Annotated in this window: 206 protein-coding genes, 1 tRNA gene and 1 pseudogene (2 of these 208 only partly in view); 127 read left to right on the plus strand and 81 right to left on the minus strand. The window is 63.7% G+C overall.

Annotated elements, in window-relative coordinates:
- From AC3WLX_RS26625 to AC3WLX_RS26635, 3 genes are all read right to left on the minus strand, one after another.
- Positions 1-430, minus strand: partial view of an HPr kinase/phosphorylase gene (locus AC3WLX_RS26625; RefSeq protein WP_492338413.1) — the 5' portion only. 38 nt of this gene lie to the left of the window's left edge; the window shows 430 of its 468 coding nt (coding positions 1-430); the start codon lies at positions 428-430; the stop codon falls past the left edge of the window.
- A gap of 41 nt (positions 431-471) precedes the next feature.
- Entirely contained in the window at positions 472-2,268 is a 1,797-nt protein-coding gene (locus AC3WLX_RS26630) for a sensor histidine kinase (RefSeq protein ID WP_291625166.1), read from the minus strand.
- A 118-nt stretch (positions 2,269-2,386) separates the two neighbouring features.
- Positions 2,387-3,088 (minus strand): response regulator transcription factor, encoded by a 702-nt coding sequence (locus AC3WLX_RS26635; protein ID WP_008542552.1) that lies wholly within the window; start codon positions 3,086-3,088, stop codon positions 2,387-2,389.
- A 240-nt stretch (positions 3,089-3,328) separates the two neighbouring features.
- Between AC3WLX_RS26635 and AC3WLX_RS26640 the strand changes: the two genes are divergently transcribed.
- The 3 genes from AC3WLX_RS26640 (at position 3,329) to AC3WLX_RS26650 (ending at position 8,628) form a co-directional block, all read left to right on the plus strand.
- A complete protein-coding gene (locus AC3WLX_RS26640) occupies positions 3,329-4,078 on the plus strand; it encodes a HugZ family pyridoxamine 5'-phosphate oxidase (protein ID WP_492338181.1) in 750 nt (249 codons plus the stop codon).
- A 63-nt stretch (positions 4,079-4,141) separates the two neighbouring features.
- Entirely contained in the window at positions 4,142-6,736 is a 2,595-nt protein-coding gene (locus AC3WLX_RS26645) for a CHAT domain-containing tetratricopeptide repeat protein (protein ID WP_492338182.1), read from the plus strand.
- Positions 6,737-7,011: 275 nt separating this feature from the next.
- Entirely contained in the window at positions 7,012-8,628 is a 1,617-nt protein-coding gene (locus AC3WLX_RS26650; RefSeq protein WP_492338183.1) for a phosphoenolpyruvate carboxykinase, read from the plus strand.
- Between the two features lie 84 nt (positions 8,629-8,712).
- Here AC3WLX_RS26650 and AC3WLX_RS26655 read toward each other — a convergent pair whose 3' ends face one another.
- A complete protein-coding gene (locus AC3WLX_RS26655; protein ID WP_492338184.1) occupies positions 8,713-9,528 on the minus strand; it encodes an acyl-CoA thioesterase in 816 nt (271 codons plus the stop codon).
- Positions 9,529-9,695: 167 nt separating this feature from the next.
- Entirely contained in the window at positions 9,696-12,212 is a 2,517-nt protein-coding gene (locus AC3WLX_RS26660) for a glycogen/starch/alpha-glucan phosphorylase (RefSeq protein ID WP_291626553.1), read from the minus strand.
- A 203-nt stretch (positions 12,213-12,415) separates the two neighbouring features.
- On the opposite strand from AC3WLX_RS26660, the gene AC3WLX_RS26665 reads away from it, so the two are divergent.
- Positions 12,416-12,649, plus strand: a complete 234-nt coding sequence (locus AC3WLX_RS26665) for a hypothetical protein (protein WP_492338185.1) — start codon at positions 12,416-12,418, stop codon at positions 12,647-12,649.
- A 21-nt stretch (positions 12,650-12,670) separates the two neighbouring features.
- Here AC3WLX_RS26665 and AC3WLX_RS26670 read toward each other — a convergent pair whose 3' ends face one another.
- Positions 12,671-13,534, minus strand: coding sequence for a LysR substrate-binding domain-containing protein (locus AC3WLX_RS26670; protein WP_492338186.1), 864 nt, complete (start codon positions 13,532-13,534; stop codon positions 12,671-12,673).
- A gap of 108 nt (positions 13,535-13,642) precedes the next feature.
- Here AC3WLX_RS26670 and AC3WLX_RS26675 point away from each other — a divergent pair, with 108 nt between their 5' ends.
- Complete coding sequence (locus tag AC3WLX_RS26675) at positions 13,643-14,581, plus strand: DMT family transporter (RefSeq protein WP_492338187.1); 939 nt, start codon at positions 13,643-13,645, stop codon at positions 14,579-14,581.
- Here AC3WLX_RS26675 and AC3WLX_RS26680 read toward each other — a convergent pair.
- The 3 genes from AC3WLX_RS26680 to AC3WLX_RS26690 form a co-directional block, all read right to left on the minus strand.
- A complete protein-coding gene (locus AC3WLX_RS26680; RefSeq protein ID WP_492338188.1) occupies positions 14,568-15,338 on the minus strand; it encodes a TIGR02186 family protein in 771 nt (256 codons plus the stop codon). The two genes, AC3WLX_RS26675 and AC3WLX_RS26680, sit on opposite strands and share 14 nt — an antisense overlap.
- Entirely contained in the window at positions 15,335-16,252 is a 918-nt protein-coding gene (locus AC3WLX_RS26685) for a sulfite exporter TauE/SafE family protein (RefSeq protein ID WP_492338189.1), read from the minus strand. Before AC3WLX_RS26685 ends, AC3WLX_RS26680 begins: the two co-directional genes overlap by 4 nt.
- Before the next feature lie 280 nt (positions 16,253-16,532).
- Complete coding sequence (locus AC3WLX_RS26690; RefSeq protein ID WP_492338190.1) at positions 16,533-19,961, minus strand: tetratricopeptide repeat protein; 3,429 nt, start codon at positions 19,959-19,961, stop codon at positions 16,533-16,535.
- A gap of 265 nt (positions 19,962-20,226) precedes the next feature.
- Here AC3WLX_RS26690 and AC3WLX_RS26695 point away from each other — a divergent pair, with 265 nt between their 5' ends.
- The gene (locus tag AC3WLX_RS26695; protein WP_492338414.1) at positions 20,227-20,403 is read left to right on the plus strand and encodes a DUF2934 domain-containing protein; all 177 of its coding nucleotides are present in this window, start codon (positions 20,227-20,229) and stop codon (positions 20,401-20,403) included.
- A 5-nt stretch (positions 20,404-20,408) separates the two neighbouring features.
- Here AC3WLX_RS26695 and AC3WLX_RS26700 read toward each other — a convergent pair whose 3' ends face one another.
- Positions 20,409-20,999, minus strand: a complete 591-nt coding sequence (locus AC3WLX_RS26700) for a PadR family transcriptional regulator (RefSeq protein ID WP_492338191.1) — start codon at positions 20,997-20,999, stop codon at positions 20,409-20,411.
- A gap of 198 nt (positions 21,000-21,197) precedes the next feature.
- Here AC3WLX_RS26700 and AC3WLX_RS26705 point away from each other — a divergent pair, with 198 nt between their 5' ends.
- The 4 genes from AC3WLX_RS26705 to AC3WLX_RS26720 all read left to right on the plus strand — a co-directional run bounded on the left by AC3WLX_RS26705 (position 21,198) and on the right by AC3WLX_RS26720 (position 27,043).
- Positions 21,198-21,584, plus strand: a complete 387-nt coding sequence (locus tag AC3WLX_RS26705; protein WP_291627260.1) for a nuclear transport factor 2 family protein — start codon at positions 21,198-21,200, stop codon at positions 21,582-21,584.
- 39 nt (positions 21,585-21,623) lie between these two features.
- Entirely contained in the window at positions 21,624-23,414 is a 1,791-nt protein-coding gene (locus AC3WLX_RS26710; RefSeq protein WP_492338192.1) for an acyl-CoA dehydrogenase C-terminal domain-containing protein, read from the plus strand.
- 56 nt (positions 23,415-23,470) lie between these two features.
- Positions 23,471-24,679 carry an acetyl-CoA C-acetyltransferase gene (locus tag AC3WLX_RS26715; protein WP_492338193.1) on the plus strand — a complete coding sequence of 403 codons (1,209 nt, stop codon included), beginning with the start codon at positions 23,471-23,473 and terminating at the stop codon, positions 24,677-24,679.
- Between the two features lie 150 nt (positions 24,680-24,829).
- Positions 24,830-27,043, plus strand: a complete 2,214-nt coding sequence (locus tag AC3WLX_RS26720; RefSeq protein ID WP_492338194.1) for an FAD-dependent oxidoreductase — start codon at positions 24,830-24,832, stop codon at positions 27,041-27,043.
- Positions 27,044-27,437: 394 nt separating this feature from the next.
- On the opposite strand, the gene AC3WLX_RS26725 is transcribed toward AC3WLX_RS26720, so the two are convergent.
- Positions 27,438-27,641 carry a hypothetical protein gene (locus AC3WLX_RS26725; RefSeq protein ID WP_492338195.1) on the minus strand — a complete coding sequence of 68 codons (204 nt, stop codon included), beginning with the start codon at positions 27,639-27,641 and terminating at the stop codon, positions 27,438-27,440.
- Positions 27,642-27,773: 132 nt separating this feature from the next.
- A pseudogene (locus AC3WLX_RS26730) lies at positions 27,774-28,369 on the minus strand (glutathione S-transferase family protein).
- A 121-nt stretch (positions 28,370-28,490) separates the two neighbouring features.
- Between AC3WLX_RS26730 and AC3WLX_RS26735 the strand changes: the two are divergent.
- From AC3WLX_RS26735 to AC3WLX_RS26745, 3 genes are all read left to right on the plus strand, one after another.
- Entirely contained in the window at positions 28,491-28,985 is a 495-nt protein-coding gene (locus tag AC3WLX_RS26735) for a MarR family winged helix-turn-helix transcriptional regulator (RefSeq protein WP_492338196.1), read from the plus strand.
- 100 nt (positions 28,986-29,085) lie between these two features.
- Entirely contained in the window at positions 29,086-30,456 is a 1,371-nt protein-coding gene (locus AC3WLX_RS26740) for a glutamate--cysteine ligase (protein WP_492338197.1), read from the plus strand.
- A 111-nt stretch (positions 30,457-30,567) separates the two neighbouring features.
- Positions 30,568-31,158, plus strand: coding sequence for a PAN domain-containing protein (locus AC3WLX_RS26745; RefSeq protein WP_492338198.1), 591 nt, complete (start codon positions 30,568-30,570; stop codon positions 31,156-31,158).
- 93 nt (positions 31,159-31,251) lie between these two features.
- Here the strand turns inward: AC3WLX_RS26745 and AC3WLX_RS26750 are convergent, their stop codons facing one another.
- The 3 genes from AC3WLX_RS26750 to tldD are packed head-to-tail and all read right to left on the minus strand — an operon-like array spanning position 31,252 to position 34,038.
- Entirely contained in the window at positions 31,252-31,818 is a 567-nt protein-coding gene (locus AC3WLX_RS26750) for a nucleotidyltransferase family protein (RefSeq protein ID WP_492338199.1), read from the minus strand.
- Positions 31,819-31,834: 16 nt separating this feature from the next.
- Positions 31,835-32,614, minus strand: coding sequence for a signal peptidase I (gene lepB / locus AC3WLX_RS26755; RefSeq protein WP_492338200.1), 780 nt, complete (start codon positions 32,612-32,614; stop codon positions 31,835-31,837).
- Positions 32,611-34,038: a metalloprotease TldD gene (tldD, locus tag AC3WLX_RS26760; RefSeq protein ID WP_291626011.1), complete on the minus strand. Its 1,428-nt coding sequence runs from the start codon at positions 34,036-34,038 to the stop codon at positions 32,611-32,613. The genes lepB and tldD overlap by 4 nt, the downstream gene beginning before the upstream one ends.
- Before the next feature lie 307 nt (positions 34,039-34,345).
- On the opposite strand from tldD, the gene AC3WLX_RS26765 reads away from it, so the two are divergent.
- Entirely contained in the window at positions 34,346-35,689 is a 1,344-nt protein-coding gene (locus AC3WLX_RS26765) for an HD-GYP domain-containing protein (RefSeq protein ID WP_291626013.1), read from the plus strand.
- Positions 35,690-35,724: 35 nt separating this feature from the next.
- Here AC3WLX_RS26765 and AC3WLX_RS26770 read toward each other — a convergent pair whose 3' ends face one another.
- The gene (locus tag AC3WLX_RS26770; RefSeq protein ID WP_492338201.1) at positions 35,725-36,258 is read right to left on the minus strand and encodes an invasion associated locus B family protein; all 534 of its coding nucleotides are present in this window, start codon (positions 36,256-36,258) and stop codon (positions 35,725-35,727) included.
- A 446-nt stretch (positions 36,259-36,704) separates the two neighbouring features.
- Here AC3WLX_RS26770 and coxB point away from each other — a divergent pair, with 446 nt between their 5' ends.
- The 9 genes from coxB (at position 36,705) to AC3WLX_RS26815 (ending at position 43,795) form a co-directional block, all read left to right on the plus strand.
- Complete coding sequence (gene coxB, locus AC3WLX_RS26775; RefSeq protein WP_291626018.1) at positions 36,705-37,559, plus strand: cytochrome c oxidase subunit II; 855 nt, start codon at positions 36,705-36,707, stop codon at positions 37,557-37,559.
- 84 nt (positions 37,560-37,643) lie between these two features.
- Positions 37,644-39,269, plus strand: a complete 1,626-nt coding sequence (gene ctaD, locus AC3WLX_RS26780) for a cytochrome c oxidase subunit I (protein ID WP_291626021.1) — start codon at positions 37,644-37,646, stop codon at positions 39,267-39,269.
- Between the two features lie 61 nt (positions 39,270-39,330).
- Entirely contained in the window at positions 39,331-40,275 is a 945-nt protein-coding gene (locus AC3WLX_RS26785; RefSeq protein WP_492338202.1) for a heme o synthase, read from the plus strand.
- Between the two features lie 7 nt (positions 40,276-40,282).
- Positions 40,283-40,447 (plus strand): cytochrome c oxidase system small membrane protein, encoded by a 165-nt coding sequence (locus AC3WLX_RS26790; protein WP_291626025.1) that lies wholly within the window; start codon positions 40,283-40,285, stop codon positions 40,445-40,447.
- A gap of 5 nt (positions 40,448-40,452) precedes the next feature.
- A complete protein-coding gene (locus tag AC3WLX_RS26795) occupies positions 40,453-41,091 on the plus strand; it encodes a cytochrome c oxidase assembly protein (protein ID WP_492338203.1) in 639 nt (212 codons plus the stop codon).
- A gap of 78 nt (positions 41,092-41,169) precedes the next feature.
- Positions 41,170-42,063 (plus strand): cytochrome c oxidase subunit 3, encoded by an 894-nt coding sequence (locus AC3WLX_RS26800; protein ID WP_291626029.1) that lies wholly within the window; start codon positions 41,170-41,172, stop codon positions 42,061-42,063.
- Between the two features lie 98 nt (positions 42,064-42,161).
- Positions 42,162-42,563: a DUF983 domain-containing protein gene (locus AC3WLX_RS26805; RefSeq protein WP_492338204.1), complete on the plus strand. Its 402-nt coding sequence runs from the start codon at positions 42,162-42,164 to the stop codon at positions 42,561-42,563.
- Positions 42,560-43,312, plus strand: a complete 753-nt coding sequence (locus AC3WLX_RS26810) for an SURF1 family protein (protein ID WP_492338205.1) — start codon at positions 42,560-42,562, stop codon at positions 43,310-43,312. The genes AC3WLX_RS26805 and AC3WLX_RS26810 overlap by 4 nt, the downstream gene beginning before the upstream one ends.
- A gap of 114 nt (positions 43,313-43,426) precedes the next feature.
- Entirely contained in the window at positions 43,427-43,795 is a 369-nt protein-coding gene (locus AC3WLX_RS26815) for a nuclear transport factor 2 family protein (protein ID WP_492338206.1), read from the plus strand.
- Positions 43,796-43,916: 121 nt separating this feature from the next.
- Here the strand turns inward: AC3WLX_RS26815 and AC3WLX_RS26820 are convergent, their stop codons facing one another.
- Positions 43,917-45,257 carry a histidine kinase gene (locus tag AC3WLX_RS26820; RefSeq protein ID WP_492338207.1) on the minus strand — a complete coding sequence of 447 codons (1,341 nt, stop codon included), beginning with the start codon at positions 45,255-45,257 and terminating at the stop codon, positions 43,917-43,919.
- 86 nt (positions 45,258-45,343) lie between these two features.
- Between AC3WLX_RS26820 and AC3WLX_RS26825 the strand changes: the two genes are divergently transcribed.
- From AC3WLX_RS26825 to AC3WLX_RS26845, 5 genes are all read left to right on the plus strand, one after another.
- Complete coding sequence (locus AC3WLX_RS26825; protein ID WP_291627923.1) at positions 45,344-45,988, plus strand: response regulator transcription factor; 645 nt, start codon at positions 45,344-45,346, stop codon at positions 45,986-45,988.
- Between the two features lie 549 nt (positions 45,989-46,537).
- On the plus strand, positions 46,538-47,956 hold the full coding sequence (gene thrC, locus AC3WLX_RS26830; protein WP_492338208.1) for a threonine synthase: 1,419 nt from the start codon (positions 46,538-46,540) through the stop codon (positions 47,954-47,956).
- Positions 47,953-49,242, plus strand: a complete 1,290-nt coding sequence (locus tag AC3WLX_RS26835) for a M16 family metallopeptidase (RefSeq protein ID WP_291627927.1) — start codon at positions 47,953-47,955, stop codon at positions 49,240-49,242. The genes thrC and AC3WLX_RS26835 overlap by 4 nt, the downstream gene beginning before the upstream one ends.
- 39 nt (positions 49,243-49,281) lie before the next feature.
- The gene (locus AC3WLX_RS26840; RefSeq protein WP_492338209.1) at positions 49,282-49,869 is read left to right on the plus strand and encodes a GNAT family N-acetyltransferase; all 588 of its coding nucleotides are present in this window, start codon (positions 49,282-49,284) and stop codon (positions 49,867-49,869) included.
- Positions 49,870-49,986: 117 nt separating this feature from the next.
- Positions 49,987-50,640 (plus strand): hypothetical protein, encoded by a 654-nt coding sequence (locus AC3WLX_RS26845; RefSeq protein ID WP_492338210.1) that lies wholly within the window; start codon positions 49,987-49,989, stop codon positions 50,638-50,640.
- 121 nt (positions 50,641-50,761) lie between these two features.
- On the opposite strand, the gene AC3WLX_RS26850 is transcribed toward AC3WLX_RS26845, so the two are convergent.
- The 5 genes from AC3WLX_RS26850 to AC3WLX_RS26870 all read right to left on the minus strand — a co-directional run bounded on the left by AC3WLX_RS26850 (position 50,762) and on the right by AC3WLX_RS26870 (position 53,378).
- Positions 50,762-51,247, minus strand: coding sequence for a F0F1 ATP synthase subunit B family protein (locus tag AC3WLX_RS26850; RefSeq protein WP_492338211.1), 486 nt, complete (start codon positions 51,245-51,247; stop codon positions 50,762-50,764).
- Positions 51,248-51,252: 5 nt separating this feature from the next.
- Entirely contained in the window at positions 51,253-51,813 is a 561-nt protein-coding gene (locus AC3WLX_RS26855) for a F0F1 ATP synthase subunit B family protein (protein ID WP_492338212.1), read from the minus strand.
- 60 nt (positions 51,814-51,873) lie between these two features.
- Complete coding sequence (locus AC3WLX_RS26860; protein ID WP_008541273.1) at positions 51,874-52,104, minus strand: F0F1 ATP synthase subunit C; 231 nt, start codon at positions 52,102-52,104, stop codon at positions 51,874-51,876.
- A gap of 52 nt (positions 52,105-52,156) precedes the next feature.
- The gene (locus AC3WLX_RS26865) at positions 52,157-52,906 is read right to left on the minus strand and encodes a F0F1 ATP synthase subunit A (RefSeq protein ID WP_291626186.1); all 750 of its coding nucleotides are present in this window, start codon (positions 52,904-52,906) and stop codon (positions 52,157-52,159) included.
- 97 nt (positions 52,907-53,003) lie between these two features.
- The gene (locus tag AC3WLX_RS26870; RefSeq protein WP_492338213.1) at positions 53,004-53,378 is read right to left on the minus strand and encodes an AtpZ/AtpI family protein; all 375 of its coding nucleotides are present in this window, start codon (positions 53,376-53,378) and stop codon (positions 53,004-53,006) included.
- 432 nt (positions 53,379-53,810) lie between these two features.
- Here AC3WLX_RS26870 and AC3WLX_RS26875 point away from each other — a divergent pair, with 432 nt between their 5' ends.
- Entirely contained in the window at positions 53,811-54,341 is a 531-nt protein-coding gene (locus AC3WLX_RS26875) for a hypothetical protein (protein ID WP_492338214.1), read from the plus strand.
- 168 nt (positions 54,342-54,509) lie between these two features.
- Positions 54,510-54,983 carry a secondary thiamine-phosphate synthase enzyme YjbQ gene (locus AC3WLX_RS26880; protein WP_492338215.1) on the plus strand — a complete coding sequence of 158 codons (474 nt, stop codon included), beginning with the start codon at positions 54,510-54,512 and terminating at the stop codon, positions 54,981-54,983.
- A 63-nt stretch (positions 54,984-55,046) separates the two neighbouring features.
- Here the strand turns inward: AC3WLX_RS26880 and AC3WLX_RS26885 are convergent, their stop codons facing one another.
- Positions 55,047-56,672, minus strand: coding sequence for an MFS transporter (locus tag AC3WLX_RS26885; protein ID WP_492338216.1), 1,626 nt, complete (start codon positions 56,670-56,672; stop codon positions 55,047-55,049).
- A gap of 343 nt (positions 56,673-57,015) precedes the next feature.
- Here AC3WLX_RS26885 and AC3WLX_RS26890 point away from each other — a divergent pair, with 343 nt between their 5' ends.
- Positions 57,016-57,687 (plus strand): response regulator, encoded by a 672-nt coding sequence (locus tag AC3WLX_RS26890; RefSeq protein ID WP_291626182.1) that lies wholly within the window; start codon positions 57,016-57,018, stop codon positions 57,685-57,687.
- Between the two features lie 5 nt (positions 57,688-57,692).
- Here AC3WLX_RS26890 and AC3WLX_RS26895 read toward each other — a convergent pair whose 3' ends face one another.
- Positions 57,693-60,524 (minus strand): ATP-binding protein, encoded by a 2,832-nt coding sequence (locus AC3WLX_RS26895; RefSeq protein WP_492338217.1) that lies wholly within the window; start codon positions 60,522-60,524, stop codon positions 57,693-57,695.
- 182 nt (positions 60,525-60,706) lie between these two features.
- Here AC3WLX_RS26895 and AC3WLX_RS26900 point away from each other — a divergent pair, with 182 nt between their 5' ends.
- From AC3WLX_RS26900 to AC3WLX_RS26915, 4 genes are all read left to right on the plus strand, one after another.
- Complete coding sequence (locus tag AC3WLX_RS26900) at positions 60,707-61,126, plus strand: organic hydroperoxide resistance protein (protein ID WP_028178145.1); 420 nt, start codon at positions 60,707-60,709, stop codon at positions 61,124-61,126.
- 35 nt (positions 61,127-61,161) lie between these two features.
- Complete coding sequence (locus AC3WLX_RS26905; protein ID WP_492338218.1) at positions 61,162-62,193, plus strand: alpha/beta fold hydrolase; 1,032 nt, start codon at positions 61,162-61,164, stop codon at positions 62,191-62,193.
- A 72-nt stretch (positions 62,194-62,265) separates the two neighbouring features.
- A complete protein-coding gene (locus AC3WLX_RS26910) occupies positions 62,266-62,829 on the plus strand; it encodes a cytochrome P460 family protein (protein WP_492338219.1) in 564 nt (187 codons plus the stop codon).
- An 18-nt stretch (positions 62,830-62,847) separates the two neighbouring features.
- Entirely contained in the window at positions 62,848-63,669 is an 822-nt protein-coding gene (locus AC3WLX_RS26915) for an SDR family NAD(P)-dependent oxidoreductase (RefSeq protein WP_492338220.1), read from the plus strand.
- Positions 63,670-63,679: 10 nt separating this feature from the next.
- On the opposite strand, the gene AC3WLX_RS26920 is transcribed toward AC3WLX_RS26915, so the two are convergent.
- From AC3WLX_RS26920 to AC3WLX_RS26930, 3 genes are all read right to left on the minus strand, one after another.
- Entirely contained in the window at positions 63,680-67,189 is a 3,510-nt protein-coding gene (locus AC3WLX_RS26920; RefSeq protein ID WP_492338221.1) for a PAS domain-containing hybrid sensor histidine kinase/response regulator, read from the minus strand.
- Positions 67,190-67,511: 322 nt separating this feature from the next.
- Entirely contained in the window at positions 67,512-68,741 is a 1,230-nt protein-coding gene (gene hemA / locus AC3WLX_RS26925; RefSeq protein ID WP_291624468.1) for a 5-aminolevulinate synthase, read from the minus strand.
- 193 nt (positions 68,742-68,934) lie between these two features.
- Positions 68,935-69,666 (minus strand): GntR family transcriptional regulator, encoded by a 732-nt coding sequence (locus AC3WLX_RS26930; protein ID WP_492338222.1) that lies wholly within the window; start codon positions 69,664-69,666, stop codon positions 68,935-68,937.
- 159 nt (positions 69,667-69,825) lie between these two features.
- Between AC3WLX_RS26930 and AC3WLX_RS26935 the strand changes: the two genes are divergently transcribed.
- Genes AC3WLX_RS26935 through aroQ form a run of 4 tightly spaced genes read left to right on the plus strand, consistent with a single transcriptional unit; the run spans position 69,826 to position 73,143 of the window.
- Positions 69,826-70,854 carry a TRAP transporter substrate-binding protein gene (locus tag AC3WLX_RS26935; protein ID WP_492338223.1) on the plus strand — a complete coding sequence of 343 codons (1,029 nt, stop codon included), beginning with the start codon at positions 69,826-69,828 and terminating at the stop codon, positions 70,852-70,854.
- 12 nt (positions 70,855-70,866) lie between these two features.
- The gene (locus AC3WLX_RS26940; protein WP_291624471.1) at positions 70,867-71,415 is read left to right on the plus strand and encodes a TRAP transporter small permease; all 549 of its coding nucleotides are present in this window, start codon (positions 70,867-70,869) and stop codon (positions 71,413-71,415) included.
- Entirely contained in the window at positions 71,412-72,692 is a 1,281-nt protein-coding gene (locus AC3WLX_RS26945; protein ID WP_492338224.1) for a TRAP transporter large permease, read from the plus strand. Before AC3WLX_RS26940 ends, AC3WLX_RS26945 begins: the two co-directional genes overlap by 4 nt.
- Positions 72,693-72,711: 19 nt before the next feature.
- A complete protein-coding gene (aroQ, locus tag AC3WLX_RS26950; RefSeq protein ID WP_492338225.1) occupies positions 72,712-73,143 on the plus strand; it encodes a type II 3-dehydroquinate dehydratase in 432 nt (143 codons plus the stop codon).
- 101 nt (positions 73,144-73,244) lie between these two features.
- Here the strand turns inward: aroQ and AC3WLX_RS26955 are convergent, their stop codons facing one another.
- The 4 genes from AC3WLX_RS26955 to AC3WLX_RS26970 form a co-directional block, all read right to left on the minus strand.
- Positions 73,245-74,306, minus strand: coding sequence for an MBL fold metallo-hydrolase (locus AC3WLX_RS26955; protein ID WP_291626510.1), 1,062 nt, complete (start codon positions 74,304-74,306; stop codon positions 73,245-73,247).
- Between the two features lie 218 nt (positions 74,307-74,524).
- Positions 74,525-76,681: a methyl-accepting chemotaxis protein gene (locus AC3WLX_RS26960; RefSeq protein WP_492338226.1), complete on the minus strand. Its 2,157-nt coding sequence runs from the start codon at positions 76,679-76,681 to the stop codon at positions 74,525-74,527.
- A gap of 160 nt (positions 76,682-76,841) precedes the next feature.
- Positions 76,842-77,567, minus strand: coding sequence for an outer membrane protein (locus tag AC3WLX_RS26965; protein WP_492338227.1), 726 nt, complete (start codon positions 77,565-77,567; stop codon positions 76,842-76,844).
- Positions 77,568-77,791: 224 nt separating this feature from the next.
- On the minus strand, positions 77,792-78,112 hold the full coding sequence (locus AC3WLX_RS26970; RefSeq protein WP_492338228.1) for a helix-turn-helix domain-containing protein: 321 nt from the start codon (positions 78,110-78,112) through the stop codon (positions 77,792-77,794).
- Positions 78,113-78,302: 190 nt separating this feature from the next.
- Here AC3WLX_RS26970 and AC3WLX_RS26975 point away from each other — a divergent pair, with 190 nt between their 5' ends.
- Together AC3WLX_RS26975 and AC3WLX_RS26980 are read left to right on the plus strand one after the other, a co-directional pair.
- Positions 78,303-78,587, plus strand: a complete 285-nt coding sequence (locus tag AC3WLX_RS26975; RefSeq protein ID WP_492338229.1) for a hypothetical protein — start codon at positions 78,303-78,305, stop codon at positions 78,585-78,587.
- 99 nt (positions 78,588-78,686) lie between these two features.
- Positions 78,687-78,953 (plus strand): hypothetical protein, encoded by a 267-nt coding sequence (locus AC3WLX_RS26980; protein ID WP_291626502.1) that lies wholly within the window; start codon positions 78,687-78,689, stop codon positions 78,951-78,953.
- A gap of 18 nt (positions 78,954-78,971) precedes the next feature.
- Here AC3WLX_RS26980 and AC3WLX_RS26985 read toward each other — a convergent pair whose 3' ends face one another.
- The 5 genes from AC3WLX_RS26985 to AC3WLX_RS27005 form a co-directional block, all read right to left on the minus strand.
- On the minus strand, positions 78,972-80,591 hold the full coding sequence (locus AC3WLX_RS26985) for an ABC transporter ATP-binding protein (RefSeq protein WP_492338230.1): 1,620 nt from the start codon (positions 80,589-80,591) through the stop codon (positions 78,972-78,974).
- 2 nt (positions 80,592-80,593) lie between these two features.
- Entirely contained in the window at positions 80,594-81,433 is an 840-nt protein-coding gene (locus AC3WLX_RS26990; protein WP_492338231.1) for an ABC transporter permease, read from the minus strand.
- On the minus strand, positions 81,430-82,401 hold the full coding sequence (locus AC3WLX_RS26995) for an ABC transporter permease (RefSeq protein ID WP_291626512.1): 972 nt from the start codon (positions 82,399-82,401) through the stop codon (positions 81,430-81,432). Before AC3WLX_RS26995 ends, AC3WLX_RS26990 begins: the two co-directional genes overlap by 4 nt.
- Positions 82,402-82,600: 199 nt before the next feature.
- Positions 82,601-84,151, minus strand: a complete 1,551-nt coding sequence (locus AC3WLX_RS27000; protein ID WP_492338232.1) for an ABC transporter substrate-binding protein — start codon at positions 84,149-84,151, stop codon at positions 82,601-82,603.
- 299 nt (positions 84,152-84,450) lie between these two features.
- The gene (locus AC3WLX_RS27005; RefSeq protein ID WP_291631089.1) at positions 84,451-84,762 is read right to left on the minus strand and encodes a hypothetical protein; all 312 of its coding nucleotides are present in this window, start codon (positions 84,760-84,762) and stop codon (positions 84,451-84,453) included.
- Positions 84,763-84,937: 175 nt separating this feature from the next.
- On the opposite strand from AC3WLX_RS27005, the gene irr reads away from it, so the two are divergent.
- A complete protein-coding gene (gene irr, locus AC3WLX_RS27010; RefSeq protein ID WP_492338233.1) occupies positions 84,938-85,417 on the plus strand; it encodes a Fur family transcriptional regulator Irr in 480 nt (159 codons plus the stop codon).
- A gap of 197 nt (positions 85,418-85,614) precedes the next feature.
- On the opposite strand, the gene AC3WLX_RS27015 is transcribed toward irr, so the two are convergent.
- Entirely contained in the window at positions 85,615-87,162 is a 1,548-nt protein-coding gene (locus AC3WLX_RS27015) for a winged helix-turn-helix domain-containing protein (protein ID WP_492338234.1), read from the minus strand.
- Between the two features lie 133 nt (positions 87,163-87,295).
- Between AC3WLX_RS27015 and mddA the strand changes: the two genes are divergently transcribed.
- On the plus strand, positions 87,296-88,084 hold the full coding sequence (gene mddA, locus AC3WLX_RS27020) for a methanethiol S-methyltransferase (RefSeq protein ID WP_291622750.1): 789 nt from the start codon (positions 87,296-87,298) through the stop codon (positions 88,082-88,084).
- A gap of 85 nt (positions 88,085-88,169) precedes the next feature.
- Complete coding sequence (locus tag AC3WLX_RS27025; RefSeq protein ID WP_291622748.1) at positions 88,170-88,592, plus strand: GFA family protein; 423 nt, start codon at positions 88,170-88,172, stop codon at positions 88,590-88,592.
- Between the two features lie 80 nt (positions 88,593-88,672).
- Here AC3WLX_RS27025 and AC3WLX_RS27030 read toward each other — a convergent pair whose 3' ends face one another.
- Positions 88,673-88,897 carry a cysteine rich repeat-containing protein gene (locus AC3WLX_RS27030; protein WP_492338235.1) on the minus strand — a complete coding sequence of 75 codons (225 nt, stop codon included), beginning with the start codon at positions 88,895-88,897 and terminating at the stop codon, positions 88,673-88,675.
- Between the two features lie 236 nt (positions 88,898-89,133).
- Here AC3WLX_RS27030 and AC3WLX_RS27035 point away from each other — a divergent pair, with 236 nt between their 5' ends.
- Positions 89,134-89,421, plus strand: a complete 288-nt coding sequence (locus tag AC3WLX_RS27035; RefSeq protein WP_492338236.1) for a hypothetical protein — start codon at positions 89,134-89,136, stop codon at positions 89,419-89,421.
- Between the two features lie 137 nt (positions 89,422-89,558).
- Here AC3WLX_RS27035 and AC3WLX_RS27040 read toward each other — a convergent pair whose 3' ends face one another.
- On the minus strand, positions 89,559-91,496 hold the full coding sequence (locus AC3WLX_RS27040) for a sensor histidine kinase (RefSeq protein ID WP_492338237.1): 1,938 nt from the start codon (positions 91,494-91,496) through the stop codon (positions 89,559-89,561).
- A complete protein-coding gene (locus AC3WLX_RS27045) occupies positions 91,493-92,176 on the minus strand; it encodes a response regulator (protein ID WP_492338238.1) in 684 nt (227 codons plus the stop codon). The genes AC3WLX_RS27040 and AC3WLX_RS27045 overlap by 4 nt, the downstream gene beginning before the upstream one ends.
- A gap of 148 nt (positions 92,177-92,324) precedes the next feature.
- Between AC3WLX_RS27045 and AC3WLX_RS27050 the strand changes: the two genes are divergently transcribed.
- The 6 genes from AC3WLX_RS27050 to AC3WLX_RS27075 all read left to right on the plus strand — a co-directional run bounded on the left by AC3WLX_RS27050 (position 92,325) and on the right by AC3WLX_RS27075 (position 99,109).
- Positions 92,325-92,597 carry a hypothetical protein gene (locus AC3WLX_RS27050; RefSeq protein ID WP_492338239.1) on the plus strand — a complete coding sequence of 91 codons (273 nt, stop codon included), beginning with the start codon at positions 92,325-92,327 and terminating at the stop codon, positions 92,595-92,597.
- A gap of 15 nt (positions 92,598-92,612) precedes the next feature.
- A complete protein-coding gene (locus AC3WLX_RS27055) occupies positions 92,613-93,494 on the plus strand; it encodes a LysR substrate-binding domain-containing protein (protein WP_291622732.1) in 882 nt (293 codons plus the stop codon).
- A gap of 211 nt (positions 93,495-93,705) precedes the next feature.
- Positions 93,706-94,023, plus strand: a complete 318-nt coding sequence (locus tag AC3WLX_RS27060; protein WP_492338240.1) for an ATPase inhibitor subunit zeta — start codon at positions 93,706-93,708, stop codon at positions 94,021-94,023.
- Between the two features lie 124 nt (positions 94,024-94,147).
- Positions 94,148-94,411: a hypothetical protein gene (locus tag AC3WLX_RS27065; protein WP_291622728.1), complete on the plus strand. Its 264-nt coding sequence runs from the start codon at positions 94,148-94,150 to the stop codon at positions 94,409-94,411.
- A 365-nt stretch (positions 94,412-94,776) separates the two neighbouring features.
- Positions 94,777-95,916, plus strand: coding sequence for an efflux RND transporter periplasmic adaptor subunit (locus AC3WLX_RS27070; protein WP_492338241.1), 1,140 nt, complete (start codon positions 94,777-94,779; stop codon positions 95,914-95,916).
- Between the two features lie 4 nt (positions 95,917-95,920).
- Positions 95,921-99,109 (plus strand): efflux RND transporter permease subunit, encoded by a 3,189-nt coding sequence (locus AC3WLX_RS27075; RefSeq protein ID WP_492338242.1) that lies wholly within the window; start codon positions 95,921-95,923, stop codon positions 99,107-99,109.
- Positions 99,110-99,192: 83 nt separating this feature from the next.
- Here the strand turns inward: AC3WLX_RS27075 and AC3WLX_RS27080 are convergent, their stop codons facing one another.
- The 3 genes from AC3WLX_RS27080 to AC3WLX_RS27090 all read right to left on the minus strand — a co-directional run bounded on the left by AC3WLX_RS27080 (position 99,193) and on the right by AC3WLX_RS27090 (position 102,485).
- A complete protein-coding gene (locus tag AC3WLX_RS27080; protein ID WP_291622725.1) occupies positions 99,193-99,420 on the minus strand; it encodes a hypothetical protein in 228 nt (75 codons plus the stop codon).
- 1,068 nt (positions 99,421-100,488) lie between these two features.
- Complete coding sequence (locus AC3WLX_RS27085; protein ID WP_291622723.1) at positions 100,489-101,109, minus strand: hypothetical protein; 621 nt, start codon at positions 101,107-101,109, stop codon at positions 100,489-100,491.
- 1,082 nt (positions 101,110-102,191) lie between these two features.
- A complete protein-coding gene (locus tag AC3WLX_RS27090) occupies positions 102,192-102,485 on the minus strand; it encodes a hypothetical protein (protein WP_492338243.1) in 294 nt (97 codons plus the stop codon).
- 955 nt (positions 102,486-103,440) lie between these two features.
- Between AC3WLX_RS27090 and AC3WLX_RS27095 the strand changes: the two genes are divergently transcribed.
- The 3 genes from AC3WLX_RS27095 (at position 103,441) to AC3WLX_RS27105 (ending at position 109,693) form a co-directional block, all read left to right on the plus strand.
- Positions 103,441-104,463: a hypothetical protein gene (locus tag AC3WLX_RS27095; RefSeq protein WP_492338244.1), complete on the plus strand. Its 1,023-nt coding sequence runs from the start codon at positions 103,441-103,443 to the stop codon at positions 104,461-104,463.
- Between the two features lie 66 nt (positions 104,464-104,529).
- Positions 104,530-105,366, plus strand: coding sequence for a hypothetical protein (locus AC3WLX_RS27100; protein ID WP_492338245.1), 837 nt, complete (start codon positions 104,530-104,532; stop codon positions 105,364-105,366).
- A gap of 520 nt (positions 105,367-105,886) precedes the next feature.
- The gene (locus tag AC3WLX_RS27105) at positions 105,887-109,693 is read left to right on the plus strand and encodes a hypothetical protein (protein WP_492338246.1); all 3,807 of its coding nucleotides are present in this window, start codon (positions 105,887-105,889) and stop codon (positions 109,691-109,693) included.
- Positions 109,694-109,723: 30 nt separating this feature from the next.
- Here the strand turns inward: AC3WLX_RS27105 and AC3WLX_RS27110 are convergent, their stop codons facing one another.
- From AC3WLX_RS27110 to AC3WLX_RS27140, 7 genes are read right to left on the minus strand one after another with little or no spacing between them, the layout of a single operon-like run.
- Entirely contained in the window at positions 109,724-110,317 is a 594-nt protein-coding gene (locus AC3WLX_RS27110; RefSeq protein ID WP_492338247.1) for a hypothetical protein, read from the minus strand.
- Between the two features lie 30 nt (positions 110,318-110,347).
- Positions 110,348-112,570 carry a S8 family peptidase gene (locus AC3WLX_RS27115; RefSeq protein ID WP_492338248.1) on the minus strand — a complete coding sequence of 741 codons (2,223 nt, stop codon included), beginning with the start codon at positions 112,568-112,570 and terminating at the stop codon, positions 110,348-110,350.
- Positions 112,567-113,916 carry an AAA family ATPase gene (locus AC3WLX_RS27120; RefSeq protein WP_492338249.1) on the minus strand — a complete coding sequence of 450 codons (1,350 nt, stop codon included), beginning with the start codon at positions 113,914-113,916 and terminating at the stop codon, positions 112,567-112,569. The genes AC3WLX_RS27115 and AC3WLX_RS27120 overlap by 4 nt, the downstream gene beginning before the upstream one ends.
- Complete coding sequence (locus AC3WLX_RS27125; RefSeq protein ID WP_492338250.1) at positions 113,871-114,767, minus strand: HesA/MoeB/ThiF family protein; 897 nt, start codon at positions 114,765-114,767, stop codon at positions 113,871-113,873. The genes AC3WLX_RS27120 and AC3WLX_RS27125 overlap by 46 nt, the downstream gene beginning before the upstream one ends.
- Positions 114,764-115,267, minus strand: coding sequence for a hypothetical protein (locus AC3WLX_RS27130; protein WP_492338251.1), 504 nt, complete (start codon positions 115,265-115,267; stop codon positions 114,764-114,766). Before AC3WLX_RS27130 ends, AC3WLX_RS27125 begins: the two co-directional genes overlap by 4 nt.
- A complete protein-coding gene (locus AC3WLX_RS27135; protein WP_492338252.1) occupies positions 115,264-115,596 on the minus strand; it encodes a hypothetical protein in 333 nt (110 codons plus the stop codon). Before AC3WLX_RS27135 ends, AC3WLX_RS27130 begins: the two co-directional genes overlap by 4 nt.
- Positions 115,593-116,303: a multiubiquitin domain-containing protein gene (locus tag AC3WLX_RS27140; RefSeq protein ID WP_492338253.1), complete on the minus strand. Its 711-nt coding sequence runs from the start codon at positions 116,301-116,303 to the stop codon at positions 115,593-115,595. Before AC3WLX_RS27140 ends, AC3WLX_RS27135 begins: the two co-directional genes overlap by 4 nt.
- Positions 116,304-116,466: 163 nt before the next feature.
- Here AC3WLX_RS27140 and AC3WLX_RS27145 point away from each other — a divergent pair, with 163 nt between their 5' ends.
- Together AC3WLX_RS27145 and AC3WLX_RS27150 are read left to right on the plus strand one after the other, a co-directional pair.
- On the plus strand, positions 116,467-116,862 hold the full coding sequence (locus AC3WLX_RS27145) for a helix-turn-helix domain-containing protein (RefSeq protein ID WP_492338254.1): 396 nt from the start codon (positions 116,467-116,469) through the stop codon (positions 116,860-116,862).
- A 34-nt stretch (positions 116,863-116,896) separates the two neighbouring features.
- Positions 116,897-117,757 carry an ImmA/IrrE family metallo-endopeptidase gene (locus tag AC3WLX_RS27150; protein ID WP_492338415.1) on the plus strand — a complete coding sequence of 287 codons (861 nt, stop codon included), beginning with the start codon at positions 116,897-116,899 and terminating at the stop codon, positions 117,755-117,757.
- Between the two features lie 247 nt (positions 117,758-118,004).
- On the opposite strand, the gene AC3WLX_RS27155 is transcribed toward AC3WLX_RS27150, so the two are convergent.
- The 5 genes from AC3WLX_RS27155 to AC3WLX_RS27175 all read right to left on the minus strand — a co-directional run bounded on the left by AC3WLX_RS27155 (position 118,005) and on the right by AC3WLX_RS27175 (position 125,724).
- On the minus strand, positions 118,005-119,492 hold the full coding sequence (locus AC3WLX_RS27155; protein ID WP_492338255.1) for a hypothetical protein: 1,488 nt from the start codon (positions 119,490-119,492) through the stop codon (positions 118,005-118,007).
- Positions 119,489-124,243 (minus strand): AAA domain-containing protein, encoded by a 4,755-nt coding sequence (locus AC3WLX_RS27160; protein WP_492338256.1) that lies wholly within the window; start codon positions 124,241-124,243, stop codon positions 119,489-119,491. Before AC3WLX_RS27160 ends, AC3WLX_RS27155 begins: the two co-directional genes overlap by 4 nt.
- Positions 124,244-124,522: 279 nt before the next feature.
- Positions 124,523-125,185 carry an SOS response-associated peptidase gene (locus AC3WLX_RS27165; RefSeq protein WP_492338257.1) on the minus strand — a complete coding sequence of 221 codons (663 nt, stop codon included), beginning with the start codon at positions 125,183-125,185 and terminating at the stop codon, positions 124,523-124,525.
- Between the two features lie 21 nt (positions 125,186-125,206).
- Positions 125,207-125,503 (minus strand): hypothetical protein, encoded by a 297-nt coding sequence (locus AC3WLX_RS27170; RefSeq protein WP_492338258.1) that lies wholly within the window; start codon positions 125,501-125,503, stop codon positions 125,207-125,209.
- 14 nt (positions 125,504-125,517) lie between these two features.
- Positions 125,518-125,724, minus strand: coding sequence for a hypothetical protein (locus tag AC3WLX_RS27175; protein WP_492338259.1), 207 nt, complete (start codon positions 125,722-125,724; stop codon positions 125,518-125,520).
- Here AC3WLX_RS27175 and AC3WLX_RS27180 point away from each other — a divergent pair.
- The 3 genes from AC3WLX_RS27180 (at position 125,723) to AC3WLX_RS27190 (ending at position 127,182) form a co-directional block, all read left to right on the plus strand.
- Positions 125,723-126,331, plus strand: a complete 609-nt coding sequence (locus AC3WLX_RS27180; RefSeq protein WP_492338260.1) for a hypothetical protein — start codon at positions 125,723-125,725, stop codon at positions 126,329-126,331. The genes AC3WLX_RS27175 and AC3WLX_RS27180 overlap by 2 nt on opposite strands.
- A 17-nt stretch (positions 126,332-126,348) precedes the next feature.
- Positions 126,349-126,879 (plus strand): thermonuclease family protein, encoded by a 531-nt coding sequence (locus AC3WLX_RS27185; RefSeq protein WP_492338261.1) that lies wholly within the window; start codon positions 126,349-126,351, stop codon positions 126,877-126,879.
- Positions 126,880-126,999: 120 nt separating this feature from the next.
- Entirely contained in the window at positions 127,000-127,182 is a 183-nt protein-coding gene (locus AC3WLX_RS27190) for a hypothetical protein (RefSeq protein WP_492338262.1), read from the plus strand.
- Between the two features lie 447 nt (positions 127,183-127,629).
- Here AC3WLX_RS27190 and AC3WLX_RS27195 read toward each other — a convergent pair whose 3' ends face one another.
- Positions 127,630-128,427, minus strand: coding sequence for a competence protein CoiA (locus AC3WLX_RS27195; RefSeq protein WP_492338263.1), 798 nt, complete (start codon positions 128,425-128,427; stop codon positions 127,630-127,632).
- Between the two features lie 495 nt (positions 128,428-128,922).
- Here AC3WLX_RS27195 and AC3WLX_RS27200 point away from each other — a divergent pair, with 495 nt between their 5' ends.
- From AC3WLX_RS27200 to AC3WLX_RS27225, 6 genes are all read left to right on the plus strand, one after another.
- Positions 128,923-131,040: a ParB/RepB/Spo0J family partition protein gene (locus tag AC3WLX_RS27200; protein WP_492338264.1), complete on the plus strand. Its 2,118-nt coding sequence runs from the start codon at positions 128,923-128,925 to the stop codon at positions 131,038-131,040.
- A 185-nt stretch (positions 131,041-131,225) separates the two neighbouring features.
- Positions 131,226-135,542 (plus strand): strawberry notch-like NTP hydrolase domain-containing protein, encoded by a 4,317-nt coding sequence (locus AC3WLX_RS27205; protein WP_492338265.1) that lies wholly within the window; start codon positions 131,226-131,228, stop codon positions 135,540-135,542.
- Positions 135,542-136,600, plus strand: coding sequence for a DUF7146 domain-containing protein (locus AC3WLX_RS27210; RefSeq protein WP_492338266.1), 1,059 nt, complete (start codon positions 135,542-135,544; stop codon positions 136,598-136,600). Before AC3WLX_RS27205 ends, AC3WLX_RS27210 begins: the two co-directional genes overlap by 1 nt.
- A 327-nt stretch (positions 136,601-136,927) precedes the next feature.
- Entirely contained in the window at positions 136,928-137,851 is a 924-nt protein-coding gene (locus AC3WLX_RS27215; protein WP_492338267.1) for a DUF2493 domain-containing protein, read from the plus strand.
- Positions 137,852-137,988: 137 nt separating this feature from the next.
- Positions 137,989-138,471, plus strand: a complete 483-nt coding sequence (locus AC3WLX_RS27220; RefSeq protein ID WP_492338268.1) for a hypothetical protein — start codon at positions 137,989-137,991, stop codon at positions 138,469-138,471.
- A gap of 550 nt (positions 138,472-139,021) precedes the next feature.
- Positions 139,022-139,345 (plus strand): DUF736 domain-containing protein, encoded by a 324-nt coding sequence (locus AC3WLX_RS27225; RefSeq protein ID WP_492338269.1) that lies wholly within the window; start codon positions 139,022-139,024, stop codon positions 139,343-139,345.
- Positions 139,346-139,418: 73 nt separating this feature from the next.
- Here the strand turns inward: AC3WLX_RS27225 and AC3WLX_RS27230 are convergent, their stop codons facing one another.
- Positions 139,419-139,670 carry a helix-turn-helix domain-containing protein gene (locus tag AC3WLX_RS27230; protein ID WP_492338270.1) on the minus strand — a complete coding sequence of 84 codons (252 nt, stop codon included), beginning with the start codon at positions 139,668-139,670 and terminating at the stop codon, positions 139,419-139,421.
- A gap of 158 nt (positions 139,671-139,828) precedes the next feature.
- On the opposite strand from AC3WLX_RS27230, the gene AC3WLX_RS27235 reads away from it, so the two are divergent.
- From AC3WLX_RS27235 to AC3WLX_RS27345, 23 genes are all read left to right on the plus strand, one after another.
- A complete protein-coding gene (locus AC3WLX_RS27235) occupies positions 139,829-140,116 on the plus strand; it encodes a DNA -binding domain-containing protein (RefSeq protein ID WP_492338271.1) in 288 nt (95 codons plus the stop codon).
- 138 nt (positions 140,117-140,254) lie between these two features.
- A complete protein-coding gene (locus AC3WLX_RS27240; protein WP_492338272.1) occupies positions 140,255-140,443 on the plus strand; it encodes a transcriptional regulator domain-containing protein in 189 nt (62 codons plus the stop codon).
- Positions 140,444-140,510: 67 nt separating this feature from the next.
- Positions 140,511-141,023 carry a DUF2285 domain-containing protein gene (locus AC3WLX_RS27245; RefSeq protein ID WP_492338273.1) on the plus strand — a complete coding sequence of 171 codons (513 nt, stop codon included), beginning with the start codon at positions 140,511-140,513 and terminating at the stop codon, positions 141,021-141,023.
- Between the two features lie 132 nt (positions 141,024-141,155).
- Entirely contained in the window at positions 141,156-141,434 is a 279-nt protein-coding gene (locus AC3WLX_RS27250; protein WP_492338274.1) for a helix-turn-helix transcriptional regulator, read from the plus strand.
- 3 nt (positions 141,435-141,437) lie between these two features.
- Positions 141,438-142,313, plus strand: coding sequence for a replication initiator protein A (locus AC3WLX_RS27255; RefSeq protein ID WP_492338275.1), 876 nt, complete (start codon positions 141,438-141,440; stop codon positions 142,311-142,313).
- Between the two features lie 318 nt (positions 142,314-142,631).
- Positions 142,632-143,096 carry a DUF2840 domain-containing protein gene (locus AC3WLX_RS27260; protein ID WP_492338276.1) on the plus strand — a complete coding sequence of 155 codons (465 nt, stop codon included), beginning with the start codon at positions 142,632-142,634 and terminating at the stop codon, positions 143,094-143,096.
- Positions 143,093-143,602 (plus strand): S26 family signal peptidase, encoded by a 510-nt coding sequence (locus tag AC3WLX_RS27265; RefSeq protein ID WP_492338416.1) that lies wholly within the window; start codon positions 143,093-143,095, stop codon positions 143,600-143,602. The genes AC3WLX_RS27260 and AC3WLX_RS27265 overlap by 4 nt, the downstream gene beginning before the upstream one ends.
- Before the next feature lie 717 nt (positions 143,603-144,319).
- Complete coding sequence (locus AC3WLX_RS27270; protein WP_492338277.1) at positions 144,320-146,047, plus strand: relaxase/mobilization nuclease domain-containing protein; 1,728 nt, start codon at positions 144,320-144,322, stop codon at positions 146,045-146,047.
- An 89-nt stretch (positions 146,048-146,136) separates the two neighbouring features.
- Complete coding sequence (locus AC3WLX_RS27275) at positions 146,137-148,113, plus strand: conjugal transfer protein TraG (RefSeq protein WP_492338417.1); 1,977 nt, start codon at positions 146,137-146,139, stop codon at positions 148,111-148,113.
- Between the two features lie 9 nt (positions 148,114-148,122).
- Positions 148,123-148,572 (plus strand): CopG family transcriptional regulator, encoded by a 450-nt coding sequence (locus tag AC3WLX_RS27280; RefSeq protein WP_492338278.1) that lies wholly within the window; start codon positions 148,123-148,125, stop codon positions 148,570-148,572.
- Positions 148,573-148,752: 180 nt separating this feature from the next.
- Positions 148,753-149,418: a ribbon-helix-helix domain-containing protein gene (locus AC3WLX_RS27285; RefSeq protein WP_492338279.1), complete on the plus strand. Its 666-nt coding sequence runs from the start codon at positions 148,753-148,755 to the stop codon at positions 149,416-149,418.
- A gap of 94 nt (positions 149,419-149,512) precedes the next feature.
- The gene (locus tag AC3WLX_RS27290; protein ID WP_492338418.1) at positions 149,513-150,826 is read left to right on the plus strand and encodes an MFS transporter; all 1,314 of its coding nucleotides are present in this window, start codon (positions 149,513-149,515) and stop codon (positions 150,824-150,826) included.
- A gap of 176 nt (positions 150,827-151,002) precedes the next feature.
- Positions 151,003-151,983 carry a P-type conjugative transfer ATPase TrbB gene (gene trbB / locus AC3WLX_RS27295; protein ID WP_492338280.1) on the plus strand — a complete coding sequence of 327 codons (981 nt, stop codon included), beginning with the start codon at positions 151,003-151,005 and terminating at the stop codon, positions 151,981-151,983.
- The gene (locus AC3WLX_RS27300; protein ID WP_492338281.1) at positions 151,983-152,309 is read left to right on the plus strand and encodes a TrbC/VirB2 family type IV secretion system protein; all 327 of its coding nucleotides are present in this window, start codon (positions 151,983-151,985) and stop codon (positions 152,307-152,309) included. The genes trbB and AC3WLX_RS27300 overlap by 1 nt, the downstream gene beginning before the upstream one ends.
- Entirely contained in the window at positions 152,309-152,572 is a 264-nt protein-coding gene (locus AC3WLX_RS27305; RefSeq protein ID WP_492338282.1) for a VirB3 family type IV secretion system protein, read from the plus strand. The genes AC3WLX_RS27300 and AC3WLX_RS27305 overlap by 1 nt, the downstream gene beginning before the upstream one ends.
- Positions 152,573-152,580: 8 nt before the next feature.
- Positions 152,581-155,022, plus strand: a complete 2,442-nt coding sequence (trbE, locus tag AC3WLX_RS27310) for a conjugal transfer protein TrbE (protein ID WP_492338283.1) — start codon at positions 152,581-152,583, stop codon at positions 155,020-155,022.
- The gene (gene trbJ, locus AC3WLX_RS27315; protein ID WP_492338284.1) at positions 155,019-155,756 is read left to right on the plus strand and encodes a P-type conjugative transfer protein TrbJ; all 738 of its coding nucleotides are present in this window, start codon (positions 155,019-155,021) and stop codon (positions 155,754-155,756) included. Before trbE ends, trbJ begins: the two co-directional genes overlap by 4 nt.
- On the plus strand, positions 155,753-156,115 hold the full coding sequence (gene trbK-alt, locus AC3WLX_RS27320) for a putative entry exclusion protein TrbK-alt (protein WP_492338285.1): 363 nt from the start codon (positions 155,753-155,755) through the stop codon (positions 156,113-156,115). The genes trbJ and trbK-alt overlap by 4 nt, the downstream gene beginning before the upstream one ends.
- Positions 156,116-157,342, plus strand: coding sequence for a P-type conjugative transfer protein TrbL (gene trbL / locus AC3WLX_RS27325; RefSeq protein WP_492338286.1), 1,227 nt, complete (start codon positions 156,116-156,118; stop codon positions 157,340-157,342).
- 86 nt (positions 157,343-157,428) lie between these two features.
- Complete coding sequence (trbF, locus tag AC3WLX_RS27330; RefSeq protein WP_492338287.1) at positions 157,429-158,106, plus strand: conjugal transfer protein TrbF; 678 nt, start codon at positions 157,429-157,431, stop codon at positions 158,104-158,106.
- Between the two features lie 23 nt (positions 158,107-158,129).
- Complete coding sequence (trbG, locus tag AC3WLX_RS27335; RefSeq protein ID WP_492338419.1) at positions 158,130-159,080, plus strand: P-type conjugative transfer protein TrbG; 951 nt, start codon at positions 158,130-158,132, stop codon at positions 159,078-159,080.
- The gene (locus AC3WLX_RS27340) at positions 159,080-160,264 is read left to right on the plus strand and encodes a TraB/TrbI/VirB10 family type IV secretion system protein (RefSeq protein ID WP_492338288.1); all 1,185 of its coding nucleotides are present in this window, start codon (positions 159,080-159,082) and stop codon (positions 160,262-160,264) included. The genes trbG and AC3WLX_RS27340 overlap by 1 nt, the downstream gene beginning before the upstream one ends.
- Positions 160,265-160,267: 3 nt before the next feature.
- Positions 160,268-160,507, plus strand: a complete 240-nt coding sequence (locus AC3WLX_RS27345) for a DUF2274 domain-containing protein (protein WP_492338289.1) — start codon at positions 160,268-160,270, stop codon at positions 160,505-160,507.
- On the opposite strand, the gene AC3WLX_RS27350 is transcribed toward AC3WLX_RS27345, so the two are convergent.
- Positions 160,483-161,439, minus strand: a complete 957-nt coding sequence (locus AC3WLX_RS27350; RefSeq protein ID WP_492338290.1) for a LysR family transcriptional regulator — start codon at positions 161,437-161,439, stop codon at positions 160,483-160,485. The genes AC3WLX_RS27345 and AC3WLX_RS27350 overlap by 25 nt on opposite strands.
- Positions 161,436-161,876, minus strand: a complete 441-nt coding sequence (locus AC3WLX_RS27355) for an amidase family protein (protein WP_492338291.1) — start codon at positions 161,874-161,876, stop codon at positions 161,436-161,438. Before AC3WLX_RS27355 ends, AC3WLX_RS27350 begins: the two co-directional genes overlap by 4 nt.
- Positions 161,877-162,166: 290 nt before the next feature.
- On the opposite strand from AC3WLX_RS27355, the gene AC3WLX_RS27360 reads away from it, so the two are divergent.
- From AC3WLX_RS27360 to AC3WLX_RS27380, 5 genes are all read left to right on the plus strand, one after another.
- Positions 162,167-163,540 (plus strand): glutamine synthetase family protein, encoded by a 1,374-nt coding sequence (locus AC3WLX_RS27360; protein WP_492338292.1) that lies wholly within the window; start codon positions 162,167-162,169, stop codon positions 163,538-163,540.
- 9 nt (positions 163,541-163,549) lie between these two features.
- The gene (locus tag AC3WLX_RS27365) at positions 163,550-164,272 is read left to right on the plus strand and encodes a type 1 glutamine amidotransferase (protein WP_492338293.1); all 723 of its coding nucleotides are present in this window, start codon (positions 163,550-163,552) and stop codon (positions 164,270-164,272) included.
- Positions 164,273-164,347: 75 nt separating this feature from the next.
- The gene (locus AC3WLX_RS27370) at positions 164,348-165,682 is read left to right on the plus strand and encodes an aromatic ring-hydroxylating oxygenase subunit alpha (protein WP_492338294.1); all 1,335 of its coding nucleotides are present in this window, start codon (positions 164,348-164,350) and stop codon (positions 165,680-165,682) included.
- Positions 165,679-166,296 carry an aromatic-ring-hydroxylating dioxygenase subunit beta gene (locus AC3WLX_RS27375; RefSeq protein ID WP_492338295.1) on the plus strand — a complete coding sequence of 206 codons (618 nt, stop codon included), beginning with the start codon at positions 165,679-165,681 and terminating at the stop codon, positions 166,294-166,296. Before AC3WLX_RS27370 ends, AC3WLX_RS27375 begins: the two co-directional genes overlap by 4 nt.
- An 11-nt stretch (positions 166,297-166,307) precedes the next feature.
- The gene (locus tag AC3WLX_RS27380) at positions 166,308-167,315 is read left to right on the plus strand and encodes a 2Fe-2S iron-sulfur cluster-binding protein (protein WP_492338296.1); all 1,008 of its coding nucleotides are present in this window, start codon (positions 166,308-166,310) and stop codon (positions 167,313-167,315) included.
- Between the two features lie 286 nt (positions 167,316-167,601).
- Here AC3WLX_RS27380 and AC3WLX_RS27385 read toward each other — a convergent pair whose 3' ends face one another.
- Complete coding sequence (locus AC3WLX_RS27385) at positions 167,602-168,771, minus strand: LysR family transcriptional regulator (RefSeq protein ID WP_492338297.1); 1,170 nt, start codon at positions 168,769-168,771, stop codon at positions 167,602-167,604.
- A 199-nt stretch (positions 168,772-168,970) separates the two neighbouring features.
- Between AC3WLX_RS27385 and AC3WLX_RS27390 the strand changes: the two genes are divergently transcribed.
- The 7 genes from AC3WLX_RS27390 to AC3WLX_RS27420 all read left to right on the plus strand — a co-directional run bounded on the left by AC3WLX_RS27390 (position 168,971) and on the right by AC3WLX_RS27420 (position 174,567).
- Positions 168,971-169,906, plus strand: a complete 936-nt coding sequence (locus AC3WLX_RS27390; RefSeq protein WP_492338298.1) for a dioxygenase family protein — start codon at positions 168,971-168,973, stop codon at positions 169,904-169,906.
- A gap of 91 nt (positions 169,907-169,997) precedes the next feature.
- Positions 169,998-171,176 carry a muconate/chloromuconate family cycloisomerase gene (locus tag AC3WLX_RS27395; RefSeq protein WP_492338299.1) on the plus strand — a complete coding sequence of 393 codons (1,179 nt, stop codon included), beginning with the start codon at positions 169,998-170,000 and terminating at the stop codon, positions 171,174-171,176.
- Between the two features lie 3 nt (positions 171,177-171,179).
- Positions 171,180-171,569 carry a hypothetical protein gene (locus AC3WLX_RS27400; protein WP_492338300.1) on the plus strand — a complete coding sequence of 130 codons (390 nt, stop codon included), beginning with the start codon at positions 171,180-171,182 and terminating at the stop codon, positions 171,567-171,569.
- Positions 171,562-172,407, plus strand: a complete 846-nt coding sequence (locus AC3WLX_RS27405) for an alpha/beta fold hydrolase (protein ID WP_492338301.1) — start codon at positions 171,562-171,564, stop codon at positions 172,405-172,407. Before AC3WLX_RS27400 ends, AC3WLX_RS27405 begins: the two co-directional genes overlap by 8 nt.
- On the plus strand, positions 172,408-173,358 hold the full coding sequence (locus AC3WLX_RS27410; protein ID WP_492338302.1) for a LysR family transcriptional regulator: 951 nt from the start codon (positions 172,408-172,410) through the stop codon (positions 173,356-173,358). It begins immediately after the preceding gene.
- 289 nt (positions 173,359-173,647) lie between these two features.
- Positions 173,648-173,857, plus strand: coding sequence for a hypothetical protein (locus tag AC3WLX_RS27415; protein ID WP_492338303.1), 210 nt, complete (start codon positions 173,648-173,650; stop codon positions 173,855-173,857).
- A gap of 281 nt (positions 173,858-174,138) precedes the next feature.
- Positions 174,139-174,567, plus strand: coding sequence for a flavin reductase family protein (locus tag AC3WLX_RS27420; protein WP_492338304.1), 429 nt, complete (start codon positions 174,139-174,141; stop codon positions 174,565-174,567).
- Positions 174,568-175,249: 682 nt separating this feature from the next.
- Here AC3WLX_RS27420 and AC3WLX_RS27425 read toward each other — a convergent pair.
- Together AC3WLX_RS27425 and AC3WLX_RS27430 are read right to left on the minus strand one after the other, a co-directional pair.
- Complete coding sequence (locus AC3WLX_RS27425) at positions 175,250-176,752, minus strand: tyrosine-type recombinase/integrase (protein ID WP_492338305.1); 1,503 nt, start codon at positions 176,750-176,752, stop codon at positions 175,250-175,252.
- Positions 176,753-176,842: 90 nt separating this feature from the next.
- Positions 176,843-176,927 (minus strand) — tRNA-Leu (locus tag AC3WLX_RS27430).
- Between the two features lie 157 nt (positions 176,928-177,084).
- Here AC3WLX_RS27430 and AC3WLX_RS27435 point away from each other — a divergent pair.
- Entirely contained in the window at positions 177,085-177,624 is a 540-nt protein-coding gene (locus AC3WLX_RS27435) for a disulfide bond formation protein B (protein ID WP_492338306.1), read from the plus strand.
- Between the two features lie 4 nt (positions 177,625-177,628).
- Here AC3WLX_RS27435 and AC3WLX_RS27440 read toward each other — a convergent pair whose 3' ends face one another.
- Both AC3WLX_RS27440 and AC3WLX_RS27445 read right to left on the minus strand, forming a co-directional pair.
- Positions 177,629-178,714 (minus strand): AbrB family transcriptional regulator, encoded by a 1,086-nt coding sequence (locus AC3WLX_RS27440; protein WP_492338307.1) that lies wholly within the window; start codon positions 178,712-178,714, stop codon positions 177,629-177,631.
- Positions 178,715-178,814: 100 nt separating this feature from the next.
- Entirely contained in the window at positions 178,815-179,108 is a 294-nt protein-coding gene (locus tag AC3WLX_RS27445; RefSeq protein ID WP_492338308.1) for a PsiF family protein, read from the minus strand.
- 199 nt (positions 179,109-179,307) lie between these two features.
- Here AC3WLX_RS27445 and AC3WLX_RS27450 point away from each other — a divergent pair, with 199 nt between their 5' ends.
- Positions 179,308-179,778 carry a hypothetical protein gene (locus AC3WLX_RS27450; protein WP_492338309.1) on the plus strand — a complete coding sequence of 157 codons (471 nt, stop codon included), beginning with the start codon at positions 179,308-179,310 and terminating at the stop codon, positions 179,776-179,778.
- Positions 179,779-179,824: 46 nt separating this feature from the next.
- On the opposite strand, the gene AC3WLX_RS27455 is transcribed toward AC3WLX_RS27450, so the two are convergent.
- A complete protein-coding gene (locus AC3WLX_RS27455) occupies positions 179,825-180,373 on the minus strand; it encodes a TetR/AcrR family transcriptional regulator (protein ID WP_492338310.1) in 549 nt (182 codons plus the stop codon).
- A 242-nt stretch (positions 180,374-180,615) separates the two neighbouring features.
- Between AC3WLX_RS27455 and AC3WLX_RS27460 the strand changes: the two genes are divergently transcribed.
- From AC3WLX_RS27460 to AC3WLX_RS27475, 4 genes are all read left to right on the plus strand, one after another.
- Entirely contained in the window at positions 180,616-181,101 is a 486-nt protein-coding gene (locus AC3WLX_RS27460) for a PaaI family thioesterase (RefSeq protein ID WP_492338311.1), read from the plus strand.
- A 34-nt stretch (positions 181,102-181,135) separates the two neighbouring features.
- Positions 181,136-181,519 (plus strand): CidA/LrgA family protein, encoded by a 384-nt coding sequence (locus tag AC3WLX_RS27465; protein ID WP_492338312.1) that lies wholly within the window; start codon positions 181,136-181,138, stop codon positions 181,517-181,519.
- The gene (locus AC3WLX_RS27470) at positions 181,516-182,238 is read left to right on the plus strand and encodes an LrgB family protein (RefSeq protein ID WP_492338313.1); all 723 of its coding nucleotides are present in this window, start codon (positions 181,516-181,518) and stop codon (positions 182,236-182,238) included. The genes AC3WLX_RS27465 and AC3WLX_RS27470 overlap by 4 nt, the downstream gene beginning before the upstream one ends.
- An 86-nt stretch (positions 182,239-182,324) precedes the next feature.
- Positions 182,325-182,987 carry a DsbA family protein gene (locus AC3WLX_RS27475; RefSeq protein WP_492338314.1) on the plus strand — a complete coding sequence of 221 codons (663 nt, stop codon included), beginning with the start codon at positions 182,325-182,327 and terminating at the stop codon, positions 182,985-182,987.
- A 77-nt stretch (positions 182,988-183,064) separates the two neighbouring features.
- Here the strand turns inward: AC3WLX_RS27475 and AC3WLX_RS27480 are convergent, their stop codons facing one another.
- The 3 genes from AC3WLX_RS27480 to AC3WLX_RS27490 all read right to left on the minus strand — a co-directional run bounded on the left by AC3WLX_RS27480 (position 183,065) and on the right by AC3WLX_RS27490 (position 185,416).
- Positions 183,065-183,271: a hypothetical protein gene (locus AC3WLX_RS27480; protein ID WP_291623956.1), complete on the minus strand. Its 207-nt coding sequence runs from the start codon at positions 183,269-183,271 to the stop codon at positions 183,065-183,067.
- Between the two features lie 80 nt (positions 183,272-183,351).
- Positions 183,352-184,422, minus strand: a complete 1,071-nt coding sequence (locus AC3WLX_RS27485; RefSeq protein ID WP_492338315.1) for a phospholipase — start codon at positions 184,420-184,422, stop codon at positions 183,352-183,354.
- Between the two features lie 22 nt (positions 184,423-184,444).
- Positions 184,445-185,416 carry a S1C family serine protease gene (locus AC3WLX_RS27490; RefSeq protein WP_492338316.1) on the minus strand — a complete coding sequence of 324 codons (972 nt, stop codon included), beginning with the start codon at positions 185,414-185,416 and terminating at the stop codon, positions 184,445-184,447.
- A gap of 237 nt (positions 185,417-185,653) precedes the next feature.
- Between AC3WLX_RS27490 and AC3WLX_RS27495 the strand changes: the two genes are divergently transcribed.
- The 8 genes from AC3WLX_RS27495 to AC3WLX_RS27530 all read left to right on the plus strand — a co-directional run bounded on the left by AC3WLX_RS27495 (position 185,654) and on the right by AC3WLX_RS27530 (position 194,107).
- Positions 185,654-186,265 (plus strand): hypothetical protein, encoded by a 612-nt coding sequence (locus tag AC3WLX_RS27495; RefSeq protein ID WP_492338317.1) that lies wholly within the window; start codon positions 185,654-185,656, stop codon positions 186,263-186,265.
- Complete coding sequence (locus AC3WLX_RS27500) at positions 186,262-186,651, plus strand: hypothetical protein (protein WP_291623963.1); 390 nt, start codon at positions 186,262-186,264, stop codon at positions 186,649-186,651. Before AC3WLX_RS27495 ends, AC3WLX_RS27500 begins: the two co-directional genes overlap by 4 nt.
- A 151-nt stretch (positions 186,652-186,802) precedes the next feature.
- Entirely contained in the window at positions 186,803-188,221 is a 1,419-nt protein-coding gene (locus tag AC3WLX_RS27505; protein WP_291623965.1) for a M20 family metallopeptidase, read from the plus strand.
- Between the two features lie 263 nt (positions 188,222-188,484).
- Complete coding sequence (locus AC3WLX_RS27510) at positions 188,485-190,275, plus strand: peptide ABC transporter substrate-binding protein (RefSeq protein ID WP_492338318.1); 1,791 nt, start codon at positions 188,485-188,487, stop codon at positions 190,273-190,275.
- Positions 190,276-190,304: 29 nt separating this feature from the next.
- A complete protein-coding gene (locus tag AC3WLX_RS27515; RefSeq protein ID WP_291623969.1) occupies positions 190,305-191,264 on the plus strand; it encodes an ABC transporter permease in 960 nt (319 codons plus the stop codon).
- The gene (locus AC3WLX_RS27520) at positions 191,230-192,147 is read left to right on the plus strand and encodes an ABC transporter permease (RefSeq protein WP_492338319.1); all 918 of its coding nucleotides are present in this window, start codon (positions 191,230-191,232) and stop codon (positions 192,145-192,147) included. Before AC3WLX_RS27515 ends, AC3WLX_RS27520 begins: the two co-directional genes overlap by 35 nt.
- The gene (locus AC3WLX_RS27525) at positions 192,147-193,142 is read left to right on the plus strand and encodes an ABC transporter ATP-binding protein (RefSeq protein ID WP_492338320.1); all 996 of its coding nucleotides are present in this window, start codon (positions 192,147-192,149) and stop codon (positions 193,140-193,142) included. The genes AC3WLX_RS27520 and AC3WLX_RS27525 overlap by 1 nt, the downstream gene beginning before the upstream one ends.
- A complete protein-coding gene (locus AC3WLX_RS27530; RefSeq protein ID WP_492338321.1) occupies positions 193,139-194,107 on the plus strand; it encodes an ABC transporter ATP-binding protein in 969 nt (322 codons plus the stop codon). Before AC3WLX_RS27525 ends, AC3WLX_RS27530 begins: the two co-directional genes overlap by 4 nt.
- 6 nt (positions 194,108-194,113) lie before the next feature.
- Here the strand turns inward: AC3WLX_RS27530 and AC3WLX_RS27535 are convergent, their stop codons facing one another.
- Positions 194,114-195,085: an AraC-like ligand-binding domain-containing protein gene (locus tag AC3WLX_RS27535; protein ID WP_492338322.1), complete on the minus strand. Its 972-nt coding sequence runs from the start codon at positions 195,083-195,085 to the stop codon at positions 194,114-194,116.
- Positions 195,086-195,564: 479 nt separating this feature from the next.
- Here AC3WLX_RS27535 and AC3WLX_RS27540 point away from each other — a divergent pair, with 479 nt between their 5' ends.
- Positions 195,565-198,438 (plus strand): autotransporter domain-containing protein, encoded by a 2,874-nt coding sequence (locus AC3WLX_RS27540; RefSeq protein WP_492338323.1) that lies wholly within the window; start codon positions 195,565-195,567, stop codon positions 198,436-198,438.
- Positions 198,439-198,442: 4 nt separating this feature from the next.
- On the opposite strand, the gene AC3WLX_RS27545 is transcribed toward AC3WLX_RS27540, so the two are convergent.
- Entirely contained in the window at positions 198,443-198,664 is a 222-nt protein-coding gene (locus tag AC3WLX_RS27545; protein ID WP_492338324.1) for a dodecin, read from the minus strand.
- A 147-nt stretch (positions 198,665-198,811) separates the two neighbouring features.
- Between AC3WLX_RS27545 and AC3WLX_RS27550 the strand changes: the two genes are divergently transcribed.
- A complete protein-coding gene (locus AC3WLX_RS27550; RefSeq protein WP_291623881.1) occupies positions 198,812-199,693 on the plus strand; it encodes a DMT family transporter in 882 nt (293 codons plus the stop codon).
- 99 nt (positions 199,694-199,792) lie between these two features.
- Here AC3WLX_RS27550 and AC3WLX_RS27555 read toward each other — a convergent pair whose 3' ends face one another.
- Both AC3WLX_RS27555 and AC3WLX_RS27560 read right to left on the minus strand, forming a co-directional pair.
- On the minus strand, positions 199,793-201,115 hold the full coding sequence (locus AC3WLX_RS27555; protein ID WP_492338325.1) for an HlyD family type I secretion periplasmic adaptor subunit: 1,323 nt from the start codon (positions 201,113-201,115) through the stop codon (positions 199,793-199,795).
- 10 nt (positions 201,116-201,125) lie between these two features.
- Positions 201,126-202,904, minus strand: a complete 1,779-nt coding sequence (locus AC3WLX_RS27560; RefSeq protein WP_492338326.1) for a type I secretion system permease/ATPase — start codon at positions 202,902-202,904, stop codon at positions 201,126-201,128.
- A 503-nt stretch (positions 202,905-203,407) separates the two neighbouring features.
- Here AC3WLX_RS27560 and AC3WLX_RS27565 point away from each other — a divergent pair.
- Entirely contained in the window at positions 203,408-211,903 is an 8,496-nt protein-coding gene (locus AC3WLX_RS27565; protein ID WP_492338327.1) for an ExeM/NucH family extracellular endonuclease, read from the plus strand.
- A 286-nt stretch (positions 211,904-212,189) separates the two neighbouring features.
- Here AC3WLX_RS27565 and AC3WLX_RS27570 read toward each other — a convergent pair whose 3' ends face one another.
- The 6 genes from AC3WLX_RS27570 to AC3WLX_RS27595 form a co-directional block, all read right to left on the minus strand.
- Positions 212,190-212,747 carry an HNH endonuclease gene (locus AC3WLX_RS27570; protein WP_008142962.1) on the minus strand — a complete coding sequence of 186 codons (558 nt, stop codon included), beginning with the start codon at positions 212,745-212,747 and terminating at the stop codon, positions 212,190-212,192.
- A gap of 203 nt (positions 212,748-212,950) precedes the next feature.
- Positions 212,951-213,928: a peptidyl-alpha-hydroxyglycine alpha-amidating lyase family protein gene (locus AC3WLX_RS27575; RefSeq protein WP_291628411.1), complete on the minus strand. Its 978-nt coding sequence runs from the start codon at positions 213,926-213,928 to the stop codon at positions 212,951-212,953.
- A 144-nt stretch (positions 213,929-214,072) separates the two neighbouring features.
- Entirely contained in the window at positions 214,073-215,836 is a 1,764-nt protein-coding gene (locus AC3WLX_RS27580) for a flavin-containing monooxygenase (protein ID WP_492338328.1), read from the minus strand.
- 140 nt (positions 215,837-215,976) lie between these two features.
- Positions 215,977-217,524, minus strand: a complete 1,548-nt coding sequence (locus AC3WLX_RS27585) for an acyl-CoA synthetase (RefSeq protein ID WP_492338420.1) — start codon at positions 217,522-217,524, stop codon at positions 215,977-215,979.
- Between the two features lie 10 nt (positions 217,525-217,534).
- Positions 217,535-218,719: an ABC transporter substrate-binding protein gene (locus tag AC3WLX_RS27590; protein WP_492338329.1), complete on the minus strand. Its 1,185-nt coding sequence runs from the start codon at positions 218,717-218,719 to the stop codon at positions 217,535-217,537.
- Between the two features lie 35 nt (positions 218,720-218,754).
- Positions 218,755-219,729, minus strand: coding sequence for an NAD(P)H-dependent flavin oxidoreductase (locus AC3WLX_RS27595; protein WP_492338330.1), 975 nt, complete (start codon positions 219,727-219,729; stop codon positions 218,755-218,757).
- A 182-nt stretch (positions 219,730-219,911) separates the two neighbouring features.
- Here AC3WLX_RS27595 and AC3WLX_RS27600 point away from each other — a divergent pair, with 182 nt between their 5' ends.
- Complete coding sequence (locus tag AC3WLX_RS27600) at positions 219,912-220,799, plus strand: LysR family transcriptional regulator (protein WP_492338331.1); 888 nt, start codon at positions 219,912-219,914, stop codon at positions 220,797-220,799.
- Here the strand turns inward: AC3WLX_RS27600 and AC3WLX_RS27605 are convergent.
- Positions 220,796-221,449, minus strand: coding sequence for a DNA-3-methyladenine glycosylase family protein (locus AC3WLX_RS27605; protein WP_492338332.1), 654 nt, complete (start codon positions 221,447-221,449; stop codon positions 220,796-220,798). The genes AC3WLX_RS27600 and AC3WLX_RS27605 overlap by 4 nt on opposite strands.
- A gap of 116 nt (positions 221,450-221,565) precedes the next feature.
- Between AC3WLX_RS27605 and gluQRS the strand changes: the two genes are divergently transcribed.
- Entirely contained in the window at positions 221,566-222,435 is an 870-nt protein-coding gene (gene gluQRS, locus AC3WLX_RS27610) for a tRNA glutamyl-Q(34) synthetase GluQRS (RefSeq protein ID WP_492338333.1), read from the plus strand.
- A gap of 101 nt (positions 222,436-222,536) precedes the next feature.
- Positions 222,537-223,799 carry an ATP-binding protein gene (locus AC3WLX_RS27615; RefSeq protein ID WP_492338334.1) on the plus strand — a complete coding sequence of 421 codons (1,263 nt, stop codon included), beginning with the start codon at positions 222,537-222,539 and terminating at the stop codon, positions 223,797-223,799.
- On the opposite strand, the gene AC3WLX_RS27620 is transcribed toward AC3WLX_RS27615, so the two are convergent.
- Entirely contained in the window at positions 223,726-224,619 is an 894-nt protein-coding gene (locus tag AC3WLX_RS27620) for a YihY/virulence factor BrkB family protein (RefSeq protein WP_291627475.1), read from the minus strand. The two genes, AC3WLX_RS27615 and AC3WLX_RS27620, sit on opposite strands and share 74 nt — an antisense overlap.
- 221 nt (positions 224,620-224,840) lie before the next feature.
- Here AC3WLX_RS27620 and AC3WLX_RS27625 point away from each other — a divergent pair, with 221 nt between their 5' ends.
- The 6 genes from AC3WLX_RS27625 to AC3WLX_RS27650 all read left to right on the plus strand — a co-directional run bounded on the left by AC3WLX_RS27625 (position 224,841) and on the right by AC3WLX_RS27650 (position 228,879).
- Positions 224,841-225,035 carry a twin transmembrane helix small protein gene (locus tag AC3WLX_RS27625; RefSeq protein WP_291627473.1) on the plus strand — a complete coding sequence of 65 codons (195 nt, stop codon included), beginning with the start codon at positions 224,841-224,843 and terminating at the stop codon, positions 225,033-225,035.
- Between the two features lie 2 nt (positions 225,036-225,037).
- Positions 225,038-225,610, plus strand: a complete 573-nt coding sequence (locus tag AC3WLX_RS27630; RefSeq protein WP_492338335.1) for a cob(I)yrinic acid a,c-diamide adenosyltransferase — start codon at positions 225,038-225,040, stop codon at positions 225,608-225,610.
- A gap of 126 nt (positions 225,611-225,736) precedes the next feature.
- Positions 225,737-226,486, plus strand: coding sequence for an electron transfer flavoprotein subunit beta/FixA family protein (locus tag AC3WLX_RS27635; RefSeq protein WP_492338336.1), 750 nt, complete (start codon positions 225,737-225,739; stop codon positions 226,484-226,486).
- Positions 226,486-227,430, plus strand: coding sequence for an electron transfer flavoprotein subunit alpha/FixB family protein (locus AC3WLX_RS27640; RefSeq protein ID WP_492338337.1), 945 nt, complete (start codon positions 226,486-226,488; stop codon positions 227,428-227,430). Before AC3WLX_RS27635 ends, AC3WLX_RS27640 begins: the two co-directional genes overlap by 1 nt.
- Before the next feature lie 191 nt (positions 227,431-227,621).
- Positions 227,622-228,503 (plus strand): 3-hydroxybutyryl-CoA dehydrogenase, encoded by an 882-nt coding sequence (locus tag AC3WLX_RS27645; protein WP_057028383.1) that lies wholly within the window; start codon positions 227,622-227,624, stop codon positions 228,501-228,503.
- A 181-nt stretch (positions 228,504-228,684) separates the two neighbouring features.
- Entirely contained in the window at positions 228,685-228,879 is a 195-nt protein-coding gene (locus tag AC3WLX_RS27650) for a hypothetical protein (RefSeq protein ID WP_025033571.1), read from the plus strand.
- 5 nt (positions 228,880-228,884) lie between these two features.
- Here AC3WLX_RS27650 and tlpA read toward each other — a convergent pair whose 3' ends face one another.
- A complete protein-coding gene (gene tlpA, locus AC3WLX_RS27655; RefSeq protein WP_492338421.1) occupies positions 228,885-229,550 on the minus strand; it encodes a thiol:disulfide interchange protein TlpA in 666 nt (221 codons plus the stop codon).
- Positions 229,551-229,657: 107 nt separating this feature from the next.
- Here tlpA and argH point away from each other — a divergent pair, with 107 nt between their 5' ends.
- Positions 229,658-229,962: the 5' end (the start) of an argininosuccinate lyase gene (gene argH / locus AC3WLX_RS27660; RefSeq protein ID WP_492338338.1), read on the plus strand. Its footprint extends 1,093 nt past the window's final position; the window shows 305 of its 1,398 coding nt (coding positions 1-305); it begins with the start codon at positions 229,658-229,660; the stop codon falls past the right edge of the window.

Below are 229,962 nucleotides of genomic sequence, written 5' to 3' on the forward strand. Positions count from 1 at the left end.
AGGCCGCGACAACCAGCGGGAGGGGCGAATAGTCGCGGGCGACAGGGATTCTCGGTATCTCGACACCTAAAATGCTGGTTTTCAGGGCTTCGGCCGGCGGCAGGCGTTCCGCGTCGTTGGCGTCCAGATCGACCACGAGACCGACGGTCGCATGCTCCACGAAGTCGCAGTTGCGGATTCCGAGGCCCCGGATCTCGATCAGGCCGACCAGGCGCGGCGCGGGCCGGACCTCAATTTCATGGCCGAGTGTCGCCAGATGGACACGGTCATCCCCGACCAGGACCGCGCTTTCCACGACGCCCGCGCGTCCCGCCATGATCAAATCAAAGGCAAGGCGCGACTTGCCGGAGCCGGAGGGACCGCGGATCAGCACGGCACGGGCCCCGACCTGGACGGCGGAAGCGTGAACGCTGGGGCCGCCTTCCTTCAAGCTTCCTTCGTTCGAACCGCCTTCGTTCAAACCGCCCTGGCTCATAGCGCCGGCAGCCTCACCACGAAGCGCGCGCCCGAGACGGTCGGGACGCCCTCTTCATCCGGCGGCCCCGGACGGTTCTCCGCCCAGATTCGTCCGCCATGGGCGTCGACGATCTGCTTGGAGATCGACAGGCCGAGGCCGGAGTTCTGGCCAAAACCCTGATGCGGACGGTCGGTGTAGAAGCGCTCGAAGATGCGCTCCAGCGCGTCGTCGCGGATGCCGGGGCCGTCGTCGTCGACCACGATCTCGATCTCGCCGCGCACGCGGCGGCAAGTGAGTCGCACCTTGCTGCCGCGCTCGGAGAAGGACTGCGCGTTGGAGAGCAGGTTGGAGACGACCTGCCCGAGCCGCGAATCGTGGCCGCTGACGGCGAAGGCGTCGGTCGGGCCGCGGCCCTCGAAGCGTGTCTCGACCGCGACGTCGTGGCCGAGCTTGGTCTCGTTGGCGGCCGACGTCAGCGTCGTCAGCAGGCGGCGCAGATCGACCGGGATCGCGTCCTGGCGCTGCAACTCGGCATCGAGCCGGCTGGCGTCGGAGATGTCGGAGATCAGCCGGTCGAGCCGCTTGACGTCGTGCTCGATCACCTCGAGCAGGCGCGCGCGGCTGGTCTCGTTGCGGGCCAGCGGCAGCGTCTCGACCGCCGAGCGCAGCGAGGTCAGCGGGTTCTTCAATTCATGGGCGACGTCGGCGGCGAACATCTCGATCGCCTCGATGCGGCTGTAAAGCGCGCTGGTCATGTCGCGCAGCGCGCCGGAGAGGTGGCCGATCTCGTCGCGCCGGCGGGTGAAATCGGGGATCTCGATGCGGGCCTTGATGCGGCGGCGGACGCGCTCGGCGCTGTCGGCGAGCCGGCGCACGGGACCTGCGATCGTGCTCGCAAGCAGGAGCGACAGCATGATCATCACGGCGGCGGCGACGCCGCCGACCTTCAGGATGGCGAGGCGCTCGGCCGTGACCATCTGGTCGATGTCGTCGCCCTGCGTCGAGAGCATCAAGGCGCCGTGGATGGCTCGCGAGCGCAGCACGGGGACCGCGACCGACACGATCACCTCGCCCCGCGCATTGACCCGTACCATCGAGCGCTTCTGCCCCTGAAGCGCATTGCTCACCTCCGCATAGCCGTTGCCGTTCTCCGGGCCGAGTTCGCGATAGAGCGGCAGGTCGCCGCGGTTCAGCCAGGTGCGCACCGCGACTTTGCCCCGCTCGATGATGCCGGGCTTGTCGGCCGGCGGCGGCAGGTCGAAGCGCAGCACGTTTTCGAGGTTGCGGCTGTCGAGCAGCAGGCTGCCATTCGGATCGTAGATGCGGGCGCGCGTCTTGGTTGGCGAGATCAGCGTGCGCAGCACCGGGGCGACGCGTTCCGGATTGATCGGAAAGTCCAGCGGCGAATATTCGTCGGGGCCGCCATAGGTCTCGCCCGGTTTGAGGTCGAGCAGCCGGTCGGGGTCGATGGTGATGGCGTTGGTCTGCACCGTCGCAGAGGCCGCGATCGCGCCGGCGATGATCTCGGCCTGCACCAAGAGGCTCTGCGCCCGCGCGTCGATCAGGCCGGCGCGGAATTGCGACAGGTACAGGATGCTCGCCACCAGCGCGACGAGGCCGGCAAGGTTCAGAGAGACGATGCGCCGGGTCAGGCTGGAGAAGGACAGCGCGAAGAAGAACTGCCCGGCGCGCTTCAGCCAGTTCAGCGGCCGGAAGCCTGACGGCTTGGCTTCGGCAAAATGCTCCTGAACGCCGTCGGATGGGAAATCCCCGGCGCTCTGGTTCGGATCAGGCTGCGTTCGGTCAAGCAATGCTTACGCCCGCGTTAGGACGGCTCGTTCAAAAGGTCCCCGCATCCTAGAATCATCCCGGCCGCGATGGAATCAGAACCGGGGATGCTCTCAGTCGCTCGCGACGGCGCCAGCCGCCTCAGGCTTCCTTGAAACGGTAGCCGACGCCGTAGAGCGTCTCGATCATCTCGAACTCGTTGTCGACCACCTTGAACTTCTTGCGCAGCCGCTTGATGTGGCTGTCGATGGTGCGGTCGTCGACATAGACCTGGTCGTCATAGGCGGCGTCCATCAGCGCGTTGCGGCTCTTCACCACGCCGGGCCGGGTCGCGAGCGCCTGCAGGATCAGGAATTCGGTGACGGTCAGCGTCACCGGCTCGTTCTTCCAGGTGCAGGTATGCCGTTCCGGATCCATGCGCAGAAGGCCGCGGTCGAGCGCCTTGGCATCGTTCTCCTTCGGCGCGACGGTCGGGTCCTTCGGCGCCGAGCGGCGCAGCACCGCCTTGACGCGCTCGACCAGAAGTCGCTGCGAGAACGGTTTGCGGATGAAATCGTCAGCGCCCATCTTGAGGCCGAACAATTCGTCGATCTCTTCGTCCTTGGAGGTCAGGAAGATCACCGGCAGGTCGGATTTCTGCCTGAGGCGGCGCAGCGTCTCCATGCCGTCCATGCGCGGCATCTTGATGTCGAGGATGGCAAGATCTGGCTGGGTGGTGCGGAAACCGTCAAGCGCGGAGGCGCCGTCGGTGTAGGTCATGATGCGGTAGCCTTCGGCTTCCAGGGCGATCGAGACGGATGTGAGAATGTTGCGGTCGTCGTCGACCAAAGCGATTGTGGGCATGAGCCTCTGCTTTCTGCTTTCCGTTTGGGTCGTGGCTTGAAACGGCGAGCAATCCAGTGATGCGCCGCATACATGGGTGCCGAATTGGCGTTCGAACCTTGTCACCGAGCAATGCAAGCTGGGCTGAAGTGTGACCAAGTTCCACGAAACACGGCAGATTCGCCGCATCTCGACCCATAACCGGGCCCCCGTTTACCCGAAAAAAGGCCCTCCATGCAACCACCTGACCCGAGAAAGCCGATGCAGCCGACTCCCGATTTCGATCCCGCAAAGCTCGCCAGATCGCTGTTGAGACGGTCCCGGCAGGGGGCGCTGGCAACGCTCATGGCCGGCAGCGGCGACCCCTACTGTTCCCTGGTCAATCTGGCCAGCCACCCCGACGGCGCGCCTATCCTGCTGATCTCTGGCCTTGCCGTACATACCAGGAACATCCTTGCCGATAGCCGGGTCTCGCTGATGCTGGACGAGCGGGCGGTGGGCGATCCGCTCGAAGGGGCGCGGATCATGCTGTCCGGCCGGGCGGAACAGGCCGAGGCTGAAAAGGACCTGCTCAAGCGACGCTATCTGAATGCGCATCCCTCTGCAGAAGGGTTTGTTTCCTTTAAGGATTTCTCCTTTTTCCGAATCCGGCCGACGGGAACCCATCTGGTCGCCGGCTTTGGCCGAATCGTCGACCTCAAGCCAGAGCAATTCCTGACGGACCTCACTGGCGCCGAAGACCTGCTGGCGGCGGAGGCGAGCGCCGTCGAGCACATGAACGCGGACCATCGTGACGCGCTGAATCTCTATGCAACGAAGCTGCTCGGCGCCGCCGCGGGCGACTGGCGCTGCACCGGCTGTGACCCTGAGGGCCTCGACATGCAGGACGGCCAGGCCGCGCTGCGGCTGGACTTCCCGGAGCGGGTGACCGACGGCACATCGCTGCGCAAGATGCTGGTGCGCCTTGCTGGCGAAGCACGCAGCAAGGTGGACGAGAGCGCAACGCCTTGAACGCCGCGCCCCATCGTTGCGACCCAAGACGACAAGGTTTTGAGGCTCGCAGCGAGAGGGTTCATGACGCGTCATCGTTTGGCATTGGCTGCGGGTCTGGTGCTCGTGATCACTGCGTCGTTTGCCGCGCCAGGGCTTGCCCAGAAGAGCGATCTGTCGGCGCAGAGCGCGCGCATCAATGCGCTTCGGACAGCCGGCAAATATTCGGAGGCGCTGCCGCTGGCGCAGGCCATGGTGGCCTCGCTCGAGAAGACCAGCAACAGCCGCGACCTCGCCGCCGCACTCAACAATCTCGCGCAGATCAACGCCGACCAAGGACGCGATGATCAAGCCGAGCCACTCTACACGCGCGCCATCGCGCTGATGGAGAAGGGCACCGGCCAGGGCAGCGTCGAGATCGCGCCGCTCCTGAATAATCTCGCCGCGCTCTATCAACGGCAGAGCCGCTTCACCGAGGCCGAGCCACTGTTCAAACGCGCGCTGGCCGTTCGCGAACAGGCGCTATCGCGCGAGCATCCCGACGTCGGCCAGTCCCTCAACAATCTCGCCACCTACTACGTGAAGCAGCAGCGTCACGCCGAGGCCGAACCGCTGTTCCGGCGGGCGCTGTCGATCTACCAGAAGGCCGCCGGGCCCGAGCATCCCGCGGTTGCCACCGTGCTGAACAACATCGGCCAGGTCGACCGCGACCTCAACCGCGATGCCGAAGCCGAAGCCCCGATCAAGCGCTCACTCGCGATCCGCGAGAAGGTGCTGGGACCCGATCATCCCGACGTGGCGCGCTCGCTCAACAATCTCGCCGGGCTCTATCAGCACCAGCAGCGTCACGCCGAGGCCGAGCCGCTTTACCGCCGCGCACTGTCGATCCGCGAGCGTGCGTTCGGGCTTGATCACCCCGATGTCGCGACCTCGACGAGCAATCTTGCCGATTTCCTGCAGGCAACGGGGCGAACGGCGGACGCCTTGCCGCTCGCGCAGAAGACGCTTGCGGCCAATCGTGCGCAGCTGCGCGTTGTGCTGCCGATCCTGTTCGCGGCACGCCAGCAATCCCTGCTCGCGGGCGAGAAGGCGCTCGATGACGCGCTCGGTGCGATCCAGCGCGGCACGCAATCTTCCGCGGCTTCTGCCGTCAACAAGCTCGCGGTGCGGCTTGCCGCCGGCAGCGATCGGCTCGCCGAGCTGGTGCGCCGCGACCAGGATCTCGCGGCCGAGGCCGAAGCGCTCGACAAGGCGATCGTTTCCGCGGTGTCGAAGCCCTCGGCGCAGCGCGACGCTGCGGGCGAGCAGCGCAACCGCGCGCGGATCGCAGCTGTCGCGAACGAGCGCACGGGGCTGCAGAAGACGCTTGCCATCGAATTTCCCGATTACGCCTCGCTCTCCAACCCGCTGCCGCTGACAGTGAAGGACATCCAGCCGCTGCTGTCGGCCGACGAGGCGATGGTGATCTATTCCGTCGTCGACAAGCGGAGTTATGTCGTTGCGATCACGCGCGAGGGCGTCGATTGGAGAGAGATCCCCTTCGGCGCGGATGCGCTGGCGCAGAAGGTGGCTGCATTCCGCAGGGGGCTCGATGTCGGCAAGGCGCACGATGCCTCCGGCAAGGCGGGATTGTTCGACCTCGGGCTCGCCAACGAGCTCTATGTCGCGCTGCTCGGCCCGGTCGAGGCTCTGACCAGGGACAAGCACAATCTGCTGGTCGTGCCGTCGGCGGCGCTGACCGCATTGCCGTTCCATCTGCTGGTCACGGAGAAGCCGCAGGCGGCGATCCCGGACCGGCTCGAGGGCTATCGCGAGGCGGCCTGGCTGTTGAAACGTCAGGCCGTTTCGGTGCTGCCGTCGGTGATCAGCCTGAAATCGCTGCGCGCCTTTGCCCGCAGGGATCAAACCGTCAAGCCGATGACCGGTTTCGGCGATCCCGTGTTCAACCCTGCGGCCGAAGGACCTGCCGATCGGCGTGCCGCGAGCGGCAAGGTCGCCGCGCGCAGCATTGCGACGATCGCCTATGCAGATTTCTGGCGCGGCGCCGGCGTGGATCGGGCGCGCCTTGCGCAGGCGCTGCCGCAACTGCCCGACACCGCGGACGAGCTGACCGCGGTGGCCAGGGACGTCGGCGCCGCTGCGGCCGATATTCATCTCGGCCGTGATGCCAGCGAGACGACGTTGAAGCGTGCAGCGCTTGCTCAATACGGCATCATCTACTTTGCCACCCACGGCCTCGTGGCCGGCGATGTCAAGGGATTGGGCGAGCCCTCGCTCGCGCTCTCCATTCCGGATCGGCCGTCGGAGCTCGACGACGGTCTTCTGACCGCGAGCGAAGTGGCCCAGCTCAAGCTCAACGCCGATTGGGTGGTGCTGTCCGCCTGCAATACGATCGCGGGTGACAAGCCTGGCGCCGAGGCCCTGTCGGGATTGGCGCGCTCGTTCTTCTATGCAGGCGCCCGTGCGCTCCTGGTGTCGCATTGGGCCGTGGATTCGGAAGCCGCCACCCGGTTGACCACGTCGACGTTCGAGCTGCTCAAGAACGAACCAAAGCTGGGCCGAGCCGAAGCCTTGCGGCGCGCGATGTTAACCTATCTCGACGACGCCTCGTCGTCGCGCAACGCCTATCCTGCAATGTGGGGGCCGTTCGCCCTGATCGGCGAGGGTGAGGTAAGATAGGCGGATTGTGCGCTGCAACAACTAGATGTAACGCACGAAGGTGCTGTTGGTTGCGCGATCATTCGCACTTTTTCGATGCGCCCGCTCAGAGCTGACATGCGCGACCTTTGGCGCGGTCCTTGAATAAACCAAATCCTGCGGGATCAGCTTGGCAACGCCAGCGTTCACCAGTATTAGGTCATTCAGCCGAGGCCGAATGGCCCAATTATCACGGTGACCGCGATGGCGCCAAACTTGGCCGCGCTTGGTGTCGCGGGTTCTAGGAGGATTTTTTCGTGCAAGAGACGGGCGTGCGCAACGGTGCCTTCGGCGCCGACAAATTCGGCTTAAAGAATCTCAAGCAGGTTCATTGGAACCTCGGTGCGCCGCAACTCTATCAATACTCGCTCGCAGCCGGCGAGGCGGTGCTGTCCGCCGATGGTGCGCTGTGCGCCGACACCGGCGAGTTCACCGGGCGCAGCCCGAAGGACAAGTTCACGGTGCGCGATGCCACCACCGACAAGAAGATGTGGTGGGCCGGCAACCAGTCGATCACCGCAGAGCAGTTCGAGACGCTCTACCAGGACTTCCTCAAGCACGCCGAAGGCAAGAAGCTGTTCGCGCAGGACCTCTACGGCGGCGCCGACCCGGCCTACCGGATCAAGACGCGCGTCTTCACCGAGCTCGCCTGGCACTCGCTGTTCATCCGCACGCTGCTGATCCGCCCCGAGGCGATCGAGCTGTCGACCTTCGTGCCGGAGCTCACCATCATCGACATGCCGAGCTTCCGCGCCGATCCCAAACGCCACGGCGTGCGCTCGGAGAACGTCGTCGCGATCGATTTCGCCCGCAAGATCGTCCTGATCGGCGGGTCTTATTATGCCGGCGAGATGAAGAAGTCGGTCTTCACGACGCTGAACTACTACCTGCCGGAACGCGGCGTGATGCCGATGCACTGCTCGGCCAATGTCGGCGCCAAGGGCGACACCGCGATCTTCTTCGGCCTGTCGGGCACCGGCAAGACCACGTTGTCGGCCGATCCCAACCGCACGCTGATCGGCGACGACGAGCACGGCTGGGGCCCGAACGGCGTCTTCAATTTCGAGGGCGGCTGCTATGCCAAGTGCATCAAGCTGTCGAAGGAGGCGGAGCCCGAGATCTTCGCGGCATCGACCCGCTTCGGCGCGGTGCTCGAGAACTGCGTGCTCGACGAGGACACGCGGGTCGTCGACTTCGACGACGGCTCCAAGACCGAGAACACGCGCTCGGCCTATCCGCTCGACTTCATCCCGAACGCCTCGCGCACCGGCCGCGCGCCGCAGCCCAAGAACGTGGTGATGCTCGCCGCCGACGCCTTCGGCGTGCTGCCGCCGATCGCAAAGCTCTCGCCAGCGCAGGCGATGTATCACTTCCTGTCCGGCTACACCGCCAAGGTCGCCGGAACCGAGCGCGGCCTCGGCAACGAGCCGCAGCCGGAATTCTCGACCTGCTTCGGCTCGCCCTTCCTGCCGCTCGACCCCTCCGTTTACGGCAACATGCTGCGCGACCTCATCGCTCAGCACAACGTCGATTGCTGGCTGGTCAACACCGGCTGGACCGGCGGCAAGTATGGCGTCGGCTCGCGCATGCCGATCAAGGTGACGCGCGCCCTGCTCACCGCCGCGCTCGACGGTTCGCTCCGCAACGTCGAATTCCGCACCGATAAATATTTCGGCTTCGCGGTCCCGACTGCGCTGCCGGGCGTGCCCCACGAGATCCTCAACCCGGTCAACACCTGGAAGGACAAGGACGAGTTCGACAAGACCGCCCGCGCGCTGGTCGGCATGTTCCAGAAGAACTTCGCCAAGTTCGAGGCCCAGGTCGACGCCGAAGTGCGCGCCGCCGCGCCGGACGTGAAGCTCGCGGCGGAGTGATTCAGAGCCGCTTTGAAATGTAAAAGGGCGGCCGCGAGGCCGCCTTTTTCTTTCCTTCTCCACTAGTGGGAGAGGGAAGAGCGCCTACGCCTTGAAATACGCGATCTGCGTCGTGGTCGCGAGCAGCCGGCCGTTCGGCGACCACAACTCGGCGTTCTGATCGGCGTAGCTCTTGTGCATGATCTTCGAATCGGCCGTCGCGAGCACCCGCGTGATGTCTTCCGCCGCGAGCTCCTCGGCGTCGGTGTGGAAATAGGTCGTCAGCGACACCGTGCCGAACGGCACCAGCTCGCGCCGCGCGTGGAAGATGCGGCCGAAGAAGGCATCCGACATCGACATCAGCGACAGCATGTCGAGCTTGCGCGGCTCGCGATCGCTGATCCAGAGCTTTGAGTATGTGCTGTCGAGTGCGGCTTGCGGCGGGCCGATCCGCATCTCGCCCTCGACGAAGCGGAATTCATACTGGTTGGCCCAGGAAGCCTTGATCTTCGGAAACGGCAGCGTTGCCTCGAACGGTTTCGCATCGGGATATCGGGCCACCCGGTGCTCCCAGGACGGGCGCCGCTCGGCGAACACCGCGGTGGCGAGGGTTGCGACTTCGCCGCCGCCCTGGCTGAGCTCGACGCTCCAGTGCTGGCTCGAGCGGTTGGCCTTGACGAGGCGAACGTCGAGATCGAACGGCCCCTTGGCGATCGGCGCGCAGTAATTGACGGTGAGGGCGAGCGGATCGCCGACGGCTTGCGGATGCTCGATCAGCGCGCGCAGAATGGTCGCGGCGGTGGCGCCGCCGAACGGGCCGACAAAGGCCCAGTAATCGTCGCTGGTGTGCCCCTGCCAGCTGCTGTCACCCGCAGTGATGCGCGTGGCCTCGTCGAAGGGGTGCAGGAGCTTGGCGTGCATTTGTGTTCCCGTCTGTCATTCCGGGGCGATGCGCAGCATCGAACCCGGAATCTCGAGATTCCGGGTTCGGCTCTGCGAGCCGCCCCGGAATGACGGTCGTCATATCACAGCCATCGCTTGCTTGTGCAATTACGTATCAGGTAACGCCGCTTCCATGTCACGGAAAATCAGCCCGCGGCGTCGCGCAAATTCGGCAGCGACGGCGTGGTCGGGTTCACCGGCACGTTCCAGATCTCTTCGGCATATTCGCGGATGGTGCGGTCCGAAGAGAACCACGCCATGCGCGCGACGTTGAGGATCGAGGCGCGCGTCCAGGCCGGCGTCACCTGCCAGCGCGCGTCGACCGCGCGCTGTGCCTCGTAATAGGAATCGAAATCGGCGCTGACCATGTAATGGTCGAGATAGCGCAGCGCATGCGCGATGGATTCGAAGCGGCCGGGATCGCCGGGCGAGAACTCACCGCCACCGATCGCGTTGATGGCGCGCTGCAGCTTCGGCGAATTGCGGATCACGTCGGAGGCGTCCAGCCCCTGCTTGCGCCGGATCATCACGTCGCCGGCCTCCATGCCGAAGATCGCGATGTTCTCGGGGCCGACATGGTCGCGGATCTCGATATTGGCGCCGTCGAGCGTGCCGATGGTGATGGCCCCGTTGAGCGCCAGCTTCATGTTGCCGGTGCCGGAGGCTTCCATGCCGGCGGTCGAGATCTGCTCGGAGAGATCGGCCGCGGGAATGATCACCTCGGCGAGGCTGACATTGTAGTCGGGCAGGAACACCACCTTGAGCTTGCCGCCGATCGCGGGATCGTTGTTGACGACTTCCGCGACGTCGTTGATCAGCTTGATGATCAGCTTGGCGTAGCGGTAGCTCGCCGCCGCCTTGCCGGCGAAGATCTTCACCCGCGGCACCCAATTGCCGTTGGGGTCGTCCTTGATCGCCTGGTACAGCGCGACCGTCTCGATGATGTTGAGCAGCTGGCGCTTGTATTCGTGGATCCGCTTGATCTGCACGTCGAACAGCGCGGCGGGGTCGACCTTGATGCCGAGCCGCTCGCCGATCAGGCGCGCCAGCGCCGTTTTGTTGTGGAGCTTGACGCTGCGGAACCTCTTCTGGAATTCGACGTCGCTGGCGCGGGCCTCGATCAGCGAGAGCTGGGTCGGATCGTCGAGCACGGCGTCGCCGCAGCTCTCGCGCAACAGATCGGTCAGCTTCGGGTTCGCCAGCATCAGCCAGCGTCGGAAGGTGATGCCGTTGGTCTTGTTGGTGATGCGGCCGGGGTAGAGATGGTTGAGATCGTGGAATACGGTCTCGCGCATCAGGTCAGAATGCATCGCCGAGACGCCGTTGATGCGGTGCGAGCCGACGAAGGCGAGCTGGCCCATGCGCACGCGGCGGCCGCTCTTCTCGTCGATCAGCGAGACCGAGGCACGGAAGTCGATGTCGCCGGGGCAGCGCGCCTCCGCGAGCGCCAGATGCTGCACGTTGATGCGGTAGATGATCTCGAGGTGCCGCGGCAGCAGCCGCTCGAACAGTTCGACCGGCCAGGTCTCCAGCGCCTCGGGCAGCAGCGTATGGTTGGTGTAGGAGAGGGTGGCGACCGTGATCTTCCAGGCCTCGTCCCAGCGGAAATTGTGCAAATCGACCAGGATCCGCATCAGCTCGGTCACGGCAAGGCTCGGATGGGTGTCGTTGAGCTGCACAGCGACCTTGCTCGACAGGCTGCGCAGCTGGCCGTCGGAGGCCAGATGCCGCTTCACCAGATCCTGCAGCGAGGCCGAGACAAAGAAATATTCCTGGCGCAGGCGCAGCTCGCGGCCCGCCGGGCTCTCGTCGTTGGGATAGAGAAACTTGCAGATCGCTTCGGCGCGCGACTGCTCGGCGCTGGCGCTGACGTAGTCGCCCCTGTTGAAGGCGTCCAGCTTGAGCGGATCGGGCGAACGCGCCGACCACAGCCGCAGCGCGTTGACGTGCTCGCCGCGCCAGCCGACGATCGGCGTGTCATAGGCGATCGCCTGCACGGTTTCGCCGGGATGCCAGATCGCGCGGTCGCGGCCCTTGTCGTCGACATGCTCGACGCCGCCGCCGAAATTGACGTCGTAGATCACTTCGGGCCGCTGCAATTCCCAGGGGTTGCCGAAGCTCAGCCATTCGTCGGGATATTCCTGCTGCCAGCCCTGATTGATGATCTGGCGGAAGAGGCCGTAATCGTAACGGATGCCGTAGCCGATCGCGGGGATCGACAGCGTTGCCATGCTCTCCATGAAGCATGCCGCGAGCCGGCCGAGGCCGCCATTGCCGAGCGCGGCGTCCGGCTCGCATTTGCGCAGCTCCGGCAGCGAGACGCCGAGATCGCCGAGCGCGACCTCGAAGATCTTGAGCAGGCCCATGTTGTTGAGCGCGTCGCTGAACAGACGGCCGATCAGGAATTCGAGCGAGAGATAGTAGACCCGCTTGCGGCCAGCGTCGTAGCTGTGCTTCTCGGCCGTGAGCCAGCGATGCACGATGCGGTCGCGCAGCGCCAGCGCCGCGGCCTGGTACCAGTCGTGCTTGGTCGCCATGCCCGCGTCCTTGCCGATGGCAAGGCGCAGCTTCGCCAGGATTGCGCCTTTGATCTCGGCTAGCGCGAGTTCGTCGATCGGCTGCCCCGGGGCCGGAAAACTGGGCTGGAACGATGAATCCTGCAAAGCCGTCACTTCCTAGGTCGAAAGAACTCTTACCAATCTACGCGTCGTGCCCTTGCACCGGAACTGTCGCCCGTGCCGTGCATGCGCTGGCGCTTATTTATGCAAGGAACGGGCCGAGTTGGGAACCCGGGCGAGCACGGAGAAACCTGGATTCGGTGCTAGATTACTAAAGATTCAGCCATCAGTGTGGAGAGGAGACGACCATGAGGATGTTGATCGAAATCGCCACCGCGGCTCTGCTCGTCGTCGGCATCAGCGCCTCCAGCGCGGCGTTTGCCGCCGGCAAACCCGGCCGCAGCGCCGATGGTCTCAGCTGTGGCTTCACGCTCCCGCAAAACGCGTCTTCGGCAGCGCGCTGCGCTGCGATCAAGCGCCAATGCGGCGGCAAGTTCTACGCACATGCGTGCGGCGACAAGCTGATGTCCGCGGCCAAGTAAGCGCCTTCACATCCAGCGCCTTCAAGCCGCCTTGGTTTGCACCGCATCGCAAAACTCGGCGAGCCGATCCGCAAGCCGCAATGTTGCCGGGCTCGCATCCGGGGAAGCCATCAGCGCGACCTCGGTCTTGTTGATCGGCGCAAAGCCGTCTTTCGCGGTCAGCACGCGGTGGTCGGACTGGATCGCCATCTCCGACAGGATGCTGAGGCCCATGCCGGCGGCGACCGCGGCCTGGATGCCGGCGAGACTCGATGACGTATAGGCGGTGTGCCAGGCACGGCCGGCGCTTTCGAGCGCATGGATGGCGCCGGCGCGATAGATGCAGCCGAGTGGAAAGCCGATCAACGGCACCGAGGGGACGTCGACATCGATCGGATGGCTCTTGCTGGTGACCCAGTGCACTCGCTCCGGCCACACCGCGATGGCGTCCTTCGCGCCGGCCTCGCGCTTGTACAGCGCAAGGTCGAGCTCGCCGCGTTCGAGGTCGCGGGCGAGATGCTTGCTCTGGTCGGCGCGCACGTCGAGCCGCAATCGCGGATGCGAGCGCGAGAACGCGCCAAGCAATTTCGCCAGCCGGTAGGCTGCAAAATCCTCGGGAATGCCGAGCCGGATCGCGCCTTCGCCATTGGGCTCACGCAACACGTCGCGCGCCTCCTCGGCGAGCGAGAGCAGCCGCCGCGCATAGGACAAGAGGCGCTCGCCGGCCTCGGTCGGGCGCACGTCCTTGCCGTCGCGGTGCAGCAGCACCTGGCCGACATCCTCCTCCAGCCGTTTGATCTGTTGGCTCACCGTCGACTGCGTGCGGTGGACGCGCGCTCCGGCGCGGGTAAAGCCGCCGGACTCCACCACCGAGACGAAGCTGCGCAGCAGTTCGAGATCGAGCATGGCCGCCTACATTCGAAAATCCACTTGCATCGAGTTAATCATTTAATTTCCAAATGACAAGCGGGCTCCCTAGATCGAGGGCAGAAGAAAACATCAGAGAATGCCCTCATGTCGCTCGCGACCTCGCTTCCCACTCCTCGCAGCCGCTTCAACACATTGCCGCTCGCGATCGGCCTGTTCTGCCTGCTCTGGAGCTACGCCTTCGTCGCCGGCAAGATCGGCGTCACCCATTGCCCGCCGCTGATCCTGCTGGCGGCGCGGTTCTCGCTCGCCGGGGTCCTGATCCTCGGTGCGACGCTGATCCGCGGCGAAGCCTGGTCCTTGCCGTGGCGCGATGTCGGGATCTTCGCCGTGCTCGGCATCGCCAACAACGCGCTCTATCTCGGCCTCGGCTATACCGGCCTGCAATCGGTGTCGGCCGGTCTCGGCGGCCTGATCGTGTCGGCCAATCCGGTGTTCACCGCGGGCCTGGCCGCGCTGCTGCTCGGCGAAGGCATGACTTGGCGCAAGGCAAGCGGCCTCCTGCTCGGTGTCGTCGGCGTGACCGCGATCGTATGGCACCGGCTGTCGGTCGGCACGGACAGCCCGCTCGGCATCGTCTTCACGCTGGCCTCACTCGCCTCCATCGTTGCCGGCACCATCCTGTTCAAGCTGCTCGCGCCGAGGGGCTCCTTGTGGATCGGCAACGGCGTGCAGAACCTCGCCGCCGGCATCGTGCTCGCGCCGGTCGCGCTCATTTTCGCCGATGTCCGGGCGATCGACTATACGCCGAGCCTGATCGGCGCGTTCGCCTTCCTCGTGCTCGGCGGCTCGATCCTTGCGTATTGGCTCTGGTTTCATCTCCTGAAGACATGCGGCGCCACCGCCGCCAGCGCCTATCATTTCCTGATGCCGCCGCTGGGCATGCTGTTCGCGTTCCTCGTGCTCGGCGAGCACGTCGAGGCCCGCGATCTCCTCGGCATCATCCCGGTCGCGCTCGGCATCTACCTGGTGACGCGGCCGGCGAAGCCGGCGACGAGGCAGTATGCGCCCCTCAATCCTTCCTGAACACGATCGACGCCATCCAGCCCGTCATCAGTGCCATCGCCACGGTGGCGAGACCGTACAGGAACCCATTATGCCGCGCGGTCGTCGCGACGAACTGCTCGAAGCCGACCTTGACGATTTCGAACGCGGTCTCGGTCTTGCCAATGAACGCTCCGTTCGCGAACAGCTTGATCTCGACCTCGTAGGTCCCGATCGGCACCTCAGCCGGCAGCGGAATGCCGGTCCGGAACAGCGTTGGCGTCAGGAAAGTCACCGCGCTTCCGTCCTCGCGATAGAGGCCGCGCCGGGTGCGCAGGCGGATGAAGGCCGAGCGGAACGCATCGTTGGGCACCACGTCGGCGAAATCGCCGCTGACACGCTGCGTCAGCAGCACGTTGTTGAGCCCGATCTGCTGCCGACGCGCGATCTCCGGCGAGGTGATGGCGTCGAAGGGACGGTTGGCGAACAGCGCCAGATAGCTCGGCACCTGCAGGAACTGCCGGTAGTCGGTGTTGATCCAGATGCCGAAGGTGCGTTCCTTCCGCCGCGTCACCATGTCGGCACGGGGGCCCTTCACGGTGACGACGAGGTCGTAGGCCGTGCGGTCGGCCGGCGTCGTCGCGTCCTTCTCGACCGATCCGAACAGCACCAGCTCCTCGCCGGAATAGTCCGGCGTGACCGTGACGCGGTGGTTGGAAACCGACACGATCAACCGCTCGGCGCGCGCGGCGCCGCCGAGCAGCAGGATCAGAACGATGGCGAGCAACGTGCGCATCATCCGCTCGCTCCGAGCTCGCGGATGGTGAAGAGGTCCGAGGGCTGGATTACCAACTCGATCGCGAAGCGGATCCCCACAGAGAGAATCAGCAAGCCGAGCAAAAGCCGCAGCTGCTCGCCGCGGATCTTCTGGCCGGCGCGGGCGCCGAACTGGGCGCCGGTGACGCCGCCGATCATCAGAATCAGCGCCAGCACGGCGTCGACCAGGTGGTTGGTGACGGCGTGCAGCATGGTCGCGAACAGCATGGTGACCAGCGTCAGCACCATCGAGGTCCCGATCACCGTGGAGGTCGGCACCCGCAGCAGATAGATCATGATCGGGACCAGGATGAAGCCGCCGCCGATGCCCATGATGGCGCCGATGAAGCCGATCAGGATGCCGACGATCACGACCGGAATGACCGAGAGATAGATCTTGGACCGCTTGAACCGCATCTTCAGCGGCAGGCCGTGGATCCAGTTGTGCGTGCGGCGCGGCGGCAGCGCGCCACGCCGGGTCCGCATCAGGGCGCGCAGGCCTTCGGAGAACATCAGGCTGCCGACCGTGGTGAGCAGCACGACGTAGGACAGCGCGATCATCAGGTCGAGCTGGCCGAGCGCGCGTAACTGGGTGAAGGCCCACACCCCGAGCGTCGTGCCGGTGACGCCGCCGCAGAGCAGCACGCCCGCCAGCGCCGGATCGATCGCGCGCCGCCGCCAATATGAGAGCGCGCCGGAAAAGGACGAGGCCGCGATATGGCTCGCCACGGACGCGACCGCGACCGCCGGCGTGATGCCGATGAAGATCAGCAGCGGCGTCATCAGGAAGCCGCCGCCGATTCCGAACATGCCGGACACGAACCCGACTGCGGCGCCCATCGCCAGCACCAGCAGGACGTTGACCGGAAGATCGGCGATCGGAAGATAGAGCTGCATCGAAGGACCACGCTCCGGCGAGACGGATCGATGAACGCGCAATGCCCGCCGGAGGGCCGGAACGATTGCCGCGTCCTTCCATAGCGGAATTCGTCAGCCGGAGGGACCGGGAAATTTCCACGTGGTGAATGAACGCGGCGTCGGCATCGACGCTTTTGCTCCTCACCCTGAGGAGCCTGCGCAGCAGGCGTCTCGAAGGGCGAGGCCCGGACCGAGAGGCGGGGCCTGCATGGTTCGAAACGCGCGCGAGGGCGCGCTCCTCACCATGAGGGGAGAGATTTCAATGCGCCGCTGAGGCCGACCGCTTCGTCGCAACCGCCTTCGCCGCCGGCTTGGCGCTCGCCTGGGGCGCGCTGTCCCAGCCGCCGTTCGGCGTCGCGACGTTGACGGCATCGTCGGGCTGCGGCTCGGCGCTGAAGGTCTGGATCGCGAGCTTGGCGGCGGCGAGCGATTGCGGGTCGAGACGCTTGGCGACGTCGTCGCGCTTGCCGGACGCATCGGTGTCGCCCTGAGCGGCCGCCAGGCTGAACCATTTGTAGGATTCGGCGAGGTTCTGTTCGACGCCGATGCCGCGGGCATAGAGGATGCCGAGGTTGAACTGGCTGTCGGCGACGCCGCGATCGGCCGCTTTGCGGAACCAGTGCGCCGCGCTCTTGTAGTTCGCACCGCGTCCGCCGCCATCTGCGTCGAGCACCGCGAGATTGTGCATCGCCTTGGCGTTGCCGCGCTCGGCCGCCTGGGTGTAGTAGCGGCGGGCGATGTCGGCGTCCTTCTTCACCCCCAGGCCCTTTTCGTAGAGCGTGCCAAGGCGGAAGGTGGCGGGCACCACGCCGGCCTGCGCGGCACGGTCGTACCATTTGGCGGCTTCGTCGTAATTCGTCGCGACGCCCTTACCCTCGGCAAAGCGCAGCGCGACCTCGTAGGCCGCGGTCGCATCGCCCTTCATCGCGGCGGTGCGCAGGGCCGGGCCGCCGATGGCGTCGGGCAGTCTTTCGCTCGGCGGCACCTGGACGAGGCCCAGCTTGGCGCGGCTGGTGCCCGACAGCGCGCCGGTGACCTCGCCGGAAGCCGGCGGCGCGGCCGTGGCAGGCGCGGGCGGAATTTCGACCGAGGCCGAGCCGCCGGGACTCGTGGCCGGCAACGGCGCGGCATTGTTCTGGGACTGCCGTCCGATCGGTGTCGGCGAGGTCATCGACGGCGTGATCTGCTCGGGCGCGGCGGGCTTGCTCTCCGCAGGCGGCGGTGCGGGCTGCGGCGCCGGTTCGCTCGGAACGTCCTGCATCGCCTGCGGCGCCGGCGCGCTGCCGCCATCGAGCAGGTTCATGGCCATCTTGAAGGTGCCGAGCACGATCACGACCACGCTCGCGCCGACCAGCAGCGAGCGGATCTTGGATGTGATGGTCGAACCCCCGTCCTTGCCCTTCTCCTTGGATCGATCAGCACCGGCCTTGGCGGCGCGGCCGGTCTTTTCCGGCTGCGCGGCAGCGGCCTGCGCGGCGCGGCGCGCGGCGGCGATGAAGCTCGACGACGACACCGGCTCTTTCGGCGCGGGGGCGATTCCGCTGATCGCACTCTCGGAGGCGGCGATGCGCTCGGACGGGGTGGCGACGCGTCCGCCAGGCCGGGTGCCCGGCTCGAGCGGATGATCCGGCGGCAGTTCGGGTGCGAGCGCGGCCCGGGCCGTGTGCGGCTCCAGGATTTCGCTGATCGCGCGCGGCGGCAGGGGTGGCGCCTGCGGCACCGGTGGCGGCGCGGTGGGAGCGGCGGCATGGAATTCGCGCGGGGCAGCGACGAAGCCGGCCTGCGCGGCTTGCGCGGCGGCGGGATTGGGCAGCTCGGGCTTCGGGTCGTAGTTCGGCTGGTGTGCCTGCGGCCGCGGCTCGCGCGGCATCGGCGCGGGCTCGATCGGGGCCGCCATCGGCGTCGGCTGCGGGGCCGGCGGCGCTGTACGTACGGCGCGCAGATCGCCCTCGATCATCGAGAGGCGATCGACGACGTGACCGAGCGCGCTGTGCACGGCTTCGAGCGAGTCCTGGGTGCTGCGGTTGGTCTCGGCTTGGCTGAAGCGGATGTCGGAGAGCTCGCGCTTGACGAGATCGACCATGCCGGAATCGGGCGGCGGCGCGGAACTACGGCTCTCGGCCAGCGCGGCATAGGTTGCCTGCTGGCGCTCCAGGTGCCTGAGGATGTCGTGCAGCCCGTCCTCGACGCGGCTCAGGTTTGTATTGTGCGGATCCGCGGCGGACTCGATCCGCTCCAGCAGATAAGTCACGCGCTGTTCGAGATGGGCGAAGGTCGAGGCGGAATCGTTGCCGACCTGCATGCGGTCGAAACGGTCCGACAGCGCCCGGATCGCAGCTTCCAGATGCTCGGTGCTCTCGGACGGCTGCGGCCGCTCGCGCGTTTCCAGCGCCGCCGTGAGCGCCGCGATGCGCTGTTCCAGCACCGCAAAGCTGTCGCTGTGGCCGGAAGCGCGGGTGACCTGGTCGACCTTGGACGAGAGCAACTGCACGTCTTCCGACAGGCGCGCGAGCGCCTCGTTGGAGGCGACGTTGGAGACGATGGCGCGCAGCGCGGAGATCGCGCCTTCGAGCTGCTGCACCGTCGAGGGATCGTCGTTGGCGCGCAGGATCAGGTCGAGCTTGGCGCCGAGATTGCGGATCGCCTCGTCATAGCCGGTGAGCTGCTCGGCCGGCGTCAGCGTGCGCAGCACCTGCTTGATGTCGGACAGCGCGCGCTCGATGCCGGCGAGAACCTGCCCGTCGGTGCCGTTGGAGCGGGTCTCGTCGATCCGGCGGTGCAGCGATCGGATCTCGTTCTCGATCGATTCGATGGCACGCCGCGGCATCGCCTCGGTGATGGCGGCGCGGATTTCGGCGAGCTCGCTGCGGAAGGCGGCGATCGCCTGCTCGGTATTGTCGGGGCGCTGCAGCGACTCGATCTGGCTCGTGATCTTGAGCAGATGGCGCTCGAGCGAGGAGAAATCCGGCCCCGGCTGCGGTGGCGGCGGCGCGTAGGCGGGGGCGGGCGGCGGCATCGGGGGCGCGTAGGGTGCTGCCGGCGCAAGCGGCGGCGCGGCACGCGGCGGCACCTGGCGGGGTACAAATCCGTCGAGCTCGCTCTGGCGCGCGGTGATCTCGGCGACCGCGACGTCGAACGAAGCCGGGCTCAGGGGAGGGGAGCTGCGATAGACCTGCGCCGCTGCGCGCTCGACCGCATCGGCCTGGCGCTGGCGCGTTTCAACGGGTGTGGGTCCAGGAGCCGGCCGGGGCGGCTGAGGATGCTGCGGACGGGAGATTTGCGACAGGCGCGCATCCAGCCGCGAGATCGCGTCGTTGAGCTGGCGCGCGACGCCTTGCTCGCGCGAGACGTCGGGCCTCGCCGGGTCCTGTCGCAAAGCGTCTTGCCGCGGGGCGGGCTTCGAGATCCGCTCGATCTGCTGGGTGATGGCGTCGAGCCGCTGGTGGATGTCCGCGACTTCGCGGCTCTCCTGGCTGGGCCCCTGGCTCGGCATGTGTTGCGGACGCTGATCCTGATGTGGATCTTTGCGCTGGTCGTAGGGGCCGCGAAAGTTCGGCGGGGTCGTCTCGCCAAGCGTGGAGTTCAGCCAATCATTGAGCGACATGCCGGCACGGCGCGCAGCAGCTTCGGCCCGCTCCCGGACGGATGGATCGATGCCGTCGACACTCCACGATACGCGCGAATTCATGACTCTGTCCGGTTCCGACTCCGGCGCCCCACCCGGCGCCTCCAGTCTCCCCACGCGTGCCGGTTGCAAAGACAATCGAGTATGGCGCGGGTCGTCTGCCTCGAAAACCGACTTTTGTCCGTTACGGTAAACAACGAGTTAAGGAATGCGGCGCGGCTGTCTTAAAGTTGGGCGGCCTCTGCTCCCGGGCCGTCGCTGCAATCTCGCTCTCCCAGGAACCGGAGGCGCGTTGGAAGCTTGGAACTTCTGCAACAAGGGTGGTTCAATGACCGGTCTAACCGAAGAAGAGATCCGCAAGCGCGCCTATGAGATCTGGAAAGGTGCTGGCGAGCCAAACGGGAAAATGGATACCTTCTGGTATCAGGCGGAAAAAGAGCTTCTGGCCGAGCGGTCAGAGCAAGGCGAAGTCCCGCCCGGGATGACCGACAATTTGCCGGTCTAGCGGGCTCAACCCTTCCTTTCGCGTTTGCCCTCCTCGATCGGCACCACCGTGCCTTTGCCGGTCGTCGCCGACAGCGCCTCCAGCGCCTCCTCGCAGAAATCGGCCACCATCTGCTCGTGGCGGGCCCCGAGGCGGAGCAGGAGGAGGTTGCCGAGATCGAGCCGGCCTTCCGCGGTGCCGTCCGGGAAACGCTTCTTCAGGATGCGCTCGTAATTGGCATGGCGGTCGCGGTGGTGCTCGAGGCGCGCCATCAGGTCGGTGCGCAGCGGCTCGATGTCGATGCTGTCGAGGGCGTGGAGGCGGACCAGCAGGTCGTCCTTGGTCGAGGCCGGCGTGCTCGGCCGCGCGGCCCAGTGCCGCAGCGCTGTTCGCCCCTCCGGAGTGAGGGTATAAACCAGCTTGTTGGGCTTGCCCGATTGCACGACCTCGCGGCCCTGGATGTAGCCGCGGTCGCGCAGCTTGGAGAGCTCGCGGTAGATCTGCTGGTGGTCGGCCTTCCAGAAGAAGCCGATCGAGGAGTCGAAGGTTTTGGCGAGCTCGTAGCCCGTCATCGGACGTTCCGTCAGGCATGCGAGGATTGCGTCGCCCAGGGCCATGACCGGCTTCCTTTTGTTCGGCTCGACCAACTCCGCTTGACTTTATGCGCATCGGCGCATATGCGTCAATGTGCATATGAGGCAGCGAGCAGGCGGGTCGGCACCCGACTGAAAAAATCCAGCGGAATCAACCCTGTCGCTACTGTGCATGGGGTTGTTTTCGCAAGTTTTGCCCTTGGCCTAGGGAGGCACCTGAAAATGACCGGCCTCGATTCCTGGTACGCCTACATGAAGTCCCATGACCGCGCCGCGCTCTGGGACCTCCTGCACCCCGATGCCGTGTTCGAAAGCCCCGTGGTGCATACCCCGCAGCGCGGCCGCGACATCACCTTCAAATATCTCGCCAGCGCCGAGAAGGTGCTCGGCGGCCCCGGCTTCACCTATGTCGGCGAGTGGCGCAGCGACAACGGCGCCGTGCTCGAATTCAAGACCATGATCGACGGCATCGAGATCAACGGTGTCGACATCATCAGCTTCGATGCCGAGGGACGCATCACCCATTTCAAGGTGATGGTGCGTCCGCTCAAGGCGATCAACATGCTGCACCGCCTGATGGCGGAGCAGCTTGCCGCCGCCCAATCCTAAGCCCAACATCATCCCTTCGAGGCCTGCCGGGAGACCCCCATGCCGATCTACAAAGCCCCTGTCGAAGACGTGAACTTCCTGCTCAACGACGTCTTCCAGATCGACCGCTACGACAATCTGCCGGGCTTCTCCGACGCGTCCAGCGACGTGCGCGACGCAATCCTGGGCGAGGCCGCCAAGCTCGCCGAGGAGGTGCTGCAGCCGCTCAACCGCGTCGGCGATCTCGAAGGCTGCAAGCGCGCAGACGACGGCAGCGTCACCACGCCGAAGGGCTTCAAGGAGGCGTTCAAGCAGGTTGCCGAGGGCGGCTGGCTCGGGCTGTCGGCGCCGACCGAATATGGCGGGCAGGGCCTGCCGGTGACGCTGTCGCAGGCCGTCAACGAATTCCAGATCTCCGCCAACATGGCATTCTCGATGTATGGCGGCCTCACCATGGGCGCGACCGCCGCGCTCTTGGTGCACGGTACGCCCGAGCAGAAGAAGACCTATGTCCCGAAGATGGTCGCCGGCGAGTGGACCGGCACCATGAACCTGACCGAGCCGCATTGCGGCACCGATCTCGGCATGCTCCGCACCAAGGCGGTGCGGCAGGGCGACGGCAGCTTCAAGATCACGGGCACCAAGATCTTCATCTCGGCCGGCGAGCATGACCTCGCCGACAACATCATCCACCTGGTGCTCGCCCGCATCGAGGGCGCGCCCGCCGGCATCAAGGGCGTGTCGCTGTTCGTGGTGCCCAAGTTCCTTGTGAATCCGGATGGTTCGGTCGGCGCGCGCAACGGCGTCGTCTGCGGCTCGATCGAGCACAAGATGGGCATCCACGGCAATTCCACCTGCGTGATGAACTACGACAACGCCACCGGCTGGCTGATCGGCGAAGAGAACAAGGGCATGCAGGGCATGTTCGTGATGATGAACGAGGCTCGGCTCGGCGTCGCCGTCCAGGGCCTCGCGCAGTCCGAGGTCGCCTATCAGAACGCCGTCGCCTATGCCCGCGAGCGCATCCAGGGCCGTTCGCTCACGGGCGCCAAGGCGCCGGACAAGCAAGCGGACCCGATCATTGTGCATCCCGACGTGCGCCGCACGCTGCTCTCGCTCCGCGCCTTCAACGAGGCCGCGCGCGCCTTCGTGATCTGGACCGCGCTGAAGAGCGATGTCGCCCACCGCTCCGAGGACCCGAAGGACCGCCAGGCCGCCGACGACCACATGGGCCTGATGACGCCGGTGCTGAAGGGCTTCCTCACCGATTACGGCTTCGCCAACGCGGTGCAGGCGCAGCAGATGTATGGCGGCCACGGCTACATCGCCGAGCACGGCATGGAGCAGTTCGTGCGCGATGCCCGCATTGCCATGATCTATGAAGGCGCCAACGGCATCCAGGCGCTCGACCTCGTCGGCCGCAAGCTGCCGCGCGACGGCGGCCGCGCCATCATGGCCTTCTTCGGCGAGGTCATGGCCTTCGCCAAGGAGAACGGCGGAGACGAGGGCCTGAAGCCCTTCATCACCCCGCTCTCGACCTCGCTCGGCCACCTGCAGCAGGCCACGACCTGGCTGATGCAGAACGCGATGGCGAAGCCCGACAATGCCGGCGCCGCCGCAACCGACTACCTGCATCTGTTCGGCTTCGTCGCGCTCGGCTACATGTGGGCGAAGATGGCGAAGGTGACGAATGCCAAGATTGCCGAGAGCGGGGCGACGCCCTATCTCTCGACCAAGCTCGTCACCGGCCGTTTCTTCATGGAGCGGATGCTGCCGGAGACCGCGGCCAATCTCGCGCGCATCCAGGCCGGTTGCGCCACCATCATGGAATTGCCGGCGGAAGCGTTCTGAGCCTAGCTTCCGCGGCCTGCTCCCAATCGTAACGAACATCACACCAGGAGGGCGTCATGCCTGAGGCATTCATCTACGACCACGTTCGCACCCCGCGCGGCCGCGGCAAGGCGGACGGTGCGCTGCACGAAGTCACTGCGCTCGCGCTGGCGACCGTGCCGCTGAAGGCGCTGAAGGACCGCAACAACCTGCCCGAGGATTCGGTCGACGACGTCGTGCTCGGCGTGGTCGATCCGGTCGGCGAGGCCGGCTCCGACATCGCGCGCTTCGCGGCGTTGAAGGCCGGGCTCGGCGAAGCCGTTCCGGGCGTGCAGATCAGCCGCTTCTGCGCCTCCGGCCTCGATGCCGTGAACTTCGCTGCCGCGCAGGTCATGTCCGGCCAGCATGAGCTCGTGATCGGCGGCGGCGCCGAATCCATGAGCCGCGTCGGCATCGGCGCCTCCGGCGGCGCCTGGCCGATGGATCCCTCGATCGCGGTGCCGGCCTATTTCATGCCGCAGGGCGTCTCGGCCGATCTGATCGCCACCAAATACGGCTTCTCGCGCGACGACGTCGATGCCTATGCGGTGCAGAGCCAGCAGCGCGCGGCCAAGGCCTGGGACGAGGGCCGCTTCGACAAGTCGGTGGTGCCGGTGAAGGACATCAACGGCCTCACCATCCTCGCCAAGGACGAGCACATGCGTCCCTCGACGACGATGCAGTCGCTGGCGCAGCTGCAGCCGTCGTTCACGATGATGGCGCAGATGGGCGGCTTCGACGGCGTCGCGGTGCAGTCGCATCCGGAGATCGAGCGCGTCAACTATGTGCATCACGCCGGCAACTCCTCCGGCATCGTCGACGGCGCTGGCGCCGTGCTGCTCGGCAGCAAGGAAGCTGGTAGCAAATACGGCCTGAAGCCGCGCGCCAAGATCCGCGCCTTCGCCAACATCGGCTCCGAGCCGGCGATGATGCTGACGGGGCCCGTCGACGTCACCGAAAAACTGTTCGCGCGTTCGGGCATGAAGAAGTCGGACATCGACCTGTTCGAGCTCAACGAGGCCTTTGCTTCGGTGGTACTGCGCTTCATCCAGGCCTTCGACATCGACAGTGCCAAGATCAACGTCAATGGCGGTGCCATCGCGCTCGGCCATCCGCTCGGGGCCACCGGTGCGATGATCCTCGGCACCGTGCTCGACGAGCTCGAGCGCACCAACAAGTCCACCGCCCTGGTCACGCTGTGCATCGGCGGCGGCATGGGAACCGCAACGATCATCGAGCGGGTGTAGGTCCGTAGGGTGGGTTAGCCGAAGGCGTAACCCACCTCTTCTGTCTCTGCCGCGAAAGGCCGCGGTGGGTTACGCTTCGCTAACCCACCCTACGAATTCAGAGTCAACCGCCGCGCCTGGGATCGGCTGCGGCACCGAGGAGCAACCGACATGTCGTACAAGAACTTCAAAGTCGAGACCGACGCAGACGGCATCGCGCTCGTCACCTGGGACATCCCGGGCCGTTCCATGAACGTGCTCGACGAGACCTCGACCAACGAGCTCGAGGCCATCGTCAAGGCGACCGCGGCGGATGCTGCGGTGAAGGGCGTCGTCATCACCTCGGCGAAAGAGGCGTTCTGCGCCGGCGCCGACCTGTCGATGCTCGAAGGCATGAACCAGGCCTATGCGAAGGTCTTCAAAGAGCAGGGCGAGACCGCTGCGAACCAGATGCTGTTCGAGCAGAGCCGCCGCTTCTCGCAGGTGCTACGTTCGATCGAAACCTCAGGCAAGCCGTGGGCGGCCGCGATCAACGGCCTCGCGCTCGGCGGCGGCTTCGAGATCACGCTGTGCTGCCACTATCGTGTCGCGGCGGAAAACCCCAAGACCCGTCTCGGCCTGCCCGAGGTCAAGGTCGGCCTGTTCCCCGGCGCCGGCGGCACGCAGCGCGTGCCGCGCCTGGTGCCGCCGCAGGACGCGATGACCATCCTGCTCAAGGGCGACCCTGTTACGGTCGAGAAGGCCAAGGCGCTGAACCTGGTCCACGCCGTCGTTCCCGCCGCCGATCTCATCAAGGCCGCCAAGGACTGGATCAAGGGAGGCGGCAAGGCTGTCGCGCCCTGGGACGAGAAGGGCTTCAAGCTCCCCGGCGGCCCCGTGTTCTCCAAGGCCGGCATGATGATGTTCCCCGCCGGCAACGCGATCTACCGCCGCGAGACCTACGACAATTACCCGGCGGCGCGGGCGATCATGAGCTGCGTCTATGAGGGCCTGCAGCTGCCGATCGACGCCGCGTTGCGCGTCGAGTCGCGCTACTTCACCTCGGTGCTGCGCTCGAAGGAGGCGGCCGCGATGATCCGCAGCCTGTTCCTGTCGATGCAGGAGCTCAACAAGGGCGCGCGACGCCCGAAGGATGTGCCAGCAACCAAGGTGAAGAAGATCGCCGTGATCGGCGCCGGCTTCATGGGCGCGAGCGTCGGCTACGTCTCGGCCCGTGCCGGCCTCGACGTCGTCCTGATCGACCGCGACCAGGAGAGCGCCGACAAGGGCAAGGCGCATGCGCAGAAGGTGATCGAGGAGCAGATCAAGAAGGGCCGCGCCAAACCCGCGGATGCCGAGGCGCTGCTCGCGCGCATCACGCCGACCGCGGACTACGCCGCCCTGAAGGACGTCGATCTCGTCATCGAGGCCGTGTTCGAGGACCGCAAGGTCAAGGCGGAGACCTTCGCCAAGGCACAGGAATATTTGAAGCCGGACGTGATTTTTGCGTCGAACACCTCGACGCTGCCGATCACCTCTCTGGCCGAGAGCTTCAGGGACCAGGGCAAGTTCATCGGCATCCATTTCTTCTCGCCGGTGGAGAAGATGATGCTGGTCGAGATCATCCTCGGCAAGAACACCGGCGACGTCGCGCTCGCGACCGCGCTCGACTACGTCCGGCAGATCGGCAAGACACCGATCGTGGTCAACGACTCCCGAGGCTTCTTCGCCAACCGCTGCGTCGGCCGCTACGTCGCCGAAGGCAACGAGATGTTCCTCGAAGGCGTGCCGCCGGCGATGATCGAGAACTGCGCCAAGATGGCCGGCATGCCGGTCGGCCCGCTGTCGCTTTCGGACGAAGTCGCGCTCGATCTTGGTCTGAAGATCATGAAGGCGACGGAGGCCGATCTCGGCCCCAACGCCATCAATCCCGATCAGAAGAAGCTGATGGTGGAGATGGTCGAGAAGCAGGGCCGTCTCGGCCGCAAGAACAGCAAGGGCTTCTACGACTACCCCGAGAAGGGCAAAGGCCAGAAGAGCCTGTGGCCGGGCTTGTCAGCGCTGCAGCCGAAGCAGCTCGACCCCGATACGATCGACATCGAGGAGCTGAAGCAGCGTTTCCTGGTGGTGCAGGCGGTGGAAGCGGCGCGCACGGTGGAAGACCACGTCATCACCGACCCGCGCGAAGCGGATGTCGGCTCGATCCTCGGCTTCGGCTTCGCGCCGTTCACCGGCGGCACGCTGTCCTACATCGACTTCATGGGCACGAAGAAGTTCGTCGAGCTCTGCCGCAAGCTGGAAGCGAAGTACGGCTCGCGCTTCACGCCGCCGAAGCTGCTCGAGGAGATGGCTGCGAAGGGCGAGACCTTCTACGGCCGCTTCGCCCCGAAGAAGGCGGCGGCTTAGCGGCATCCATTCGGACCGCCCGACAACAGGAGAGGCCGGGTCGTCGATCCGGCCTTTTTTCGTGGCGTTCAACGCGAGGCGATAAGCGTCCGTTGCGGCCTGTCGCATCCGCCGCGGGCGTGCCACGCCAACGCGTTCCTCGTCGGCGCTACGGCACGCTCGACCTGCGTGGCACCCCTCTTGCTGATCAGTTCGTGAAGGCAATCATTAGCAATGAAGGTGTCCTGTGATGATCCGCACGATGTTTCAAGATGGCGCAGCCGGTGTTGCGTTGAGACATTCTCCGCTGTTGCTGCTCGGTCGTCCGTGGCCGCGCCGCAAGGTCCTCCGGCGGCGCAGAAAGATTCCCTCGTGGGTCGGCGTGGCGCTACTCGTTGTCGTCGCCGATATCGCGCTAGCCGTGCTCGCCTGGCTTGCCGTCGACGTCGTCCTGCACTGAGAAGCCACCGCGCTGCATGTAGAACGCCCCCGCCACATAAGCGATCTGGCCGAGCACCAGGCAGCCGACCACGATCGAAATGCCCGTCCAAGATCCGAAGTCCGCGGTCTGCAGAACGATTGCTGCCAGGATCGCGGTGATCGGCGAAACGAGCGCCATGGCCCACACCCTCAAGAAGAGCCCCGTCGTCAATCCGGCGATTCCGCTTGCGAGAAAGAGGAGTAGTGCGGTGGTCACGGTGACTTCCCAATTCAGCATTCCGCGACCGAGGTTGAGGCAACTGGATTGTTCTCACAAGGATGGTGACGTCCGCGGACCTGCCAAGGCGGAGTTATTGTTAATCCAGACAATGCTTCTAAAATTGTTCGGTGCGTTGGAGCGTTCCCGGATCAACGCTTCCCGCACCTGCGGCCACGCCGCGACGCGGGCCTTGTCGGCGGCAAGGTTCGGGATCGCCGAGAGGTCGAACTTCATGCCGTCACTCCAGGTCGTCGTCGTGAAGAGATCGCCGGCGGCAATCGTGGATGCGATCCCCGAGAAGGCCTGAGCTTCGTCATTCAAGGCCGGCGCGCACAGGGGCGAAACTCTTGTGCAGCCGGAATTCAGCCGCTCCAACGCATGTAGCGCTCGGAACCGCCGCGGGCCGGAGCGGGCGCCTTGCGTGAAGCCTGGTCGGCGATCGTCTGGACAATCACCGGGCCTTCGGTCACGATCTCGCGCTGTCGGGGCCCAGCGCGGGGTCCTGCCCCTCGGGCCTGAGCTTCAGATAGTCCTCACCCTTTTCGAGCATCTTGGCCCCGGATATCGATCTTGACCAGCTCATAGGGCAGACTGGCCTCCAAGAGCACGATGGGAGGGCACCGGCAAACCGTACGGTTTCGGGGAATATCCTTCGCCTGACGCTTGGTTCGGCCGAAAGAACGACTACATGCACCTGCTTGAAATAGTCAAGATTGATGCACCTGCATCAAATGAGGTAAGAGACGGGCGACGAGCTTGAGCGGGACCATGAAACGCAAACCATCGACCGAGGCAACAGCCGCCTGGATCCGCCTGATGCGGGTGCAGAGCCGGGTGCTCCATTGCGTCGAGCAGGATTTGAAGAAGGCGGGCTTCCCGCCGCTGGCCTGGTATGACGCGTTGCTGGAATTGTCGCGCGCGCCGTCGGGCGAGCTGCGGCCGGTCGAGCTCGAGCGGCAGATGCTGATCCCGCAATATTCCACCTCGCGGCTGATCGACCGCCTGGTCGACGAGGGCCTCGCCTCGCGGCGTGAATGCAAGATCGACAAGCGCGGCCAGTTCGTCGAGATCACGGAAGCCGGCCGTGAGCTGCAGAAGCGGATGTGGGGCGCCTATTCGGCCGCGATCGAGAAGTATGTCGGTTCGAAACTGTCGGATGCCGACGCCGTCAAGCTCTGCGGCCTGCTCGACCGCCTGGGCTGCTCGTGCGGCGAGATGAAACTGCCGCCGGCGGCCGCGAGCGAAAGCATGCCGTCGCGATGATCGCGCGGCAAACCCCCTTCGTCCTGCAACCGGTCGGTTCGCGGGCCGTCCCTGTCACCCGCGCGCGTTCGGTCGAAGCGCTTTTTGATTAGAGTTTGATATGGCGCGAGACCAGATCGATATGACGCCGCTGCAGTCACGCGACGAACTCGTCGCGTGGTTCGAGGCCGGCTGCAAGGACCCGTCCGAATTCCGCATGGGCACCGAGCACGAGAAGACGCCGTTCACGCTCGAAGGCCACCGTCCGGTGCCTTACGAGGGCGCACGCGGCATCGGCGCGCTGCTCGAAGGCATGAAGCTCCTGCTCGGCTGGGAACCGATCATGGAGAAGGGCAACATCATCGGCCTTCACGACGTCACCGGCGGGGGCGCGATCTCGCTCGAGCCCGGCGGACAGTTCGAGCTGTCCGGCGCGCCGGTCGAGAACGTGCATCAGACCCAGAGCGAGCTGATGGCGCATCTTGCCCAGGTGCGCGAGATCGCGACCCCGCTCGGCATCGGCTTCCTCGGCCTCGGCATGACGCCGTCCTGGTCGCGCGCCGACATCCCGATGATGCCCAAGGGCCGCTACAAGATCATGACCAATTACATGCCGAAGGTCGGCCAATACGGCCTCGACATGATGTACCGGACCTGCACGGTGCAGACCAATCTCGACTTCTCCTCCGAAGCCGACATGGTCAAGAAGCTGCGCGTCTCGCTCGCGCTGCAGCCGGTCGCGACCGCGCTGTTTGCCAATTCGCCGTTCACCGAGGGCAGGCCGAACGGCTTTCTCTCCTTCCGGTCCGAAATCTGGCGCGACACCGACAACGCCCGTTCGGGCATGATGCCCTGGGCGTTCGAGGACGGCATGGGATTCGAGCGCTATGTCGACTACGCGCTCGACGTGCCCATGTATTTCGTCAAGCGCGGCGAGGATTACATCGACGTATCGGGCTCTTCGTTCCGTGCCTTCTTCGACGGCCGCAACAATAACCTCCCCGGCGAGCGTCCGACGCTGTCGGACTGGGCCAATCATCTCTCGACGATCTTCCCGGAAGTGCGGCTCAAGCGCTATCTGGAGATGCGCGGCTCCGACGGCGGCCCGTGGGGGCGCCTGCCGGCGCTGCCGGCGTTCTGGGTCGGTCTGCTCTATGACGATGCTTCGCTCGACGCCGCCTGGGACCTCGTGAAGCACTGGACGGCGCATGAGCGTCAGGCCTTGCGCGATGACGTGCCGCGCCTGGGCTTCAAGGCCCGAATCAAGGACCGCTATCTGTTCGAGATCGCGAAGGAGTGCCTGGTCCTGGCACATGCCGGCCTGCGCCGGCGCGGCCGGATCGATCAGCTCGGCCGCGACGAGACCCGGCACCTTGAGGCGCTCGACCGCATCATCGATTCCGGTCGGACCCCGGCCGAGGAGATGCTCGAAAAATTCAATGGTCCCTGGAAGGGCTCGGTGGAACCGGCCTACGTGGAATACGCATTCTAGATCGGTAAGCCGATCGGGCATTTGAGCCGTTCATCGCCCATACAGGTTTGCGGCGATCAAATGACCGGCTGACAAAACCTGAGCGCCGTCAATAACTCGAAAGCTGTTCCGATGGGGAAGTGCCGGCTGTCCGGGGCCGTCATGGCAGAGGCCCTGGCAAAGGTCCTGGCAAGCGTCTTGGCATGTGCCACGCTGCTTTCGCTCGCACTTGCGAGCGTGCCGGCGCGCGCCCAGACCGCATTCGACCGGCCCGGCGGCGATTATTTCAGCGCGCCGGTCGCATCGGGCGATCCGGAGGACTGCGCGCTGCTGTGCGAGCGCGACCGCCGCTGCCGCTCCTGGAGCTTCAGCTATCCCGACGTCGAGGGCGGCTCGGCGGTCTGCTGGCTGAAGAACACCGTGCCGTCACGCGTGCCGGGGAGTTGCTGTATCTCCGGGGTGCGCGGCGCCGGCGTGATCGAGCCGCGCGTGGAGGGGGTCGAGACTTCGATCGACCGCCCCGGTGGTGATTTGCGCAATTTCGAACTGAAGGAGGGGGACGGCGTGGAGGCCTGCAAGGCCGCCTGCACCGCCGACAACAAATGCCGCGCCTTCACCTATGCCCGCCCGGGCTACACCGGCCGCGAGGCGCGCTGCTACCTGAAAAAGGAAATCAAGCCGCCGCGAAGAAAGGCGGGGTTTACATCGGGCGTGGTGCGGTAGGGGTGGGCAAAGGCGCCTTGCGCCGTGCCCACGATCTTCCGATGCGGCGACAGGCGCGTGGGCACACTACGCTTTGCCTACCCTACGAGATTCTCACTCGGCCGCAATCACCGTGATCTCCGGCCACAGCGCCTTCCATCGCGCCGCCTTCGCCGCGTAATTCGCCACCGAGAAATTGAGCGCCCGGTTGGGCCGCACGATCAGCGCTGCAATGTCGTCCAACCCGTGCGGCGCATAGACCTCATGGCCATTGCCGGCGCGCCTCACCCCGACTTGCGTGTTCTCGGTGAGAAAGCGATCTATGCCGTCCGTCGAGCGCATCAATGGCGGATAGGGCAGGCCGTGCTTGTCGGGATACCACAGATGCACGCGCGCCTGATTGCGGATCTCGACCTTGACGCCAAGGTGCTCCAGCCGCGCATGCAACTTGCGGATCACCGCATCCTCCGCCTCCCAGGACGTGTCGGGATCGAAATAGAACACGTCGTAGTCGGCGATGCCGTGATCGACGGCGCGGCTGGTGAGCACGTTCCACACCGTCTGCACCAGGCAGCCTGCGACCAGCCAGGCGTCCGGCAGCGCGAGGCGACAAAGTTCGTCGACGATCGCTGCGTTGACCGGATTGCGCAGAGCGAGAGCCAGGAATTCGTCACGGTTCATCGCGCGATGAGGAGACTCAATGCACGGCGGTGAAGAACCGTCCGAGCCGGAAACCGGAGAGCCACGTGTAGACCGGCTGGCTGCGCATGCCGAGATCCCAGGAGCCGACCACCGCATCCGCACGGCCGATCAGATTGTCGATCGGCAGCAGGCCGACACCCCCGGAGCGCAGCGGCACGCGGCTGTCGGCGGAATTGTCGCGGTTGTCGCCGAGCACGAACAAATGGCCGGCCGGCACGGTCACCTCGGGCGTGTTGTCGAGCGGACCGTTGTCGCGCATCTTGAAGATCAGATGCGAGACGCCGTTCGGCAGCGTCTCGACATAGCGGTAGGCGGGCTCGCTGCCGCCGTTGTCGTTCTCGGCCGATCCGACGCCGTCCGGCTTCAGTTCGGCGGGCCGGTCGTTGATGAAGAGCTGGCCCTGTCGCATCTGGATGCGGTCGCCGGGCAGGCCGACGACGCGCTTGACCCAGGCCTGCGAGCGATCGCCGGGCCAGCGGAAGACGACGACGTCGCCGAGCTTCGGCGTCTCCGCGAAGACGCGGCCGCTTTCTGGCAGGTTGATCTGGATCGGCAGCGACGAGGTGCCGTAGCCATAGGGGAATTTGGAGGCGAGCAGCGCATCGCCGATCAGAAGCGTCGGCTCCATCGAGCCCGACGGAACGTAGAACGGCTCGGCGAGTGCGCCCTTGGCGATGAAGACCGCGGCGACGATGCCGGCGAGCTGCACGAGTTGTCCACCCCAGCCGCTGCTTTTCCGCTTGGGGCTGACAGTCACTTTGTCTTCCATGGTCATGCGCCCGTTCCACCCACGGTGATGCGTTCCATCAGCAGCGACGGCTGGCCGACGCCGACAGGCACGCCCTGTCCGTTCTTTCCGCAGGTGCCGATGCCGGTGTCGAGCGCGAGATCGTTGCCGATCATGCGGATGCGATGCAGGTCGGTCGGTCCGTTGCCGATCAGCATGGCGCCCTTCAGCGGCGCCCCGATCTTGCCGTTCTCGATCTTGTAGGCCTCGGTGCACTGGAATACGTACTTGCCCGAGGTGATGTCGACCTGGCCGCCGCCGAAATTGGCGGCGAACACGCCGTTCTTCACCGAAGCGAGGATCTCGGCGGGATCGCGGTCGCCCGCGAGCATGTAGGTGTTCGTCATGCGCGGCATCGGCACATGGGCATAGCCCTGGCGGCGGCCGTTGCCGGTCGGCTTCATGTTCATCAGCCGCGCGTTCTGGCGGTCCTGCATGTAGCCGACCAGGATGCCGTCCTCGATCAGCACGGTGCGGTTGGTCGGCGTGCCCTCGTCGTCGATCGAGAGCGAGCCGCGCCGCGAAGCAATCGTACCGTCGTCGACGACGGTGACGCCCTTGGCCGCGACCTGCTGGCCCATCAGTCCCGCAAACGCCGAGGTCTTCTTGCGGTTGAAGTCGCCCTCGAGGCCATGGCCGACCGCTTCATGCAGCATCACGCCGGGCCAGCCGGCGCCGAGCACGACGTCCATCTCGCCGGCGGGGGCCGGAATCGATTCGAGATTGACCAGCGCCTCGCGCAGCGCACCGTCGGCGGCCTCGCGCCAGTTCTTGCTCTCGATGAATTCGGCATAGCCGGCGCGGCCGCCATAGCCCTTGCTGCCGCTCTCCTGGCGGTCGCCCTGGCCGGCGACGACGGAAACATTGACGCGCACGAGCGGGCGGATGTCGCGATAGCTCTCGCCGTCGGGCCGCACGATCTCGACGACCTGCCAGGTCGCGCCCAGGCTGACGCTGACCTGCCGCACCCGCGGATCCTTGTCGCGCAGATATGCGTCGATCTCGGCGAGCAGTTTTACTTTCGTCTCGAAGCCCGGCGCGTCCAGCGGGTTGTCGTCGCCATAGAGGCGGACATTGGTGTGCGGCGGCGGCGCGGCAAAGCTGCCGGAATAGCCGCCGCGCACGGCAGCGACCGCGTCGGCCGCGCGAATCAGCGCCGGCAGCGAAACGTCGGAGGAATGCGCGTAGCCAACCGCGTCGTCCTTGACAGCGCGCAGGCCAAAGCCTTGCGAGGTGTCATAGGTCGCCTGCTTCAGCCGCCCATTATCGAACATCAGCGCTTCGGTCTGGCTGTATTCCAGGAAAAGCTCACCATCGTCGGCACCGGAAAGCCCGCGCGCGACCTCGTGGCGAACCTGGTCGCGGTCGAGATTGGCGCGGTCGAGCAGGGAGGTCGTGGCAGGATTGGTCATCGGTCATCCATTCTCGGAGAGATGTCCGGCAAGATAATGGCTTCCCGGCCGTTCGGCGAGAGGGCGCGCCGTCACATTACCGAAACGACATGATTGGAATCATTGCCTTTTCCCAAGCCAGGCGAAAGCGTCCACGGACGGTGATGCCAGTTAGGCCTCGGGCTCGGGGGGCCGTATTCGCGGCCCGGCGGGATTCGCATGGTGGCGCCGTAGTTTTACGGGCCGAAGTCTTCACCGGCACTTAGGGCGTCGATGGAACCTTAGCCGCTCGCGCGTGCGATCCCTTGCCGCGCTGGGAAGCCCGGTTGTGACCAGTCTCGATCAAGCCGACACACTGCCGCTGCGGCCAAAATTGTCGTTTGCCAACGCGGCCTATGAAGACAAGTTTTGCCGCTATTATCACGGCTTCTATTATCGTTACGCCCAGGCAAGCCTCGTGGTGGGGATGGCGCTGATACTCGGCGACTACCTCGTCGACCGGATGGCCTTCAACGCATCGGCGAATTTCTACCGTATCCAGCTCTGCCTGCCCCTACTCGGCATCGGGCTCGCTTATTCCTTCACCGAGACGGCGCGGCGGCACTGGCAATCGGTGATGTCCACCTTCATCGTGGCGGTGGCCTGCAGCCTTTTCTGGGTTCTGTCCCTCATCGACGAGCAGGGCGGCATGGGGCTGAAGTCGTGGGTCGGAATCCTCAACTTCACCTTTCTCGAGTTCTATTGCTTCGTCATCCTGGGCGTCCAATTCCGCTTCGCGCTGCCGGCGGGGCTCGCGATCCTGCTGACGTTCGAAGCTGCGATGCAGGCCGAGCTCGGAGCTGATGTCGGGGCATTCTTCTACTGGTCCTATCACGTTGTGACGCTGTTCATCCTGGCGGCGGGAATCGGATGGTGGCGCGAATTCCTCGTCCGCAAGGAATACTCGACGCAGACCACCTTGAAGGCCGCGCGGGACGTTCTGAAGAACCAGAACGACCTGCTCGAGATCGAGGTCGAAAAGCGGACCCGCAAACTTCTGGCGATGCAGGATGCCACTATCGTCATCCTGGCATCGCTGGTGGAGACGCGCGACAACGAGACCGGCAATCACATCCGGCGCACCCAGCATTACGTGCGGGCACTGGCGCGGCACCTGCAATCCCATCCGGCCTTCGCCGCCAATCTGGCCGGGGCTCGCCTCGACATCCTGTTCAAGTCCGCCCCGCTGCACGACATCGGCAAGGTCGGCATTCCCGACAGCATCCTGTTGAAGCCCGGCAGGCTCGACCCTGAAGAATTCGAGGTCATGAAGACCCACGCGAGGCTCGGCCACCAGGCGATTGAGAAGGCCGAGACGCAGCTCGGCATGACCGTCGATTTCCTCGCCTGCGCCAAGGAGATCGCCTTGAACCATCATGAGCAGTGGGACGGCAGCGGTTATCCAAACGGGCTTGCGGGCGCCGCCATTCCGATCTCGGCCCGTCTGATGGCGGTGGCCGACGTCTACGACGCCCTGACGACGCATCGGGTCTACAAGGACGCGATGTCCCATGACGAGGCGGTGAAAATCATCCTCGACGGCCGCGGCCGTCACTTCGATCCGGATGTCGTGGACGCCTTCGCCGAGATCAGCGAGCAGTTCCGGAATATCGCCGCCCGCTATGCCGACTGATAGCGGCGACCGGCTGCCGCGTGACGCGCTGCCCCTTACGGCAGCTTGTCATACCCCTCACCCAGCCCGTTTAGGCTGAGCGGGAAGCCGATGCCTTCTTCCGGCGTCTCGAAGATGATGAAGGTCGCGGTCTTGGCGCTGCGGAGCTGGCCGAGCAGCTTGTCCTCCAGGACGACCTCCGCGACGCAGCCGTTGGGCAGGCAGCGGACGAAGCCGGCGCGGCCGACGTCCTGGTTGTCGAGCTTGAGCCCGAGGCCTGAGGGCAGGAGGACCCCGAGCGGGGCGACCACCCGCATCAAGCGGCTCTTCTGGTCGGCGGTCTTGAGCACGATCACGGTCAGGCCGGCATTGGAGCGGTCTTCTGCGACCACGCTCTGGATCAGCGCGCATTGCTCGGTCTGGGCGCCAGGCGGGGTGTCGCAGCGGATCTGCCAGTCGCCATGGACGGAGCGCACCGCGCCCTGCGCATGGGCACGGCCTGGAAACGCCAGGATGACGATTGCAGCCAAGAGGACGGCCACCGCCGCGAGGCCATTCTCCCGCCTTGCCATCGATGTCGAAAGCCCCATGGGGTCGGTCCCTCTGCTCGCCTTCCTTGCGTGCACCTGGCGGACTGATACGGGAATGACGGCGTTGTGAAGGCGATTCACAAGCAAATTCCGCGCCGCCCACACCGCCAGTGCTCGCACGAATCAGGCTCCGGCGCGGCTGTCAGCCAGTGCCTACCGCGGGCAATTCCGCTGTCAAGCCGGAGCATCCCGGGCAACGGTATTTTTGTCTGATCTTGTTGGGAAATATCCTGCCGGTGATGGCTGGCTGACCGGGCTCAAGACTGCATTGCGATAGATCAAGAATTATGGTTTGAGAGGCTTGATTTCGCGTTCTAGCGATCTGGCCCCAATTCCTCTTAGAGGTATTCTTGCGTGGCGGTTTGTCGGACTGGCGGGTCGAATAAGCGTTTCCCGCAACAGGGGGAGCGCACCTGGGGTGATTTCGTAAGGGGAGCGCGAACGGCATGAGGATGTCGATGGGTCGGGTGGGCCGGCAGATGCTGGGATTAGCCACCATCGCCTTGGTGGCGGCTGGCGTCACGCTGGCGACGGGGGGTGCGGCATACGCCGAGCTCGGCCAGCCGGCGCCGTGGGAATGGACGCTTCAGCAGTCCGGTTCCCCGGTGATGGACAACATCGTCTGGTTCCACAATTTCCTGTTCGTGCTGATCACGCTGATCACGCTGTTCGTGCTGGCGTTGCTCGTGATCGTGGTCGTCAAGTTCAACGCGAAGGCCAACCCGGTGCCGTCGCGGACCACTCACAACACGCTGATCGAGGTGGCCTGGACGCTCGTTCCTGTGCTGATTCTGGTCGGCATCTCGGTGCCCTCGTTCCGGCTGCTGTTCCTGGAGCTCGACATTCCGAAGGCGGACCTGACTGTCAAGGCGACCGGCAAGCAGTGGTACTGGTCCTATGCCTATCCGGATAACGGCAAGTTCGAATTCGATTCGCTGATGGCGCAGGACAAGCAGCCCCGCCTGCTCGGCGTCGACAACGAGATGGTGGTGCCGGTCAACAAGGTGATTCGGGTCCAGACCACCGGCGCGGACGTCATCCACGCCTTTGCGCTGCCGGCTTTCGGCGTCAAGATCGACGCCATTCCCGGTCGCCTGAACGAGACCTGGTTCAAGGCCACCAAGACCGGGATGTATTACGGCCAGTGCTCGGAACTTTGCGGCAAGGATCACGCCTTCATGCCGATCGCGATCCGCGTGGTGAGCGACCAGGAGTTCGCCTCCTGGGTCGAGGCGGCGAAGAAGAAGTTTGCGAGCGGCGGCACCAGCACCTACGCCTCCGCGGCCGGCCCGACGCAATAAGCGCCGGGTGAGGCTCGAGGACTGAAAGCGACAAAGGGCGGGACCTCCACAAGGTCCGAACGGGACGCAAGGCAGGATTTGAAGATGGCAACGAGCGCAGCGGCACACGGCGATCACGCGCAAGCCCACGGGCATGACGAGCACGCCCATCCCACCGGATGGCGGCGCTACGTCTATTCGACCAACCACAAGGACATCGGCACGATGTACCTGATCTTCGCGGTCATCGCCGGCATCATCGGTGCCGCGATGTCGATCGCGATCCGGGCCGAGCTGATGTATCCGGGCGTGCAGATCTTCCACGAGGCCCACACCTACAACGTGTTCGTGACCTCTCACGGCCTGATCATGATCTTCTTCATGGTCATGCCGGCGATGATCGGCGGCTTCGGCAACTGGTTCGTTCCGCTGATGATCGGAGCGCCCGACATGGCGTTCCCGCGCATGAACAACATCTCGTTCTGGCTGCTGCCGGCGTCCTTCGCGCTGCTCTTGATGTCGACCTTCGTCGAGGGCGAGCCGGGCTCCAACGGCGTCGGCGCCGGCTGGACCATGTACGTGCCGCTGTCGAGCTCCGGCCATCCGGGACCAGCGGTCGACTTCGCGATCCTGTCACTGCATCTGGCGGGCGCATCGTCCATCCTCGGCGCCATCAACTTCATCACCACCATCTTCAACATGCGCGCACCGGGCATGACCCTGCACAAGATGCCGCTGTTCGTGTGGTCGATCCTGGTGACGGTGTTCCTGCTGCTGCTGTCCCTGCCGGTGCTTGCCGGTGCGATCACCATGCTGCTCACCGACCGCAATTTCGGCACGACGTTCTTCGCGCCCGACGGCGGCGGCGACCCCGTGCTGTTCCAGCATCTGTTCTGGTTCTTCGGTCACCCCGAGGTGTACATCCTGATCCTGCCCGGCTTCGGCATGATCAGCCAGATCGTCTCCACCTTCTCGCGCAAGCCCGTGTTCGGCTATCTGGGCATGGCCTACGCCATGGTCGCGATCGGCGGCATCGGCTTCGTGGTGTGGGCCCACCACATGTACACGGTCGGCATGTCCTCGGCGACGCAGGCCTATTTCGTCGCGGCGACGATGGTCATCGCGGTTCCGACCGGCGTGAAGATCTTCTCCTGGATCGCCACGATGTGGGGCGGCTCGATCGAATTCCGGGCGCCGATGATCTGGGCGGTCGGCTTCATCTTCCTGTTCACGATCGGCGGCGTCACCGGTGTCGTGCTGGCGAACGCCGGCGTCGATCGCGTGCTCCAGGAAACCTACTACGTCGTCGCGCACTTCCACTACGTGCTGTCGCTCGGTGCGGTGTTCGCGATCTTCGCCGGCTGGTACTACTGGTTCCCGAAGATGTCGGGCTACATGTACAATGAAGGGCTCGCCAAGCTGCATTTCTGGGTGACCTTCGTCGGCGTCAACCTGGTATTCTTCCCGCAGCACTTTCTCGGCCTGTCGGGCATGCCGCGCCGCTATATCGACTATCCCGATGCGTTCGCGGGCTGGAACCTGATCTCCTCGCTCGGCTCCTACATCTCCGGCTTCGGCGTGCTGATCTTCCTTTACGTCGTGCTCGACGCCTTCATGAAGAAGGTGCCGGCGGGCGACAATCCCTGGGGTGCCGGCGCGACCACGCTGGAATGGACGCTGTCCTCTCCGCCGCCCTTCCACCAGTTCGAAGTGCTGCCCCGCGTGCAGTAGGCAATCTTCCGCGGCGCCCGTGACGGGCGCCGCGACGCTACAACGAAGCGAGTCAATCTAAGTGTCCGTCCTCGACCACAACGCCGTCGACATCCATCCCCGCATCTCCGAGGCGGAGGTCGCCGACTATCTCGCACTGCTCAAGCCGCGGGTGATGTCGCTGGTGATCTTCACCGCGCTGGTCGGGATGGCGATGGCGCCGGGGCATTTTCATCCCGTGCTGGCGATCACCTCGTTGCTCTGCATCGCGGTCGGTGCCGGCGCCTCCGGGGCGCTCAACATGGCGCTCGAGGGCGACATCGACGCCAAGATGTCGCGCACGGCGAACCGGCCGATCCCGCGCGGCCGCATCACCCGTCCCGAGGCCATGGCGTTCGGCATGACGCTCGCCTTCTTCTCGGTGATGACGCTCGGCATCCTCGTCAACTGGGTCGCGGGCGCGCTGCTCGCCTTCACCATCTTCTTCTACGTCGTGATCTACACGATGGGCCTGAAGCGCTGGACCGCGCAGAACATCGTGATCGGCGGCGCGGCCGGCGCGCTGCCGCCGGTGGTGGCCTGGGCCTCGGTGACGGGCACCGTCGATGTCGAGCCGCTGCTGCTGTTCGCCATCATCTTCTTCTGGACCCCGCCGCATTTCTGGGCGCTGGCACTGTTCCGCTCCGACGACTACGCGCGCGCCGGCATTCCGATGCTGCCCAATGTCGCGGGCCCCGATGCGACGCGCCTGCAGATCCTGCTCTACACCATCGTGTTGATCGCAGTCGCCGCCGCGCCGTGGGCGCTCGGCTATTTCGACGCGATCTACGGCATCGTCTCGCTGATTCTCGGCGCCGGCATGCTGGTGCTCGCCATCAACGTCTATCTGCGCCGCGAACGCAGCCAGTCTCTGCGCGCAACCCGCAAGCTGTTTGCCTTCTCGATCCTGTACCTGTTCGCGCTGTTTGCGACCCTGCTGGCCGAGGTCGTGTACCGGGCGCTGGCTCCGATGGTTGGGGGCGCATGAGGCAGGAATGGCCGATAAACCCGAGCGAGATGGAATCGTCCTCACCGAGGCGCAGCGGAAGAGCCGTCGTCAGCGTTCGATCGCAATCGCACTCGCACTTGGTGTGCTCGTGGTGCTGTTCTTCGCCGTCACCATGGTCAAGGGACCGGCAGTGCTAGTCCGGCCGATGTAGGAAACATGGATCACGAGCCGACCATATCGGGGGATCAGAGCCGGGCGGCAAGGAACGGTCGTGGCCTTGGCCGCGACGCGCTGGTCGCCTCGATCTGCGGCGTCGTCGTCGCACTTATGGTCGGTGCCTCCTACGCGGCGGTGCCGTTCTACAACTGGTTCTGCCGCGTCACCGGCTTCAACGGCACGACGCAGGTTGCGACCTCTGCGCCGGCCACCGGCCCGATCGCGCGGAAGATCTCGGTGCGCTTCGATTCCAACGTGGCGCCCGGCCTGCCCTGGAAGTTCGAGCCCGAACAGAGCGAGATCGAGGTCAATATCGGCCAGGTCGTCACGGTCTTCTACACCGTGACCAATCAGGCCGCGCGCAGCACTTCGGCCCAGGCCGCCTACAATGTCGCCCCGCTGACGGTCGGCGCCTATTTCCAGAAGATCAACTGCTTCTGCTTCACGGAGCAGACCATGGGGCCCGGCGAGAAGCGCGAGATGCCGGTCGTGTTCTACGTCGATCCGTCGCTCGCTGATGATCACGAGAATGACGGGCTGAACACCATCACGTTGTCCTACACGTTCTATCCCATGAAGGATCCGGTGGTGAAGCCGCTCGCCGCCAGTGGGGACGACAAGCGCAAGGGAAATCTCTGACCGCCGCGCCTGCGCTCAGGCGGTTGGAAACAAGGGGATAAGTGCCTGACGGGCACCGGATTGAGGAGAGAGACGGAAATGGCCACGGCGCACACCAAGCATCACGACTATCACCTGGTCGATCCCTCTCCCTGGCCGGCCGTCGGCTCGCTCTCGGCCTTCATCATGGCGGTCGGCGCGGTCGCCTGGATGCACCACATGTTCTCGGCGGCACCGATCGTGTTCGGCGTCGGCACCGTGGGCGTGCTCTACACCATGGCGAGCTGGTGGGGCGACGTGCTGAAGGAAGCCCAGTACAAGGGCGACCACACCCGCGTCGTGCAGCTGCATCACCGCTACGGCATGATCCTGTTCATCGCCTCCGAGGTGATGTTCTTCGTCGCCTGGTTCTGGGCCTATTTCAACGCGGCGCTGTTTCCGGCCGACGCGGTCCAGGCGACCCGCGATGCGGTGTTCGGCTGCGGTCTCGGCACCCAGGCCGGGGCCTGCGCTGTCCCAGGCACCTGGCCGCCGAAGGGCATCGAGACATTCGATCCCTGGCATCTGCCGCTGCTGAACACGCTGATCCTGCTCACCTCGGGCACCACCGTGACCTGGGCGCATCATGCGCTGCTCGAGAACGACCGCCAGGGCCTGAAATACGGCCTGATCCTCACCGTCGTGCTCGGAGCGCTCTTCACCTGCGTGCAGGCCTATGAGTACGGCCATGCGGCGTTCTCCTTCGCCGGCAACGTCTACGGTGCGACCTTCTTCATGGCGACGGGCTTCCACGGCTTTCACGTGCTGGTGGGCACCATCTTCCTGCTGGTCTGCCTGTTCCGCGCCTATGCCGGCCACTTCACACCGAAACAGCATCTCGGCTTCGAGTTTGCCGCCTGGTACTGGCATTTCGTCGACGTGGTCTGGCTGTTTCTGTTCCTCTGCATCTATGTCTGGGGGCGGGGCGCCGCGTCCATGGCCGCCGGGCACTGAGCCGTACCGAACCGATCAGAAAAGGGCGGCCGGGGGGCCGCCCTTTCGCGTTCCGGGCGCCCAAAGCTCCAGCGCAAACTGTGATAGAGTCCGCAATCATGAACGACAGCGTCGGCCCAACCCAGTCCGAATCCACCGTCCTGCAAAGCGCGATGCGAGGGCTGGCCTGCAAGTGCCCGCGCTGCGGCCAGGGCAAGCTCTATGCGGGCTTCCTGACGCTCGCGCCCGCTTGCGACCGCTGCGGCCTCGACTACGCCTTCATCGACACCGGCGACGGCCCCGCGATCTTCATCATCATGCTCGCCGGCGGCATCGTCGTCGCGGCCGCGCTCATCGTCGAGGTCAAGTACCAGCCGCCGTACTGGCTGCATGCGGCGCTCTGGCTGCCGCTGATCCTGGCCACCACGCTGCTGCCGCTGCGCGCGATGAAATCGCTGCTGATCGCGCTGCAGTTCCATCACAAGGCGGCGCCGGGCCGGCTGGTCGATCGCGCCAAATGAACCAGCCCGCGCGCAAGGGCAGCGTGGCCGGCTTCGCGCTGTTCACGCTCTCCCTCACGGCTGTGCTGGTCGGGCTCGGTGTCTGGCAGTTGCAGCGCCGGACAGCCAAGCACGAGTTGATCGCGGCACTCACCGAGCGGCTTGCGGCGGCGCCGGTCGCTTTGCCGGCGGCCGCGCAGTGGCCTGCGTTGAATCCTGCCCGCGACGAATTTCGCCGCGTCAGCTTCACCGCCACCTACGCAGCCCTGCCCGATGCGATGGTGTATTCCTCCGGCTCCGCCGTGCGCAAGGACGCCTCCGGCCCGGGCACCTGGGCGTTCCTGCCGGCGCGGCTCCCCGGCGGCGAAATGGTCGTGATCGATGCGGGCTTCGTCGAGAACACGATGCAGGATCGCGGGGTCGAGGACCGGGCGGTGAAGAAGCTCGTCACCGGCCAACCTGTCGAGCTCACCGGCTATCTGCGCTTTCCGGAGGCGCCAGGCTGGCTGACGCCGGCGGAGAATCGCGACAAGCGGCTCTGGTTCGTGCGCGATCATCTGGGAATCGCAAGCGCGCTCGGCTGGGGCTCAGTTGCGCCGTTCTATATCGATCTCGAAGGGCCCGCGCCCGCGAACGGCATTCCGCGTCCCGGCCGGCTCGAGGTGAACCTGAAGGACGATCACCTGCAATATGCCGTGACCTGGTTCACGCTTGCAGGCGCCGTGCTGATCGCCTTCGCCGTGTGGGCAAGGGGCCGGCGGCAGAGCTGAGCTCATGCGCGGACATCGAGGGAACCCGGTATCGCCCGGGGTTTATTATTCAGCCCATATTCACGAGTGTGGTCCTAAGCCGCCGGTATTTTCCGCGGCAGACAGGATTGCAGCGTGAGCGATTTCGATCAGATGGGAATTATCGTCGATTGGGTGGACGCATGCCGGAAGGGCGACCTCGCGACGCTGCTCGACCTCTATGCGGACGATGCGCAGCTCGAATGCACCTGTCACGGCACGCGGCACTACCGCGGCCGCAACGAGATCAAGGCCTATTGGCAGCCGCGGCTCAGCGCCTTCTCGTCGGCAGGTTTCGGGCTGGAGGAGATCCATCCTGCGCCCCACGGCGTCGATCTCGAATATTCCGTAGCCGGCGCGCTGCGCATTCAGGCCTCGTTTCGCTTCAGCCCGGATGGCAAGATCCGCAGCACGCTGTGCGAACCGGCGCCGCAGAACGCGCATGATGGCTGCTGCGCGTGCTGAAGCGAAAATGGCTTCAGGTTGAATCGATTGGTCCGGCTCTTTCAGCTCTCTCGCAAGCCGCAAGCGGGGAGAAGCAGCGCACCACCGCGATTACCGCAGTCAGGTCTCACCTCATCGCGCTTCAGCCGCTGACCGGTGCTTCGCGTGCCGGTTCGACCGGAAGGCGGCAGCGCACGTAAGTCCGGTCTTCCACGCGCAACAGCGACAGAGATCCGCTCAGCGCACGCGCGCGCTCTTGCATGCCGGTCAGGCCGCGGCCGAAGACGTTGTCCGCAGGAAAACCGCCGCCATCGTCGGAAATCTCGATCACGAGCATCTCGCTCGCGACGGTCGCCTGTACGTGAGCGTTGCCGGCGTCGGCATGACGCAACACGTTGGTCAGTGCTTCTTGGATCACGCGATACACGGTCTGGGCCAGCGGCCCGTCCATCCCGTCGAGAGCGGGATCTAGCGTGTCCGTCAGGACGATGTGTGGCGCTTGCTTGCGAAAATTCCGGAGCAGCGTCTCTACGCTGCTCGAAAGGCCCAGTTCCCCGATATAAAGCGGCCGCAGCCGGTCGAGGATACGGCGGTTGGTCTGCTGGAGCGCCTCGACCGAACGCAGCAAGTCCTGCGCCGAATTGCCGAGATGTCCCGCTGGCTGGGAGGCCTCGGCCAGCGCGACCGTGCCGGCGCGGATGCTGAACAGAAGCGTCCCGAGTTCGTCGTGCAGTTCACGGGCGAGATCGCGCCGCTCGTCGTCCTGGACCGACACCAGGCGGTGCATCAGCTCGCGATTGTCCTGGTTCAATCGCGCCAGCGTTGCAGCCAGCGCGTTCGCCTCTTCGCAGCTTTGCCGGATCTCCGCCGGACCGCCCACGGGAATCGGGCGGGTGTAGTCGCCCCGTCGTATTCGCGTGAGACCTTCGCCGAGATCTCGCAGGGGACGCAGGGCGGATCCTGTCAAGACATGGGCAATCGTGCCGGTAAGAACCATCATCACGACGACCAGGCCGGTGAGCGCAAGAAAGCCGATCCATTTCTCGAACAGGTCGGCCGACATGTCCGGCGCGGATACGATGTCGCCGACGCGTTTGCCGTCGATCATGACCGGGGATGCTGTCTCCATGTCGGGTATGGCGAGGAGGTCGACGAACCATTGCGGCACGCCATGCGGCTTGTGCAGGCCGCCCCTCGGCGGCGCCGTGGGATCTACTTCCATGGTGCGGAATTGGATATCGGAGGAGGTGTCCAGGGAATGGACGAAGGCGTCCAGTGTCCGCTGTGGATTGTCCGATGCGCGCAGGGTGTTGTTGAGTGCGGCAGCGATGGCCTCGGTCGAACGCCGCCGCGGCTCGCTCTCCTCCGCCAATTGGCCCGTCGCGAAAATCTGGAGCAGCACGCCCCCGAGGATCAGCGCAGCGAGAAAACTGGCCCCAAGCGGCAGAAACAATTGCGTTCGGAACGAAAGTCGTTGCCACATTAGGCCAATTCTAACGCGCATCGGCCGGATTTTCTCTTTCCATTTGTTCCCGCCGGTCTATGAGTCGAAGAACAAGAGAGTGCGCGATGCAAGATACCACCAAGCTGGCAACCAGGGTCCTGATCGTCGACGACCATCCCGTTGTGCTGTCGGGTTGCCGCACCCTGTTCGCGTCCGACCATTCGATCCGCATCGAGGAAGCGACGGACGCCAAATCCGGGCATCGCGCCTATGTCAGCAAGCGGCCCGACGTGACGGTGATCGACATCAGCCTGCCCGACGTCTCCGGCTTCGAGCTGATGCGGCGCATCCGCAAGGATGATCCCGGCGCCAAGATCATCATGTTCAGCATGAACGATGATCCGGCCTTCGTGGTGCGGGCAGTCGAGCTTGGTGCACAGGGCTATGTCTCCAAGGGGGACGATCCCAGGGTCCTCTTGAAAGCGGTGCGCAAGGTGGTCGCGGGCGACAATTTCATCTCGCCGCAGCTCGCGGAGGCCGTGACGTTTTCAGGAGCTGCGATCAAGGCCAATCCGGCTTCCCAGATGACGCCGCGGGAGCTTGAAATTCTCCGCCTGCTCGGTCGCGGCAACAAGATCGTCGAGGTCGCCGAGGCGCTCGGCATCTCCTACAAGACGGTCGCCAACACGACCTCCCTGCTCAAGCAGAAGCTGGGCGCCAAGAACCACTCCGACCTGATTCGGATCGCAGTGGAAATCGGCATGAACTGAACTGACATGGCGCTGGCGACCGAACCGGCTGCTTCAGGACGCAGCGGTTCGGTCGGCGGATCGACGCCGCCCGTTGCCGGGCAATGCATGGACAACGGCTGACACCATCCGCGCACACAATGGGCATAGGCTGCATTGTTCCTGATCTGGAAAAGTATCCCGGGAAGAAGTGGTATTTCGCTCCAGGTCAAGCGAGGGAATAGTTGTTCCCCTGCCAGACAGGGTCGGGATAAATAGGAACATTCTCCCGCGCGCGCGGTTTCAGCTCTTGACGATTCCGCAACGGGCATTGAAGCTTGCGGACGAGTTTTGGGGGGCGGCGACCCCGACGAGGCAAATCGGTCTGCACACAACGACAGGCCTTCCAAGAGAGGGGCTGCGGCAAATGCCGCAGCCCTTTTTCGTTTGGCTGGGGTAGGCGGAAGAGCGGTTTCCCGATGCCGCAAAACACTTTATGGTGGCCCAAAGCCTCTGGCTGTTGGCAAGTACTTACTTAAAATCAAAGGCTTAAGGATCGAGCGCCGCCTCGCCCCGCCTTTGGAGGGCAGTTTGACTCGTTATATCTCGACCCGGGGCGAGGCCCCGGAACTCGGCTTCTGCGACGTGATGCTGACCGGGCTCGCGCGCGACGGTGGCCTCTATGTGCCGGCCGTCTGGCCGCAGCTCTCCACCGAGGCCATCGCCGGCTTCTTCGGTCGCCCCTATTGGGAGGTCGCGGTCGATGTGATTCGTCCCTTCGCCGGCGGCGAGATCTCGGACGCCGAGCTCGGCCGCATGGCCAACGAGGCCTATGCCACCTTCCGTCATCCCGCGGTGGTGCCGCTGCGCCAGATGGCGCCGCATCAGTTCGTGCTGGAGCTGTTCCACGGTCCGACGCTCGCCTTCAAGGACGTCGCGATGCAGCTGATCTCGCGGCTGATGGACCACGTGCTCGCCAAGCGCGGCCAGCGCACCACCATCGTGGTCGCGACCTCCGGCGATACCGGCGGTGCCGCCGTAGACGCCTTCGCCGGCCTCGAGAACGTCGATCTCATCGTGCTGTTTCCGCATGGCCGCATCTCCGAGGTGCAGCGGCGGATGATGACGACGACGGGGGCGGCCAATGTCCATGCGCTCGCCATCGAGGGCAATTTCGATGATTGCCAGGCGCTCGTGAAGGGGATGTTCAACAACCATCGCTTCCGCGATGCCACCGCGCTATCCGGCGTCAATTCCATCAACTGGGCGCGCATCGTCGCCCAAGTGGTCTATTATTTCACCTCCGCCGTTGCCGTCGGTGCGCCGGCGCGTGCGGTCGATTTCGTGGTGCCGACGGGCAATTTCGGTGACATCTTCGCGGGCTACGTCGCCAAGCGCATGGGGCTGCCGGTCCGCACCCTGCGCATCGCCGCCAACGTCAACGACATCCTGGCGCGCACGCTGAAAACCGGGATCTACGAGGTGCGCGAGGTGCACGCGACGGCGTCGCCATCGATGGACATCCAGATCTCGTCGAATTTCGAGCGGCTGCTGTTCGAGGCCGGCCGGCGCGACGCGGCGGGCGTGCGCCGTCTGATGGAACAGCTGAAGCAGTCCGGACGTTTCGTGCTGCCCGATGCGACGCTCGCCGCAATTCGCGATGGGTTCGACGCCGGGCGCGCTGACGAGACCGAGACCGCAGCGGCGATCCGCGCCGCCTGGCGCGAAGCGGGCGAACTGGTCGATCCCCATACGGCGGTGGCCCTCGCCGTCGCGGACCGCGACACCACCGACACGCGGGTGCCGAGCATCGTGCTCTCCACCGCCCATCCGGCCAAATTCCCCGATGCGGTCGAGGCGGCGTGCGGTCACCGGCCGCAACTGCCGGCCTGGCTCGACGGCCTGATGACCAAATCCGAACACATCAAGGTGATGAAGAACGATCAGGGCGAGCTCGAGCGGTTCGTGTTGTCGGTCAGCCGCGCCGCAAAGCAGGGAGTTGCCGGATGAGCGTCGAGATGTCCAAGCTTGCCTCCGGCCTGACCATCGTCACCGACAGGATGCCCCATCTCGAAACTGCCGCGCTCGGCGTCTGGGCCGGCGTCGGCGGGCGCGACGAGAAGCCGAATGAGCACGGCATCTCGCATCTGCTCGAGCACATGGCGTTCAAGGGCACGACGACGCGCTCCTCGCGCGAGATCGTCGAGGAGATCGAGGCGGTCGGCGGCGATCTTAATGCCGGCACCTCGACCGAGACGACGTCCTATTACGCGCGGGTGCTGAAAGCCGATGTGCCGCTCGCGCTCGACGTGCTCGCCGACATCCTCGCCAATCCCGCGTTCGAGCCCGACGAGCTGGAGCGCGAGAAGAACGTCATCGTGCAGGAAATCGGGGCCGCGCAGGACACGCCTGATGACGTCGTGTTCGAGCATCTGAACGAGCTCTGCTATCCCGACCAGCCGATGGGCCGCTCGCTGCTCGGCACTGCCAAGACCCTGCGCGCCTTCAACCGCGACATGCTGCGTGGCTACCTCTCGACGCACTATCGCGGGCCCGACATGGTGGTGGCGGCGGCCGGCGCGGTCGATCACGACCAGGTCGCCGCCGAGGTCGAAAAGCGCTTTGCAAGCTTCGAGGCGACGCCGGGACCCAAGCCGCAATCGGCCCAGTTCGGCCAGGGCGGTGTCAAGGTGGTGCATCGCGAGCTCGAACAGGCTCATCTGACGCTCGCGCTCGAAGGGGTGCCGCAGGCCGATCCGTCGCTGTTCTCACTCCAGGTCTTCACCAACATCCTCGGCGGCGGAATGTCGTCGCGCCTGTTCCAGGAGGTGCGCGAGAAGCGCGGCCTCTGCTACTCCATCTATTCGTTCCACGCGCCCTATACCGACACCGGCTTCTTCGGCCTCTACACCGGCACCGATCCGGCCGATGCTCCGGAGATGATGGAGGTGGTGGTCGACATCATGAACGAGTCGGTGGAGACGCTGACCGAGGCCGAGATCGCCCGGGCCAAGGCGCAGATGAAGGCGGGTCTGTTGATGGCGCTGGAGAGCTGCTCCTCCCGCGCCGAGCAGCTCGCCCGGCATGTGCTGGCCTATGGCCGCCCGCAAACCGTCCAGGAGCTGGTGGCCCGGATCGATGCCGTCAGCGTCGAATCGACACGGGACGCGGCCCGTGCGCTGCTGTTGCGGAGCCGCCCCGCCGTTGTCGCACTGGGTAGCGGCAGGGGTCTGGACACGGCGGTGTCTTTTGCGGAAGGATTGACCCGGGCGCGCGCCAAGGCGCGGCTGCATTAGGAGCCGCGCGCGGGCTGATCTGCCTCAGGAAGCATCACCATGGCCCTGTTTCGCCTGCCATCCAGTGGACCCGCCGCCCTCGCCCCGCGCGGCAACGGGTTGTTGCTGCGTGCACCGCAAATGTCGGACTTCCTGCAATGGGCTCATTTGCGGGAAACCAGCCGCGACTATCTCACGCCCTGGGAGCCGATCTGGCCGTCCGACGATCTGACGCGCTCCGGCTTCCGCCGCCGCCTCCGCCGCTATGCCGAGGACATCGCGGCGGACCGCTCCTATCCCTTTCTGATCTTCCGCGAACTCGACGGCGCCCTGGTCGGCGGCATCACGCTGGCCAATGTCCGGCGCGGCATCGTGCAGGCGGGCACCATCGGCTATTGGGTGGGCCAGCCTCATGCCCATCGCGGCTACATGACGGCGGCCCTGCGGGTGCTGCTGCCGACGCTGTTCGGCGAGCTCAATCTGCATCGGGTCGAGGCCGCCTGCATCCCCACCAATGCGCCGTCGATCCGGGTGCTGGAGAAGTGCGGCTTCTCGCGCGAGGGCCTGGCGCGCCGCTATCTCTGCATCAACGGGGTCTGGCAGGATCATTTGCTGTTCGGCCTCTTGCACGAGGATTTCCGCGGCTGAGTGGGCCCGCTCCGTCCGTCCAATCCCCTTTTTGCTGCCTTGGGTTCGCCGATTTTGGCGATATAACCCGCGGGACCTGCCGGTGATCGGCCGGATTGTCGTCAATGGAGTAGGGCCTTGAAGGGGAAGCAGCTTCGGTCATCGCGGAATGTGCCGCGGCTTGTGCCTGCGATCGCTCTCGTCGTGTCGGTGTCCTTGGCAGGCGTGTCGCCGGTGGCGGCGCAGTCATTCACCGACCGCTTCAAGAGCCTGTTCGGAGGCAAGTCGGACGAGCCGGCCCAGCCCACTCCTGCCCCCGCGCCCGGCCAGCCGGCCGAGGACGAGATCGATTGCCCTCAGGTGACGGTACGTTCGGGAGCTTCGACCTACGCGGTCGGCGCCAGCGGCAAGCCTGCCGTCGGCAATGAGATTCGCTTCCAAGCCACGATCTCCAAGATGGCGCGCGAATGCTTCCGCAGCAGCGAGGGCATCACCGCCCGGATCGGCATCCAGGGCCGGGTCATCGCCGGTCCTGCGGGTGCGCCCGCCACGGTCGAGGTGCCGCTGCGCATCGCCGTCGTGCAGGGCGGTATCGGCGAGAAGGTGATCGCCTCGAAAGCTTACCGGACCACAGTGCAGATGGCGGACGGCGGCAGCGTGCCTTTCACCTTCATCGCCGAGGATCTGACCTATCCGGTGCCGGCGGCCGCGGTCGCCGAGAACTACATCTTCTATGTCGGCTTCGACCCCCAGGCGCTGTCGCCCGAGCCGAAGGGACGGAAGAAGAAATAGGGTGAGGCTGCGCCGCGAGCTCGGCGGCTGATGGCACCGCGATTGTGAATGTTGATACGCCCCAAACAAAAAAGCCGGCGCTCACCGCACCGGCTTTTTTTATTTGGTGGAGGCAAACGTCTCAGTTCAGCTTCTGCCGAACTTCGCTGATGCTCTTGGCCAGAAGGTCGTCCGCTACCTGGCCCCTGACCGACTGCGACAGGATCGTGGAGGCGGCCTGGACGGCGGCCTCTGCGGCAGCGGCACGGACGTCGGCGACAGCCTGGGCCTCGGCGAGCGCGATCTTGCCCTCCGCGGTCTTGGTCCGGCGGGCGACGAAGTCTTCCAGCTTTGCCTTCGCCTCTGCCGCGATGCGCTCCGCTTCGGCGTTGGCGTTGGCGATGATGTCAGCCGCCTCGCGTTCGGCCGATGCGGTGCGCGCCTTGTAGTCGGCAAGCACCTTTGCTGCCTCCTGCTTGAGGCGCGCCGCCTCTTCAAGTTCGGCCTTGATGCGAGCGGCACGATGATCGAGTGCCGACATCGCAGTCTTGAACACCCCGACATAGCCGAAGATCACCATCAGGATCACGAAAGCGACGGCGACCCAGAACTCAGGCGTGAAGAACATCTCGACTAACCCTTCAAGGACGCATCGACGGCGGCACTGACCGACGCAGCGTCAGGGACGACGCCGGTGAGGTGCTGCACGATCTCGCCAGCCGCATCGGCCGCGATGCCGCGGACGTTGCTCATGGCGGCGGCACGGGTCGAGGCGATGGTTTGTTCGGCCCCGGCGAGCTTGGCCGCCAATTGTTCTTCCAGCGCCTTGCGCTCGGCTTCCGCCTGCGCATTCGCCTTCTCGCGGGATTCGTTGCCGATCGCCTGAGCACGCGCGCGCGCCGCCGCGAGCTCGCCCTCATAGGCCTTGAGCGCCGCCTCGGACTGATCCTTCAGCTTCTGCGCTTCGGCGAGATCGCCTTCGATCTTGTTCTGACGCGCCTCGATCGCACCGCCGACACGCGGCAGCGCGAGACGGGACACGATCAGATACAGCGCGGCGAAGGCGACCGCGAGCGACACCAGTTGCGAGGCAAAGGTGCTGCTCTCGAACGGGGGAAAGCCGCCGCCGTGGTGGCCGCCGTCAGCCTCCGTGTGAGCGCCGGTACCCTTGGCGCCGCCATGACTTTCAGCCATGGAGTTCTCCTGTTGCTGTCAGACGCGCCGCCCCCGACCGGGAAGCGGCGCGAAACGCGTTCAGAGCGGGACGAACAGCAGCAGCAGAGCGATCAGCAGCGAGAAGATGCCGAGCGCTTCGGTCACGGCGAAGCCGAAAATCAGGTTGCCGAACTGGCCCTGGGCAGCTGCCGGGTTGCGCATCGCGGCTGACAGATAGTTGCCGAAGATGAAGGCCACGCCGATGCCGGCGCCGCCCATGCCGATGCACGCGATGCCCGCGCCGAGAAATTTCGCTGCTTGCGGATCCATTTTTGACTCCTTCGAAGAAAGACAGGTGTGGGTGGAAAAGCACCCGGATCACTCAGTGTCCAGGGTGAATGGCGTCGTTGAGGTAGATACAGGTCAAGATCGCAAACACATAGGCTTGCAGGAACGCGACCAGCAGTTCGAGCGCGGTGAGCGCGACGGCGAGTGCCAGCGGCATCACGCCGCCGATCCAGCCGACCACCCCGAGCGAGGCTCCGAGCATGGCGACGAAGCCGGCGAACACCTTGAGGGCGATGTGGCCGGCCAGCATGTTCGCGAACAGTCGAACACTGTGAGAGACCGGGCGCAGGAAGAACGACAGCACCTCGATCGCCATGACCAGCGGCAGGATGTAGCCCGGAACGCCCGAGGGCACGAACACTTTCAGGAACTTCAGCCCGTTCTTGTAGAGGCCGTAGAAGAGCACCGTGAAGAACACCAGCAGCGCGAGCGCGGCGGTGACGATGAGGTGGCTCGTGACGGTGAACGTGTAAGGAACGATGCCGACCAGGTTCGACACGCAGATGAACATGAAAAGCGAGAAGATCAGCGGGAAGAACCGCATGCCGTCCGAGCCGGCGGTGCTGCGGATCATGCTGGCCACGAACTCGTAAGAGAGTTCGGCCACCGACTGCATGCGCCCGGGAACCAGCTGCTTGCCGCTGGTGAGCAACAGCAGCGCAATGATCCCCACCGCCACAAACATGTAGAGAGAGGCATTGGTGAACGCGATCGTGTGGTCGCCGATACGGCCGATCGTGAAGAGCGGTTCGACGTTGAATTGGTGGATCGGGTCGATTTTCATCCGCGCGGCATCTCTCGTCTGCCGGCGAGCCGACCCGTCAAGGTCCGCCGACCGGCCGTGCCGGCGAGCGGCACGTCAGTTAATCTGGCCAAGCCAGTTACGAACCACCGCGCTTGTTCTGACCCGCACCCGCCGTTCTCACCACATTCACCACGCCGGCGGCGAAGCCAAGCAACAGGAACACGATAAACCCGAAAGGCGACGTCGACAGCAAGTGGTCGAAGCCCCAGCCCATCCCCGCTCCGACAGCGACTCCGGCGATCAACTCCGAGGATAACCGGAAACCAAGCGCCATCGCCGAGGCTCTGGCGGCTCTGTCTCCATCGTCACCTGCGGGTTGCTCGGTCCTGGTCCGGCGGTCGCGAAACTCGGACAACCGTTGATTCAGACTCCCGAGCCGTTCGGAAAGCGCAGCTTCCTCGGATGACCGATCGCGATTTCCATCCTCGCCGTGTCCCGTGCCCTGTGTCATGCAACGAAGACCCGAAACGCTGCGGCTGAATGGAAATTACGCCCGTCACCCTCAAAAGCCGCGCGGACCATACTGATGGCCCATAATCAAGTCAAGCCAAGTCACGATTGCGTCGCTTTCGCTTATGTAACTGATTTGTCTGATGATATCGGCGTGCGCGCAGCGCTGCACACAGTGTGACGCCGCACCGCAGCAGGTCTCCTCACGATCGGCGGATGCGGCCGTCCTCTCGCAGCGCCGTCGGGATCAAAGAAGCCCCCGCGTTCGTTGGTTGCAGGGGGCGGGTTTTAAGCGGCGGATTGCCCGATGGGGGTGTAGAATTGCGCAGAAGCCGCAGCAACGCCTTGCCCGGAGTAGGCGATGAGACCCGCGACATCATCCACAACGCCGTCCCCAAGACCATTCCCGAGACCATTCCCAAGGCCATCCTCAATGCCATGGCTCGCGGCGGCTGCGGTGGTGATGGTCGTCAGCGGCGGGGTGGTGGCGGCACAATCTGCGCCCGACGGCGAAAATGGTCGCTACAGCATGACGCCCATCCCCGAGGGCGTGCTGCGGCTGGACACGCGCACCGGCACGGTGTCGACCTGCACCAAGAACGATGCCGGCTGGGCTTGCTATGCGGTGCCTGACGAGCGGGCCGCGCTCGATGCCGAGATCGGCAGGCTCCAGGCCGAGGTCGAAAGGCTGAAAGGTCGGCTTGCCGCGGGACCGACGGTGTCGGGCAAGATCGACGAGGCGCTGCCGAAATCCGACCCGCTGAGGAAGGCCGAGCCCAAAACCGAGGGCGAGCCCAGAACCGCCGAAGGCGAGCCAAAGGCCGGCGGAGGCGAGCGCAAGATCGAGATTCCGCTGCCGAGCGACCAGGACGTCGATCGCATGATGTCGTTCCTGGAGAAGGCCTGGCGGCGGCTGATCGACATGGCCAATCGCGTGCAGAAGGACGTGTCGGGGAAGATCTGACGTGTGACGAGGTGCCGTAGGGTCAGCAAAGGCGCAACTGCGCCGTGCCCACGAATTTTTCCGTACGACAACAGACGCGTAGGCGCGCTTCCGCCGTCGCTCTTCGAGCTATGGCGGACAAGCCGCTTTGCCCACCCTTCCGCAGTGTTCGATCAATCGAGACCTTTCATGACATCAGCCAGATCCGTCACCCGCTCGGCACCGTCCTCGGTGCAAGCCACGACAGTCACATCCTCACTGCTCACCGTGCAGACTCCGGGCCGCGGCTTCACCGATCTGACCAGCGAGGCTGCAAAATTCATTGCCGAGGCCCGCGCGCGCGACGGCGCGCTGACGCTGTTTGTCCGCCACACCTCGGCCTCGCTGACCATCCAGGAAAACGCCGATCCCTCCGTGCTGGTCGATCTCACCACGGCGCTGTCCCGGCTCGCACCGGAGAACGCGGGGTGGACCCACGACACCGAAGGACCGGACGACATGCCGGCCCACGTCAAGACGATGTTGACCGGAGCCTGCCTCCATGTCCCGGTCCTGAGCGGCAGGCTCGCGCTCGGCACCTGGCAGGCGATCTATCTGATCGAGCACCGAACGCGCCCGCATCGCCGCGAGATCGTGCTGCAATTCATCGGCAGCAATCAGTAGACGCTCAAACAAAACCGGCCGCGGAGACCGCGGCCGGTTGGTGTGGTCGCTCGCTGTCGTCGATTAGTTCGACTTGATGTCGACGTCCTTCGTCTCCGGCAGGAAGAAGAAGCCGATCACGACGGTAATCGAGGCGAAGATGATCGGGTACCAAAGGCCGGCATAGATATCGCCGGTGGAGGCCACGATGGCGAAGGCGGTGGCGGGCAGCAAGCCGCCGAACCAGCCGTTGCCGATGTGGTAGGGCAGCGACATCGAGGTGTAGCGGATGCGGGTCGGGAACAGTTCGACCAGCATCGCCGCGATCGGGCCGTACACCATGGTGACGAACAGCACCAGGACGAACAGCAAGCCGACGATCGCCGCCACCTGCGGACGGAAAATGTCGAACGGATGCGACATCTTCACGATGGCGGCGTCACCCGCCTTCGGATAGCCGGCCGCCTGCACCGCGGCGAGAACCGCCGGGTTGCTGTCCTTGGCGTTGGCGTAGGGCACCTCCTTGCCGTTGACCACGACCTTCACGCCCGAGCCGGCCGGACCCGGCGCCGTCGTGTACCTGACGGACGATTGCGACAGGTAGGCGCGCGCCGTGTCGCAAGGCGCGGTGAAGACGCGTGTGCCGACCGGGTTGAACAGATCGCCGCAGCCGGCGGGATCGGCCACCACCTCGACCTTGACCGACTCGATCGCCTTCTCCAACGCCGGGTTGGCGTTGGACGTGATCATCTTGAAGATCGGGAAGAAGGTGAGGGCCGCGATCAGGCAGCCGCCGAGGATGATCGGCTTGCGGCCGATCTTGTCGGAGAGTGCGCCGAACACGATGAAGAAGCCGGTGCCGAGCAGCAGCGACCAAGCAATCAGCAGGTTGGCGGTATAGCCGTCGACCTTCAAAATCGACTGCAGGAAGAACAGCGCGTAGAACTGGCCGGTGTACCAGACCACGCCCTGGCCCATCACGCCGCCGAGCAGGGCGAGCAGCACGAGCTTGCCGTTCTGCCAGTTGCCGAAGGCCTCCGTCAGCGGCGCCTTCGAACCCTTCCCCTCTTCCTTCATCTTTTGGAAGACCGGCGATTCGTTCAGGCGAAGCCGGATCCAGACCGAGATGCCGAGCAGCAGCACCGAGACCAGGAACGGAATGCGCCAGCCCCACGCTGCGAATTCGGTCTCACCGAGCGCGGTGCGGGTGAACAGAATCACCAGCAGCGACAGGAACAGGCCGAGGGTCGCCGTGGTCTGGATGAAGGAGGTGTAGAAGCCGCGCTTGCCGTTCGGCGCATGTTCCGCGACGTAGGTCGCCGCACCGCCATACTCACCGCCGAGCGCCAGGCCCTGGGCGAGGCGCAGCACGATCAGGATGATTGGGGCCGCGATGCCGATGGTGGCCGCGTTGGGCAGCAGGCCGACGATGAAGGTCGACAGGCCCATGATCAGGATGGTGACGAGGAAGGTGTATTTGCGGCCGACGATGTCGCCGACGCGGCCGAACACGATGGCGCCGAACGGACGGACCAGGAAGCCCGCGGCAAACGCCAGCAGCGCGAAGATATCGCGCGTCGCTGGCGGATAGGCCGAGAAGAACTGTGCGCCGATGATGCCGGCCAGTGAGCCGTAGAGATAGAAGTCGTACCACTCGAAGACGGTACCGAGCGAGGAGGCGAGAATGACGAAACGTTCGTCCTTCGTCATACCTCCCGCGCGTGTTTCAGACACAGCCACTGTCGTCATGTTGAATCGCTCCCCAAAAATGCGTTTCCCTCGCGCCCCGGACGTCCGGACGTGCCGGATCGACCCAGGTCTTGGCCGCAAGGTAACATCGGCGTGAAACCCGCCCCAATACGACTTTCGGCCTTGCGCACTGTCGCACCAGTGAGGTCGCGGTATCCGGGAGCGGCGCGCGGGCCATCAGGGCGGGGATTAACCCCTTTGCTGCAAAGGGATAATGTGCACTTGCATGCCACCGCGGCTCGGGGAAGAATTGACGCACCCCGGATCTGCTCGCCGGCCTGGCGCGAACGACAGCAAAAGAACGATGAACGCTCCAACGACTCATCTCGTCATCGCCGATGATCATCCCCTGTTCCGCGATGCGCTGCGGCAGGCGGTGGCGGGCGTGCTCCCGTCTGCCAGGATCGACGAAGCCGGCTCCTTCGAGGATCTGACCAAGCTCCTGGAGCAGACGTCCGAGGTCGACCTCATCCTGCTCGACCTCTCGATGCCCGGGATCTCCGGCTTTTCCGGCCTGATCTATCTGCGCGCGCAATATCCGGCGATTCCGGTCGTGATCGTCTCGGCGTCCGACGACAGCGCCACGATCCGCCGCTCGCTCGACTTCGGTGCGTCCGGCTTCATCCCGAAGCGGTTCGGCGTCGAGACCTTGCGTGACGCCATTCTCAAGGTGATGGAGGGCGACGTCTGGGTTCCCGCCGACACCGACCTGTCGGCTGCGGCCGATCCCGACATGACCCGCCTCCGCGACCGCCTGGTGACGCTGACGCCGCAGCAGGTCCGGGTCCTGATGATGCTGTCGGAGGGCCTTCTCAACAAGCAGATCGCCTATGAGCTCGGCGTCTCCGAGGCCACCATCAAGGCCCATGTCTCGGCGATCCTGCAGAAGCTCGGCGTCGAGAGCCGGACGCAGGCGGTGATTGCGGCCGCGAAGATCGCCGGCGGCCAGTGGAATCAGGGTACGACGGCGGGGTGAGGCTGCTACAGTGTGGTCAGAAGCATGCTGGCCGCTCTGATATCCGCCGTATCGGAGCCCTCGGCAAAGCCCTCGAGCGCCGATTGCAGCCATCGCTTCGCCTCGTCGCGCTGCCCGCGTTCGGCAAGCAGCCCGGCGAGATCGATCGTGGCGCGCAGCTCCCAGGCGAGGGCGCCTTGGCGACGACTCAGATCCAGGGATTGCATGAAGTGGGCTTCTGCCGACTCGGCGTCGGGCTCCGGCAGCGACAACAGAACTCTGCCCTTCATCCGCAACAGCTCGGGCATGTAGAGATGATCGCCGCTCTGCTCGACGAGCCGGATCGCATCGTCGATCAGGCCCGCGCTCTGCTCGAACTGTCCAAGCGCCAGCAAGCCCTGAACCAGCGCGATGTTGAAGGTCGTGGTGAGCAGTTCGTAGCCGGCCTCGTGGAGCTCGCGCAGGCAAGCCCTGATCGTTTCGACGCCATGTGCGGCGTCTCCCCGCCGGATCGCAAGTTCGCCCTTCACGCCGCGGCCCACCATGAGATAGGGCCCCATCGATCGAGATTCGGCATGCGCGATGAACCGATCGATGCTCTGTTCCGCGCCGTCGAGATCGCCGTCCCAGAGCGAGATCGAGACTGCCCAGATCAACGCGATGCATAGCGTGATCGGATGCTCCATCAAGGCGGCCTCGGCCACACTCTGCTGCGCCAGCTGCCGCGCGTCCGCGGGCCGGCCCTGCAACCAGAGTTCGCGCGCCAGCGTGATGCCGGCCCGGTTGCGATGATCGAAGCCATGAATTGTGCTGATTCGTTCGGCGCCCGGCCCTTGCCATGCGACCTCCAGCATCTTCAACGCGTCGCGATGCTCGCCGGCCAGGTGGAGCGAAACTCCGAGGAGCGAATGGGCGAGAGCGATCGAGCCGGGATCGCCGAGCGACCTCGCGACCGCAAGGCTCTGCTGCGCATAGCCAAGCGCGGCGTCGAATTGTCCCATCCGTTCGTGGAAGATATGCATGCGGCCGAGCAGCTGGAGCTGGTTCGGCGCGTCGCCGCGCGCCTCGGCGATCGTAAGGCTCCTGCTCAAGGCCCTGCGCGCCGCATCGCTGCCCCCGCGCGTGAACATCAGCGTCAGTCCGAGGGCGGCCTGGATGTGCATTTCCTCGGTGCCGCCGCGCGAGGAGGGGGCAATCGCAAGCAGCGCCCGTTCCGACCATCGGCGGCATTCGATCAAGAGAGACATCGCGAGGAAGATCGGCGCTGCCGCGGCGGCGAGGGCAATGCCGGCGTTGGCGTCGCCGCCCGCGCCAAAGCACCAGTCCAGCGCGGCACGCACGTTGTGGAGCGCGGAGAAGTGGATCGCCCGTTCGTCCGCATTCGGTGTCGCCACCCATGTGCTGCCGGCCTGTTCCAGCCATCGCCGGTAGTAGCTCGCGTGGCGGGCGGGGAGCGCGGCGTCGTCCGGCTCGATCTCGAGCAGATAGGCGCGCGTGGTATCGAGCAGACGGTAGCGCATCATCGCGCCGATCGGCCGCGGCGCGACCATCGATTTAGCGACGAGGCCGTCGATGGCACCGAACAGCTGGGAACGATCGGCGCGTTCGTCCGGCACGACCTCGAGTGCCGCGTCGATGGTGAAGTGGCCTACGAAGACCGCCAGCCTCCGCAACACGAGGCGCTCGACGTCGGACAGGAGCCCGTAGCTCCAGTCCAGTGTCGCCTGCAACGTCTTCTGCCGCGGCGGCGCGGTGCGTTGGCCCTGCCAGAGCAGATTGAGACGCTCGTCGAGCAGCGCGGCGGTTTGCTCGAGGCCGTAAGCTTCGACACGGCCGGCGGCGAGTTCGATCGCCAGAGCCATGCCGTCGAGCTTGCGGCAGATCCCCGCGATGATCGCGGCCTTGGCATCGTCGAGCGCGATCTGCGCGCCGCCGGCCGTGGCACGTTCGAGGAAGAGCTGAAGTGCGGGGTAGGTCTGTGCCGCGGCGACCGTCAGACCGGAGCCGTCGGGCGGAACCGCGAGCGGTGCCAGTCGATAGACCTGCTCGCCCTCCACGCGCAGGGCTTCGCGGCTGGTGGCGAGGATATGGACATCCGGCGCAGCGTGGAAGATCTCCGAGGCCAGCGGCGCCGCCGCGACGATGACATGCTCGCAATTGTCGAGGATCAGCAGCATCCGCTTGTCCCTGACATGCGCGAGCAGCGCGGGCAGGGGATCATCGGTCTGGGCCGGCAAGCCAAGCATCAGCAGGATCGAGGTGATCACGAGATCGGGATCGCTGAGTGCGGCAAGGTCCACGAAGTGCGCGGCATCGGAGAATGTCTCGAGCAGCTCGTGGGCGATCGCCACCGCGACGGCGGTCTTGCCGACGCCGCCTGGTCCGGCGATCGTGACGAAGCGCGAGTTGAGGAGCTTGTCGGAGATGGCGGCCATCTCCTCGTCGCGTCCGACCATCCGTTGCAGCCGGTTCGGCAGCTTGACCGGAGGCAATTCCATGCGCGGTGCGGTCCGCCGTAGTGCCGGAAGCTCCGCTTGCGAGATCGGCGCCACGAAGCAGTAGCCGCGGCCTGAGAGCGTGGTGATGTATCGCGCGCCGTCCTTGCCGTCGCCGAGCGCCTTGCGAAGAGCCGCGATGTGAAAGCGCAGATTGGCCTCTTCAACGGTGAGGCCGGGCCACACCAGCGCCATCAGATCCCATTTGCTGACGACCTCGTTCGGCCGCGACATCAGCGCGATCAGCGCGTCGAAGGCCTTCGCGCCCAGCGACACCGCGACGCCGTCGCGCGTCACGAGCCTTTCATGTGGCGCCACAGTGAATGGTCCGAACGAGAGTCTCGGCCCCGTCGGCGTAGTCATCGCGAACTCTTGCTCATTGGGGAACCGATAGCCAGCATACAGCGATCCAGCAAGTCCGGCTTTGCATCGGCATCAGACCGCGCTTGCAGGCCTCGGAACAAACCTCACAACTTCTCACAAATCCAAACGCGTCTCCCGGGCGCACCGCTGATAGTCAGTTGTGCGACGGCAAGGAGACCTTCATGACGCAAGCGGCAAAACTGCTCTACACGGCCAGGACGCACACCAGCGGCGGGCGGCACGATGGCATGTCGCGCAGTTCCGACGGTCGCCTCGACGTCAAGCTGTCGCCGCCAGGTGGCGCAGGCATCGGCACCAATCCCGAGCAATTGTTCGCTGCCGGCTGGTCGGCCTGCTTCGAAGGCGCGATGGAAATGGCGGCCCGCAAACTGAAAATCGTGCTTCCTAGGAAAAGTGCGATCGATGCGGAAATCGATCTTCTTCTCGATGAAGGCACTTATGCCCTCCGGGCGCGCCTCAATGTCAGCCTGCCGGGTCTCGATCGCGAGACCGCACAGGGCATCGTCGATGAAGCGCATCAATCCTGCCCCTACTCCAAGGCCGTCCGCGGCAACATCGACGTCAAGGTCGCGCTGGTCTGACGCAGCATCATCAACCACCACGAGGTAGCAACGCCATGAAGCAGATCATCGATCAACACCGCCGCCAGTTTCTCGGCGTCGCCACAGGAGCCGTCGCCGTCGGTCTCGGCGTGATCGATCTCGCACGCGCCGAGACGGAACCGCTACGATCCTCCGCATCGAATGCGTCCTTCGGGGCGATCAAGCAGATCGACGCCGGCGTTCTCAACGTCGGCTATGCGGAGGTGGGGCCCTCGAACGGTCCCGTCGCGATCCTGTTGCACGGCTGGCCCTACGACATTCACGCCTTCGTCGATGTCGCGCCGATCCTGGCGAAGGCCGGCTATCGCGTGATCGTCCCTTATTTGCGCGGCTACGGCACGACGCACTTCCTCTCCAGTGAGACGCCGCGCAACGGCGAGCCTGCGGCGATGGCCGTCGACATCATCGCGCTGATGGACAAGCTCGATATCAAGAAAGCCGTCGTCGCCGGTTTCGACTGGGGCGCGCGCACCGCGGACGTCATTGCCGCGCTGTGGCCCGACCGCTGCCGCGCACTGGTGTCGGTCTCCGGCTATCTGATCTCCAGCCAGGCTGCCGGCAGTGCGCCGTTGCCGCCGCAGGCGGAGTTGCAATGGTGGTACCAGTTCTACTTCGCGACCGAGCGCGGCCGCGCCGGATACGAGAAGTATACGCACGATTTCGCGAAACTGATCTGGAAGCTCGCCTCGCCGCAGTGGAAGTTCGACGACGCCACCTTCAGCCGGAGCGCGGCGGCGCTCGACAACAAGGATCATGTCGCGATCACGATCCACAATTACCGCTGGCGGCTCGGGCTCGCCCAGGGCGAGGCGAAGTACGAGCATCTCGAAAAGAAGCTGGCCGCAGCTCCGCAGATTGAGGTGCCGACGATCACGATGGAAGGCGACGCCAACGGCGCGCCGCATCCCGACCCCAGCGCCTATGCCAGGAAGTTCTCGGGCCGTTACGAATTTCGCCTGATCACGGGCGGCATTGGCCATAATCTGCCGCAGGAAGCACCGCAAGCCTTTGCCAAGGCCGTCATCGACGCCGACAGCGGCGCCTGAGGATGTTGTCTGCCTCCGGTCCAGCCCGGCTGGATCGGAGGATATCCGTCGCTCCGAACCTGTTGAGAGATCATGACCCCGCCCGAGCCCGAAAAGAAAACCTTCGCACTCTCCACGGTGATCGTTCTTGCCGTGGTTCTCGTCGTCATTCTGCTGACTTGCGTGCCGTATCTCGCCACGATCGTCTCGGCGCAGACGCCGGCTGAAAGCACGGCCGCCAACGCCTCGCCGATCTTCGGCGTCACAATCCCCGCCGGCTACAAGCAGTGGGAGCTGATCGCGCCGGCCGAGGAGGCTGCGCCGCTCGACGAACTGCGCGCTGTCGTCGGCAACCAGACTGCCATCGATGCCTACCAGGTCGGCAAGCTTCCGTTCCCAGACGGGACCGTGTTGGTCAAGCGCGCTTGGAAGCGGAAGCAATCACCTGAATTTGCATCCGCGACGATCCCCGGTGCTGCTACGACAGTCCAGGTGATGGTCAAGGATTCCAAAAAATATGCCTCCACTGGAGGCTGGGGCTTTGGCCGCTTCATCAACGGCAAGCCGGTTGACGAGGCCCAGCACCGCACCTGCTGGGGCTGTCACGAAGCCCGTGCCAAGAGCCACGATTACGTGTTCACGCGGCTCGCGCGTTAAGTCCTTTCGGAGACTGGTATGAAGACCTGGTTCATCAGCGGCAGTTCGCGCGGGTTGGGGCGCGCTATCACGGAAGCCGCACTCGTTGCGGGCAACCGGGTCGTGGCCACGGCTCGCAAGCTCGACCCGCTCGAACCGCTGCGCGAACGTTTCGGGGAAAGACTGCGGCTGGCAACGCTTGACGTGACTGACGAAGCGGCAGCGCAAGCGGCGATCGACCTCGCGGTGGAAGCCTTCGGCGGTCTCGACGTCGTCGTGAACAATGCCGGCTATGGCGATCTCGGTTCGGTCGAGGACACCAGCCTCGCCTCGTTCCGGCAGCAGATCGAGGCCAATCTGATCGGCACCATCATCGTCACCAAGGCGGCGATCCCGGTGCTGCGCAAGCAGCGCCGCGGGCACATCATGCAGGTCTCGTCGGTCGGCGGCCGCATCGGCGCGCCGGCCCGCGCGCCCTATTCGGCGGCGAAATGGGGTATCGAAGGCTTTTCGGAATCGCTGGCGCGCGAGATGGCGCTGATCGGCGTGCATGTGACCATCGTCGAGCCCGGCGGCTTCCGGACCGGCTTTGCGCAGACCTCGCATGAGACCGACGAAGGACGTCCGGAGTACGACGCGGTGGTCGGTGCCGCGGTCAGGATGCAGCGCGACTACGATGGCCGTCAGCCCGGTGATCCCGCCAAGGCGGCCGACGTGGTATTGCAGCTCGCGAACATGGATCACCCGCCTCTGCGCATCGCGCTCGGCAGCGATGCCGTCAACGCCATCGCGGCGGCGGACAGGCTTCGTCTCGAGGAATTGGAGAGGTGGCGCGCGCTCAGCGTATCGACTGACTACTGACGCACGCGTCTCACTCCGCCGCCACCATCTGCTGCGTGCGCCACTGGCCGAGCAGGGCGCGGAGCGAAGCCGGCTTCACCGGCTTGTTCAGCACCGCTATCTTCTCGTCGCGCGCGGCGACCTGCACGGCCGGGCTGCGATCGGCGGTGATCAGGATCGCGGGGATGGTATCGCCGAAGCGGCGGCGGATCTCGCGGATGGCGGCGATGCCGTTGCCGCGATCGAGGTGATAGTCGACCAGGAGGCCGGTGACGCAGCGCCCGGCCGTTTCGATCGCCGCGATCGCGCCTTCGGGATCGGCGACCGCGATCACCTCGGCATCCCATGCCCTGAGCAGCGTGCGCATGCCGTCGAGGATCGCCGCATCGTTCTCGATGCAGACGATCAGCGCGCCCGAGATCGGTGTGCGCGCCAGCGGCGTCGCGCTGGTCACGGCCGCGGTGTGGGTGACCGCCGCCGCCGTCGGCACCGTCACGGAGAATACCGAGCCGCCGCTCCGATTGCCGTCGATGGCGATGCCGTGCTTGAGCACGCGCGCGAGCCGCTCGACGATCGATAGTCCGAGCCCGAGGCCGCGCGCGATCCGCGCGCCCTGCTCGAGGCGATGGAATTCCTTGAAGATCTCGCCGCGCTTGACCGCGGGAATGCCGACGCCGGTGTCGTAGACGCAGATCTTGAGCGAGGCACCCTGGCGGCGGCAGCCGACCAGCACGCGCCCGCGCGGGGTGTATTTGATCGCATTCGAGATCAGGTTCTGGAGCAGGCGCCGCAGCAAGAGCCGGTCCGACTCGACCGGCAGCGAGCAGGGCACGAAGGTCAGCTCCAACCCCTTGGCGCGCGCGATCGGCGCGAACTCGATCTCCAGCGAGCGCATCAGGTCAGCCATCTTGAAGCTCGAGATCGAGGTCGTCATCGCGCCGGCGTCGAGCCTGGAGATGTCGAGCAGCGCGCCGAGGATCTCCTCGATCGCCTGCAGGGATTCGTCGATGTTCTCGACCAGCCGGGTCTCTTCGCCGTTGTGCTGGCGCTCGACGAGGCTGGTGACATAGAGCCGCGCCGCGTTCAGCGGCTGCAGGATGTCGTGGCTGGCCGCGGCGAGGAAGCGCGTCTTGGAGATGCTGGCGTCCTCCGCCGCGCTCTTGGCCAGAGCCAGCTCGGAGTTCAGCCGTGTCAGCTCTTCCGTGCGGTCGCGCACCCGCTTCTCCAGCGTCGCATTGGCGCGCTCCAGCGCTTCCGCGGCTTCGAAGCTGGGCGTGACGTCGGTGAAGGTGATGACGAAGCCGCCGCCGGGCATGTGGTTGGTGAGCACCTCGATCACCATGTGCCGTTCCGGCAGGCGTTCGAGATAGGGCTCGCTGTCTGTGGTGTAGGCGGTGAGGCGCCGCTCCAGCGCCGCCTCGCGCTCGGTCCGATCGTCCGGATCACCCACCCCGATGAATTCCAGGATCTCGCGAAGCGGCGTGCCGAACTGGATCAAATGCGGGGGAACGTTGAGCAGGTCGCCGAACTGCCGGTTGGAGCAGATCAGTTGCAGATCTGCATCGAACACGGCGATGCCCTGGCGCACATGGTTGAGCGCGGTCTGGAGGATCTCGCGGTTGAAATGCAGCGCTGCGTGGGAGTCGTCGAGCAGCTTCAGCGCGGCCTTGGCGGAGACGGTGCGCTTGCGCAGCAGCAGCGACATCACGAGGCGCGACGAGGCGGCGCCGATGGAGGAGGCAATCAGGTGCTCGGCGTGCTGCAACAGCTCGAAATCGGCGGGCGCGCCGGGCTCCAGCCGCACGTTTCGCCGCGCCGAGAAGGTCTCGAAGGATTGCCGGGCGCGGTCGGGTCCGAGATATTGCGCGACCGTGGTCTGGATGTCCTGCACGGTGACGCTGGTGCGCCAGCGGCGGAAGCTCGGTGAGATCGGCGCGATCGTGTTGGGCACGAACAGGTCGGCCTGCAGCAGCTCGATCGACGAGGGCCTTCGCGCCAGCGACAGCAGCACATAGGTCAGGATGTTGAGCGACAGCGACCAGATCACGCCGTGCATCAAAGGCGGCAGGTCGGCGCCGAACAGCGCCTGCGGCCGCAGCGCCTCGATGCCGAACGGGCCGTGCTGGAGCAGCAGGATTCCCGTGGTCGAGGAATCCATGAAGCTCGGTATGAACAGCGTATAGAGCCACACGGCGAAGCCAACCGCCATGCCGCCGATGGCACCGCGTGCGGTCGCGCGCCGCCACAAAAGCCCGCCGAAGAAGCTCGGTGCAAGCTGTGCAATGGCGGCAAAGGAGAGCAGGCCGATGGCCGCGAGCTGGGTACTGCCGAGCGCGCGATAGTAGAAGTAAGCCATCACCATGATGGCGAAGATCGCGAGCCGCCGCGAGCGCAGCAGGAAATTGCTGAAATCGGCACCGCCGGCGCGCCCCTCCGGGCGGCGTTGCAGCACCAGGGGCACCACGAGGTCGTTCGAGACCATGATGGAGAGCGCGACGCATTCGACGATCACCATCGCGGTTGCCGCCGACAGGCCGCCGACGAAGACGACGACGCTGAGCAGGTCCGCGCCGCCCTCCATCGGCAGGGCCAGCACGTACATGTCGGGGTCGGCGGCGCCGAACGGGAAGGTGACGAGGCCGGCAAGCGCGATCGGGATCACGAACAGATTGATGGCGACGAGGTAGAGCGGGAACAGCCAGCGCGCGCGGCCGACCTCGGCATCGGAGGAGTTCTCCACCACGCTGACGTGGAACTGGCGCGGCAGCAGCATGATCGCGCACAGCGACAGCAGCGTCATGGTGAGGAAATTGCCGATCGACGGCGAATAGTTGATCGCGCGCACCGCCTCCGGTGTCTTCATGGCGCGCTCGATCAGTTCGTGCGGCGAGAACATCCAGAAGGTGACGAAGATGCCGGCGGCGAGGAAGGCGACCAGCTTGATGATGGATTCGGTCGCGACCGCCAGCATCAGTCCGTGCTGGTGCTCGGTGGCGTCGGTCTGCCGTGTGCCGAACAGCACCGCGAAGGCGGCCATCGACAGCGTCACCATCAGTGCCACGTCGCCGACGAGGGGGATGTGGGCGAAGGCCTGGTCTTCGGTCAGGATCGTTTCGAGTGAGGAGGCCACCGCCTTGAGCTGGAGCGCGATGTAGGGCACCGAGCCGATGATGGCGATCAGCGCCACGGTTGCGGCGACCGCCTGGCTTTTGCCGTAGCGCGCCCCGATGAAATCGGCGATCGAGGTGATGTTGTGGGCCTTCGCCAGCTGGATCACGCGGCGAAGCACGCCGGCCCCTAATCCGATCATCAGGATCGGGCCGAGGTAGATGGCGAGGAAGTCGGTCGAGGTGCGGGTGGCGAAACCGACCGAGCCGAAGAAGGTCCAGGAGGTGCAGTAGATCGCCAGCGACAGCGGGTAGATCAGCGCGGATGCGCGGCCGAGCCCGGCCGCCGACCGGCGGTCGCCGTGGCTCGCCACCAGGAACAGAAAGCCGATATAGCCGAAGGCGGCGGCGATCACGCCCCAATCGTGCAGCATGGTGAGCGCGCTTCTCCCTGGACGCTGCCCGCGCCCGAGCTCATTTTCCCGGCAAGCCTAGCGCGTCGGACGGGGCGAGGCGACAGTGAAATGCCTGGCCGGGTCGGGAACTGAGAGCGTCGTTAAGCTGCAAGACGAGCGGCTGGCTCTTACCCTTCCCTGGAGGGGAAGGGTCGATCGCGCGAAGCGCGAGCGGGGTAGGGTGATCTCTCCACTCGGGCACTGTTCGTCGCGGAGGGACCGTCACCCCACCCCGCGATGCATTCCGCTTCGCTACATGCGTCTTTACCCTCCCCCTCCAGGGGAGGGTTAGAAAGGAGACCTACTCCGCCGCGAGCGACTTTGCGCGCACTGGCAGGCCGAGGTGGTCCCACACTTGAAGCAGCGCTTCGGCGAGCTGATCGATCAAGCCGTCATCGTGATAGGGCGAGGGCGTGATGCGCAGGCGCTCGGTGCCCTTGGCGACGGTCGGATAGTTGATCGGCTGGATATAGATACCGTGCTGTTCGAGCAGGAGGTCGGAGGCCTGCTTGCACTTCTCGGGATCGCCGACGAACAGCGGCACGATGTGGGTGTCGCTCGACATGACCGGCAGGCCGGCGGCATTGAGGATCGCCTTGACCCGGGCGGCGCGGTCCTGGTGGCGCTCACGCTCCCAGTTCGAGGTTTTCAGGTGCTTGATCGCGGCGGTCGCGGCCGAGCAGACCGCCGGCGGCAGCGCCGTGGTGAAGATGAAGCCCGGGGCGTAGGAGCGCACGGCGTCGATGATCTGGCCGTTGGCGGCGATGTAGCCGCCGAGGCAGCCGAACGCTTTCGCCAGGGTGCCTTCGAGCACGTCGATGCGATGCATGACGCCGTCACGCTCGGCGATGCCGCCGCCGCGTGGCCCGTACATGCCGACGGCGTGGACCTCGTCGACATAGGTCATGGCGCCGTACTTCTCGGCGAGATCGCAAATCCTGGCGAGCGGGGCGACGTCGCCGTCCATGGAATAGAGGCTCTCGCAAACGATCAGCTTCGGCCGGTTCGGGCCGGCCGCCTGCAGCAACTCCTCGAGATGCGCCAGATCGTTGTGGCGGAACACGACCCGCTCACAGCCCGATTGGCGGATGCCCTCGATCATCGAATTGTGGTTGAGCTCGTCCGACAGGACCAGGCAGTTCGGAATGAGCTTTGCGATGGTCGGGATGCCGGTCTGGTTCGAGACGTAGCCCGAGGTGAACAGCAGCGCGGCATCCTTGCCGTGGAGATCGGCGAGCTCGGCCTCGAGCTGGACCAGCGGATGATGCGTCCCGGCGATGTTGCGGGTGCCGCCGGCACCGGTGCCGACGCGCGTCGCGGTCTCGACCATGGCGCCGACCACTTTCGGGTGCTGGCCCATGCCGAGATAGTCGTTGGAGCACCAGATCACGACGTCGCGCTTGCCCTTGGGCGAGTGCCACACCGCGTGCGGAAAACGCCCGGCCGTGCGCTCGAGATCGGCGAATACGCGGTAGCGCCGCTCGGTGTGGAGACGATCGAGGGCGGAATTGAAGAACTGGGCGTAATCCATCGGCAAAACCTGCAACGGAACCTGGCTGAGAGGCTGCATCTTCTTAGAGCTTTTCCAGCTCAAATGTCTATGCGCTATCCCACATTTGGCCGTGTGGGGCATTTGGGCAAAATGCCCTATCAGGCGCGGTACAACTTGATCCCGATCAAGCGCGTGGGAGATATGATGCTGCTCTGCACCATGCGCCGCCGACTCAACCGACCTTGGTCTTTTTGCGCGGCTCGGCCCGCGCATCCTTGGCGACGATCGGCTTCAACCAATCCGAATTGCGCAGCGCATGCGCCACACAATCGTGAATGTGGGTGTGCAGCACCTTGTTCGCGCCCCTGGCGTCGCGCTTCAGCGCAAGCTCCTTCAACTCGCGATGCTCGGCCGCCGCCATCTCGCCGCGAAACACCACGGCGATCATTTGGTATCGCAGGTAGCGATCATAGACAGCGGCATGCGCGTCGAGCAGCACCTTCGACCCACAGGCCGCGACCAGCGCGCGGTGAAACTGGAAATCGCATTGTTTCCAGCTTTCGGCGTCCGACCGTTCGCCTGCCAGCAGCATCCGCTCCATAGCCGCGAGCTTGTGATGCGCCGAGACGATATGCGCCTCCCAGTCGAGGTCGCCGGCGGCAAACGACTTCTCGATCATATGGCCTTCGAGCAGTTCGCGAAGCTCGGCTATTTCCTGGAATTCCGCCGCCGAAATCGGCGCGACCTCGAAGCCGCGCTGGCCTTCGGCCAGGACGAATCCCTCCGAGCACAGCCGGTTCAACGTCTCGCGCAGTGTCGAGATGCTGGTGCCGTAAGCGGTGCTCATCCGTTCGAGCTTGAGCTTCTGACCCGGCGTCAGTCTGCCGAAGATCAGATCGGTCCGGATGCGGCGATAGGCGCTGTCGCCAACGGTTTCGGCGGCCGTCTCGGGAATGGTGTCCATGCCTCATCCTAGCGCTGTGGGCGCGCGATTTGACAAGAATCTGAGCTTTATCAAGCGTTTCTTTTAATATCAGACAAAACAAGAAATATAGGTTGATTTTTATTTCATCCTATAACAGTTTCTCGCCCTAAGAACGAGATCATCAGGGGAGAGGGGACCATGCCCATTCGGTTCATAGATCTGGCTTTCGTGGCAGCGATCGGAGCGGTTTCCCTCGGCGCGCTTGGGCCGGCCTCGGCGCAGGCGATCCAAGAGCGCACCATCCGCTGGGGGCACCTCAACAACACCGACCATCCCGTCAGCAAAGGCGTGCAGAAATTCGCCGAGATCGTCGCCGCCAAGAGCGGCGGCAAGATCAAGGTGCGCGAGTATCCGGCCAATCAACTCGGCAGCGAGATGCAGCAACAATCGGCACTGCGGGCCGGCACCCAGGAGATGCAGTCGCCGGCGACGACCTCGCTGGTCGGCATCGTCAAGGATTACGGGCTGATCGATTTCCCCTTCATCGTCTCGACGCCGCAGCAGGCCGATGCGCTGCTCGACGGCCCGGTCGGTGCCGCGCTGCTGGCAAAACTCCCCGAGAAGGGCCTGGTCGGCCTCGCCTATTGGGATCTCGGCTTCCGCAACGTCACCAACAGCCGGCGCCCGATCACCAAGGGCGAGGACCTCGACGGCATCAAGATCCGCGTGATCCCGAACCCGGTGTATCTGGAGACCTTCAAGGCCTTCAACGCCAACCCGGTGCCGATGAGCTTTACGGAGCTCTACAGCGCGCTGGAGACCCGCACCGTCGACGGCCAGGAGAATCCATTCTCGGTGATCCTATCGAACAAGTTCTACGAGGTGCAGAAATATCTCAGTGTCACCAACCACACCTATTCGACGAACATCATCCTGGTCTCCAGGAAATTCTGGGACGGGCTTTCGGCCGACGAACAGAAGCTCCTGCAGGACGCCGCGATCGAGGCGCGCGACTACCAGCGCAAGGTCAGCCGCGAGCAGGCCAAGGCCGCCATCGACGAACTCAAGGCCAAGGGCATGGAGATCAACGAGATCTCGCCAGCCGAGCTCGATCGCATGCGCGCAAAGACCAAGCCGATCGCGGAGAAATTCTCCGCCGATTACGATCCCGCGCTCGTCAAGCTGTTCAACAGCGAGCTCGATCGCGTTCATGCGCTGAAGCCCTGAGCATCCGGGGTCATGAAGGCGGTTGTCCACTGCTATTTCCGGCTGCTTCGCGCGGTCATCGCGGTGCTGCTGGCCGCCATGGTGGTGCTGGTCTTCGGCAACGTGGTGCTGCGCTACGGCTTCAACTCCGGCATCGCCATCTCGGAGGAACTGTCGCGCTGGCTGTTTGTCTGGATGGTGTTCCTCGGTGCCATCATCGGCATGAAGGAACGCGCCCATCTCGGCGTCGACAGTCTCCTGAAGGTGCTGCCGCCGGCCGGCCGCAAGGCCTGCTACGGCCTCAGTCATGCCTTGATGCTGTACGCCTCCGTGCTGCTTACGGAAGGCTCGTGGAAGCAGACCGTCTTGAACTGGGACACGGTGGCACCGGCCTCGGGACTCTCGGTGGGCCTGTTCTATGCCGCCGGCATCGTCTTCGGGGCCTCTTCCAGCATTATCATTGCCTACGAGCTCTTTAGGTTCGTGAGCGGGCAGACCGCCGATGCCGATCTCATCGCGATCAGCGAATCAGAGGAACTGCCTCACTCTCCTGGCGCCGCCGGCGGGAAGCTCCAGCGATGACGGTCGCAGTCTTCACCTTCTCGCTGCTCGGCGCCATGGCGATCGGCATGCCGATCGCCTTCGCGCTGATCATCTGCGGCATCGCGTTGATGACCTATCTGGGAATATTCGATTCCCAGATCATCGCCCAAAACGTCATCAACGGTGTCGATTCCTTTCCGCTGATGGCGGTGCCGTTCTTCATCCTCGCCGGCGAGGTCATGAACACCGGCGGCCTCGCGCGGCGCATTCTCAATTTTGCAATTGCGCTTGTCGGGCATTTCCGTGGCGGGCTTGGCTATGTCGCGATCCTGACCTCCTGCATCCTGGCCTCGCTGTCCGGTTCGGCGGTCGCGGATGCTGCGGCGCTCGGTGCGCTGCTGGTACCGATGATGGCCGCGGCCGGCCACAATCGCGCCAGTGCGGCGGGCCTCGTTGCGGCCGGCGGGATCATCGCGCCCGTCATCCCGCCCTCGATCGGTTTTGTCATCTTCGGTGTCGCCGCCAATGTCTCGATTTCGAAACTCTTTCTCGCCGGCATCGTGCCGGGTCTCCTGCTCGGTGTCGGCCTTTGCTTCGCCTGGTGGTGGGTGGTGCGCAAGGAGAACCCGGCGCGTTTGCCGCGCAAGAGCTTGGCCGAGATCTGGCACGCGCTGATCGACGGCTTCTGGGCCCTGATGCTGCCGGTGATCATCATCTTCGGCTTGCGCTTCGGCATCTTCACGCCGACGGAAGCCGCCGTCGTCGTTGCCGTCTATTCGCTCGTCGTGGCGATGGGCGTCTATCGCGAGCTCAAGCCGGCACAACTTCCCGCGTTGCTGGTTTCGACCGCTCAGACCACGGCGGTGGTGATGTTTCTAGTCGCCGCCGCGCTGGTCTCGTCCTGGCTGATCACGGTCGCCGAGATCTCCGATCAGATCGTGGCGCTGGTCAAGCCGTTCGCGGGCAACAAAACCCTCCTCACCATCGTCCTGATGATCATCGTCGTCATCGTCGGCACCGCGCTCGACATGACCCCGACCATCCTGATCCTGACGCCGATCCTGATGCCGATCGTCAAGCAGGCCGGCATCGACCCCGTTTATTTCGGCGTGCTCTTCATCATCAATAACGCGATCGGCCTGATCACGCCGCCGGTCGGGGTCGTGCTCAACGTGGTCGCCGGTGTCTCGCGCGTCCCGATGGACGATCTGATCCGCGGCGTCTGGCCGTTCATGATCGCGCAGCTGGTCGTGCTAGCCTTGCTGACGCTGTTTCCCGTTCTCGTCACCGGCCCGGCAAAGTGGTTTGGCGGCTAACCTTCAAAAGGACCTTCCCATGAAGCGCGTGATGATCCTCAACGGTCCCAATCTCAACATGCTCGGCATCCGCGAGCCGCACGTCTACGGCACCACGACGCTCGCAGAGGTCAATGCGAGCTGCGAGGAGGCTGCCGGCAAGCTCCGGCTCAAGCTCGCTTTCCACCAGTCCAACCACGAGGGCGTGCTGGTCGATCTGATCCAGTCGGCGCGGCAGGATGCCGACGCCATCATCATCAATCCGGCCGGCCTCTCCTTCACCTCTGTCTCGATCATGGATGCGATCAAGATATTCGAGGGCCCGGTGCTGGAGGTCCACATCTCCAACATCCACGCCCGCGACGAATATCACCGCCACTCCAAGATCTCGTTCGTGGCGACAGGCGTGATCTGCGGCCTCGGACCGTTCGGCTACATCGCAGCGCTGCACGCGATCGCGAATATGAAGTGAGGTGTTTCCACAAACTCGTCATGCCCGGGCTTGTCCCGGGCATCCACGAACTTGTGAGAGACCGTGGATGGCCGGGACAAGCCCGGCCATGACGGCGTGGCTCACGTCGTCCTGAACTGCAGCACGCCGTCCTTGGTCTCCGCCGTCAGCCGGCCCTCGACGATCATGTAGTTGACGTGGGCGACGAGCTCGCCGGCGGCAAAGCCCATCTGGTGCTCGTCCAGCACGTGCTTGTTGAACACGACGGGCACCAGGGCGCGCGAGGTTTGCGGCACCTCGCGGCAGGCTTCCGCGATCAGCCGGCAGCGCTCCTCGTGGTGGTCGGCCAGCTGCTTGATGCGGGTCTTCAGTCCGTAGAACGGGACGCCGTGGCCGGGCAGCACCAGCACGTCGTAAGGAAGCGTCGTGGTGAGGCTGGCGAGCGAGGCCAGATATTCGCCGAGCGAGTTCTGGTCGGGCTCGACCGCCCAGACGCTGACATTCGGCGAGATCTTGCTCAGCACCTGGTCGGCGGAGAGGAACAGCTTGTCGTCGGCGCAATACAGCATCACCTGGTCGAGCGCGTGGCCGCCGCCGGTGATCACCTTGAAGCGCCGCGTGCCGATCACGACGTCCTCGCCATGCGAGATGCGGCGGTAGGACGGCGGCAGCACCGAGACGCGCTTCAGATAGTCCTGGCCGCGTCCGAGCAGCTTTTCGGTGAGCGACTCGTCCATGCCATGGCGCCGGAAGAACAGCCGCTGCGCCTCGCGCCGCTCGTCGGTGCCGCGGTTCTGGTGGTAGACCGATTGCAGGTATTCGACCTGCGACATCACCAGCGGGCAGTCAAACCGCTCGACCACCCAGCCGGCAAGCCCGACATGGTCGGGGTGGGAGTGGGTGACGATCAGGCGCGTGATGTTGATGCCCTTCAGCGGCCCGTCGAACAGCTTGGTCCAGGCCTCGATCGTCTCCTCGTTGCCGAAGCCGGCATCGATCATGGCATAGCCGTCGCCGTCGGCCAGCAGGTAGATGTTCACGTGGTTGAGGCGGAACGGCAGCTTCAGCCGCGCCCACAATATGCCGGGCCGAACCTCGACCACCTGGTCGGGGCCGGGATGCTGCTCCCAGGGATAGCGCAAGGCCTCAGCCGAGGAGGGGGCGGTGTCGTTTTTCGCGTTCATGTTATCGGCTTAAACCCGCCGAGCGCGGGGCGCCAGCCGAAAAAGGATGCGAGGCCCGGACCGCATGGCGGTCATACCGGGCCGCGTTTTTCCGCGCGCCGGTCAAAGCCCCGCAAAAAGCGCAGTCATTCCGGGGCGCGCGTGAGCGCGAACCCGGAATCCAGAAGTTGATGTGCAAGATTCCGGGTTCGCCTCTTCGAGGCGCCCCGGAATGACGATCACGCAGCCCGCATGTCGTTGAGGAACGCGTCGATTTCCCCGCGCAGCATGTCGGCCTCGCGCCGGAGCGCGTCCGAGGCGCTCAGCACTTCGCCGGCCGCCGTGCCCGCTTCGGCGGAGGCGGTGGAGACGCCGACGATGTTGCTGGAGACTTCGCTGGTGCCGCCGGCGGCATGCTGGATGTTGCGGGCGATTTCCCGCGTGGCGGCGCCCTGCTCCTCGACGGCGGCTGCGATCGTCGTGGTGACGTCGTTGATCTCGCCGATGATCCGGCCGATGCCCTGGATGGCGCCGACCGCAGAGGTCGTGACGGACTGCATGCTGGCGATCTGGGTGCGGATCTCGTCGGTCGCCTTGGCGGTCTGGCTTGCCAGGCTCTTCACCTCGGAGGCGACCACCGCGAAGCCGCGGCCGGCCTCGCCCGCGCGCGCGGCCTCGATAGTGGCGTTGAGCGCGAGCAGATTGGTCTGCGAGGCGATGGTCTGGATCAGGTCGACGACGACGCTGATGCGGCTCGCGCTGTCGGCGAGGCTCTGCACGGTGGCGTCGGTCGCGCCTGCTTCGTCGACAGCCTTCTTGGCGATCTCGGCGGAGGTCACGACCTGGCGGCTGATCTCCTGGATCGAGGAGGACAGCTGCTCGGTGCCGGCGGACACGGTCTGCACGTTGACCGAGGTCTCCTCCGCGGCGGAGGCGACCGCGTTCACCAGCGCGTTGGACTGGTCGGCGGTATTCGACATGCTCTGCGCGGTCGATTGCATCGAATTGGCCGATTGCGAGAGATTGTCGAGCGCGGAGCGCACTGTGTTCTCGAACTCGGCGATCTTCGCTTCCATGCGCGCGGCGCGCTCAGCCTTGGCGATGCGGTCCTTGTCCTGCTCGTTCGTCAGCGCACGGGTCTCGATCATGCTTTCCCGGAACACCTGCAGCGTGTTCGCCATCACCGAGATTTCGTCGTTGTGGTTCTTCGAGCGGTAGATCTCGGTTTCGAGATCGCCGTTCGCGAGCAGCTGCATCGACTGATGCAAGGCGCCGATCCGGCGCAGGATGTTGCGGCCGACATAGAGCCAGACGAACAGCGCCGAGCCAACCAGCATCAACGCGCCCATCGCCAGCATGACCGACGTCGCGAGCGAGATCTCCTGCCGTGCCTGGGAGGTCGAGGTGTTGGTTTCCTTCTGCACGCCGTCGACCAGCTGCTGCACGCTGATGCCGAGGCCGACATTGAGCTTGCGGGTCTCGTCCAGGATGGTCTGGCCGTAGTCGATGGAGTCGAGCTCCTTCTCGCGCAGATTGAACACGCCGGTCTTGCCGGTGCCGAGCGCAAGCAGCTTTTCCGCCGTCTCGCGCAGCATCTTGTTGCCCTGGTTGTCCGGCAGCAGATCGAGGTTGGAGCGCAGGCGGCCCTGAGCCGTCTTGAATTCCTTCTGGATGTCGTCGAGCTTGTCGCTCGTGTTCGCCGACAGCGCCGCGCTCATGTTGGCGGCGGCGAGATTGCCGCTGGCGACGACGTTGCCGAGTTGGCCGACGGTCTGCGCAGCCTCGGTTGCATCCGCAGCGGACAGGTCGGCCGAGCCGAGGACGGCGTTGACGCGGGTCTGCGCCTCCAGCATCGCCGGGCTTGCGGCGCCGACGAACGCGCCCTGCGCGCTGCGAAGGGCGTCATATTGCTTGTCGTGGAGGGCCGCGATATCGAGCCGCTCGCGGGCGGCTTTCGCCAGGCTCTGCGCCGCCTCGTTGATGCTCTTCATGGTGTCGCTGAGGCCGGTGACGACGCTCTTGTCGCCGCCGTGCTCGATGATCTCGTTGAGCTTCTGCTGCGTCTGCTCCTGCAATTCCCTGAGCTTCTTGGTGCGCTCGCTGAGGGCTTCCTCGCTTTGCGCCGCCAGCAGGGCAGGCCCCTGGGCCGCAAGGCTGGCGCTCAGCGCCGACAGTTGCAGGCTGGCGGCAAGACGCGGAATGTCCCGCCCGCTCAGCTCGGTGATGCGTCCGCCGAGGTTCTGCAGCGCCAGGCCGGCGCCGGCTGCGATCACGAGGCCCATCCCCGCGATCACCGCAAAGGCCGCGAACAGGCTGCCGCGCACGCCCCATTTCGGCATTCTGAAACGAGGACGGAAACGGCCAAGGAAACGGCCAAGGCCCAGACGGATCGGCATCGAAAATTCCCCCAATGTTCTTCTATTTGTGGCTGCAGTATCGGCAGCACCGGTTAAGGAATCGCAATGAGCCCAATCGGTTGTTCTTGTTCCGCAGAGCGAAAAAAGAAGGGCCGGCGACGAGGCCGGCCCATCATTTCGGTAAGGTCCTGGTAATCGATCAGTAGCGCGCCATGGCCGGGCTCGCCCAGTTGAAGCGGTAGTTCACGCCGGCCTTGAAGGTATGGTCGTCGGTGGTGAAGGCGCCGGTGCCGGCGAGCGGTCCGGCGGTGAAGCTTGCGTCGCCGAAATTGTAATATTGGTACTCGGCCTTGGCCGACCAGTTCGGGGCGAACATGTATTCGAGGCCGGCGCCGACGGTGTAGCCGTTGCGGTGATCGCCCGTGATGACGAAGGCGGTCGGCACGCCGCCGACGGTCACCTTCTCGTTGTTGTCCGAATAGGCGTAGCCGCCCTTCACATAGACGAGGCCGGGACCCCAGGTGTAGCCGACGCGGCCGGTGATCGAGCCGAGGCCGCGCTGGTCGTTGGTGTAGGCGATGCCGCCCGGGAATACGGCGCCGACGCTGCCGGAGAGCCAGGAATACTGGCCCTCGACGCCTACCACGAAGTTCGGGTGGAATTGCCAATCACCGCCGACCTGCAAGCCGCCGAGGAAGCGGCCGTTGCCGTTGTTGCCGGTGGAGAGGCCGTTGAAATTGTTGTCGCTGGAGAACGCACCACCGACATGACCGCCGACATAGAAGCCGGTCCAATTGTAGATCGGCGCGGCGTAGGCCGGCGCCGGCGTCTTGTAATAGTTGCGGTTGCCGAGATCGGCGCCGATGGCGGGCGCAGCCGCGCCCACCGCGAGCAGCGCCACAGTCGCAAACAGGATCTTCTTCATCGTCTTGAACTCCAGCACTCGATGTCCCCGGTCGGCGCGCTTTGCACGCCGCGTTGATTTTGCAGATAGCTCGCTTTTGACGAAAATGCTGTCACATGCGTGGCACAACGACAGCCAAGCCAAGTTATTGGGCGGCAATCGGTTTTCGTGCTTAATAGCGGCTTAAGAAGTGGTGAAGGAAGGCTTAATTTCGGAGCGTCCAGGTAATCTCCGCGCGCGCTTTGTTAACCGAGACGCCGCCGCGCCTCATCGCGCATCTGCGCGCGGAATGCTGCGCGCTTCGCCGGCCGGTCTTCCTCGCGGACGTCATGGCGATCGAAGATGTCGAACTTCTCCAGGATAGGATAGCGCTCGCTCGCCATCGCGAGCACGCGCAGGAGCTTGGTCGCTTCGGGCGTCGGGCCGCTCACCTCCCAGCGCCGAATGGTGTCGGCACCGCCCTTCTCGGGCAATCCGCACAGCTTTGCCATGTCGGCCACCGTGAGCTTCCGCTCGAGGGCATCGGAAAGGTCCGCGCGGAGTTGCTTCAGTTCGGGGCCGGTCATGCTCGCTTCCAGGGGAGTCACTCAACGCAATGCACTAACGCTGATTCGGGTCCATCCGAAGGCGGTGTAAGCCTGCGGCGCTCCGGCAAGTTCGTCCGCACACGGAGTTATGAAGGGAGAACCCATGGAAATTTTCCAATGCATGAACACTTGCCAGACCGGGGGCGCGCAACGGGCGAAGGGATCAGCCATGAAAACCATGAGACTCGCCATTTCCGTGCTGATCACGACGGGACTGCTCGCCTCACCATTCGCCGCTGAGGCAAAAAAGGTCCGGTCGAGCCGGCAATCCAGCACTGGCATGGTGGGGACGACCTATAGCGGTGCGGGCGCGCCGGCCGCGCAGCCGAGGACGTCTTACGGCTCCTCCGGGCAGACGGTCGGCACGATCACGGCCCCGTCGATCGGATCGTACAATTGGCCCTCGGTGGGCGTGACCAACTCCGTTCCGACGTGGAGCAACACCACGCGATAGAGGCGCCATCCGGTATCAACTTCCTGGCAGCCTCGGCACATTTTCGTTCGCGAGGCGTTGTCGGACGAAAGATTGCACCGCATCCGAGAGGACCAAAACATGACCAGAACGAAGCGCTTCCTTGCTATCCTCGCCGCGGCCGGCGCCGTGGCATCGCCATTCGCCGCCGGTGCGCAAACCTCGGGCGCACAGAACAGCACGACCGGAAGTCCGGGAGTGCCGTCCACGCAAGGCGCGCCTTACGGCTCGTCTGGGCAGACCGTCGGGACGGCGACGGCACCGTCGGTGGGGAGTTACAACCGGCCCTCGGTCGGCGTGACCAACTCGGTCCCGACCTGGCAAAACACCAATCCTCCCGCCAAGTAAGATCCGGCCGCTCGGCCTTCAGTCGGCCGGCGCGCGCTCCTGGCGTCCCGGCACCGCCGCGAGCAGTTCGCGCGTATAGGCATGTTCGGGCGCTGCGAAGAGCTGTGCAGTCGGCTTCAGCTCGACGATGACGCCGCGCTGCATCACCGCGATGCGGTCGCAGATCTGGGCCGCGACGCGCAGATCATGGGTGATGAACAGCATCGACAGGCCGAGACGCGCCTTGAGGTCTTCGAGCAGTTTCAACACCTGCGCCTGCACCGAAACGTCGAGCGCGGAGACGGCCTCGTCGGCGACGATGATCTCCGGCTCGAGCGCGAGTGCGCGGGCAATGCCGATGCGCTGGCGCTGACCGCCGGAAAATTCATGCGGATAGCGGTCGAGCGCGCCGGCATCGAGGCCGACCATCTTGAGCAGATCGCGGGCACGGTCGAATGCGACCTTCGGATCGACGCCGGCCGCGATCGGGCCGTCGGCGATGATGTGGCCGACCTTGCGGCGCGGATTGAGCGAGGCGAACGGATCCTGGAAGATCATCTGGATGCGATGACGCTCGGCGCGCAGCGCCTTGCCCGACAGAGACGTGAGATCGGTTTCGCCGATCCGCACCGTGCCGCGGTCGGCTTCGATCAGCCGCATGACGAGGCGCGCCACCGACGACTTGCCGGAGCCGGATTCGCCGACCAGGCCGAGCGTCTCGCCCTTGAGGATGTTGAAATTGACCGCGCGCGCGGCATCGACGCGGCGGTCCTGGCGAAACCAGCCGCCCGAGGTCACATAGGTCTTGTCCAGCCCGATCACCTCGACCGCCCGGGCCTGATCGTCCAGCGGCGCGCGTGCCGGCGGATCGATCGACGGCACGGCGGCCAGCAGCGCCTTGGTGTAGTCGTGCTGGGGTGCGTTGAACACGGTCGCCGCCGGCCCTTCCTCGACCACCTTGCCGTGGCGGAGCACCACGACCTGGTCGGCGATGTCGGCGACCACGCCGAAATCGTGGGTGATGAACATCACCGCCATGTTGCGGCTGCGCTGGAGATTGCGGATCAGCTTCAGGATCTGCGCCTGCGTGGTGACGTCGAGCGCGGTGGTCGGCTCGTCCGCGACCAGCACGGCGGGCTCGAGCGCCAGTGCCATCGCGATCATGGCGCGCTGGCGCTGGCCGCCGGAGAGTTGGTGCGGATAGGCGCGGACGATGCGCTCGGGGTCGGGCAGGCCGACCTCGCGCGCCAGCGACAAAGCCTTGGCGCGTCGCTCCTTCGGCGAGAGCAGGCCGTGCGCCTCGAACATTTCCGCCATCTGGTCGCCGATCCGCATCAAGGGATTGAGCGCGGTCATCGGCTCCTGGAAGATCATTGCCAGGCGGCGACCGCGCAGATCGCGCCAGCCGTCGTCATCGAGCTTGAGCAGGTCGCTTCCTTCGAACTCGATCTCACCCGATGTGACCGAGACCGTATCGGGCAGCAGGCCCATCAGCGCATGCGCGCACATCGACTTGCCGGAGCCGGACTCGCCGACAACGCAGACGATCTTGCCGGGATGCAGGTCGAGCGAGACGCCGTCCACCGCAAAGGGACGCTCGGCGCCCTTGGGCAACGCGATCCGCAGATTCTTGATGGAGACGGCGGGCGGTGCGGTCATCGTCAGCGGCCCTCCCGCGACAGGCGCGGATTGAGCGCATCGTTGAGGCCTTCGCCGATCAGGTTGAGGCCGAGCACCGAGATCAGGATGGCGACGCCGGGAAACACCGTGATCCACCAGGCCTGCCGGATCACGGTGCGGCCGGCGCCGACCATGTAGCCCCAGGAGATCAGATTGGGATCGCCGAGGCCGAGGAAGGACAGCGAGGATTCCAGCAGGATCGCGGTCGCCACCATCAGCGAGGCCAGCACGATCACCGGCGACAGCGCGTTGGGAAGGATCTCGCGCAGGATGATCCAGCTATTGCTTTGGCCGGTGACGACTGCGGCCTGGACATATTCGCGCGTGCGCAGCGACAGCACCTCGCCCCGAACGAGGCGGGCCACCGGTGGCCAGCTCACGATGGCGATCGAGGCGACGATCGAATAGATCGAGGGTTGCAGGATCGCGACCAGCACGATCGCGAGCGCGAAGCTCGGAATGGTCTGGAAGAACTCGGTGAAGCGCATCAAGGCGTCGTCGACCTTGCCGCCGAAATAGCCGGCCATCGCGCCGATGGGAATGCCGACCAGCAGCGCGACCAGCGTCGAGACGAGGCCGACCAGCAGTGAGACGCGGGCGCCGAAGATCATGCCGGCGAACACGTCGCGGCCGAGCGCGTCGGTGCCGAGCGGCACGGTCCCGAGCGTGAACGGCGGCAGGAACGGCCGCTGCACCATGCGCCAGGGCGAATTCGGAAACAGCATCGGTCCGAACACCGCGACGGAGACCGCAAGCAGGAGGATGATGAGCCCGATGACGCCGCTCGGGCTCCTGAGCATCGATTTCCAGAACTGTCTCATGAGGCGAATTCGATGCGCGGATCGACCAGTCGATAGACCAGGTCGGTGATGAGGTTGAAGATCAGCACCATGGCGGAGCAGATCACGAACACGCCGAGCAGCAGATTGTAGTCGCGCTGCAGCAGGGCGTCGTACATCAGGCGGCCGATGCCGGGCCAGGCGAACACGGTCTCGGTGATGACGGCCCCGCCGATCAGCGTGCCGGAATGCACGCCGGCCAGCGTCACAACGGGAAGCAGCGCATTGCGCAGCACGTGGCGACGCTGGATCACGGCATCCGAGAGGCCCTTGGCGCGCGCCGTCTTGACGAAATCGAGCCGCTTCACTTCCAGCATCGAGGCGCGCGTCATGCGGGTGTAGGTTGCCATGAAGAACAGGCCGAGCGTCATCGCCGGCATGATCAGGTGCTTTGCGACGTCGACCGCGTGGGCAATACCGGTGAGGTTGGCGCCGACCGTCTCGTAACCGAAGCTCGGCAGCCAATCCATGGTGACCGAAAACAGGAGGATGCCCATCAGCGCCACCCAGAAGATCGGCATGGCGTAGAAGATCAGGGCGAACACGGTGATGGCGGTGTCGAGGAAAGTTCCGGCAAAGCGCGCGGCGAAGGTGCCGAACAGGATGCCGAGCGTCAGCGAGATCGCGAACGCGGTCAGCGTCAGCAACAGCGTCGCCGGCAGCCGCTCGCCGATCAGCTTGACGACCGGCGCCTGCTGGCGAAACGAGAAGCCGAGGTCGAGGCTGACCACGCCCTTGACGTAGAGGAACAGCTGTTCCGGCAGCGGCTTGTCGAGGCCGAACTTTTCCCGGAGCTGCTTGACGAAGACCTGGTCGCTGGCCCCGGCCTCGCCGGCCATCACGACCGCGGGGTCGCCGGGCGCGAGGCGAATCAGGAAGAAATTGAGCACGACGATCGCAAGCAGGACGATCACGCCCTTGAGGACACGCTGAGCGATGAAGGAGAGCATGATCAGATGGCGATGAGATCGGGGTGGGCGCAGCCGCAGCGGCGGTACGCTCCCTCTCCCGCTTGCGGGGGAGGGCAGGGGTGGGGGTGCTTCCGCACAGGGATTGCCAAGAGGAGAGAGCCCTCACCCGCTCCGCTCTTCGGGCGTAGCGACCTCTCCCGCAAGCGGGAGAGGTAAGGGGAGTTCGGAGCGCCTGCCGTCACTTGTCGAGCCATGCGTCCTTGAAGCCGTCATTGACGCCAATTCCCGTGGTGATCAGGTTCTTGACCTTGCACCGCGTGATCGTGGGGAATTGCAGCTCGAGCATCCAGGCCACCGGCACGTCCTCGACCAGGATCTTCTGCGCCTTCTCGTAGATCTCCTTGCGCTTGGAGTCCGGCGTGGCGACGGCACCCTCGGCGAACAGCTTGTCGATCTCCGGGTTGGAATAGCCCTCGACGTTGTTGAAGACCTGGCCCTTGGCGATATTGCTGGAGATGTAGTTGCGGCCGACGCCGAGCGCGGGATCACCGTACTGGTAGAGATAGGTGAAGGCGATGTCGTAATCCCACTCGGCGATCTTCTGGTTGCCGCCGGCAACGTCGGTCGCGATCGTCTCGATGTTCATGCCGACGTCCATGAGGTTCTGCTTCACCGCCTCACCCCAGCGCTGCCAGGTCTCGCCATAGGCGAGCGGCAAGATGCGGATCTTCTCGCCCTTGTAGCCGGCTTCCTTCAGCAGCGCCTTGGCCTTGGCAGGATCGTAGGGATATTTCTTCACGTCGTCGGTGTAGTATTTGATGGTCGAGGCGGAAGGGCCGGTGGCGACCTTGCCGAGCCCGTTCCAGATCACGTCCTTGGCGAAGTCGCGGTCGACCGCATACATGATCGCCTGCCGCACCCGCTTGTCCGCGAGCGGACCCTGGCGGTTGTTGAGCCACAGCCAGGCAAGCGGTGAGAAGAACTCCCAGCCGGCGCCGGTGACGCAGGTGTCCTTCAGCTTGGACAGCCGTGGCACGTCGAAATTCTCCACCGAGCCGCCGGGCAGCACATCGACCTTGCCGGTCTCGTACGCCACCGAGCGCGCGGCGGCGTCCGGAATGATCTGCCAGTAGATCTCGTCGAGATAGGGCTTGCCCTTCTCGTGGTAGTTCGGGTTCTTGACCAGGCGGATGAACGAGCCCTTCTGCCACTCCTTGAACATGAACGGGCCGGTGCCGACAGGCGCATTGTTGTAGGCGTTGGTCTTCCAGTCGGTGCCTTCATAGAGATGTTTCGGCACGATCGGCATCGAGCCGACCTCGAAGATGCCGAGGAACGGGCCGAAGGGCTGCTTCAGCGTGAACACCACCGTATAGTCGTCCGGCGTCTCGATCTTGTCGACCTGCGCCAGATTGGTGCGGGCACGCGCATGCGTCTGCTTCAGCATCTCCATCGAGAACAGGACGTCGGCGGCGGTGAAGGGCTTGCCGTCGTGCCAGGTCACGCCCTTCTTGAGCTTGAAAGTGTAGGTCTTGGCGTCTTCGCTGACGCTCCAGCTCTCGGCAAGCCCGGGCTGCGGCTCGAGCTTGGGGCTATAGCGCAGCAGCCCTTCGAAGATGTTGCCCGATACCATCTGGGTCGGGCCGTTCTGGACCTGCGCCAGCATCAGGCCGGGCGGCTCCGGCTGGATCACGGCATTGATCACGCCCCCCGTCTTCGGCGCCTGCGCCAGTGCCGGGGCCGTGAGGCCGCAAGCCAGGAGAAGACCAAGCAATACTCTTTTCGGCATGTCGTATCTTTCTCAAGCGAGGCAAGCCAAAAGCGCTTCGCGACGTCATGGCGTGCGAAGCTGCGGCCAGCCCATCCCAGTCCCCATCCGCCGGTGAGGCTCACACAGTCCCGTTCGGCGCCGCAAGATGAAAGTCTCGACAGCGTCCGCACAAAAAATGTACAGCGCGTCCTGTTTTCCCGCACGGGCTCTGTCCCCGCGAATTGGCTGGTTTCGAGGGATCAGGGCGGGTCTGGTGGCGTCGAGAGCCTGCCGCAGCGGTGCCCAAGCCCGCGCCTGCGACCAAAAGCATCAGGCCGTCATTTCGCGCCTAGCGCCCGCCGCAATTCGTCGAGCGCCTCGGCGAGTTGCTCGCGGTGCGCGATGTCGTCCGCAGGGATTGCGGCGACGCTGCCTGCGAGCTCCCGCAGGATGCCGGCGAGCAGGCCGAAATTGATATGCAGATGCACCGATTTGCGTTCATCGGGCGCGCCCGGATGTTGCAGCACCAGCGCAACGCCGCTGCCGTCGAGCTTCGCCTCGAAGCGGGAGGAATGCTCGAAGGTGCCGACATAGAACTTGTCGGGATATTCGAGCGCAACCTCTGCCTTGTCGGGAACGGGCTTGGACATGTGACCCTCATCGAGATCGAACCCTTGTGGCTGAGAATTAGTCCGGCAACCTTGCGATAGGTCAGAGACGGCGCTGCTTCCGATTTGATCCGGATCAAAGCCGTGCGGCGGCCTCTGCGATCGAATGGCAACTGGCGAGACGGGGCTGCGCGTTCCCTTCAGCGGTGAGACCACGATGGACATTCAGGCCACGACCATCCCTGCCGACGACGATGCCGGACCCGACGTCGATTTCACTGCAGAGGCCGGCGTACAGCGCTGCCTGCAATTGCTGGGCAGTGCCGGCCTGCGTCCGACCCGCCAGCGCCTGGCGCTCGGCCAATTGCTGTTCCTGGGCGGCCATCGTCACGTCACCGCCGAGAGCCTCTACGAAGAGGCGATGGCGGCCAATACGTATCTGTCGCTCGCGACCGTCTACAACACGCTGAACCAGTTCACCGAGGCGGGCCTCTTGCGCCGGATCGCGGCCGACGGCCTCAAGTCGTTCTTCGACACCGACACGTCCGTGCATCCGCACTTCTATCTCGAAGGCGAGGATATGCTGGTCGACGTTGCCGACGGCCTCGCCTTCACCAAGCTGCCCGAGGTGCTTCCCGGCCACGAGATCGCGCGGCTCGACGTCATCGTCCATCTGCGCCGCAAGCGCGAGGCATAGCACCGCCGGCGCTCTTACCCTCCCCTGGAGGGCCCCTGGAGGGGGAGGGTCGATCGCGCGCAGCGCGAGCGGGGTGGGGTGATCTCTCATCACGGGCAGTGCATCTGAGGAGAGACTGTCACCCCACCCCGTCTCGCCTCGCTACGCGACGCGAGCCGACCCTCCCCTCCAGGGGAGGGTAAGAGCAGCGTCGCGGTTCATCGCAATCCGGCCCGGCGAAATCCTTCCAGGTAGTGCTCGCGGTCGCCGTCATTGGCCCACGGCAGCTGCGTCGCGATCCAGTGCAGCGAGATTCCCGGTTGGGTGCGGCGGAGCTCGCCCAGCGCCATCTCGGCAAGCGTACCATCGCCCGTCATCCCCGCGGAGACCGCGAGCACGCGATAAGCGCCGGTGAGGTCGCCGCGGTGGCGGATCGCCTCGCGCGCGAGCGCGATGGCGTCTTCGTAGCGCCGCTCGGTGAAGCGCGCATAGGCGGCGATGCCGTGATAGATCGCCAGCGACGGATCGCGCGGCGACAGCCGGATCGCCCGCTGCGCGGCCTCGAACGAATCCCCGGAGCGTCCGGCATAGGACAGCGCCAGCGCGTAATAGCCCTGCGCCAGCGAGAAGTTCGGATTGAGCGCAAGCGCCTGCTCGAACTCCGCCAGCGCGTCCGCAAGCCTGCGTGTCGAGAAGCAGACGCTGCCGAGCGCGGCATGCGCCCAGGCGTCCTCATGGTCGCAGCGCACCGCGGCCAGCGCGGCCGCTTCCGCGATCGGCGCAACCGCCGCGAGCTGCGTCCAGCCGAGATGCACGCCGAACATCTCGTTCACCGCCAGCAGCGACAGTGCCTGGCCGTAGTTCGGATCGATCGCGATCGCGCGTTCCAGCAGGGCCCGCGCGGTGTCGTGGTCCTGACGGGTCACGCGCCAGTAATGCGAGAGTGCGCGCATCAGCAGGTCCCAGGCGTCCAGGCTCGCAGGCGGCTTGCGATGGCTGCGAAAATTCTCCGCGGCGTGGATCTGCGGCTCGATCGCCGCCGCGATCGCGTTGGTGATCTCGTCCTGCACGGCGAAGACGTCGACGAGCTCGCGGTCGTAGCGCTCGGCCCAGAGATGGTTGCCCGACACGGCGTCGTTGAGCTGCGCGGTGATGCGCACCCTTTTGTCCGCCTTGCGCACGCTGCCCTCGACGACGTAGCGGACGCCGAGTTCCTCGGCGACCTGCCTGATGTCGATCGCGCGCCCCTTGTAGGTGAAGGACGAGTTGCGGGCGATCACCATGAACCAGCGCTGCTTCGACAGCGCGGTGAGGATGTCTTCGCTGATCCCGTCGCCGAAATAGTCCTGCGCGGGATCGCCGCTCATGTTCTCGAAGGCGAGCACCGCGATTCCCGGGCGCTCCGCCACGCGCGGGGCAGCGGGCCTGGCTTCCGCAAGCACCGGGGACGGTGCCGCTTCTTCCCGGACCTCGCCGACGAAACGAAAGCCCTTGCGCGGAATGGTCTTGATCAGCCGCTGGGTCGCGCCGTCGTCGCCGAGCGCCTTGCGGGCAGCGTTGATCCGGCTGTTGAGGGCGGAATCCGAAATGCTGCGGTCGCTCCAGATCCGGCGGATCAGGTCATCCTTGCTGACCACCCGGTCCCGTTCCGTGACGAGGTAGAGCAACAGATCGAACACCTGCGGCTGCAGCGGCACGGCTTCCCCGCCGCAGGTGAGCTCCCGCAGATCGCCGTCAAGAACGTTGTTTTCAAAGCGGAATCGCACGTTTCGGTCGTCTCAAGCAAAAATCAAAGTCGTCTCAGGCGAAAATCAACCGTCCGCGAAAGCCGCGGGACGTCCGATCCGGCATGGTGCGAAGACCAAACCGTGTCGATGCCTCGGCACAACGGAGCGTTTCATGACCCAGATTGATCACCAAATTCATTCCACCGGCCCGGAAGTTGCGGGCTCCCGCGTTTTCAGGTTCATCGCCTTTCTGTACGGAATTGCGGCATATCTCGTGTTCTTCGTCACCATTCTCTACGCCATCGGCTTCGTCATGGGGGTGATGGTGCCCAAGACCATCGACACCGGCGCCGAAGCGCCGGTCGTTCGCGCGGTCATCATCAACTTGCTGCTGATGTCGCTGTTCGCGGTTCAACACAGCGTGATGGCGCGCCATCAGTTCAAGGCCTGGTGGACGCAGTTCGTCCCCAAGCCGGTCGAGCGAAGCACGTATGTTCTGCTTGCGAGCCTGTCACTGCTCCTCCTGTTCTGGCAGTGGCGCCCACTGCCGGCGGTGGTATGGAACGTCGAGAATCCGGATCTCGCCGTGACACTGGTCACGCTGTCCTTCGCCGGATGGGTGCTGGTGTTCACCTCGACCTTCATGATCAACCATTTCGAGCTGTTCGGATTGCATCAGGTCACCGACCATCTCGTCGGCAAGGAAGCGACACCGCCGCGCTTCAAGACGCCGCTGCTCTACAAGTTCGTCCGCCACCCGATCTATCTCGGCTTCATCGTCGCGTTCTGGGCGGCGCCGACCATGACGGCGGGCCATCTGCTGTTCGCCGCCGTGACCACGCTTTACATCTTCGTCGGAATTGCGCTGGAGGAGCGCGACCTCGTTGGTCTCTTCGGCGACGAGTACCGGCAATACAAGCAACGCGTTTCCATGCTTATTCCCTGGCGCCGGTCGGTATAGTCTAGCCTCGTCCCGTGCGCCTTCGAATGGAGGATGCACGGGACGCCGACGCGCAAACAAGATCCCAAAAAACGGAGACGCCCAAATGAAACATGTCGGAAACTGCTTCTGTGGCGCGGTCACGGTCGAGGTCACGGGTGCACCTGAGGCGATGGGCTATTGCCATTGCCGCTCCTGCCGCTCCTGGTCGGGCGGCCCGGTCAACGCCTTCAGCCTGTGGAAGCCGGAAGCCGTGCGCATCACCGAAGGCGCTCAGAACGTCGAGACCTTCGCCAAGACGCCGCTCAGCCAGCGCAAATTTTGCAGGACGTGCGGCGGCCATCTCATGGCCAGCCATCCGCCGCTCGGTCTGGTCGACGTCTTCGCCGCCACCATCCCGACGCTCGCCTTCACACCCGGCGTCCACGTCAATTACGCCGAGACCGTGCTGCCGATGCGCGACGGCCTGCCCAAGCTGAAGGATTTTCCCGCCGAGTTCGGCGGCAGCGGCGAGATGATGCAGGAATAGCGGTGCGCGTTTAGCATTTGTTCGAGAGGGCGGCAGAGCGCCGCCCTCTCGGTTTTCTTCCAAGAGAGAAGGATGAACGGCTAGCCTCCGCGCGATTCAACCACCTTGCGGCAGGAATCGGAGAGCTTCGACTTGTTCTCGCGCAGGCAGGCGTTCATCTGGGGCGGCTTGCCCACATGTTCGGCGCAGAATTTGCTAGCGTCGCCGCGGCAGGCCATCTGCTCCTGGACCGATGGGCCGGATTGTGCAGCAGCGGGCAGCGCGGCAGCAGCGAGCAGCAGCGCGGCAAGAACCGAAATCTTCATGAAGCACCTCTTTGGAATCCTCGTTGGTCCCGACCGGGATCAATCGCGCCGGACCATCCCGCGAAGCTCAGTCCCGGGTCCATGCCATGTTCATGGCACCGGCCAGTTCTTCTCGGCGGCGGGACCCCCATCTTCATGGCATGTTTCCGCGCGCCGATTTTTGCCATTCAGGCTGCACCTCGGCTGCGAGATCCGGTGATCGCATCGGAACGCCGAACGGGAAGCAGGAGAGCAGAATGAAGAGAGCTGGAGCGCTGAGCGCCGGGCTGACGATCATGGCCTTGGCCGGCGCGGCGATGCTGTCGCTGGGCACGAGCCCGGCGCAGGCGGTGGTCTATTGCAAGACCGTGGGGGTGCCCAAGGGCTGCGTGGTGCGGCCGACCGCGGCGGTGGTGGTCGCGCCGGGAGCCCCGGTTGCGCGAGCTGCGGTCGCGACGCCCGGTGTCGGTGCGCCCGGCGTCGGCGTGCGCGCGGGTACGCCGATGAACCGCGGCGGCCCGGTCAATCGCGTCGGCCGGCGCTGATATGTTCATTCGATCGATTTGATTGCATTGCTTCGGGCCAACGGGGCCTGCGGCCGAACACCCCCCGTCCTCCGCAGGCAATCACCCGGCCCGTTCCCTCTCTCCGTGCGCCCCATACGTTCGGAGAGGGGGCTTTTTTAGCCCGCAGCCATGTCGCTGTCCGGAAAGCGCTGCGGCAATTGCAGTTGCACGCGGGTGCCTGAGGCATCCGAGCTCAGATCGAGCGCTGCGCCGCAGCGCGTCGCGCGGCTTCTCATGTTGCGCAGGCCGCGCGCGGTCTGGCCGGCGCCCGCGGCCGTGCTATTGCCGGCCGACGCGAAGCCGCGGCCGTCGTCCGCCACGCTGATCACGCCATAAGGTCCGTCGCTGCCGTCACGTGTCTCGATGGTGACAGCGACGTGGCGGGCCTGGGCGTGCTTGACCGCGTTGGTGACGGCCTCGTCGAGGATGCGCACGATCTGGATGACGTGCCATGGCCTGAGTTCGGGATGCAGCGGCAGGCCCTGCGGCGTCGCCACGCGCCAGTCGAGCGCGATGTCGTGCGGTCGCAATTGCGCCGTTGCGCGCTCGCGCCAGGAGCCGAGCGCGAGCATCAGGTCGCCGCCGATGTCGTCCATGGAGTCGATGACGAGGCGCAGATCCTTCAGGGCCGCACGGGCAGCGTCCGTGATGGTCGCGCCCTCATGGCCGCGCTCGGACAATGCGACGATGCTCACGAGCTGCCCGCCGAGACCGTCATGCAGGTCCCGCATCAGGCGCGTGCGCTCATTGGCGAGCGCGGCGGCGCGGGCGCGCTCCTCCTCGCGGGCGAAGCTCGCCTTCAGCCGTTCCTCGGCTTCACGCACGCGCGTCACGAGCTGCCCGGCAAAGCTGTCGACCTGGTTCAATGCTCGGGCAAAGCGCCAGGTCAGCCCGGCGCCGATCGCGACCAGCATTGCCGAATAGGACAGCCGCGAGACGAAGATGCGATCGTTGCTCGTGATCTCGAGCACCGTGAGCATGTCCTGGATCCAGCAGACCAGCACGATGGTCACCGCGCAGCCGATCGTGAAGCTCGCCGCGTCCTGCCGCCGTACCACCGCGGCAGCCGTGACGCAGGCCATCAGGAACAGGCACAGCCCGACGGTGGGAATGCCGAGCACCAGGAACAGGATGCGCGGCAGCGGCGGGCCCCCGATCAGCCCGACCACGAACACCAGGATTCCGGGCATGAACAGCAGCGTGCCGTAGCGCGGCCAGCGCCAGCCGAAGAACAGCACGCCGAACACGACGACCAGCGCGCTCTCGATCGGGGCGGACGCCAACAGCACCGCGGAGAGCCGGGACGCGTTGGCCGGCGGCACCGGCGCTTGCGCGAACGCCTGCACCACGCCGAGCACCATCGCCACGGCGAGCACGCCATAGACCGGCTCACGGCGCCGCATCAGCCACATGATCGCGAGGATGACGGCCAGGATCGCCTGCCAGGCGGAGAACACCACCGGCAGCGTGACGAACAGCAGCGTGCGTGTCTCGTAGGCTGGGCGCAAGGCGGCATCCGGTCCGACATAGACGGTGTCCAGAAAGCCCTTCAGCGGTCCCCACACGAACAGCCGCACCGTGATCTCGTTGCCGCCCTCGCGCAGCAGCGAAGCGGGAATGGACGCGATCTGCGGCGTGTTGCGGTCGGGCCGGTTGGCGTTGGCATCGCGCCGGGAATCGAGCACGACGACGCCGTTGACGGCGACCTCCACCGCGTTGCTGAAGCGCGGCAGGAACACCGACCAGCCTGCCGTCGCATCCTCACGCCGGAACGTGAAGGCGCCGGTGTACAGCGGCGGGTCGGCCAGCGAGTCGCGCGACGTGGTGAAATGCGGCAGCGCCACTGGGCGGGTCAGGCCGTTCTCGCGTACCGAAAAATCGCTCAGGGCGAAATCTTCCGGATCGTTCGGTTGCAGCAGCCGAAGCCCGAGGAGGGTGACGATCACGATCAGGGCCTGGAGCAGCAGGTAGGGAACGAGGCGCGCGGCCAGCAGCCGGCGCCGCGCGGGTCCGGCGGGGGCCTTCGCAGGTGCTTTGGCCGCGATCTCGCTCACAGCTTGATCAGGCCCTGCTGCACGGCCTCGAACACCGCTTCGCTCCGTGTGTGCACTTCGAGCTTGCGGTAGATGTTCTTGATGTGGCCCGGCACGGTCTGCCTGGACAGGCCGAGATGGCTCGCGATCTCGGCATAGCTGAAGCCCTTCGCGATGCCCCAGAGGATGTCGATCTCGCGTGGGGTGAGCCTCGCCGTGTTGAGCGCTGGCCCCCGCGGCGGTTCCGCCGAATTCTGTGCGACGCCTTGCGTTCTGCGGACGATGAAACGGGCGATCGAGGCCGAGATCGGCGAATGCCCCGCGACCAGGTCGCGAACGGTGGTGGCGATGTCGGTAGGGAAGGCGTCCTTGAGCAGATAGCCGGTAGCGCCGACCGTGATTGCGGAAATCACGCTCTCCTCGTCGCCGAGTGCGGAGATCACCATGATCTCGGTGTCCGGAAAGCGCTGCCTCATCTCGCGGATCAGCTCGACGCCGTGGCCGTCGGGCAGCCGCAGGTCGGTCAGCAGCACGCGCGGCGCGCCGCTCGCGAGGGCGGAGCGGGCTTCGCCGAGCGTCCCGGCGCTGCGCACCTCGTAGCCGGCTTTGACCAGCGCATCCTGGAGCCGCCAGCAGGTCGGCGCATCGTCCTCGACGAGGAGGATGGTGATGGAGTCACCCGTCTCGCCCTGTTCGCTCATGTTCATCGTCCCGCGACCCGCGTGTCCCCCGCAGCGCGAAGCAAGTTTAGCCGCCGCGCGGAAGCCGCGACACCCATAATCATGGGGGCGGGCGGCGACAACTTGGCCTCGGCGCGGATGCACGGTGCCGGATGCTGGTCTCGGCTTGATGGCTTTCATGATCGGGCTGCGCTCGGCGGAGGCAACAACATGGGCGAGGTCGAGCAAGCTACCCAACGACAATGCCCATGCCGATGAACGGGTCTGCTATACCCAATGCGGCAACAACCCGATAAAGAAGGAGGCGATGTCGATGAGCCACGGCCTGGCGGATCATCCGTGGGGAGTGCAAAATCAAGGTGCTTTTGGCCGGCGATCCAAAGGAGCGCGCGTGGTGAGGGTCCGCCTTGATTCACTGATATTGCCTGGGAAGGCTGGTTGACAGGGAACGATCATCGTGAGCACGCCGCCCTTTGATTTCGATTTGTTGCGTACCTTCGTGGCGGTGGTCGACAACAACGGCTTCACGCGAGCCGGCGAGCGCATTGGACGGACGCAGTCGACGGTTAGCCTTCAAATCAAGAAGCTTGAGGACAATCTGAAAAAGCCGCTGTTTGAGCGTAGCGGCCGCGAGGTTCTGCTGACCGCCGACGGCGAGGTTCTGCTGGCCTATGCCCGTCAGCTCCTGCATATCGCGGACGAAGCCCGCGCCCGTTTCTTGGAGCCTGATATCGAAGGCACCGTCCGTCTCGGCACCACGGAGGATTTCGCGACTGTCTACCTGCCGGACATTCTGGCGCGCTTTGCCCGAGCCCATCGTGGCGTCACGCTCGACGTCAATTGCAACTTCAGCTTCAGTCTTCTTGAGGGCTTCTCGCGAGGTGAATACGACCTCGTGCTGATCAAGCGCGAGCCGCAGGCCCCTTTGGGCGGAGTTCCGGTCTGGCGGGATGTCCTCGTCTGGGTTTGCTCGCCCCAGTTCGTCTTCGAAAGCGGAAGTCCGATTCCGTTGGCGTTGGCTCCTGCACCGGATGTCTACCGCAAGCGGGCGTTGGCGAGCCTGCAGGCGCAAGGCCGCGAGTGGCGCATCGTCTACACCAGTGTCAGCAGCGAGGGCTTGCAAGCCGCCGTTCGTGCCGGCCTGGGTATCACCATACTATCCAAGGACATGGTGCCGCCAGGCCTGAAGATTGTCGGCGTGGAGCAGCAGCTCCCGCAGCTTCCGGATTCCGAGATCGCCCTTTACCGCTCGCCGGGCAAATTGTCGCGTGCGGCCGAAATGCTCGCCGAGCATATCACGCACTCGCTTGAATATCGGCGCCCGCAATCGCCGGAGTGACCTCCTAAGGTCATGTGACGGAGGAGCGGCGCTGCGGTCGCCTTCTGTGGCAGCCATTCGAAGTCCGGCAGGCCTTGCGAAATCGGGCGGCTCGATCCCCGCGCCGACGCCTCCACCCATCAAGCCCTCCAATCGAATGCATTGAGCATTCCAATTGGCGTTCGACCGGCCGCGCCCATATCCAGGGTGGAGATCAACTGGAGCTAAGACGGTGGCCAAGGATCCGGCGCTCATGAAACTGGATTTGAACGTGAACAACGGCTTGGAACGGATCGACGACGACACGCGAGATGGCGAGATCGCGCGCAGAAACGTCCTGTTCGGCTTATGGGCCGGGAGGCATGCCGGACTGAAGGATGAGGCGCTCGAGGCTTACGCTCTCGCGGTTCATCTGGCCGACCACCATAGCCCCGGCCATGACGACGTGGTTGCGAAAGTTGCTGCCGACCTCGTTTCCTGCGGGAAGCCGATGAGCGAACGGCAATTGCGCAACCGTCTGCGAGAGATGGCGCTGCGGGCCAGTCTTTAGCTGCCTTGCGAGCCGATGCCCGACGACTTCGGCCTGCGAGCGGCCTGCTGCTACGGCCCTTTAGACATCGGCTGCAGCCGTTTCCGATCGTTCGACCTCGGACTTGTCCGGAAGGAGAAGCACCATGAAGTCGCTGGTTGTCGTATCTCTGGCGTTGGCTGCAGCGACCTGCGCCAACATCACGGCGTCCTTTGCGCGCTGGCCCGACTATCCCGGGTTCTGGGTCGTGGGCAATCATGCGACCAAGACATGCGAGATCGTGACCGTCAACCCGATCATCGATCGAGCCGTGATCTGGTTCGGCGCCGGCCCTTACAAATCGCTCGACGATGCCAAGCTCGCTCGTTCCAATATCCGTGCGTGTCCGAAGGAAGAATCCGGCGATTGAATGCGAACCGAATTCCCGATTGCCGTCGATTGCGAGAGCGGCGGCCCGGAATGATCGCCGTCGGGCGACGGCATGATCCGTCGACGCCATGCCCGGCGGGCCGCCCGCCACGCCCGTCATAGGCAGCTTCAATGCATCTCATTTGAAATCCCGATGAGCGGATTTCGCTCTTGTCGAATTGAATGAAGAGCTCCCATCTCAGCGGGGTACTCGCAGGACGTCCTCATCCCACATCACGCCTTCATTCAGCTCTCAGGGAAACCATGCATCCGCTCGTCGAACGATTGCACACGCGCACCACGCTTGTCCCGGATCCGCCGGCGCGGCCGCCCGAAACAGCGGGGGCAATCGATCAGAAGGTCCTTATGGTGATGTCCAGAAGGCGGCATTCTTTCCGACACTCCGCGCTCGCGGGCCTGGTGCTCGCGCTCAACGTGTTCGCCGCTGCGACGTCGATGGCGGCGAAGGGTGACATCGCGATCACGATGGACGAACGGGAGATCAGGTTCGCCGGCATCACCACGGTTCGTCCTGACAAAGAGCAGCCGGAGATCGAGCTGTCCTTTCCGGGCACCGTCGTCATTCCGCCACAACAGATGCGGATCGTCGCTGCGCCGGCGAACGGCCTGGTCGAATCCATGCTCGTGGCCGCGGACGAGCCCATCAATGCCGGCGAGCCGGTCGCGCAGCTACGCTCGATGGAAATCGTCGAGGCTCAGCGGCAATTCCTGGCCGCGCTGGCCGACGAAGCTCTGGCTGCCGACCGGCTGCGGCGCATGCAGCAGCTGTTCGAGGGACGCGCCGCTCCCGAACGCGAATTGCGAACCGCGGAGACCTCGGCGATCAACGCCAAGGCACATCTCGACGAGCGTCGCCAGATCCTGGCGCTGATGGAGCTCTCGGAGGCCGATATCGGGGCTCTGCAAAGCACGAGGAAGATATTCCCGGCGGTCACGGTTCACGCGGCGGTGAGCGGAATCGTCGTGAAGCGGCACGTTTCGCCGGGCGAGCGCGTCGATGCGGCCGCCCCACTCTACACCATCGCCAACCTCAATCCGTTGTGGATCAATATCCAGGTGCCGGCCTCGCGCCTGTCGGCGCTCAAGACGGGCGCTTCCGTGGTGCTTCCGGCCTATGGAGCGCGCGGCCGTCTCATCCGGCTCGGGCGCTCCGTCGATGCGCAGACGCAATCGGCGACCGCCGTGGCGGAGATCGACACCAACGGAGGAACGGTGCGTCCCGGCCTGGCGACCACCGCCACGATCCGTCTGGATCAAGGTCCGGGTGCACAATGGTCAGTCCCGGCCGCAGCCCTCATCCGGCATCGCGATCGTAGCTGGGTCTTCGTCCGCACCAAGGACGGCTTCGCCGCCCGGCCGGTTCAGGTCCTCGCGGAGTCGCCGGCGCGCACGTCGATCCGGGCCGATCTGAGCGCGGACGACATGGTCGCGGACCGTGGACTGATCGCGCTGTTGTCCGAACTCGCCGCGGCGGACAAGGGCTGACCCGATGTTGGCAGGGCTCATCAACGGCGCGCTGAAGCAGCGCATCCTGGTCGTGCTGGGAGCGCTGGCGCTGGCGGTCTGGGGCGCCAATGCCTACCGCCAGCTTTCCATCGACGCCTTCCCGGATGTAGCGCCGACCCAGGTCCTGGTCTCCATGAGAGCTCCGGGCCTGACGCCCGAGGAGCTCGAGAGCCGGATCACGCAGCCGATCGAACTCGCCGCGCGCGGAATCCCTCATCTGGTCAAGATGCGATCGACGACGCGGTACTCGGTCGCGCTGCTGACGTTCGAGTTCGCCGACGGCACCGATATCTTCTGGGCCCGCGCACAGGTCAACGAGCGGCTGGCGGATGTGCGCGACCAATTGCCGGCCGGCGCGGACGGTGGACTGGCGCCGATCGTGACGCCGCTGGCTGAGATGGTGATGTTCACCATCGAATCCGAGACGATGACGCCGCAGGAAAAGCGCTATGCGGTGGACTGGACCATCCGCCCCGCCCTGCGCGGCCTCCCCGGAGTCGCGGACGTCAACGTGCTCGGCGGATTCGTGCGGACCTTCGAGGTCGTTCCGTCGGCGGCCGCGATGGCCGCGCGGGGGATCACCACCGAACTGTTGGAAAACGTGCTCCGCTCCAACAACCGCAATGACGGCGCGGGGCGGATCCGCAACGGCGAGGAAGCGCTTCTGGTGCGGACCGAAGGCCGGATCCGGACGATCGAGGATATCCGGAACATCATCGTCACGACGCGGGAGTCCGCCGTGGTCAAGGTCGGCGACGTCGCGGACGTGCGGTTCGGCTCGCTCGCCCGCAACGGGGTGGTGACCGCCAACGGCGAGGAGGAGACCGTCTGGGGCATGGTGCTGGCGCTGCGTGGCGCCAATGCGCGAACCGTGGTGGACGGCGTCAAGGCGAAGTTCGAGCAGCTCAAGCCGTTGCTGCCGGACGGGGCCCGCATCGAAATCTTCTACGACCGCAGCGAACTGATCGGCAAGGCGGTCTGGACGGTTCAGAAGGTCCTGCTGGAGGCGATTGCGCTCGTCGTGATCCTGCTGCTCGTGTTTCTCGGAAATCTGCGTTCGGCACTCGTGGTGTCCGTCATTCTCCCGCTTGCCGTCCTGATCACCTTCGGAATCATGCGTCTGTTCGGCTGGTCCGCCAACATCATGTCGCTCGGCGGCCTCGCCATCGCCATCGGACTGTTGGTGGACTGCGCCGTGGTGGTCGTGGAAAACGTCGAGCACCGGCTGGCGCATGCCCATAATCCCGATCTCCGGGCGCGGCTCAGGCTGACGTTTGAGGCCACGCGGGAAGTCGCCTTGCCTCTGATCTCGGGCGTCGCCATCATCATCATGGTGTTCACGCCGCTGCTGTCGCTGCAGGGACTCGAGGGGCGGCTGTTCAGCCCGGTGGCCTTGACCATTGCGTTTGCACTCGGTGCGGCCTTGCTGCTGTCGCTGACGGTCGTGCCGACTCTGTCGACCTACCTGTTGCGTTCGGGCTCCGCCAAGGAACCCTGGCTCGTGCGTAAGCTCCACGCGTTGTATGATCCGGCGCTGGCCTATGTCATGCGCCGTCCGCTCGTTCTCGTGATCGGACTCGCGCTGGGCGTCGCGTCCGTTGCGGTCGTGTTTCCGCGCATCGGCGCCACCTTCATGCCGGTCATGGACGAGGGCACGCCGGTCGTGACCATCAGGAAGTTTCCCACGGTTTCGGTCGAGGAGGCGGCGCAGACCGATCTGCGGATCCAGCGTGCGCTCATGTCGGAGATCCCGGTGATCAAAGGCATCATCGCGCGGGCCGGTGCCGACGAGCTCGGAATCGATCCGGTCGGCTTGAACGAGACCGACATGTTCATGTCGCTGGCGCCAAAATCGGAGTGGCCCAGCTCCGACAAGCAATGGTTCCTTGGGGAACTCCGGCGTGTGCTGGATTCGATCCCGGGCATTGCCTACGCGTTCACCCAGCCGATCGACATGCGTGTCCAGGAGATGATCATCGGCGCCCGGGGCGACGTGGTGGTCAAGGTGCTGGGCGACGATATCGAGACGCTCAACCGGCTTTCGCGCGACGTGGCCGGGGTCATTCAGCAGATCCCGGGCGCGGTCGACGTTTTCGCCCTTCGCAACGCCGGCATGCGCTATCTCACCGTTGCGGTGGACCGTGCCAGGGCCGGACGGTTTGGACTGAACGCCGAACAGGTGCAGGAAGCGCTGCGCGTCTGGGTCGACGGGCGTGACCTCGGCATCGTCCTGGAGGGCCAGGTTCGCACGCCGCTGATGGTTCGCGGAGAGGAGCGGCAGAGGGCCTCGGCCTCGGACCTCGCGCGCGTGCCGATCGTGCTGCCGCGCGGGGGAACGGTGGAGCTGTCGCAGATCGCCGACGTTCGCGTCGAGGACGGTCCCATCCAGGTGATCCGGGAAGATGGCCAGCGCTTCGCGACCGTTCTGAGCAACGTGCGCGGACGCGATCTCGTCGGTTTCGTGGACGAAGCGAAGGCCGCCGTTGCCGGCAAGCTCGAGATTCCGCGCGGATACACCTTGGTCTGGGGCGGACAGTTCGAAAACCAGCAGCGTGCCTCAGCCAGGCTCGCGCTGGTCGTGCCGGTTGCGCTCGCGATGATCTTCCTGCTGCTGTATCTCACGTTCAACTCGGTGCGGCAGGCGGTCCTGGTGTTCTGCAACGTGCCGTTCGCCACCATCGGCGGCGTGGTGGCCCTGTGGGCTTCGGGCGAATTCCTCTCCGTTCCCGCGTCGGTCGGGTTCATCGCCCTGATGGGCATCGCCGTCCTCAATGGTGTCGTGCTGATTTCCTACATCAATGAAGTCGTGGCCCGGCGCGAACATCCGTTGCGGGAGGCGGTCATGGAGGGCGCGAGGCGCCGGCTCAGGCCGGTGATGCTGACCGCCTCCATCGCGGCGCTTGGTCTCGTGCCGTTCCTGTTTGCGACCGGACCGGGGGCTGAGATCCAGCGCCCGCTTGCCATTGTCGTCATCGGCGGCCTCGTCACCGCGACCGCGCTCACGCTTCTGCTGCTACCCGTGCTCTATGAGCGCTTCGGCCTGTCCCGAGGCGAGCGCGCCCTTCTCGCGGAGGTGCCGAGGCCGGAACCGGCCATGCCCGACCACGCGCCCCCGCCGGAGCAGGCCCGCACCACGTCGGCGCCGCGGACCGTCAGCGAGGTCGCACCATAGAGCGCTCGCGAGACATGTCCGTCGCGGGCATTGCCCACCGCGGCCATCGAGCCTTTCCGCCCGACAAGCGAACGTGCGAGTCGTCAGGGAAGATCCACCCGTGGCGGCGGATAGCGCCGGGCCAGCACCGATAGCGACAGGTGCCGTTCGTCCGCCGGCAGCTCCAGATAGGCCAGCACGAGCGGCCGCTTCCAGTCACTGACGCCGAAATCCATGGCCATCCACTTCTGCGGCTCGGGGCCTTCGAGGCCTCGAACCCAGACGAAGTAGCGGGGAAGATCGTCGGCCTCCGTCGTGCGTGTTCTGGCCATGTGAATATCTGCCTCGGGTCTTTGCCGGAGGATATAGGGACTGGCGCTGCGAAGTCGAAGGGGCGGGAGAGATCGAGCTAAGTTGGTCGCGGCGATGGTGGGCGATCCAAAGCGGGCCATATCTTTCGGTCCGCCATCGAAGCCGCACTAATTCTGCTTGACCGAAATTCGGAAATATCGTATGTGTCGCTCACCCTGGCCCAAGGACAAGGGGCGTTTCGCGATCGTCACGTTACGCGGGCCGGGTGGCGGTGGACGTGGAGTGCATCGGCGCGCCAGCAATGGCAGGGCGGGTTTTGGCCCGTGAGCGGTTGAGCAGCGCGCACACGACCGGTGCGGTTCGCGTACGGCGAAAGCGTGTGGTCCTGACGCCCGGGGTCTGTGCGTCAAGGCTTGCGGTGGTGCAGCGGCCCGACCGGGCACGCGCATCAGTCATCGGCAAGACGACGGGGGCAATAGTGCATCGCTCCCCGGGGAGAGCGCGCCATAAGCCGTCAAACCACTGCGCAGGGAAAGGCCGGGATGTCCAGGCTGCCCTGTATGCCGCTGTGCATTTGCCTTCGCGCTATTTGCGCACAGCGGACCGCGGGTGCCAGCCGGCGCCCGGCCTTCCCTGCGCCCTTTCCAAGGAAGGGCGCCGAGAGAAGCACAGGACTCGGGCGTCATGCGCCGCGAGGCCGAAGTGGCGTGACTGCTGTTGTTCGAAGATTGCGCCGCGGTCTCGACCGGGCGTCAGGTCGCTCGAAGGGCTCTCAACATGGTTGCCGATGAGCCTGTTCAGCGGGTGGTGCGAGCCACCACGTGAAGCGGTATGCAAGGCAAAACGAAAAGACACGTCGGCGGTCTTGTTGCTTGGCAGAGCACCTACATCAAGCGGCCATCCGCCGGCGGCGCCAGGCGAGAAGGCGGCAATAGCCATGATCAGGCGAGGCAATCCTGCCCGGCGGTGGTGGGCACCGGGCCTTTCCGGCCTGGTGCCCACTCTTGATGCATCCCGGTCACGACTTCATGCCGGCAAGTTCTGCACGAAGGAGAGACGAACTCGGGATCTCGGAGCGCTCAAAGACGTTACGCGTTGGCAGCCAGGCGGCGCCGCCTCCAGGCCAGCAATCCGGCGCATGCGGCGATCAGGCCGGGAAGACCGGCGCCGACGACGGGGCCCGGCACCGGGGTGACATCCAGGCTTGCACTGCCGGTCGAGGACTGGAACAGCAACTGCGAGCCGGTCAACGTGCTGGAAAAGCCGCCGATGGCGAACAGGTGGTCAGCAGAGTTGAGCGCGCTGTTGATCGCGGCGACGGCGTCATCGTTCAGCATGATCGTCAGGATTGAAAGAGCGCCGACCGGCTTTGCAATGACGGCGCTTCCGTAGCTGATCCCGCTGCGCAGGTCGTCTCGGATCGATGCTGCGTCTGCCGCTGAAGGCGGGTTGGCAAAGCTGTAATTCTTCAACGCATTCACATTCCCGGTAAAATCCCACAATGTGAAAGTCTCTGTCGCGTCCGCGCTGCTGTAGAAGCCGGGCTGGTTGAGCGTCAACGTGACGGATTTGGCATCCTTGCCGCCCAGCATGGCAGCAAGAGGGCCGACGTCGAAAACGAGATAATTCGAACGATTGTTGGCGGCATCGAGAATGATGTTGGGAAATACCTGACCTGTTTTGCAGCAGTCAGCTCCCACGACAGCCACGCTGCCGCTGGCGACGTTGTTGATGCTTGCAGCCTGGGCACCATTGATGCCGGCTGCCGCGAACGCAATGGCCGCTAGGCCGAACCTAAATTTATTCACTGTACTTGATCCTTACTGGATGCTGATTTCCGGGGACAACGTTCGTTGCCCCGTCTCGGGCAGACCCTCCAGCGACCTTGCAGCCCTACGACTGAAGGTGGGACCGCTTGTTCGCGAGTTGGCATCCCCGATGCGGTGGACGCTAGCGACCCCATATGTAGCTTCGATGACACAACAAGCAGCGCCGACTTTGGCCGGAGTTGCGGAGCCGGGGTCGGACAACAAGACTGGACATTTCGCGGCGCATCGGATCCGGACGGCAGGCGCGACGAAGCTGCAGGCGCTTCAGCAAATCCGAATGGTGCCCCTGGCCGGCAGTCGCCTAATCACCTAACCATCTGAATTTAATGTCATTTTATCCGTCAATCGCTGCCGATACCAGCAGAAATACCAGCAAGATCACGCGCGGCATTAGCTCGCAAAAATACAACAGCAGGCGCCTCGGCAGCACGCGCGACCCATGCCGTCTGGCCTTTACCATCGTCCCCAACCGTAATCGAACCCGGCTCTGACTCCCGTCGGATCGAACTAATTTGATATCACGAGGGCAGGAGAGGATTCTGCCATGCGTACCGCGTCTAGTATGCCCCACGACGCCGAGCGACACTTACCTCGCGGAGGACGGTTTCGGCGGTCGATCGGTTCGCTTGGCGCCAGACAGACGCCGAAAGCGCTCATCCGTCCAATGACGGCGGCACGCCAATGTCGGACAAGGCGCTGCGGATCATAAGCTGCGATATTGGCCCCGGCGGCGACCAATGCGCGCCCGGCTTCCGCTCGACAACAGCGACCCTGCTCAACAAGGAGGGCGCGTTCAACAGCAGTGATGGAAGTCGATCTCGTGCACTACGCGGAGAAAAAAGCGCTGCGCCTTAGCGGCGACAACTCGACAAAGGCGGCAAGAACAAGAACTACGACATCTATGGCCGTGCCGCCGGTTGCGCCGAACGCCTGAGTTTAATGCAGCATTTGGCCAATTGCCTCTACAACCTAGGCGAGGGTGCCTTCGCCGTCTCGCTGCGCAGATCGGCGGCCTCGCTTGCTCTCGTTTCGACCCTCGGCAACGAAGCATGATATTCGTCCACGCTGTCGAGGTCGATCATGGTCTTGCCTCCCATCTTATACGCCTTGATCCTCTCGTGGGCGATCAACTCATAAGCCTTCGTCTTTCCGAATTTGCCATAGCGGCAACCGTCCTTGAACTCGACGAGCCGGCGCCGCTTGTTGTTGTCATTGTCAACCATGGTTCCTGCATCTGCTTCGATGAACTCCGCCACAATCGGATCAAGCCCCCTGAACGAGATGGCATTTCCACGGAGCGACCTTGGTGTCGACGCGGGTTACCGGGAAGGCGCTGCTTTCGTCGTAGCCGACGAGGTCCTGCTGCCCTGTTTCGACGCCATCTGCGCAAAGCCCAATCGCCCGAGATGCGTTGATCTATGTCGCCCGTGGTGCCAAACGAAAGGCTCTCTGATGTCGCCGCTAACTCCTGGGTGCCGTGGCGTACAAATCGGACGAACCGTCGGCTGACGTCGTCTCCCCCCCGAAATGCCCGATTACCTCTCTCAAGGCTGAAACAGGGGTTCGATTCCCCTAGGGAGCGCCAGAATATTCAACGACTTAGAGCCGCCGTAGAGAAGTCGTCGAATATCCGTTGAATAAGCATCGGCGAACGTTGGCGAACCCCCACGCACTAATTCAGTGATCCGACCGCGCAGGTTGGCGCGCATGGATCCGACACTTCCGTTGCAATTCGAACAGCGGTGACAGCCACAACGATATGCAATCCGCCTCCAATGCACGCGAAGTGCTCGCATCTGGTTGGCCGGGCTCCATGCGTTGAATGCGCGATGTCTACCGTGCCGCAAATGAAGGCGTCCGCATCTTCGGCCGTGCAACCGAGTGCGGCGCGGGCCCGGAAGAAGACGGTCCACGGCAGCGATCGGGGATATCATTTTGTTGGGCTCGACAATCCGAGTTTGCTGGCGCTTCGCCGGTGAAGATCGACGGCGACTCGGATTCAACTTTGATCGCGTCACGCCGTGCCGGCAACTAAGCAGCATCTCAGTGATCCACCCAAGAGACGGCTCATTCGCACGTCATCCCCGGACAGAAGAAGGCAGGGACTTTGTTAGAAAGTCATGGTAACGCCTTAGCGAGCAGCAGGACTTTAGCCTGCAACCACCTCCAAGCCGCTTGATTCGTTCGCTGAGGGTGCTGTCTATTTCTGTAATGAATCAGAAACAGGCGCAGAACTGGATCCTGGATGGCGAGAAGTACGCGCTTCTTGGCTTGAGCGTGAAGGTCACTGATCCGGATATTGCGAAGCTCGATTTATCTCCCAACTTCCAGATCATCGGCGGGAACGACTTCAAGGTTCCGGATGAGTGGCGCGAATGGCTGGGCAGCATTCGTGTGGAGGAAGTCGAGGCCTGCGATCTCTTCGTCGCAGCCAAGATCAAATCCGGGACGCCGGATGTCTTGGACGGCGAAAACATTCAGCTTAACAGGTGCGTCTGGGGTTTCTATTGCGGATTGCTGCTTAGCAGCACGTTTTCGACGGCGCATAAGCCGGTCGTCCTGTCGGGCTCGTGCCGCGATGGCGAAGTGGGCCTGCGCCAGATACAGGACCTTGACGTTCCTATAGCCAACGACTTCCGTCCCTATCCCGACGTGACGTCTGCGAACTTGCGCGAGGCGGCGGCGATTGCTGAGCGGCTGGAGCGTCTGGCGGCGACGCGGCGAGGCAGCAACCGGTGGCGGTTCAACCGCGTACTCCAGCTCTATATCCAGACGCGGACTGAACAGGACAACCTCGAACGCATCCATCAGTATGCACGGTGCATCGATGGCGTCATTCTCTGCGACCCCGGAAAATCTGCGAAGCAGTTCAAGAGCCGCAGCGAGCTCTTCATTGGGCCAAGCCATCACGATCTCATGGGGGAGATCTACGAGGTCAGCAGCGCAGTCGAGCATCTGCACGAGGACCGTTATCTCGACCCGCTGACGCGGCCAGTGCAGGTCGATCTCATCAAGAAGGAGGCAGTCGTCGAGCATATCGCGCGAACGACGCTGGCGCGGATCGTCCTGAACGATGCACTATGGCCGCACTTTACGAGTAAGACCGCGCTCGCAGCCTTCTGGGCGAAGCCCGCGTCCGATCGGCAGGCGGTCTGGGGTGACCCAATCGATCCGATGGACGCGCTGGCCGAATTCGACGAGCGGTATCTTCCCGAACCCCAAGTCGTCGGCTAACGCCTACCGGCGAAGCGGCGGCAAATTTCGCTTCCCGTACGCACCGCGCCGCCGTTTACTGACCGCATGATCGATTCAGACCCGATATCCGGTCCGGTTGGCCTCGTTCCGTATAGCCCGGATTGGCTTAATGCGCTCAGTGACATGGAGAAGCAGTCGCTCCCGGTACGCAATTTCTCGCGGTCGCTGCACGATGACGGCTGCGCTCACGTCGCGTGGCTGTTGTGGAGCACCCAGGAAAGAGAAAAGCCAACGCCGCTGGAATACCGGCAAGGCTCGATGTTTTTCCTCGATTGTGGCAAGGGGCCCTTCGCGGTCACGGCAGGGCATGTCTTTGAACAATTCGTGAGTGATCGCGCGTCGCGCCGCGTTCGTGGAGTTCAGATTGGGAATGTCGGATTCAATCCCGAGGAACGGGTTATCGCCTGGGGCCGCGACAAGAAGATCGACATTGCCACCTTCCGCATCACCCCGGAGGAGATCGCGCAAATTGGCAAGAAGGTCGTGCCCGGTGCCGATGCGGCGTGGCCGCCCCCGCCCGAGCTGCGAGAAGCGGTCTTCTTCGGCGGATTTCCTGGCTGCGAACGCATTGAAATAGCGCCGATGGAGTTTTCCTTTGGCCTGCACAGCGCGATGACGCCGCTCACGGATTTCACTGACTATCAGCTCGGCTGCCGCTTTGCCCGCGAATACTGGGTCGACGTTCGGGGGCTCGGCCTACCGAAGGTGGGGTATGATCTTGGCGGCGTTTCTGGCGGTCCCATGTTGCAGCCCGTCTATAAGAACGGCGTGTGGGGCTGGCGTCTCGTCGGCGTGATCTCGGAAGCCATCATGGAGCAGGACTTCGAGCGCGTCACGGCGGTGCGGGCTCATTTCATCCTGCCGGACGGACGGATCGGCTGATGGGCATCGCCTAAGCATGTGGGCGCAAGTTTCCTATAGGCCTTGGCAGGCCGCGTTGAACGAGCGAAGTGCGTTGGGAAGGGCAACTTGCCGCCCCGATTCGGCCGAGCTCGCGAATCACCTTGGTGTTTTGGTCGATCCGCCGGCTCTCATGACGGGACGGGTGCAGGGCGCAATCTTCAAAGATGCTTCAAAGGACCTTAAAGGCCGATTGAACGAGCCGAGGGCTCGGCCGGCGCGATAGTGGCTGACGACATCTGCAAAAGTGAAGACAAAAAGAAATCCCCCGAGATGCAGTTCCCAGACAGATTGAATGGAGAGCTGCATAATGCGCGAACCTAAGCTTCAGGTACGTTTTTGGGGCATCAAGCTCAATGCTGAAGGCGTCTTGGGAATTCTGGCCGCGGTGTTGATCCTTCTTGCGGCGCTGGCGGTTTGGCGTTTTTGAGCGTTCTTTGGTCGGCGCGAGGCTTCTGTGCGCGAGAACGCTGCGCGTTAGCCTCGGCGATGGTGATGGCCTATGTTTGAGATAACGCGCGACGACATTGCTGCGCTCGATGACGAAGATTTGCGGACGCTGATCGGCCTTCTCTGCGAGGCTGAGCTGCGCCGCCGCGGCTTGCCGGTCTCCGCTGTGACGTGGGGTGGCAACCAGACCGCCAAGGATGGCGGGCTGGATGTTCGGGTGTCTCTGCCAGAAGGGGCGAAGATCGAAGGTTTCATCCCAAGGGCGGCGACCGGCTTTCAGGTGAAGAAGCCTGATATGCCGCCCTCGGAAGTTGCCAAGGAGATGAAGCCGAAAGGGGTGCTGCGATCCGTAATTGAGGAGCTGGCGGCAGCGTCAGGTGCCTACATCATTGTGAGTTCCAGCGGCTCCACGGCTGATTCGGCGCTCACCGGCAGGCGCGATGCGATGGCGGAAGCTGTCAGGGGGTGCGCGGATGGCGGCAAGCTTCATCTCGATTTCTACGATCGCAATCGCGTTGCGAGCTGGGTACGTGACCACGCCGGCCTGATACCGTGGGTGCGCTCGCGGATCGGCAAGTCCGTGCCAGGTTGGCGCGCCTATGGCGCTTGGTCCCATGTGCCGGCCGGCGCAGACAAGACCTACCTGCTGGATGACAAGGCGCGCATAAAGACTGGTCGCAAGGATGATGGCGATGGGCTGTCTTCCGTTGACGGCATCAACCGCATTCGGGACGCGCTGAGAAGTCCAGGGCAGGTTGTGCGGCTAGTCGGCTTGTCAGGTGTTGGTAAGACGCGGTTGGTTGAGGCCTTGTTTGACAGCGCGATCGGGGTCAACGCCATCGACCCCTCGCTCGCCATCTATACGGATACGGCCGATGAACCCGATCCTCAGCCGAAGGGGCTCGCTTCTGACCTGGTCGCATCCGGTACCCGTGCAATCCTCGTGATTGATAATTGCCCTCCGGAGACGCACAAGCAGCTCGCCGACGTTGCAAACGCAGCGGGCTCGACGATTAGCGTCATCACGGTTGAGTACGACATCCGCGAGGACCAACCCGAAGGCACGGATGTCTTTTCGCTGGAGACATCTTCGCTGCCTCTTATCGAAAAGCTGGTGCGAGGGCGTTTTCCAGATTTGTCGCAGGTCGATGCAGGCACGATTGCGGAGTTTTCCGGTGGGAATGCGCGCATTGCCCTTGCCCTTGCTGGCACAGTGAAGAAATCCGAGACGGTTTCCGGACTTACCAACACGGAGCTGTTCACGCGGCTCTTCCAGCAACGCCATGGGCATGATGCAGGATTGCTGCAAATCGCGGAGGCGTGTTCCCTCGTCTATTCATTCGAAGGCGAGGCATTGACTGGCGAAAACGCTGAACTGCCGGTGCTGGGAGGCCTGATCGGAAAAACTGCCCAGGAGGTTTTCACCGCTGCCGCCGAATTGAAACGGCGGGATCTCCTGCAACAGCGCCGCCAATGGCGCGCGGTTCTCCCCCATGCCATCGCCAATCGGCTCGCGGCCATGGCGTTGCAGAACATTCCCTATGCCGTTATCGAGGCGGCCATCGTTCGCGGGTCGTCGGAACGCCTGCTGCGTTCTTTCTCACGGCGCCTCGGCTATCTCGATGGAAGCAAAGAAGCGCAAGCGATTGTGCAAGGATGGCTTACGAAGGACGGCCTCCTCGCCGATGTCCTGGACTTTAACGAGCTGGGCCGCGCGATGTTCGAAAACGTCGCGCCCGTGCTCCCCGAAGCAACGCTCGCGGCGCTGGAGAATGTGTTTGGGGACGCTGACAAAGAGACGCTTTTGCGGGGAGGGCACTTTATCCGCCTGCTGCATTCCCTCGCCTACGATGCGGCGCTGTTCGAGCGCGCCGTCACCCTGCTGTGCAAATTCGCCAGCGTTCTTGATGAGGAAAGCGTTGAGGGCGAGGCTGTAAAAGCCACGACGTCCCTCTTCTATATCGCATTTTCAGGAACCCATGCGCCGCTCGCGATGCGGTTGAAAGTGCTGGAACGGCTATTGAAATCGAACAAGGCCTTTGAGCAGCATCTTGGCATCAAGGCCCTTGAAGCCATGATGAAGTCTGACCATTTCATGCCGTACCGATCATTCGAGTTCGGCGCGCGCTCGCGCGATTACGGCTATTGGCCGAAATATGGCTCGGATGTTGGCCGCTGGTTTGAAGAGGTCTTGAATTTCGCGGAGCCATTTGCGCTTGGCGACAGCGCCGTGACGGCACGCGTACGCAAGACCATCGCCCGCAAATTCCGTGGCCTCTGGACGCATGGCAGCAGGTATGACGCGTTGGAGCGCATTGCCAAGGCCATCGCGGGAAGCGGGTTTTGGCGCGATGGCTGGGTTGCCGCGCGGCAGACGCGGAATTACGACGGAAGCAGCCTCAAGAGCGAAGGCCTAAAACGCCTTACTGAGCTGGAGGAATGGCTTCGGCCGAAAGACTTGGTGAACAGCGTGCGGGGTATCGTCCTTGGCGATCAGAGCGGAAGCCTCGATCTGGACGACTTTGACGACGACGATGAGGTCGTATCCGCCACCGAGCGTCGAAAGCGCGCGACGGTTGCTGTGGAGGAGCTTGGAAAGGAGGTCGCGCGCGATGCAGGAGCCCTCGCGGCGCTCCTGCCGGAGCTTATCCGCGGCTCCGGCAAACTGGGTGAATTCGGCCGCGGCCTGGCGCTTGGGGCGAAAGACCCCCATGCATTGTGGGGCCAACTCGTCGGCGAGGTTGCCAAGCAAGATAAAGCCAATATTCAGCTTCTCCTCGGTTTCCTCAGTGGGCTTGAAACACGGGATAGCGCGGAAGCGAACGCGCTGCTGGATGAGGCTATCGACGACCAAACGATGGGCGCGTGGTTCCCGACACTGCAAACCGCCGTCACTATCGACGAAGCGGGCGTCAAGCGGCTTCACCGTGCATTGGAGCTTGGTAAGGCCTCCATCGGTCGGTTTTTCGACTTGGTCTATGGCGGGGTTTGCGAGCCGATTTCGGGCCCAGCCTTTCGCGATCTCATGTTGGCGATTGGAGCAAAGCAGGACGGCAATCGCGTCGCGCTTGAGATACTTTCCATGCGGCTGCATTCGGACGGAACGGCAAAGCGGAAGCCGTTGCCTGAGACGGTTGAAGCAGGGCGCCGGCTACTGGCCGATTATCAATTTACACGGCGCGAGAACAGGGCCGACCACGACGACTACAAGCTCGGCGTTGTCGCTGTGGCCTGCTTGATCGGGCCGGAAGGCGCGCCGGTCGCGCGCAAAATGGTGCGTGATTTGAAGGCAGCGATCGGAAAATACGATGTTCATGCGTGGGAGCAGGACGATCTTTTGAGGGGCCTATTCGAGACACAGCCGGCGGCGACGTTGGACGAGCTTGCCGCAGGAAGTGACAAGGACCGCCAAAAGAGCATCGATCTTGTCCAGGAAACAATGCGTCACCGGCAAAATCCGTCGCGCGTCGTACCAGATGAAGCCTTGCTTGAATGGTGCGATGCCGACCCCAGCATGAGGTATCCGTTTGCGTCCAACGTCGCATTGCTGTTCTCGCGGCCAAACGATCAGACGCCGCATGAGTGGCAACCCATTGCCAAGACGCTATTGGAGCGCGCGCCTGACCCTGTGGCGGTGTTCAGGGTTATTGGCGCGCGCCTCTGGCCCACCAGTTTCAGCGGATCGGTTGCATCGAAGTTCGAATCGCGTGTTCAACTCCTCGATAAATTGGCGATTGGAAGTAATCCAGCGCTCGTCGCGGCGGTTCGCGCTACCCGCGCGGATTTGGCCGAGCGGGTTGAAAGAGAGCGGCGCGACGAGCTGGAGGAAGACCGAGCGCAGAGCGGGCGCTTCGAATGAGGGCCGCCTCGAACGCGGAACATGAAGGCATCACGTAGTGCCGGTCATGATCGGTTTGCCCGCGCCATTTGATCCCGGAAATTGATAGCCCATCTGCGTTACGGTGCTCACAACTGCGCAGGCCAGCTCGGCGACGTGTCGTTGCAATTGCTTCAGCATGGCAATGTCGACCGGGGTCTCGAAGACCCCGCGCTTCCTGTCGACATAGAACGGGAGCGAACGTCCATGCTGATCAGGAGCCCTCCACGATCCATGACAAATCGTATTTCGCCAGACGGCCGCCTCGCGGAGTTTGCCTAATAGATCGTCGAGATGTTCAGGCGCGTTCTGATGTGCACGCGCATGCCGGCCATAGGAATCGATCAGGCTCCCAAGCGCGTCAACCAGGGCCCTTTCCAAAGTTGGCAGCCAACTGGCGTACTCGGCTTCAATCTGATCGAGAGAAAATTGACGGGTTGCCGTGAACGCGAAGATCGCTCTTCCCAAAACTTCCTCAAGAAACCCGAAGGTAGCGACGGCGCGTCCCAGAGCTTCCCAGAACGCGCCATCATGGCGCCCGGTTGGGAAATCCGCCGGCAACCGGTCGACGTCGACAACGAACGAATCAATTTGAGGATCGCTCATATTCCGCGCTCTTTGGCTACGGCTTTACGTCTACACCGTGACGGGAATCTCGACGACCGGCCGCAGTGCTTCCAACCGCCCCGCGTATTTGCGGATGACCCGGTCGTACAGGTCGTTGAGTTGCTTTGCTTGCACGCTGATGACCAGCGCGTACGGCAATTTCTCGTCCGGTGCGAAGTTCTTCCCGCCAAGGCGCGCGTTGTAGTGGATGTCGAGCACGGGATTCCGCAGGTTCTTGCCCATAATCCCAATGCTGGTGTGCAGGCAATTCTCCCACTTCCATGCGTCGCGTCGCAGCTCATCCTCCATCAAGCCGCTCTGCGTCTTGCCGAAGAAGCCCTTGCTGTCGGCGTGCACTTGCTCGGGTTTCTTGCGCTTCTGATCGTGCGGACGAAACGTTGGCTCGAGACCGGCACGCGTATAGTTGCCCGGATGATGAGGATCAACGCCGGTCGGATAGCACAACGTTGCCGTGATCGTGACCTTGCCGGGAATGGTCATCGACGGAACGGGAATAGGCGCGCGAATATAGCGCGTGGGGGCGATCTCTCCCTGGTAGACGACGCGAATCGCATCATCGTCGCACAGCACGATGTCCTGCACCGAGCGGGCAACGCGCCCGCGGCCGACATCTTCACACGCAAAATCGCTGCCTTCAGCAGTGTGGATCAGCAGAGCGCGGATGGCAAGCATGCTGAGATTCGCGCCGAAATGCGCGCGGACGCCGGCGGCAAGGCGCAGCACCGAGGGGGACGAAAAGGACGTACCCTCGGTTGCCTCAAGGCCGCCCTTGGCCGACTCGCTGACCACGATAAACGGCCGCTTAAGGGTTCCGCCGAACTCCAAGAAATCCGGCTTTACGAGACCGGGGCTGCGGCCGGGTCCCACTGAGCTATAGGTGCAGCGCTGCCACGGAGACTCTGGACTATCGCACGCGCCCACGGCCAGCGCGTTGACGCAATCGGCCGGCACCTGAATCCGGTTGAGCTTGTCTTTCGCGGGGCTGTCGCCGTCGTTGCCCACCGCGATGGTCGCGAGCGTGGTGCCCTTGGATAAACGATCATCGAGGACGGCGGTCCAGGCATGGACGTCGTCGTCCTCGATCGGCAGCCGCGGCCCGATGCTGAGATTGATAAGGTCATAGTGTTTGTCGACCAAGACCTGATCGATGCGTCCCAGAACTTCATACAGCTCATGCGGGTTCTGACCCGGGGCCGTGTCCAACACCCGGTAATGGTCGACAGCCGCATAAGGCTTGCCGAGTGACTTGGCGGGATCGATGTGGCCAAACAGGAACGCAGATGTCACGCCGACGCCGTGCTGCAGAAAGTCCGGGATCGTCTTACCGATGCCCGGCGGCTCAATGACCGTCGCCCATTTGGTAAGCGCATGGCCCTTCGGGATTCCGCCGTCAAAAATCGCGGCGCGGATTTTTGGGTCGACGGGGGCCTTCATCGGAAACACCGTGTCCGCCATCGACACCCGCGACGACCTGAACGTCGGCCGAAGCATGCGCAAGGTCGGCATCTGCCGCAGCGCACGGAGTGGTGAGAAGGTCGCGATGTCATCGGCGAGATCAGCCGGTGCTTCCAGTTCGACGAAGCAAAGGCCGCCAGCCGAGAACTTTCGTTCCAGATCCTGCCGAACGCCGATTTCTTCCAGATATTCGCGGAACATCGGAACCACGCCGTTCGATCCACTGCCCGCGTCGCCGTGAAGTACCGCTTCGAAAACGACTTTGCCTGCTTTGGGCAACCGGCCCTTGATCTTGTCGTGCGCCGACGGCGCGGTTACTTGCTCGATCGTCGAAAGCTCATCCGCACCACTGAGGTCCTCCTCCCAATTTGGCAACGACGACCGCCACGCGCGAAACGCCGGTCGCGGGCCCATGACAAACAACTCGGTGGTGATGGCTTCCTCGGGCTCCCGCCCTTTCGAGCGCCGCTCGGGCTTTATGCGCCGCGGGCGGCTGCCGACCGTTTCAAGCCCGAGCGTGTCGAGCAACTTTTCGGGAAAATACGACTTCGCGATGTATTCGGGATTGAGGGTGATGGTCGCGACGGCGCGGTCACCCGGGCAAGCGTTGTCCGGCAGATGATCGATGCTGCGAACGACGCGCGCGAGCATCGGCGCGATGCGCTCCCGCGCCTGTGTGAAGGTGTAAGGGTGGCTCTTGGGCCCGCCGCCGCGGACCCCGATAACGTCATCGACGAGGCGCTCGCCCTTGCCGATCAGGAAGTTCCGCTTGCTCATGAGGTGTCCTTTCCGTTCGGCCAGCGCGTGGTCTTTCTCTTAGCCGGCATCGTTCGACGGCGGATGGTGTCGCGCGCAACGCCGGTCAATTCCCGCGCCTTGCGTTGCGACGCCAAACCCTGCTCGACCAGTTCGGTTGCCATCTCGATACGCCTGCTTTTTGCGATCGCGCCATTTGCCAGCAAGCGACCGAACTGCTCCTCAAGCGGGATATCTTCGAGCACGGCGTTCCGTCGCGAAACCGACAGGTCGCGCTCGATGTCGCTGAAGGAGCGCCCAGCGAAGGCGACGCCAAGCAATCCGCTCCACTCGCGCACGGCGGCAAAGTGCGGCGCGAGCATGCCCTCAATGAACCGCGTGATGGCGGCGCGATCTGGCAGCGGAAATTCCATATGCAGCTCAAAGCGCCGCCAAATAGCCGGATCGAGCAAGCCGGGGTGGTTGGTCGCGGCCAGCAACACGCCGGATGGCGGCCAATCGTCGATCTGCTGGATAAGGACCGTGACGAGCCGCTTGAGTTCGCCAATCTCACCATGGTCATCGCGGCGTTTCGCGATAGCATCGAGCTCGTCCAGGAGCAAAACGCAGTCCATCGTCTTGGCGTATTCGAGCACTTGGCGGAGATTGCCGCCCGTGCGGCCGAGCAAGCTGCTCATCACCGCGGCAAGGTCGAGGATCAGTAGCGGCCGCCCGAGCTCGCGCGCAAGCCACCGGGCCGCCATGGTCTTTCCGACACCCGGAGGTCCAAGAAAGAGCGCCGCCCGCGTCGGATCCAGGCCGGCGCGCATGAGCTTCTGTGGTTGGCGGCGTTCCGCGATGATCTGCGTTAGCGCTTCGGTCACCTTGGCCGCGAAGATCGGCTCGTGATCGAGCACGGGCTCGGTCTCGACGCGCAGAAGATGAAGCCGTGAGTCCAGGTCGACGGGAAGCGGAACATCCGCCTGCCGCAGCGGCGATGCCTGTGTCGGCAATTCTTGCAGCAGCGCCGTCAGGGCGTCGGAAACATGGGGAAGCGACGGTGAGTAACGCTTTGCAAAGCGGCGCAGGATAACTTGGACGTCTTGTGTCCGTCCGGAAAGGGCGATGCGAGCGAGCTGCAGAAGGTCAGCCTCGATTTCAGTCTTCTTATTGGGCTGGGTCATGTCCACGGTCATTACCAAGAGGGCGGGGGGCCCACCGTAGGACGGCGTGGACGATTTTTCAAAGATTGTTTCAAAGTTCGTCCACATGCGATATTTAACGTGTATATTCAATGCATTGGACATGGACGAATATTCGGGAATTGGCGCCGGAGCGCGGATCATCCGGCGCGCGCCCGCAACTGATTCCATGCCCGGCGCCACCATGCGAGTTTCGGCGCCGTCACCGGCTGCGGCCTAGGGGTGAACTCCTGCTTGCGCACATCGAACAGCGGATCGCCAGTCTCCGCCGCGGGATGGTGCGGGCACACGTGATGCTTGAGCAGCGCCATGCGTTTGTTCGGCGTCACGGTGCCCTTGTTGCCGTCATAGTCCAGATAGACGAAGCCCGGCGGCTCGCGATACCACGGGGTGAGAATCTGTGTCAGCAAGCCGATCGCCGTCGAGGCCAGCACGCCGTTCGACCACACGACCTGCGGCCGCGCGCCGGCGGCGCCATAGCGCTTGGCTTCCTGTTCCAGGCGTTCGTCGGTGATGAAGCCGCAGCAGCGCATGCAGGGGCATCCGGGCATCGACAGGATGACCTGGCCGCTAACCAGATATCCCTGCTTGCCGAGATCGTGAACATCCATCCCGATATCGATGTAGGGGATCAGGTGACGCCGCGCGAAGCGTTCAAGCTGCTCGCGCTCCCGCATGTCATCGACCGCGCCGATGATGACATCGCACAGTTTGAGGTCGTCGACGGCCGAGATCCAGTCGTCCTGCACAGGGATGATCCGCGCATGCGGGTTCAAACTGCGGATCATGCGCTCGGCGATTTCAACCTTGGGCCGGCGGTCGGCCACGTCGGCCAGCGTGCCGCCGATCAGGCGATTGGTGTTGGTGTCCTCAATCCACTGCGGGTCCGCGGGGACATACCCGCCGACGCCCAAATGGGCCGCCTGCTGCACCAGGTGCGAGCCGCCGCCGCCGAGGCCGATGACGCCGATCGTGGCGGCCTGCAAGATGGCGTCGCTGTCAGGACCGAGGAAACTCTGGCGATCAAGGCGGCTCATGCGGCCCTCCAGTTACGTATCGGCATGCCGATTTCGTTGAATTGGGTGATGAACGGCTGCGATGCGGCACGGCCGATCCACACCTGCCCAAACGCGGCGGTGTTGCTGAGGACGATCGCGCCATGCACGCACTGCGGCGCGACCGAGACGAAGTTGGGGACGAACTTGGCGTTCTCGCGATTGTCGACGCCGCTGAAACCCGGGATTCCGTGACCGCCATGGGTGTGCACGTGGAAGATCGCGGCGCGGCTGTCCATCGCCCGCTGCCGCGCGCTCCGGATCGCCTGGTCGCCCATCATCGCGCCAACGCCCGCGGCGCGCAGGTACTCGTCGTCGCGCAAGGGCGTGTAGTCGCGCGCCAGGATCAGCAGCTCGTCGTGCGCCGCCGCCAACCCGGCAGAGATGAAGCCAACGCGCTCATGCGCGAAGGGATGCGGGCGCCGGAGGTCGGCACGGATGGTGCCGAGCAAGGCGCTGGTGATCTTGAAGCGGATGTTCATTCGACAGCCCTCAAATGTGCCAGCAGCATCTGCGTCCATTTCATCGAGGCCGGCACGTGGTTCCACGATGGCGCCCACCAGTTGCGCTCGACCACGCGCAGCTGCTTCCAATTTGCGCCACGCCCGGCGATTTGCCGCTCGAAGAACAGCCGCGTGACGTAGCCGGAGTGGTTAAACGGCACGAGCAGCAGGTCCATGGTCTGGACCTGTCCGCCTGCGGTGAAGCTGAAGGCGGGCAGCAAGACCACCGGCTGGCCGCCCTCCGTCAGGAGGACGGCGCCGCCATGCATGGCCTTGAGGCCCGCGAACTCCTTCGCCGGATCGCTCACGAGGAAGCCCCGCACGGCACCTGTTCGAAGAACTTCATGCCTTCCTTCACCCGGACCTTCTGGCCCGGCTTCAGCGGCGTGAGATGACCCTCCTCATTGATGAACTCGAGGATGTAGCCGTCCTGCACCCCGAAAAGCTTCTTCAGCTGCTCGGTCGTGTAGGTGCCACGCGGGATCTCGCGCGGCTCGTTCTCGAAGAACACCGTGATCAGGCGCTTCTCGGTGTGCAGGTGCTCGGTACCGCCGTGGCCGAGATCCAGCACATCGCCGGGGTGCAGTTCGACATCGCCACCGTCGCGGTCGAGCACCAACACCTCGCCGTCCGGCACGTGGCCGATGACGCGCAGCTCCGTCTCCGGCACCTTGGCCGCGCCCCACTCGTAACCGTGGCCGTTGAGCGTAAAGCGGTAGATTCGGTCGCTCTTGAAGGCGCGGAACACCTCGGTGCCTGCCGCCCGCAGGTCGACCGTGTCATCAAGGCCGATCGAGCGGCTGCTGTGGCCGAGCAGCTGGATCAGGGCGTAGTCCCCGGGCGGCTTGAAACCGGCCTTGTCGAGGATGTGCTCGCCGCGCTGTTCGGGGGTGCCGAACGTCACGGTCTCGCCGTTCACTGAGGTGAAGAACTGCCCATCCGGGCCGGCAGCGCGCACGCCCTGGCCATTGTGATCGACCTCGCGGCCTTCACCGCCCGCATTAAGATTTTCCATGGTTTTAACCCTTCTTGGTCCCTAGACCCGGCACCGCGCCGGGCTTATGGTGCTTAGATAGGGTAGCGTGCTAAGAATGTCAAGCATACGCTGAGCGCGCTTGACATTCCTAGCGAGTTCGCCTAAATCATTAGATGAATCAATAGTTTTTGAGGAGGAGATCATGGCAGACGACGGCGATGAGCCCGAGGTCAAGCTCACGCTCGGTCAATATCTGGCCTCAATTCGTAACGATCGCGGGCTCTCGCTGCGCGAGGTGGAGAAGGCGACGGACAAGGTGGTGTCGAACGCATATCTGAGTCAGATCGAGACCGATCAGATCAAGCGGCCGAGCCCGAACATTCTGCATGCGCTCGCGGAGCTCTACGGGATCCCCTACGAGAACCTGATGGAGCGTGCAGGCTTTGTTGCGCCGACGCGCTCGCGAAAGGCTCCGCAGGAGCGGCACGGCCGCGTCGCGACCTTTGCCGAACACAATTTGACTGCCGAGGAAGAGGCCAGGCTGATCGAGTTCCTCGGCTATCTGCGAAGCAGGAAGAAACCAAGTGGTTCGAGCTGACGACAGTAGTCTTGACCCCAGTGAATTGCGCGCCGTGCAGCACGCTGCACGGCGCGCTCTCGACCGAGCATCGGGATGGGGCGTTTATCCGACTCCGATTGCGGACATCCTGGCCGCTGGCAACATCAAGGTGGCGACCGCGAGCGCCTTCGACCCACGGCGTATCATGGAGTACCTGGTCGGCAAGGCCGAGCGCACCGCGGCCGTCATCAAGTCGGCTATCTCCAAGGTGTTCGGCATTTGCGACGCCGACGAAGGCATCATCCATATCGACCACAATGTGCACCAGTCGAAGCAGAATTTCCTGAAGCTGCACGAAGCCGGTCATATCGAGTTGCCGACACACCGCAAGATGTTCCGCATCTTTCAGGACTGCGAGAAGATGCTCGACCCCGACATCTCCGACCTGTTCGAGCGCGAGGCGAATAATTTCGCCCGCTTCGTGATGTTCCAGGGGGATGCCTATCGGGACATGGCCGCCGACCATCCACTCACCATCAAATCCCCGATGAAGCTGGCGCGCGTGTTTGGCGCGTCGATCTACGCCGCCTGCCGCGAATTTGCGCGCACCAATCATCGCGCCTGCGCCGTCTATATTTTGGAGCCGATCACTTACCACCCCGAGACCGGCGCACAGGCCGACGTGCGCCGCATTGAGGTCTCGCCATCCTTCGCGTTGCATTTTGGACAACCGACGGAGACAGTCATCACGCGCAATCATTCTCTCGGACGGGTCCTGCCTATCGGGCGCAAGATGACCAAGGCGACCTCGATTTCGATTACCGACCGCAATGGCCAGGCGCACGAATGTCTGGCAGAGGCTTTCGACACCACGTTTAACGTCTTGCTCTTGGTTTACCCGGTGAAAGCATTGGCGCCGAGCGTCTTCACCTAGCCGCGCGGTCAATCCGTGTCACGTTGACGGCCCGCGATAATCTCATCGATCAGGTAACCGCCCCAAACCATCCCCACTTGCGCTTCCAGTGGTTGCGCGGCCAACCGGTCCGAGTAAATGCCTACAAACTTGCTGTGCGCGTATTCATCAACCTCCGTGTGGCCATCATTGAGATGGTAGACCCGCGTTCTGACAATCACCGGTGCGCTCGAGTGCAGGTCTGTGCAGTGTGCAAGTGCCCGCGATCTCAATCGGGGGCGGCGACGCTGATGTCGAGCGCCGCGTCGACCGAACTAAGGGCTCGGTGTGCATCTTCGTCGGGTTTCGTCCACATGACCGCTGCGGTACCGTCGGCCTTGGCGGCGAGCTCCGCTATGCACAGCCTGTAGTCGGCGACTATCTTGGCGTCGGAGGTAATGTATCCGAACGGAAATGGGTAGCCGGACGCGATGTCGGGCGAATGGATGAGAACGGCAACCCAGCTTCCGGGCTTAAGGATGATCTCCAGAGCGGATGGAAGCTCCTTTGGGGGTACGGCTAGACAGCGGTCGAACAGCGCGGGCTGCCGATTGGCGTGCCCGTAGAGTCTGGTCCAGCCCTTTCGCTCGTAGTCGCTGCCCGACCTCGCAAGCAACACGGTCCCGTCGTCGATCTGATTTTTCCTCGAAAGATCCCGAGCGAGGTTCACGAACGGAACGTTCCTTCCCCACGAAGAGACAGCGGGGGGCAACCAGAACACCGGCGTGCGGGTCGTCGACGATGTGTTCGCCGCAGCCTGCGTCCAGTCGAGTACAGCGGCGCGAAGTTTGTCGGACGCGACGGACCCGACCAGTTTGAGACCGGGAGCTCCGATCCCCTTCAATATCTGTCCTTCGGCCGTCGCGGCGGCGCTGACCCATGGTTCGCGCTCGACCGAAGACCTCACTCCTCCGCGGCGCAGAAGTCCTCCGTCGATCCGATCCACCAATTCGAATGCGTCTTGGTGGTCAGAAGGGGCCACGACGGATTTCATCTGCTCGCTGATCGCGGAGATCAGGGGGCTCCTGGAGCCCGGCCGGCCCCGGTTGGAAAGTTCGGAGAAGTCGGGCGAGGCTCCCGATTCGTCCGCTGGCCGCCAACGGATCGGGATTTGGACGACGGCCGTCGTGGCGGCGATGGGCTGAATGTCCTCGATCGACGTCAGGCGTGCGTCCTCGTCGAGCCAACGACGTCTGGCCTGGGTGGCGCGCCACTCCTGAAAGTGCAGGTCGAACGCGTCCGCGGCGTCGGCCCCGGCGGATGCCGCCCTCTCGCGGTCTGGTAGCCTGAGCTCTTCGATGACCTTTGCTTCCCTCGCGTTCAGGGAGCTTTCCTCCACCGGAGTGAGGGCCGCAAGCTCGAATGCGACCGTCGTATTGATCTCTTCCAGCTCGAACAGATCCAACCTGTCGGATTCGGGCGACAGCGACTTCCATCCTCGCTGCGACAGATGTAGCTGCCCGTTGCGTTCCTCGACGAGCCCTGTGCTCAAGACGTCTTGAAGAAGTATCTTGGACTCCGACGGGTCGAAGTCGAAGAACGCGAGCATGTCGTCCAACCGGATGCCCGGAATCAGATGCACCAATCGTGTGGCGTATTCGGTAGCGAGCGGGATCGACGTTCGCTTCATCACGAGCGCCGCGATCCTGAATTTCTGGCAACGGACCGCGTAGGTCACCACGTCGATGTCGATGTGTTTGGGTGCTTCCGACGTCATCGCCCTTCTCCTCCGATCGACGTGATTCGACCGGCGTCCCTCAACTCGTTTACGACGGATGCGAGCGAGTTTCCCTTCCGGTCAAACATGCGGACCGACCCGATGATGACCAGCCGCTCCATCGCGCGGGACAACGCGACATTTATCCGGTTCGCCGCGCGCACGAAGCCCATGCTGCGCTCCGGATTGCTTCGTACCAACGACAGGATGATGATCTGGTTTTCCTTTCCCTGATAGCTGTCGACCGTCCCTACCTTCACCAGCTTCCTGAATTCGGGCGCCAGGCCCGAGGTGATGAGCATCTCCTCGACCAGACCGACCTGCGGCGCATACATGCAGATGACGCCGACCAGGGGTTCGTCCTCCTTCAGGTCGCTCTTGGCGGCTTCGAGAAATTCGGCGGAACCTGCGATCGTTCTCAGACACGACACGACTGCGGCGGCTTCCCGCCTGTTCACGAAGCTGTTGCCGGATTCGCTCTCTCGCCTGGTGGACTTGGAGAAGCCGGTGTCGATCCAGACGAGTTCATCGTCCAAGGGACGTGGGAGCAGCCGGTAGTAGTCCGGCGGGTCTCCCCGTCCGGTCGTCAGATCCTGACCGGGATAGAAGGTTTTGGCCACCAGCTTCCCGATTTTCGGCGCCATCCGATATTGTCTCTTCAGGGTGCGGGCGACGGACGAGCCGTACTTGGAATGAAATGCACGCTCGAAGTCGCTTCGACGAAGTTCTTTCCTGGATGCGACGTTCAGCCGTTCGCCGAGCGCTTCCATCAGTTCGTGACCGTAGAGCGGCGGAAGCTGCTTGTGGTCGCCCACCAGGAGAACGCGTCGTCCCGACTGCATCCCGACCGCAAGTTCTCCCGGCGTACAGCGCGCCGCTTCGTCGATGATGACCAGATCGAACACGTTCTTGTCGATCTGGATTCCCTGCCGTCCGATTCCGACGCACGTTCCGCTGATGAGATTTCTGCTTCTCGCGAATAGCTCCTCGAGACTCCGCCCGCGCATTCCGAGCGTGGCGCCCCATTCCATCGCCAAGCCGTGGATGCGCAGAAGTCTCCGACGCGCGTCGAGATCGTGCACGGAGTGCCTCTCGGCCAGACTGGCGCGGACCTCCTCGAGGGCTCCGCGAGGATCTCCGTTCACTGGGACGGCGTACTCTTCGGCTGCGACCGTCCATGCTTCCATCAGCTGTTCTGCGCGCTCGCGAGCTGCCGCCACCGTGTCCTGGTCGCGGGAGGTCGCGATGTCCTGCTGGCAGAACTCGATCTGGCGCAGCAAGGATCCCAGCGTGTTCTCGACCTCTATCGCCTCTTCGACGTAATCTCTGTCGAGCCCCAAGCGGCTCGCCGGCGGTGCCACCCGTTCCTTCACGGCGGCACGGAACAGTTCGCGATAGCGGTCCTGGATCGCACGCGCATGGAATTTGTGCAGCATCGGCGAAATCTTCGAGTGCTGACCTACGCGAAGAAGGTCGATGTTTCCGCCCAGCTTCGAGGCTATCTCAAGGATCTTTTCGGCGGCATTGTTCACCGCCTCGTGCGATTGGGAGAGGACGAGAACGCTGTTCAACCGCGACTGCGTGAGAGCGTAGTGGACGAAGGCTGCGATGAAGGTCGTCTTGCCCGTACCCGGCGGTCCCTGAAGCAATCCGAGGGGACCGTGCTTCCAGAGATGCTTGAACGCTTCGTTCTGGTCGGGATTGAGTCCGTACGGCGTCAGCTCTTCGTCGCGGACCTCGGGACCGTACTTCTGCGGGGTCATTTCGCTGTTGGGATCGAAGTACCGGATCAGGTTGGCGATCGTCGACTTGCCGTCGAGAATCCGCGACACCGCGCGCGAGCGGCGTTGAAAGCTGACCAGATCGTCGGGAATTTTCAGGACGTCGCCTCGCTGCAGGCCGCGCGCGCTGCGGACGTTTCTGACGACGACGGTCGTTCCCTGCGTTCGTTCGGTGTCCAGATCGCCGAGTTTGTAGCCGTTCCACTTGACGCCGACGGCTTGCCCGTCGCTGGGGTCGACGTCCGGAATGTTGTCTTCGGCGACGAGGTACAGCGTGCGTTCCTCTTCGTCGTATCTCGGCTCCGAAGCGAGCGTGACCTCAGGGCTGATCTCCTCTTCGACAACGATTGTTCCCAGCCAGAAATCCGTGACGGGAAACCCGCGGCGAGGCGGCTGCTCGGGTTCGGGCGCGCTCGCCGCCGCTTCGGCCGGCTCGACGGGGGTGACATCTTTGGGGACGGAGATGGCGCTCAAGTGCGCCGCGATCAGAGCCGGCAGTTCGTCAAACCCGGCGAATCTGGTCGCCCGCGTCCGGCGTACCGTGACGGATCCCTCGAAAGAGAATATACGATGCCCCTGAGCCCACGCGGCTTCTCTCATGCCGATCTTGGTCGCGACAGCCTCGAACGGCTTCTGGTCGGCGGGATCAAAGTCGACGATAAGCCGCTGGTCGAATCCGAAGATCTCGATCGAGTTCGGAGCCTTCTTCGGCTTTATGATGTGAAACACGCCGTTGTCCGACAGCATGGCGCCCTCGAAGCCGACCCTCTGCATCTCGACTTCGAGTTCGAGTCTCGCGTTGGGCGGCCGACGTCGGCGGAAGACGATCGTTTCCTTGAGACTTTTCAGGGACAGCCAGGGAGCGGCTCCTTCGGCGCATTTCGAGATGCCCAGCGCGAAAAGCGCTTTAGTCTCCTCGTCGCTGCAGGCCTCGGCGAGCTCCGAGGCGATCTGTCCGACTGCGAAACGGTCTCGCGTTCGCAGGTCGTTGTCTTCCGGAGGACAATAGGCGGGCGTTCTTGTCCCTTCCTCGTCGTTCGTGAAGTCGACGACATCGACGAGGATCGGCCGCGGCACTGCGCCGTCCAGAGATACGATGATGTTTTTCGGCGACAGGTCGCCGTGCGTGAGGTCGAGCTTGTGCAGTTCGTCTACCGCATCGACAAGGGCTCCCACGAAACGCCGAAGGGCGTCCGGTGACCAATCGGAAGTTCTGCATTCGGAGAGACGTTCGCCTTCGATCCACTGCTGCACGAGCAGTAGGCCATCGGTGCAGAGGCACGCGACGTCGGTCCGGGGAAGCCAATCGGCGTCGATGCGCCGAAGCGCGTTGGCCTTTGCGAAGAATTCTATCAAGCGAGCCGCGGACTTCCGACGCTCGCCCAGAACGCGCTCTGGCCAGCTCTTGACGAAAAGATCGTCGTCCTCCCGTTTCGCCTTGTAGATTCGATACGGCTTCTTGCTGATCCATTCGATCGGCTCGTAGTCCGAAATCGGGTCGACATCGCGCCGATAGGAGTCCAGTTGCTTCTCGAGAGAGGCCTTTTCCGTCTTGCGTACAAGCTCGGCGAACGCGTCGGCGGCTTCGACGCCGTTTTCGTAGCGCTCGCGCGCGTCAATCTTCAGGCAGCGGTCGAACCAGCTTCTGAAGGCGTCCGGTATGTCCAGATCCTTCATTGTCCCGGACGTCCAGACCGGTACGCGATCCATGGACTGAAGGCGTTCTCCCGACAGAAGCGTCCAGACGAGCGCCCCGGCGAGGAACACGTCCTGCTGAAAGGGTGTGCCGGCCGAACTCTCCCCTACGTCTTCGGGCACCCGGAATCCGCTCGCCAAGAGTTTCGAGCGCGTTCCCCCGATCGACTTGCGGTCGGGGAAATGCGCGGCGCCGAATCCGGATATGACGACCTTGCTTCGGCGCTCGTCGATCCAGACCGAGTGCCGGTCGAGGTCGCGGTGAGCGACCCGAATGCGGTGCAGGCTCGCTATCCTGTCGAGGAACAGCCGCGCCAACTCGACCCGCCGCTCGAACGCGAGGTCCTTGAGCGGTCCTTGGAATCTGTTGAGCCTTTCAAGGTCCGGCAACCGGTCGAATATCTCCGAATATCTCAGCGTATACTCGGAATCGAAGTGGATCGATCTGAGCACGTAGTTCTCGTACAGGGCGGGATCCTGCACGCGGATGTGGCCGAGCACGGCACGCTCCCGCTCCGCCACGGGCCGCCTGGCTCCTTCGACGAGGAATTCGCTTTCGACGGTGAAGTCCCACAACCTGAGCAGTCCCGTATAGTTCGGATCTTCGGGTTGATGGCAGCCGAACTCCTCGAACAATGCGTGTTTGAACTCCGGATCGCCCACAGGAACGAAGCCGTGGAAGCGCGTCTTCCTGGGCTCGAATAGCTTTCCGTTGCGGAAGAACTTCTGGAGGATGGTGCCGAGCTGCCCTGAGCAGATCGGGTCGGACGCGCCGTACCTCGAATGCGTCGTGAAGAGGCTTCGGAACGCTTGCTCGCGGGAGATCTTCAGGAAATCCACTAGTTTCACGGTTCGGTCGAGTTCTACCGAGTCGAGTCCGCTCGGATCGCAATCCGGATGGGTGAGGACGACGATACTTTCCACGGGCGGGACGGCCGGAATCTGATGGACTTCGGACCTGATCAGCGAGGCGAGCATCTTCGCGTTTTCGCGAATCTTATGTGCGGGCGAGGGTCCGAGATTGTCCGCGCCGCGGTGCCAGAAACCGCCGCGGTTTTCGATCCGGCCGCGGATGTGCTTCAGGTCGATCAGGATGATCCGGTCGGCTGTTATGACGACGGCGTCGATTTCGCGGTCCTGGCCGCGTCGACCGCGTTGTCGCATCACGAAATTTGCGAAACCCTTCCATTGTCGCGGAAGGGCGCTGCGCATCTCCGCCAACCCCTCCATTTCCGTGGGTTGCGGACCCTGAGGCAGAAAGAAGTGTATCTCCATCGACGTTCCAATTTGCTATCGCGACCGCGAACGGTACCGGCGGAATGCGCTCGGGCGCTCGACACGACAGGCCTTTTCGCGGTTGCTTCCTCAGGTTGCGTCGCTCAGCAATAATGCCACTTGGGCGACGTCACCAGCCCTTCTATTGCATGGTTTCGGCCGATTCGGCTCCTGATGGCTTTGCTTCTCACACGGCGCAACGAGGCGTTCGCGACAGTGTGCCGCGCGCGAATTGTCGAGACATGTTCGGATAGTCGTATGTCGCGGGTCCAAAACGGCCTACGCCGCCGCCTTGTCTTCCTTGTCGACGCCGCGCATGACGATCTGCAGCGCGTTGTCGGGCAGCGGACGCTGCAGCCCCTTCGCCTCGTCCCACGGAGCGCGCATCCAGACGTCGCGTTCTTCCTCGGTCGTCAGGATCACCGGCATCGCCTTCGAATGGATCGGTGCGACGATGGCGTTCGGCGACGTCGTCAAGAAACCATAGACCAAATGAGGCCCGGGGATCGGCTTCGACTTGGTACCGCGATCTCCCTTGAACTCAGTCCAGATGCCGGCGAAGCAGAACAGCGGCCGACTTTCATCGAGCGCGAACCAGACGACGTCCTTCTTCTTGGTTTCCGGATTTGCCTCGGGCGCGTATTCGGCAAAGCTGTTCGCGGGCACAACGCAGCGATTCTCCGGCTTTAGCCAGCCGCGCCAATGGGGAGACGATGTGTTGCGAATATTCGTCACGGGCGGACCGCCGGTTCGCGGTGGAGGTGGCATGCCCCAACGCATCAGCACCATCTCTTCGGTATCACCGGTGTTGCGGACCACGGGTGCCGGGTAGTCCGGAAAGACGCCGGGCATCGGCGGCAGGTTGCCAACGTAGCGGTTCATGCGCCGGAACAAGCCGGCGATTGCCGCCTGGTTCGTGGTTATGGAATACAGATTGCACATTTCAGCGTCCGCGCTCGGCCATCATGATACCCGACGGGCAGCGTTTTGTTCGAACGATCTCATCATGATGCCGTCGAGTATCTTGTCGGCTGCGGCTCGAACCTTTCGCTCGACATCTTCGGGGAGGGGCGGCAAGTTGTGTGTCTTCACAAGAGCGGAGAGTTCTTTGTGAACGTCGGAGCGGAATCCTCGCGGGTCATCCGCCATCTCCGACACGATCTGAAAAAGCGTGGCGAGCATGAATTGGATCGCCATGTCGGCTCCCATCTGCTCGGCCTGGTCGTCCGTGATGAACGAAAGCTTTCCCTGATGCTGCATCGATACCTCGCCATTTATCCTGTGTAGGTCCGAAAGCGTCCGCGCGTGTAGGCGTGCGATACGGCCTTCTCCAACTCCGCGATCTCCGCTTCCAATAGGTTGTTCGCGACGATCAGCGCGCGAACAGTCGCACGCAGATCGCCGTCGCAAGCGGCGATCGCCTGATCGACGGCGATCTCCAGCCCGTCGTCCCCTTCGTTCGGCTGAGAGACCGGGGACATGCGCCGTTCCAGGTTGACCGTCGATGGATCATGTTCTTATTTTGTTCTCATGGAGTCAAGCCGTCGTTTCAAGCCACCTTGGACCCTGATCCGGGAAAATTCGGAGTGCTACGTCGTCAAGGACGCCAATGGCGTGACTTTGGCATGGCTTTATTGCCGCGATGATGCGCAGCGCTACAGTTTCGGGGTCAGCAAGCTCTCTTCGGACGAGGCGCGGCGCATCGGCAAGGCGATTGCGCGCATCCCCGAATTCCTGATGCCGCGCCAAGGCTTTTATCCGCGTGGGGGCGGACCGCGGTGGCGTTCCGACCGGCCCTATCACGTCGCCCTTGAGGACCGTTATATCCGCGAGCACTGGGATGAAATTTACGCTCTCTGCAAGCTGAACAGTTTGCCCTTCAATGCAACAGGCGAAGTCATAGAGAGCGACGGCGTTTGGAGGGTCTATGAGTTCACCTGGCAGATGGATGCGATCCTTTTCTGGGATCGCTTTTCGGGCCGCTGGTTGCGCGGCACCGAATTTCACTATCCCGAGCGGCCAGAGAATCTGCCTGCACTAAAACCGCTTGAGAACTGGCCAAAGTCCAATCCGCGCGATCTGCGGTAATCAATGTAGCCAACGCCATGAACGAATCCCGAGTCCTTGTATTTGTATTGATGCTCCTGCTGCTATCGAGCGCGGCGGTGGCCGACGGCGTTGCGGGGCAGGCCAGCGTCATTGATGGCGACACGCTGGAAATTCATGGAACACGCATCCGGCTTTGGGGTATCGACGCGCCGGAGAGCAGCCAGTTATGCAGGGGCGAGGACAGTTCTCAATATCGCTGTGGTGCCCAGGCGGCAAACGACCTCAGCGCTTACATTGCGCGGCGCCCCGTCAACTGTGTCCCGCTCAGCTTCGACCAATATGGCCGCACCATTGCGGCTTGTTCTGTCGACGGCGTTGATCTCGGCGAGTGGCTCGTGCGCAATGGTCTTGCGCTGGACTGGCCTCAATACTCGAAAGGCCAATACAACGGGGCTCAACGCGATGCTGAGCGCGCCGGTCGAGGGATCTGGAAGGGCAGCTACGTCGAGCCGTGGCTGTATCGTGCCTGCATTCGCGGGAGCGGGAAGCCATCCGACTGTTCGGACGACGCAAATGCCCATCCTTGATGGAACTTCAATGCGATGCGTCAATCCACATTTCCACAGTCGCGCAGATGACTCTGGCGTGGTTTGGGCGACTCACGCTAACCCGTCAATCCCAACCGCCTCACTTCACAAAGGAAGAAAATGGTTGCAACTAACCGTGAACTGCCGGCATCTGGTTACGCACTTGAAGTGGACGGTCGACTCAAAGCTGAATTTGCAACCAAAGACGGCGCAAGGGCGGGCGGAGAAGAACTGAAGAAGCGTTTTCCCATGCTTCAGATCAGGATCTATGACGCGCAGGCGAATGCGCGCGAGGAAATCTAAATTTTCTGACTCAAGCCTAAGCGGGTTATTCTGCTTGTGCGCATCCGCTAGCCGCGGACCGGGCTCTCGTGAACCGAGCCGCTAACGCGTCTCGGCCGTCCGGCTTCGATCCCTTGCGCGATACGGTGTCGCTCGCCGGAGGCACTCGCGTTAGGGGCCGCCGGCATTGCATGCCGGCGCCGCTATCACTGCCCCGAACGCGGGTGCCTTCTTAACCGGTCTCGCGACTGCAGTCGCCTCGGTGCCCGCGGGCATTTCATGCCCGCGTCGCTATCACTGCCCCTTCGTCGGCTGCCTTCTCACTTGCCTCCGCTGCGCTTCGGCCGAAGAATCTCTTCGTGGTCTAGGGCGTATCCTCATTGATCCGGGACGTCCGCTTATCCCCCAACAGCGGCGCGGAGGCGCACATTGCAGGAGGTCCGAGAAGGGCCCAAAAGCATGATCAGTTCAAAAACGCGCATATCGCCGCCGCGCGCCCCTTCCACCAGGCATCCCTGAAAACGGTCGGATAGGCGTATTCGCGCCGCGTAGCCCTCCAATGTATTGAACAAAACCCGTTAGGAGCTCCTGAACCTCAAGCAACTGAGGACGGCTTGGAGCCACCTGTACAAATTGCTCGCGCGACATTCCAACAACCACAGCACTTCCTTCTGCGCGTCCTGGAAGCAGGCACCAAAGCGTATCTCTAAGCACATCCGGTGGTTGGCTCTCATCCACACCCCGGAAATCAAAAATGACGGGTACTGAACTATCAAGCCACATCGCAGGAAAGCACTCGTCAGGGAATGCGAGGAGGAAGTATCCCTGAATAGGCGTGCGCCTGAGATGGTCCTTTCCCTTATTAAACCGTGGATAGTCTCGTTGTAGGCGGGTGCCATCGACAACCCACACCATGTTTCCGTAGAAGCGCTCGCGTTTAGTGCGTTCTTGCGGGTCGAGATGCGAATGCTGAAACTCAAGCACGAGGCCATGAGGGGTACGAACATCAGCGATGTGTTTTTCCCCGGATTGCCCATCGTGCTGGATGAACTCCTGGCATTCGGTCGGAAAGTTGTTTTTCCATGCGCGGTGCCAGTCGGTTTCCTTTTCGGTCCACGCATCACAATCCCGCATTCCGCGGTGCGCCCAGTGGGCAACTCTGTGCGTGCCACATTTGGCAATAACTTCCCCATTACAACGGCGACACGTCGCCCTTCCGCCGGGGAAGGCCTCAACACGTTGCCCGTTTGCGAGTGCAAATCTCATGTTTCATAGGCTCCATCTTTGAAGCGAAGAAAATAGGTTGAGCTTAGCTACATCGTGCACGACGGCAACATGATTTAGTGAATGCGGCATCAGCGATCGTCATGGTCGGGATAGTGATGATAGTGGTTGTGGTGATGATTGCAGCGGTCGTGGTGACCGTGATCTCGGTTCGAGCTGTGATGATGTTGATGATGTTGATGGGAATGGTGGTGATGAAGCCCCTAACTCTGACAGTGACGACGATCCTAGCGGACATTTGTGTCCGACCGCTTCGCATGTCGGCAATGCGTCAAAAACCGGCAATACTCTGATTGAGCAGAAAAGTTCTGTTTAGACCCCAAAGCCGACATTTGCGCCGTTATGAGTACACGCCGCACTATGCGAGCGCGGTTGCCGCCTGGCGGGAGTGTCAAGAGCAAGAGGAGAGCCGGGATTTTCGTGGCGGGTTGGAGGCCGAGAGAGAGTCTTTCGGCTGCCCGTCATGGAGAATCCGACATGGCAAGCGCCGTTCAGAAGATCAAACTTAGTCCCTCCCGGGATATTCCCTTTAACAAACTGGTGCTGAGCCAGTCCAACGTTCGGCGCGTGAAGTCCGGCGTTTCGATCGAGCAACTCGCAGAGAGCATCGCGCAGCGTACTTTGTTGCAGAGCCTGAATGTCCGGGCCGTTGTCGACGGAGAAGGCAACGAAACCGGCATATTCGAGGTCCCGGCGGGCGGCAGGCGCTATCGCGCGCTGGAACTTCTCGTGAAGCAAAAGCGCATGGCCAAAACGCAGCCCGTTCCTTGCGTCGTGCGCGATGGCGGTATCGCCGAGGACGATTCGCTCGCCGAGAACGACGAGCGGATTGGGCTCCATCCGCTCGATCAGTTCCGAGCCTTCCAGACCTTGCTTGGCGCCGGCTTGCCGGAGGAGGAGATCGCGGCACGGCACTTCGTGACGCCAGCCGTCGTGAAGCAACGATTGCGGCTGGCGTCCGTGTCGCCAAAGCTGCACGAGGTCTATGCCGAAGACGGCATGACCCTCGACCAACTCATGGCCTTCTCTGTTACAGCCGACCAGGCCAGGCAGGAGCAGGTCTGGGATAACGTCAGCCGCTCTGGTTACGATGAGCCGTATCAGATACGGCGCATGCTGACCGAGAATACCGTCCGTGCATCCGATCGTAGGGTTCAATTTGTGGGTCTCGATGCCTACGAGCAAGCGGGTGGCGGCGTTCTGCGAGACCTCTTCGAGCACGATGATGGTGGCTGGCTTCAGGACGTCGCGTTGCTCGACCGCCTCGTGACCGAAAAGCTCAAAGTCGAGGCTGAGACGATCGCCGCGGAAGGCTGGCGGTGGATCTCGGTGGCCGTGGAGTTCCCCTACGATCACACCAGGGGCTTGCGCGAGCTTGAGGGCAAACCTGTCGATCTCTCGCCCGAGGAGAAAGGCACCATCGACGCCCTCAACGCGGAGCAGGCCAGGCTTGAGTCCGATTATCAGGATGCCGACGAATTGCCCGACGAGGTCGATCAGCGCCTCGGCGAAATCGAGCAGGCCTTGATGGCATTCGAAGACCGGCCGATGCTCTACGATTCGGCCGAGACCGTCCGAGCTGGCGTCTTCATCAGCATCGATTCCGAAGGACGTCTTTCCGTGGACCGGGGTTACGTCCGGCCGGAGGACGACGTGACGGCAACCGATCCTCATGTCGGGCAGGGCGCTGAACCGTCGCCGACGGACGGAGAGGAGGCTGGTGTCTCCGTCCAACGTACGGTCATCGCCGTTGCGGGTGGTGCTGCAGATGCCGACGAGGAAGATGAGGACGCGACCAAACCTCTACCGGACCGGCTCATCATAGAGCTGACGGCGCATCGTACGCTGGCATTGCGGGACGCGTTGGCAGAAAATCCTGCGATCGCGTTCCAGGCTGTACTGCACAACTTCGTGCTGACGGCCTTCTACCGGTTCGCATCGTCCGGAAGCTGTCTTGAGATTGGACTGTGTACGCCGACCTTTCCTGCTCAAGCCCCGGGGCTGCGGGAAAGCGCGTCCGCCAAGGCCGTCGAGGGCCGGCACGAGTCCTGGAAAGCACGATTGCCGAAGGGCGAGAACGACCTCTGGGACGCACTCGCGGCCCTCGACGGCGAAGCACAAGCGTCCCTGTTCGCCCATTGTGCATCATTTGCGGTCAACGCCGTCTACGAGGCGGCCAACCGCTACAATCAGGGCCGCGTCTCCGCCCACGGCGTCCAGACGCGTCTTGGTCAGGCCAATGTGCTGGCGCAGGCCGTCAACCTCGACTTGGTCCGAGCTGGCTGGCGACCCACAGTCGACAACTATCTTGGCCGGGTCACCAAGCCTCGCATTCTGGAGGCCGTGCGGGAGGCAAAAGGGGAGTCTTCCGCGCAACTGATCGACCACCTGAAGAAAGCCGACATGGCAAAGGAGGCCGAGCGGCTTCTCGATGGCTCGGGCTGGTTGCCCGAACCGCTGCGTCTGGCCGACTCCGGTGCGTCGCCAGCGGAAGAGCAGGCTGAAACGGGCCAGCTGCCAGAATTCCTCGCCGACGACGAGGATCGGGAGAACGCGGGCGACGACGATCCGCAACAGCTCGACGCGGCCGAGTAACGCGACAGAACGGGACGGCTCCGGCCGTCCCGCAGTCTTGGGGGGACCGGTGCATAGCGCCGGTCCCCCTTTTTGTTGGCGACAGCTGAGAGGTAGAGCCGGGCCGGCAAGGGTTTGAATCGCCGCGGTCTTAAGGAGAGCGCCGGGTGGTTCGACCCGCTCCCGCTCTCCCGAGAAATCCTGCCATGACCGAATCTCTCGCAGTCGGCGCCGCCGCGCCGCTCTCGATGCGTGCCGCCGTTACCGTCACCTCGGCCGCCGTCAGGGCCGCCCGACAGCTTCTGACTGATCTCGAACGCGGCCGTCGCATCGATGCCGCCGTTCTGCGCAGCGCCATGGAGGCGGCCTTCGGCGCTTCGGACGCGGCCGGCGCCTGGAACTGGAAGACCGCCTATGACGTCTGCGAGGCGGCAACGGTTCTGTTCCTTCGCAAGTTCGGCCCGGCCATCCGCGCCAAGGCCGGCTCGACGGCCGCCATGCTGCCGATGCTGGCGCGAGTCGCCAGTCTCCTGCCGACCCATACGCGGCGGTCCGAGGACAGTCTGGCGCTTCAACAATTCTCAACGCCGATCCCGCTTGGGCTGGCCGCATGTACCGCTGCCGACATTACACCGGATGATCGCGTTCTCGAGCCTTCCGCGGGAATCGGTTTGCTCGCCATCTTTGCCGAACTCGCCGGCGGCACTCTGACGCTGAACGAGTTGGCCGGGGCTCGCGCGGATCTGCTCGACCAACTGTTCGCTAACGTTGAGGTCACACGGTTCGACGCTGCCCAAATCGATGACCACCTTGGTGCCAGTGTCGCACCAAGCGTCGTCCTGATGAACCCGCCGTTCTCGGCGCTGGCGAACGTCGATCGACGGATGGCGGACGCGGCTCTCCGGCACATCGCTTCGGCCCTGGCACGCCTTTGCGACGGCGGGCGTCTCGTCGCCATCGTCGGACGGAACCTTGCGCCGGACAACCCGGCATGGACCGACGCCTTTGTGCGCCTCCAGGAACGCGGGAGCGTGGTGTTTTCTGGCGCCATCGACGGCGCCGTTTACGCCAAGCATGGAACACAGACAGATACGAGGCTGCTTGTAATCGACAAGCTACCTGCCGAAGATCCGAAGGTATTTCCTGCTTCCTTGGGCATGGCGAGCGAAGTCGCCACCCTGCTTGACTGGGTGATCCAGCATGTGCCTCCGAGGCCGCCTGTTGTCGCACCCGTCGTGGTCGACGTCATCAGGCGTTCTCCGATATCACGATCGACCGGCGCCTCTGCGTCACGCCCGTCCACCTCGATCGGCGCATCATTAGATGGCGTAGAACTTACGTACGAGACGGTCGAATGGTCGCCGCCGGAAGGCGTCCGACTGACCGATGCGCTTTATGAAGAATACGGGTTGCAGTCGATCCGTATTCCCGGATCGTGCGCACATCCGACCAAACTCGTCCAGTCGGCGGCGATGGCGTCCGTTGCGCCACCGAAGCCATCCTACCGGCCGCACCTGACTTCGACTCTGGTGACAGATGGACTTTTGTCGGACGCTCAGCTCGAGAGCGTCATCTATGCCGGCGAGGCGCATTCCGAGTTTCTTGCCGGTTCCTGGACAATCGATGAGACTTTTGACGTTGTGGCCGCCGCCCGCGACGACGCCGAGAATGCCGTCCGCTTTCGCCGCGGCTGGTTTTTGGGCGATGGCACCGGTGCTGGCAAAGGTCGGCAGGTCGCAGGCATCCTGCTCGACAACTGGCTCAAGGGCCGTCGACGTGCGGTCTGGATCAGCAAATCCGATAAGCTAATCGAAGATGCACAGCGCGACTGGTCCGCGCTCGGTATGGAGCGATTGCTTGTTACGCCGCTGTCCCGGTTTCGGCAGGGGACGGCGATCCGGCTTGCGGAAGGCGTCCTATTTGCTACCTACGCCACGCTGCGCACCGACGAGCGTGGTGAAAAGCTTTCGCGTGTCGGGCAGATCGTTGAATGGTTGGGCTCCGACTTCGACGGAGTGATCGTCTTCGACGAGAGCCACGCCATGCAGAATGCGGTCGGAGGCAAAGGCGAGCGCGGCGACCAGGCGGCATCTCAGCAAGGGCGCGCCGGCCTTAGGCTCCAGCACGCTTTGCCGAGTGCTCGCGTGGTGTATGTATCGGCGACGGGCGCTACTACGGTTCACAACCTCGCTTACGCCCAACGCCTCGGCCTTTGGGGCGGCGCCGACTTCCCGTTCGCCACCCGTGCCGAGTTTGTCGAAGCGATCGAAGATGGTGGCGTCGCGGCCATGGAGGTGCTGGCACGCGATCTCAAGGCGCTTGGTCTCTACGCCGCCCGCTCGCTCTCTTACGAGGGCGTCGAGTACGATCTCGTCGAGCACCAGCTTACGCCCGAGCAGGTTCGCATCTACGACGCCTATGCCGATGCATTCTGCATCATCCATAACAATCTCGACGCGGCGATGCGAGCCGCCAACATCACCGGCGAAACCGGAACGCTGAACGGGCAAGCAAAATCCGCGGCGCGATCAGCCTTCGAGAGCGCCAAACAGCGCTTCTTCGGTCATCTCCTCACTTCGATGAAGACGCCGTCGCTGATCGGCTCGATCGAGCGCGATCTCAACGCGGGCCATGCCGCCGTCATCCAGATCGTGTCGACGGGCGAAGCGCTGATGGAGCGCCGGCTCGCCGAGATCCCGACGGAGGAGTGGGGTGACGTCCAGGTCGACATCACCCCGCGCGAATATGTGCTCGACTATCTCTCCCATTCCTTTCCGGTCCAGCTTTACGAGCCATTCACAGACTCAGAGGGCAATCTCTGCTCCCGGCCTGCCTATCGTGACGGTCAGCCGATCGAGAGCCGGGAAGCCGTCGCACGCCGTGACAGGTTGATCGAGAAACTCGCCTCGTTGCCGGCGGTACCCGGCGCTCTCGATCAGGTCGTGCAGCGCTTCGGCACCGATATGGTCGCCGAGGTGACCGGCCGCTCGCGCCGCGTCATCCGCAAGGGCGACCGGTTGGTGGTCGAGAACCGCGCAGGTTCGGCGAACCTTGCGGAGACATCGGCCTTTATGGACGACGTCAAGCGCATCCTCGTGTTCTCCGACGCGGGCGGCACGGGGAAGAGCTACCACGCCGAACTGTCGGCCCGAAATCGCCGCTTGCGAGTCCATTACCTGCTCGAGCCCGGCTGGAAGGCAGATGCCGCGATCCAGGGGCTCGGCCGCACCAACCGGACCAACCAGGCGCAACCGCCGCTGTTCCGTCCCATCGCGACCGATGTGAAAGCCGAAAAGCGTTTTCTCAGCACCATCGCGCGCCGGCTCGACACGCTGGGGGCTATTACGCGCGGCCAGCGCCAGACCGGGGGGCAGGGGCTGTTCCGGCCCGAGGACAATCTCGAAAGCCAGTACGGTCGTGATGCGCTCCGTCAACTCTATACGCTACTTGCGCGGGGCAAGGTTGACGGTTGCTCACTCGAGAGGTTCGAGGAAGCGACCGGCCTGAAACTGACAGATGCCAATGGCCTGAAGGATGACCTGCCGCCGATCACGACCTTCCTGAACAGATTGCTTGCGCTCACCATCGACCTGCAGAATGCCCTGTTCACCGCTTTCGAACGGCTTTTGACGGCACGGATCGAGGGCGCGGTCGCATCGGGCACCTACGACATCGGACTGGAAACGCTCCGGGCCGAGAGCTTTGTCGTCTCCGACCGCAGGACAATTTACGTACATCCCGGCACTGGCGCCGAGACCCGGTTGCTCACGATCATCCAGCGCCAGCGCAATCATCCCGTCAGTCTGGATGACGCCCTCGCTCGTCTTTCCGAACGTCGTGCTGTCCTTCTGATCAACGAGCGCTCAGGCCGCGCCGCCGTCCAGATTCCGGCGGCGAGCGTCATGCTCGACGACGGCGAAATCGAGCAGCGCGTCCGCCTGATCCGACCGATGGAGCAGCACAAGGTTCCCCTGACCATGATGGCGGAGAGCCATTGGATCGAGGCGGATCGTGAACGCTTTGTCGCGTCCTGGCTCGCGGAGCTTGCCGAGGTCCCCGAATTCACGGACAGCACGATCCACGTCGTGGCTGGATTGCTACTACCCATCTGGAAGCGGCTGCCGAACGAATCGACCCGTGTCTATCGGCTTCAGACTGACGCGGCCGAGCGCATCATCGGCCGCAAGGTCTCTGCCGCCTGGGTCGCGAGTGTACTTGCGGCGGACGCGCCCGCGCTGACGCCCGACGTTGCCTTTGCTGCGCTAATGGACGGACGGACCGTCCTGGAACTGGCAGAGGGGCTCCAACTTCGCCGAGTCCGAGTGATGGGCGCATCTCGCATCGAGTTGTCGGGCTTCAACGATACAATGCGCGATCGCCTCCGGGCATACGGCCTCTTTGGCGAGATCATCTCCTGGAAACTCCGCATGTTCGTGCCGACGGACACAAGCGGCGCTGAGATCCTTTCGAAGGTGCTCGACAGCTATCCGGTGGCGCGCATTGCTGAACGGGAGGCCGCGTGATGTCGCGCAATGCTTCCGAACTGGCAGGCCGCCTCGCGCGCGAGGCCGAGGCGGTGTGCCGGCACTATCTCTCCAATGGCAAGCGGGCGGGCCGGTACTGGCTGGTCGGCGACATCAACAACAACCCGGGCCGCTCGTTGTTTGTGCGGCTCCAGGAATCACCGAAGGGCCGCGCCGGCAAATGGACCGATGCGGCGACGGGGGAGCATGGTGACCTCCTCGACATCATCCGACAGAGCCGGGGTTTGCGAGATTTCCGCGAGGCCGCCGAGGAGGCGCGGCGCTTTCTGAACCTGCCCCGCCTTGAACAGCAACCTGCCCCGAGATCCGGCCGTCCAGGAGTACCCTCCGGATCGCATCAGGCGGCCCGTCGGCTCTTTGCGATGTCAGGCCCGATTGAAGGGACGGTAGTCGAGTCGTATTTGCGGCGTCGCGGAATAGCCCATGTCCACCATGGTGGCAGCCTCCGCTTCCACCCACGCTGCTACTATCGGCCCGATGAGCACCTTCCGACCGAAACCTGGCCGGCAATGATCGCCTGCGTCACCGATGTCGTGGGTCGGATCACCGGCGCGCATCGGACCTGGCTCGATCCAGAGGACTTCGATCGCGTTCGACTTGGCAAAGCTCCGATCGATACCCCGCGGCGGGCGATGGGCGATCTGCTGGGCAATTCCGTTCGCTTCGGCGTGGCCGGTGACGTGCTGGCTGCCGGCGAAGGGATAGAGACCATGCTGTCGTTACGATGTGTATTATCGACCCTGCCGATGGCCGCAGCACTCTCTGCCAACCACCTCGGAGCGATCGAATTCCCATTGGGCTTACGACGGCTCTATATCGCTCGCGACGCCGATGCTGCCGGAAACACGGTGTTAGCAGTGCTGACGCAGCGCGCAAAAGCAGCCGGTATCGAAGCCATCACGTTGTCGCCTCGGCTCGGTGACTTCAACGAAGATCTGCACATCTTCGGTCTTCACGCCCTCCGGGCAGCGATGCGGATTCAACTCGTGCCGGAGGATGTCGACCGCTTCCTGCTTTCTTCGACTGTCGTCGTATAAGACGCCACGCACTCGATCGATGTCGAAAATCGGACGAGCGAGGTACTCTGTCGAACTCGGTCGCACCCACGGCCTTCTAGAGGGCGATCGGACGGCAAGCGGCCCGGGCCGGCAATGGCTGCGACCGGCTATTTTCCGCCGCGCGCCCGCAATGGAAATACACTAGCGACCTGACCGACGCGCTTTGCATCGCGAAGCAAAATAGCCGGCCTCCGCCATCCTCCGCTGCCGCTTCGGCCCTTCGGGTTCTGGCCCGTCCCGCCTGCCGTCTGAGTGATCGCCACGAAGGCCGCGATGGGCGCGGTCGATCCGACAAGGGACCTCTCCATGACCGATCATGACGACAGCGAACTACCGCACACCGCATCTCCGACCGACCACGTCCTCAGCGAACTCCAACTCTTCGGCTACCGTCCATTCGACGACGAGCCCGATCCGAGACCGCTTCCGGAGGGAAAGATGGTCGCCGTCGCCGTTGCCGATATCTTTGACGCCGTGGTCGCCACCTTGAGCGACACCCGGCTTGAGCCGGATCTCGACGACCTGCTCTGGGCAACCGTCAACCTGTTCCATCGAGCCGCGGATCGGATCGAACGCGAACTCGACAATAATGAGCAGGCGCAACGCAAGAGCCAGCATGAGCAGAACGGCTCGGAAGTCAGATCGGTCGAACTTGAGCGCTTGACGGCCGAAGGCATCACGCTGATCGAGCGCCGCAATTGCCTGGAGCTGTTCCGTGATCAGGCCATCGAACGCTTTGAAGTGCACACTGGATCGATCTGGCGCCCCCGGTCTGGTTCACTCGTCAACCACCGCACGCTCACCGCAGCGATGATCGACTCCAGAGACTTTCTCGCCGCCAAGCGCCGCGCCGAGACCGATGTCATGTTGCCGCCCGGTCCCAAGGTCGCACTGACGGGCGGCCTCGACTTTAACGACCATCGTCTGGTCTGGGATCGCCTCGACAAGGTCCATACCAAGCATCCCGATATGGTTCTGATCCATGGAGGCTCACCGAAGGGTGCTGAACTGATCGCCGCCAAATGGGCAACTAATCGAAGGGTACCGCAGATCGCTTTTAAGCCGGATTGGACCAAACACGCCAAGGCGGCACCGTTCAAACGCAACGATGCCATGCTCGAACTGCTGCCGATCGGTGTCATGCACTTCCCTGGCACGGGAATTCAGGACAACCTCGCCGACAAAGCGCGACGCCTCGGCGTTCCCGTTTGGAAATTTGGCGGCGCGTGAGCGCCGTCTTGCTTTCCGAACCACCAAAGTGGACTTGTACGCCGCAACTCCGCCTCGTTTCGACGTTATGTCCAAACTTGCGCCGCGGTGGTGGTGGAAGGCGCGACCGTTACACCTTTGCACATGGAGCCACCACCATGCTCGCCCTTGGGCTTGTCCTCAACACCGTCGGCATCGGCTTGTTCTGCTGGCTAATCTTCACACTGGCAGTATATGCCTTGCCGTTTTTTGTCGCCGTCAGCGCTGGCATGGCGGCATTCCATAGCGGCGCTGGCATTCTCGGTGCGCCGCTAATTGGCATCGCCGCTGGCGCGGTGGCACTCGCGGTCGGTCAAACTGCATTCGCGATGACACGTTGTCGGATCCTTCGTACAACAATAGCGGCTGCTTTCGCAGTCCCAGCCGCAATTGCCGGCTATTATGTGGTCCTCGCGATTTCGCAACTCGGAATGCCATCACTAGCCTGGCGTGAGCTCTTCGCTAGCGTCGGCGCGGTTTTCATCGGCGGTACGGCATGGGCACGGTTGGCCGTCTTCGCAGAGCCCCGCCCATTGGAGACGGGCAAGGTGGTGCGGAGCGCGCCTCACGCAGGTCTTTCGGCCGTTACGCGCGACGGGTAGTCCCTCGCTACCTGCCCCTTCGAGCAGATTCGTGTAGGTCGCCTCGTTGAAGGAGGCATAGTCGAACTCGAGCGAAAAAGTGGTAGCGCCTCGTGGGGGCATATAACAGGCCGCGTCATCTCGGCCCTGGCCCACATAGATGCAGTGATGAGGTCTTCGGTCGCGGCTACTCGTCGGCTTACAATACCGCCGTTTCTTGCACGTCGCTTCTTTCTCTACGCCAAGACATTCCGACTTCTTGCGCATTCAAACCGATCTTCCAAGTTTTCTCCCGAGATTGCGCTTCAGCACGCGGACGCACGTGGCCTCTTTGATGGCTTGATCTGGCCGAAGACCGGCTGCGCCTCGATCGTCTGAGCCGCAACGCCGTCGCTTAAGACTTTCTTCCCCTGGGCTACGCCCATTCCTCGCGAGGCAAGAAAGTCTCTACGACAGCGTCCTCCGCTGCGCTCCGGCCCGCAGGCGGGTGCGTCGCCGATCGTCCTCGGCCTGTCCATCGCCATCGAGGCCGCGGTGGTCGCGGGCTCGAAACACAAACAGGAGAAGTGACATGGCTAACATCGGTTCTTTCAAGAAGGTCGGCAACGACTTCCAAGGCGAGATCATCACCCTTAGCTTGCAGGCCAAGGGCGTCCGCATCGTCGCTGAGCAGAACCGCTCCTCCAACGAGAACGCCCCCAGCCACCGCGTCTTTGTGGGTCGCGCCGAGATCGGTGCAGCCTGGTCGAAGCGCTCCGAGGAGGGCCGCGACTACCTCTCGCTGAAGCTCGACGATCCTTCCTTCAACGCGCCGATCTACGCGAACCTGTTCGACGACGAGGGCGGCGAAGGCTACAGCCTGCTGTGGTCGCGGCCGCGGAAGAGTGGCGAGTAAAATCGCCCAGCAAAGCCCCGCCCGAAGAGATCGGGCGGGGCTTTCGTTTTGGCCCACTTTCCGATGCTACAAATTATTTGCGCTTACTGCTCTTTGCCTTCTCGGAACGAGCTTCGTCATCGGGCACAACAAGATCGACGTGGCTTATCCCAAGCGTACTGGCGAGTTCAAAAAGCGTCACGACGGTCGGGTTGCGTCGGCCCCTCTCGAGGTCGCTGATATATTGCTGCGTAAAGCCGGAAGCCTCAGCAAAGCTTTCCTGAGTGAAGCCTTTTGCCCTTCTAAACCTTCCAAAATTGCGGCCGACCAGCTTGCGCATATCCATGCGCGCAAGTTGCGGCTTTACATACTATGAGGTTTATCTACTATAATGTGTATTCCAAGAAATCGTGCTAGCCGCGTGAACTGAAAAAGGGCTAAAGTAAGACCTCGCAACCTATCTGTCGGTGGGATGTTTAGAATCATTCGCTCTTTGACGCACGTATGAAAAAACCACCCCCAGATCCCGACGTTGCCGATATTGCACCGACGGATGCCGCCCTCACAGTGTACGACGAGGAGCACATTATCACGTACCTGCGTCTGCTTGATGCGGATGCAGAGGGTGCAGATTGGCGCGAAGTGGCGCGGCTTGTGCTGCACATAGATCCCGTTGCTGAACCCGATCGCGCCAAGACCGCGTTCGACACCCATTTGGCTCGTGCGAAATGGATGACGGAGCATGGATATCGTCATTTGCTGCGCGGCGGCGCATCAAATCCGAATCTTTGAAGCTCTTTCGTAGAAAAAATTCCTTAGCTGATTTCCCTGTTCGATCTGATGCATCACGCGATGCAGGATCAGGGACTTCCTCAACCATTGTTAGTCAGGTTTATCGCGTTTCAATCTTGCAGTGCGAGGGGACGCGGAATGTCAAAATTCGATTGGAGATCGCCAGACGCCTATGAGCGCGTTCAAGGGGCAGAAATCACCGGACTAGCGTGGGAATGCCTACGCCGTAATCCCGACTTTGGAGCTGATTATCGCAGCGCTTCCAAGGCGCTTCCCAAGGTAAGCCCGGAATTCCGCCAGCGTTGGGGCTTGTGTTTTCGCAGCTGACCCTAACCAATCCTGCCTCGAACAGACCATCTTCTGGGCGCCGGAAGTTCTGCCGACGGTCGTTCCGGTGCGACCTCTATCGCTCGCGGTCGCGCTGTCGCGTGTCGCGCTAGATCTCGATGAGCTGACCGAAGGTCAACTGCGGCAAGGCCCTGACGGCTGGCACGCCGTACTGCGTTTGCACAAGGTAGAACATCGCGTTTGGTTCAAGGAAGCGCCGGTCGTTGCCGGCACCTATGCCGTCGAACTCCCGCTCGATCGCGACTTTGAATTCCGCGCGGATGCAGGCAGGCGGCTGTGGCGAGCCCTCAATGGCAGGCCTCCAGGGCCGCCGCTGCATGCGCTTTCCGCGCATCGCCGGCGTCGACTCGCGCTTGCTCTACGCGCGCTCGACGCCCGGACGGACGGCAGCACCTACCGGGAAATAGCGGAAATCCTGTTCGGTGCCGAACGTATCTCCGAACGCGACTGGAAGACTCACGATCTGCGCAATCGGACTATTCGCTTGGTCCAGAACGGTCTTGCGCTAATGCGTGGCGGCTATCGCGCATTGTTGGGTCCGACATCTCGCAAAAAATAGGACGCCCTTTGGGGGTATCGAAGATGCACCCCCGCATCTTCGGCATCCCCCTTCGAAGCTCTACTCCGCCACTGTGCTCGTCGACGCGCCGCCGAACTCGCCGGCGCTCCAGACGACCGCGGAGCTTTTCAGATGCCCGATGCAAACGCCAGTTTGCCGCCACGCTACTTGCGCACGGCCGAGGCAGCCCGATTTCTCAGCCTTTCCGGCCGCACCCTGGAAAAACACAGGACCTATGGCACTGGCCCTGCTTACCGAAAGATCGGCGGGCGTGTCGTCTATGCGCTCGATGACCTCAAGGCTTGGGCCGACCGCGGTACCAAGACGTCAACCAGCGATCCCGGCGCTGGCACCGTACTCCCCGCAAAACGGCACGCTCCCGTTCCCTACGCGGGCAAGGAACGGCGTTAAGCAATGCGGCGTCGCTCTGAGCGCGATCAACTCGATCTGTTTCGTGCATTGCCCGGCGACTTGGCCGCACGCGATGCACAAGATTTGATGGCATATCCATTCTTCTCGCTGGCAAAGTCCAGGCGGACCATTCCGATCGATTTCCGCACCGGAACAATCCTGATCCGCGTCGAGGCTGTGCCAGAGCACGGTCTGGCGACGATCTGGGACGCGGACGTTCTGATCTGGGCGGCCTCGCAGATCGTTGAGGCTCGCGATGCCGGCCTGAAGACATCGCGTCTGATGGCCGCGACGCCGTACGAGATCCTGACGTTTGTCGGTCGCGGCACGAGCGTGCGCGACTATGACCGTCTCAAAGCCGCGCTCGATCGGCTCCAGTCAACAACCGTTGTGACCTCAATTCGCCAGCCAACGGAGCGGCGGCGGCATCGCTTCTCCTGGATCAACGAATGGAAGGAAACGGCAGATAGCCACGGCAAGCCTCGAGGGCTTGAACTAATCCTGCCGGATTGGTTCTACACGGGCGTCCTTGATGATGCGCTCGTGCTGACCATCGACCGCGGCTATTTCGGTCTCACGGGTGGTCTCGAGCGCTGGCTTTATCGCCTCGTCCGCAAACACGGCGGGCGGCAAGGCGGCGGCTGGAGCTTCGATGTTGTGCACCTCCACGCCAAGTCCGGGAGCTTATCGCCGGTCAAGCACTTTGCTTACGACCTGCGTCAGATCGTGCGCCGGCAAACCCTGCCAGGTTACGAGCTCATCATCACGCAGGATCCAAACGGTGCGGAGCGATTGAACTTTGCACCAATCGCGATCGATCCGCTCACGGAGCGGCTGCGAATACGCGGGCTCGTATCTCGACCAGGGGAAAAGCTGTGAATCAACTCGTGCTATCGGGGACCACAACTCTCGTGCCATCAAGGACCGGATCCGCGTGCTATCAGGGACCGGGATCGCGGTCAAAGTCTTGGCGCGCAACAACTTCTCGACCTCGTAACTCTACTAACAGGGAATCCTTCGGATTCCCTCTAACGGGCCGCGACCGCCGGGATGCGATGCCAGCAGGACAGTTGCCGGCACAACTGCAGCGCGCCGACCAGAACCGCACCCCTCCTTTCAGGCCTGCGCTCCAGCATCTCGGTATCAAAACGTGCGGTTGTACGTGCCGCCACGTCCGACACTGACATGGAGGCGCAAGTGAACGACGTTACGACTGTCGAGCTTCTGTGGCTCGAGAAGCGGATTGAGAACCGGATTCGGTTTGGTCATCCGATCTCTGAAAAGATCGTGGACACTCATCGGCGTGTCCTCTCATTCGCACCCGGCAGCATCTTTGCGTTCGTGCGCTGGACGTCAAACGACTTCGGCACCGTCCTGTCTCGGATCGATATCTTGCGCGCGGCGGCGCCGGGCCAGCGCTACTCGACCGTGCCTTGGATCAATCCCGGCGGCGAGAGCCTCCTGCGATTGTCTGGCTGGCAAAAGGTCGAACGCGTTCTGCAGCTGATCGATGCCGTGGAGGCCATCGGGATCGATCCTGCGGACGCTGCGCCTGACTACTGGCACCACGTTCACAACCGTCTGTCAGTCAACGAAGCGCCGCGAACCTACACGCGCGGGCGTCACCAGGCATGGCTGCACCGCCGGAAGGTGAGATCATGACCGGCCGAATAACGACCATTCTCGCGATGTTTGGAAGCGTCGCGCTCGTGCTGGCCGGAAATGACAACGGCACTCCGTCCTACATATGGAACGTCTCAGAGAGCGTGCCCATTGGCCTGTATCGATTGCAACCCGTCGAGCTATTGAGCGTCACCGACCTCGTCGCAATTCGACCGCCGGAGCCGCTTGAGGCGTTCCTCGATCTCAACGGGTATTTGCCGATCGGTGTGCCCATGCTGAAACGGATCCTCGCGCTCCCAGGACAAACCGTCTGCAGAACCGGGCTCACAATTGCTGTCGACCATATTGAGCTAGGGCAGGCGAGGGAGCGCGACGCGCGCGGCCGACCCTTACCGGTCTGGCAGGGGTGCCGCCTGCTCTCGGCCGGTGAAGTCTTTGTCATGAATTGGCAGTCGGCGGACTCTTTCGACGGGCGCTATTTCGGGCCCATTCCTGCGTCTGCCGTTATCGGCCAAGCGATCCCGGTGTGGACTGAGGGAGAATGATCGTGCTTACTCTGGGTACTCAAACTGCAGCCACTCTGTCCGAATCTTCCCAATACAAATGCGAGAGCCTCTGCAGAGATCCCTCACGTAGCGGCCGCGCATCTGCGCTCTTGAGGCGTCGAGCAATGCTCGCGCCCGCATTGCTGGACAACGAGCAGGGTGAAGCTGGCGGCAGGCGTGGACTTCCTTGGCGGGATGCTCCCCGGTTTGTTGAGCGGGCGGGCGCACCGTGACGGGCATTCGGTTTGCATTCGAGACGCTGCAACACGATCATGCCGCTAAGACTTTCGGATTTGCTACTGAAGGACCCTTGCTCACGCGGCAAGAGTGCGCGGAGGAGTGCGATATTAAGTTGCTGATGGCATACGGGCGATGCCTTCGGCCCGCGCTCTACTCGTCGCTTCGCTCCTCACCGAGCCACCCTACGGGTGTCTCGGCCCTGCGGGTAACGATCGCTATCGCAAACGCTCGCTTCGCTCGCACTGCATTTTGTCGCAAATCGCCGCGAGTACCGAGAGTCTGTTGGCTTGAAAGTTGGGCCCTCGGAACTAGCGACCGAGGAGGGCAGGATAAAAGCCGCAAGGTGCGGCCGGTCGGTCGGTTGAGAAATGTTAGCAATCTCAACCACGCTTTCAACCTTGCGAAGGACCGGCACAATTTGCCATTCCAGCCAAGGCGCTGTTCCTCTTCAGTTTTCGAAACCTTGTGGCGGGTAAAATGAGGCGCGCCGATGATTTCCGCATCCGTCCAGGCCGTATCCGGTCGACGCGCGCACCCAAGGCAAAATCATTTCTCGCGCAGGCTCTCACAGCCGCGCAGAAGGCAGGCGGTCTCTCACACGGCCGAGTTAGGAGGAGTGGATCCTTCGGGCGCGGCCGTGCGGCGAGCGTTGCCGCCGCGCGGCTCCTCAACAACCGCGCCCGCGGCGCCATGGTGAAGGCACGGGTCGTGCGCCGGATGCGGTCTCCTGGCGCACTGCGGGCTCATATTGGTTATCTCAAGCGGGACGGTGTCACCCGCGACGGATCACCCGGTAAACTGTTCGATGCTGCGGGGGATGATGCAGACGGCCGTGCTTTCGCGGAACGCTGCGATGGCGATCGGCATCATTTCCGGTTAATTGTCTCGCCGGATGATGCCACTGAGCTGGCAAGTCTGCGGAGCTTTACCCGAGAGTTGATGGACCAGGCCTCGCGTGATCTCGGCACGCGGCTCGACTGGGTCGCCGTCGACCACTGGAACACCGAGCATCCGCATATCCATATTCTCCTACGTGGTCGCGCGGACGATGGTTCCGATCTTGTGATTAGTCGCGACTATATCGGATCCGGCTTACGAGCGCGCGCAGGTGATCTCGTCACGCGTGAGCTCGGCCCGCGATCCGAGCTTGAGATGCGGCGCAGTCTTGAAGCTGAGGTCACCAGCGAACGCTGGACGCGGCTCGATCGGGTGCTTGCCCGGGAAGCGGGCAGGTCGGAAGGGGTGGTCGATCTGCGCCCCGAGCGTGACGCCGGACGCGATCCGCTGCGGGAGATCCGGATCGGCCGGATGCGAACCCTTGAGCGGCTCGGGCTTGCTGAACCGGCCGGTCCCGCGCGCTGGGTTCTGACTGATGATGCAGAACGGCGCTTGCGCGCGCTCGGAGAGCGCGGCGATATCATCAAGCGGCTGCACAAAAGCCTGGCGAGGGATGGGGCATCTCGCGCGCTCTCGTCGTGGGCGCTCGAGGGCGAAGGCCACGGCGAACCCGTGATCGGCCGCCTCATCGCCCGCGGGCTGGATGACGAGTTGAGGGGCACAGCGTTCGCTGTGGTGGACGGGATCGACGGGCGTGTGCATCACCTCAGGCTTCCTGACATCGATGCGGCCGGCGATGGTCCGATCGGCGGCATCGTGGAATTGCGTCGTTTTGAGGATACGAGGGGCAGACTGCGGATCGCGCTTGCTGTTCGCTCAGACCTCACTCTCGACCAGCAGGTGGCAGCCGAAGGGGCGACCTGGCTTGACCGGCGTCTCGTTGCCCGCGAAACTGTTGATCTCTCGCGCGCTGGTTTTGGTGCCGAGGTCCGCGCTGCGCTCGATCGGCGGATCGAGGCGCTGGCGGAACGAGGCCTTGTTCGCCGCGATGGTGACAAAGTAGTACTCGGCCGCAACGTCATCGGTACCCTACGGAATCGCGAGCTCGATACGGTGAGCCGGCGCTTGGCCGAGGAAACGGGACTGGTGCATATGCCCGCCGAGTCAGGCGAACCCGTTTCGGGAGTCTATCGCCGCAGGCTGTCGCTTGCCTCCGGCCGATTTGCCATGATCGACAATGGCCTCGGCTTCCAACTCGTGCCCTGGGTACCGTCCCTTGGGCGCGAACTTGGCCGGCAAGTAAGCGGAATCGCCGGCCCCGGTGGGGTCGACTGGAGCTTTGGACGCAAGCGCGACCTTTCGCCCTAACTCGCCGATCTCTGCGCCATTGCGCGCGTGACCGCGACACCGGGTACATGGATGTTGCGTCGTCCTATGGCAAGGGCGCATCTGCGCAGATGTCCGCGACCAAGATTCTCTGGGGACAGCTCTTCTTCGTCTCGATCGTGGTACTCGCCTTCCTTTGGGCGGCGACCGAGTGGACGGCCTGGCGTCTCGCCTACCAACCGCAGCTCGGGCCTGCCTGGTTCATGGTCGGGCGCTGGCCGATCTATCAGCCGCTTGCTTTCTTCATCTGGTGGTTTCAGTTCGACGCTTATGCGCCGAAGATATTTGTCGAGGGCGCCTGCATCGCCGCAAGCGGTGGGTTCGCCGCCATCGGGATCGCCATCACGCTTTCGGTATGGCGGGCGAAAGAAGCTCAGCAGGTGACCACATACGGCTCGGCTCGTTGGGCCGACGCACGTGAGGTCAGGCGGGCGGGCCTTCTGGGGTCCGATGGCGTCGTGCTCGGCCGCTTTGATGGCCGGTATCTCCGGCATGACGGCCCCGAGCATGTCCTTTGCTTTGCCCCGACCCGTTCGGGCAAGGGCGTTGGTCTCGTCATTCCGACCCTGCTGACCTGGCCGAGTTCCACCATCGTTCACGACATCAAGGGCGAGAATTTCAAGCTCACCTCGGGCTGGCGTGCATGCTTTGGGCCTGTGCTCCTGTTCGATCCGACCAATCAGGGGAGCGCGGCCTATAATCCTCTCCTTGAGATCCGCAAGGGAGACTATGAGGTAAGGGACGCTCAAAATATCGCTGACATCCTCGTCGATCCCGAAGGCGCGCTCGAGCGCCGCAATCATTGGGAGAAGACCAGCCATTCCCTGCTCGTTGGCGCCATTCTGCATGTCCTCTACGCCGAAGGCGACAAGACGCTTGCAGGTGTGGCCAACTTTCTGTCTGACCCGTCACGCCCGATCGAAGCGACGCTCAATGCGATGCTGGCGACACCCCATCTAGGAGAGCGCGTTCATCCCGTAGTGGCTTCGGCAGCGCGCGAACTCCTCAACAAGAGCGAAAATGAACGCTCAGGTGTGCTGTCGACCACAATGAGCTTCTTAGGACTGTACCGTGATCCTGTCGTTGCCAAGGTTACGGGCCGGAGCGACTGGCGCATCCGCGATCTCGTCGATGGACCCCGCCCCATCTCGCTCTACCTTGTCGTACCGCCATCCGACATCGCCCGGACAAAACCGCTGATGCGGCTGGTGCTCAATCAGATCGGACGGCGATTGACCGAAAGCCTGGATACCGATCGCCGACGCCAGAAGCTGCTCCTGATGCTCGACGAGTTTGCTGCGCTCGGCCGGCTCGACTTCTTCGAGAGCCAGCTCGCCTTCATGGCAGGTTATGGCATCCGTAGCTTTCTGATCACCCAGAGCCTCAACCAGCTCGAGCGCGCCTACGGACCGAACCACGCTATCCTCGACAACTGTCATATCCGGATCGCGTTTTCGACCAATGACGAGCGTACCGCCAAGCGCGTCTCGGACGCACTTGGAACCGCAACCGAAATGCGCGCAATGAAGAACTATGCCGGACACCGCCTAAGCCCCTGGCTTGGGCACCTCATGGTCAGCCGGCAGGAAACGTCCCGTCCACTGCTCACGCCCGGGGAAGTCATGCAGCTCTCGCCTAACGAGGCGATCGTGATGGTTTCGGGGGTGCATCCGGTACGCGCCAGTAAGGTACGATACTACGAGGATCAGCAGCTAAAGTGCCGCGTCTTGACGCCATCCCGCGCCGGTCCGGTCACCCTGGTGGCGCAGGCAGACGATTGGTCAGGTCGTCCGCATATTCCACCCTCTTTCGAACTGCTTGCAAAGATGAAGCGCGGGTCCCGTGACTCCAACGGTGGCATTCGCCGTGAGCCGGAGCTGCCGCAACACGAGGATGTCATCATCAGGACACTGCCTACCGAAAACGAATTCGATACTGCTCCAGATGATGGCGACGCCGATGTCGTGCAGGCGAGGGCTCTGAGCCGTTCGATGCAGGGCATCGCACGTTCCGTCACCATCGACCCAGACGATCCGATGGATCTCTAGGCTCCCGACATGAGGAAGGCGCAGCTCAGCATCTATCTCGACCCAGAGACGTTCGCCAGCCTTGAGGCCTTCGCCGAGCATCACGGCAAGCCCAAGTCACTGATCGCCGAGGCTGCGATCGCCTCGTTCCTTTCGCCCGATGACTCCGACCGCAGAGAGGCCGCGATCGCCAAGCGGCTGGACCGGATTGTGCGCGTCCTCGAACGGCTCGAACGCAACGACACCGTCACGCTGGAGACAATCGCATTGTTCATCCGCTTTTGGCTGACGTCAACGCCGGCGCTCCCGGAGCAGTCAAGCCCCGCAGCCCGCGCCAAGGGCGCCGAGCGGTACGATCGCTTTGTCGAAGCTCTCGGGCGGCGGCTATCCAGTGGGTCAACCATGCTCAAGGAGGTGAGTATCGAATCTCATGACGCCGAGAACGCGGTGCGCGGCAAAAACGACGCCGGCCCGAGCTAGCCAACCCGCCAATCCCTTCTTTCGTTACGCCAGGGTACGATCGCAACTGTCGACGGTTGCTGCGTCCACAATGCTGCTCTTCTGTCATCTCCGACAGAGTCAATCACCCCTTTGCAAACCGATCGCACCGTAGTTGTCGCGGACTCGATCGGTGTGCTCCGAGTACGGAGAAGAGCGAAAATGCAGCTCCACGGCGATATCGATCTGGAGGCCAGCCAGACTTCGGTGGCCAAATCGTCACCTCGCAAGCGGAAATCCCAGGTAACCCGCAAAGTAACTGTCCGGATCACCGAGAAGATTCACGAGCAACTCCAAGCTGCGACTGAACGGCCGGGCGTCGGCAAGAGCATGGTCGTGGAGGCCGCGCTTGCACAGCTTCTGGATCCGCGGCCTTCAGGAAGTACGACTCAACACAGTTTTAGCGAGTTTCACGCGCGATTCGATTCTCTAGAGCGAGATTTGCGGACGATCGCCGAAACGGTCGCACTCCATGCGCGATATCACCTCGCGGTGATGCCGCCTCTGCCGCAACCGCAGCAGCGAGAAGCCTGCCAACTGGGCGATGAGCGCTTCAAGGTTTTGGCCGAACAGGTCGATCAGCGCGTTCGGCAGGACCGTCCGCTAATCCAGGAGACGATTGATCGCCTGAATGCAACACGCTTCGACGGCTTGAAATCGTCGATCGACGAAGATGAACCGGTCGATTCCAGGCCGACCGACATTCAAAACGGCGCCGGTTCGCGAGGCGAAGTAAGCATTAGGCACGTACCGTCCGCTGCCGCCCAGGAGGGCGGCAGCAATTCCAACTTTCGTCACCTCCCGAACGCTTTCTGCTGGCCGGCATGATCAAGCTGGATACGAAAATTCGGCGACGCCCGATTCGGAACCGGATGCGGATGAGTATCAAGCCGTCGGCGATCACCCGCGTTGGTGGCGCCTGATCCTAGCCGTCTTCCTTCCATTTGCCGCCGGCTACTATCTTTCCTTCCTCTTCCGAAGCATCAACGCATCCATCTCTCCGGCGTTGGCATCCGAATTTGGGCTTGATGCCGCGAAGGCCGGGCTGCTGGCCTCGGTCTACTTTCTCGTCTTTGCAGGCGTCCAGATTCCCATTGGCGTTCTCCTCGATCGGTATGGGCCGCGGCGAGTCCAGAGCGTATTGCTGGTGATGGCGGCCGGAGGCGCGACTCTATTTGGTACCGCAACGGGATTCTCTGAGCTTCTTGTTGCTCGCGCCATGATAGGCCTTGGGGTTGCAGCTTCATTGATGGCGGGTCTCAAAGCCGTGGTCATCTGGTTTCCCAAGGAGCGTATCGCGCTCGTCAATGGCTGCATGATCATGCTGGGATCGCTCGGGGCCGTTACCGCAACGGCGCCCACCGATTGGGCGTTGGACTGGATCGGCTGGCGAGGCCTTTTTGAGGTGCTGACCTTTGCGACTATCGGGATAGCTGGCTTTACCTACTTCGCCGTGCCAGAAAGCGGCCCCCGTTCGACAACTTCGGTGACTTCCCGGCGGCAGCTTACTCTGCGGTCCGTTTATTCCGACGTGCGGTTTCTACGAGTTGCGCCTCTTTCGGCAGCCTGCATCGGCTCGTCGTGGGCCCTACAATCACTGTGGGCTGCGCCCTGGCTGTCGGACGTGGAAGGGCTTGATCGGCAAAGTCTCATGACGCAGCTGTTCACCATGGCCCTTGGAATCAGTCTTGGAGCGTTGCTGCTGGGCGTGATGGCGGATCGTCTGCGCAGGCGAGGCATAACAGCCGAAGTGCTGTTGGCGGGCATGGCAGGGGTGTTCATTGTAGCTGAACTTGCACTTATTCTTCGCCTTCCGATGCCATCGCTTCTGCCCTGGTGTATCGTGTCAGTTATGGGGGCGGCAACAGTCCTCAGCTTCGCGATGATCGCCGAATACTTTCCGCAGGAATTTGCCGCGCGAGCAAATGGTGCGTTGAACCTTGCACATTTTAGTTCGGCGTTCGCGGTTCAGTACGGCATCGGGCTTGTTGTCGGACAGTGGTCATACCAGGACGGTCACTATCCGGTAACTGCCTATCAGGTTGCGTTTGGTCTCAGTGTGGTCTTTCAGGCAGCCGCATTGCTCTGGTTTGCTCTGCCTTGGCTTCGGACGTTGAGCAGGCACCTTTACACGTCGATTACGCGGCCGTCTGTAGAGCGAGAAAGCCGGGCTGAATTCGTCACCGTGCCGGTCGAGGGACTTATCCTCGATGCGCGCGGGGCGGCGGAATGGTGACCAGCCAGCGTGTGCCCCGCCGTCTTTGTAGCGATCGATGCTCCGTTGGGAATCCGGGCATTTCCCATTCTTTCTTTTTCTACGACAGGGCGCGAACCCAACATCCCGCTTGTTGCGTAAAGACATCCACTGCCTTTTCTAGTTGACCCCACCGAGGTCGCTCGGGGCGACTTCAGATGTTGGAGGCGGTGGTGGCAGTCCATTCCATTCAATCGGAGGCAACATCTCGCGGTGCGCGCATGCTGCGCACCGCACTTGGCCCCGCGATCGCAGGCTTTCTGGAAGACCCTTCGATTGTGGAGGTGATGCTCAACCCCGACGGCCGGTTGTGGATCGATCGGCTATCGAGTGGTTTGGCTGACACTGGGGAGGTCTTATCGGCGCAAGACAGCGAACGCATTATCCGACTAGTCGCCCATCACGTGGGTGCGGAAGTACGTTCCGGCGCGCCGCGCGTATCGGCCGAATTGCCCGAGACTGGCGAGCGTTTCGAAGGTCTGTTACCGCCCGTCGTTACGGCCCCGGCGTTCGCGATCCGCAAGCCGGCCGTCGCCGTCTTCACCCTCGATGACTACATCGCAACGGGGATCATGACGTCAATACATGCTGAGGTCCTGCGGCGCGCCGTTAGATCGCGCAAGAACATTCTGGTGGCCGGCGGAACGTCAACCGGCAAAACGACGCTTACGAACGCGCTGCTCGCCGAGATCGCGAAAACCTCCGACCGCGTCGTCCTGATCGAAGACACAAGAGAGCTCCAATGCAAAGCGCCAAACCTTGTGTCTCTCCGCACCAGGGATGGCGTTGTTTCACTTTCCGATCTCGTTCGCTCATCCCTTCGCTTGCGTCCCGATCGCATTCCGATCGGTGAAGTGCGCGGCGCTGAAGCTCTCGACCTGCTCAAGGCGTGGGGCACGGGCCATCCCGGGGGGATCGGTACCATCCACGCAGGCAGCGCGCTCGGAGCCTTGCGCCGGCTTGAGCAGCTCATCCAGGAGGCTGTCGTTACGGTGCCGCGCGCCCTGATCGCCGAGACCGTGAACGTCATAGCCGTTCTTACTGGCCGTGGTGCCGATCGCCGTCTTTCCGAACTTGCTCACGTCGCCGGGCTCGGGGCATCGGGCGACTACAGCCTCTCAGCAATAGGAGACAAGTGATGAGCTGCCCATCACCTGCCGGCCGAAGGGCCGTTTCGACCGCAACAATTGCCGTCTTCTGCCTGACCTCCGCCCCGGCGTGGTCTGCAGGCTCGAATATGCCGTGGGAGCAACCGCTCAATCAGATACTGCAGTCGGTCGAGGGCCCCGTCGCCAAGATTGTCGCTGTCATCATCATCATCGTGACCGGACTGTCGCTGGCTTTCGGCGACGCGTCGGGCGGCTTTCGCCGGCTAGTCCAGATCGTTTTTGGTCTGTCGATTGCGTTCGCCGCATCGAGCTTCTTCCTGTCCTTCTTCTCGTTCGGCGGCGGCGTTGTGATCTGATGGACGAGCAAGTCCCAGGGTTTGTTGCGCCCGTGCATCGCGCCTTGACCGAGCCGATCCTGATGGGTGGCGCACCGCGGGCCGTTGCCATCTTAAACGGCACCTTGGCAGCCGCACTTGGTCTAGGTCTGCGGCTTTGGCTCGCCGGTCTTCTACTCTGGTTCATCGGGCACATGATGGCCGTATGGGCTGCGAAACGCGATCCGGAGTTCGTGGAAGTTACGCGCCGGCACGTTCGTATACCCAGTCACCTATCCCTGTGAGTTCTCCCATGATGAATCTTGCCGAGTATCGTTCCTCGAATGCGCGCCTGGCGGACTTCCTGCCGTGGGCCGCCCTTGTCGACGAGGGCATTGTCCTGAACAAGGATGGCTCGTTTCAGCGAACGGCAAAATTTCGAGGGCCGGACCTCGATAGCGCCGTTCCGGCCGAACTCGTTGCTGTCGTCGGGCGCCTGAACAATGCCTTGCGTCGCCTTGGATCTGGCTGGGCCTTGTTTGTCGAGGCACAACGCCACGCCGCGGGGGCCTATCCTCCGAACACGTTCCCCGATGCGGCATCGGCCTTGGTCGACGCCGAGCGAAGGGCGCAGTTCGAGGAGGCCTGCGCCCATTACGAGTCCAGCTACTACCTTACTTTGGTTTATCTGCCGCCTGCCGAAAGGGCGGCTTTGGCCGAGCGGCTCCTTTACGAGGGTAGCAACCGGGCCGTCGGTGCGGACGCGCAAGAAGCGCTGGCCGGCTTTGTCGATCGGTCCGACCGTGTCCTGCAGCTCATGGAGGGTTTTATGCCGGAATGTGGCTGGCTCGATGATCAGGAGACGCTGACGTATCTGCACTCAACGATCTCGACGAGGCGCCACCGGGTGCGCGTCCCGGAAGTACCCATGTATCTCGACGCGCTGCTTGCCGATCAGCCGCTGACCGGCGGTCTTGAGCCGATGTTAGGAACGGCCCATCTGCGGGTGTTGACAGTCGTTGGATTTCCGACCGCGACGGTACCCGGGATTCTGGATGACCTGAACCGTCTGGCATTTCCCTATCGCTGGTCGACCCGGGCGTTGATGCTCGACCGGATCGACGCCGTGAAGCTCGCGACAAGGATCCGGCGCCAATGGTTTGCCAAGCGCAAGTCAATCACTGCGATCCTGAAGGAGGTGATGACAAACGAGGCATCGGCTCTCCTCGACACCGACGCGAATAACAAGGCGATCGATGCCGATGCGGCGCTGCAGGAACTTGGCACCGATCAAATCGGAGAAGCCTTTGTTACCGCGGCAGTTACCGTCTGGGACGGTGATCCCCGAGCCGCCGACGAAAAGCTCCGCCTCGTGGATAAGGTCATCCAGGGACGCGATTTCACCTGCATGATCGAGACCGTGAATGCGGTCGAAGCCTGGCTCGGCAGTCTGCCGGGGCACGTTTACGCCAATGTCCGCCAGCCCCCGATCTCGACTCTCAATCTCGCCCATATGATCCCCTTGTCGGCGGTGTGGGCGGGGGAGGTGAGGGACCATCACCTTAAGGCGCCGCCGCTGTTCTTCGCCAGGACGGAAGGGTCGACGCCGTTTCGGTTCTCGCTCCATGTTGGCGATGTCGGGCATACCCTGGTTGTTGGCCCGACCGGCGCCGGCAAGTCGGTGCTCCTGGCGTTGATGGCCCTGCAGTTCCGCCGCTATCCGGACGCACAGGTCTTCGCCTTCGATTTCGGCCGGTCGATGCGGGCGGCAGCGCTCGCCATGGGCGGAGACTGGCATGACCTCGGTGGCGCGGTCGCGGGCGAAACAGAGGAGTTCGTGTCCCTGCAGCCGCTGGCTGACATCGATGATGTCGCCGAGCGCGGCTGGGCTGCGGAATGGGTCGCCTCGATTCTGTCCCGCGAAAAAATCGATGTCACCCCGGAGACCAAGGACCATGTCTGGACGGCGCTGACCTCGCTGGCATCGGCCCCTCGCGCGGAGCGGACTCTCACCGGCCTCTCGGTCCTTCTCCAATCGAATGTTTTGAAGCGAGCGCTCCAGCCCTATTGTCTCGGTGGTCCTTATGACCGGTTGCTCGATGCCGAGCATGAGGCCCTCGGGTCCTCATCGGTCCAGATCTTTGAGACTGACGGGCTGATCGGAACCGCAGTTGCGCCGGCTGTCCTGTCCTATCTGTTCCACCGAATCGAAAACCGCTTCGACGGGCGTCCAACGCTGCTTATTATCGACGAGGGTTGGCTCGCGCTGGATGATGCGGACTTTGCCGGCAAGCTCCGTGAATGGCTGAAGACGCTTCGCAAGAAGAATGCGTCGGTTGTTTTTGCGACCCAATCACTGGCCGATATCGATGGCTCAGAGATCGCGCCGGCCATCATCGAAAGCTGCCCGACCCGGATCCTGCTGCCCAACGATCGCGCCATCGAGCCGCAGATCATGACGATCTACCGCCGCTTTGGGCTCAATGACCGGCAGATCGAGATCCTGGCGCGGGCAATTCCCAAGCGAGACTACTACTGCCAGTCCCGCCGCGGCAATCGCCTGTTCGAACTCGGGCTTGGCGAAGTCGCGCTTGCCTTTACCGCTGCTTCCTCCAAGGCCGATCAGACGCTGATCGAGCAGATCCTGGCCGAGCGCGGCCACGACGATTTTGTAACCGGCTGGCTTAGAGCTCGCGAAGTGGCCTGGGCGACGGATCTCATTCCGCATCTCGCTGAATTGGAGGCATCCAAATGAACCGCTTCCAACGCGTTGCTGCCGCCAGCGTGATCGCGCTTGCCGCGCTTGCCGGCGTCAATCCGGCTTCCGCACAGTTGGTCGTGTTTGATCCCAACAACTACGCGCAAAACGTGCTGACCGCCGCTCGAACCTTGCAGCAGATCAACAACCAGATCGTATCGCTTCAGAACCAGGCGCAGATGTTGGTCAATCAGGCCAAAAATCTCGTGAGCTTGCCGTACTCGTCGCTGCAGCAGTTGGAGCAGTCGATCCAGCGCACGCAGCAATTGCTCGCCCAGGCCCAGCGCATCTCTTTCGACATCCAGCAAATCGATCGCGCGTTCTCTACCACGTACGCGCCGGCATCTTCAAACGTCGCAGACCAGGCGCTGATCGCCAACGCGCAAGTTCGTTGGCAAAACTCGGTTGCGAGCTTTCAAGATGTCATGCGGGTTCAGGCCACGGTGGTAGGCAATCTCGACAACCACCGCACCGAAATGTCGGCGCTTGTTGGTGCGAGCCAGGGGGCAACTGGAGCGCTGCAGGCGAGCCAGGCCGGCAATCAGCTTCTCGCGCTGCAGGCGCAACAGCTTGCCGACCTCACGGCCACAGTTGCCGCCCAAGGGCGCGCTCATAGCCTGGAATCGGCCCAGCGAACCGCCGCTCAGGATCAAGGCAGGGAGCAACTACGGCGTTTCCTGACGCAGAGCCGAGGTTACCAGCCCACAACAGTGCAGATGTTTCATCAATGAGCGATTTCAACGCGTTTAAGACGCTGTCTCTCAGCGCAACAGTCGTGGCCGTCGTGCTCGCTGCTACCTGCACAATCCACCTGCGCAACGACGACAACCAGCCTCAGCCTGCCACTTCGGTCGCCGGAGAGCCTAATCCCGTAGCGGCCGAGCTCGAACGATGTCGCTCAATTGGCTACGAGCAAAGAGACAAACTTACCGAATGCCGCAAGGTCTGGGCGGAACAGCGTCGCCAATTCCTTGGCCAGAACAGAAATCCCGCCCGACCAGATCCAGACGCGACGCCGTCTGCGACCGTCAAGGATCAGAGCCGGTTGCCATCCGGTTTGTTTCCGGCGCCTCAAGCGACGGAGCGATAAATGGGCGGTACGGGCATCATCGACCAGTTCCTGGAAACGTTCACCCGTTACATCGACTCCGGGTTCGGTCTGGTTGGCGGTGAGGTCGGGTATCTCGCGTCCACGCTTGTGGTGATCGACATCACGCTCGCTGGCCTGTTCTGGGCCTGGGGTTCTGATGACGAAATCATTGCCCGCCTCATCAAGAAGATCCTGTTTGTCGGCGTCTTTGCGTTCCTTATCGGTAATTGGAATAGCCTCGCGCGCATCGTCTTCGAGAGTTTTGCCGGCCTGGGATTGAAGGCTTCAGGCACCGGCTTGTCATCGGCTGATTTTCTGAGGCCCGGGCGCATCGCCCAGGTCGGCTTAGATGCCGGACGGCCGATTCTTGAATCGATCTCCGGCCTGATGGGTTACGTCAGCTTCTTCGAGAACTTCGTACAGATCGTGGTGCTGCTGTTTGCCTGGATCGTTGTGTTGCTGACGTTCTTCATCCTCGCCATCCAGCTCTTTATCACCCTGATTGAGTTCAAGCTGACCACCCTGGCTGGCTTCGTTCTGATTCCCTTTGGCTTGTTTGGAAAGACGGCCTTCGCCGCCGAGCGGGTCTTGGGAAATGTGATCTCGTCCGGCGTCAAGATCCTTGTGCTGGCGGTCATTGTTGGCGTCGGGTCGACTTTGTTCTCCCAGTTCACCGCGGGGTTTGGCGGCAACCAGCCGACGATCGAAAGCGCGATGGCGCTGGTGCTCGCGGCGCTCTCGTTGCTGGGCCTCGGTATTTTCGGGCCGGGGATTGCCAACGGTATTGTCTCTGGCGGGCCGCAACTTGGCGCCGGTGCAGCAGTTGGAACCACGATGGCCGCAGGTGGCGTGGTTGCTGCCGGGGCAGCACTCGCAGCAGGCGGCGCTGCTCTTGCCGGCAGCATGGTTGGAGGAGTGGCGAGGGGAGGCAGCGCGCTCGTAGGCGGCGCGGCATCCACGTTTCGGACGGGAGCGCAGGCCGGCGAGATGGGCGCCACTGCAGCGAGTCCCCTGCGATCGCTGGCCGCCCGCTTTGGCAGATCAAGTGCCGCTGGCGATGACGCTGGCGGCGCGGATGCTTCTTCCGCAAGGGCACCCGCCTGGGTTCGTCGCATGAAACGTGCACAGACGGTCAGTCATGGTGTCTCGGCAACCGCGCAGGCGTTGCGGTCTGGGGATCACGGCGGAGGCGGGGCCTCCGTTGATCTCAAGAATCCTGAGCGCTGAGATCAGCACCATCGCTCCACCTCTCAGAGCTGTTCAAACGTACCAAAACCCAACCACGTCCGTTCTCTTCTATGTCGAGGTAAAGCATGTTCAAACGATCGGCCGTTCACTATGGCCGCACACCTCAGCCGGTTACGCCTTACCAAAGAGCCGCTCAGGTTTGGGATGACCGGATCGGCTCGGCGCGTGTTCAGGCCAGGAATTGGCGTTTGATGGCCTTTGGTTGCTTGCTTCTCTCAACGGGCTTTGCCGCTGCTCTCGTCTGGCAGTCGGCACAGGGATCCATCACCCCGTGGGTCGTCGAAGTTGATCGTCTTGGTGAGACGAGAGCGGTCGCGCCGGCAAATTCGACCCACAAGACAACCGACCCTCAAATCGCTTTCCACCTCGCCCGCTTCATCGAACATGTCCGCGGCCTGCCCATGGACGCGATCGTGCTGCGAGAGGATTGGCTCCGCGCGTATGACTTCACAACTGATCGCGGCGCAGTCGCGCTGAACGATTACGCCCGCAATAACGACCCGTTTACAAAAGTTGGGAAGATCCAGGTCGCTGTCGAGGTATCCAGTGTGATCAGGGCCTCGCCCGACACCTTTCGCATCGCCTGGATCGAACGGCGTTACGAGAATGGTCAGCTCGGCGCCACCGAGCGGTGGAGCGCGATTCTCTCGATCGTGGTGGAACCACCGCGCGACATCGATCGGCTGCGCAAAAATCCCCTTGGCATCTACATCAACGCGATCAACTGGTCGAAGGAGTTTTGACATTGACGCTGAGAAATCACCGTTTGCAGCGACTCAAAATTGCGAAAGGGTTTCCGGCTCTGCTGATATGCGCCTATGCCCTTGCCGGGTGCACCACATTCAAGCCTCCGCAGATCAGCTATGACGACGAAATCCCGCCGCTTCCCGCTCAGCCGGCGCTTGCGGACGATCGGCCGCGCTCTCTTCACGTGCCGCCTGCCTGGACGCCGGCGCGAGGTGGCAAGGAGAAGGAGGCAGAGGCGCCAATTGAACGGATCGAAAGCGCCAATGACGCGGCTCGCGTTCAGCCACGGAAGGCAGGGTATTTCAACGCCGTGCAGGTGTTTCCATATAGCCCAGGCGCGCTCTATCAAATCTATGCGGCGCCCGGACAGATCACGGACATTGCCCTGGAGCCAGGTGAGCAATTGATCGGATCCGGACCCGTATCCGCGGGCGATACGGTGCGCTGGGTGGTCGGAGATACCGAGAGCGGCAGTGGAGACACCCGGCGGGTCCATATCATGGTCAAGCCGACACGGGCCGCCATCGAGACCAATCTCGTTCTCAACACGGATCGGCGGACCTACCTGATCGAGCTGCGCTCGCGCGAAAAATCCTACATGCCATCGGTCTCCTGGTTCTACCCAGAAGACCGAGCCGCGCGCGGTCGCGCGCTGCCGCCCAAGCCCTTTATTCCGGAGCCTGCCCAACGGCGCTATCGATACGCCTTTGAGGGCGACAATCCTCCCTGGCGCCCCGTCAGCGTCTATGACGACGGCCGCAAGGTCTACATCGAATTCTCGCCCGGCATCGGGCAAGGCGAAATGCCCCCGCTGTTTGTCATCAGCTCCGACGGCAATACGGGTCTCGTCAACTACCGGGCGTTCGGCAACGTCCTGATTGTCGATCGGTTGTTCGCAGCCGCCGAACTGCGGTTGGGGGGCGAGGACCAGCAAAAGGTCCGCATCATCAGAACCGACGGGAGATCTTGATGAGCAATTCCGAACAGGAGGTCACCAACGGGGCGGGCGTTAGGCCGGTACCCGAGGCAGAGACGGCGAGTTCTTTTCGGTTGCGGCCGGAGCGCCCGCACGTCACGCGACTCTCACGCAAGGCGCTGATTGGGGGCACAGCACTATTGCTGACCTTTATCTCCGCTGCCGCTTTCCTGGCGCTGCAAACACGCGAGAAGCGAACGCCTGCCTCGGACGAACTCTACTCAACCGATCACCACAAAGTGGCGGACAAGCTAGCCAGCTTGCCCAAGGACTACAGCTCAATTCCGCCGGACGTGCCGCGACTAGGGCCGCCTTTGCCAGGCGATCTTGGCCGTCCGATTGTGGCAGCACAGAACCAAACGGGCCCGCTTGCGGTCGATGCCGAGCAGCAACGCACAAGCCAGGAAAGCGAAGCTGCTCGTATTAGCAAATTGTTTGCCGCCACCGTTACCCGACCATCGCCTGGCCAAGCGCAGTCAGCCGGGGCGTCGCCAACGGCGGCCACTTCAACTGACGACGCATTTGCCCAAAACGGTCAGGATCGCAAACTCGCGTTCGTCAACGCATCGGTCGATCGACGCACCACTAATCCTGACCGTCTGATGAAGCCAGCCTCGCCCTTCGTGGTCCAAGCCGGCACGATCATTCCTGCCGCTCTTATTACTGGAATTCGCTCGGATCTGCCGGGCCAAATCACCGCGCAGGTAACCGAAAATGTGTACGATACTCCGACGGGACGAACTCACCTTATCCCGCAGGGGGCGCGATTGATCGGCAGCTACGATAGCCAGATTGCGTTCGGGCAGTCGCGCGTGCTCCTGGTCTGGACGCGGCTCATCATGCCCAACGGGCGTTCCATCGTGCTCGAACGCCAACCGGGCGCCGATACCGCAGGCCATGCCGGTCTTGAAGACGAGGTTGATAATCACTGGCTTGAGCTGGTCAAAGCCGCGGCTCTTTCGACGTTGCTTGGCGTTGGGACCGAATTGGGTTCCAGTGGAAACGACAGCGACATCATCCGGGCGCTGCGCCGTGGGGGAGGGGATTCCCTCACTCAGACCGGTCAGCAGGTGGTACGCCGCAATCTGAACATTCAGCCCACGTTGACCATTCGGCCGGGATTTCCCGTCAGGGTAATTGTCAACCGCGATCTTGTACTTGAGCCCTATCGAGGATGAGAAATGGCGAAGCTCAAACTTGGCACCATCGAGAACGACAGACCGGTCAAGGTCACACATGAACTGCCAGCAAGCGTTCACCGTGATCTCGTCACCTACGCCGAAATCCTCGCGCGCGAGAGCGGCCAGGCTGCGCATGATCCGGCGAAGCTGATCGCACCCATGCTGGCGCGCTGCATGGCGACGGACCGCGTCTTTGCAAGATCACGACGAGCGTCTCACGGGGCCACCGGACCGAGGTGATAGCGCTCGGCAAGCAATTTGAGGAGGTTTTGGAGAGCGGGGTTCTTGTTGTCGGCCCGCCAGACCGCTGAAAACCCGATGCGGCTCGGCCCCGTCCCGTCGCGCAACTCCCGATAGACCAAGCCAGAAAAGTTGGCCCCGATATCGGATTCCAGCACAAGACTGATTCCGAACCCGACAGCGATCAAGCTCTTAATGACGCCGCGGCTCACGTCATGGCGCTCGATCCGGGGACGGTGTTCGGGAGAGATGAGCTTTGCGTTCAGAAGATCCTCAAGCTCGCGTCCCGGGTCATAATGACTGAGCAGAACAGTCTGATCCCGTAGATCCGTCCAATAGATGACTTCGCGTACAGCCAACGGATGGTCGCTGGGCAGAACTACGAGAATACGTTCACTCCAGAGTGGAGTGGCTTTGCTGTCGAGGGGTTGCGGGTCGCCGGTTATGATGCTCACGTCGGCGACGCCGTTGCGGAGCGCGGTTGCGAGCCGCGTTCTCGATCTCTCCACAGTCACGAGTTCGACCTTTGGAAACAGCTTCTTGAAGTCGAGCAATGTCGCACGCAGATTGCCTGCCGTCAGCGAAGTACAGAACCCGATGACGAGACGGCCTGCTTCGCCAGATCCGTGCGCTCTTGTTGATGCGATCAGCGCCTCGATCTGTTCAAGTATCGAGCGTGTCATGCGCAGGAAGTGACGACCTGCCGGCGTTGCACGAACGCCACCGCTTGACCGCTCGAAGATGACGACGCCAATCGAGTGCTCAAGTAGCTGGACAGAACGACTGAGTGTCGACTGCTTTATCGACAACGCGTGGGCGGCTTGCCGAAAACTTCCGTAGTCTGCGGCGGCGACTGCGTGTTGAAGCTGATTGAAGACAACGGTTAAGCGTCGGCCCCCGACGGGCAGGCCGGCAAAATTCGTATCATTCATGTGATCAACGCCATCGTCCCAAAGTTTCTGATGGACCAGATAGTGCGGTATATTGAGACAATTTTTGGTTGTCGAATACTAACGGAAACGCCAAAGTGAGTTCTCGACTCTAAGGCAGAGCAGGCGGACAGCAGGGTGAGATCATCCTGATGCCGGCCGATCAGCATAAGCCCCACTGGTAGCCCGTCAGCCAGACCGGCCGGAAGCGAGGCGGAAGGGCTGTCGCTGAAATTCGTCAAATAGGTTGGGCAAAATCCGATCAACGGATTGATCGACACCCCGTTCACCTGGCTTGGCCCAACGGTCTTGCCGCGTTCGGCATCGGCAACCGGAAGACACGTAGTGGTCGGGCCGGCAATAAGATCGACCTGAGCCAGTGCGGCATTCAAGGTGTCGTACACTCCGGTGCGCACGGTTTGGTCCCGTTGCAGGTCCATGGGCGTTGCACTTCGCGCGATTTGCTCCCACTCGCGGACCGCGACGACTGCTGCGGACGGGGAGCGCATGTCTTACGCCTGTCGCAATTGTGCGAACGGCTTCCGCAAGAAAAGTCGTTGATCGTCCGGATGGCTCTTGCGAGAAGATCGATGGAAATATTTTTCAAAATCAAGCTCGTGAGGGGGGGGATTGTCAGATGAGGTTTGTCGAGAAACATGGCCTATGGTCAGACGCTCAAAAGAAGGCAGCGGAGGAGGTCCTAGCGCGTCTCGAAAAGGAAAACATACAGATGGTCCGTCTGTCCTGGCCCGACCAGTACGGATTGTTGCGCGGCAAGAGCCTGACGGTCGATGCCCTGAAGGCAGCGTTTTCCAGCGGCTCCGAGATCACGAACGGGCCGTTCCTCTTTGATACCGCCAATGCGTTGTTCGAGAACCCGTTCGGCAAGAACATGTTCTCCGGTACCGAAATGGCTGGCGTCGGCAACATCGTCATGGTGCCCGATCCGACCACGTTCAAGGTCCTGCCGTGGGCCGATCGCACGGGCTGGCTGCTCGCGGATTTGTATTTGCGTAGCGGCGCGCCTTTTCCGCTCAGCCCTCGTCGGTTGCTCAAGCAGGCGGTCGCGGACCTTTCCGCCCTTGGTTACAAGATCAATGCGGGATTGGAAGTTGAGTTTTATCTGACGCGCATCATCGATCCGTCGTTGGAGCCCGGCAAGCTTGGAGCTCCCGGCACGCCGTCCGAGCCGCCGCAGGTCAGCTTCATCAACAAGGGCTATTCCTATCTCTCCGAAAATCACCTCGACGAAGTCGAATATGTTTTCGCGGAGATCCGTCGCCATCTGCTCGCCCTGGGTCTGCCGTTGCGCAGCATTGAGGACGAGTGGGCGCCTGGTCAATTCGAAATCACCTTCGACGTCACGCAGGGCGTCGACTTCGCAGACACGATGATTCTGTTCCGCAGTGCGGTCAAACAGATCGCTCGGCGCAGCGGCCATCTGGCGAGTTTCATGTGCTGGCCGGGTCTGCCGGAAGCGTTCCCTTCGGGGTGGCATCTTCATCAGTCGCTTTCGGACGTACGCAGCGGGAGCAACCTGTTCGTGCCTGAAGCCGGAAAGCCGCTTTCGGATATCGGCCGCGCCTGGGCCGGCGGTCTGCTGGCCAACGCCGCCGCGGCATCCAGCTTTACCACGCCGACTATCAACGGCTATCGCCGCCGTCGAGCCAACTCGCTTGCGCCCGACCGTTTGAGCTGGGCGATCGACAACAGAGCGGCGATGCTGCGGGTGATCTCAAATCCGGGTGACTCGGCAAGTCGTATCGAAAATCGGGTAGGCGAACCTGCGGCCAATCCGTATCTCTATCTGGCGTCCCAGATCTATAGTGGCTTGGATGGTATCAAACGGCGCCTGGACCCGGGACCGCTACAGGAAGACCCCTATCTGGCGGATCTGCCGATGCTTCCGTCCAGCCTGTCCGCCGCGTTGGACGCGCTGCAGGACTCCAGCCTGTTCCGCGAGGCTTTCGGCGAGATATTCATGAAGTATTGGCTGACATTGCGCCGATCCGAATGGAGTCGCTTTATCGCCGCTGAGGGTGCGTTCGATACCGGAAAGGGTGTCACTGCCTGGGAACACCGCGAATATTTCGAACTGCTGTAAGGACCAATGATGAGAAAGTTCGTGCTGATCTGGTGTTTGGGGGATGAGCCGCCAACGGCTGAGTTTGAGCGAATGAAGTGCGGGATCATGCAGGCTTTCGGTCCAGAGGACCATTGGGACATTCTAACGCCGAATGATGACGATTTCCTCGCCGCTGTTGGCCGCTACGATGGTTACGTCATTTCCGGCAGCGCCAAGTCCGTTATCGACGACGCCGAGACGCCGTTCGTAAGGAGTCTCCTGGCACTTATCCGCGGCGTGCGAGACAAGTCCTCATCGCCGATGGTGGGGATTTGCTTCGGCGCTCAAAGTCTTGCCGCCGCGTTGGGCGGGAAAGTAGGGCGCAATCCCAGCGGCGTCTTCAAACTCGGCGTCGATCGGTTGAAATGGACGGCTGCCGCCCGGCGTTGGCCGGAAGCTTCCAAGCCGGCCATTCTCGTCCAAAGCCATGGCGAATGCGTGGTCGATTTGCCGCCGGATAGCATTCAAATGGCTTCCTCGGACACCATTTCTCACGAGGTTTTCCTGACGCAGGGACGCTTTCTCGGAGTGCAGGGGCATCCCGAAGCCGATAATGCACTTTTGCGTGGATGTTTCATGCATCACCACCGCTCGCAGTTCGATGACGATACATGGCGGGTCATCGAACACGAGGCGGAACAGCCGCTAAGCCGGGAGCCGGTGCTCGCCCTCGGGCGACGGCTTCTGATCGGTGAGGGCGCGCCACATTAAGCTGGCTGTGCCCGTAGGCTGAAAGGATTGTTGGCCGTCCCGCCATGGTTCAGTCAATGAACTGATGAGGTAGTCATGAACTCGGTTACGAAGCTAAAAACGTCCAAGGCGAGTTGGGACTGGATTATCCAGGAAGAACGCGTCCATCGGTCGATCTACATTGATCCTGATATTTTTTCTCGCGAGATGGATAACATCTTCGCTGGGAATTGGGTCTATGTGCTTCACGAGAGTGAACTTCCCCAATCGGGCGACTATCGCCAAGCCTGGATCGGGACGCGCGAAGTCTTCGCCGTCCGCGATGAAGATGGCAAGATTAACATCTTGTCCAACCGTTGCTCACACCGCGGCGCCGTCATCTGCCGCGAGTTTCAGGGCAGTGCTTCGATCTTTACCTGCCCCTATCACGGTTGGCGTTACGATTCGAAGGGGCGGTTGTTTGGCATTCCCGGGAAGAATGCTTACGGTCCCATGTTCAAATCACGCGATATGGATCTCGCGCGGCCGGCACGGGTGGAGATTTATAACGGTTTGGTGTTTGCTACCCTGAATCCGGACCCGCAGCCGCTGAAAGACCATCTCGGCAACGCAATCCCTTACATCGACGATTGGTTTGCTCATCAAGGCGGTGCGGACAATGTCGTTGTGTCGGGCGCACAGCGCTTCCAAGTCAATGCCAATTGGAAGATGATCTACGACAATGCCGGTGACGGCTATCACGTCCCGTTCTCGCATCAGTCGCTACTGGTCATGACCCAAGAGCGTTACGGCGGTGGCGACATGTCGTATTTCGCGGAAGCCGACAAATCGGCGATGACACTCTATGCCCTCGACAATGGTCACACCATTATCGACCAGCGCCCGGATATGTTTGCGGTCAGTGGCTGGGATCAGCAGCGTCCACAGCCGGGCCGGGAACCCTTCGAGGAAAATGTTCTCAAGTCGGTCGGCCCCGACAATGCAAAGGCCACTCTTGAGCGCGCGGTCGGGGCGGGGATGAATCTGAATATCTTCCCCAATCTGCTGTTCATCGGCAATCAGATCCAGGTGGTTCAGCCGGTCCGCGTCGACAAGACGTTCGTATATTTCCATGCCACGAGACGTCGCGATTCCGATGACGACCTGAACACGATACGTCTGCGTACGCAGGAGGATTTTCCTATCCTGGGCGAAATGGATGACGCGGACAATTTCGAGGAATGCCATCGTGGCCTTCTGAACAGTCCAGAAGACGAGTGGGTGGATATCAGCAGGCATTTCGAAACAGGAAAAGATGTGCCCGGAGAGAACGGAACGATGAGGGGACCGGTCACGTCCGAGATTCACATGCGCAACTACTACGCCCAATGGAAGCGCTTGATGAAGGCAGAACCTACCCTCCGCGTCGTCAAGGGGAATCAAGCAAAATGAATGCGGCCCAGTCCGAGGGAAAGGTATATAAGTTCAATCCTCCATCCCTCTATGTCGTCGACTCATATTATGCATGGTTGATGGATGTATCTAACGACCTGAATGCCTCCGTCGTTCGTCCAAACGCGGAACTGAACACCGCTGCATGGCATCGGGTCTCGGCACTTCTGGCGGTTGAGGCGCGTCTTCTCGACCAGAAGGCCTTCCAGCCGTGGCTTGATATTTATGCAGACGAGTGCGCTTACTGGATTCCTTCGGCTAGTCCTGCTCCTGATCCACGAAAGGTCGTGACGCTCGAGTTTCATGATCGTCGGCGGCTTCTTGATCGTGCGGCGCGATTGGAAACGGGATACGCCTATTCGCAGTACCCCGCCTCGCGGACCTCACGTCAATTGAGTGGGTTGGAGGTGTGGTCCTCGCCAGAGCGCAAGGGGGAATGGCGGGCGCGGTACAATTTCACATTGGCCGAATTCCGCAATGGCTTCAGCCGCGTGGTGTCTGGCTGGAACGGCTTCGTGCTTCGGCGCGACGGCGATCGGCTGCGGATCGTTCTCAAGCAGGTCAATCTGATCGATTGTGACCGGCCGCAGGGCAATAACTCGTTCTTCCTCTGAGACTGCTGAAGATGAAAAAGCCACGGACCTTAAAGATCGTGAACGTCTCCCCCAGCGGCCGAGACGCCGTTCTGTTGAGCTTGAACGCGGGCGGGAGCGAAACGCAAAACTTCCAGTTTGTCCCCGGTCAATATCTGACGCTTGCCGCCACCGTCGATGGAAATGAGCATTGGCGTTGTTATTCCATCACCAGCGAGCCAAGAGCCGACGAGCCGATCAGTGTGCTGGTGCGGCGGGTATCGGGTGGAGTGGTATCGAACTGGATCTGCGACAACGCCAAGACGGGAGGGGAGATACGTGTGCTGCCCCCGGCTGGCCGATTTACCCTGGCTCGTCTGAACCGGCCGCTTCTGCTGTTTGCTGGCGGCAGCGGAATTGCCCCGATCTACGCCCTGGCGCGTCAGGCGTTAGTCGAGGGCGTGCCGAAAGTGTCATTGTTCTACGCCAACCGCGACCGCGGCACGATCATGCTGGTCGAGGAGTTGAAGGTCCTGGAAAAGGACTTCAAAGATCGATTCCAGATCAAATTTTGGATCGATCAGGAGGAAGGCCTTCCGACCGTCGAGGTCTTGCGCTCCGCTGCGGACAAATTTGGGGACGCCGACGTCTATCTGTGCGGGCCTGAAATGTTCATGCAGGCTATCCAGGCCACGCTACAACAGGCCGGCTTCGATCCGGATCGTATGTACCGGGAAGATTTCGGCAATCTCGCCGAGCATGCGGAGCCCTCCGCCGATGCCGATCAAGAGGCTCTGATGGCGGTCGAATTCAAGGGAGGACTCCGCCACGTGGCTGTAAAGGAAGGGCAATCACTATTGTCAGCCATGCTGGCGTCCGGACTTCCGGCGCCGCATTCCTGCAGGGTCGGGGAATGTGCTTCGTGCATGTGTCGCCTGATCGAGGGCGAGGTTGAGCGCCTCGAAAATTCCGTTCTCGATAAGGATGATGAGGCAGAAGGGTGGATATTGGCTTGTTGCACCCGAGCCATGAGCAAGAAACTGCGCGTGCGTTTCTCATGAGCAGGCTGCGAGTCGGGAATTATCGACTTGTAGCCCTTCTTCGCCGCAATCTCGGTCAAATCTTGGCGGACGCTTGGCCAGCCCAAATGGCATCCGCCACATTGCTCTCGACGAGCCAACGATTCGCACGTCGATTTTGATGAGCAACCGCGCGGCGCTGATCGCGCAGATTCTAAGGCGATTAGCCATTCGACGGCGATGGCGAGCAGACTCTTCCCCCCATGGGATAGCCGTAACGGACATCCAGCACTCGCCTCTTGCGGCCTGGGTCGGTTGGCATGTCAGTTCAATGCGACCACTTGCTCAGATCGCTCTGCAACATAGCTGCGAGATCACGCTGCCAACCCGCTCGCAAATCGAAACGGCTAACCAGCCAGAGTTCGGTGACTACATTTGGCCGGTCCCGGTGGACGATCTCCAGTGCGGAGGATTCTCCGGCGTACCGAGTCGGCAGTATCGCAACGCCAAGCCCAAGCTCACATAGTTGTCTGAGCACCTGAAAGCTGTCGGCGGACGCCACGGGGTGACCGCGAATTCCCAGCATTTCCGAGTCAAGGTCGGCATAGGGGAATTCGTGATCGATATGTGAGAATTGCGTATTCATCGTCAGTAGCCGGTGATCCGAAAAATTCGGATTGCGAGCCTCTCCGTCACGTTGATTGAGGTACTCTGGACTGGCAAAGGCGTTCACATGGATATCGCCGATCTTACGGATTTTCAGCGTACCGCTATCGCGAACCGGCCGCGCCAAACGAATGGCGATGTCAATCTGCTCTTGCTCGAGATTGACAAAGTAAGACTCGGTGGTGATGTTGAGCTGGATGCGGGGATGCCGATCACATAGCGCCACAAACACCTGGCTAAAGCGCTGCGCGAAAAGATCGAGTGTCGAGATCCGGACGATGCCACCGCTCTCATGAGGATCCTTAGTAAAGCTGCGCGCCGCTTCATGCATGCGCAAGGCGGAGTGCAGCAGTCCCTCTAGATCCGGCGCGACCGCCCAGCGTCCTTCGTTGCGAACGAAAAGCGTTCGACCGAAGTGCAATTCCAGCGCCCGAATGCGACGGCGTAACGTGGAATCGTCGACCCGCTCGATCTCGGCCGCGGCCTGATAATCACCATACCGGCTGAGCAAAAGAAACGCCCGAATGAGGTCCCACGCCGGAACGTCGCGAAACTCGTTGCCCGGTGGTCCCATTCGTTTCGTCATCGCCTCTCTCCAGACCTCGATACGAGAGGGCGTCAAACCGAGACGGCAATAACCAACGCTTTCAGCGCCATCCAGAAACCATCCGCCCGCCCTGCAGCGCGACGGCTTTTCAGCCGCTTCAATCTTGCGCCTTTTGAAGTGTAACAGTTTTTTCTTTTTGTGGAAAGCTATCGGCGCTAACGAGCACCAATTTCGCTTGCTAAGACCAGATAGTGGGCGAAGGTTGTCGGCAATGCGAACGGGCATTCGTCTGTCGCATTACATTGTTGAATTGATTTCGCGCGCGGTGTGCTTTGCGCAACAGATCCGGCATCGAGGGGCAGGCTTTCGATATGGTTCGGTACCACCGAACCTTAGTCTTGGAGTGCGCACCTCGACGGGTATCGTGCAATACCCCTAGCCTTATCGAGCTATTTCGACACTTCCGCTATAGTGGGCTCTGAACTTGCCATCCGACGGCCCCCAATCGCCGGGCGAACCTTATCAAAACATATCGAGGGAGGATCTCATGAGGAACGTTTCGATCGATAACATCACCGACGCCGTGACTAGGGCGATGTCGCCCGACATTCCGACACGCAATCGCGAGATTATGACGGCTCTCATTACCCATCTGCACAGCTTCGCCAAGGAGGTCAATCTGACCCTTGCCGAATGGCTCGCAGCTTGCGAGTTCATGCGGCGCGCAGGTAACATCTCCAGCGATGCCCGCAATGAGTTCATCCTCCTTACGGATATTCTCGGGCTGGAAGTACTCGTCGACATGCTCGATCACAAGGTGACCGACGGGGAGAGCGAGTCCACGGTCCTCGGACCCTTCTATCGTGAAAATCCCCCGGTGTTGCCGAAGGGGGCGTCGATCATCCAGAAGAGCTTCGACGATGCAGAGACCGTGCGAGTACGCGGTCGCGTGCTTGATACGAAAGGCAACGGAATCGAAGGCGTTACGATCGACGTCTGGGAAGATGCGCCAAACGGCCTTTACGAACAGCAGGATCCCGATCAGCCCGACTACAATCTGCGAGGCCGCTTTCTCACCGATCGCAATGGCGAATACGAATTTGTCGCTGTCCGGCCGGTGCCGTATCCGATACCGTATGACGGTGCAGCCGGCGAACTGCTAAATTACATGGGCCACCATCCGTGGCGTCCGGGACATATCCACTTCATGATCGCAAAGGACGGCTATCAGAGCCTGATCTCCCAGATCTTCGATGCCGATTCCAAGCATCTCGACGGCGATTCCGTGTTTGCAGTGAAGGAGAGTCTGATCGGCAAGTTCAGGTTGGCTCCCGCCGGCGCCGACACGGATCTTGTGATGGATTTCGATTTCAGGCTCAAGAAGGCCCTCGCCAAGTCGCAGGTCCTCGCGGCGGAGTGAAGCCCAGCGACAAACCTACCATCCACCCACGCACGAGGTGATGCTGCCTACTTGGCGGCAGAGGCCGCGCTCGACATGAGGCGAACGCGCTATGAATCTGGCGTTGAAAGAACCGACGACCCTACGAGATCAGCCGAAGGCAACTCTCGCAGACACGGCGGTCCGCGCGATCTCGGCGACGATCATCGATGCGCCGACCACGCGGCGACATCGCCTCTCGAACACCGAGGTTACGCATCAAGGTTACGTGCTGGTGAGCGTTACGCTCGAGAACGGGGCGGTCGGCATTGGTGAGGCGTCTACCCTCGGTGGCCCGCGTTGGGCCGAGGAGAGCGTTGAGTCGATTGCTGCGACCGTGACGAAATATCTGGCGCCGGCCTTGTATGGGCGGCCCGCGATCGCGTTCGAAGACAACACCCTGCGGCTCGCGAAAGCCGCAAAGCGCAATTTCTCCGCAAAGGCAGCGGTCGAATCCGCTTTGTTCGACGCCTGCGGTAAGACGCTTGGCCTTCCAGCAAGCGCCTTTCTAGGGGGGGCGGTTCGCGACCGGATCGGCGTTCTGTGGGCGTTGGCGTCTGGAGACAGCGGGCAGGAACTCGAAGAAGCACGTGAAAAATTCCACAGGAAGGAGCATCGTGACTTCAAGATAAAGCTCGGCTTCCACCAGGCGGAGGACGACCTCAAGCGTCTGCGGACGCTGCGCGAGGGGCTCGGCGACGCGGTCCGTTTGATCGTAGACGTCAACCAGGCCTGGAGCGAGGCTGATTGCATCCGATATCTGCCGGCGCTTGAGGAACTCGACATCGCTCTCCTAGAGCAGCCCGTCCCCGCTGACCAACTCGAAGCAATGGCTCGGGTCGCGGCCCGCACTTCGATCCCATTGCTGATCGACGAAGCCGCGTTCACCAAGGAGGAACTCGCCCTTGCCGCGACTTTCGCCTGCGGCAGCGTCTACTCGCTCAAACTCGTCAAGAGCGGGAGCCTCTTCGAACTCAAGCGCACTGCGGGCGTCGCGGCTGCCCACGGCCTTGAACTGTACGGCGGCTGTCTGCTCGAGAGCAGCATCGGTGCCGCCGCACATCTCGCGGTCTTTTCGACACTCCCGACGTTGGAATGGGGTACCGAGCATTTCGGCCCGCGTATCCTGGTCGAGGATCTCGTCACCGATCCGCTCCGATTCGAAGAGTTCGAGGTGGTGATACCCGATGGCCCAGGCCTAGGCGTTACGGTCGACCATGACCGTGTTCGGGCCTACACGAGGAAGGGCTGACAAGTGGCCATCCAGTCGGAGCTACAGCAAAGGTTCGAGGGGATGGTGAGACAACTCTCGGATTTGGCGCACTTGCGTCGGCTGGGAGACCTATTCGACGCTACCGTGCTGATCGACGTTGAGGGAAGCGAACTCTATCTAACTTTCGAGCGTGGTTGCATCGTCCGAATAACGCCTGGTCCGAGCGCGAAGATTCCGTGGCACTTCGCTTTGAGAGCGAGCGCCGATGCCCTGCAACAATTCTGGCGAACTACACCGCGACCCGGCTATCACGACATCTTCGGTCTGGTGAAACTCGGTGTCGGTAGAATTGAGGGCGACATCCTTCTCCTAGTCAAAAATCTGCGCTTCTTCAAAGAGTTCATGGCACTCGGGCGGGCGCAGCATGACTAGCGTGATCGAGCCGATCTGTGGCCGCTATCTACAACTTCGCATCGCTGACGTCGGGCATCGAATTTATTTCGAGGAGGCAGGAAGCGGCCAGCCGGTCGTGCTGTTGCATACCGCCGGCGCCGATACCCGGCAATGGCGGTTCGTACTCAACGATCGCGAGCTAACGGCGAGTCACCGATTCATCACGTTCGACATGCCTTGGCACGGGAAGTCGCTTCCGCCGGACGGCTTTGAGACCGCGGAATATCTCCTAACAACTGAGGCATATATTGACACCGTACTCGCCTTGTGCGCGGCGTTGAAACTCGAAAAGCCAATTCTCGTCGGGTGCTCGATGGGTGGACGCATCGCGCTGCAAATTGCTGCGCTGCACTCAGAGCGATTCGGAGGGTTCATAGCCGTCGAAGCATCCGATTTCCAGCCGGCCTGGTACGACATCGACTGGTTCCACCGCCCAGATGCCCACGGTGGGGAAATGGGTGCAGCGCTGGTTTCGGCTAACATCGCGCCGCAAGCGCCGTCATCTGAGCGGTGGAGTACGCTGTGGATGTTCATGCAATCCGGTCCCGGAGTTTTCCGCGGCGACCTCAGCTTCTACACTCGCGACGATAGCTTGGTCGAACGTCTGTCCCGGATAGATACGCGAAAAACCCCTGTCCATTTGCTGTGCGGCGAATATGATCTGACCTGTACTCCTGCCGACGCGCAGCGTACGGCGGCCGCCATTCCGGGCGCCACCATCGAGATCATGGAAGAGCTTGGGCATTTCCCGATGAGCGAGAACCCGAAGGCATTCAGGCGTTACTTCATCGATGCCATGGCCAAGATGCCCACCTAAATGCCGCCCGCTCGCGACGAGGTGCTGGATCTTCGACGGCTTTCCTATTTCGTTGCCGTTGCGGAAGAGTTGCATTTCGGAAGAGCGGCGATCCGCCTCAACATCGCGCAGCCTCCTCTCAGCCGTCAGATTGCTCAACTCGAAGGCGATCTAGGGGTTTCTTTGTTTGACCGCAGCCGTAGCCAAGTCGCGCTGACTCAGGCAGGTACAGTGTTGCTCGACCGCGCACGGGAAATCCTTAGCCGAGTGGAGGGGGCGGAACGCGAGGTGGTGCGCATCGGACAAGGCATGTCCGGCTATCTGCGGATAGCATTCGTGGGGTCCGCAAGTCATGGCGTCTTGCCCGAAATCATCAGCAAATTTCGTAACGTCTATCCGGAAGTCGACCTCGCGTTGTCCGCGATGAACAATGCGGAGCTGAAGCGCGCGGTCATACAGCGGGAGATCGACATCGCGATCGCGCGGCCTTCGCTCGACGACGAGGAATTAAAGTCAGATCCCCTCTATCACGAGCCGTTGATCCTCGCGGCTCCAGTGGCTTCACGTCATTTGGGCGAGGATCCGGTACCGCTGGCTTCGTTGAGCGGCGAGACGTTCGTGCTTTATCCGCGTAAGCCAAGACCGAGCTTCGCAGATCACATCCTGTCGGTCTGCAAGGTGGAAGGCTTCGTGCCCAAATCGCCCGTGTTGGCGCAAGACTATCAGACGGCGATCAGCCTAGTGTCCGTCGGTGTCGGCGTATCGCTCGTACCGTTGTCGGTCTCGCGATCCGAGCGCGAAGGCGTCACCTACCGAAGATATTCCGGCCACAATCCCGGTACCTCACTTTCGCTGAATTACCGCCGCGACAATAGGACCTCGCATCTGTTCAATTTTCTCAAGATCGCCAAACAGGTCGCGCGGCACGCCAACGGCACAAAGGCGCAGAGGCCAACTCGATCGCCTGTATAGACGGGCCGAACGCCTTTCTTTTCAGTGCAGAATCCGGGTGCCCAAATAGTATTGCACGATACCTATCAAGCGCCCCCAACAAGCGCGTAATTTTCTGCCCTAACAGCCTTCTCTCGACTACGGAGAGACCAAAAAAGGCAAGGACAGGCAGGAAACTTTGCGATGAACCCAACCCACCGATAATTATCCGCGCGAGCTTTGCCTTGGCCGGCGTCAATTTCTTGGTTCGGGGCGCTCTCGTTCGGTTTGAGTTCCTCGGCCGCCAGCGGGCCTGCCATTCAACAGGCGAATGGTAGTTGTCGACGCCGAAGGGCGTTTTCTCCCTCACTTGCCGGGGTCTTTTGACCCCGGCATTTTTTCTGGAAAACGTCGCTGCGTGTTTTTCGATCCCGTAGTGGAGCCGTTGCGTGAGGAATTGCGAATCGTTTCCTCGACTGAATATCAACGTAATCCGCTGGCGATGCCAGTTGGTCTGCTTATCTCCAACGGCTACTTATAAGGCCGCTGCTAGATGAAATTCGGAAGCGGCGCTCTTTCCGGCGATCCCTGATCGATGCTATCGGCTGCGGCCGCGAGCTGATTCCCCAGACGCAGTAGCTGATCGCCGAGCGGAAGGATGCGAAGGGCCCTGGCTGCCGAATGAAGAGTTTGTTCCTCGTCGTCGCAATTCGCTAGCGCGACTGATGTCGTCGACGCGCAAACCATCTGACCATCTTGCGCGTTGGCGACCAGAAATAGCGGGGGCGTCAACATTTGGGGCCCGGCAGCGATATCTCGGGAATGACGGCGATATCGATGAGGTCGCTATCGATCGAGCTGACGAGGTTGCTGGTCAGCATGAACCGAGCATCTCCAACTTCGCTGCTGATCCGTGTCCTCGGCGTGTTCGGCGCGAATATCCTAAATGCCGACCGGCTCGACATCGCCGAACGCGTTTCGGGAAAAGGGGATCAAGGGCGAGCACCACCTGGACAACGCGCCTCCGGCGTGCCGCCGCTTCGAGGCGCACTGGCGGCGATCGACTGCGGGGGCGAAGACAGCGTCGAGCTGCTACTCCCACGCCATGCCATCAGGCAAGTGCTTGATGTCGTATCCTCGCCACGCGCCGCCGCGCTCTCCCATTGGCAGGGCAATATGCCGGCGTCGACCGACGTGAGGACCTTAGCGCGTCCGCCTGGCGTCAGCGATGAGCGCTGCAAACAAGACTAAGCTTATTGGAGTGAAGAGCTTAGTTTGCTTGCCGTCGAGAGCGATGGCGCGCCATTCAGAATAAAACTGCGAACTACTATGTTATAGAAGTATCATTGTAATTTCTGAAGGGTGACGGCGTCAACATCGCGGCGCGGCTGGAAGGTATCGCCGCGCCCGGCGGCATCTCCGTTTCCGAAGATGCCTGGCGACAGGTGAACGGAAAGGTGAGCGCAACGTTCGTTGATCGCGGGGAGAAGAGGCTCAAAAAAATAGCCGCGTCCAATGCGAATCTACAGCATCGATCTAGGCGGACAGCCTGTGGCGTCGCCAGACTATCCTGCCAATTACCTCGGCCATCTTGGCAACGTCAACCGGCGGAGGGCAGGACTCAACAAAGAAGTGATTGCTGCGCCTGCTGATACCTGCGCTTGGTTGTAAGTCATCCTGGATGAAGTGAGAAAGTGTTCGGCGACGTTGCCGAAGCTTTTCGAAGTCCATCGGATAGACAACTCCGGGTACATTGATGCGTACACTTAAAATCGTCATTCCCGCCGACATTTTCGAGATCAGGAGCGCGTTCGTCGAGATCCGCGACAAATCGATCCGCTTCCAGCACGAGATGCGCAAGCGTCGACGACTATCACATGAGCTTGCCACGGATCGAACCAGGCAGCATCAACAGCGCCTGAAGATAGGTGACTCAGGCCTGCGTGCCGCGCTTGATCGGCATCACCTTCTTGGGATCGAGCCAGTGGTCGATCCGATCAGCCCAATGCTGCATCAGCTTCGTTCGCGAGCCGATCAGCGCGAGCGGTCCGTGCTTCTTGTAGAGCCCTTCCACAGTCGAATTATCGAGGTGCGCGAGTTGTAGCTCGACGACATCGCCATCCCATGCCTTGGCGTCCTTGATCTCCTCGTGGTGAGACAGGGTCGAGAAGGTGGTCCGGAATCCGTGGGCGCAATGGTCAGTCTTTGTGTCGATGCCAAGCAGCCGCAATCGCTTGTTGAGTGTGTTGTTCGATAGCGGGGCATCCTTTGAGCAAGAAAACGCGTATCGGCGATGGCCGGTTAGCTTTTGAACGCTCCTCAGGATTGCGAGTGCCTGCCGTGACAAAGGCACGACATGGTCCCAACCGGTCTTCATTTTGGCGGCTGGAACAGTCCAGCGTTTGGCATCCCAATCGACTTCGCTCCACTCCATTTCATTGACCATGCCCGGCCGGGGAATGGTCAGCGCATCGAAGCGCAAGGCGAGACCAACGACGTCACCAAACCTCGCTTTCGTCCAAGGTGCACTGATGAGCTTGAAGACACGCGTCACGTCACGTGGTTCGGTGACACCCGGACGCGGCGTCGAAATGTTGGCAATCATCTGCCCATTCAGGTTGCGGAATGGATTGTAGCCGTCGCCTTCAACATCGGCATAATTGCAGATTTGCTCGGCGATGCTACGCACGCGGTCACGGGTTTCCAGCTTTCCCTCGGCCTCGTATGACCGCATGAAAGCCAGCACGTCTGGACGCTTGATGTCCTGCCTGCACAGTTTGCCGAAGCGATCCTTGACGTAACCGACGCGCAGCTCAAGCACCTCGATGGTCTTGGGATCTCGCACCGCGACGATTCTGCCGCGTTTGACCTTCTCGACCTTCTTCTTTGCGAGCCATTCGTCGGCCCATTGCCCGAAAGGCCGGGCGGCAGCCTGCCTGTGCTTGTCGAGTTGCTTCTCGATGCTCGGGTCTTTGCCTTCCTTGAGCAGGTCCTTGGCCTTGTCGCGCTCGCGCCGCGCGTCTGCGAGCGAGAACGTGCCATCCTTGCCGTTGCCGTAGGGGCCGATGGAGTAGGTTTTCTGGCGGCCGTGGAAGCGGTAGTCCATTCGCCAGAGCTTGGAGGCAGCGTTGCCGGGCCTGCTCACGTCCGGCGTGACGAAGAGATAGAGCCAGCCGCCGGTCACGTCGGAAATCTTGGCGGCACTCCACGCGCCATTGTCGAATTTCGGTCGGGCGGCGCGGCAGTCGACGTCGGTCCTGATCTGCTTGGGGTCGGCGCACGCGCCATCGTTCTTGCCGCCCATCTGCTCAATTCCTTCATTCGGATAAGCGAAAGTCGCCGTGAACGTTTGTTCTCTCGATACCAGCACGATACCAGCAAAAATACCAGCAAATGGGGCGGCTGGGATCGGAGGAGAACAAACGGTGACGAACAAGAATGTACGCAGAAAAGCCTATTTTTCAAGGGTTTCCGGGCACTCCGCGGACGGTTGCGGACGACTTCGAACGGGCCTGAACAGCCTAGTTGGTGCCCCTGGCCGGAATCGAACCAGCACTCCTTGCGGAACTCGATTTTGAGTCGAGCGCGTCTACCAGTTCCGCCACAGGGGCCCTCGGTCGGCCCTTGAAGGGAGCGTCGCGAAGCCGGCGGACTATAGCCATGGACAAAGCGGGGTCAACCCGCGCCAAAGTGATGCCGGACGTTCTCGACAGCCGCGGAGGCCGGGGCTAGAGGCTTGGGAGCGCGAGAGATGCGAGAGAGGCTGCCGTGACGACCCAGAGTGCCGCGATACCTGCGTTCAAGCCGGCCGCCGGCGGCGCTGCGCTGACGGCCTCGTTGCTCGTCACGCTGATTGCGGCCGCGACGATCGCAGGGGCCTGGTTCTTCCAGCTCGTGCTGGAGATCCTGCCCTGTCCGCTCTGCCTCGAGCAGCGCTACGCCTATTACCTCGCGATTCCGCTCGGCGCGCTGACGGCGCTGGCGGCGAGGAACGGCGCGCCGCGGCCGCTGCTGCTCGCGGGGCTCGCGATCCTCGCGCTGGCGACGCTCGCCAATGCCGGGCTCGGCGCCTACCACTCGGGCGTCGAATGGGGATTCTGGAAGGGACCGACCGATTGCAGCGGTCCCGTCGTCAATCTCGGCAGCGCCGCCGATCTCCTCTCGAAGCTCGACACCGTGAAGGTGGTGCGCTGCGACGAGGTGCAGTGGCGCTTCCTCGGCCTCTCGCTCGCCGGCTACAACGTTCTGATCTCGCTGCTGATGGCCGCGATCGCCGGATGGGGATTGACGCGGACGGCGGAGCGCTGAGAGCTCAATCGTCCACGTCGTCCTGCGTGCGTCCGAACAGGTGCACGATGCCCGGCGTTGCGATCGTCACGAACACGAAGCGCGAGAGGTGGTGGGCGCCGACGAAGATCGGGTCGATGTGCAGCGTCAGCGCCAAGGCCAGCATCGCATCCATCGCGCCGGGCGCGAAGGCGACGACGACGTCGGAGAGCTTCACCTGCGTGGTCAGCGCCACGATGCCGACGAAAACGGCGGAAACGGTGATGGCCACGGCGAACGATCCCAGCGCCGCGCGGAGGTGGCCGGCGAGTGTCTTGATCCGCATGCGCGCGAAGCGGCTGCCGATCAGCGCGCCGATTCCGATCAGCGCTACGCCCCGCATCCAGTCCGGCAGGCCGCCCTCGACCCATCCAGCGCCATGCAGCACGCTCGAGCCGATCATCGCGCCAAACATCCAGCTCGCCGGAAATTTGATCAGCCGCAGCACGAGTGCTGCGGCCAGCGAGGCCGCGGCCAGTTGGAGAAGGTCGAGCGGCGAGGCGATCGCCGTCGTCGGCGAGGGGACAGCGGAGGGCGTCACGCCTGCAATCGCCAGCACCATCGGCAGCGCGGCGGTGAGGATGATGACGCGCAGGGTTTGCACCACCGCGATACCCGGCAGGTCGGCGCCGCGCTCGACCGCCAACATCGTGATCTGCGACAGCGCGCCGGGGCTGCCGGCCAGAAGAGCCGAGGTGCGATCCCAGCCATGGATGCGCTGGAGATAGTAGCTCGATCCGAAGGTCGAACAGAAGGTGGCGAGCGCCAGCAGGCCGATGGTGACGGGATAGGCGCTGACCTGCTGGAGCAAATGGCGGGAGACGACAGAGCCCAGCGAGATGCCGAGCAGCACCAGCACGGTCTGGGCCAGGATCGGCGGCAGCGTCAGTTGGCGGCCGGCCATTGCGGCGATCCCGACCGCGATCATCGCGCCAGAGATCAGCCCGCCGGGAAGTTTCGCAACGAGAAAGACGAGGCCGCCGGCGGTGCCGATGACGAGCGTCTCCACCGTGCTCAGGAGCATGGCACGGCTCGGCCATGCGAGCGGCAGGGAGGCGCTGATTTGCTTCACACCGCCTTATCGCAAATGGGCGCGAGGCGCACAATTGCAGGCTCGTCATGCCGCAATGCGCGCGCCTCTCGCGGATACTCGCGAACGATGGTGACTGGGCTTATTTCTTGTCGGCCGCGGGGGCGGCGGGTGCTGCGTCGGCTGCGCCGCCGGCCTTTGCCGCCTTCTTGCATTCGCGGCGGAATTTCTTGCGCTCCTTGCCCTTCAATCCCTTGGCGTCCGCCTGCCTGGAGCATTCCAGCGATTCCGCCGACCGCTCCTTGGTTGCCTTCTTGTCGGCGATCGTGGCGGCAGTGTCGGTCTTGACGGCCGGTGCAGGGGTCTGGGCAAAGGCGGTGCCGGCGATGAGCAGGGTGGCGAGAGCGATGGCGACGAGGCGGGACGTGACGGTCATTGGTGCACTCTTCTTGCGGGAATTGCAAAGGGCTGGGACCGTCGGCCTGCGTTGCTGAACGCAACATGAATTATTTCAACGCCGGCATCACTATATTTTACCGGCGCAACTCATCGCATCCTTGTCGCAAGCGGCCGACACGCTAGGATAGCAATCCTCGTTTCACTTCCGTCGGAAAGACCAAGCAGGAGACCCAGGGATGACCATTCAGACTAAATTGTCGTGCGCGATTGCAGCGTCTTGTGTCGCTGCATTGCTGGCGAGCGCGCCGGCGCAGGCGCTGACCGCGCAGGAGTGCAGCGCCAAATATCAGGCCGCCAAGAAGGACGGCTCGCTCGGCACCACCAAGTGGAACGACTTCCGCAAGGCCCAGTGCGGCGCAGACGCAACGCCCGCCGCGGCTGCCCCCGCCGCTCCTGCCGAGCCGAAGCAGGCGAAGAAGGAGGAGGCGCCAGCCGCCGCGCCGGCGCTGCCGGCCGGCCCTGCGGTCTATCCGAACGCAGTCGATCCGAAATACGCCAAGGAGACTCCCGGAAAGGCGCGGCTGCACACCTGCGTCGACCAGTACAACGCCAACAAGACCACCAACGGCAATGGCGGCCTGAAATGGATCCAGAAGGGCGGCGGCTATTACAGCGAGTGCACCAAGAAGCTGAAGGGCGCCGCCTGAACTCCGGATTGACGCGATGGCCGGAGCAGCGCTCCGGCCATTTCGCTTAATCCAGCAACTTCTCGGCCGATTTCGCCACCAGCTGCGACAGCTTGCGCGGGCCGCGCTCGACGAACAACAGGCTCTGGCCGAAGATGAAGCAGTAGAACAAAAAGGCCTGCGCGTCCGCCTCCTCGGCCGCGAGGCCGGTCGCGCGATAGAGGTCGCCGACGTGCTTGAGCCGAGCCGCGTCGACGCTCGCGACTGCTGCCGCGGCGTTCTGCTCCGAGCGGGCCCATTGCCGGATCGCGAGCTCGACCGCCATTCCTTCCGGATTGACCCGCTCGGAATAGAGCTGGATCACGGCACGCAGCCGCTCGCGGGGCGCTTGCCCGTCGAGACGTGTCTGCTGCGCGACCGCGGCGATGCGTCCCTGGCGCCAGGCTTCCAGCATGGCTTTGAGCAGTGCGGCGCGGTCGGCGAAGCGGCGGTAGAAGCCGCCCTTGGTAACGCCGAGAGTCTTGGCGAGCACCTCGACCCGCACGCCCTCCACCCCTGCGCGGGCGAGCTCGGCAAAACCTGCCTCGACCCAGGCATCGCCCTTGCCGTCACTCATGGAGGAAGCCTCACCGGTTGTTGATACGGTGCCGTATTGCTAACGCGGCTTGGGTTTGATACGCTACCGTATCAACGATCAAAGACGAAATACACGGGGAGGAGTGCGATGGCGCGGGAGGCACGGTCTACATTTGGCAATGCGACCACGTTGACCGTCAGCTCCGCAAATCCGCTCCGTTCGCCGACGCCATTCGCGAGGCTGCCTCGAGCCACATTGCCGAACCAGCCGAGGTATGAGCCATGACCGGCTTCGAGCCGAAGAATCCCGGCTATCGTGCGGCCGCCATCGCCTTGTTCGATCGCCAGCCGGCCATGCGCACGCTCGGCATCGTCATCGTCCGACTCGCGCCCGGTGAGGCCGAGCTGGCGATGTTGCATGCGCCGTCCTTTACCCAGCAGAACGGCTTCATCCATGCCGGCATCATCACGGCCGGGCTCGACAATGCCTGTGGGGTTGCGGCGTTCAGCTTGATGCCGCCCGAGGCGGACATACTCACCGTCGAATTCAAGACCACGCTGCTCGCGCCCGCCCGCGGCGAGCGCTTCGTCTTCAAGGCCGAAGTCGTCAAGTCCGGCCGCACGCTGACTTTCTGCGAAGCCAAGGCGGTTGCCGAGCATGACGGCAAGACCACGCTGATCGCGACCATGACCGGGACCTTGATGGCGATGGTGCCCCGTATTGCGGCGCCGGACGTGCCGCACACGTCTGTGCATGGCGGCGATTGACAAGCGTGCCAGCGCATTCCTTGATGCGTTGGTCATGCTTGCAAGTCTCGGCCTCATCCTGCTCTGCCAATTGGTCGGCGAAGCCGCCGTGCGCGGTCTCGGCCTGCCATTGCCGGGACCCGTGCTCGGCCTTCTGCTGCTTCTGACCCTGCTGCTCGCCCGCGACCATTTCGAGCTGCTCGCGCGCGGGCCGCTGCGCAATGACGGTGTCGAGACGGCGAGCAAGGGCCTGCTGGCCCATCTCTCGTTGCTGTTCGTACCGGCCGGCGTAGGGGTCGTGCAGAAGCTGGATCTGCTTGCATCTCACGGCATCGCCATCATTTTGGTGCTCGCGCTGTCCGTGGTTATCACGCTGCTGGCGACGGTGCTGACCTTTCGCCTCGTCAGCCGCCTGTTGAAGCAACAGGACGCGCGATGAAGGACAACCCGTTCTCGCTGTGGGTCTATCTCTCGCAATCGCCGCTGCTCTGGCTGACCGTGACGCTGCTGGTGTATGCCGGCACGGATGCTGTCTCGCTGGCGACACGGCGTCATCCCTTAGCCAATCCCGTGCTGCACGCGATGTGGATCATCGGCGCGTTCCTGCTGCTGACCGGCACCTCCTACACGACCTACTTCGCCGGCGCGCAGTTCGTGCATTTCCTGCTCGGGCCGGCAACCGTTGCGCTCGCGGTGCCGCTCTACGAGAACCGCAAGCGCGTCGTCTCATCGATCTTTCCGATGCTGGTGGCTCTGGTCGCTGGATCGGTCACCGCGGTGGTATCGGTCGTGCTGCTGGCCGAACTTGCCGGCCTGCCGCGTGACGTGGTGCTGTCGCTGGCGCCGAAATCAGTCACCGCCGGCGTTGCGATGGGTATCGCCGAATCCCTGCACGCCGATCCTTCGCTGGCGGCCGTCGCGGTCATCCTCACCGGCATCATGGGTGCGATCATCGTGACCCCGCTGATGAACCGCACCGGCATCACCGACTATCGCGCTCGCGGGTTCGCCGCCGGCCTTGCCGCGCACGGCATCGGGACCGCGCGCGCGTTCCAGGTCGACGAGATTGCCGGCGTCTTTTCCGGCATTGCCATGAGCCTGAACGCCTTGGTGACCTCGTTCCTGGTCCCGCTGGCAGTCACGCTGCTGGTGCGATGACTTCGCTGCCGCGACGCTCTATATGTCTGTAACATCTCCTGGTCCCGAGCCGTATGTGCGGTGATGGGGCCGAAACGGGACAAGATATGACCGAATTTGGGAACAAGGGCCGTCTGACGCCGACCCGGCGTGCGGCACTGACGTTGATCGGAGCGGGCGCCGTCGCAGCGAGCGGAATCAGCCTGGCGGGCGCCGCGACCGCTGAGGACGAGGTGCTGACCGAGGCCAAGGTGCTGCGCGATCCCGACACGCCCGTCGCAGGCAATCCCAACGGCAACATCACGATCGTGGAATGGTCCGACTATAATTGTCCCTATTGCCGCAAGCTCGAGCCCGAGCTGCGCCAGGTCGTGCAGGACGACGGCAAGGTGCGGCTGGTGATGAAGGACTGGCCGATCCTCGGGCCGGTCTCGGTTACCGCGGCGCGGAGCGCGCTGGCCGCCAAATTCCAGGACAAGTACCATCAGGCCCATGACGCCCTGATCGGCGTCAGTTCGCGCCTGACCGAGCCGCGCGTCAACGAATTGCTGGCGGCTGCCGGCGTCGACATGGACCGGCTGAAGCGTGATCTCACCAGCTTCGCCAAGGACATCGACGCCATCCTCAAGCGCAATAACGAACAGGCTGAAGCCTTCGGCTTCCGCGGCACCCCGTCCTTCATCGTCGGCAAGTATCGCGTGCCCGGCGTGCTCAGCATGGCTGAGTTCGAGCAGGTCATTGCCGACGCCCGCAAGGCCAAGATGAACTGACGCGCAGCGTTGCGCGTGGCCAATGCAAAGACGCCGCTGCGAGCCGCAACGGCGCCTCGTTCATTTCAGGGTCGATGTTACCTCTGGGAAATCCGGACCCAGTCCTTGTGCGCGCGATCGCGTAGCGCGTCCCAATCGGCCTTCGCAACGTCCCAGTTCACGATGGTGCGGTTGCCGGTTGCGATATCGCCGTTGGCAACCGACGACGTCCGCATGGAGTCATAGACGTAGACGCCTCCCGCAAGAAGTAGCGCGCCCAAAATCATTCCGAAAAAAGTCCGCATGGCTAACCTCCGGTGACGCGCGATAACGTCGGCCCGATCTGATGGTTCCGCGACCATGCGGCGCATGCAAGGACTGTCGTTCACACTTTATTCAGCCACGCCATCAGCTCCGCATTGATCTCGCGCGGGTAGGTGTGGCTGAGATCGTCGATCTCCCGATACGTGACATCAGCGCCGGCGGCGGCGAGGGCCGCCTGCGTCTGTCGCGCGGTCTGCACCGGAAACATCCAGTCGAGCTTGCCGTGGGTCATGAAGATCGGCAGTCCCTGCAGTCGCGTGGCGTCGGCCATCTCCACCATCAGCGGATGGAAGGTTGCGGACACCGGCGCCAGATGCGTGAAGGGCGATGCGCCGTCGAGCCCGCTGACGTAACAGAAAGTGCCACCGTCGCTCATGCCGGTGAGCAGCATGCGCGAAGCATCGATGCTCCAGCGGCTGCGTACGATCTCGATGATGCGCATGAGATTCGGCGTGTCGGCATCATCGCCCATCAGCGCCCAGGTCGGTCCGGTCGCGGTCGGCGCGACCAGGATCGCGCCGAGACTGCGCGCGTCGCGGAGCCAACTCCACAGGAAGCCGCGGCCGTTGCCGCTGCCGCCATGCAGCGCCATCACCAGCGGCACTGGCCGGTCCGGGGTGTAGTATTCGGGCACATAGACCGAGAAGCCGCCGCGGCTGCCGGGCTCGTTGTGATCATGGAAGATTCCGGTATGTTCGCCCGCGCCAGCCTCCAGCCGCGACAACACATTCGCGTTGTCCCGGTTGGCCGCGTTGAGGAAGAAGCTGCTCACCGGCGGAAACTGCACTGCCAGCGGATACAGCGCCTCCTGCGCGCGCGGCAGGTGGCGCAGCGCGCGGAAGACCGCGACGAGATCGCCGCGGCCGCGCTCGACCTCGCGAATGCCGGCAAAGGCGGCGAGCGTCTCGTTGCAAGCCGCATCGAGCCGTGCCCGCAAGCCAGCGAACTGCTCCGGCCACGCTCCAATCGCGGCGTGCGCGGCCTGCAGCACTTCGTCAGGTCTGCCGATTGCGGTCATCACTGTGGCGAAAGCCGGCGGGTGCAGATGCCGCTGGAAGTAGCCGAGCGCCTCCAGCGCATTGAGCAGCGGCGGCAGCACGGCCACGATGTCGTCCACCACGGCCTCGGTCATCGCGGCTTCCTTGCGCTCGGGGTCAGTGCAGCTTCGGCGCCTTCAAGAGCTTGAAGCGGTCGGTCGAGGTCACCGTGACGTCGAAGGTGACGCCTTCGTGGTGTACGGTGAGCGGCACGTCGACCCCGGCCGCGCCGAGCGCCCACATTTTCTTATAGAACGCGGTCTGGCTCGTGACCTTGTCGCCATTGACGGCGAGAATGACGTCGCCGGTCTTGAGCTCGGCGCGCGCCGCCGGACCGCCCGCGGAGATCCCGATCACCACCACGCGGTTGTCGATCTCGGTCGAGAACAGCCCGAGCCAGGGCCGCGCCGGCTTGTTGACGCGACCGAACTTGCGCAAATCGTCCAGGACCGGCTTCAACACGTCGATCGGCACGATCATGTTGACGTGCTCGGCCTTGCCGTCGCGCTCACGATCGAGCTGGAGCGAGCCGATCCCGATCAGCTCGCCGCGCTCGTTGAGCAGCGCCGTCCCGCCCCAGTTCGGATGGGCCGGATAGGTGAAGATGGCCTCATCCAGCAGATATTCCCAATAGCCGGCGAATTCCTGCTTGGCCACGATCTGGCTCGCGACGGAGCGCGTGCGCCCGCCGGCGCCGCCGACCACGACGCGGTCGCCGATCCGGGTGGCCGCCGACGAGCCGAGCGGCAGCGGGGCGACGTCGAGCTGGCCGAGCGCCTGCACCAGCCCGAACCCGGTCTCGGAATCGAAGCCGAGCGCGTGACCTTCCACCACGCGTCCGTCGGCGCGGTGGAGCCAGACCGACTCGGCCTCGGTGATGAGGTAACCGATGGTGAGCACCAGCCCGTCGTCGATCACGACGCCGTTGCCGGCGCGCTCGGTGCCCAGCGTCTCGGCGCTGAAGGCGTCCGGCGGGATGATGGCGTGCAGGCCGACGACGGAGCCGAGCGCGCGGTCGAGATCGAAGCCGTAGTCGCTCGCTCGCGGCTGGTTGGCCGGCGGCACTCTCCATTCGGTCAGGGTGGGCATGGAGTTCTCCTGGTCGTCCTCTTGGCGCTTTGACATGCCTCCAGCGCAAGAAGCGCCGCGTGAAATCAAAGACAATCTATGATGCAAACGCCTCTCTTTAAAGACCGCCCTGCGTGGACCGGCCGGGAAATGCAGCAATTCTGGAGCAGGCGCGACTTGTAAGTCCCGGCGTCGCCCGAAAAGACATTGTCGGTCCCATGTGGCAGGCGTATCGTTCCCTCATCTGTGGAACAAGCCATGAGCGATGACAAGAATTTCGATCGGCTGACTCTGGAAAATGCACTGACCGAGCTTGGCCGCCGGGCCTACGCCGCAGGCCGTACCGTCGAAATCGTGGTCTACGGCGGATCGGCCCTCCTGTTGACCTTGAACCGGCAGATCAACACCGGAGACGTCGACGCGGTGTTCGAAGGCAACAAGGATTTCATCAAGAGGCTTGCGGCCGAGATGGCGGAGGAGTTCGGCTGGGACGAGAACTGGTTGAACGACGGAGTGAAGGGGTGGTTGAGCAAGAGAGACGCGGACCCAGATGTGAAGGCCCTATTTAAGACCTACCCCACCGAGGATCAGCCCGGCCTCCGCGTCTACACCGCCAGACCGGAATACTTGTTTGCCATGAAATGCCGGGCGATGCGTGTCGGCGGTGTGGAAACGAACTCGGACATTGATGACATCAAGCTCCTCGCACGCGCGATAGGCGTCAAGAACAGCCGGGATGCACTGACATTGGTCGAAAAATTCTATCCGCAGAACATGCTTCAACCCAAGACCCGGTTGGGTCTCGAGGAGATTTTCTCAAATCTCGACGGACCTGAAGACGATCACACGCCTCCGGCGAGCCAATCATGAGCCTGTTCGGCAAGAAGCCCGCGACGCTAAGTGATGTCGTTCGCCGCGTGCGTGCTGGCGAGCAGAAGTTCGATCCCTCGCTTCGCGAATTTCTCGATTGGTTTTACGCGAACCCGCACGCGCGCCAGCAGGCCATCGAAGAACGGCCAGCTTCGATCGACGCTGTACACGACGCCTATGCAGCGGCCGTGGCGGAGCACCTTGCGCGCGTCTACGGACTGCAGATACCGGAATGGACCGAGGTTCACGGTAATGGGCTTCGGGAGCCCTTCTTTGCAGGCGGTCTACAATCTCTGAAGGGGGTGCTGGTTGCCGAGAGCCCGACGGCCTTCCGGCGGCGCCTCCTGTTTGTCAGTAAAGACGCGTTGTCGAGGCCGAGAATGTAGTGGTGCGGTGGTTCGTGTGGCCAGTCGACTTGGGCCGTGCGTGAGACCCTGCCGGGCCGCATGGCTGGTGCCCCTGCCGCTGCTAGGCGGCTCCTACCTAAGCTGCTAACCCTTGCCGCTTCGTTTGACCAAGGGATCACGGACGACGAGCATGGACAACCGCAGCGACATCTGGCGTGGCATCGACACGATCAAGGCGCGTTTCATCGACCTCAGCGACAGGGTCTGGGGCATGCCTGAGGTGTGCTACACCGAGGCGCGGTCCGCCGCGGAACATCTTGCCGAGCTGCGCCATCAGGGCTTCCGCATCACCGAGAACGTCGCCGGCATTCCGACTGCGGTGATGGGCGAGTGGGGCGAGGGCGGTCCGGTCATCGCTTTCATGGGTGAATACGACGCTCTGCCAGGCCTCAGCCAGGAGGCGGGTGTCGCCGAGCATCGCCCCGTCGAAACCGGCGGCCATGGTCATGGCTGCGGTCACAACCTGCTCGGTTCCGCTGCACTGCTCGCCGCGACCGCGGTGAAGGACTGGCTCGCCGAGAACAAGGTGACTGGACGCGTGCGCTATTATGGCTGTCCGGCCGAAGAGGGCGGCGCGGCCAAGGCCTTCATGGTGCGTTCCGGCGCGTTCGAGGACGCCGACATCGCCATCACCTGGCATCCGCACAGCTTCTGGGAGGTGGCGGTGACCCCCTCGCTCGCCAACACGCGCGCGGATTTCATCTTCACCGGCCGCACCTCGCATGCGGCGGCCTCGCCGCATCTCGGCCGCTCCGCGCTCGATGCGGTCGAGCTGATGAATGTCGGCGTGAACTACATGCGCGAGCATATGCCGAGCGACGCGCGCGTCCATTATGCCTTGCTCGACACCGGCGGCATTGCGCCCAACGTGGTACAGGCCCATGCGCGCGTGCGCTATTCGATCCGCGCCCGCGACCTGCCCGGCATGAACGAACTGGTCGGGCGCGTGAGCAAGATCGCAGAGGGCGCAGCTCTGATGACCGAGACCAAGGTCGAGATGAAGATCATCTCCGCGGTCTCGAACATCCTGCCGAACGCGCCGCTGGAGCAAGCGCTGCACCAGCTGATGGAAGAGCTCGGCCCGCCGCATTTCGACGACGCGGACAAGAGCTTTGCCGGCCAGATCCGCGCGACGCTGAGCGACAAGGACATCGCCTCCGTTTATTACGCGATCGGGATGGAGCCAACCGATCGGCCGCTGGCCGACTTCCTGGTGCCGCTCGACGCCAAGCGTAATCCGCTGGTCGGCTCGACCGACGTCGGCGACGTGAGCTGGGTCGTGCCGACCGTGCAGGTCCATGCGCCGACGGTTGCGATCGGCACGCCCTTCCACACCTGGCAGGTGGTGGCGCAGGGAAAGAGCCCACACGCGCACAAGGCCATGGTACAGGCGGCGAAGGCGATGGCCGGCCTCGGCATCAAGGCGCTGACGGAACCAGAGCTGATCCAGGCGGCCAAGGCGGATCTGCAAAGGCGGACGGCCAAGACGCCTTACGTCTGTCCGCTGCCGGACCATGTCGCGCCGCCGCTCGACATGTCCGTGGCGTAGAGTTTCGCCTCGATACTTCGTCTGATCCGCCGAACAAATTTTCCGCAGTGCAGCGCGCTATCCGGCAGGTTTCGATGCTGGATTGCCGAACGGATGGGCTGAAGAACGAATTTTTGCCCAACATGCAGTCAGAAGACCGTTTGCATACACACGGTCCCTGTTGACGTGCACCCCATTCAGTGTGCCATCTATTCCCAGCCAAATGGGCCGCCGACGCTTCTCGGCCGCCATCATCACTATGGGAACCAGACGGGGGGACAACCATGCTGGACAAAGAACTGCGTTCGATGATCGGCCAGGTGAAAGACGGACGGATGGATCGCCGCGCCTTCATCCAGCGCGTGGCCGCGGTTGGTCTCACCGCTCCCCTGGCCAACCAGATCCTCGCGCTCGGCGGGGTTGCCATGGCGCAGAGCCCGGCGGTCTACAAGCCGACCAAGCGCGGGGGCGGCGGCCCTCTCAAGCTGCTGTGGTGGCAGGGGCCGACGCTGCTCAATCCACATTTCGCCACCGGCACCAAGGACCAGGACGGATCGCGGCTTTTTTACGAGCCGCTCGCGAGCTGGGATGCCGACGGTAATCTCAACCCGATCCTCGCTGCAGAGATTCCTTCGCTTGCAAACGGCGGCCTCGCCGCCGATGCCAAATCGGTGGTTTGGAAGATCAAGCCGGGAGTCAAATGGCACGACGGCAAGCCGCTTACCGCCGACGACTTCGTGTTCACCTGGCAATACGCCAGCGATCCCGCCACGGCTGCCGTCAGCATCAGCACCTATGGTGAAATCACGGTCGAGAAGGTCAACGATCTCTCGATTCGCATCCTGTTCAAGACCCCGACGCCCTTCTGGGCAAATGCCTTCGTCGGGGCTTATGGCTGCGTTCTCCCCAAGCATCTGTTTGCGGAGTACAAGGGTTCGAAATCTCGCGAGGCGCCGAACAATCTGGCCCCAGTCGGCACCGGTCCCTATAAGTTCGTCGAGTTCAAGCCGGGCGATGTGGTCCGCGGCGAGCTCAACCCCGACTATCACATGCCCAGCCGTCCCCATTTCGACACGATCGAGATGAAGGGCGGCGGCGATGCCGTCTCGGCGGCGCGCGCGGTGATCCAGACCGGCGAGTTCGATTTCGCCTGGAACATGCAGGTCGAAGACGACGTGCTGCTGCGTCTGGAGAAGGGCGGCAAGGGCAAGACGCTCTACGCCACCGGCGGCGACATCGAGTTCATCGCGATCAACTTCACCGATCCCAACACTGAGATCGATGGCGAACGGTCATCGATGAAGACCAAGCACCCGATCCTCTCGGATCCGAACGTGCGCAAGGCGCTTGCCCTGCTCGTCGACCGCGACTCCGTCAAGAAGGCGATCTATGGTCGCGCCGGCCGCACCACCGCCAACTACCTCAACGGGCCCGAGAAGTTCGTCTCCAAGAACACCTCGTGGGAGTTCAACATCGAGAAGGCGTCGAAGATGCTCGACGACGCCGGGTGGAAAGTCGGAGCGGACGGCATCCGCGAGAAAGACGGCAAGAAGTTCAAGCTTCTGTACCAAACCTCGACCAACGGCCCGCGCCAGAAGACCCAGGCCATCGTCAAGCAGGCCTGTCAGAAGGCCGGTATCGACGTGGAGCTGAAATCGGTCGTCGCCTCGGTGTTCTTCTCGTCGGACGTGGCCAACCCCGACACCTATCCCAAGTTCTACGCGGACATCGAGGAGTTCCAGATCCCGATGACGCAGCCTGACCCGGCCTTGCACATGCGCCGCTACATCTCCGCCAATGTGGCCACCAAGGAGAACAAGTGGCAGGGGCAGAACTTCCCGCGCTACGTCAACAAGGAGTATGATGCCGCCATCGCGGCGGCGGAGACCGAGACCGATCCGGTCAAGCGCGCTGCGCTCTACATCAAGTGCAACGACCTGTTGTGGCAGGACACCGTGTTCATTCCGGTGATGCACCGCCTCAAGGTCGAGGCCGCCGCCAACAACTTGCGGCCGGCGCTGAGCGGCTGGGCGAACGAGACTGACAACATCCAGGACTGGTACCGGGAGGCGTGAGGGACGTCCGCTAAAAGGATCCTTCCCTGATGAGTCAGTATGTCCTGCGTCGCCTGCTGATTGCGATTCCGAGCTTGCTCGGCATCTCGGCAGTGCTGTTCTTTGTGCTTGCGCTGGCTCCCGGCGACCCGTTCTCCGAACTGGCGACCAACCCGAACGTGCCGCCCGAAGTGCAGGCCGCACTCCGGGCCAAGTTCGGCCTCGACGATCCGATCTACCTCCGTTACCTGCACTGGCTCAACGCCATGCTGCACGGCGACTGGGGCTTCTCCTTCGTCAGCCGCATGAACGTCGACACGCTGATCCTCCAGCGCCTGCCCGCCACGCTTTACGTGATCGGCTCGGCGCAGATCCTGGCGCTGCTGATCGCGATTCCCGTCGGTGTCTACGCCGCGACGAAGCCCTATTCGCTGTTCGATCAGGTCGCAAACACGCTCGCCTTCGTCGGCTTCTCGCTGCCGACCTTCTTCACCGGCATTCTGTTCATCCTGATCTTCTCGATCACGCTGGACTGGTTGCCGTTCGTCTATACCACCGACATCAAGGCGACCGGCATCCGCTGGGTGCTGGAGATGATCCGTCAGGCGATCATGCCGGTGGCGGTGCTCGGCCTGTTCCAGGCGGCGTCGATGACGCGCTTCGTGCGCTCGGCGATGCTCGACGTCATCCGGCTCGACTACGTCACCACGGCGCGGGCCAAGGGCCTCGGCCAGGCCACGGTGATCATCAAGCACGTGATGCGCAACGCCATGATCCCCGTCGTCACGCTGATCGCGTTGCAGATGCCCGCGGTATTCGGCGGCGCCATCGTCACCGAGCAGATCTTCCGCATTCCCGGCATCGGCTCGCTGCTGATCTCCTCCATCCTCTCCAACGATACGCCGGTGGTGATGGCCGTCACCTTCGTCTTCGCGTGCCTCGTGGTCCTGTTCAATCTCATCGCGGACGTCCTGTATGGCTGGCTTGACCCTCGCATCTCCCTCCGCTGAGCGGCGCGTCTACTCGCCCTGGCGCGAGACGTGGCGGCGTTACAGCCGCCACAAGCTTGCCGTGGTCAGTGCGTTTCTGCTCCTGGTTCTGGTGCTGGCAGTCGTGTTCGGTCCGTTCGTTTGGCGGGTCAAGATCGACGAGATCGACGTCATCGCCGGCATGCAGGGGCCGTCGCTTGCCCACCCCTTTGGCACCGACGATCTCGGGCAGGACATCCTCGCCCGCATGATCTATGGCGGCCGCATCTCGCTCGCGGTCGGGCTCGCCGCCATGCTGGTCTCGGTCTTGATCGGCACGCTGATCGGAGCGCTCGCCGGCATGTCGCGCGGCGCGCTCGGGCACGGGTTGATGTGGCTCACCGACCTGTTTCTGTCGCTGCCGCAACTGCCGCTGCTGCTGTTGCTCATCTATCTCTTCCGCGACGGGCTGAAGGTCGCGTTCGGCCCCGAAGGCGGCATCTTCATCCTGATCGTGCTCGTAATCGGGGGGCTGCGCTGGATGCCGGTCGCCCGCCTCGTGCGCGCGCAGTTCCTGTCGATCCGCGAAAAGGAGTTCGTGGAAGCGGCGCGCGCGCTCGGCGCCAGTCCGATGCGGCAGGTGATGCGCCACATCCTGCCCAATGCGCTAGGCCCGGTGATCATCGCCGGCACCATCGACGTCGCCGCTGCCATCATCGCGGAATCGACGCTGTCGTTCCTCGGCCTCGGCTTTCCGCCTGACACCCCGACCTGGGGACGGCTGCTGTACGACGCCAAGGATTTCCTAGATATCGGCCCGCACTGGGCGCTCTTCCCGGGCGGCGCGATCTTCATCGCGGTGGTCGCCATCAACTTCATCGGCGACGGCCTGCGTGACGCGCTCGATGCGCGGCGGGTGATCTGATGGCGCCGCTGCTCGAGATCAAGGGCCTGAAAACCCATTTCTCCACCGACGACGGCATCCTTCAGGCCGTCGACGGTGTCGACATCTCCATCAACCGGGGCGAAACGCTCTGCGTCGTCGGCGAGTCCGGCTGCGGCAAGACTGTGACCGCGATGTCGATCCTGAAGCTAATCGCGATGCCGCCGGGCCGGATTGCGGCCGGGCAGATCATCTTCGAGGGCCGCGATCTCGTGCCGCTGACCAGCAACCAGCTCGACGAGATCAGGGCCAAGGAGATCGGCTTCATCTTCCAGGAGCCGATGACCTCGCTCAATCCGGTGCTCACGATCGGCGAGCAGATCGCCGAGAGCCTGCGTCGGCACGAAGCGGTGACCAGGAAGCAGGCGCTCGATCGCACCATCGAGATGCTAAAGCTGGTGCATATCCCCAACGCCGAAGGCCGCGTGCACAACTACCCGCATCAATTCTCCGGCGGCATGCGCCAGCGCGTCATGATCGCGATGGCGCTCGCCTGCAAGCCGAAGCTGATCATCGCCGACGAGCCGACCACCGCGCTCGATGTCACCATCCAGGCGCAGATCCTCGACCTCTTGCAGGACATGAAGGAACGCTTCGGCATGGCGGTGATGTTGATCACCCATGCCATGGGCGTCGTCGCCGAGACCGCTCAGCGCGTCGTCGTGATGTATGCCGGCAAGGTGGTGGAGGAGGCGGCCGTCGACGAGCTGTTCGGCGATCCCCGCCATCCCTATACGCAAGGGTTAATTCGGTCGATCCCGCGAATCGACCTCGACAGCGAGCACAAGACGCGGCTGGAGGCGATCGGCGGCACGGTGCCGATCCTGATCAATCCGCCGGTCGGCTGCCGCTTCGCGCCGCGCTGCAAGTTCGCCATGAACGTCTGCACCGAGAAGGAGCCGCTGTTGCGCGAGGTGTCGCCCGGCCATCGCATGGCCTGTCACTTGGGAGACACCAGTCTCGGAGGCGCGGCATGAGCGAACCGTTACTCCGCGTCAGCGGCCTGAAGAAACATTTCCCGGTGCTCGGTGGCCTCTTGTCGCGCCAGGTCGGCACCGTCTATGCGGTCGACGGCGTGTCGTTCTCGGTCAATCGTGGCGAAACGCTCGGTCTCGTCGGAGAATCCGGCTGCGGCAAGTCGACCACGGGACGATGCGTGCTGCGTCTGATCGAGCCGACCGACGGCGAGGTCACCTTCGACGGCCAGGACGTGCGGAAGCTCGGCGGCAACGATCTGCGCGCGATGCGGCGTAACATGCAGCTGGTGTTCCAGGACCCGTTCGCCTCGCTCAATCCGCGCATGACGGTCGGCGCCATTCTCGGCGAGGCCTTCACCATCCACAATCTCGCCTCCTCCCCGAAAGAGCGCGAGGAGCGCGTCGCGGGCCTCCTGGTCAAGGTCGGGCTGAAGGCCGAGCACATGCGGCGCTATCCGCACGAATTTTCCGGCGGCCAGCGCCAGCGCATCGTGATCGCGCGGGTGCTCGCGGTCGAGCCGAAGCTGATCGTCTGCGACGAGCCGGTCTCCGCGCTCGACGTGTCGATCCAGGCCCAGGTCATCAACCTCCTGGAGGATCTCCAGGCGGAGCTGAACCTGACCTATCTGTTCGTCGCGCACGACCTCTCGGTGGTCGAGCACATCTCCGATCGCGTGGCGGTGATGTATCTCGGCCGCATCGTCGAGCTCGCCAAGGCCAGCGATCTCTACCGCAACCCGCAGCATCCCTACACCAGAGCGCTGCTGTCCGCGGTGCCGGTGCCCGATCCCAAGCTCAAGCGCGAACGCATCCGCCTCAAGGGCGATGTGCCGAGCCCGATGAAGCCTCCGTCGGGCTGCCACTTCCACACCCGCTGCCCGATCGCACAGCCGCGCTGCGCGGAGGTCGTGCCCGAACTGAGGGAAGGGGCGGGCGGACACTTCGTGGCGTGTCACCTGGCCTGAACCACGTCAGTCCGCGCGCAAGGTGCGCCGCCGCGCCAGTTGATGCAGCACTGTGTCGATCTCGGGGACTGCGCCGGTGCGGAGCAGCCAATCGGCGGCAAGCTCCCTGAGATCGCCAGGCGTCAGGCCGAACTTGCGACGAAATGCGCGAATGAAGGTGGAGTCGCTGCTGAACCTCAAGCTGACTGCGAGGTCCATCAACCCCTTGTCCTGCCCCGGCGGAAGAATCATCCTCTGAAAGGCGAGATTGAGCCGCTGCTCGCGAACATAATGCGCAAGACCGCCATCGGCCTCGAACAGGCGATAAAGCGTCGCGCGGGAGATCTCGAACTGGCGGCAGAGATCGCCGGCCGAAAGTGGCTCGGTCTCGAGGTGGGCTGCGATGTGGCGCTTGATCAGGGCGAGATAGAGATGCCGCTCGGCCCGCTCGACGCCGGCCAGGAGATCGGCGGTGCCACCGGCGGCCGCGGCGATGAGGTCGGCGATCGCCTGGACCGTTGCGTCTGCAACCGCGTTTCCCGGCTTCGCGCTCACGGCAAGATCGGAAAAATGGCCGGCGATCAGGCGCGAATGCGGATGATCCGCAGGCAGCAGGGTCGCCGTCGCTGAGTCGGGATGGGCCAAGCGCGGTGCCAGCATTTCACGCCGCAGGACCAGCGCCATCAGGCGGGTACGGCCGCCGCCTCCGCGCAACACGGTGTGGTTCGGCTGTGCCATGTCGATCAGACACAGATCGCCCGGCCGCATCGTCACATCGCGGCGTCCCGACCTGAAATGCATCTCCCCGTCGATGCACAGGCTGACCTGATAGTGGTCGAGCGCCCCGCGCGCGACGTGAGCGGGCGTTCGCACGTACTCCACGTCGGTGATGCGCGAATCCACCAGCACCGCATTGCTGGTCATCAGCGTCTCGGTGGTGACGTGAAAATCATCGTCCGATGTGAGCGGGATGACATCGCAGATGTCTTTCGTTTCCACACGCAATCGGGCCAAGGCCCGCATGCCGCGTCCGGGATCTTGCGGCATGCTCTCGTTCAACGTCGCACCATTCACTTCACCGTGCGAGGACTGAACCGGCAAAGATCGCCGGCGCCTCACCAAAGTCGATCTAGTCAAACGTGCCGAGGGTTCGCAAGCGAAGCTGCGTCCAACATCGATACCTGCGCAGAAACGAGTTCGACCTGTGTCGTCTCTGCATCACGTCGTCGGATTCGGCGTCTTGAGACGGCGGGCACATCGCCCGGCTTGGCGGTTTGCTAGCCAGCGCTTCGGAATGGCTCGTCCGGGACGGGCTCGTGGTGCGAACAATGATGACAAACAAATCAGATCGCCGAAAAGCCCGTTCTTGCGGCCCGTTGAAGCCCGCTAGATTTGCTCTCTCATTCGGTGCTTTCGGCTGGGTTGCCGTCGCCGCGGGCACGCTGTGGACGTCGATCGCGGGGGCCTCGACTTTGCTTGTGACGTCCACCGCCGACAGCGGTGCCGGCAGTCTGCGCGCGGCAATCAGCAGTGCGAACAGCGGCGATACCATCCAATTTCAGGTCGGCGGCACCATCACGCTGGCGAGCGAGCTGCCCATCATTACCAAAAACCTCACCATCGACGGCAACGGCAACAATCCCGTCGTCAGCGGCGCCGGCTCGTACCGCCCTTTTTTCATCGGAGACGCCGGCACAACGGGGGCGACCTACGTGGTGACGCTGAAGAATCTCGCCATCTCCAACGCCGTGGCGCAGGGCGGGGCCGGCATTGGCGCCGGTGCAGGTGCCGGCCTCGGCGGCGCGATTTTCGTCTCCAGCAACGGGGCGCTGGCTCTGTCGAACGTCATCGTTTCGAACACGCAGGCCAAGGGCGGCAGCGTCGTGGACAATGCAAATCAAGTGGGCGGCGGCGGGGGCATGGGCGGCAAGTCGTATCCCGTGACACCGGCCGGTGGGGGCGGACTGTTCGTCGGCTCGGACGGCACCCCCTCGGCCGCCGGCGGCGGTCCAAGCGGCGGGGCTCATATTGGCGGCAATGGCCCACAGACCGGTGGTGCGGGTGGTTTCGCCAGTGGTGGCGGCGGCGGTTCTTCGAACGGCGGGCCGGTGGCGGGAGGCGCTGGCGGTTTCGGAGGTGGCGGGGGTGCCGCCAACGCCGGCGGGGCAACGGTGGGCGGCGCGGGCGGTTACGGCGGTGGCGGCGGCTCGGCTTGGGGCAGTACCACCTCCGGCGGCGGAGCCGGCGGATTCGGCGGTGGGGGCGGCGGTGCGAAGACGTCGGCTGGCAGCGGAGGCTTTGGTGCGGGAAACGGCGCGGCCGACGCCGGGTCCGGGTACAATTCAGGTGGCGGCGGGCTGGCTGCTGGCGGCGCCATCTTCGTCCAGAGCGGCGGGAGTGTGACGGTTCAGGGCGATCTCTCTCAAACGGCGGGAAGCGTCGTGGGCGGCACTGGCCGGAACGGCGGGACCGACGGTTCGGGCTTTGGCTCCGGCATCTTCTTTCAGAGCACGAGCAGCAACACGACGGTGCTCGGCTTCGGCGCCGGCAACCAGACCATCGCGGGCGGCATCGCCGACTACATCGGCTCCGGCGGCACCAATCCCGGCGGCGGTAGCAACGCGGCCGACCAGGGCGGCAGCGTGGCGATCACCAAGAGCACAAGCGGCACGCTGACGCTTCTGGGCGCCAACACCTATAGCGGCGGTACCACCGTCAATGGTGGCGTGCTCAATGTCGAGGGCTCCCTGATCGGCGCAACCGCGGTCAACGGTGGAGTCTTGATGGGCAGCGGCTCGGTCGGTGCAATATCGGTCAATGCCGGCGGCACGTTTGCGCCCGGAAACGGCACTCCCGGCAGCGTGACCGCGGTCAACGGCAGCCTCGCCTTTCAATCCGGCGCGCTCTATCTCGTCGAACTCGATCCATCCGTCGCGTCCCATGCGGCTGTTACGGGTGCGGCGCAACTCGGCGGCGCGACGGTGGTGGCGAACTTCGCCGCCGGCAGCTACGTCGCCAAGCGGTACACGATCCTCAGCGCAAGCGGCGGCGTCAGCGGCACCTTTAGTCCGGTCATCGTCAGTGCCAGCCTACCGTCCCACTTCCATGGCAGCCTCAGCTATGATGCCAATGACGTGTATCTCGATCTGATCCTGAGCTTTGCAATTCCGACGGGCTTCAATCGCAATCAGCACCGGGTTGGAGTGGCGCTGACAGATGCCTTCAACGCCAACGGCGGTATAGCAGCAGTGTACAGCGCGCTGACACCGGGCGGGCTGACGCAAGCGTCCGGCGAGCTGGCAACCGGATCACAGCAGACGACGTTCGCAGCCATGGGGCAGTTCATGGGCCTGCTCACGGATCCCGTCGCACAGCGGGACGGCGATACCGGTCCCGGAGTCGCAACGGGTTTTTCCGAGGAGGAACAGGCCAGCGCCTATGTCGGACGACAGCGCACCGATGCATTCGCGCTGATGACGAAAGCGCCGCCCCAACATGTCATGCAGCGCTGGAGCGTGTGGGGCGCCGGTTTCGGCGGATCGCAATCGACATCCGGCAATACGATCACGGGCTCAAACGACACCACGAGCCGCGTCGCCGGCACGGCGGTCGGTGCCGATTATCGCCTCTCGCCGAGTACGGTGCTGGGCTTCGCGCTTGCCGGCGGAGGGACCAGCTTCGGCGTGAACGGTCTCGGCACCGGCCGCTCCGACCTGTTCCAGGCTGGCGCCTATCTGCGGCACACGAGCGGACCCGCTTATTTGTCTGCAGCGCTTGGCTATGGCTGGCAGAATGTCACGACCGACCGCACGGTGACGGCGGCGGGCGCCGACCGGCTACGCGCCGAGTTCGATGCAAACGCCTATTCCGCGCGCCTTGAAGGCGGCTACCGATCCGTCGCTCCGGGTATGGGCGGACTCGGCCTCACGCCCTATGGCGCCGCGCAGGTTACGACCCTCGATCTGCCGGCCTATTCCGAACAGGTCGTTGCCGGCTCGGCCGCATTCGCATTGAACTACGCCGCCAGGAGCGTGAGCGACACCCGCACCGAGCTCGGACTGCGCAGCGACAAATCCTTCGCCATGCCGGTTGGCGTGCTGACCTTGCGCGGCCGCCTGGCCTGGTCGCACGACTTCAATCCTGACAGGTCGAGCGCGGCGACTTTCCAGGCCTTGCCGGGCGCGAGTTTCGTCGTCAACGGTGCGGCACAGGCGCGCGAGGCCGCGTTGACCACGGCATCGGTGCACATGAACTGGCTGAACGGTTGGTCGGCTGCGGCGACGTTCGAAGGCGAATTCTCGGACGTGACACGCAGCTATGCCGGCAAAGGCAGCCTGCGCTACGCCTGGTGAGACGTCATTCTTCCAGCGTGAAGCCGACGCGCAAGGTGACTTGAAAATGGCCGATCGTACCGTTCTCGATGTGGCCACGAGTCTGCACCACCTCGAACCATTTCATCTCGCGAATGGTCTTCGAGGCGCGGCTGATCGCGTTCTGGATCGCGTCCTCGATCGAGGTCTCGGACGATCCAACCAGGTCCAGGATCTTGTAGACGTGGTCTTTCTCAGCTGCGGGCATGATGGCCTCCCTGGCTTGTGCTGCGCACGCATCGACGCGTGGGCTCCCATTTGAACGGCCGCCAGGCGGTCCGGTTCCGTTCTGCGCGATGGCCCGCATGCATCGGCCGAGGTGGAGCGGCTGGCGCCGGCCTGCTAAGCGCTATGCATGGATATGACGCGGCGCGACAGGACGATCGGCTCTTTCTGCCTTTGCGTAACGGCGTTCGGCTGGGCGCTGAACTGGCCGCTGATGAAGTTGTTGCTCCAGCAATGGCCGCCGCTGTTCGCCCGTGGCCTTGCCGGCGTCTGCGCCTCGCTCATTCTCGGCGCCCTGGTGCTGAGCCGGAAGGAATCGTTCACCGTGCCGCGCGAGGCCATCCCGCGGCTGCTGTTTGCGACCTTCACCAACGTCTTTGCCTGGATGGGTCTCGGGACGGTCGCGATGAAATACGTGACCGTGAGCGAGGGCGCCCTGCTCGCCTATACCATGCCGATCTGGGCGATGCTGTTCGCCTGGCCGGTGCTGCATAACCGCCCGGCGCCACGGGATATTTTCGGGCTGATCCTTGGCGTTGCCGGCGTCACGCTGCTCCTGAGCGGCAATGGATTTGCGTTCGGCGCGGACAAGCTGCTGGGCATCGTGCTGGCGCTGCTCTGCGCCATCCTGTTTGCGCTCGGCAACGTGCTCAACCGCAAGCCGCTGCCGATGCCGCCGCTGGTCGTCGTCGCCTGGCAGGTCGGGCTCGGCTGCGCCACGATGCTGATTCTCGGCATCGCGTTCGAGCATCCCGATGTCGGCGCGATCACTCCGCTGGGGCTCGGCTGCTTTGTCTACATGACTCTCGTGCCGATGGGCCTCTGCTACGTCACCTGGTTCGAGACGCTGCGCCGTCTGCCGCCGACCACGGCTTCGACGGGCATGCTGATCGTGCCCGTGATCGGCGTCGTCTCCGCCGCCATCATTCTGGGAGAGCCGCTGGGCTATCGCGAATGGACCGCGATGGCGCTCACGCTCGGCGGCGTGACCCTGGCGTTGCAGCGGGGATGATTCTCTGTCGTGATGATCTTCCCTGTCCTTGCTCTCGGCGAGGGTCGGAAGATCAAACGGCTTCGAAAGCCGGCATATCTTGCCGGCGGCAATCTTATATTATTTCTGCCGCAGCGCACGGGCGAGCTGATCTTCCAGCGGCTTGCGCAGGTAGGCGATCGCCGTCCGCACGCCGTTCTGGATGAAGGCTTCAACCGGCATGCCGGGCACCAGAGCCTTGCCGTCGAGCTTGGCGAGTTCGCTCGCGTCGAGGCCGATGCGGGCGACGTAGTACGCCGCGCCGGACTGCGGGTCTTTGGTCAGGTCGGCAGCAATCCGCGTCAGCGTGCCGTCGAGCTCGGGGGTCACGGCGGCGTCGAACGCGCTGAAGCGGAGCTTGGCGGATTGCCCGACCTTGAGCCGGTCGATCATTTGCGGGTCGACCCGGGCCTCCACCACGAGCGAATCCTTCGGCACGATCAGCATCAGCTGTTCGCCCGCGGTGATCACGCCACCGACGGTGAAGACCGATTTCTGGTGGATCAGACCGTCCTGCGGCGCGCGCAATATCACGCGATCGAGCTGGTCCATCGCGGCGATGCGGCGTTCGCCGAGATCTGCAAGCTTGCTCTCGACGTCGCGCAGTTCGGTCGCGACTTCACGGCGCTGGTCCTGAACCAGCTGGATGATCTGCAGTTCGGTTTCGGTGATCCGGCCCTTGGCGCGTGCGATCTCGGCGATCAGCTGGCCTTCCTCGCCGGTCAGGCGGGAGGCCTCGCGCTCGAGTGCAGTGAGACGCGCATAGGGCACCAAGCGCTTTTCGTACAACTCGCGGACACCCTCCAGCTCGGTTTCGATCCAGCGGATCTGTTCGCGCTTCGAGGCGATTTGTGCCTCCAGGCCGCGGATTTCGTCGGCGATCTGGGCCTTGCGTTCGCGCAGCTGCGATTGCTGGCCATTGATCGCCTCGCGCCGCCGGGCGAACAGCGCGGTCTCGCCCTCGATCATCTCCGCGATCGCGGCGACGGTGCGGCGGGCGGCGATCTCGTCCGGCAGCACCACCGCATCGCGGCCGTTCTGCTCGGACTGCAGCCGGGCACGACGCATTCCCAGCTGGTTGAGCTGGTTTTCGATCAGCGCAAGGTTGGCGCGCGACAGTGTTTCATCGAGGCGGACCAGCATGTCTCCGGCTCGGACCTGGTCGCCGTCGTTGACGTAGATGTCGGCGACCACGCCGCCGGTAGGGTGCTGAACCCGGCGGACGTTGCTGTCGACCACCACCTGTGCCGGCGCGATCACGGCGCTGGCGAGCGGCGCGGTCATCGCCCAAACGCCGGCGGTGGACACGACGATGGCCAGCGTGCCAATTCCGAATGCGGTGGCGCGCCGGATATCGCGAAACGGATCGTTGCGGCGAGCCTCGGGCGTGCGGGCTGCGGTCATATGAAAGTCCTCAACTGGCGGCGGCGGCAGGAACCGAACGCGCATCGGGCACCGCCTGCAGCGCCGCGCCGCCCGGCGCCGGATGAGCGGCCAGCGATTTGCGCAGCACTTCGTCCTTCGGTCCGAACGCCTGCACCTGGCCGGTCGCCAGCGTCAGCACGAGATCGACCGCGGCGAGCGCCGCCGGCCGATGCGCAATGATGACGGCAATACCGCCGCGAGCCCGGACACGCCGGATGGCGTCGGTCAGCGCGGCGTCGCCTTCTGCGTCCAGGCTGGCGTTCGGCTCGTCGAGCACCACCATGAACGGATCCTTGTAGAGCGCGCGGGCCAACGCGATCCGCTGCCGCTGGCCGCCAGACAGGGTGGCGCCGGCTTCGCCGATCCGCATCTCGAACCCCTTCGGCAGCTTCAGGATCATCTCGTAGGCGCCGGCGGCTTTCGCCGCGGCGATCACCGCTGCCTGGTCAATCTCAGAGTCGAAACGCGCAATGTTCTCTGCTACCGTCCCGTCGAACAATTCGACGTCCTGCGGCAGATAGCCGATCATGCCGCCGCGAATTTCTGCTGGCCACTGATCGAGGGTGGCGCCATCGAGCCGGATCTCGCCGCGTGCGATCGGCCAGATCCCGACCAGCGCCCGCGCCAGCGTCGATTTGCCGGCGGCTGACGGGCCAATGATGCCGACCGCCTGGCCTGCTTCGAGTACGAACGAAGCGTTGTGCACAATCGCGGTGGTGCAGCCGGGGGCGGCGATCGTGACCTGCTCGACCGTGAGCCGATGTACGGCGCGTTCGGGCGCGACGTCGGGGTGCGGGGCGTCGCCCTCGCGCAGGGCGGCGCGGAGCCGTTGGCCCGCCTGTCGCGCGCCGATGAACGGTCGCCAGATGGAAATCGCCAGTTCCACCGGCGCGAGCGCGCGGCTGCCCATGATCGACGCGGCGATCATCACACCGCCGCTCGCCAATCCCTCGATCACGAGATAGGCGCCGAGGCCGAGCAGCGCCGATTGCAGCATGAAGCGCAGCGTCTTCGACAACGCGCCGAGCGACCCGGCGATATCCGCGTTGCGCTGCTGGGCGGCGACGAGATCGTCGTTGGCCGCGCCGATCCGGTGGATCAAACGCTGCTCCATCCCCAAGGCGGCCACGATTTCGGCGTTGCGCCGACCCGCTTCAAGCTGGACGCCGCGGATTGCGCCGGCACGCGACGCGTCCCGGGTCGGGGCCCGCGTCAGCACCTCGGTGAGCAGCGCGATCCCGAACAGCAGCACCGCGCCCACGACCAGCGTCCAGCCGAGATATGGATGCAGGAGAAAGCAGCCGGCGAGATACAGCGGCATCCACGGCAAGTCGAACAAGGTCGTCGGGCCGAGCCCGGACAGGAACGACCGGACCGAGTCCAGATCATGGGACAATTGCAGGCCGCGATTTGCGCCGCCGCCTCGTAGCGGCCCGCGCAGGATGTTGCAGACGACCGGTTGCCACAGCGCGGCGTGCAGCGCCGATCCAATCCGGGTCAGAATGCGCTGACGCAGCAGGTCGAACAACCCTTGCATCGCATACGCTGCCGCCACCGCGATCGACAGCGCAATCAATGTCGGAATGCTGTGCGATGGAATGACCCGGTCGTACACCTGCAGCATGTAGATCGAGCCGGTGAGCATCAGCAGATTGAGCACCGCAGAGAACAATCCCACCGTCAGAAAGGCCGTTCTGCAGGATGCGATCGCGGCCGACGCGAGATCGCCGGACGCGGGAGTCGACGCGGAGGGCGTTGTTGCGGTCATAATACTCAATTCAAAACGACGTCGGACCGTTACGTTTGGATGCGATCGGCGTTCGTTAGCGAGGTTCAACGTCAGGCGCATGACAATGCGGCGCGCGCACGAAAACTCGGCCCGGGGGCAACGAGGCCGCGACACCTGCGACGAAACGCCGCCTTGGCCGGAGGTTCGCCCGCGCAGGCCGACAATCGAAGCTTGGCGCAGTCGCGGGCTCTCGGCCCGCCGATCCCGCTACATACAGAAGACTCGTTGGCGATCGCTGCCGGCCGAGAGATTGAGCGCGTCGCTTGGTCCGATACGAGTCGTTGCTTCGCTCAGCCTTCACACGACATGTCGGGTCATGACTTCACCGGCCCGTTAAGAAGTAGTCACCGATCTGTTGTCATCGGCATTCTATCAAAGCGCATTAACGATCCGTTAACCATCGGCCGTCTGGACCGTGCCCTCACGCATGCCGTGAGGCGGCGATCCGCGACGTCGTCTCTCAAGCGCTGGAGTGGCTATCCATGTCGACGACCCCTCATGTCCTGGCGAACGGCGATTTCCTGCAGGATTGGTCCAATACCGGTCTCATCACGACCAATGATGATTGGTCGGGAGTCGCGTCGATCGTCGGCTATCTCGGCAACGATGTCGTTTCGGCAACCGGGGTGGACGCGCGTACGGCTACCGGATCGTCGTCAGGAGATGTCGACGTCGTCGCCAACCAGACCAATACCGCCATCACCAACGGCGGTGTGGCCGAATTCCAGATTGCCAACCCGACGGTGGCGCTGAACGGCTCGAACAGTGCGGATGCCCCCAACCTCGTGATCCATCTCGACGCCACCGGCCGCAGGGATGTCCGACTGAGCTTCGAGGCACGCGACCTCGACGCCAGCACGGACGACGCCGCGCAGCAGATCAACGTGCAATATCGCCTCGGTTCGAGCGGGGCGTGGACCAACGTTCCAAGCGGCTACGCCGCCGACGTCACCACCGGCGGTGCCGCGACCCAGGTGACCCAGTTCGATCTGCTGCTGCCTGACGCCGTCAACGGCCGCAGCGACCTCCAGGTTCGCATTCTTACCACCAACGCCGCCGGCAATGACGAGTGGGTCGGCATCGACGACATCCGCGTCACCAGTTCGTCCGAATCGGCGATGGAAATGCAGCACGTCGCCTTTGCACCGGATTTGCTTACGGTGTCGCATGACGAAGGTAACAGCGGTCCGACCGTCTTCCAGTTCACCGTCGAGCGTAGCGGCGGAACCACGGGCGACGTGGCGTTCTCGGGAGCGATCGCTTCGGCACAGACCGATGCGGCCGACTATGTCGGCGGCGAGCCGGTCAGCTTCAGTGGCACCATCGCTGCGGGAGAGACCTCCGCAGTCGTGACCGTCACCGTCGCCGGCGACACCGTCAATGAGCCGAACGAGAGCTTTACGCTGACGCTGCAGGACGTTTCCAATTCGGCGGCCGTGACCACCACGATCGGCAGCGCCGCGACGGCGACCGGCACCATCGTCAACGACGACCTCGGCATCACCAAGATCAGCGCAATTCAGGGCAGCGGAGCCAGCAGCGCGATGGTGGGCCAGATTGTGACCGTCGAAGCCATCGTGGTCGGCGACTTCCAGAACGGCGATGCCGACGCCAACCGCAATCTCAACGGCTTCTATCTCCAGGAGGAGGCCACCGATTCAGACGGCAACGTGCTGACGTCCGAGGCGATCTTCGTCTACGGCGGCGCCACCGACGTCCAGATCGGCGACCGGGTCCGCGTCACCGGCTCGATCAGCGAATATTTCGGCCTGACCGAGCTTACTGCCAGCAGCATTTCGGTCGTTCAGGCCGGCGCGGTGGCCGACATTGACACGATGGCGACACAGATCGACCTGCCGTCGATGGGCACGACGCTGAGCCAGGACGGCGACTACCAGCCCGATCTTGAAGCCTACGAAGGCATGCTGGTCACAATTCCCGAGACCCTGACCGTCACCGAGCAGTTCAATCTCGACCGTTTCAACGAGATCAAGCTTGTGGCGGGCGAACGGCCCGAACAGTTCACCCAGGAGAACGCGCCCGACGCCGCCGCCTACCAGGCGTATCTGGCCGAGCTCGGTGGTCGCACCATCACCTATGACGATGGCCTGAACGTCCAGAACGCCGCGATCAACACCCTCGACGGCTTCGATCCGAACGACAACCCCTCCGCCACGCCGAACTACGGCACTGCCGACGCGGTCCGGATGGGTGATACTGTCACCGGCCTGACCGGTGTGCTCGACTATCAATGGGCCGGCAACTCCGCCTCGGGGGCGACTTGGCGGATTCGTTCGGTCGAGGATGGCGCCAACACCTTCGGGGCCGGCGATAACCCGCGCACCGATGCGCCGGAAGACGTCGGAGGTCGCCTGAAGGTGGCGAGCTTCAACGTGCTGAACTATTTCACCACGCTGGACAATGGCGGCACCACCGCGATCGGCCAAGCGCCGCGCGGCGCCGACAACGCCGCTGAGTTCGCACGTCAGACCGAGAAGCTGGTCGCGACCATTCTCGACATGGACGTCGACGTGCTGGCGCTGACCGAGCTGGAGAACGACTTCTCGGCCGCATCGTCCGGCAACGCGATCAAGTACCTGGTCGAGCAACTCAATGCCGTGGCTGGGGCCGGTACCTATGCCTGGGTCGATCCCGGCCAGCAATTCGTCGGCGGCGACGCCATCGCGGTCGGCTTCATCTACGACACCACCGCGGTGAAGATCGCCGACGGTACGACCATCGAGACCCTCAACGACGCCGACCTGCCCGGCCTCGGCCTCGGCGGCTTGCTCGGGCAGAGCACGGTCGGCGCGGTGTTCGACGGCGAGAACACCAGCCGCAATGCGCTGGCGGTGACCTTCGAGGAACTTGCGACCGGCGAAACCTTCACGGCGATCGCCAACCATCTCAAGTCCAAGAGCGGTACCGGCTCCGGCGCCGATTCCGATCAGGGCGACGGCCAGGGCAATTGGCAGAACCAGCGCGAGCTGGCTGCCACCGCACTCACCGCTTGGGCGGCGAGCGATCCGACCGGCTCGGGCGATCCGGACGTCATGCTGCTCGGCGACTTCAACGGCTACGCCAAGGAGCAGTCGACGGCGATCATCGAGGGCGCGGGCTATGAGGATTTGCAGGCCCGTGAGGACGATGCTTATTCCTATGTGTTCGACGGCCAGACCGGCACGCTCGACTATGCCTTCGCCAATGCCAGCCTCGGCGCGCAGGTATCCGGTGTGACCACTTGGCACATCAACGCCGACGAGGCCGATGCGCTCGACTACAATACCGACTATGGCCGCGACACCTCGATCTTCGACGGCGACGCCTCGATCCGGGTGTCCGACCATGATCCGGTGATCGTCGGCCTCGATCTCGGCGAGCAGGAACCAACCCCGGCTTACACGCTGCAAATCCTGCATGCATCGGACTTCGAGGCAGGCTTGAACGCAGTCGATCGCGCCGGCAACTTCGCGGCGATCGTGGACTATCTCGAGGAGACCTACGACAACTCGATCACGCTGTCGTCGGGCGACAATTTCATTCCCAGCCCGTTCTTCAGCGCCGGGAGCGACAGCTCGCTGAAGGAGGTCTATGAAACGGCGCTCGAGACCTATTACGGCCTCGCCGCCGGGACGCTGAATATCTCGCCCGGCTTCGGTACCGCCGACATGGCGATGCTGAACATCATCGGCGTGCAGGCCTCGGCGATCGGCAATCACGAATTCGACGCCGGCACCAGGGCATTCGCCGACATCATCAGGCAGACCGGCGGCTATCCCGGCGCGCAGTTCCCCTATCTCTCGGCCAATCTGGACTTCTCGGCCGATGCCAATCTCGCCTCGCTCTACACCGGCACGATCCTGGATGCGGACGCCTACACCGGCTTCCCGCCGGCCGCGGGTATCGGCAAGAAGATCGCGCCGGCCACTGTGATCGAGGAGAATGGCGAAAAGATCGGCGTGATCGGCGCCACAACCCAGATCGTGCAGAGCATCTCCTCGACCGGCGGCGTCGAAGTGATCGGCGACAATGTCGATGACATGGCGGCGCTGGCGGCAATCCTGCAACCGACCATCGACGGCCTGCTGGCCCAGGGCATCAACAAGATCATCCTGGTCAGCCATTTGCAGCAGCTCGCGCTCGAAAAGGCGCTGGCGCCCCTGCTGCACGGCGTCGACGTCATCATCGCCGGCGGCTCGCACACCCTGCTGGCGGACGAGACCGACGTGCTTCGTGCCGGCGACACCGCTGCCGACACCTATCCGATCGTCACCGCGAACGCCGACGGCAAGACCACGCTGATCGTCAACACCTCCGGCGAGTACTCCTATGTCGGACGACTGGTGGTCGATTTCGATGCCGAAGGCAACGTGATCTACAGCGCCAATACGGCGGTCAACGGCGCATACGCCAGCACGGAGGAGGTGGTGGCCTCGCTTTACGATGGCAACACGACGGTCGATGTCGACGATGACGGCGACGTAGATGCCGACGATGCCAACGCGTTTGCCGACGGCGGCCGCGGCGATCTGGTCAACGACATCGCCCAGGCGGTGGGCGGCATCATCGACGCGCAGGACGGCAACACTTTCGGCAAGACGGACGTCTATCTCGAAGGCCGTCGCGGCGAGGTGCGCACCGAGGAAACCAACCTCGGCGACCTCACCGCCGATGCGAACCTGTGGTACGCCCAGAAGGTCGATCCGACCGTGCTGGTTTCGATCAAGAACGGCGGCGGCATCCGCGACTCCATCGGCTACGTGTATGCGGTCGGCGGCGAAGCGGTGGAGAGCCCGCCGCTGGCGAACGCCAGCGTCGGCAAGGAAGCGGGCGAGGTGTCGCAGCTCGATATCGCCAACTCGCTGCGCTTCAACAACGCGCTGTCGATGGTTACGGTGACCGCGGATCAGCTGCTCAAGGTGCTCGAGCACGCGGTGGCGGCGACAACGGCGACCGCGACTCCCGGCCAGTTCGCCCAGGTTGGCGGCATCGCGTTTTCGTTCGACAAGGACTTGCCGGCCGGCAACCGCGTGCAGTCGGCAGCGCTGCTCGACGACAACGGCAACCCCGTGCTGACGCTGGTCGAGAATGGAGAACTGGCAGTCGATCCCGAGATGGCGATCCGGGTAGTGACCCTGAGCTTCCTGCTCACCGGAGGCGACGGCTATCCGTTCGCGAGCTTCATCGCGGCCAATCCCGCCTTTGCCAATGTCGTCAACCTGTCGCCAGACCTGGTTCCCGATGCCGAGCAAGTGGCGAACTTCGCCACCGAAGGTACCGAGCAGGACGCTTTCGCCGAATACATGGCGGCGAAATACTCCGACACGGCCTACGACGTTGCCGACACCGACCGGACGCACGACGAGCGCATCCAGAATCTCGACTATCGTGAAGACACGGTGCTCGAAGGCGAACCCTTGATGCTGGTCGGCGATGACGGCGACAACGCGCTCACCGGCGCGATCGGCGACGACGTCCTCTCCGGCCTCGGCGGCGACGATGTCCTCGCCGGGCTCGCAGGCGACGATCAGCTCGACGGCGGCGAAGGCGACGATACCCTGTCCGGCGGCGAGGGCGACGACGCGCTGCTTGGCGGGGCAGGCGACGACACGCTCGACGGTGGCGCCGGCGACGACCAACTGGCGGGCGGCGAGGGTGACGACACCCTGACCGGCGGCGAGGGCGACGACGTCCTGGTCGGCGGCGAAGGCAACGACGTCCTGGAAGGCGGCCAAGGCAACGACGAACTGGCGGCCGGCGCCGGCGACACGGCTGATGCTGGCGATGGCGACGATCTCATCATCGTCTCTACCGACGACGCCGCGCCGAGTTCGATCGACGGCGGCGACGGAAATGACACGGTCAAGCTGATCGGCGGCGGCACGGCGGAACTGATCGCCACCCTCAATGTCGAAAACCTGCTGGTCTCCGCAGGCACCTGGTCGGCGGCCGGATCGGCATCGTACGACAACGTGACGGTCCAGGACGGCGCTAAGCTGGCTTCGAGCCTCATTGTCGACAACAACGACCACGTCGTCATCGAGGCCGGCGGTGCGCTCGCGGTGTCCGGCAACGCGATCATCTGGCAGGGCGGTGGCAACGCGGTCGTCGATAATGCCGGCGAGATCTCAGGCTCGACCCGTGCGCTCACCACTACGGCGGGGGCGACGGGCTCGCTGACCCTCAACAACCAGGCCGGCGGCGTCGTTCGAGGTGCGCTGACCCCGGAACGGGCCGGTCACGCCGACGCGACCATCACCGTCAACAACGCCGGCCTGATCGAAGCGAACGGCCGCGTCCTCGATTTCCGTACCTTCGACAACAACGGCGCGCCGGCGGTGATCAACAACCTTGCCGGAGGCGTCATCCGCCAGCACAATTCCGATACCGACGTGATCCGCCCCGGCACTGACGGCGTCGTCAACAACTGGGGGACGATCACGACGGATCCGACGTTCGTGGGTGGGGGCGATCTGATCGACTTCCAGAGCGACACCGGCGGCAAGGTCAACAACTACGCCGGCGGCTGGATGGAAGCTTCGCGTCATGCCGTGACCGGTGACAACGCCGTCACCGTCATCAACAGCGGCACGATGATCGGCCGTAACGGGTCCGCGGTGAATCTCGACACCGACGGAACCGAAGCGCAGAAGGCGTTCATCATCAACCACGGCGTGATGGAGGGCCGCTCGGCCGAACTGTCCGACAGCGACGGCGACGCCATCGATGTCGACGGTCTGGTGCAGATCGTGAACTACGGCAAGATCTCGGGCCTCGGCGCCGAGGGCTATCACGACGGCGAGCCGAACGTCTCCGAAGCGATCGCGATCGGCGGCGGCAGCATCGTCAACAATGCCGGCGGCGAGATCTACGGCTACGGCCGTGCGATCCAGGTCGACAACTCCAGCAACGCCAACGCGCTGGGGGTGACGACCATCGTCAACCACGGCCTGATCAAGGGCGACGGCCACGGTCCGGAAGGGGTCACCCCCGAAGATGCGGCGCGGTTCGACCTGCGCGGCAACGAGGCGATCAACCTGGTCGGCACATATGCCGACAGCCTCACCAACAGCGCCACCGGTCAGATCGTTGGCGGCGTCTCGATGGGCGGCGGCAGCGACACGCTGAGCAATGACGGCTCGATCACCGCCACCGGCGGATCAGCGGTGAACATGGGCGAGGGTGACGATCTGATCGTCAATCGCGCCATCATCACCGGCGACGTCCTGCTCGGCGCCGGTGCCGACGAGCTGATCAACCAGAGCTCCGGCGTCATCACCGGCGACGTCAGCTTCGGCGACGGCAATGACAGGCTCGGCAACACCGGCAAGATCGTCGGCAAGGTCGATCTCGGCGCCGGCGACGACTTCGTCAACATCTGGATCGGGTCCGACATCCAAGGCCAGATCCTGCTCGGCGACGGCAACGATATCTTGATCTCCAACGACTGGATCTCGACCAACATGGAGATCGACGGCGGTGCCGGGAATGACGAGATCTACACCTCGTTCGGTAACGACACTATCCACGGCGGCGAAGGCAACGATCGGATCTATGCCAACCAGGGCAACGACACCGTCTACGGCGATGCAGGCAACGACGAGATCTACGGCAACGACGGCGACGATCTGATCATTGGCGGTGCCGGAGACGACACCATCGATGGCGGCGCCGGCACCGACACCGCGACCTTCTCCGGCGCGATTGCCGGATACGCGATGATGCTCAATGCCGACGGCACGTTGAACGTCGCTGATCAGCTCGGCGGCGATGGCACGGACACGATCGGCAACATCGAGGAAGTCCGCTTCGCCGACGGCATCTGGAAGCTGCGCACCGGAACCGGCGGCAGCGATACGATCGCTGGTGGGGTCGGCAACGACCTGGTTTTCGGCGGTGCCGGCAACGACACCTTCATCGGCGGCGCGGGTCTGGATCGGTACGACGGTGGCGACGGCGTCGACACCATCGACTACAGTCAGATCCTGTTCAAGCTGACGATCGATCTCGAGGCCGGGCTGGCCTACTATCCGGGCTATCTGCCGGGCGCCGACCACCTCGCCGGGATCGAGAACGCGGTAGGGACGGCGTATGACGACACGCTGATCGGCTCGGCTGAAGCCAACACCCTGAACGGCGGCCACGGCAATGACCTGCTGATCGGCGGCGCCGGCAACGACGTTCTGCTCGGCGGCGTCGGCGACGACGTCCTGCGAGGCGGTGCCGGTGACGACACCATCGACGGCGGCAGTGGTCAGGATGTGTTGGACCTGTCCGACGCCGCCGGTCCGGTCACGATCAACCTGGTGTCGGGCACCGCGACCGGAGCCGGCATCGGCACCGATCATTTCAGCGGCATCGAGGGCTTCATGCTCGGCGCCGGTGCGGACAATCTGACAGGCGGCAACGGCGCCGATATGTTCGATGGCGGAGCCGGCAACGACGTCATAGCTGGTGGTGCCGGCAATGATACGCTGCGCGGCGGCGATGGCGAAGATAGCGTCGACGGCGGCTCCGGCAACGATGTGGTCGAGGGTGGCGCTGGCAAGGACACGTTGAAGGGCGGTTCGGGCGTCGACGTTGTCTCAGGCGGCGACGGCGACGACAACATCGATGGCGGCTCCGAGAACGACCTGCTGAATGGTGGTGCCGGCAACGACACCATCAAGGGCGGCTCGGGTGCCGACATCATCGCGGGCGATGCCGGCAACGACATCCTGTCGGGCGGCTCGGGTGCGGACGTGTTCGTTTTCGCCGCCGGCTTCGGCAAGGATACTGTCACCGACTTCGCCGCCACCGGCGCCTCGGGCGATGTGCTGCAATTCTCGAGCAGCCTCTTCGCCGACTACGCCGAAGTGATGTCGCACACCACGCAGGTGGGCGGCAACGTCGTCGTGACGCTCGATGCCGACAACACCGTGACGCTGGCAAATCTGCAGATCGCCTCGCTCACGGCAGACGATTTCCGCTTCGTCTGATCCATCGCGGACTGAACCGAGCCACGGAACGCAAGAGCGTTCCGTGGCTCTTCGCAAAAGACGCCGGCGTCGATGCCTGCCAGAGCCCGCCGCCGGCGTGCGCACAGACTCCAATGGAAATGTAGAGGCGCGGACGTTGCAAGCGTCGCCACGGCGCCTGCCGAAGAGCTTCATGGTCAAGGCGGCCGATGAGCGCTCGAGGCGGTTAGATCGAACATCACGCCGCAAACGTGACGTGCTTATTCATCTTGACGCTCTATGAACCGCATCACCAGCGGAGGCGCGCCTACGGATCCAGCTCCGTATCCCAGTACAGATAGTCGAGCCAGCTGTCGTGCAGATAGTTCGGCGGAAACAGGCGGCCGTTGCGGTGGAGCTGGTGCACGGTGGGCGCGAACGCGCTCTGGCGCGGAAACATCTTGGCCTGCGCCGGCGTGAGATTGCCCTTGCGCAGATTGCAGGGCGAGCACGCCGCGACCACGTTTTCCCAGGTGGTCTGGCCGCCTTTGCTGCGCGGGATGATGTGATCGAAGGTGAGGTCTTCGGGCGAGCCGCAATATTGGCAGGCGAAACGATCGCGCAGGAAGACGTTGAACCGGGTGAAGGCGGGGTGGGTGGTCGGCTTGACGAAGGATTTGAGCGAGACGACGCTCGGCAGCTGCATCTGCAGGGTGGGACTGTGGACCGCCTGATCGTAGTGAGCGACGATATTGACGCGGTCGAGGAACACCGCCTTGATCGCGTCCTGCCACGACCACAACGACAGTGGGTAGTAACTCAGCGGCCGGAAGTCCGCATTCAGCACCAACACCGGCCAACTGCCTTGCGAGACATGTGCGTTCAAGTAACGCTCCCGGCCTCCAATGTACGCTGCGAAGCAGCATGTAGTCACATACTACATGCAGCGTGACGGGATTGTGAAGCCCGTTGAGCGACTTATTCAGGCGGATGCAATGCGGCGCCGGAGTGGCAAAAGTACTCAAAAAGCCGCGATCCCGCCAGGATGCCCAGGGCCGCTCGCCCGGCGTGGTGGCCTCTCCGCGACCTCTACTTCCGTACCCGCTCCAGCTTCTGCAGGCACCGCGTCGTGCGCACCGCGGACGGCATCTCCTCGTCCGGAAAGCTGGAGTCCCAGTTTGTGACGCCGACCTCGCCCACATAAATGTCGCCCTGCGAGTCCAGAGCGATACCGTGCGGCGCGAGGAATTTTCCGCTGGCAACGCCCGGCCCCGCTTCGCCGCCGAGCCGCGCGATGCGATTTCCCTTGGCGTCCACGATCGACAGCCGCGGGCCGAGGTTGGGCACATTGCGGTTGATGGCAAGGCCGGGGCCGAGCTCGCCGATCACGAAAGTGGGGCTCTTGGCCCCGCCGCAGCAGCACAGCGCGCAGGGCCGGTGAAGATTGTTCCACTGCGTCTCGTATTTGCCCTCGCCGTCGAACACCTGGACGCGGTGGTTTTCGCGGTCGGCGACATAGACCCAGCCGTCGGCATCGGTGGCGATATTGTGCACGATGTTGAACTGGCCGGGGTCGGTACCCGGCTCGCCCCAGCTCTTGATCAGCTTGCCGTCGGGCGTGAACTTGTGCACGCGCGCATTGCCATAGCCGTCGGAGACGTAGATCTCGCCCTTCGGCGACAGCGCGGTGTGGGTGCAGCGGTGGAATGGTTCGCCGCTCATGAACGGCGCCGGCTTTGCGGGGATGCCGATCGTCAGCAGCACCTTGCCGTCGGTGGTGCATTTGCGCACCGTGTGGTCGCCGTCGTCGGTGCAATAGAGATTGTCGTCGGCATCGATATGCAGGCCGTGCGCGCGGGAAAACAGTCCTTCGCCCCAACTGCGGAGGAAATTGCCTTCGCGGTCCAGCACCACCATCGGGTGGGCGCCGCGGTTGAAGACGTAGACGTGGTCCTTGCTGTCGACCGCGACCGAGGCGACGTCGGTGAGCTGCCAGCCGTCGGGAAGTTTTGCGAAGTTTTCGACGACGCGGTAGCGGTGCTCGCCGCTGCCGAGAATGGCTGGCATTAATCTCTCCTCTTGTCATTCCGTGCACGCGAAGCGTGAACTATGATGCGCAATTGCGCATCTGAGAATTCATCGTGCCGCGCGTTCCGGAGTCTCCATGGGTTCCGGGCTCGCGCTTCTCACGCCCCGGAATGACGGTTGTAGCTATAATCGTGCCAAAATCCCTTCCTCGATCGCCTTGATCTGCAGCGCGAGATATTTCGAGTTGATGCGACACTGCGCCAGGCTGCCGGCGATGAACCAGAGGCCGGGCTGCTTCGTCCGTGCATACATGTTGCGCAGCTCGAAGCCGTCGCCAAAACCCCAGATCGGGCCGACGCGGTCGGCGACGGCATCCCCGAACAGTTTTTGCACCAGATATTCCTGCGGCTTGTATCCCGTGGAGAGCACGATGAGATCGGCCGCAATGGTCGAGCCGTCCTTCACCCGCGCCCCGTCGGCGACGAAACCTTCGATGTCGTCGAACTGCCTGAGCCCGATCTTGCCCTCGACGATCAGGTTGGAGCAGCCGACATTGAAATAATAGCCGCCCCCGCGTGTGAGGTACTTGAACTGCCAGCCGGTGCCGGCCTCGCCGAAGTCGAGCTTGAAGCCGACGCGCGAGAGGCCGTCGAGCAGCTCCTTGTCGAGCTGCTTCGACTGCTCGGTCAGCATCACATGCGTCTTCTTCGCGAGCGGCGTCGGCATCGAGGCCGCGATCAGGTCGTTGTCCTCGAGCGTCCCTTCGTTGTAGGTCGCATAGGCGAGCTGCGCCGACGGCTCGATATTGGTGACCAGAGTCGGCGAGCGCTGCACCAGCGTCACCTCGGCGCCGCTGGAATACAGATCCTGCGCGATGTCGTGACCGCTGTTGCCGGTGCCGATGACGATGGCGCGCTTGCCGGCCCAGTTCTCGCCGTCTTCGTAGCGGCTGGAGTGCAGCAGCGAGCCCTTGAAATTGTCGAGAGTCGCAATATCCGGAATGTTGGCGATGCCGCTGACACCGGTCGCCATGATCACGTGGCGGGGATGCATGGTGCGCCGGCTGCCGTCGGCCCGGCGCAGGGTGACGGTCCAGTAACCGTCGGCCTCGTCGTAGGAGCCGCCTTCGAACTCCGTGCCGGTCCAGAAGTTCAGCTCCATCGCGTCGACGTAAGCTTCGAACCAGTTGGCGAGCTTGTCCTTGGGGATATAGGTCGGCCAGCTCGGCGGGAAGGGCATGTAGGGCAGGTGATTGACCTGCACCTGGTTGTGCAGCGTCAGCGCGTGGTAACGCTTGCGCCAATTGTCACCGATCCGCGCCTCGCGGTCGACGATCAGCGCGTCGACCTTCAATTGCTTCAGTCGCGCCGCAATCGCGAGCCCGGCTTGGCCGCCGCCAATCACCAGCACGGCCGGCTCGCGATCGGCATAGTCGCGCGAGGCGTTGCGCTGGTCGAGCCAGTTCGGCCCGCGGAAATCGCGCGAATAGGCCTGGCCGCGCGGGCGCAAGGTGCCGAGCTGTTCCTCGAAGCCCTTGAGCTCGTCGAGCGCGGTTAGCAGCGTCCATGCCTTCAGGCGGTCTCCGTCCGTCGTGTCCGGGACGAGCCTGACGATGCCGCTGCCGCGGCCGATCGCGGTCTCGAAGCTGAAGATCGCTTCGATGCAGTTGGTGCCGGCCCGCATCACCCAGCGCGGCGGCGCCCGGTTCGATGCGATCTTGAAATGGGTCGGCGTCGCCTTGGGCGCGCGCGCGGCCAGCTCCTGCGTGATCGCATCGCGGCCCGCGACTGTCTGCAGGTTCCAGCTCAGCGCCAGCACGTCGCGCCAGAATCCGTCGGAGAGAAAGAGCGGGTCCAGCGTGGCGGGATCAGGTCTGTTTAAGGTGCGCTCGAAGTCGTCGAGCCAGGCCTGTGCGGCGATCGAAATATCCTGCGTCCGGTCCAGCATGCGCGACCTCATGGCCGTCTTCGCGGCGTTTCCTGAGATCGAAGGCTATACGGTTTCGCCGCCCGCCAAAAGCCGCCAAGCCGGCAGGACATGTATGCTGCCCTGCTCAATCGGAATATGGCCGGCCGCGCCGGTCCCGTTCAGGCGCCTCCGGCGCTGCCCAGGCTCGTGTCCGCCCAATAGGGATCGCGCAGCTTGCGCTTGAAGATCTTTCCGGTTGCCTCGCGGGGCAGCGCAGCCAGGAATTGGACTTCCTTCGGCACCTTGAAGTTGGCCAGGCGCTCGCGCAGGAAAGCCTGCACCGCGGCGGCGGAGAGCTGCGCACCGGGCTCCGGCTCGACGCATGCGCACAAGCGCTCGCCATATTCCGCATCCGGAATGCCGAACACGGCGCAGTCGCGCACCCCCCGCATTCCAATCAAAACGCTCTCGATCTCGGCGGGATAGATGTTGACGCCGCCCGAGATCACCATGTCGCGCTTGCGGTCGCACAGGAACAGATAGCCGTCCTCGTCGAGATAGCCGACATCGCCGACGCTGACGAGGCCGTCGCGCCCGGCCTCGGCCCGCGCCTGCGCCTTGCCGTGATAGTCGAAGTCCGGCACCGCGGTCTGGCGCATGTAGATCTCGCCGATCTCATTGGCGCCGCAGAGGCTGCCGTCCTCGCGAAAGATCTTGACGATGCCGCCTTCGATGGCGCGGCCGACCGTGCCGGGCTTCCTCAGCGCCTCCTCGGCCGAGTGCCAGACCGGGATGCCGGTCTCGGTCGACCCGAAATATTCGTTGATGACGGGTCCCCACCAGTCGATCATGGCCCGCTTCACCTCGGGCGGGCAGGGCGCCGCGCCGTGCACGACGAACCGCAGGGACGACAGGTCGTATCGTTGCCTGACCGTTTCGGGCAGGCGCAACAGGCGCACGAACATGGTCGGTACCATGTGGAGATGGGTCACGCGGTGGCGCTCGATCAGCGCCAGCAGCTCCTCGGCGTCGAACCGCGGCTGGAGCACGATGGTGCAGCCGTTGCGGAACGCCATCATGCCGTAGGAATGCGGCGCCGAATGATACATCGGACCGTTGATCAGCACGATTTGGTCCTCGCGCGGCTTGATGCCGTAGGTGATCGCGCCGACGCGTTCGGAGGCAGCGGCCTGCTCGGGCTGCATCGGCATGCGCCGCACGCCCTTCGGCATGCCCGTGGTCCCCGAGGTGTAGATCATCGCCGCGGCACGGCGCGGCGGCGCCTGCGTTTCCGCATGGCCGTCACGCCAACGGTCCCAATCAGCCAGTCCGGCCGGGACGGCCGTCAGCTCCGGGGAAATGGCGAAGGTCGCCGCGAGCTCGGGCGGCGTCGCGACCACGAGCAGGCGGACATCCTCCGGAATGCCGCCGTGGATCTGGGGCAGCAGGTCGGCGTGGCAGATCAGGATCTTCGCGCCGCTGTCGGACAGGATGTAGCGGACCTCCTCGGCCTTGAGATGCCAGTTGATCGGCACCACCGGGCTGCCCAGCGCGGCGGAGGCGGCAACCACCTCGAACAAGGCGAAATCGTTGCGCAGCATCATGGCGACCGGTGCGCCCTCGGCAAGCCCGAGGGCACGAAGGCCGCCTGCCGCGCGTCTGATGCGCGCCTGGATCTCGGCATAGCCGATCTGGCGTTCGCCGCTGATGATCATGGTCTGTCCTATTCCGTTCTGGTCAGCGATCGTCCAGCACGTCGCCGAATCCGACCCAGCTCTTGCCGTTGAAGCGCCGGAGCTGCAGCTGCTGGAACGGCAGATAGTCGTCGGGGCCGGTGCTCACGCTGATGCCTGGCAACAGCAGCGGCAGCTTCACCTCCTTCAGCGAGGCGGCCTGGCGCAGGATGTTGTCGCGGCTGAAATCGTCCTTGCACGCCTTCAGCACCGTCATCAGCAAGGTCGCGTAGTGGTAGCCGGCTGCGTAGTTGGAGTTGGAGAGGTCCGCATTCGGCATGTACTGCTTCATGAAGGCGAAATACTCCTTCACGCCGGGATCGCTGGCCCATTGCGGGTCCATCGTGTCCTTCTGATTGCTCGACGAGATCAGGCCGACCGCGTTGTCGAGCCCGGCCGGCTCCAGGAACGAGATCGACGAGGCCGAGGTCGGCACGAAGAAGAGCTCGGGTTTCCAACCGATCTCGGCGACGCCCTTGATCATCTGCGAGGTGAACTTGCCGAGCACGACGCCGAACAGCACGTCCGCGCCCGAGGCCTTCAGGGTCGAGAGCTGGGAGCTGATCGTCGGCGCGCTGGTCTCGTAGGTCTGCTCCGCGATGATCATGCTGGCGGCCTTGTCGCCGAGCGCGCGCTTGAAGCCGGCGACATAGTCGCGGCCGAAATCGTCGTTTTGGGACAGGATGGCGATCTTCGCGCCGGGCTTGGTGCGGAGCACGTGCTTGGCATAGACCACGCCCTCGGACTCGTAGGCGGCCATGCCGGGCATGGTCCACGGATATTTCTGCGGCTCGGCCCATTTCGTCGCGCCGGAGAGCACGAATAGCTGCGGAACCTTCTTGCCGTTGAGATAGCGCTGCACCGCGCTGTTTGTGGCGGTGCCGAGCGAGCCGAACATCATCAGCACCTCGTCCTGCTCGACCAGCTTGCGGGTCTGCTCCACCGTCTTCGGCGGCGAATAGGCATCGTCCAACGTGATGAACTTGACCTTGCGGCCGTTGATGCCGCCCTCGGCGTTGATCTTCTCGAAGAAGGCCTCCTGGGTCCGTCCGATCGCCCCGAAGCCGGATGCCGGACCGCTATAGGGCAGGGTCTGTCCAATGCGGATTTCGTCGGCGCCCCCGGCATGGGCGCCACCGCTGGCGATGGCCAGCAGGGACATGCCAATCAGTGCGGCTGCCAGCTTCATGATGTCCTCCCGTGTCTTGTTGCAAGTCCAAAACGTCAGGCGCTCGCGCGCATCAGGAATTCGCGCCTTGCCTGGTCGAATTCACCCTTCATGCGGTCGACCAGCTCGGCGACCGGCGGGGCGTCGGTGATCTGGCCGATGCCCTGGCCCGATCCCCAGATGTCGCGCCACGCTTTCGATTTCATGTTGCCGCCGGAACCGAAGTTCATTTTGGATTTGTCGGCGGCGGGGAGATTGTCAGGATCCAGCCCCGCAGCCGCGATCGACGGTCCCAGATAGTTGCCGTGCACGCCGGTGAACAGATTGGTGTAGACGATGTCGTGCGCGGCGTGCTGCGTCAGCGCGGACTTGTAGGCTTCGTCGGCATTGGCTTCCTGCGTCGCGATGAACCGCGTGCCCATATAAGCGAGGTCGGCACCGAGCGTCAGCGCGGATGCGATGCCGAAACCATCGCTGATCGCGCCCGACAGCAGGATCGCGCCGCCGAACCATTGCTTCACCTCGCGCACCAGCGCGAAGGGCGACAGCGTGCCGGCGTGTCCGCCCGCACCGGCGCAGACCAGGATCAGGCCGTCGACGCCCTGCTCGGCGGCCTTGCGCGCGTGCTTGACGTTGATGACGTCGTGGAACACCAGCCCGCCATAGGAATGCGCGGCCTCGACGATTTCCGCCGGCGGCCGCAGCGAGGTGATGATGATGGGGGCCTTGTGCTTCACACAGGTCTCCATGTCCTTCATCAGCCGGTCGTTGGAGGCGTGGCAGATCTGGTTGACCGCGTAGGGCGCGACCTTCTTGCCGGGATTGCGCGATTTGTATTCGCCGAGCTCGTCCTCGATGCGGCTCAGCCATTCGTCGAGCTTCTCGACCGGGCGGGCATTGAGCGCAGGAAACGAGCCGACCACGCCCGCCTTGCACTGGGCGATCACCAGCTCCGGCCCGGAGACGATGAAGAGGGGCGAGCCGACCACGGGCAGCTCGAGCGAGTTCTTGAGCAAGGCGGGCAATGCCATCCGATCCTCCTGACGACGCGCCGCGCCGGCCCTTTCCGGCCGAAGGTGAGCGCTTCCATTGTCGATTGTCGCACTGGCGATAATCTCCCGCCTCGCGTTTGAACCCATTATAGAGTTGGACGGCGCGGCGGGGATCGTTCAAGATTGAACATCCGCGTATTCAATTTTGAACGGAGCCGCCGGTGGACTGGGATCTCTGCAAGACCTTCGTGGCCGTGGCGGATACCGGCAGTTTCACTGCGGCGGCACGGCGGCTGCACGCCAGCCATCCGACTGTCAGCCGCAAAATCGCTGCGCTGGAGACGCAGCTTGGCACCAAGTTGCTGGCTCGCGCGGCCGAGGGCTTCGTGCTCACCGCCGCCGGCCGCACGCTGCGCGAACATGCGGAGGCCATGGCCGCCGCCGCGCTGAGGGCCGAGGCCGCGGTCGGCGCCGGCGGGCGCAATGCGCGCGGCACGGTCAAGCTGTCGGTCGGGGCGACGCTGGCCTCGCACTGGCTGATGCCGCGGCTGCGTGCCTTTCTGAGCGCGCATGATTACATCCGGCTCGAGATCATCACGCATCCGTTTCCGGCCAGCGTGCGGCGCCGCGAAGCCGACGTGGTGCTGCGTCCGGTGGACAGCGGCGAGGAAAATCTCGTCGGCCGCAAGATCGGCCGCCTCGGCACCGGCTTCTATGCCTCGCGCGACTATGCCGCGGGCCGGTCCTTGCCGGAGCGCAGCGGCGAGTGGAAAGGGCACAGCATCGTCGGCTTTGCCGATCAGGACTCCAACGCGCAACTGGCCCGATGGAGCGACACGATCACGCGCCAGGGCACGATCGTGATGCGCTGCTCGTCGCAAGGCGACATGCTGGCGGCCGTGCGCGCAGGGATCGGAATCTCTGCGCTGTCCTGCTTCGTCGCGGAAAGCTATCCCGACCTCGTGCGCGTCGCTCCGCGAAAGCTCGCCAGCGTGGCCGACCTGTGGCTGCTGGCTCATCCCGACCTCGTCGACCTTCCAGCGGTGCGGGCCGTGGTCGAATTCGTGGCCGCATGTGCCCGCGCCGATCGCGAGCGGCTGCGCGGCTAGGTCGATCCCGCGAGCACGCCCTCACGCTTCTTCACCGCGCGGTAATAGCTCCACCATAGATGCGCGGCGGCGCCGCGCAGCGGACGCCAGGGCTCGGCGATCGGCGCCATCTGCTTCTCCGTCGGGCGCGCCTTCAGGCCGAGCCCGATGCGGATGCTCTCCTGGACCGCAAGGTCGCCGGCCGGCCAGGCATCGCCATGGCCGAGGCAGAACAACAGGTAGACGTCGGCGGTCCAGGGGCCGATGCCAGGCAACGCAATCAGGGTGTGATGCGCGGCATCGGCATCTTCCTCCGCAAGCACGTCGAGATTCAACCGCTCCGAGGCAATCTCGCGGGCGAGATGCTTGAGCGTCTTGATCTTGGCGGCGGAAAGGCCGAGCCGTCCGAGCCGGTCGGTGCGAGCGCGGCGCACCGCGTCATGGTCGAACGGATCGAAGGCCGCCGACAGCCGCCCCCAGATCGCGGCGGCGCTCGCGGTCGAGAGCTGCTGCCCGCAGACGATGTGCGCGAGCCCTGCAAAGCCCGGCTCGCGCCGCCGCAGCGCCGGCATGCCCGCGATCTCCAGCACGGGCTTCAGGCGCGGATCGCGCTTGATCAGCGCAAGGACGGCTTCTTCGAGATCGGACTGGGTTTCGAGGTGGATGGTCATGGTGTTTCAACTCGTCATGCGCGGGCTTGACCCGCGCATCCATCTCCTATCGTAACAGAGTCCTTGGAAGATGGATGGCCGGGTCGAGCCGGCCATGACAAGCCTCGTGAGAATCCATGCCACCCGTTTTCCGGTTTGCCCCCAGCCCGAACGGCTTTCTGCATCTCGGCCACGCCTATTCCGCGCTGCTCAACTTCGATCGCGCGCGGGAAACCGGCGGGCGGCTGTTGCTGCGGATCGAGGACATCGACATGACGCGCTGCCGGCCGGAGTTCGAGGCGGCGATGTACGAGGATCTCGCCTGGCTTGGGATTGCCTGGGAGACGCCGGTGCGGCGGCAGTCGGAGTATCTCGCCGATTATCGCGGGGCGCTGGATAAGCTCTCTGCGCTCGGCCTCGTCTATCCCGCTTTCGAAAGCCGGGCCGAGATCGCACGGCTGGTGGCGGCGCGCGAGGCCGACGGGCCGTGGCCGCGCGATCCGGATGGCGCGCCGCTCTATCCCGGCGATGCGAAGTCGCTCTCCGCTGCCGAGCGCGACCGACTCATCGATACGGGCATGCCTTACGCCCTGCGGCTCGACATGGCAGCCGCCTGCCGCCGCACCGGCGGTCTGAGCTGGAAGGAATTGGGCGAGGGGCCGGACGGCGAGCGTGGCATGGTGCCGGCGCGGCCGGAGGCGTGGGGCGACGTGATCTTGGCCCGCAAGGAGACGCCGACCAGCTACCATCTCTCGGTTGCCGTCGACGACGCGCTCCAGGGCGTCAGCGAGGTCGTGCGCGGCCAGGACCTGTTTTACGCCACCGCGGTGCACCGCCTGCTCCAGGTCCTGCTCGGCCTGCCTGCCCCCGTCTACCGCCATCACCGGCTGATTCGCGACGACGCGGGACGGAAGCTGTCGAAATCCAGCCGCTCGACCGGACTGCGCGAATTGCGCGCGGCCGGCCTCACGCCCGCCGGCATCCGCCAGCTGATGGGATTAGGTTAAGTTTCTCTGGGGGTTAGCAAAACGCCGCCGTGACTCCAGGTGTTCCTCCGTGCCATGCTCGGACAGCGCGGGGTTCGAAGAGGGTACTTCGAAGGGGATCTATGGCGGCGAAAACGCGCCCAGTGCGCACCACGCGGACGTCCAGGCGACCGCCTCGGAAGCCGTCCGGGGCGGCCGGCCGGCTGCGAAAGCGCAGCAGCAAGGCGGTCACGCCTGACGTGGTCCAGGCGGCGCTCGCCGCCTTTGCTCATGAGGTGCGTACCCCCCTGACCGGCATTCTGGCGATCAGCGACCTGCTCGCGACCTCCGATCTCGGCGAGCGGGAGCGGCGCTGGGCCGATACCATCAAGGCCGGCGCCGAGCATCTGGCGAGCCTCGCCACGCTGTTCGTGGACGCTGCCCGAACCGGCAAGGGAACGGGGAAGGGCGGCAGTACGCTGCGGCAGGACCTGTTCGATTTGCGAGCGCTTGCCCGCAGCGCCGGCGATTCGCTGGCCGGCCGCGCCGCGGCCAAAGGTCTCCAGGCCGAGGTTCGGATCTCCGAAAAACTTCCCGGCCTCGTGGTCGGCGATTCCGTCCGCCTGCGTGCCGCGCTCGAGAACCTGATCGACAACGCCGTGAAATTCACCGACCAGGGCGGCGTGGCGCTCGCCGTCGAGCCGTGGCGCCCCGGCAAGGGCAAAGCGAAGGGCAGGGTCGGCGTCGCCTTCTCCGTGTCCGACAGCGGCATCGGCCTGACCATGGCCGAGATCAAGCGGCTGTTCCGCCCGTTCACCCAGGCCAATGTCACCATCGCCGCCCGCTTCGGCGGCGCCGGCCTCGGGCTCTCCTCGGTCAAGCAGTTGGCGCGCGCGATGGGCGGCGACATCACCGTCGCTGCGCGCCGTGGCGGCGGCGCCACCTTCACGCTGACGGTGTCGCTGGATGAGGCAGAACCGGGCAAGTCCCGCAAGGCGAATGACGGCAGCGGGCCTGATAGGGTGCCCGCTCTTCGCGTGCTCAGCGTCGAGGACAACCCGTTCGGCCGCGTCGTGCTCAACACGATCCTGACCGAGCTTGGCCATCAAGCCGAGTTCATCGGGCGCGGCGAGGATGCCGTGAACCGGCTGGAACTGGGCGCGTTTGACGCGGTGCTGATGGACATGGTGCTGCCAGGGATCGACGGCATCGAGGCCATCCGGCGGATCCGCGCGCTGGCGACGCCGCTCGCCCGGATTCCGATCATCGGCGTGTCGGGCCGCGGCGAGGACGAGGCTGCCTCGCGCGAGGCCGGTGCCGACGCCTTCCTGGTCAAGCCTGTGTCTCCGAGGGCTTTAGCGACTGCGCTGCTTGAAGCGACACGCCGTGAGGAAGCCGCGACTTGATGATCGCGGCGTTGAGCTCGCCGCCGTAAACGAAGATCGCGGCGATGAAATACAGGAACACCAACGCGATGATCACCGAGGCCAGGCCCGCATACATCGTCACGTAGTTGTTGGCGAAGCGGGCCAGATATTGCCCGAACACGATGCTCGAGATCAGCGACGCCACGATGGTGAAGACGATGCCGGGCAATATCTGCAGAAAGCTGCGCCGTCCCGCCGGCAGCCAGGCGTGCAGGATGAGCAGTGCGATCACCAGCGCGCCGATGGAGATGCCGTAGCGCACCCAGGTGAGAATGCTCTCGTTGGATTCGACGAACAGCGGAATGTGGCGCCGCGCGGCCTCGATGATCAGCGGACCGAGCACGATCAGGAACGCCATGGCGAGCGCCGTGAAGGCCGCAATGATCGTATAGGCAATCGATTCCAGCCGGAGCCAGTACCAGCTTCGCATCTCCACCACCGCGTAGGCGCGGTTGAGCGCGACCCGCAGCGCCTCGACGCCGTTTGAGGCGAAATAGACCGACAGCGCCGCGCCGATCGTCAAAAGGCCGGTCCGGGTCGTGGTCAGCACGTCATGCACCTCGCCCGAGATCGAATCGGCGACTTGCTTGGGCCAAACCTGGAGCATCAGGCTGGCGGCTTGGTCGGCGAGTTCCTTGGAGCCGAAGAAGCCGGCGAGCGAGGTCAGCACGATCAGGAACGGGAACAGCGCCATCAGCGTCGACAGCGCGATGTGGCTCGCGATCGCCCAGCCGTCATCGGCCAGGAAGGTGTAGAACGCGTCCATCGCGACGACGTAAATGTAGCGGATCGCTCTCACCTGGCACCTACACCGCTGCTCTCTCGCCCCGCGGGCAGGGAGAGATCGGGAGAACAGGGAATGGGCGCAAATCGGAAATCATCACGCTACCATCTGATATTATTGACCCAAAAGCCAGTTCGCGAAGTGCCGCGCTGTCATTCCGGGGCGCCCGCAGCGCGAGCCCGGAATGACGAATCGGGGAGATGGCGGAGCGCCGCACGCGGTGTTATCTAGCCCCGATGGCATCTCTCCTCAGTACTTTCATCCTGCCGGCCGCCGCCGGCGCCGTGGCGCTGGTGCTGCTGCTCGGGCTCATCAACATGATGCGCGGCGGTTCGCCCAACACCTCCCAGAAGCTGATGCGCTGGCGCGTGCTGCTGCAGTTCGTGGCGATCATCATCGCAATGGCGGCGATCTGGGCGATGGGGCGCTGACCATGGTCGTATTGAACCGCATCTACACGAAGACAGGCGACGACGGCACCACTGCTCTCGGAACCGGCGAGCGGCGCCCAAAATACGATCTGCGCATCGAAGCCTACGGCACCGTCGACGAAACCAACGCCGCGATCGGCGTGGTCAGGCTCCACACCCAAGCCGTGCCGGAGCTCGACGCGATGCTCGGCCGCATCCAGAACGATCTGTTCGACCTCGGCGCCGATCTCGCGGTGCCCGAGCGGGAGGGCAAAGCCGAGCGGCTGCGGGTGGTGGCGAGTCAGGTCGAGCGGCTCGAGCGCGACATTGACATGCTTAACGACACGCTCGCGCCGCTGACCTCTTTCGTGCTTCCCGGCGGTACGCCGGCTGCGGCTTACCTCCACGTCGCGCGCACAATATGCCGCAGGGCGGAACGCGTGATGGTGGAACTGGCGGCTCGTCCCGGCGAGCCGGTCAACGCGGCTGGCATCCAATATATGAATCGCCTGTCCGACTTCCTGTTCGTGGCGAGCCGGACGGCTAACGGCAATGGCGCCGGCGACGTGCTCTGGGTTCCCGGCCAGCACCGCTGACCCATCGTGCGCCCGCATTTCAGAAGGCCAAAATTAGGCCCGTTCGCGCGTTGACCGGGGCAGATCAGGCCTTTAGGTTCCGCGCCAGTTGATAACCCCCCTCCCAAATTGAGTGAAAGAGGATCGATGAAGGTCTTAGTGCCGGTAAAGCGGGTGGTCGATTACAACGTCAAGGTCCGCGTCAAGGGCGATGGATCGGGCGTTGAACTCGCCAACGTCAAGATGTCGATGAACCCGTTCGACGAAATCGCGGTCGAGGAAGCGCTGCGCCTGAAGGAAGCCGGCAAGGCGACCGAGGTCGTGGTGGTCTCCATCGGGCCGGCGCAGGCGTCGGAGACGATCCGCACGGGTCTTGCCATGGGTGCCGACCGCGGCATCCTGGTGAAGGCGGAAGGCATCGTCGAGCCGCTCGCCGTTGCCAAGATCCTGAAGAAGGTTGCGGACGAAGAGCAGCCGGGCCTGATCATTCTCGGCAAGCAGGCGATCGACGACGACTCGAACCAGACCGGCCAGATGTTGGCCGCGTTGCTCGGCTGGTCGCAGGCGACCTTCGCCTCCAAGCTCGATGTCGAAGGCACCGACTTCAAGGTGACCCGCGAAGTCGATGGCGGCCTCCAGACCGTGAAGCTGAAGGGACCGGCGATCGTCACCACCGATCTCCGCCTCAACGAGCCGCGCTACGCCTCGCTGCCCAACATCATGAAGGCCAAGAAGAAGCCGATCGCTGATAAGACCGTCGCCGATTACGGCGTCGACATTGCCGCGCGTCTCGAGGTTCTCAAGACGACGGAGCCGGCGGGCCGCAAGGCCGGCGTCAAGGTCAAGGACGTTGCCGAGCTGGTGTCGAAACTCAAGAACGAAGCCGGGGTGCTCTGATGACGACGCTTCTGATTGCCGAACACGACAATGCGTCGCTCAAGGACGCCACCAACAAGGCCCTGACCGCGGCCGCCGCGCTCGGTGCGGATGTCGAGGTCCTGGTCGCCGGCCAGAACGCCAAGGCCGCGGCGGATGCCGCCGCCAAGCTCGCCGGCGTGAAGAAGGTGCTGCTCGCCGATGGCGACCTCTACGCGCATGATCTCGCCGAGCCGCTGGCCGCGCTGGTCGTGTCGCTGGCATCCGGCTATGACGCGATCGTCGCGCCGGCGACCTCGCGCTTCAAGAACGTGATGCCCCGCATCGCCGCTCTGCTCGACGTCATGCAGGTCTCGGAGATCACCAAGGTGGTCGCGCCCGACACGTTCGAGCGTCCGATCTATGCCGGCAACGCCATCCAGACGGTGAAGTCGAAGGACGCCAAGAAGGTGATTACGGTGCGGACCTCGACCTTCGCTGCGGCGGGCGAAGGCGGCAGTGCCGCGGTCGAGACCGTGGCGGCGGCCGCCGATCCCGGCCTGTCGACCTTCGTCGGTGAGGAAGTCGCCAAGAGCGACCGTCCCGAACTGACCTCGGCCAAGATCATCGTCTCCGGTGGCCGCGCGATGCAGAGCCGCGAGAACTTCGCCAAGTACATCGAGCCGCTCGCCGACAAGCTTGGCGCCGGTGTCGGTGCCTCGCGCGCGGCGGTGGACGCCGGCTATGCGCCGAACGACTGGCAGGTCGGACAGACCGGCAAGGTCGTGGCCCCCGAGCTCTATGTCGCGGTCGGTATCTCCGGTGCGATCCAGCATCTGGCCGGCATGAAGGACTCCAAGGTGATTGTTGCGATCAACAAGGACGAGGACGCGCCGATCTTCCAGGTCGCCGACTACGGCCTGGTCGCCGATCTCTATCAGGCGGTTCCGGAGCTGACGGACGAACTCGGCAAGCTCGGCAAGTAAAAGGCATCGAAAACACCGGCCGGAGGTATAAACTCCGGCCGGTGTTGTATTTCCGAGGCGGTTTCTTTGGCGTGGGACGCGCCTTCGAAGCGATCCAATCTAGGTTTCGAGCCAAGGTTCTGATTAAATCGGTCCTCCCGGCTCGGGGGACAGGCAGGCGCGACATGCGCGCCGTTCCGGTGGATGACATTATGGCGGCAGTGATCAAGAAGGTCGGCGTGATCGGCGCAGGTCAGATGGGCAACGGCATCGCCCATGTTGCGGCGCTCGCCGGCTTCGACGTGGTGCTCAACGACGTTTCGGCCGACCGCCTCAAATCGGGCATGGCCACCATCAATGGCAATCTGGCGCGCCAGGTCTCCAAGAAGGTCGTCACCGAGGAGGCCAAGACCAAGGCGCTGTCGCGCATCACGCCCGCCGAGAAACTCGATGACCTCGCTGATTGCGACCTCGTCATCGAAACCGCGGTCGAGAAGGAAGAGGTCAAGCGCAAGATCTTCCACGAGCTCTGCGCCGTGTTGAAGCCGGAGGCGATCGTCGCCTCCGACACGTCGTCGATCTCGATCACGCGCCTCGCCGCCGCCACTGACCGCCCGGAGCGCTTCATCGGCATTCACTTCATGAACCCGGTTCCGCTGATGGAGCTGGTCGAGCTGATCCGCGGCATCGCGACCGACGACGCCACCTTCGAGGCCGCCAAGGAATTCGTCGGCAAGCTCGGCAAGCAGGTCGCCGTCTCCGAGGATTTCCCGGCCTTCATCGTCAACCGCATCCTGCTGCCGATGATCAACGAGGCGATCTACACGCTGTATGAAGGCGTCGGCAATGTCGAGGCGATCGACGCGGCGATGAAGCTCGGCGCGCATCATCCGATGGGCCCGCTGGAGCTTGCCGATTTCATCGGCCTCGATACCTGCCTCTCCATCATGCAAGTGCTGCACGAGGGCCTGGCCGACTCCAAATACCGCCCGTGCCCGCTGCTGGTGAAATACGTCGAGGCCGGCTGGCTCGGCCGCAAGACCCAGCGCGGCTTCTACGACTACCGCGGCGCCAAGCCGGTGCCGACGCGTTAAGCGATAGTGCGGTAGGGTGGGCAAAGGCGCAAAGCGCCGTGCCCACCAGCTCTCTCGATCGGAAAAGGCGCGTGGGCACGCTCCGCTTTGCCCACCCTACGGCTGATGCGATCCGCCTTGTGACAGTTCATGTCCCATTAACTCCTCGCGCCTAGGCTGCCGCCGGTAAGAGGGTCGCGTAATGGACATGATGGCTATGGTCAGCAGCATGCTGGCCGCTCAGCAAGGCGCATTGCAGTCGAATATTGCGGCGACGCTGACCAAGCAGAACGCGGATATGGAGAAATCCACCGTCCTGACGCTGCTCGGCGCCGGCCAGCCCTCGCTCGCCAATGTCGGCCCCGGCGTCGGCGGCAATCTCAACGTCACCGCCTGAATATCTCAGAGTGAAGCGGCGGCCTTTCCGGTCGCCGCCCGGATCAGCTTGATTGCGTCCTCGCTCGCCCATTCCGCCGGCCCCGCGATCGTCGCGATCTCGCAGCCATGTGGGTCGACCAGCACCGAGGTCGGCATGCCCAGCGCCCGTCCCACGGCTTTAAGGTCCTGAAAGACCTTGGCTTTCTGGTCGCTGAAATAGCCGAGCCTGACAAGATTGGCCTCTTTCAGGAAGGTTTTGGGCTTCTCGGGGTCGCGGGTGTCGATGTTGATCGCCACCACCTCGAAATTCGGGCCCGCAAGCTTGCCCTGGAGCTCGTCCAGGGCCGGCATCTCCTTGCGGCAAGGCACGCACCAGGTCGCCCAGAGGTTCACCAGCAGCGTCTTGCCGCGGAAGTCGGACAGCCGCTTCGGCTTGCCCTCGACATCCTCGAAGGCAAGGTCAGGCAGCTTCAATGGCGCGGCGGCCATGGTCAGCGCCGCCACCTCGCCGTGGGCGAGCGGGGCGATCCTTTGCGCCGTCGCCACCGCCGGCTTGCAGGTCGGATCGCCCACCGGCGCCCGGCCGAGGCCGAGCCCATATAGCGCAGCGAAGCCGGCCAGGCCCACGACCGCCACGGCGGCGACGATGAGGGGGATCCGGCGCCTGGCGGAGGGCGTCTTGTCGAGCATATCGTTTGTCATCCGGTCGCAGATATGGCTATCAGGGGCCTCTTAATACGGCTGGCAGCAGTCGGCAAACGTGCGGCGGCCAAAAGCAAGGCGTGAAGCAGGCGATCATGAGCAACAAGATGTGGGGCGGCCGGTTCTCGGAACGTCCCGATGAGATCATGGAAGAGATCAACGTCTCGATCGACGTCGATCGTCACCTGTTCGCCCAGGATATTGCCGCGTCCAAGGCCCACGCCGCGATGCTGGCCAGCCAAGGCATCATCACGGCCTCTGATGCGAAAAATATCGGCAAGGGTCTAGACACGATCCTGTCAGAGATCGGCAAGGGCGATTTCACGTTCAAGCGCGCGCTCGAAGATATTCATATGAACGTCGAGAGTCGCCTGTCCGAGCTGATCGGCCCAGCCGCCGG

It is taken from the genome of Bradyrhizobium sp. FW305-F6 (assembly GCF_058782905.1).

Coding starts and splice junctions, on each gene's coding strand:
- AC3WLX_RS27630 (WP_492338335.1), top strand. CDS start 225,038: ATGGTCGTATTGAACCGCATCTACACGAAGACAGGCGACGACGGCACC.
- AC3WLX_RS27515 (WP_291623969.1), top strand. CDS start 190,305: ATGAGTCAGTATGTCCTGCGTCGCCTGCTGATTGCGATTCCGAGCTTG.
- AC3WLX_RS27545 (WP_492338324.1), bottom strand. CDS start 198,664: ATGCCCGCAGCTGAGAAAGACCACGTCTACAAGATCCTGGACCTGGTT.
- AC3WLX_RS27395 (WP_492338299.1), top strand. CDS start 169,998: ATGAATCTGGCGTTGAAAGAACCGACGACCCTACGAGATCAGCCGAAG.
- trbE (WP_492338283.1), top strand. CDS start 152,581: ATGATGAATCTTGCCGAGTATCGTTCCTCGAATGCGCGCCTGGCGGAC.
- AC3WLX_RS27180 (WP_492338260.1), top strand. CDS start 125,723: ATGCGCCGTTCCAGGTTGACCGTCGATGGATCATGTTCTTATTTTGTT.
- AC3WLX_RS27110 (WP_492338247.1), bottom strand. CDS start 110,317: ATGAGCGATCCTCAAATTGATTCGTTCGTTGTCGACGTCGACCGGTTG.
- AC3WLX_RS26725 (WP_492338195.1), bottom strand. CDS start 27,641: ATGGCGCTCGTTTCGCCGATCACCGCGATCCTGGCAGCAATCGTTCTG.
- AC3WLX_RS27045 (WP_492338238.1), bottom strand. CDS start 92,176: ATGAGCGAACAGGGCGAGACGGGTGACTCCATCACCATCCTCCTCGTC.
- AC3WLX_RS27625 (WP_291627473.1), top strand. CDS start 224,841: ATGGCATCTCTCCTCAGTACTTTCATCCTGCCGGCCGCCGCCGGCGCC.
- AC3WLX_RS26680 (WP_492338188.1), bottom strand. CDS start 15,338: ATGATGCGCACGTTGCTCGCCATCGTTCTGATCCTGCTGCTCGGCGGC.
- AC3WLX_RS27415 (WP_492338303.1), top strand. CDS start 173,648: ATGGTAGTTGTCGACGCCGAAGGGCGTTTTCTCCCTCACTTGCCGGGG.
- AC3WLX_RS26895 (WP_492338217.1), bottom strand. CDS start 60,524: ATGACTACGCCGACGGGGCCGAGACTCTCGTTCGGACCATTCACTGTG.
- AC3WLX_RS27125 (WP_492338250.1), bottom strand. CDS start 114,767: ATGAGCCGCCTTGATCGCCAGAGTTTCCTCGGTCCTGACAGCGACGCC.
- AC3WLX_RS27175 (WP_492338259.1), bottom strand. CDS start 125,724: ATGTCCCCGGTCTCTCAGCCGAACGAAGGGGACGACGGGCTGGAGATC.
- AC3WLX_RS27595 (WP_492338330.1), bottom strand. CDS start 219,729: ATGGCATTGCCCGCCTTGCTCAAGAACTCGCTCGAGCTGCCCGTGGTC.
- AC3WLX_RS27345 (WP_492338289.1), top strand. CDS start 160,268: ATGGCGAAGCTCAAACTTGGCACCATCGAGAACGACAGACCGGTCAAG.
- AC3WLX_RS26740 (WP_492338197.1), top strand. CDS start 29,086: ATGGCGCGAGACCAGATCGATATGACGCCGCTGCAGTCACGCGACGAA.
- AC3WLX_RS26960 (WP_492338226.1), bottom strand. CDS start 76,681: ATGCCGATCCGTCTGGGCCTTGGCCGTTTCCTTGGCCGTTTCCGTCCT.
- AC3WLX_RS26985 (WP_492338230.1), bottom strand. CDS start 80,591: ATGACCGCACCGCCCGCCGTCTCCATCAAGAATCTGCGGATCGCGTTG.
- AC3WLX_RS27500 (WP_291623963.1), top strand. CDS start 186,262: ATGAGCCTGTTCGGCAAGAAGCCCGCGACGCTAAGTGATGTCGTTCGC.
- AC3WLX_RS27520 (WP_492338319.1), top strand. CDS start 191,230: ATGGCTGGCTTGACCCTCGCATCTCCCTCCGCTGAGCGGCGCGTCTAC.
- trbL (WP_492338286.1), top strand. CDS start 156,116: ATGGGCGGTACGGGCATCATCGACCAGTTCCTGGAAACGTTCACCCGT.
- AC3WLX_RS26640 (WP_492338181.1), top strand. CDS start 3,329: ATGCAGCCGACTCCCGATTTCGATCCCGCAAAGCTCGCCAGATCGCTG.
- trbF (WP_492338287.1), top strand. CDS start 157,429: ATGTTCAAACGATCGGCCGTTCACTATGGCCGCACACCTCAGCCGGTT.
- trbK-alt (WP_492338285.1), top strand. CDS start 155,753: ATGAGCGATTTCAACGCGTTTAAGACGCTGTCTCTCAGCGCAACAGTC.
- AC3WLX_RS27025 (WP_291622748.1), top strand. CDS start 88,170: ATGAAACATGTCGGAAACTGCTTCTGTGGCGCGGTCACGGTCGAGGTC.
- AC3WLX_RS26970 (WP_492338228.1), bottom strand. CDS start 78,112: ATGACCGGCCCCGAACTGAAGCAACTCCGCGCGGACCTTTCCGATGCC.
- irr (WP_492338233.1), top strand. CDS start 84,938: ATGGACATTCAGGCCACGACCATCCCTGCCGACGACGATGCCGGACCC.
- AC3WLX_RS27420 (WP_492338304.1), top strand. CDS start 174,139: ATGACGGCGATATCGATGAGGTCGCTATCGATCGAGCTGACGAGGTTG.
- AC3WLX_RS26885 (WP_492338216.1), bottom strand. CDS start 56,672: ATGACGAAGGACGAACGTTTCGTCATTCTCGCCTCCTCGCTCGGTACC.
- AC3WLX_RS27250 (WP_492338274.1), top strand. CDS start 141,156: ATGCCCGATGCAAACGCCAGTTTGCCGCCACGCTACTTGCGCACGGCC.
- AC3WLX_RS27465 (WP_492338312.1), top strand. CDS start 181,136: ATGCTTGCAAGTCTCGGCCTCATCCTGCTCTGCCAATTGGTCGGCGAA.
- AC3WLX_RS27190 (WP_492338262.1), top strand. CDS start 127,000: ATGGTTGCAACTAACCGTGAACTGCCGGCATCTGGTTACGCACTTGAA.
- AC3WLX_RS27280 (WP_492338278.1), top strand. CDS start 148,123: ATGAGGAAGGCGCAGCTCAGCATCTATCTCGACCCAGAGACGTTCGCC.
- AC3WLX_RS27640 (WP_492338337.1), top strand. CDS start 226,486: ATGACGACGCTTCTGATTGCCGAACACGACAATGCGTCGCTCAAGGAC.
- AC3WLX_RS27410 (WP_492338302.1), top strand. CDS start 172,408: ATGCCGCCCGCTCGCGACGAGGTGCTGGATCTTCGACGGCTTTCCTAT.
- AC3WLX_RS26735 (WP_492338196.1), top strand. CDS start 28,491: ATGAAACGCAAACCATCGACCGAGGCAACAGCCGCCTGGATCCGCCTG.
- AC3WLX_RS27155 (WP_492338255.1), bottom strand. CDS start 119,492: ATGACGTCGGAAGCACCCAAACACATCGACATCGACGTGGTGACCTAC.
- AC3WLX_RS27285 (WP_492338279.1), top strand. CDS start 148,753: ATGCAGCTCCACGGCGATATCGATCTGGAGGCCAGCCAGACTTCGGTG.
- trbJ (WP_492338284.1), top strand. CDS start 155,019: ATGAACCGCTTCCAACGCGTTGCTGCCGCCAGCGTGATCGCGCTTGCC.
- AC3WLX_RS27200 (WP_492338264.1), top strand. CDS start 128,923: ATGGCAAGCGCCGTTCAGAAGATCAAACTTAGTCCCTCCCGGGATATT.
- AC3WLX_RS27475 (WP_492338314.1), top strand. CDS start 182,325: ATGACCGAATTTGGGAACAAGGGCCGTCTGACGCCGACCCGGCGTGCG.
- AC3WLX_RS27460 (WP_492338311.1), top strand. CDS start 180,616: ATGACCGGCTTCGAGCCGAAGAATCCCGGCTATCGTGCGGCCGCCATC.
- AC3WLX_RS27075 (WP_492338242.1), top strand. CDS start 95,921: ATGTTGGCAGGGCTCATCAACGGCGCGCTGAAGCAGCGCATCCTGGTC.
- AC3WLX_RS27405 (WP_492338301.1), top strand. CDS start 171,562: ATGACTAGCGTGATCGAGCCGATCTGTGGCCGCTATCTACAACTTCGC.
- AC3WLX_RS27605 (WP_492338332.1), bottom strand. CDS start 221,449: ATGACCATCCACCTCGAAACCCAGTCCGATCTCGAAGAAGCCGTCCTT.
- AC3WLX_RS26770 (WP_492338201.1), bottom strand. CDS start 36,258: ATGGGGCTTTCGACATCGATGGCAAGGCGGGAGAATGGCCTCGCGGCG.
- AC3WLX_RS26705 (WP_291627260.1), top strand. CDS start 21,198: ATGACCGGCCTCGATTCCTGGTACGCCTACATGAAGTCCCATGACCGC.
- AC3WLX_RS27185 (WP_492338261.1), top strand. CDS start 126,349: ATGAACGAATCCCGAGTCCTTGTATTTGTATTGATGCTCCTGCTGCTA.
- AC3WLX_RS27165 (WP_492338257.1), bottom strand. CDS start 125,185: ATGTGCAATCTGTATTCCATAACCACGAACCAGGCGGCAATCGCCGGC.
- AC3WLX_RS27005 (WP_291631089.1), bottom strand. CDS start 84,762: ATGTCCAAGCCCGTTCCCGACAAGGCAGAGGTTGCGCTCGAATATCCC.
- AC3WLX_RS26940 (WP_291624471.1), top strand. CDS start 70,867: ATGAAGGCGGTTGTCCACTGCTATTTCCGGCTGCTTCGCGCGGTCATC.
- AC3WLX_RS27455 (WP_492338310.1), bottom strand. CDS start 180,373: ATGAGTGACGGCAAGGGCGATGCCTGGGTCGAGGCAGGTTTTGCCGAG.
- AC3WLX_RS26870 (WP_492338213.1), bottom strand. CDS start 53,378: ATGACACAGGGCACGGGACACGGCGAGGATGGAAATCGCGATCGGTCA.
- AC3WLX_RS27580 (WP_492338328.1), bottom strand. CDS start 215,836: ATGCTGGACCGGACGCAGGATATTTCGATCGCCGCACAGGCCTGGCTC.
- AC3WLX_RS27480 (WP_291623956.1), bottom strand. CDS start 183,271: ATGCGGACTTTTTTCGGAATGATTTTGGGCGCGCTACTTCTTGCGGGA.
- AC3WLX_RS27485 (WP_492338315.1), bottom strand. CDS start 184,422: ATGACCGAGGCCGTGGTGGACGACATCGTGGCCGTGCTGCCGCCGCTG.
- AC3WLX_RS27495 (WP_492338317.1), top strand. CDS start 185,654: ATGAGCGATGACAAGAATTTCGATCGGCTGACTCTGGAAAATGCACTG.
- AC3WLX_RS27080 (WP_291622725.1), bottom strand. CDS start 99,420: ATGGCCAGAACACGCACGACGGAGGCCGACGATCTTCCCCGCTACTTC.
- AC3WLX_RS26920 (WP_492338221.1), bottom strand. CDS start 67,189: ATGCTGCACGATTGGGGCGTGATCGCCGCCGCCTTCGGCTATATCGGC.
- AC3WLX_RS27030 (WP_492338235.1), bottom strand. CDS start 88,897: ATGAAGATTTCGGTTCTTGCCGCGCTGCTGCTCGCTGCTGCCGCGCTG.
- AC3WLX_RS27195 (WP_492338263.1), bottom strand. CDS start 128,427: ATGAGATTTGCACTCGCAAACGGGCAACGTGTTGAGGCCTTCCCCGGC.
- AC3WLX_RS27555 (WP_492338325.1), bottom strand. CDS start 201,115: ATGACCGCAGCCCGCACGCCCGAGGCTCGCCGCAACGATCCGTTTCGC.
- AC3WLX_RS26955 (WP_291626510.1), bottom strand. CDS start 74,306: ATGAACGCGAAAAACGACACCGCCCCCTCCTCGGCTGAGGCCTTGCGC.
- AC3WLX_RS27590 (WP_492338329.1), bottom strand. CDS start 218,719: ATGAAGCTGGCAGCCGCACTGATTGGCATGTCCCTGCTGGCCATCGCC.
- AC3WLX_RS27355 (WP_492338291.1), bottom strand. CDS start 161,876: ATGGACCTGCAACGGGACCAAACCGTGCGCACCGGAGTGTACGACACC.
- AC3WLX_RS26935 (WP_492338223.1), top strand. CDS start 69,826: ATGCCCATTCGGTTCATAGATCTGGCTTTCGTGGCAGCGATCGGAGCG.
- AC3WLX_RS26880 (WP_492338215.1), top strand. CDS start 54,510: ATGACATCAGCCAGATCCGTCACCCGCTCGGCACCGTCCTCGGTGCAA.
- AC3WLX_RS27365 (WP_492338293.1), top strand. CDS start 163,550: ATGAGAAAGTTCGTGCTGATCTGGTGTTTGGGGGATGAGCCGCCAACG.
- coxB (WP_291626018.1), top strand. CDS start 36,705: ATGAGGATGTCGATGGGTCGGGTGGGCCGGCAGATGCTGGGATTAGCC.
- AC3WLX_RS27070 (WP_492338241.1), top strand. CDS start 94,777: ATGGTGATGTCCAGAAGGCGGCATTCTTTCCGACACTCCGCGCTCGCG.
- AC3WLX_RS26990 (WP_492338231.1), bottom strand. CDS start 81,433: ATGAGACAGTTCTGGAAATCGATGCTCAGGAGCCCGAGCGGCGTCATC.
- AC3WLX_RS27215 (WP_492338267.1), top strand. CDS start 136,928: ATGACCGATCATGACGACAGCGAACTACCGCACACCGCATCTCCGACC.
- AC3WLX_RS27270 (WP_492338277.1), top strand. CDS start 144,320: ATGAGGCGCGCCGATGATTTCCGCATCCGTCCAGGCCGTATCCGGTCG.
- AC3WLX_RS26750 (WP_492338199.1), bottom strand. CDS start 31,818: ATGAACCGTGACGAATTCCTGGCTCTCGCTCTGCGCAATCCGGTCAAC.
- AC3WLX_RS27490 (WP_492338316.1), bottom strand. CDS start 185,416: ATGCCCACCCTGACCGAATGGAGAGTGCCGCCGGCCAACCAGCCGCGA.
- AC3WLX_RS26690 (WP_492338190.1), bottom strand. CDS start 19,961: ATGAATTCGCGCGTATCGTGGAGTGTCGACGGCATCGATCCATCCGTC.
- AC3WLX_RS26645 (WP_492338182.1), top strand. CDS start 4,142: ATGACGCGTCATCGTTTGGCATTGGCTGCGGGTCTGGTGCTCGTGATC.
- AC3WLX_RS27575 (WP_291628411.1), bottom strand. CDS start 213,928: ATGCCAGCCATTCTCGGCAGCGGCGAGCACCGCTACCGCGTCGTCGAA.
- AC3WLX_RS26805 (WP_492338204.1), top strand. CDS start 42,162: ATGAACGACAGCGTCGGCCCAACCCAGTCCGAATCCACCGTCCTGCAA.
- AC3WLX_RS26800 (WP_291626029.1), top strand. CDS start 41,170: ATGGCCACGGCGCACACCAAGCATCACGACTATCACCTGGTCGATCCC.
- AC3WLX_RS27160 (WP_492338256.1), bottom strand. CDS start 124,243: ATGGAGATACACTTCTTTCTGCCTCAGGGTCCGCAACCCACGGAAATG.
- AC3WLX_RS26745 (WP_492338198.1), top strand. CDS start 30,568: ATGGGGAAGTGCCGGCTGTCCGGGGCCGTCATGGCAGAGGCCCTGGCA.
- AC3WLX_RS27050 (WP_492338239.1), top strand. CDS start 92,325: ATGGCTTTCATGATCGGGCTGCGCTCGGCGGAGGCAACAACATGGGCG.
- AC3WLX_RS27550 (WP_291623881.1), top strand. CDS start 198,812: ATGGATATGACGCGGCGCGACAGGACGATCGGCTCTTTCTGCCTTTGC.
- AC3WLX_RS27230 (WP_492338270.1), bottom strand. CDS start 139,670: ATGGATATGCGCAAGCTGGTCGGCCGCAATTTTGGAAGGTTTAGAAGG.
- AC3WLX_RS27360 (WP_492338292.1), top strand. CDS start 162,167: ATGGTCCGTCTGTCCTGGCCCGACCAGTACGGATTGTTGCGCGGCAAG.
- AC3WLX_RS26720 (WP_492338194.1), top strand. CDS start 24,830: ATGTCGTACAAGAACTTCAAAGTCGAGACCGACGCAGACGGCATCGCG.
- AC3WLX_RS26875 (WP_492338214.1), top strand. CDS start 53,811: ATGCCATGGCTCGCGGCGGCTGCGGTGGTGATGGTCGTCAGCGGCGGG.
- trbB (WP_492338280.1), top strand. CDS start 151,003: ATGTTGGAGGCGGTGGTGGCAGTCCATTCCATTCAATCGGAGGCAACA.
- AC3WLX_RS27300 (WP_492338281.1), top strand. CDS start 151,983: ATGAGCTGCCCATCACCTGCCGGCCGAAGGGCCGTTTCGACCGCAACA.
- AC3WLX_RS26860 (WP_008541273.1), bottom strand. CDS start 52,104: ATGGATCCGCAAGCAGCGAAATTTCTCGGCGCGGGCATCGCGTGCATC.
- hemA (WP_291624468.1), bottom strand. CDS start 68,741: ATGGATTACGCCCAGTTCTTCAATTCCGCCCTCGATCGTCTCCACACC.
- AC3WLX_RS27115 (WP_492338248.1), bottom strand. CDS start 112,570: ATGAGCAAGCGGAACTTCCTGATCGGCAAGGGCGAGCGCCTCGTCGAT.
- AC3WLX_RS27220 (WP_492338268.1), top strand. CDS start 137,989: ATGCTCGCCCTTGGGCTTGTCCTCAACACCGTCGGCATCGGCTTGTTC.
- AC3WLX_RS27265 (WP_492338416.1), top strand. CDS start 143,093: ATGACCGGCCGAATAACGACCATTCTCGCGATGTTTGGAAGCGTCGCG.
- lepB (WP_492338200.1), bottom strand. CDS start 32,614: ATGACCATGGAAGACAAAGTGACTGTCAGCCCCAAGCGGAAAAGCAGC.
- AC3WLX_RS26865 (WP_291626186.1), bottom strand. CDS start 52,906: ATGAAAATCGACCCGATCCACCAATTCAACGTCGAACCGCTCTTCACG.
- AC3WLX_RS26835 (WP_291627927.1), top strand. CDS start 47,953: ATGAGCGTCGAGATGTCCAAGCTTGCCTCCGGCCTGACCATCGTCACC.
- AC3WLX_RS27170 (WP_492338258.1), bottom strand. CDS start 125,503: ATGCAGCATCAGGGAAAGCTTTCGTTCATCACGGACGACCAGGCCGAG.
- AC3WLX_RS26855 (WP_492338212.1), bottom strand. CDS start 51,813: ATGGCTGAAAGTCATGGCGGCGCCAAGGGTACCGGCGCTCACACGGAG.
- AC3WLX_RS27350 (WP_492338290.1), bottom strand. CDS start 161,439: ATGAATGATACGAATTTTGCCGGCCTGCCCGTCGGGGGCCGACGCTTA.
- AC3WLX_RS26790 (WP_291626025.1), top strand. CDS start 40,283: ATGGCCGATAAACCCGAGCGAGATGGAATCGTCCTCACCGAGGCGCAG.
- AC3WLX_RS27105 (WP_492338246.1), top strand. CDS start 105,887: ATGTTTGAGATAACGCGCGACGACATTGCTGCGCTCGATGACGAAGAT.
- AC3WLX_RS26995 (WP_291626512.1), bottom strand. CDS start 82,401: ATGCTCTCCTTCATCGCTCAGCGTGTCCTCAAGGGCGTGATCGTCCTG.
- AC3WLX_RS27140 (WP_492338253.1), bottom strand. CDS start 116,303: ATGGAAAATCTTAATGCGGGCGGTGAAGGCCGCGAGGTCGATCACAAT.
- AC3WLX_RS26635 (WP_008542552.1), bottom strand. CDS start 3,088: ATGCCCACAATCGCTTTGGTCGACGACGACCGCAACATTCTCACATCC.
- AC3WLX_RS27065 (WP_291622728.1), top strand. CDS start 94,148: ATGAAGTCGCTGGTTGTCGTATCTCTGGCGTTGGCTGCAGCGACCTGC.
- AC3WLX_RS27560 (WP_492338326.1), bottom strand. CDS start 202,904: ATGACCGCAACAACGCCCTCCGCGTCGACTCCCGCGTCCGGCGATCTC.
- AC3WLX_RS27255 (WP_492338275.1), top strand. CDS start 141,438: ATGCGGCGTCGCTCTGAGCGCGATCAACTCGATCTGTTTCGTGCATTG.
- AC3WLX_RS27145 (WP_492338254.1), top strand. CDS start 116,467: ATGGCAGACGACGGCGATGAGCCCGAGGTCAAGCTCACGCTCGGTCAA.
- AC3WLX_RS27525 (WP_492338320.1), top strand. CDS start 192,147: ATGGCGCCGCTGCTCGAGATCAAGGGCCTGAAAACCCATTTCTCCACC.
- AC3WLX_RS26980 (WP_291626502.1), top strand. CDS start 78,687: ATGACCAGAACGAAGCGCTTCCTTGCTATCCTCGCCGCGGCCGGCGCC.
- AC3WLX_RS26665 (WP_492338185.1), top strand. CDS start 12,416: ATGAGGATGTTGATCGAAATCGCCACCGCGGCTCTGCTCGTCGTCGGC.
- AC3WLX_RS26900 (WP_028178145.1), top strand. CDS start 60,707: ATGACGCAAGCGGCAAAACTGCTCTACACGGCCAGGACGCACACCAGC.
- tlpA (WP_492338421.1), bottom strand. CDS start 229,550: ATGCTCGACAAGACGCCCTCCGCCAGGCGCCGGATCCCCCTCATCGTC.
- AC3WLX_RS26840 (WP_492338209.1), top strand. CDS start 49,282: ATGGCCCTGTTTCGCCTGCCATCCAGTGGACCCGCCGCCCTCGCCCCG.
- AC3WLX_RS26655 (WP_492338184.1), bottom strand. CDS start 9,528: ATGCACGCCAAGCTCCTGCACCCCTTCGACGAGGCCACGCGCATCACT.
- AC3WLX_RS26945 (WP_492338224.1), top strand. CDS start 71,412: ATGACGGTCGCAGTCTTCACCTTCTCGCTGCTCGGCGCCATGGCGATC.
- AC3WLX_RS26915 (WP_492338220.1), top strand. CDS start 62,848: ATGAAGACCTGGTTCATCAGCGGCAGTTCGCGCGGGTTGGGGCGCGCT.
- AC3WLX_RS27510 (WP_492338318.1), top strand. CDS start 188,485: ATGCTGGACAAAGAACTGCGTTCGATGATCGGCCAGGTGAAAGACGGA.
- AC3WLX_RS27505 (WP_291623965.1), top strand. CDS start 186,803: ATGGACAACCGCAGCGACATCTGGCGTGGCATCGACACGATCAAGGCG.
- AC3WLX_RS27305 (WP_492338282.1), top strand. CDS start 152,309: ATGGACGAGCAAGTCCCAGGGTTTGTTGCGCCCGTGCATCGCGCCTTG.
- AC3WLX_RS27205 (WP_492338265.1), top strand. CDS start 131,226: ATGACCGAATCTCTCGCAGTCGGCGCCGCCGCGCCGCTCTCGATGCGT.
- AC3WLX_RS26685 (WP_492338189.1), bottom strand. CDS start 16,252: ATGCAGCTCTATCTTCCGATCGCCGATCTTCCGGTCAACGTCCTGCTG.
- AC3WLX_RS26825 (WP_291627923.1), top strand. CDS start 45,344: ATGCAAGATACCACCAAGCTGGCAACCAGGGTCCTGATCGTCGACGAC.
- ctaD (WP_291626021.1), top strand. CDS start 37,644: ATGGCAACGAGCGCAGCGGCACACGGCGATCACGCGCAAGCCCACGGG.
- AC3WLX_RS27370 (WP_492338294.1), top strand. CDS start 164,348: ATGAACTCGGTTACGAAGCTAAAAACGTCCAAGGCGAGTTGGGACTGG.
- AC3WLX_RS27120 (WP_492338249.1), bottom strand. CDS start 113,916: ATGGTGGCGCCGGGCATGGAATCAGTTGCGGGCGCGCGCCGGATGATC.
- AC3WLX_RS26890 (WP_291626182.1), top strand. CDS start 57,016: ATGAACGCTCCAACGACTCATCTCGTCATCGCCGATGATCATCCCCTG.
- AC3WLX_RS26810 (WP_492338205.1), top strand. CDS start 42,560: ATGAACCAGCCCGCGCGCAAGGGCAGCGTGGCCGGCTTCGCGCTGTTC.
- AC3WLX_RS27385 (WP_492338297.1), bottom strand. CDS start 168,771: ATGCCCGTTCGCATTGCCGACAACCTTCGCCCACTATCTGGTCTTAGC.
- AC3WLX_RS27615 (WP_492338334.1), top strand. CDS start 222,537: ATGGCGGCGAAAACGCGCCCAGTGCGCACCACGCGGACGTCCAGGCGA.
- AC3WLX_RS26795 (WP_492338203.1), top strand. CDS start 40,453: ATGGATCACGAGCCGACCATATCGGGGGATCAGAGCCGGGCGGCAAGG.
- AC3WLX_RS26965 (WP_492338227.1), bottom strand. CDS start 77,567: ATGAAGAAGATCCTGTTTGCGACTGTGGCGCTGCTCGCGGTGGGCGCG.
- AC3WLX_RS26820 (WP_492338207.1), bottom strand. CDS start 45,257: ATGTGGCAACGACTTTCGTTCCGAACGCAATTGTTTCTGCCGCTTGGG.
- AC3WLX_RS26700 (WP_492338191.1), bottom strand. CDS start 20,999: ATGGCCCTGGGCGACGCAATCCTCGCATGCCTGACGGAACGTCCGATG.
- AC3WLX_RS27380 (WP_492338296.1), top strand. CDS start 166,308: ATGAAAAAGCCACGGACCTTAAAGATCGTGAACGTCTCCCCCAGCGGC.
- AC3WLX_RS27530 (WP_492338321.1), top strand. CDS start 193,139: ATGAGCGAACCGTTACTCCGCGTCAGCGGCCTGAAGAAACATTTCCCG.
- AC3WLX_RS27225 (WP_492338269.1), top strand. CDS start 139,022: ATGGCTAACATCGGTTCTTTCAAGAAGGTCGGCAACGACTTCCAAGGC.
- AC3WLX_RS27235 (WP_492338271.1), top strand. CDS start 139,829: ATGAAAAAACCACCCCCAGATCCCGACGTTGCCGATATTGCACCGACG.
- AC3WLX_RS27130 (WP_492338251.1), bottom strand. CDS start 115,267: ATGAACATCCGCTTCAAGATCACCAGCGCCTTGCTCGGCACCATCCGT.
- AC3WLX_RS27645 (WP_057028383.1), top strand. CDS start 227,622: ATGGCGGCAGTGATCAAGAAGGTCGGCGTGATCGGCGCAGGTCAGATG.
- AC3WLX_RS27445 (WP_492338308.1), bottom strand. CDS start 179,108: ATGACCGTCACGTCCCGCCTCGTCGCCATCGCTCTCGCCACCCTGCTC.
- AC3WLX_RS26715 (WP_492338193.1), top strand. CDS start 23,471: ATGCCTGAGGCATTCATCTACGACCACGTTCGCACCCCGCGCGGCCGC.
- AC3WLX_RS27000 (WP_492338232.1), bottom strand. CDS start 84,151: ATGCCGAAAAGAGTATTGCTTGGTCTTCTCCTGGCTTGCGGCCTCACG.
- AC3WLX_RS26670 (WP_492338186.1), bottom strand. CDS start 13,534: ATGCTCGATCTCGAACTGCTGCGCAGCTTCGTCTCGGTGGTGGAGTCC.
- tldD (WP_291626011.1), bottom strand. CDS start 34,038: ATGACCAATCCTGCCACGACCTCCCTGCTCGACCGCGCCAATCTCGAC.
- mddA (WP_291622750.1), top strand. CDS start 87,296: ATGACCCAGATTGATCACCAAATTCATTCCACCGGCCCGGAAGTTGCG.
- AC3WLX_RS26905 (WP_492338218.1), top strand. CDS start 61,162: ATGAAGCAGATCATCGATCAACACCGCCGCCAGTTTCTCGGCGTCGCC.
- AC3WLX_RS27470 (WP_492338313.1), top strand. CDS start 181,516: ATGAAGGACAACCCGTTCTCGCTGTGGGTCTATCTCTCGCAATCGCCG.
- aroQ (WP_492338225.1), top strand. CDS start 72,712: ATGAAGCGCGTGATGATCCTCAACGGTCCCAATCTCAACATGCTCGGC.
- AC3WLX_RS27210 (WP_492338266.1), top strand. CDS start 135,542: ATGTCGCGCAATGCTTCCGAACTGGCAGGCCGCCTCGCGCGCGAGGCC.
- AC3WLX_RS27565 (WP_492338327.1), top strand. CDS start 203,408: ATGTCGACGACCCCTCATGTCCTGGCGAACGGCGATTTCCTGCAGGAT.
- gluQRS (WP_492338333.1), top strand. CDS start 221,566: ATGCCACCCGTTTTCCGGTTTGCCCCCAGCCCGAACGGCTTTCTGCAT.
- AC3WLX_RS27340 (WP_492338288.1), top strand. CDS start 159,080: ATGAGCAATTCCGAACAGGAGGTCACCAACGGGGCGGGCGTTAGGCCG.
- AC3WLX_RS27635 (WP_492338336.1), top strand. CDS start 225,737: ATGAAGGTCTTAGTGCCGGTAAAGCGGGTGGTCGATTACAACGTCAAG.
- AC3WLX_RS26675 (WP_492338187.1), top strand. CDS start 13,643: ATGTCGCTCGCGACCTCGCTTCCCACTCCTCGCAGCCGCTTCAACACA.
- AC3WLX_RS27095 (WP_492338244.1), top strand. CDS start 103,441: ATGAATCAGAAACAGGCGCAGAACTGGATCCTGGATGGCGAGAAGTAC.
- AC3WLX_RS27650 (WP_025033571.1), top strand. CDS start 228,685: ATGGACATGATGGCTATGGTCAGCAGCATGCTGGCCGCTCAGCAAGGC.
- AC3WLX_RS26930 (WP_492338222.1), bottom strand. CDS start 69,666: ATGGACACCATTCCCGAGACGGCCGCCGAAACCGTTGGCGACAGCGCC.
- AC3WLX_RS27375 (WP_492338295.1), top strand. CDS start 165,679: ATGAATGCGGCCCAGTCCGAGGGAAAGGTATATAAGTTCAATCCTCCA.
- AC3WLX_RS26710 (WP_492338192.1), top strand. CDS start 21,624: ATGCCGATCTACAAAGCCCCTGTCGAAGACGTGAACTTCCTGCTCAAC.
- AC3WLX_RS26910 (WP_492338219.1), top strand. CDS start 62,266: ATGACCCCGCCCGAGCCCGAAAAGAAAACCTTCGCACTCTCCACGGTG.
- AC3WLX_RS26695 (WP_492338414.1), top strand. CDS start 20,227: ATGACCGGTCTAACCGAAGAAGAGATCCGCAAGCGCGCCTATGAGATC.
- AC3WLX_RS27240 (WP_492338272.1), top strand. CDS start 140,255: ATGTCAAAATTCGATTGGAGATCGCCAGACGCCTATGAGCGCGTTCAA.
- AC3WLX_RS27275 (WP_492338417.1), top strand. CDS start 146,137: ATGTCCGCGACCAAGATTCTCTGGGGACAGCTCTTCTTCGTCTCGATC.
- AC3WLX_RS27450 (WP_492338309.1), top strand. CDS start 179,308: ATGACCATTCAGACTAAATTGTCGTGCGCGATTGCAGCGTCTTGTGTC.
- AC3WLX_RS27100 (WP_492338245.1), top strand. CDS start 104,530: ATGATCGATTCAGACCCGATATCCGGTCCGGTTGGCCTCGTTCCGTAT.
- AC3WLX_RS27035 (WP_492338236.1), top strand. CDS start 89,134: ATGAAGAGAGCTGGAGCGCTGAGCGCCGGGCTGACGATCATGGCCTTG.
- AC3WLX_RS26850 (WP_492338211.1), bottom strand. CDS start 51,247: ATGTTCTTCACGCCTGAGTTCTGGGTCGCCGTCGCTTTCGTGATCCTG.
- AC3WLX_RS26975 (WP_492338229.1), top strand. CDS start 78,303: ATGAAAACCATGAGACTCGCCATTTCCGTGCTGATCACGACGGGACTG.